Annotated in this window: 168 protein-coding genes and 2 tRNA genes (1 of these 170 only partly in view); 65 read left to right on the top strand and 105 right to left on the bottom strand. The window is 29.5% G+C overall.

Annotated features, from left to right (window positions below; translation table 11 throughout):
- The 13 genes from Q1A46_RS01950 to Q1A46_RS02010 all read right to left on the bottom strand — a co-directional run.
- Positions 1 to 182, bottom strand: the 5' portion of a protein-coding gene (locus Q1A46_RS01950; protein WP_299673446.1) for a hypothetical protein. Its footprint begins 178 nt before the window's first position; the window shows 182 of its 360 coding nt (coding positions 1-182); it begins with the start codon at positions 180 to 182; its stop codon lies off the left edge, out of view.
- 9 nt (positions 183 to 191) lie between these two features.
- Entirely contained in the window at positions 192 to 614 is a 423-nt protein-coding gene (locus Q1A46_RS01955) for a lipocalin family protein (protein WP_299673448.1), read from the bottom strand.
- Positions 615 to 660: 46 nt separating this feature from the next.
- On the bottom strand, positions 661 to 1782 hold the full coding sequence (locus Q1A46_RS01960) for a hypothetical protein (RefSeq protein WP_299673450.1): 1122 nt from the start codon (positions 1780 to 1782) through the stop codon (positions 661 to 663).
- A 123-nt stretch (positions 1783 to 1905) separates the two neighbouring features.
- Positions 1906 to 2460 (bottom strand): nucleotidyltransferase family protein, encoded by a 555-nt coding sequence (locus Q1A46_RS01965; protein WP_299673451.1) that lies wholly within the window; start codon positions 2458 to 2460, stop codon positions 1906 to 1908.
- A gap of 39 nt (positions 2461 to 2499) precedes the next feature.
- On the bottom strand, positions 2500 to 3018 hold the full coding sequence (locus tag Q1A46_RS01970; RefSeq protein WP_299673452.1) for a hypothetical protein: 519 nt from the start codon (positions 3016 to 3018) through the stop codon (positions 2500 to 2502).
- Between the two features lie 59 nt (positions 3019 to 3077).
- Entirely contained in the window at positions 3078 to 3947 is an 870-nt protein-coding gene (locus Q1A46_RS01975) for a hypothetical protein (RefSeq protein ID WP_299673453.1), read from the bottom strand.
- A gap of 70 nt (positions 3948 to 4017) precedes the next feature.
- Positions 4018 to 4638 carry a hypothetical protein gene (locus Q1A46_RS01980; RefSeq protein ID WP_299673454.1) on the bottom strand — a complete coding sequence of 207 codons (621 nt, stop codon included), beginning with the start codon at positions 4636 to 4638 and terminating at the stop codon, positions 4018 to 4020.
- 141 nt (positions 4639 to 4779) lie between these two features.
- On the bottom strand, positions 4780 to 5223 hold the full coding sequence (locus tag Q1A46_RS01985; protein WP_299673455.1) for a hypothetical protein: 444 nt from the start codon (positions 5221 to 5223) through the stop codon (positions 4780 to 4782).
- 179 nt (positions 5224 to 5402) lie between these two features.
- Complete coding sequence (locus tag Q1A46_RS01990; RefSeq protein WP_299673456.1) at positions 5403 to 6122, bottom strand: hypothetical protein; 720 nt, start codon at positions 6120 to 6122, stop codon at positions 5403 to 5405.
- Between the two features lie 94 nt (positions 6123 to 6216).
- A complete protein-coding gene (locus Q1A46_RS01995; RefSeq protein WP_299673457.1) occupies positions 6217 to 7260 on the bottom strand; it encodes a DUF4240 domain-containing protein in 1044 nt (347 codons plus the stop codon).
- Between the two features lie 212 nt (positions 7261 to 7472).
- Positions 7473 to 8378: a hypothetical protein gene (locus Q1A46_RS02000; protein ID WP_299673459.1), complete on the bottom strand. Its 906-nt coding sequence runs from the start codon at positions 8376 to 8378 to the stop codon at positions 7473 to 7475.
- 15 nt (positions 8379 to 8393) lie between these two features.
- Positions 8394 to 8825: a hypothetical protein gene (locus Q1A46_RS02005; protein ID WP_299673461.1), complete on the bottom strand. Its 432-nt coding sequence runs from the start codon at positions 8823 to 8825 to the stop codon at positions 8394 to 8396.
- Between the two features lie 207 nt (positions 8826 to 9032).
- Complete coding sequence (locus Q1A46_RS02010) at positions 9033 to 9500, bottom strand: hypothetical protein (RefSeq protein WP_299673463.1); 468 nt, start codon at positions 9498 to 9500, stop codon at positions 9033 to 9035.
- Positions 9501 to 10456: 956 nt separating this feature from the next.
- Here Q1A46_RS02010 and Q1A46_RS02015 point away from each other — a divergent pair.
- The 10 genes from Q1A46_RS02015 to Q1A46_RS02060 all read left to right on the top strand — a co-directional run bounded on the left by Q1A46_RS02015 (position 10457) and on the right by Q1A46_RS02060 (position 23924).
- Positions 10457 to 11674, top strand: coding sequence for a site-specific integrase (locus Q1A46_RS02015; protein ID WP_299673465.1), 1218 nt, complete (start codon positions 10457 to 10459; stop codon positions 11672 to 11674).
- Positions 11675 to 11677: 3 nt separating this feature from the next.
- Positions 11678 to 13726: a hypothetical protein gene (locus Q1A46_RS02020; RefSeq protein ID WP_299673467.1), complete on the top strand. Its 2049-nt coding sequence runs from the start codon at positions 11678 to 11680 to the stop codon at positions 13724 to 13726.
- Positions 13727 to 13827: 101 nt separating this feature from the next.
- Entirely contained in the window at positions 13828 to 14112 is a 285-nt protein-coding gene (locus Q1A46_RS02025; RefSeq protein ID WP_299673469.1) for a helix-turn-helix domain-containing protein, read from the top strand.
- Between the two features lie 5 nt (positions 14113 to 14117).
- On the top strand, positions 14118 to 15011 hold the full coding sequence (locus Q1A46_RS02030) for a hypothetical protein (RefSeq protein WP_299673471.1): 894 nt from the start codon (positions 14118 to 14120) through the stop codon (positions 15009 to 15011).
- Between the two features lie 148 nt (positions 15012 to 15159).
- A complete protein-coding gene (locus Q1A46_RS02035) occupies positions 15160 to 16710 on the top strand; it encodes a type I restriction-modification system subunit M (protein ID WP_299673473.1) in 1551 nt (516 codons plus the stop codon).
- Positions 16707 to 17879: a restriction endonuclease subunit S gene (locus tag Q1A46_RS02040; RefSeq protein WP_299673475.1), complete on the top strand. Its 1173-nt coding sequence runs from the start codon at positions 16707 to 16709 to the stop codon at positions 17877 to 17879. The genes Q1A46_RS02035 and Q1A46_RS02040 overlap by 4 nt, the downstream gene beginning before the upstream one ends.
- Positions 17880 to 17899: 20 nt before the next feature.
- Positions 17900 to 19090 (top strand): AAA family ATPase, encoded by a 1191-nt coding sequence (locus Q1A46_RS02045; RefSeq protein WP_299673477.1) that lies wholly within the window; start codon positions 17900 to 17902, stop codon positions 19088 to 19090.
- A gap of 17 nt (positions 19091 to 19107) precedes the next feature.
- Positions 19108 to 22218 carry a type I restriction endonuclease subunit R gene (locus Q1A46_RS02050; protein ID WP_299673479.1) on the top strand — a complete coding sequence of 1037 codons (3111 nt, stop codon included), beginning with the start codon at positions 19108 to 19110 and terminating at the stop codon, positions 22216 to 22218.
- Between the two features lie 28 nt (positions 22219 to 22246).
- Positions 22247 to 23152 carry a DUF5655 domain-containing protein gene (locus tag Q1A46_RS02055; RefSeq protein ID WP_299673481.1) on the top strand — a complete coding sequence of 302 codons (906 nt, stop codon included), beginning with the start codon at positions 22247 to 22249 and terminating at the stop codon, positions 23150 to 23152.
- A 304-nt stretch (positions 23153 to 23456) separates the two neighbouring features.
- Positions 23457 to 23924, top strand: coding sequence for a hypothetical protein (locus tag Q1A46_RS02060; protein WP_299673483.1), 468 nt, complete (start codon positions 23457 to 23459; stop codon positions 23922 to 23924).
- A gap of 420 nt (positions 23925 to 24344) precedes the next feature.
- Here the strand turns inward: Q1A46_RS02060 and Q1A46_RS02065 are convergent, their stop codons facing one another.
- Positions 24345 to 24782: a hypothetical protein gene (locus tag Q1A46_RS02065; RefSeq protein WP_299673485.1), complete on the bottom strand. Its 438-nt coding sequence runs from the start codon at positions 24780 to 24782 to the stop codon at positions 24345 to 24347.
- A gap of 3 nt (positions 24783 to 24785) precedes the next feature.
- The gene (locus tag Q1A46_RS02070; protein ID WP_299673487.1) at positions 24786 to 25358 is read right to left on the bottom strand and encodes a Panacea domain-containing protein; all 573 of its coding nucleotides are present in this window, start codon (positions 25356 to 25358) and stop codon (positions 24786 to 24788) included.
- A 542-nt stretch (positions 25359 to 25900) separates the two neighbouring features.
- Between Q1A46_RS02070 and Q1A46_RS02075 the strand changes: the two genes are divergently transcribed.
- The 3 genes from Q1A46_RS02075 (at position 25901) to Q1A46_RS02085 (ending at position 27569) form a co-directional block, all read left to right on the top strand.
- The gene (locus Q1A46_RS02075) at positions 25901 to 26068 is read left to right on the top strand and encodes a hypothetical protein (protein ID WP_299673489.1); all 168 of its coding nucleotides are present in this window, start codon (positions 25901 to 25903) and stop codon (positions 26066 to 26068) included.
- A gap of 281 nt (positions 26069 to 26349) precedes the next feature.
- On the top strand, positions 26350 to 26790 hold the full coding sequence (locus tag Q1A46_RS02080; protein ID WP_299673491.1) for a hypothetical protein: 441 nt from the start codon (positions 26350 to 26352) through the stop codon (positions 26788 to 26790).
- Between the two features lie 137 nt (positions 26791 to 26927).
- Positions 26928 to 27569, top strand: a complete 642-nt coding sequence (locus Q1A46_RS02085; protein ID WP_299673493.1) for a DUF6266 family protein — start codon at positions 26928 to 26930, stop codon at positions 27567 to 27569.
- A 183-nt stretch (positions 27570 to 27752) separates the two neighbouring features.
- Here the strand turns inward: Q1A46_RS02085 and Q1A46_RS02090 are convergent, their stop codons facing one another.
- The 40 genes from Q1A46_RS02090 to Q1A46_RS02285 all read right to left on the bottom strand — a co-directional run bounded on the left by Q1A46_RS02090 (position 27753) and on the right by Q1A46_RS02285 (position 55760).
- Positions 27753 to 28736 (bottom strand): HEPN domain-containing protein, encoded by a 984-nt coding sequence (locus Q1A46_RS02090; RefSeq protein WP_299673495.1) that lies wholly within the window; start codon positions 28734 to 28736, stop codon positions 27753 to 27755.
- A 718-nt stretch (positions 28737 to 29454) separates the two neighbouring features.
- On the bottom strand, positions 29455 to 29892 hold the full coding sequence (locus Q1A46_RS02095; RefSeq protein WP_299673497.1) for a hypothetical protein: 438 nt from the start codon (positions 29890 to 29892) through the stop codon (positions 29455 to 29457).
- Positions 29893 to 30073: 181 nt separating this feature from the next.
- Entirely contained in the window at positions 30074 to 30439 is a 366-nt protein-coding gene (locus Q1A46_RS02100) for a hypothetical protein (protein WP_299673499.1), read from the bottom strand.
- A gap of 21 nt (positions 30440 to 30460) precedes the next feature.
- Positions 30461 to 30673, bottom strand: a complete 213-nt coding sequence (locus tag Q1A46_RS02105) for a hypothetical protein (protein WP_299673501.1) — start codon at positions 30671 to 30673, stop codon at positions 30461 to 30463.
- A 166-nt stretch (positions 30674 to 30839) separates the two neighbouring features.
- Positions 30840 to 31430, bottom strand: a complete 591-nt coding sequence (locus Q1A46_RS02110; RefSeq protein WP_299673503.1) for a hypothetical protein — start codon at positions 31428 to 31430, stop codon at positions 30840 to 30842.
- A gap of 146 nt (positions 31431 to 31576) precedes the next feature.
- Positions 31577 to 32092 (bottom strand): hypothetical protein, encoded by a 516-nt coding sequence (locus tag Q1A46_RS02115; protein WP_299673505.1) that lies wholly within the window; start codon positions 32090 to 32092, stop codon positions 31577 to 31579.
- Between the two features lie 157 nt (positions 32093 to 32249).
- Positions 32250 to 32792 carry a hypothetical protein gene (locus Q1A46_RS02120; protein ID WP_299673507.1) on the bottom strand — a complete coding sequence of 181 codons (543 nt, stop codon included), beginning with the start codon at positions 32790 to 32792 and terminating at the stop codon, positions 32250 to 32252.
- 149 nt (positions 32793 to 32941) lie between these two features.
- Positions 32942 to 33358, bottom strand: a complete 417-nt coding sequence (locus Q1A46_RS02125) for an OmpA family protein (protein ID WP_299673509.1) — start codon at positions 33356 to 33358, stop codon at positions 32942 to 32944.
- Positions 33359 to 33504: 146 nt separating this feature from the next.
- The gene (locus Q1A46_RS02130; RefSeq protein WP_299673511.1) at positions 33505 to 34095 is read right to left on the bottom strand and encodes a hypothetical protein; all 591 of its coding nucleotides are present in this window, start codon (positions 34093 to 34095) and stop codon (positions 33505 to 33507) included.
- A 150-nt stretch (positions 34096 to 34245) separates the two neighbouring features.
- Entirely contained in the window at positions 34246 to 34701 is a 456-nt protein-coding gene (locus Q1A46_RS02135; protein WP_299673513.1) for a hypothetical protein, read from the bottom strand.
- A gap of 255 nt (positions 34702 to 34956) precedes the next feature.
- Complete coding sequence (locus Q1A46_RS02140; RefSeq protein WP_299673515.1) at positions 34957 to 35457, bottom strand: hypothetical protein; 501 nt, start codon at positions 35455 to 35457, stop codon at positions 34957 to 34959.
- 145 nt (positions 35458 to 35602) lie between these two features.
- Positions 35603 to 35971: a hypothetical protein gene (locus tag Q1A46_RS02145; RefSeq protein WP_299673517.1), complete on the bottom strand. Its 369-nt coding sequence runs from the start codon at positions 35969 to 35971 to the stop codon at positions 35603 to 35605.
- A gap of 97 nt (positions 35972 to 36068) precedes the next feature.
- Positions 36069 to 36194, bottom strand: coding sequence for a hypothetical protein (locus Q1A46_RS02150; RefSeq protein ID WP_299673519.1), 126 nt, complete (start codon positions 36192 to 36194; stop codon positions 36069 to 36071).
- Positions 36195 to 36584, bottom strand: coding sequence for a hypothetical protein (locus Q1A46_RS02155; RefSeq protein WP_299673521.1), 390 nt, complete (start codon positions 36582 to 36584; stop codon positions 36195 to 36197).
- A gap of 161 nt (positions 36585 to 36745) precedes the next feature.
- Positions 36746 to 37237: a hypothetical protein gene (locus Q1A46_RS02160; RefSeq protein ID WP_299673523.1), complete on the bottom strand. Its 492-nt coding sequence runs from the start codon at positions 37235 to 37237 to the stop codon at positions 36746 to 36748.
- A 163-nt stretch (positions 37238 to 37400) separates the two neighbouring features.
- Entirely contained in the window at positions 37401 to 37820 is a 420-nt protein-coding gene (locus Q1A46_RS02165) for a DUF3997 domain-containing protein (RefSeq protein ID WP_299673525.1), read from the bottom strand.
- A gap of 443 nt (positions 37821 to 38263) precedes the next feature.
- Complete coding sequence (locus tag Q1A46_RS02170) at positions 38264 to 38701, bottom strand: hypothetical protein (protein WP_299673527.1); 438 nt, start codon at positions 38699 to 38701, stop codon at positions 38264 to 38266.
- A 160-nt stretch (positions 38702 to 38861) separates the two neighbouring features.
- Positions 38862 to 39656 carry a cation transporter gene (locus Q1A46_RS02175; RefSeq protein WP_299673529.1) on the bottom strand — a complete coding sequence of 265 codons (795 nt, stop codon included), beginning with the start codon at positions 39654 to 39656 and terminating at the stop codon, positions 38862 to 38864.
- 166 nt (positions 39657 to 39822) lie between these two features.
- Positions 39823 to 40341, bottom strand: coding sequence for an SMI1/KNR4 family protein (locus Q1A46_RS02180; RefSeq protein ID WP_299673531.1), 519 nt, complete (start codon positions 40339 to 40341; stop codon positions 39823 to 39825).
- Positions 40342 to 40610: 269 nt separating this feature from the next.
- Positions 40611 to 40817: a GDCCVxC domain-containing (seleno)protein gene (locus tag Q1A46_RS02185; protein ID WP_084677408.1), complete on the bottom strand. Its 207-nt coding sequence runs from the start codon at positions 40815 to 40817 to the stop codon at positions 40611 to 40613.
- Complete coding sequence (merTP, locus tag Q1A46_RS02190) at positions 40817 to 41416, bottom strand: mercuric transport protein MerTP (RefSeq protein ID WP_299673534.1); 600 nt, start codon at positions 41414 to 41416, stop codon at positions 40817 to 40819. Before merTP ends, Q1A46_RS02185 begins: the two co-directional genes overlap by 1 nt.
- Positions 41413 to 41787, bottom strand: a complete 375-nt coding sequence (locus Q1A46_RS02195; protein ID WP_299673536.1) for a metalloregulator ArsR/SmtB family transcription factor — start codon at positions 41785 to 41787, stop codon at positions 41413 to 41415. The genes merTP and Q1A46_RS02195 overlap by 4 nt, the downstream gene beginning before the upstream one ends.
- A gap of 271 nt (positions 41788 to 42058) precedes the next feature.
- Positions 42059 to 42898 carry a hypothetical protein gene (locus Q1A46_RS02200; protein WP_299673538.1) on the bottom strand — a complete coding sequence of 280 codons (840 nt, stop codon included), beginning with the start codon at positions 42896 to 42898 and terminating at the stop codon, positions 42059 to 42061.
- Positions 42899 to 43052: 154 nt separating this feature from the next.
- Entirely contained in the window at positions 43053 to 43628 is a 576-nt protein-coding gene (locus tag Q1A46_RS02205) for a hypothetical protein (protein ID WP_299673540.1), read from the bottom strand.
- A gap of 729 nt (positions 43629 to 44357) precedes the next feature.
- The gene (locus Q1A46_RS02210) at positions 44358 to 44801 is read right to left on the bottom strand and encodes a hypothetical protein (RefSeq protein WP_299673542.1); all 444 of its coding nucleotides are present in this window, start codon (positions 44799 to 44801) and stop codon (positions 44358 to 44360) included.
- 154 nt (positions 44802 to 44955) lie between these two features.
- The gene (locus tag Q1A46_RS02215) at positions 44956 to 45459 is read right to left on the bottom strand and encodes a hypothetical protein (protein ID WP_299673544.1); all 504 of its coding nucleotides are present in this window, start codon (positions 45457 to 45459) and stop codon (positions 44956 to 44958) included.
- A 162-nt stretch (positions 45460 to 45621) separates the two neighbouring features.
- The gene (locus tag Q1A46_RS02220) at positions 45622 to 46110 is read right to left on the bottom strand and encodes a phosphoribosylaminoimidazolesuccinocarboxamide synthase (protein WP_299673546.1); all 489 of its coding nucleotides are present in this window, start codon (positions 46108 to 46110) and stop codon (positions 45622 to 45624) included.
- Positions 46111 to 46267: 157 nt separating this feature from the next.
- On the bottom strand, positions 46268 to 46720 hold the full coding sequence (locus Q1A46_RS02225) for a hypothetical protein (RefSeq protein WP_299673548.1): 453 nt from the start codon (positions 46718 to 46720) through the stop codon (positions 46268 to 46270).
- 2 nt (positions 46721 to 46722) lie between these two features.
- Positions 46723 to 46923: a hypothetical protein gene (locus Q1A46_RS02230; protein WP_299673550.1), complete on the bottom strand. Its 201-nt coding sequence runs from the start codon at positions 46921 to 46923 to the stop codon at positions 46723 to 46725.
- A 160-nt stretch (positions 46924 to 47083) separates the two neighbouring features.
- On the bottom strand, positions 47084 to 47503 hold the full coding sequence (locus tag Q1A46_RS02235; RefSeq protein ID WP_299673552.1) for a DUF3997 domain-containing protein: 420 nt from the start codon (positions 47501 to 47503) through the stop codon (positions 47084 to 47086).
- A 219-nt stretch (positions 47504 to 47722) separates the two neighbouring features.
- Positions 47723 to 48187, bottom strand: coding sequence for a hypothetical protein (locus Q1A46_RS02240; protein WP_299673554.1), 465 nt, complete (start codon positions 48185 to 48187; stop codon positions 47723 to 47725).
- Between the two features lie 200 nt (positions 48188 to 48387).
- Positions 48388 to 48912 (bottom strand): hypothetical protein, encoded by a 525-nt coding sequence (locus Q1A46_RS02245; protein WP_299673556.1) that lies wholly within the window; start codon positions 48910 to 48912, stop codon positions 48388 to 48390.
- Positions 48913 to 49066: 154 nt separating this feature from the next.
- Positions 49067 to 49846 (bottom strand): hypothetical protein, encoded by a 780-nt coding sequence (locus Q1A46_RS02250; protein ID WP_299673559.1) that lies wholly within the window; start codon positions 49844 to 49846, stop codon positions 49067 to 49069.
- 184 nt (positions 49847 to 50030) lie between these two features.
- Positions 50031 to 50339, bottom strand: coding sequence for a hypothetical protein (locus tag Q1A46_RS02255; protein WP_299673561.1), 309 nt, complete (start codon positions 50337 to 50339; stop codon positions 50031 to 50033).
- 145 nt (positions 50340 to 50484) lie between these two features.
- Positions 50485 to 51216: a nitroreductase family protein gene (locus Q1A46_RS02260; protein WP_299673563.1), complete on the bottom strand. Its 732-nt coding sequence runs from the start codon at positions 51214 to 51216 to the stop codon at positions 50485 to 50487.
- 5 nt (positions 51217 to 51221) lie between these two features.
- Positions 51222 to 52616, bottom strand: a complete 1395-nt coding sequence (locus Q1A46_RS02265; RefSeq protein ID WP_299673565.1) for an aldehyde dehydrogenase — start codon at positions 52614 to 52616, stop codon at positions 51222 to 51224.
- 3 nt (positions 52617 to 52619) lie between these two features.
- Positions 52620 to 53648, bottom strand: coding sequence for an alkane 1-monooxygenase (locus Q1A46_RS02270; protein WP_299673567.1), 1029 nt, complete (start codon positions 53646 to 53648; stop codon positions 52620 to 52622).
- Positions 53649 to 53681: 33 nt separating this feature from the next.
- Positions 53682 to 54371, bottom strand: coding sequence for an RluA family pseudouridine synthase (locus tag Q1A46_RS02275; protein ID WP_299673569.1), 690 nt, complete (start codon positions 54369 to 54371; stop codon positions 53682 to 53684).
- A 9-nt stretch (positions 54372 to 54380) separates the two neighbouring features.
- Positions 54381 to 54992 carry a ribosome biogenesis GTP-binding protein YihA/YsxC gene (yihA, locus tag Q1A46_RS02280; protein WP_299673571.1) on the bottom strand — a complete coding sequence of 204 codons (612 nt, stop codon included), beginning with the start codon at positions 54990 to 54992 and terminating at the stop codon, positions 54381 to 54383.
- 3 nt (positions 54993 to 54995) lie between these two features.
- Positions 54996 to 55760, bottom strand: a complete 765-nt coding sequence (locus Q1A46_RS02285) for an alpha/beta fold hydrolase (RefSeq protein ID WP_299673573.1) — start codon at positions 55758 to 55760, stop codon at positions 54996 to 54998.
- Between the two features lie 201 nt (positions 55761 to 55961).
- Between Q1A46_RS02285 and mraZ the strand changes: the two genes are divergently transcribed.
- The 15 genes from mraZ to Q1A46_RS02360 all read left to right on the top strand — a co-directional run bounded on the left by mraZ (position 55962) and on the right by Q1A46_RS02360 (position 72741).
- Positions 55962 to 56423 (top strand): division/cell wall cluster transcriptional repressor MraZ, encoded by a 462-nt coding sequence (mraZ, locus tag Q1A46_RS02290; protein WP_299673575.1) that lies wholly within the window; start codon positions 55962 to 55964, stop codon positions 56421 to 56423.
- A complete protein-coding gene (gene rsmH, locus Q1A46_RS02295; RefSeq protein ID WP_299673577.1) occupies positions 56416 to 57315 on the top strand; it encodes a 16S rRNA (cytosine(1402)-N(4))-methyltransferase RsmH in 900 nt (299 codons plus the stop codon). The genes mraZ and rsmH overlap by 8 nt, the downstream gene beginning before the upstream one ends.
- A 2-nt stretch (positions 57316 to 57317) precedes the next feature.
- Positions 57318 to 57641 (top strand): FtsL-like putative cell division protein, encoded by a 324-nt coding sequence (locus Q1A46_RS02300; RefSeq protein ID WP_299673579.1) that lies wholly within the window; start codon positions 57318 to 57320, stop codon positions 57639 to 57641.
- Between the two features lie 65 nt (positions 57642 to 57706).
- Positions 57707 to 59668 (top strand): penicillin-binding protein, encoded by a 1962-nt coding sequence (locus Q1A46_RS02305; RefSeq protein ID WP_299673581.1) that lies wholly within the window; start codon positions 57707 to 57709, stop codon positions 59666 to 59668.
- Positions 59669 to 61135, top strand: a complete 1467-nt coding sequence (locus tag Q1A46_RS02310) for a UDP-N-acetylmuramoyl-L-alanyl-D-glutamate--2,6-diaminopimelate ligase (RefSeq protein ID WP_299673583.1) — start codon at positions 59669 to 59671, stop codon at positions 61133 to 61135. It abuts the gene before it with no gap.
- A gap of 3 nt (positions 61136 to 61138) precedes the next feature.
- Entirely contained in the window at positions 61139 to 62365 is a 1227-nt protein-coding gene (mraY, locus tag Q1A46_RS02315) for a phospho-N-acetylmuramoyl-pentapeptide-transferase (RefSeq protein WP_299673585.1), read from the top strand.
- The gene (gene murD, locus Q1A46_RS02320) at positions 62365 to 63699 is read left to right on the top strand and encodes a UDP-N-acetylmuramoyl-L-alanine--D-glutamate ligase (protein ID WP_299673587.1); all 1335 of its coding nucleotides are present in this window, start codon (positions 62365 to 62367) and stop codon (positions 63697 to 63699) included. Before mraY ends, murD begins: the two co-directional genes overlap by 1 nt.
- Before the next feature lie 4 nt (positions 63700 to 63703).
- Entirely contained in the window at positions 63704 to 64894 is a 1191-nt protein-coding gene (locus Q1A46_RS02325) for an FtsW/RodA/SpoVE family cell cycle protein (protein ID WP_299673589.1), read from the top strand.
- Between the two features lie 12 nt (positions 64895 to 64906).
- Positions 64907 to 65995 (top strand): undecaprenyldiphospho-muramoylpentapeptide beta-N-acetylglucosaminyltransferase, encoded by a 1089-nt coding sequence (gene murG / locus Q1A46_RS02330; protein ID WP_299673590.1) that lies wholly within the window; start codon positions 64907 to 64909, stop codon positions 65993 to 65995.
- Positions 65995 to 67341: a UDP-N-acetylmuramate--L-alanine ligase gene (gene murC / locus Q1A46_RS02335; RefSeq protein ID WP_299673592.1), complete on the top strand. Its 1347-nt coding sequence runs from the start codon at positions 65995 to 65997 to the stop codon at positions 67339 to 67341. The genes murG and murC overlap by 1 nt, the downstream gene beginning before the upstream one ends.
- A complete protein-coding gene (locus tag Q1A46_RS02340; protein ID WP_299673594.1) occupies positions 67341 to 68084 on the top strand; it encodes a cell division protein FtsQ/DivIB in 744 nt (247 codons plus the stop codon). Before murC ends, Q1A46_RS02340 begins: the two co-directional genes overlap by 1 nt.
- Complete coding sequence (gene ftsA, locus Q1A46_RS02345) at positions 68071 to 69417, top strand: cell division protein FtsA (protein ID WP_299673596.1); 1347 nt, start codon at positions 68071 to 68073, stop codon at positions 69415 to 69417. The genes Q1A46_RS02340 and ftsA overlap by 14 nt, the downstream gene beginning before the upstream one ends.
- A gap of 48 nt (positions 69418 to 69465) precedes the next feature.
- Complete coding sequence (ftsZ, locus tag Q1A46_RS02350) at positions 69466 to 71319, top strand: cell division protein FtsZ (protein ID WP_299673598.1); 1854 nt, start codon at positions 69466 to 69468, stop codon at positions 71317 to 71319.
- Positions 71320 to 71398: 79 nt separating this feature from the next.
- A complete protein-coding gene (locus Q1A46_RS02355) occupies positions 71399 to 71845 on the top strand; it encodes a GatB/YqeY domain-containing protein (protein ID WP_299673600.1) in 447 nt (148 codons plus the stop codon).
- A gap of 83 nt (positions 71846 to 71928) precedes the next feature.
- A complete protein-coding gene (locus Q1A46_RS02360) occupies positions 71929 to 72741 on the top strand; it encodes a zinc-dependent peptidase (RefSeq protein WP_299673602.1) in 813 nt (270 codons plus the stop codon).
- Between the two features lie 42 nt (positions 72742 to 72783).
- Here Q1A46_RS02360 and Q1A46_RS02365 read toward each other — a convergent pair whose 3' ends face one another.
- The 4 genes from Q1A46_RS02365 to Q1A46_RS02380 all read right to left on the bottom strand — a co-directional run bounded on the left by Q1A46_RS02365 (position 72784) and on the right by Q1A46_RS02380 (position 76248).
- Complete coding sequence (locus Q1A46_RS02365; RefSeq protein ID WP_299673604.1) at positions 72784 to 72984, bottom strand: hypothetical protein; 201 nt, start codon at positions 72982 to 72984, stop codon at positions 72784 to 72786.
- A 205-nt stretch (positions 72985 to 73189) separates the two neighbouring features.
- Entirely contained in the window at positions 73190 to 74428 is a 1239-nt protein-coding gene (locus tag Q1A46_RS02370) for an N-acetylmuramoyl-L-alanine amidase (RefSeq protein WP_299673606.1), read from the bottom strand.
- A 193-nt stretch (positions 74429 to 74621) separates the two neighbouring features.
- Positions 74622 to 75278, bottom strand: a complete 657-nt coding sequence (rpe, locus tag Q1A46_RS02375; protein ID WP_299673608.1) for a ribulose-phosphate 3-epimerase — start codon at positions 75276 to 75278, stop codon at positions 74622 to 74624.
- Between the two features lie 106 nt (positions 75279 to 75384).
- A complete protein-coding gene (locus Q1A46_RS02380) occupies positions 75385 to 76248 on the bottom strand; it encodes an RNA polymerase sigma factor RpoD/SigA (protein WP_075341103.1) in 864 nt (287 codons plus the stop codon).
- A 210-nt stretch (positions 76249 to 76458) separates the two neighbouring features.
- On the opposite strand from Q1A46_RS02380, the gene Q1A46_RS02385 reads away from it, so the two are divergent.
- Genes Q1A46_RS02385 through Q1A46_RS02395 form a run of 3 tightly spaced genes read left to right on the top strand, consistent with a single transcriptional unit; the run spans position 76459 to position 78161 of the window.
- On the top strand, positions 76459 to 77031 hold the full coding sequence (locus Q1A46_RS02385) for an RNA polymerase sigma factor (RefSeq protein ID WP_299673610.1): 573 nt from the start codon (positions 76459 to 76461) through the stop codon (positions 77029 to 77031).
- A gap of 6 nt (positions 77032 to 77037) precedes the next feature.
- On the top strand, positions 77038 to 77274 hold the full coding sequence (locus tag Q1A46_RS02390; RefSeq protein ID WP_299673612.1) for a hypothetical protein: 237 nt from the start codon (positions 77038 to 77040) through the stop codon (positions 77272 to 77274).
- A gap of 23 nt (positions 77275 to 77297) precedes the next feature.
- Positions 77298 to 78161, top strand: a complete 864-nt coding sequence (locus tag Q1A46_RS02395) for a hypothetical protein (RefSeq protein WP_299673614.1) — start codon at positions 77298 to 77300, stop codon at positions 78159 to 78161.
- Positions 78162 to 78546: 385 nt separating this feature from the next.
- Here the strand turns inward: Q1A46_RS02395 and Q1A46_RS02400 are convergent, their stop codons facing one another.
- From Q1A46_RS02400 to Q1A46_RS02420, 5 genes are all read right to left on the bottom strand, one after another.
- The gene (locus tag Q1A46_RS02400; protein ID WP_299673616.1) at positions 78547 to 79245 is read right to left on the bottom strand and encodes a porin family protein; all 699 of its coding nucleotides are present in this window, start codon (positions 79243 to 79245) and stop codon (positions 78547 to 78549) included.
- Position 79246: 1 nt separating this feature from the next.
- Positions 79247 to 79975, bottom strand: coding sequence for a bifunctional demethylmenaquinone methyltransferase/2-methoxy-6-polyprenyl-1,4-benzoquinol methylase UbiE (gene ubiE, locus Q1A46_RS02405; RefSeq protein WP_299673618.1), 729 nt, complete (start codon positions 79973 to 79975; stop codon positions 79247 to 79249).
- On the bottom strand, positions 79968 to 80864 hold the full coding sequence (locus Q1A46_RS02410; RefSeq protein ID WP_299673620.1) for a NifU family protein: 897 nt from the start codon (positions 80862 to 80864) through the stop codon (positions 79968 to 79970). Before Q1A46_RS02410 ends, ubiE begins: the two co-directional genes overlap by 8 nt.
- 115 nt (positions 80865 to 80979) lie before the next feature.
- Positions 80980 to 82344: an OmpP1/FadL family transporter gene (locus tag Q1A46_RS02415; protein WP_299673622.1), complete on the bottom strand. Its 1365-nt coding sequence runs from the start codon at positions 82342 to 82344 to the stop codon at positions 80980 to 80982.
- 51 nt (positions 82345 to 82395) lie between these two features.
- Entirely contained in the window at positions 82396 to 83622 is a 1227-nt protein-coding gene (locus Q1A46_RS02420) for a hypothetical protein (protein ID WP_299673624.1), read from the bottom strand.
- Between the two features lie 145 nt (positions 83623 to 83767).
- Here Q1A46_RS02420 and proS point away from each other — a divergent pair, with 145 nt between their 5' ends.
- The 5 genes from proS (at position 83768) to Q1A46_RS02445 (ending at position 86396) form a co-directional block, all read left to right on the top strand.
- Positions 83768 to 85246: a proline--tRNA ligase gene (proS, locus tag Q1A46_RS02425; protein WP_299673626.1), complete on the top strand. Its 1479-nt coding sequence runs from the start codon at positions 83768 to 83770 to the stop codon at positions 85244 to 85246.
- Positions 85247 to 85319: 73 nt separating this feature from the next.
- A tRNA-Glu gene (locus Q1A46_RS02430) sits at positions 85320 to 85391 on the top strand.
- A 114-nt stretch (positions 85392 to 85505) separates the two neighbouring features.
- Positions 85506 to 85577 (top strand) — tRNA-Glu (locus Q1A46_RS02435).
- 33 nt (positions 85578 to 85610) lie between these two features.
- Entirely contained in the window at positions 85611 to 85862 is a 252-nt protein-coding gene (gene rpsT, locus Q1A46_RS02440; RefSeq protein WP_299673628.1) for a 30S ribosomal protein S20, read from the top strand.
- 93 nt (positions 85863 to 85955) lie between these two features.
- Positions 85956 to 86396 (top strand): hypothetical protein, encoded by a 441-nt coding sequence (locus Q1A46_RS02445; protein WP_299673630.1) that lies wholly within the window; start codon positions 85956 to 85958, stop codon positions 86394 to 86396.
- A 28-nt stretch (positions 86397 to 86424) separates the two neighbouring features.
- Here Q1A46_RS02445 and rodA read toward each other — a convergent pair whose 3' ends face one another.
- From rodA to Q1A46_RS02495, 10 genes are all read right to left on the bottom strand, one after another.
- Positions 86425 to 87702, bottom strand: coding sequence for a rod shape-determining protein RodA (rodA, locus tag Q1A46_RS02450; RefSeq protein ID WP_299673632.1), 1278 nt, complete (start codon positions 87700 to 87702; stop codon positions 86425 to 86427).
- A complete protein-coding gene (mrdA, locus tag Q1A46_RS02455) occupies positions 87683 to 89572 on the bottom strand; it encodes a penicillin-binding protein 2 (protein ID WP_299673634.1) in 1890 nt (629 codons plus the stop codon). The genes rodA and mrdA overlap by 20 nt, the downstream gene beginning before the upstream one ends.
- A 2-nt stretch (positions 89573 to 89574) precedes the next feature.
- Positions 89575 to 90084: a rod shape-determining protein MreD gene (mreD, locus tag Q1A46_RS02460; RefSeq protein WP_299673636.1), complete on the bottom strand. Its 510-nt coding sequence runs from the start codon at positions 90082 to 90084 to the stop codon at positions 89575 to 89577.
- Positions 90077 to 90889, bottom strand: coding sequence for a rod shape-determining protein MreC (gene mreC, locus Q1A46_RS02465; RefSeq protein WP_299673638.1), 813 nt, complete (start codon positions 90887 to 90889; stop codon positions 90077 to 90079). Before mreC ends, mreD begins: the two co-directional genes overlap by 8 nt.
- 5 nt (positions 90890 to 90894) lie before the next feature.
- Positions 90895 to 91923 carry a rod shape-determining protein gene (locus tag Q1A46_RS02470; RefSeq protein WP_095070021.1) on the bottom strand — a complete coding sequence of 343 codons (1029 nt, stop codon included), beginning with the start codon at positions 91921 to 91923 and terminating at the stop codon, positions 90895 to 90897.
- Between the two features lie 80 nt (positions 91924 to 92003).
- Complete coding sequence (purH, locus tag Q1A46_RS02475) at positions 92004 to 93527, bottom strand: bifunctional phosphoribosylaminoimidazolecarboxamide formyltransferase/IMP cyclohydrolase (protein WP_299673641.1); 1524 nt, start codon at positions 93525 to 93527, stop codon at positions 92004 to 92006.
- A gap of 343 nt (positions 93528 to 93870) precedes the next feature.
- Complete coding sequence (locus Q1A46_RS02480) at positions 93871 to 94335, bottom strand: GAF domain-containing protein (protein WP_299673643.1); 465 nt, start codon at positions 94333 to 94335, stop codon at positions 93871 to 93873.
- Between the two features lie 2 nt (positions 94336 to 94337).
- Positions 94338 to 95171: a pseudouridine synthase gene (locus tag Q1A46_RS02485; RefSeq protein WP_299673645.1), complete on the bottom strand. Its 834-nt coding sequence runs from the start codon at positions 95169 to 95171 to the stop codon at positions 94338 to 94340.
- Positions 95172 to 95276: 105 nt separating this feature from the next.
- Complete coding sequence (locus tag Q1A46_RS02490) at positions 95277 to 95888, bottom strand: response regulator transcription factor (protein WP_299673647.1); 612 nt, start codon at positions 95886 to 95888, stop codon at positions 95277 to 95279.
- Positions 95881 to 98730: a two-component regulator propeller domain-containing protein gene (locus Q1A46_RS02495; protein ID WP_299673649.1), complete on the bottom strand. Its 2850-nt coding sequence runs from the start codon at positions 98728 to 98730 to the stop codon at positions 95881 to 95883. The genes Q1A46_RS02490 and Q1A46_RS02495 overlap by 8 nt, the downstream gene beginning before the upstream one ends.
- 242 nt (positions 98731 to 98972) lie before the next feature.
- Between Q1A46_RS02495 and Q1A46_RS02500 the strand changes: the two genes are divergently transcribed.
- Complete coding sequence (locus Q1A46_RS02500) at positions 98973 to 99164, top strand: hypothetical protein (protein WP_299673651.1); 192 nt, start codon at positions 98973 to 98975, stop codon at positions 99162 to 99164.
- Between the two features lie 247 nt (positions 99165 to 99411).
- Here Q1A46_RS02500 and Q1A46_RS02505 read toward each other — a convergent pair whose 3' ends face one another.
- From Q1A46_RS02505 to Q1A46_RS02530, 6 genes are read right to left on the bottom strand one after another with little or no spacing between them, the layout of a single operon-like run.
- Positions 99412 to 100332: a geranylgeranylglycerol-phosphate geranylgeranyltransferase gene (locus tag Q1A46_RS02505; protein WP_299673653.1), complete on the bottom strand. Its 921-nt coding sequence runs from the start codon at positions 100330 to 100332 to the stop codon at positions 99412 to 99414.
- A 6-nt stretch (positions 100333 to 100338) separates the two neighbouring features.
- A complete protein-coding gene (locus Q1A46_RS02510) occupies positions 100339 to 101265 on the bottom strand; it encodes a mevalonate kinase (protein WP_299673655.1) in 927 nt (308 codons plus the stop codon).
- A 38-nt stretch (positions 101266 to 101303) separates the two neighbouring features.
- Positions 101304 to 101789 (bottom strand): toxin-antitoxin system YwqK family antitoxin, encoded by a 486-nt coding sequence (locus Q1A46_RS02515; RefSeq protein WP_299673657.1) that lies wholly within the window; start codon positions 101787 to 101789, stop codon positions 101304 to 101306.
- 7 nt (positions 101790 to 101796) lie between these two features.
- Positions 101797 to 102876, bottom strand: coding sequence for a diphosphomevalonate decarboxylase (gene mvaD, locus Q1A46_RS02520; protein ID WP_299673757.1), 1080 nt, complete (start codon positions 102874 to 102876; stop codon positions 101797 to 101799).
- Between the two features lie 39 nt (positions 102877 to 102915).
- Positions 102916 to 103623: a LytTR family DNA-binding domain-containing protein gene (locus tag Q1A46_RS02525; RefSeq protein WP_299673659.1), complete on the bottom strand. Its 708-nt coding sequence runs from the start codon at positions 103621 to 103623 to the stop codon at positions 102916 to 102918.
- Positions 103616 to 104509 (bottom strand): sensor histidine kinase, encoded by an 894-nt coding sequence (locus tag Q1A46_RS02530; protein ID WP_299673661.1) that lies wholly within the window; start codon positions 104507 to 104509, stop codon positions 103616 to 103618. Before Q1A46_RS02530 ends, Q1A46_RS02525 begins: the two co-directional genes overlap by 8 nt.
- 367 nt (positions 104510 to 104876) lie before the next feature.
- Here Q1A46_RS02530 and Q1A46_RS02535 point away from each other — a divergent pair, with 367 nt between their 5' ends.
- From Q1A46_RS02535 to Q1A46_RS02550, 4 genes are all read left to right on the top strand, one after another.
- Entirely contained in the window at positions 104877 to 105257 is a 381-nt protein-coding gene (locus tag Q1A46_RS02535) for a MotA/TolQ/ExbB proton channel family protein (RefSeq protein ID WP_299673663.1), read from the top strand.
- 33 nt (positions 105258 to 105290) lie between these two features.
- Positions 105291 to 106622: a serine hydrolase gene (locus tag Q1A46_RS02540; protein ID WP_299673665.1), complete on the top strand. Its 1332-nt coding sequence runs from the start codon at positions 105291 to 105293 to the stop codon at positions 106620 to 106622.
- Positions 106619 to 107530 (top strand): DUF6624 domain-containing protein, encoded by a 912-nt coding sequence (locus Q1A46_RS02545; RefSeq protein WP_299673667.1) that lies wholly within the window; start codon positions 106619 to 106621, stop codon positions 107528 to 107530. Before Q1A46_RS02540 ends, Q1A46_RS02545 begins: the two co-directional genes overlap by 4 nt.
- 62 nt (positions 107531 to 107592) lie before the next feature.
- Positions 107593 to 107826, top strand: coding sequence for a hypothetical protein (locus tag Q1A46_RS02550; RefSeq protein WP_299673669.1), 234 nt, complete (start codon positions 107593 to 107595; stop codon positions 107824 to 107826).
- Here the strand turns inward: Q1A46_RS02550 and Q1A46_RS02555 are convergent.
- On the bottom strand, positions 107823 to 108593 hold the full coding sequence (locus tag Q1A46_RS02555) for a sterol desaturase family protein (protein ID WP_299673671.1): 771 nt from the start codon (positions 108591 to 108593) through the stop codon (positions 107823 to 107825). The two genes, Q1A46_RS02550 and Q1A46_RS02555, sit on opposite strands and share 4 nt — an antisense overlap.
- Positions 108594 to 108735: 142 nt before the next feature.
- Here Q1A46_RS02555 and Q1A46_RS02560 point away from each other — a divergent pair, with 142 nt between their 5' ends.
- Both Q1A46_RS02560 and Q1A46_RS02565 read left to right on the top strand, forming a co-directional pair.
- Positions 108736 to 109320, top strand: a complete 585-nt coding sequence (locus tag Q1A46_RS02560) for a hypothetical protein (protein ID WP_299673673.1) — start codon at positions 108736 to 108738, stop codon at positions 109318 to 109320.
- Positions 109321 to 109339: 19 nt separating this feature from the next.
- Complete coding sequence (locus Q1A46_RS02565; protein WP_299673675.1) at positions 109340 to 109630, top strand: hypothetical protein; 291 nt, start codon at positions 109340 to 109342, stop codon at positions 109628 to 109630.
- 56 nt (positions 109631 to 109686) lie between these two features.
- On the opposite strand, the gene Q1A46_RS02570 is transcribed toward Q1A46_RS02565, so the two are convergent.
- From Q1A46_RS02570 to Q1A46_RS02580, 3 genes are read right to left on the bottom strand one after another with little or no spacing between them, the layout of a single operon-like run.
- Positions 109687 to 110895: an NAD(P)/FAD-dependent oxidoreductase gene (locus Q1A46_RS02570; RefSeq protein WP_299673677.1), complete on the bottom strand. Its 1209-nt coding sequence runs from the start codon at positions 110893 to 110895 to the stop codon at positions 109687 to 109689.
- On the bottom strand, positions 110892 to 111821 hold the full coding sequence (locus tag Q1A46_RS02575) for a GYDIA family GHMP kinase (RefSeq protein WP_299673679.1): 930 nt from the start codon (positions 111819 to 111821) through the stop codon (positions 110892 to 110894). The genes Q1A46_RS02570 and Q1A46_RS02575 overlap by 4 nt, the downstream gene beginning before the upstream one ends.
- A gap of 45 nt (positions 111822 to 111866) precedes the next feature.
- Entirely contained in the window at positions 111867 to 113600 is a 1734-nt protein-coding gene (locus Q1A46_RS02580) for a hydroxymethylglutaryl-CoA reductase, degradative (protein WP_299673681.1), read from the bottom strand.
- Positions 113601 to 113750: 150 nt separating this feature from the next.
- Here Q1A46_RS02580 and Q1A46_RS02585 point away from each other — a divergent pair, with 150 nt between their 5' ends.
- The 4 genes from Q1A46_RS02585 to Q1A46_RS02600 all read left to right on the top strand — a co-directional run bounded on the left by Q1A46_RS02585 (position 113751) and on the right by Q1A46_RS02600 (position 119881).
- On the top strand, positions 113751 to 115925 hold the full coding sequence (locus Q1A46_RS02585; protein WP_299673683.1) for a S9 family peptidase: 2175 nt from the start codon (positions 113751 to 113753) through the stop codon (positions 115923 to 115925).
- 20 nt (positions 115926 to 115945) lie between these two features.
- Entirely contained in the window at positions 115946 to 117496 is a 1551-nt protein-coding gene (locus Q1A46_RS02590; RefSeq protein WP_299673685.1) for a peptide MFS transporter, read from the top strand.
- Positions 117497 to 117513: 17 nt separating this feature from the next.
- Positions 117514 to 119271 carry a peptide MFS transporter gene (locus tag Q1A46_RS02595; protein ID WP_299673687.1) on the top strand — a complete coding sequence of 586 codons (1758 nt, stop codon included), beginning with the start codon at positions 117514 to 117516 and terminating at the stop codon, positions 119269 to 119271.
- A 94-nt stretch (positions 119272 to 119365) separates the two neighbouring features.
- On the top strand, positions 119366 to 119881 hold the full coding sequence (locus Q1A46_RS02600) for a DUF255 domain-containing protein (protein ID WP_299673689.1): 516 nt from the start codon (positions 119366 to 119368) through the stop codon (positions 119879 to 119881).
- Positions 119882 to 119890: 9 nt separating this feature from the next.
- Here the strand turns inward: Q1A46_RS02600 and Q1A46_RS02605 are convergent, their stop codons facing one another.
- Positions 119891 to 121918 (bottom strand): ComEC/Rec2 family competence protein, encoded by a 2028-nt coding sequence (locus Q1A46_RS02605; RefSeq protein WP_299673691.1) that lies wholly within the window; start codon positions 121916 to 121918, stop codon positions 119891 to 119893.
- A gap of 252 nt (positions 121919 to 122170) precedes the next feature.
- Between Q1A46_RS02605 and Q1A46_RS02610 the strand changes: the two genes are divergently transcribed.
- Positions 122171 to 123880, top strand: coding sequence for a polysaccharide lyase family 7 protein (locus Q1A46_RS02610; protein ID WP_299673693.1), 1710 nt, complete (start codon positions 122171 to 122173; stop codon positions 123878 to 123880).
- 79 nt (positions 123881 to 123959) lie between these two features.
- On the opposite strand, the gene Q1A46_RS02615 is transcribed toward Q1A46_RS02610, so the two are convergent.
- From Q1A46_RS02615 to Q1A46_RS02625, 3 genes are all read right to left on the bottom strand, one after another.
- A complete protein-coding gene (locus Q1A46_RS02615; RefSeq protein ID WP_299673695.1) occupies positions 123960 to 125042 on the bottom strand; it encodes an energy transducer TonB in 1083 nt (360 codons plus the stop codon).
- 187 nt (positions 125043 to 125229) lie between these two features.
- Entirely contained in the window at positions 125230 to 126924 is a 1695-nt protein-coding gene (lysS, locus tag Q1A46_RS02620) for a lysine--tRNA ligase (RefSeq protein ID WP_299673697.1), read from the bottom strand.
- Between the two features lie 247 nt (positions 126925 to 127171).
- The gene (locus Q1A46_RS02625) at positions 127172 to 127696 is read right to left on the bottom strand and encodes a DUF456 domain-containing protein (RefSeq protein WP_306420502.1); all 525 of its coding nucleotides are present in this window, start codon (positions 127694 to 127696) and stop codon (positions 127172 to 127174) included.
- A gap of 87 nt (positions 127697 to 127783) precedes the next feature.
- Here Q1A46_RS02625 and Q1A46_RS02630 point away from each other — a divergent pair, with 87 nt between their 5' ends.
- The 7 genes from Q1A46_RS02630 to Q1A46_RS02660 all read left to right on the top strand — a co-directional run bounded on the left by Q1A46_RS02630 (position 127784) and on the right by Q1A46_RS02660 (position 134411).
- Entirely contained in the window at positions 127784 to 128260 is a 477-nt protein-coding gene (locus tag Q1A46_RS02630; protein ID WP_299673699.1) for a hypothetical protein, read from the top strand.
- On the top strand, positions 128253 to 128621 hold the full coding sequence (locus Q1A46_RS02635) for a BlaI/MecI/CopY family transcriptional regulator (RefSeq protein WP_299673701.1): 369 nt from the start codon (positions 128253 to 128255) through the stop codon (positions 128619 to 128621). The genes Q1A46_RS02630 and Q1A46_RS02635 overlap by 8 nt, the downstream gene beginning before the upstream one ends.
- A gap of 2 nt (positions 128622 to 128623) precedes the next feature.
- Complete coding sequence (locus Q1A46_RS02640) at positions 128624 to 130132, top strand: M56 family metallopeptidase (RefSeq protein WP_299673703.1); 1509 nt, start codon at positions 128624 to 128626, stop codon at positions 130130 to 130132.
- Position 130133: 1 nt separating this feature from the next.
- Complete coding sequence (locus Q1A46_RS02645; protein WP_299673705.1) at positions 130134 to 131027, top strand: DUF4350 domain-containing protein; 894 nt, start codon at positions 130134 to 130136, stop codon at positions 131025 to 131027.
- Between the two features lie 33 nt (positions 131028 to 131060).
- Positions 131061 to 132314 (top strand): tetratricopeptide repeat protein, encoded by a 1254-nt coding sequence (locus Q1A46_RS02650; RefSeq protein ID WP_299673707.1) that lies wholly within the window; start codon positions 131061 to 131063, stop codon positions 132312 to 132314.
- Positions 132315 to 132351: 37 nt separating this feature from the next.
- Entirely contained in the window at positions 132352 to 132825 is a 474-nt protein-coding gene (locus Q1A46_RS02655) for a hypothetical protein (protein WP_299673709.1), read from the top strand.
- Positions 132826 to 132935: 110 nt separating this feature from the next.
- On the top strand, positions 132936 to 134411 hold the full coding sequence (locus tag Q1A46_RS02660) for an SH3 domain-containing protein (protein ID WP_299673711.1): 1476 nt from the start codon (positions 132936 to 132938) through the stop codon (positions 134409 to 134411).
- Here the strand turns inward: Q1A46_RS02660 and Q1A46_RS02665 are convergent.
- Positions 134408 to 134950: a hypothetical protein gene (locus Q1A46_RS02665; RefSeq protein WP_299673713.1), complete on the bottom strand. Its 543-nt coding sequence runs from the start codon at positions 134948 to 134950 to the stop codon at positions 134408 to 134410. The two genes, Q1A46_RS02660 and Q1A46_RS02665, sit on opposite strands and share 4 nt — an antisense overlap.
- 159 nt (positions 134951 to 135109) lie before the next feature.
- On the opposite strand from Q1A46_RS02665, the gene Q1A46_RS02670 reads away from it, so the two are divergent.
- Positions 135110 to 135892, top strand: coding sequence for a hypothetical protein (locus Q1A46_RS02670; protein ID WP_299673715.1), 783 nt, complete (start codon positions 135110 to 135112; stop codon positions 135890 to 135892).
- A gap of 282 nt (positions 135893 to 136174) precedes the next feature.
- On the opposite strand, the gene Q1A46_RS02675 is transcribed toward Q1A46_RS02670, so the two are convergent.
- From Q1A46_RS02675 to Q1A46_RS02700, 6 genes are read right to left on the bottom strand one after another with little or no spacing between them, the layout of a single operon-like run.
- Positions 136175 to 137374: a hypothetical protein gene (locus Q1A46_RS02675; RefSeq protein WP_299673717.1), complete on the bottom strand. Its 1200-nt coding sequence runs from the start codon at positions 137372 to 137374 to the stop codon at positions 136175 to 136177.
- 41 nt (positions 137375 to 137415) lie between these two features.
- A complete protein-coding gene (locus tag Q1A46_RS02680; protein WP_299673761.1) occupies positions 137416 to 137598 on the bottom strand; it encodes an ATP-grasp domain-containing protein in 183 nt (60 codons plus the stop codon).
- On the bottom strand, positions 137599 to 138336 hold the full coding sequence (locus Q1A46_RS02685) for a DUF6882 domain-containing protein (RefSeq protein WP_299673719.1): 738 nt from the start codon (positions 138334 to 138336) through the stop codon (positions 137599 to 137601). It abuts the gene before it with no gap.
- 4 nt (positions 138337 to 138340) lie between these two features.
- Entirely contained in the window at positions 138341 to 139036 is a 696-nt protein-coding gene (locus tag Q1A46_RS02690) for a hypothetical protein (RefSeq protein ID WP_299673721.1), read from the bottom strand.
- A 23-nt stretch (positions 139037 to 139059) separates the two neighbouring features.
- The gene (locus Q1A46_RS02695) at positions 139060 to 139617 is read right to left on the bottom strand and encodes a Crp/Fnr family transcriptional regulator (protein ID WP_299673723.1); all 558 of its coding nucleotides are present in this window, start codon (positions 139615 to 139617) and stop codon (positions 139060 to 139062) included.
- A 2-nt stretch (positions 139618 to 139619) separates the two neighbouring features.
- Complete coding sequence (locus Q1A46_RS02700) at positions 139620 to 141131, bottom strand: GH3 auxin-responsive promoter family protein (RefSeq protein WP_299673725.1); 1512 nt, start codon at positions 141129 to 141131, stop codon at positions 139620 to 139622.
- 55 nt (positions 141132 to 141186) lie between these two features.
- Between Q1A46_RS02700 and Q1A46_RS02705 the strand changes: the two genes are divergently transcribed.
- The gene (locus tag Q1A46_RS02705) at positions 141187 to 141984 is read left to right on the top strand and encodes a DUF2797 domain-containing protein (RefSeq protein WP_299673726.1); all 798 of its coding nucleotides are present in this window, start codon (positions 141187 to 141189) and stop codon (positions 141982 to 141984) included.
- A gap of 69 nt (positions 141985 to 142053) precedes the next feature.
- Here Q1A46_RS02705 and Q1A46_RS02710 read toward each other — a convergent pair whose 3' ends face one another.
- Both Q1A46_RS02710 and Q1A46_RS02715 read right to left on the bottom strand, forming a co-directional pair.
- Complete coding sequence (locus Q1A46_RS02710) at positions 142054 to 144174, bottom strand: carboxy terminal-processing peptidase (RefSeq protein WP_299673728.1); 2121 nt, start codon at positions 144172 to 144174, stop codon at positions 142054 to 142056.
- 71 nt (positions 144175 to 144245) lie between these two features.
- Positions 144246 to 144767, bottom strand: coding sequence for a hypothetical protein (locus Q1A46_RS02715; protein WP_299673729.1), 522 nt, complete (start codon positions 144765 to 144767; stop codon positions 144246 to 144248).
- A gap of 122 nt (positions 144768 to 144889) precedes the next feature.
- Here Q1A46_RS02715 and surE point away from each other — a divergent pair, with 122 nt between their 5' ends.
- Genes surE through Q1A46_RS02750 form a run of 7 tightly spaced genes read left to right on the top strand, consistent with a single transcriptional unit; the run spans position 144890 to position 151407 of the window.
- Positions 144890 to 145660 (top strand): 5'/3'-nucleotidase SurE, encoded by a 771-nt coding sequence (surE, locus tag Q1A46_RS02720; protein WP_299673731.1) that lies wholly within the window; start codon positions 144890 to 144892, stop codon positions 145658 to 145660.
- A complete protein-coding gene (locus Q1A46_RS02725) occupies positions 145648 to 145935 on the top strand; it encodes a hypothetical protein (protein ID WP_299673733.1) in 288 nt (95 codons plus the stop codon). The genes surE and Q1A46_RS02725 overlap by 13 nt, the downstream gene beginning before the upstream one ends.
- Before the next feature lie 4 nt (positions 145936 to 145939).
- On the top strand, positions 145940 to 147049 hold the full coding sequence (lpxB, locus tag Q1A46_RS02730; protein WP_299673735.1) for a lipid-A-disaccharide synthase: 1110 nt from the start codon (positions 145940 to 145942) through the stop codon (positions 147047 to 147049).
- A 10-nt stretch (positions 147050 to 147059) separates the two neighbouring features.
- Positions 147060 to 147593, top strand: coding sequence for a C40 family peptidase (locus Q1A46_RS02735; protein ID WP_299673737.1), 534 nt, complete (start codon positions 147060 to 147062; stop codon positions 147591 to 147593).
- Positions 147594 to 147652: 59 nt separating this feature from the next.
- On the top strand, positions 147653 to 149218 hold the full coding sequence (locus Q1A46_RS02740) for a fibronectin type III domain-containing protein (protein ID WP_299673739.1): 1566 nt from the start codon (positions 147653 to 147655) through the stop codon (positions 149216 to 149218).
- Positions 149202 to 150866: a hypothetical protein gene (locus Q1A46_RS02745; protein WP_299673741.1), complete on the top strand. Its 1665-nt coding sequence runs from the start codon at positions 149202 to 149204 to the stop codon at positions 150864 to 150866. The genes Q1A46_RS02740 and Q1A46_RS02745 overlap by 17 nt, the downstream gene beginning before the upstream one ends.
- A gap of 58 nt (positions 150867 to 150924) precedes the next feature.
- Positions 150925 to 151407: a C40 family peptidase gene (locus Q1A46_RS02750; protein ID WP_299673743.1), complete on the top strand. Its 483-nt coding sequence runs from the start codon at positions 150925 to 150927 to the stop codon at positions 151405 to 151407.
- Here the strand turns inward: Q1A46_RS02750 and obgE are convergent.
- From obgE to secDF, 3 genes are all read right to left on the bottom strand, one after another.
- Complete coding sequence (gene obgE / locus Q1A46_RS02755; protein ID WP_299673745.1) at positions 151404 to 152393, bottom strand: GTPase ObgE; 990 nt, start codon at positions 152391 to 152393, stop codon at positions 151404 to 151406. The two genes, Q1A46_RS02750 and obgE, sit on opposite strands and share 4 nt — an antisense overlap.
- Positions 152394 to 152432: 39 nt before the next feature.
- The gene (locus Q1A46_RS02760) at positions 152433 to 153551 is read right to left on the bottom strand and encodes an adenylate kinase (protein ID WP_299673747.1); all 1119 of its coding nucleotides are present in this window, start codon (positions 153549 to 153551) and stop codon (positions 152433 to 152435) included.
- 96 nt (positions 153552 to 153647) lie between these two features.
- Positions 153648 to 156629, bottom strand: a complete 2982-nt coding sequence (secDF, locus tag Q1A46_RS02765; RefSeq protein WP_299673749.1) for a protein translocase subunit SecDF — start codon at positions 156627 to 156629, stop codon at positions 153648 to 153650.
- A 402-nt stretch (positions 156630 to 157031) separates the two neighbouring features.
- Here secDF and Q1A46_RS02770 point away from each other — a divergent pair, with 402 nt between their 5' ends.
- Positions 157032 to 157502: a hypothetical protein gene (locus Q1A46_RS02770; RefSeq protein WP_299673751.1), complete on the top strand. Its 471-nt coding sequence runs from the start codon at positions 157032 to 157034 to the stop codon at positions 157500 to 157502.
- An 18-nt stretch (positions 157503 to 157520) separates the two neighbouring features.
- Here the strand turns inward: Q1A46_RS02770 and Q1A46_RS02775 are convergent, their stop codons facing one another.
- The 5 genes from Q1A46_RS02775 to thrS all read right to left on the bottom strand — a co-directional run bounded on the left by Q1A46_RS02775 (position 157521) and on the right by thrS (position 161433).
- Positions 157521 to 158117, bottom strand: a complete 597-nt coding sequence (locus Q1A46_RS02775) for a hypothetical protein (protein WP_299673753.1) — start codon at positions 158115 to 158117, stop codon at positions 157521 to 157523.
- A gap of 82 nt (positions 158118 to 158199) precedes the next feature.
- Positions 158200 to 158544 carry a 50S ribosomal protein L20 gene (gene rplT, locus Q1A46_RS02780; RefSeq protein WP_095070111.1) on the bottom strand — a complete coding sequence of 115 codons (345 nt, stop codon included), beginning with the start codon at positions 158542 to 158544 and terminating at the stop codon, positions 158200 to 158202.
- A 94-nt stretch (positions 158545 to 158638) separates the two neighbouring features.
- The gene (gene rpmI, locus Q1A46_RS02785) at positions 158639 to 158836 is read right to left on the bottom strand and encodes a 50S ribosomal protein L35 (protein ID WP_075341031.1); all 198 of its coding nucleotides are present in this window, start codon (positions 158834 to 158836) and stop codon (positions 158639 to 158641) included.
- A 55-nt stretch (positions 158837 to 158891) separates the two neighbouring features.
- Positions 158892 to 159410, bottom strand: coding sequence for a translation initiation factor IF-3 (infC, locus tag Q1A46_RS02790; protein ID WP_299673763.1), 519 nt, complete (start codon positions 159408 to 159410; stop codon positions 158892 to 158894).
- 70 nt (positions 159411 to 159480) lie between these two features.
- Positions 159481 to 161433, bottom strand: coding sequence for a threonine--tRNA ligase (gene thrS / locus Q1A46_RS02795; protein ID WP_299673755.1), 1953 nt, complete (start codon positions 161431 to 161433; stop codon positions 159481 to 159483).
- Between the last annotated feature and the right edge of the window lie 531 nt (positions 161434 to 161964).

Consider the following 161964-nt stretch of genomic DNA (forward strand, 5'->3'; position numbering starts at 1 on the left):
ATAACTCCCCAAATTATTCCACCATGTTTTGCAGCGTATAAAGCTACAGTTCCATAAATTAATATAGAACCAAATGTTAGCCAGACATATTTGAATTTTAAAATTCTAGATAGGATTGAACCGAGCGCATCAAAAATTGTAACTACCAAACATCCAATTAATATTATTGTTATAAATTCCATGAGATATAGTTAATTATATATTTCTTCTAAAAAAACACCATTACTTATTTCTCTTCTCCATTGTAAAGTAGTATTAGTAAGTTTCAATATTTCTATTTGATAAGAATTTCTTCCAGATATAGGTTCGTCCCAGTCTATTGTTAATGAATTGCCATTCATATTCCATCTACCAGAAATCGTTGAAGAAATACAATTAGAGTTGTTTAATTGATGATCGTAAAAGATAAGAATGTTATTGTCGGCAATATCAAATAAATTATCCAAAACACAATCTGAAGTTTGTTGTTCAATTCCGTTTATAAATTGTTTTTGTAATTCCCATACTTTAGTGATTTTATCACGATCTGAAGTAGAGATTTCATCTAACTCACTAATATTAACACATGAGTTTAATCCGATTAATATTATAATTAGTAATGTTTTCTTGATCATTTCTTAGGTTTTTCTTTTGTTAGAGTAATTATGTAATTGATTTGATTTAGTCTATTTTTTCAAATGTTTGAACTTTATTTACAATAATTGTGTAAGGCTTTTCAAGACCAGTTGAAAATTGATTATCCATAAAGTGAACTTCTAAAGTGGTGTCATTTTTATTGATTATATCGGCTAAACTAATAAAAGAGCCTCTAGTGAATTCTCCTTCGTATTTTCTTTCTAGTAGTATAGTTCTTTTGTCTTTTCCAATTTGAAATTTGTATTTGCCTAAATTCAAAGTATCAATTCTAAGTTCAATAAAATCGTTATCTATTTTTAAAAACATTTCACCTTCAAAAAGCTGAGTATTTCCTCTTTCTACTTGTCTTTTAGAATAATATTTTCCGTAATTTTTATTTTTAGAATTTTTACTTTTCCAGTTTCCATGTATTTCTATATTAGCATTTTTTTGATTCCTATAAAAAATACTTTTAAAAAAAGTATTGTTATTATGATCTAATCGAAATTGTTCGGGAGATATTGATAAAATTTGATTTATCTGTTCCCAGCTTCCTTTACCTAAAAAATAATCTGAGTAATTATAAAGGAAAAAATAGTTCTTATATTCTGCAATTCCCCAATTTTCATTTTGTAAAAAATCTAAAGAATCGGTTTTGTTCATCTTGTGCCTAAAAATCATTGATTTGTTTTTGAAGAATTCAAAATCACCATCTTCATTTTTCCATAGATCAGATAATAGAATATTTTTGATTTCATCTTTTGTGTATTTTAAATCAGTTTTTTGAGGTTTTTTAAAATTTAACCAGTAAGTGTCTGTCCTGTTAGAACCAACGAGGGTCAATTTATTTTTTTTCAATTGATGAATTTTAAAATCCAAATTTTCAATTGTTAATATTGAATCTGATTTAAAGAACCATTTAAGTTTTACAATGGTATCTTTTACTCCATAGTAATTAATAGTTACATTATTATCAATGTTAAAATCGTAAATAATTGGAGCTGTATTATTGTAAGTAGAAGTAGTATCGTCTACATAAAGGTTGTTAGTTGTACTTTCTAATATCCAAACGCCTTTTACTAATTCGCTATTTGATTCTTTTTTAGAGCTACAGTTAATTAAAAGAGCTAAAAAAGTAATTATTAAAATACTGTTCTTCTTTTTCATATTTATTATTAAAAGTAAGTGTAATAGTTGTTAGCGATTTTTGGAGCTGTAAAGTTAATTAAAAAACAGAGATATCTGATGTGATAAAAGACTTGCTTATAGGATAGATAGTAAGTATTGTTTTTAATTACCGTTACTTATTTTCAATTTCGGCCAAGTTTTTATCCATTCTTTTTTAAGAATTCTTGTGTTATAAGTAGTTAAATCAAATTGAGGTGTTGGTTGAACTACAAGATTGAATAAGTCTTCTAAACCATAAGGAGCAATATATTCTATTTGGTCTTTTAAATTTAATCTTATTGCTATGGCTGTTGCTGTTTCAGGCCAAAAAGAAATAGCTTCATAACAATTTAAATATTCATGATGACTATTTCTTAAATGCATTCTTGCTTGGTTTTTAACCGACCAATTATAGCTTGAATTTATTTTATTTAAACGATATTCAATTTGTAAATCAAATTCTTTTTCAGAATTTATTTTGTCAAAGTATATTACATCAATATCGTTAAGTAACGTTCTGTTTTTTTTTTGTTTTTTATCCCAAATTTTATTTCTCACAAAACCAGCTCCAATCCAGGAATCATTTAGTTTTAAATCTCTAACAATTTTTAAAACTTGAATCATCCATTTATCATTTTGAATAATCTTGACGAATTCAGTTTCTAATCTATTAGTCATTTTTTATTTTGATATATTGAAATTAAGGTTAGCTACACACTAATTTTTTTTAGTTAAAGGAGGAGGTGGTGGAGGTAAAGGAATATTTTTAGGTAAAGACTGGTTTTTTACTTCAGTATTAATTTTTTTTAATTGATTTTTACTTATCACTTGTATGTCGTCAACTAAATTATTTTTTCTGTCTTTAAACTTGATTAACAACTTCCCAAACTCAGTTTTAGTTGCTCTATTGTAGAAATGAAAATTATAAATTAAAGGTTTTTCATTCATCATTGTTAAATAATAAGTAACATCTAAATCTGATGTATTGATATCTAATTCTAATTTTTTAATAGCTAATTGTTTTTGTTTTAGGTTAGTTCCTTCATACCAACTTTTCAATTTAGTTGTTTTATTCTTGCTAATAATGCTTTGTCCAATCTTATTACATTGTGAAATAAAAAGATCAGAGTTAGACGAAACTGTATTCTTTTTTTCTTGAGATAAAATATTCAACGAGATTAGTAATAATATTAAGTATGTGATTTTATTCATTTTTTTAGTTAATACGTTATACATAGGCTCAGTTTTAATCCAATTTTGGAGTTACTACATGTAGTTTTTAAATTTCAAGTGTTTTATAATTTCGTTCTTTTATAATCGCTGGGTAATTTAATTCCATAAATTTTTTCCATATACCAAAGTGGAGGAAGTCCGTTTTCAACTCTTCTTTTATCTACATTTTTAATATCCTTTATAGGAAACTGATCGAATTGACCCCAATAATGACCGTAAATTTGCTTTTTACTATTTCTTATTGAATTTTCATCTTCAAATCTTGTCCAAAAACTTTTTTCTATGTTACCTTCTAATATTTGTTTGTCGATATAAGGTTTAAAAAAGTTCCAGATGTAGTTATCTTGATTATAAGTTCCTCGTTGATGCCATAGAAGTAACCAACCTTTTTTCTGCCAGCCATATTTTTTTGTGATTTCTATTAGTCTATTAATATTTAAAGAATCTATTTTAGATATTTCTCTCCAATCACTTTTATTTTTTCGTGCTTTTTGGTCTATAGCAAATAAGCTATCAATTTCTTTATAAATTTCAGGATGTTCTAAATTTTTGTAAAATTCAGTAATGTAGTTTTCATAGTTATTTTCAATTTCAGTAAATAGTTTTTGATTCCTGAAATTATCAAATTCTTTAAAGTTTAAGAAATATTCTTTAGATGCGTTTGTTTGATGAATAGAAGCTATAAGAAGTTCTTTAGCTTTATTCATGTTATTTATATTTAATGCAGCGGCTGTAGCATAAAAGTATGTTGTTACATTTTCTCGAGGTTTTAAATCAATTGCTTTTTGGAAATTTAATAGAGCTGTTTCATACTTTTTATCTATAAAATCAAGCATTGCTTTTTGCTGAAATTGGTTGTGTTTTTCAAAGCTCTTCTTATTTTGAGAATAGCTTAAAAATGATACCAATAGAAAAATATAAGTAATTTTCATAGTTGTTTTTTTTAGTCTAGCGGTATTAAATTATTACTATAGTTGTAAAAATGAGTGTTCTCATGTTTGGTTACGATTTCAATTCAAAAAATTTAATTAGTAAATTAAAAATTATATAAACACATACAAGGCTTTGAGTTATTTTCCACCATTTTTTAGATTTTAAAGACTCATATTTAGGAGCAATTAAAAGAAGAAAAATTAAAAACGGGACTGTTAAGCCAATTGAAAATCCTAAAGCAGAAATCTTATTCATAGAATTATCCATCATCTGTGTTATCAATATTGGACCAAAACCAGAAAAAGAACCAATAAAAAGTCTAAAGCTAATACAAGATATACCTAAAACTCTAAATGATTGTATAAAGTAATTAGAATTAATTTTTTCATTTTTTACATAATTTGATGCTAAAACCCATATTGCAAATATGAGATAAGGAATATTCATAAGGTAATCAATTCTTTTATCAGTACTAAATTGTTTAATATTTCCTTCTGTAACGAGAACGGGAAAGAAAAAATTAATTAATAGTATTGTAACTCCACAAAAAATAAAGACATTAAGCTTATGACCGAATTTTTTAACTTCAATTTTTTCAAAGAGAAACAAATTTTGAGTTAGAATTGGGAATACTATTGGGTTTAAAAAAGTAAATAAACCTGCTTGAAAAGCGATAATAAATAAATTCATTATAATTTATTGGAGTTTCTATTTTTATTAATTTATTGAAGTATGTAGTTGAAATAAGACTGAATCTTTTTTAGTAGCATATCCTTTAAGATTTTTCAATTTTTGATGTAAAGTTAATTAAAATGATACATCTGTAAAGGATTAATTAATCTTGTCATGAATAGGTTTAGTCTTCCCTTTTAATATTTCCAGATATTGATTTTCATTTAGATTGAATTTAGCAATTTTCCAAATCGTTTTTCTATATATGAAGTCAATCCAAAGTTCTTGTTTTTTATCTATTCTAATGGTTAGTATGTCTTTATCATAGAATTCAATTTCTTTATCAAAACAGTTTTCGTTGTTTAATTGTTTTAAAATAAAAGCAATAATGTCTTTATGATTTTCTAAACTTGAGGTAATTTCTTCATTCTCTATAAAATTTATTTTTTGAGTTATGTCCTTTTTGTATTCTTGAAACTCGATAGAGTTAGAGTTTTCGAAATTTTGAGGCAGAATACGTTGTCCAACTATAGTTATTAATTCATCACTGTTTTTTTGAGGATTACGTCTTCTTAAGATCCAGTCTATTTTATCAGTTGACATTTTATCTTTTACGCAAGTACAGAGTAAAAAATTATTTTTGAGTTTACACATAACAATTTGTATAACTTAAACATAGGCATATTTTGATTAAATTTTTAACCTCTATGTTTTCTTATCTATTATTGTGTTTTTGATATTTTGAGATTTGTAAATTTACAAGCAATTAATTATTCGTTATCTTATTTTACTTCTTCTTTTAATAATTCTTTTATCAAGTCTTCAAGATATCCTTCATATTTTACTTCAGACTCCATACTTATTCTATTATTATTTAAATTAGGATATATTTTCATTTTATTATCACCTAAGAAAACTATTCTTATTTGCGGTTCATCTTCATGAATACCTTGTCTTCTTGCTCTTGATAAAATTAAAACAGATAATTGTGAACCTATTCGCAATGATTCATGAAGATTAAAGCTTCTCATTTCTTTAACTAACTTTAATTCGTCTTTAATCTCTTCATAATATTCAATTGAAAGACTTTTAGCACGACTATTTTCGAGTATATCCCAACTTTCTATAAATTCACCTTTAATGCCTTCTCCTTTTTCATAGTATTCAGCAAGTTTATTGAGTTTTATTTCAGGAAACTGAGTTTGTATTTCTGAAGGTTTAGTTTTATTTAAGACCCAACTTTTTATTATTTTAACTTGCCTTTTTACATTATTACTTGATATTTGAAAAAGAGGACAATCATCCCATTCGAATTCATATTTAGGAGTTTCACTACTAAAATGATATGGATATATTCTACAACCTCTTTCTTCATCTTTGAGTTCAATATGGTCTTCAAAATTAAAATCAGGAATAATGTTTATTTTATTGCTATCTATTTTACATAATTCATCACAATTATTTGAGATTTCTCGTTGCAATTCTTTTAATTCTTTACTCATTTTAATTTTTTAATTAGGTATAACGTTTCTTATAACAAGCGCAGCCTATCGAGAGGTGACTATGATTTCATATAAAGTGTTATCTACTTTTTATTTATCTTTTGGCTAATTTATATTTTAATTTAGTTTTTGTTGGAGTAGTTGTTTTATGTTTAAATATTTTCCAAATTTTGGGGAAGTTCTCTTCTAAATTTTCTTCTTTCCATTGTTTTCCAGTCAATTTTTGTTTTTTAACTCTTACAGGTGACATTAATTCACCAGTTTTATTTTCATAAGCGTTTTCCGCAAGTGAAAACATTTCTTGGAGTTGAGGATCTTCGTCAAAATGTCTCTTCAATTCTTTTACGTTGATGTTTCTAATGTCTTCAAATGTTTCTTTTCCTTTTGAGATAACCCAAGCTTTGAAGTAGTCAAAAGCATCATCTCCACAACCAGACCTAACAATGTAAGCCAAAGCCCAAATTTCTCTATGATTTAATTCGTTGTATTTGCTTAAAAAAGTCCTTTCAAATCTTTTTATTTCAGTTGGTTTAAACTCTTCTAATTGATTTGATAAATTTTCTATGAAATCAAATTTGTCTTCTGACTTTTCTCGATTTAGTTGTATTAACTCCCAAAATACATTTTCATCAATCTTTCTTTTGTCGATTGTCTTTTTGGGTTTAGGTTTTTCTAATTTTTCAACTGTTTTTATTAACTCATTAGTCTTTTCAATTTCTTTTTGAGTTCCAAGTTCGATAAGTCCTTTTTTGAACCTATATAAACCTTTTAAAGTTAGTTTTTGACATTCAATAGTCTTTTTACTTCCATCCCAATATTTGTTTTTTACACCAAACTTTTTGTTCCAATTCCACAAACTTGAAAAACGATGTCTTAAGATTCCTTTCCAAAACTTAATAAATTCCTTTTCCAGTTTGTTTTCGATTAAATGCTTTTCAAGTGGTTCAAAAAAATCGTCCCATTGTCCAGAATCCCAATTTTCGTGTATGAATGTAATTAGTTCAGAATACCTTTTGTCTTTTATCCAAATATCCCTTAAGTCTGCAAAAGTTTTCTCATAATGTTGGTCAGGAAAATTATTTATCCTTCTCCACTCATTTAAGTCTCCTGATTCATCTAAAAATTTTCCGTAGCTCAATTTAATTTTGTTTTAATTGCTTCTAACGATTAATATAAACGTCTGTGCATATTGGAAGTCTGCGACTTTCGATAGAGCTCAAGGCGTTACATCTTATTATGTTTAATTATAAGTTAAAGTACTAAAATTTGTAACATAGAACTATCAAAAGGAAAACTAACTCTGTCTAAAACACTAAAAGAGTATTGCGTTTGCATAGTGTTGGTAAATGTTTAACAGGCAGGACTTAAATATTGTGACTCCTTGATGAATTTTAAAAAAGACATTTGTTTTGGTTTTCCAGTCTTATCTTTTATTTCGAATCTTCCTAAAATCCGATTCCATGAAAAAATTATCTCTGTATATTGTAAAGACATGTATGCATTATATACTCTTTTGATGTAAGATAATTTTGTTATTAATTCTTTTTCGGATTTAAATGCTTTATCTATTCCAATTTGAGGTAAAATTTTATTTTTTATGTTTTGAGGCAAGTCATTTATTTTTTTATCCATAATTAGTTGAATTTGATAATCATTTTTTAAATGTTTAATGATTTTCCATTCAATTGAAGATAACGACCAATAAATTTTTTTTGAGTTTTTTGTGTTATAAGATATTCCAATTTTTCCTATACCAACTTGGCCCAAAGGAAATAGTTTCAATTTTACTTTTGTATCTGTACCAATCCTTGGTATTTTCATTTTTAAATGAAAATAATTTAATGTGTCCATTTGTGCAGTGGAATTAAATTCTTTTAAACTAAAGTGTTTAGGTAAAATATCTATCAAATTTTCGTTTGTGTAGATTCCAAAAGAATTTGAACAAGGCCATGATTCATATTTTAATAAAGTATAGTTTCCATTTGTTTTTCGGTATGCTCCAATTTCATTTAAACAAGAACAACCACATGTTGGCCATTCACCTTCAATAAATAAATAACCATTTCTAGAGTCATCAATACAAGTTTTACAATAGTCTTTTAGGTTTTTATGTTTCTTATCAAAAGATTCTTCATAACCATCTATTATTGCTTTGTTACAAGGATTTGCAAAATTCCAAAGTTGTTGTTTTAAGTTTTGAGAAAAGGCTAAACTTAAAGTTAATATAAATATTGAAGTTAAAATTGTTTTATTCATTGTAATTAATCTCTACTAACGGTAAAATTTTGTTATTGAAAAATCTTTAAAAATTCCTTTTGAGTAATCTCTTGAGTATAAATATTCCTTAAAACTGCCTTCATTTTGTTTTCCATTACTCAGATAATAACTAATGAAATGACTTGGTCTGAATTCAAATCCATTTTTTTCAATTTTACAAGTATAGAAGTTCATTGCGCTATTTTTTAAATAATATTCTCCTTTCCAATTAGCATTCAAAAGTTGACATATTGTTTCTCCAATGTATGCTGTTAATTCTGATTCTAATTTAGCTGATTCAATCCAATTCTGTGGAATTTCTTTTTCCAGTATATTATCTATTTCGTTTTCTAAACTTTCAATACTAAAATCTAAAACATAGCCTTTTTGATTATATTTTTCACTTACAATTTTAGCAACTTTTTTAGGATTATCTTGTTTGTGCATTTTTTGTTTTCATTGTGTAGAGCGATTTTGGCTAAGCTGCATTTTAATATAGTTTAGGTGTTGTTGTGCCTAGTTTTTACATTCAGTTTTATTTTTTGATCGTTTTTCAAATTCTTTATTTGAAACTCTAAATACCTGCTAAATGAAATTAGCTTATCTTTCTAATAGAGGAAATCTCTAGCAATGTTGTTGCTAACTATATTCAATTTATAATATAGATTGTTTTGTCTTTCCAAACGAAATTTCTTCTTTATTTCCGTTAAAAATTATATACTTAATATTCTTTTCTTTAGGAACAATAAAATTTAGCCAAATTTTCTTAGATTCATTAGGAAGAAATTTAGTGCTTTTCGTTACAGTTCCTGCTAACTGAATTCCACTAACGATTTTCCATAAAGGGTATCTATCAAATATTCCTTCATCACTTCCAATTTCAAAGTTCCAAAAATTTACCTCTCTATCGTAACTAGTCAAGTTTTTCATCTCGATTTTTATAGTTACATATTTTTCATTCTCACTTCTAATAAAGTAAGGTTGAGTAGGAGGCTCAGAATATTTGATTAATGTAAATGACAAGTCATCATTTAATTTATAATTTTTTGAAACTATTTGCTTAACAGGGTAGCAAGCGTATAATACGGTAATTAAAAAGGTGAAAATGATAGTCTTTTTCATAATTATTTAAATTTATTGTTTTTGTTACCAACGTTTTGTGTATTGTTATTTGCGATTTTTGTTTGTAAAGTTAATTAAAAGTGATGAACTTTTGGTGCTGTCAGATTTAGGCCGAAGGATAAATTCGCAAGCAATTAACTATACATTTTGTTAGTGTTAGTTTTTACTGTTTTTATATTCAATTCTAATTAGATAATCAGGTTCTTTTGGTATTAGTCCTTTTTCTAAAAAATCTGAATACTCATTACTTGAAATAATGATACAATTAACTATTTGATCAGCTGCAGGTAAAGTAAAAATTTTCTTTCTAGAAAAAACTTTTAGAATTGAATTTATCTCATTAAGATATTCGCTATCAATCCAATCTCCGTTTTCTCTTTTATCAAATGTGAAGTTTTTATATACGTTATCAATCTTAATATTCAGTTTAATTAAATTATCTTCATTTTTTCCAAAACCACTTATCTCTACTGGTACATTAAGTAACTGAAATAATTTTTCTGTTAATTTTTTATAGTCATTATAATTCCAAAAACCTTCGGCATCAAAAAAAACGTCATCTAAAGCTAAACATAAATAATCGTTATCTAAATCATTAATTGTTTTTAAAATATATTCTTTTCTTGATTGAGTTTTTCAAATGGTTGGCAACGGTATCGTATAACCGTCAGTTACGGTTTAATATGCGTTAATTTTCGTTTTAGCACAGGCTTTAGCAATTCCGAGTGGATTCTGACGTAGTCGAATCCACCGTAATTGCGGTTATACATTGTTATATAGTATTATCTCTCATTTTTATCAAATTGCTTTTAAACCCTTTATTTATAAAGGTTTTGTGTTTTTAGATAATGCAAATTAATGCAATAAAATGCTACTAAATGTTAGGTTTGTTGTACCCTTTGTTGTACCTTAGTAACACGTTGCGCCCAATTGCACAGCTTAAAAACCAGAGTTTTATGTCTTCAATTAAAGTAGTTTTAAGAAAAAACAAGATAGATAAAGCAGGACTTGCACCGCTTTATTTACGAGTAATTAAAAACAGAAAAACTAAATTCATTTCATTAAGCGTAAAATTACAGCCCAATGAATGGGATGAAGATAAACAAAAAGTAAAGAAGAATCATAAAAGCTCTACAAGACTAAACGCATACATCTCTAAAAAGATAGCAGATGCAGAAGGGGAAGTTGCAGACCTTGAAAGAAGAAATCAATCTACATCAGCAAGAAGAATAAAAGAAGCCATTAAGGGTAAACCCTTAATTAACTTTTTTGAGTTTGCTTATGATAGATGTGAGAAGTTAAAAGATACTGTAACACTATCCACTTACAGAAGCTATAAAAACAACATCGAAAAGTTTGAAAGGTTTATAGGGCATCGTGAAATAATGTTTGATGATATTACAGCAACAACCTTAAAAAATTATGCTTCACATTGCAGTTCTAAATTAGGCAACAATAACACAACTATAAATTATGCGTTTAGAATCTTAAATTTAATGTTTAGAGAAGCCATAAGCGAAGATTTAATATCTAATGAACTTGCACCTTTTACAAAGTTTAAAGTAAAGAAAAACAAGACTACAAAGCGTTATTTAAACGAAGAGCAGTTTGAAGCTTTTATGAATTTAGAAGTGCCACAAGAACATAAAGCACAAGTTATCAAAGATATGTTTATCTTTTCTGTTTTTTCTGGTGGGTTGCGTTTTGGCGATGTTATCGAATTGCAATGGAAAAACTACGATAGCAAAAATAATAGAATCACAAAAACGATAAGAAAAACCAAAAGACAGCACAGTATAAAAATAGGTCAAAAAGCGGTTGGTATTTTAGAGAAATACAAAACCCAAGACCAAAAGCAAAATGATATAATTTTTCCATTTGCAAAAGTTGACGAGTTATATTTTAAAGATAGAGAACATAGAAGTTTAATAACCAATAGGGCAATTTCGTTAAGTAATATGTATTTAAGTAGAATAGGTAAAGAATTAGAATTACCGTTTAATTTATCTTTCCATATAAGCCGCCATACATTTGCTACTAGAGCATTAAACAATGGTATGCGTATAGAACACGTTTCTAAATTAATGGATCATTCCGATATTGGTATTACGCAAGTATATGCAAAAATAATAGGTAGTGAATTAGATAACGCAGTAGATAAATACATCAATTAGAATATGATTAATAAACCAATCAATACTATTTTAAAAGCTCAATTTGATACCATTCATTCTCAGGCAGTACAAAAAGCAGAAGAAGATTTTAAAACTAACGTTTTAAATAAGATTAAGAATCTGGAACACTTTGAAAAATTTAAGTTTCTTATAGCTGAAGAGAATAGAATTAAGAATTTAATAGATAAAAATAAACACCCATACTATATAAAAAATCATAGTTCGGTGGATTGGTTGCTTTCACAATTTTCAAGTAGACATTTTTTATTGAATGTAGATGAATTTGCAGAATTAAAAGAAGCTGTTTATTTAGGTAAGATAAACTACTTAACACATCAAAGAGTTAGTGATTTAAAAAAGCAAATACCAAAATTTACTTATAATGATTTTTTATCTGGTAAGGGATGTAAATATCTGATTACGTTTGATAACCAGTATAATATAGAAAAAGAGGATTATTATAAAATGGTTACTTGGCAATCTGATAAGCTTATAAAAGTAGTTTCTTATGAGGTTGAATTATTAGTGAAAAATCATCAAGAATATTGTTCTAACATAGATGAGCCTTTAGAGTTTCTTAATCAGCAGATTCAAATACTTGAAGAAGATTTAATAGAATCTTTAAATGATGCTAAAGAAATAAAACGAATACTATCTAAACTTTTTGCTTTTAAAGGTTTTGATGTAGATAGTTTTAACGATGAATTGTTATTATATAATTACCCATCTTTTTTTAACGACAGAATAGAGTTTAGACGCTTAAACCCATCATCAATAGGTAAAGTGTTAACTAAGTTGTCAAGTGAGCCTAAAATGCTATTTAGTAATGAATATATGGTGTTTTACACGCTTGATGTCTTTTTATCTTGGTTAAAAGATATAGTTAAAGGCAAATCTATTCAAGCACCTTTTAAATATCCTATTTGGGAAGATTTGTTAAATCAAAAAATTAAGGAAGCAGAAAATGAACTTCAACCTAAAATTGATGAGATACAAGACTTTGTATTTAATTCGACAAAAAGTAAAAAAGAGATTCGTAACTATTTAAGAAATGAATTTGAAAAGCAGATAGATAAATATAATACTATTGAAGAAAAGCAAATTTTTTATCTATTAAGGGATGAAAATAAAAATCCGCTTATATCAGATTTTAAGATTAATGCATTATTTAATAATGAAGAACAAGAATATTTAAAGAACTTAAAAGAAGCATACATTTTACAAAATATTAGTTGGCATATTTCATTGACTTTTAATGAAGTTTTTGATTCTAAAACTATATACTTCAAAAAGGATACTGGTTCACATTTAATGATTTTATCATTAACTCAAGATATGGTATTGGATAAAGAATTATCAATTGAATTAGATGAAGCAATGGATTCTTTTTTTAAAGAAATGTATACCACTTCATTGCCATTAGATATTCATTTTTATAATCACCGTGAGAAGTATAGTCGAATATTTGAGAAAAGTATAACACGATTACAGGGTGTTTTAGATAATGCAGAACCTAATAATAAGGTGTTATATATACAAAGCCGATTAAAAGAGTTAAGACATAGAGAGTTAAAGTTTAGAAGCTTTTTAGGCAGAAAAAAGGATTTTAAAGACAAAGAAGATAAATACCCAAATCTATTTAAAGAGTTTTTGTCTATTGAAGCCGAATTTATAAAAGAAACAGTACAAATTAGTCCTATTACTTTATTAACTAATCATACAGAACCTTTATTGTTAGAAAAAGAAACGGATAGTTTTAAAACATTTGTAACTCAAGAGAAGCAAGATTATATTTTAAAAATACTTGAAGATTTAGCAATTACAAAAGATGGAGTATATAATTTAGGTGACAGAAGCAAAGGAACGGTAAGAGGTGTAATTGAAGCGTTAAGAGAAGAGCATATCATTCCAAAATTGAGTTTAAAAAGATTATGTGATATAATCGCTAATCAAATTAATTTAGAATTAAAATCAAAATTAGATTGGTCAAATACATCAGACGATTATCATAAAAAGGCAAAACAATACATAAAAAACAATCCACTTCATTAAAATACAGCTAATAAAAGGTCTTATAAGGTCAGCCTTATAAGTACCTATCCAGAGCTTAATATTTGTTACAGAAATAATTAGTAACATTAAAAATTAAGTAAATGGAAGCAGTAATTTTAAGCACCCAACAGTACAATGATTTAGTTAGTCGTTTAGATGATTTAAACAGACAATTAGAGGAAAAACAAAAGAAACCTCAAGACACATTTTTAGACAATCAAGAGTTTTTATTATTAATGAATATTAGTAAAAGAACTGCTCAAACTTGGAGAGACGAAGGTGTGATATCATTCTCGCAGATAGGTTCTAAAATATATTATCGAATGAGTGATGTTCAAAAGCTTTTAGATAATAATTATAGAAAAGCCTTTAAAAATAAAAGGTAGTCGTTTTGTACGATACGCTTAAAATAAAGCATCAAGTAATACAATTACCTAAAGAAGTTATAGAACAACAAGAAAACCCATTTTTTTGGAAAGGCTTAAAATGGACACCTATTTTCAATAAAAAAACAAATCAAGTTAAAGCTTATGAAACCACAGTAAATAACTTAAAACTTGAATTAAAAGGAAATATAATCTCTTGTAATAACTCATTGCAAAAATGGTATATAGGTAATAATTACGAGTTGTTTACCTATTCAAAAGTCGTTGAAGCATTAAAGAAATTAGATAGTGTTTTACCGTTCAATGTATATAACGCTAATATTCATTATGTAGCAGTAGGCACAGTTGTAGAAGAAGAAGCAAAACCAATCCTAAATACTTGGTTAAGTCTGAATGGTAAAACACCAATAACAATGTTGGGTGCTAATAAAGAATACGGTAAAAAATTCTATCTTACAGATTATAACGTTAAAGGCTATGATAAAACGTTTGAAGTAAAAACACACGAACGTATAATAATAGGGAAACCAATATTTAGATTCGAGTTAGAAATATATACACGTAATTTAAACAAGCGTAAAAACCCTATTGGTATTTATACCGTTAAAGATTTAATAGATAAAAAGAAATATAAAATGTTAGCAGATGAGTTAATGAGTAAGTACGATAAAATAGAAAAGCAACAAACTATTCCATTATCACAGCTTACTAACAAGGAAAAAGAGGTTTTAGCGTTATTTCAAAATCAAGAGATATTAAAACAATATAAAATAGACCATTCTGAAACATTTAGCAATCGTAGAAAGGTGTATAATAGAATCAAAAAGTTATCAAACAATAAGTATCTAATACACATAAATGAGCGATTAAAAATGAGTCTAAAATACACGCTATTTTAGTACTTGTAATATAACATGAAAATGGGGTATAAAGTAAATGTAGTAAATCGTATTATTAAGTCAGATTAATATTATATTTTTAACCTTTAGATTTAGATAAAAACTTTACTTAAGTCATTAGTATTGTAATAAAACATCATAAAAATAAATGACAAGCATAGACCAAAGAACACAATTACAAAATCAAATATGGAAAATAGCCAACGATGTACGTGGCTCTGTTGATGGATGGGATTTTAAACACTTCGTTTTAGGTACATTATTTTATCGCTTTATTAGTGAGAATTTCACAGATTATATTGAAGCTGGTGATGATAGTATAAATTATGCAAGTTTACCAGATAGTGTTATTACACCTGAAATTAAAGATGATGCTATTAAAACAAAAGGTTATTTTATTTATCCGAGTCAGTTATTTGTTAATGTGGTTAAAAATGCTGATGATAACGAAAACCTAAACACAGACCTAGCAGCAATATTTAAATCTATTGAGAGTTCTGCGAATGGGTATCCATCAGAAGAGGACATAAAAGGCTTATTTGCCGATTTTGATACAACGAGTAATCGATTAGGAAATACAGTAGGTGATAAAAATAGCAGATTATCTGCTGTTTTAAAAGGTGTTGATGGTTTAAAGCTAGAAGGTGACTTTAAAGATAGTAATATTGATTTTTTTGGTGATGCCTATGAATTTCTGATTCATAATTATGCAGCCAATGCAGGTAAATCTGGTGGTGAATTTTTTACACCTACCAACGTATCGAAACTCATTGCGCAATTGGCAATGCATAAGCAAGATAAAATCAATAAAATATATGACCCCGCTGTGGGTTCTGGTTCATTACTCTTACAAGCTAAAAAACATTTTGATAATCATATTATAGAAGAAGGTTTCTTTGGTCAAGAAATAAACCACACTACCTACAACTTGGCGCGTATGAACATGTTTTTACACAATGTAAACTACGATAAGTTTCATATCGTGTTGGGTAACACCTTAATGAATCCAAAATTAGGAGATGATAAACCATTTGATGCCATTGTATCTAATCCACCCTATTCTATAAAATGGAAAGGTAGCGACGACCCTACGTTAATTAATGACGACCGTTTTGCACCTGCAGGAGTATTAGCTCCAAAATCGAAAGCAGATTTTGCATTTGTATTGCATTCATTGAGCTATTTATCAAGCAAAGGTAGAGCTGCATTGGTCTGTTTCCCTGGTATTTTTTATCGTGGTGGTGCAGAACAGAAAATTAGAAAGTACTTGGTAGATAACAACTATGTAGAAACCATTATCAATTTAGCACCTAATTTATTTTATGGTACTTCTATCGCAGTAACATTATTAGTACTTTCTAAAAGTAAAAGAGATACCAAAACACAGTTTATTGATGCAAGTGGTGAAGACTTCTTTAAAAAAGTAACTAACAATAATGAAATGACAGATGCTCACATTGAAAAAGTGATGCAATTGTTTGATAGTAAGGAAGATGTTAAACACATAGCAAAATCTGTAGACAATAGTATAATTGCCAAAAACGATTACAACCTTTCTGTTAGTTCTTATGTAGAAGCTAAAGATACACGCGAAAAAATTGATATTAAAGAACTTAATAAAGAAGTTGCTATCACGGTTAAAAAAATAGACAAACTACGTGCTGATATTGATAATATTGTAAAAGAAATTGAAGTATGAGTAGGTTAGATAAATTATTGGAAGGGGTTGATGTTGAATGGAAAACTTTGGGTGATAATGACTTTGTTGAGATAGCAAATTCTGGTAGGAAACCAGTTAAATCCTCTTTACGTATTCCTGGAAAAATACCTTATTATGGTGCTAATAATATTCAGGATTTTGTTGAAGGTTATACGCATGAAGGTACATATATTTTAATTGCAGAAGATGGTTCTGCAAGTTTAGAAAATTATTCTATTCAATGGGCGAACGATAAATTTTGGGCAAATAATCATGTACACGTAATTCGAGGTGTTAATAGCCTTGATAGTCGCTTTTTGTTTCATTATTTAACAACGGTCAATTTCATACCATTTTTATCAGGTGGAGGGAGAGCCAAATTGACCAAAGGTAAGATGACAACTATCCCAATCCCAATACCATGTTCTGATAACCCAGAGAAATCACTCAAAATCCAAAAAGAAATTGTTCGTATTTTAGATACCTTTACAGAACTTACTACAGAACTTACTACAGAACTTACTGCACGTAAAAAACAATACGAGTATTATCGTGAGCAATTACTAACTTTTGATGAAACAGAAGTGGATTGGAAGACTTTGGGAGAGGTGGTTTTAAAAACCTCAAACATTAAATGGTTTGACACAAATAAAACTTATAGATATATTGATTTATCCTCTGTTTGTCGAGATAAAAATATAATTACTGAAACAACAGAAATAACAAAAGAAAATGCTCCAAGTAGAGCTAAAAAAATAGTTCTACAGGATGATGTGATATTTGCTACAACTAGACCTGTTCAAATGAGACTTTGCTTAATAACTGAAGAATATTCTAATGATATTGCTAGCACTGGTTATTGTGTTTTGAGACCTAATAAAAAATCTGTCTTACCCAAATGGATTTTCTTTTGTGTTTCATCAAATCGTTTTAGAAACTATGTTGAAGAAAATCAAAGTGGTTCTGCGTATCCTGCTATTTCTGATGCTAAAGTAAAAGATTTTAAAATCCCAATTCCTTCTTTAGAAGAACAAGAGCGAATTGTAAACCTCCTTGATAAATTTGATGTATTAACTACATCCATCAGTGAAGGTTTACCAAAAGAAATAGAATTACGTAAAAAACAATACGAGTATTATAGAAACAAATTGCTAACGTTTCCAGAATAAAAAAAAGCTAGAAAAAGAATATGGGGCAATCATTAACAGAAATAGCACAAAAGCTAAAAGACAGTCAAAAAAAGGTACAGTTAATCTACGCTTTTAACGGTACGGGTAAAACACGCCTATCACGTAAATTCAGATTGTTGGTAGATCCAAAAGTTTCTAACCAAGAACAGGAAGAGGAGCAAGAATCAGGTATTAAAGTAATGTATTACAATGCATTTACAGAAGATTTATTTTATTGGGATAATGATTTAGATGCAGACACTAACCGTAAGTTGTTAATTCGTCCTAACAATTTTACAGATTTAGCACTAGGCTTTTTAAAAGACCAAGGATTAGATGATAATATCGTAAAAAACTTTCAACACTTTACTACAGATTCTATAACACCGCTATTCAATGAAGAGTATACAATACAAGATGAAAATGGTAAAAATATTGTTGTAAAAGCATATTCTGAAGTAACATTTTCTGTAGCTAGTGGTGATGACCAAAGCCAGAATAATATTAAAATATCAAAAGGTGAAGAAAGTAATTTTATTTGGTGTGTTTATTATAGTTTAATTGAACAAGTAGTTGAGCTTTTAAATATTCCAGAACCTGAAGATAGAGCAACCAATCAATTTGATGATGTAGAATATATATTTATTGATGACCCAATAAGTTCTTTAGATGAAAATCACTTAATAGAATTAGCAGTTAATTTAGCTGAATTGATAAGGAAATCAAATGGCTTAAAATTTATAATTTCAACACATAATCCACTTTTTTATAATGTGCTTTACAATGAGCTTGGTATTGCTAAGAAAAAGGGAGCTTTTTTGTTGAGTAAAAATGAAGATGGTACGTTTAATTTAGACCCTAAACATGGTGATTCTAACAAAAGCTTTTCATATCATCTGTATTTAAGAGACGTAATAAAAAATGCAATTGATAATAATGAAGTTTCTAAATTTCATTTTGTGTTGTTGCGTAATTTGTATGAAAAAACAGCCAACTTTCTAGGTTATAGTAAATGGTCTGAATTATTACCAAATGATAATAGAGAAGGATATGTAAGTCGTATTATGAATTTTTATAGTCATAGTACGCTATCAAGTGAAGAAGTGAGAGAGCCAACACCACCTGAAAAAGAAATGGTTAATTATTTATTTAAATATTTATTAGATAATTCCAAATATTTACAAGAAGAGATAGAAATAGAACAAGCTTAAACAATAGTTGTAGTCCAATGAGTCAATATAAAACCATAGCAGAATCAAACAATTTCATTGTTTTAGATAACTACAAAAAGTTTTCAGAAGTAAATGAAACACCTTCTGGGTATCAAACAGAAGCAGATTTAGAAAAAGAATTGGTACAAGATTTAATAAACCAAGGCTATGAGTATGTAAAACACCTAACCACACCAACAGCTATGTTGGCAAATGTGCGTGTACAATTGCAAAATCTTAACGATATGCAATTTACAGATAAAGAATGGGTACGTTTTGTAGAAGAGTATTTAGACAAACCAAGTGATAACCTAGTTGATAAAACAAGAAAGCTACACGATAACTACATTTACGATTTTGTATTTGATGACGGACATATTCAAAACATATATTTAGTAGATAAAAACAATATTTCACGTAATAAGGTTCAAGTTATTTCACAGTTCGAGCAGAAAGGCACACATGCAAATCGTTATGATGTTACAATTTTAGTAAACGGATTGCCTTTAGTACAAGTAGAACTAAAAAAGCGAGGTGTTGCCATTCGTGAAGCTTTTAATCAAGTACATCGTTATACAAAAGAAAGTTTTAATACAGAAAACTCTTTGTTTAAGTACCTGCAAATTTTTGTAATTTCTAATGGTACAGACAGTCGTTATTTTGCCAATACTGTAAAGCGTAATAAAAACAGCTTCGACTTTACCATGAATTGGGCAGATGTAAAAAGCAAGTCAATCAAAGACTTAAAAGATTTTACAGTTACATTTTTTCAAAAACAAACACTCTTAAATGTATTATTAACCTATTCGGTTTTTGATAGTAATAATACATTATTAGTAATGCGTCCGTATCAAATTGCAGCAACAGAACGTATTATATGGAAAATTGCAAGTTCATATAATGCTAAAAAATGGGCAACCACAGAAGGTGGTGGTTTTATATGGCATACTACAGGTTCTGGTAAAACATTAACCAGTTTTAAAGCAGCACGTTTAGCAGCAACAAAACTAAAATTTGTAGATAAAGTATTTTTTGTAGTAGACCGTAAAGATTTAGACTTTCAAACCATGAAAGAATACCAACGCTTTTCGCCAGATAGTGTAAACGGTTCAGATAGTACTGCAGGTTTAAAAAGAAATATAGATAAAACCGATAATAGAATTATTGTAACCACCATTCAAAAGTTAAATAACTTAATGAAAGGTGAAAATGATTTAGCGATTTATCAAAAGCAAGTGGTCTTTATTTTTGATGAAGCACATCGCTCGCAATTTGGTGAAGCGCAAAAGAATTTAAAAAAGAAGTTTAAAAAATACTATCAGTTTGGTTTTACAGGAACACCTATTTTTCCTGAAAATGCTTTAGGTTCAGAAACTACACAAAGCGTATTTGGTACGGAATTACATTCTTATGTAATAACAGATGCTATTAGAGATGAAAAAGTATTAAAATTTAAAGTAGATTATAACGATGTCCGTCCTAAATTTAAAGGAATTGAGTCGGAACAAGATTTAAAAAAACTATCGGCAGCAGAAAACAAAAAAGCCTTATTACATCCTGTTCGTATCAAAGAAATTTCAGAATATATTTTAAAACATTACAGGCAAAAAACACACCGTACAAAAGGCAGTAATAGCGGTTTTAATGCCATGTTTGCCGTAAGTAGTGTAGATGCAGCAAAATGTTATTATGAAGAATTAAATAAGCTTCAAAAAGACAGCGATAAACCTTTAAGAATAGCAACTATTTTTTCGTTTGCAGCCAATGAAGCACAAGGAGCAATTGGTGAAATACAAGACGAAACCTTTGAGCCCACAGCTATGGATGTAAGTGCTAAAGAGTTTTTAACAAAAGCTATTGACGATTATAATGCGGCTTTTAAAATGAATTATAGCATTGATAGTAAAGGCTTTCAAGATTATTACCGAGACCTCGCCAAACGTGTAAAAAACAAAGAAGTAGATTTATTAATTGTGGTAGGAATGTTCTTAACAGGTTTTGATGCACCTACATTAAATACATTATTTGTAGATAAAAATTTGCGCTATCACGGGTTAATGCAAGCCTTTTCACGTACCAACCGTATTTACGATGCGACTAAAACCTTTGGTAATATTGTTACGTTTAGAGATTTAGAACAGGCAACAATTGATGCAATTACTTTGTTTGGCGATAGTAGTACTAAAAATGTAGTATTAGAAAAAAGCTATAAAGAATATTTAGAAGGTTTTACGGATATAGCAACTGGTAACGCACGAAGAGGTTATATTGAAGTGGTAGCAGAATTAAAAGAAAAATTCCCAAATCCTGATGAAATAGAAACACAAAAGGATAAAAAAGAATTTTCTAAACTCTTTGGAGAATATTTACGCGTAGAAAATATATTGCAAAATTATGATGAGTTTAATCATCTTAAAGAATTGCAAAGTATTGATTATACAGATGAAGAAGCTATAGAATCATTTAAAGAAGAAAACTTCTTAACAGATGAAGATATTGTAAGTATGCAAGCTATTGAAGTACCAGCAGAAAGAACAATACAAGATTATCGCTCTACCTATAATGACATTCGTGATTGGTTGCGACGAGAAAAACAAGGTAATGAAGCAGAAGAATCAAATATTGATTGGGATGATGTAGTCTTTGAAGTGGATTTATTAAAATCTCAAGAAATAAACTTAGACTATATTTTAGAATTAATTTTTGATAGTAATAAGAAAGCCAAGAACAAGGAAGATTTAGTAGAAGAAATAAGACGTGTAATTCGTGCAAGTGTTGGCAATAGAGCAAAAGAAAGTTTAGTAGTAGATTTTATCAATGAAACAGATTTAGATGATATAAAAGAAAAAGCTACGATTATAGATGATTTCTATGCTTATGCTAAAGTAAAACAGAAAAAAGAAGCAGCAGAATTAATTGAAGAAGAAAGTTTAAACGAAGAAGCGGCAAAACGTTATATTTTGGCATCTTTAAAACGCGAATATGCAAGCGAAAACGGTACGGAGTTAAATTCTATTTTGCCCAAAATGAGTCCTTTAAACCCTCAATACCTGACTAAAAAGCAAAATGTATTTCAAAAGATTGTTTCATTTGTTGAAAAGTTCAAAAGAATTAGTAATGAACTATAATTCTTTTAAAAACTAATAAGTATATTTTATGCATTTATATAATTTAAAGTCAAAAGATGATATTAGCATTTTAAAAGAGAAACCATTTAAATTAGAAAGAGAAATACAATCGCTTTTTGAACATAATTTAAATGAGTTAATGGATTTGCAATTAGTAAAATCAGAGTTCTCAATTAAAAATAAACGCATAGACACTTTAGCTTACGATACGCAATCAAATGCATTCATTATTATTGAATATAAGAAAAGTAAAAATATAAGTGTAGTAGACCAAGGTTTCACTTATTTAAGTTTAATGCTCGAAAACAAAGCAGATTTTATAGTAGAATATAATGAAACTCTAAAACAAAACTTAAAGCGTACTGATATAGATTGGAGTCAAACAAGAGTAGTATTTGTATCTACAAGTTTTACCGAAAATCAAAAAACAGCCACAAATTTTAAAGATATAGCTATTGAGTTATGGGAAGTTAAGCGCTATGAAAATAATTTAATTAGTGTTAACCAAATTAAGAAAAGTAAATCAGCAGAAAGTATAAAGCCAATAACATCTAGTAATACACAATTAGAAGCAGTAACAAAAGAGATAAAAGTTTATACAGAAGAATTTCATTTAGATAGTTATCCAGATAAAGTAAAAGAGCTTTACGAAACCTATAAAGAAGCTATTTTAAACTTAGCAGATGATATTGAGTTAGAACCTAAAAAACTATATATAGCATTTAAAAAAGATAAAAATATAGCAGATATTGTAACACTCAAGAAAGGAATAAAACTATTTATAAATCTGCCAAAAGGGAAGCTAGAAGACCCTAAAAATCTAATGCGTGATGTATCAAATACAGGACATTGGGGTAATGGAGATTATGAAATAGTTATTACTAATACAGATAATTTAGAATATATTTTATACTTAATTAAACAAGCTATATAAATACAGTATATTTTAGTTATGTATTTGTAAATATTATTAAACATAAACGTCTAATTAATAAAGTCAATGATACAGTTAAGTGTTTAGTTCATAAAACAATAAATGGTATAATATTTGTTTTAAATAAAGTAATTATATACTTTTGTATAATATTAATGAAGTTATGAATAATAAAACTTTACATATAAACAAACCTTCTGAGAGACTTCTTTCCTTTGTACGATCTCTTAAAGAAGATAAAGAAAACAACAAAAAAGAGTTGCTTTCTAATAAGGAGCTATATTTTAAAAAGTAGTTTTCCTTAATGGCTTTCAATACTGTAATTCCATATACAAGTTCTGTTGGAAGTAAATTTCTTATAAATTTTAAAGATTTTATACAGCAAGATTTTTCCTTGCCTGTTGTTGACGTATCATTGTTTTTAGTAGAATCTACAGAAGTAGGTTTAGGTCTAAGAGATTTAATTGCTTTAACTAGAATAATAAAAGATTTCCTAAATGAAAATCAAGTAGTGCTTTATTACTATTGTGATACTAGTGATTCAGATATTTTTATCTCACCACGAAACCAAAAAATGCAACCACAAGAGTTTAGACATAGTTTGTTTAATGCTCTTTTTGATTTAATGAAAGTTACGGATTTTGTGAAAGATGAAATTATTATTGAAGATCCTGCTAATAATACACACTACATATCATTAATAACTAAAGTAGCTGATAAATCAAGTCTTACAGAGGTTAGTGTTGCAGTTCAGCAAATGAATGATAAGTAAAAAAGTCCACACAAAATAAAACCCAGTTTTTTCGTACCTCAAAATCCTCTGTCTTTTATTTTGTTCCGCTCGCCAACGCGCTTGTAGTTTTTGGTTGCCATCCCTCACACAGCACATTACTTGTTTTATTTAAGCGTTTATATTTTAATAAATCGGTACAATAAAAAAGTAAAAAGCTGTTACCAACGCTCACACCAAAAACTACCCAAAGCTATGTTTACATAATACAAGTTATAGTAGCAAACGGCACTTTTCAAAGGTTTGCTATCGCAGTGTTAATGCATTTTGTAGCTATAACTGGTATTATGTAAAATATCCGCTATTCCAACGCGCAATTCCGAACATCTAACAAGGTTTCGTACTAGCATTAAAAAAAGTCTACTAGTTTGGTTTGTACTTTTATTTACGCCAATTACTATTTTAAATAGTATCGTACTTTAATAAGAATTTAGGTATATCGTTGACTTCACTTAAAGTAATAGAGTTAACTAGAGTACTATATTCTTCCTTATTGAAAGTTCCAGCAATATTTAATTTGTTTTCCTTCACTTTATCTATTAATTCATCCTTTGTCAAAGTATAATATTCATTACAATTGAAATAAGAATCCTGTGTAAGTCCGTTATTTTCTGTTGGTGTAATGTGTGCAAGGGTATCTAAATCATACCCTTTTTTTTGCAAGTAATTTATTTTTTTATGTAATTGTGTAGTGCTTAAAACCAAAAAATTATCACTTTCAGCTATAGCTACAACTGTAAAATAATGTGGCTCTTCTGTCTGTATTAATTCTGGTGCTTCTATTTTATAGACAACACCAACTTTTAGTGTAGAAGTAATTACAAAGTCTGGCGGTAGCATAGATTAAGATTTCAATAAACTTTGTATAGATCTATGTATATTAAAATCTTGTTCAGACAATTTAGATTCCTCTTCATTATAAATATCTGAAAAATCAATACTGTCATTATTTGGTTTCATAAAGAAATCTTGTATTACAATATCATAACTATTTGGAAAATTATCTGTTTGTAATTCGTTTTCATATCTTTTCCATTCAGGAAATAAATGTGAATAATCTCTCAATTCAAAAGTGTCCATTTCACCAAATTTATCCCAAACATAATTGAGTATTTTTAAATCTGATTTAGAGAAATAATCTTCTTGATAGTTCACTTTAGCTTTAATATTATATTCTTCTACATCATAAGAATCAGGTAAAGAATATTTAGACATATCCATAGCTTTTGATGCAATAGGTCCATTTGGTAATGCTTTATATCTGTCTTTTATTATAAGCCTACCATACTTATTTAGATGCAACCTATCACTTAACCAAATAAGTTTCATTAGTTTAAGCCTATCAATAGTTTTGTTATTCGCTTTGTTTGCGAAATATAAAATAATATTTTCTATTTTTTTTTGCTGTATATTCATATAATAGAAGTACCGTTTTATGTAAGCGTCTGAATATTAGTCGTAATATTAAGCAAAAATATACAATTTTATATAAATTATTTGTTCATATTAAATATATTTTGTAGTTGATAATATTGCCTATTACATTATGTTATAACTTTATTATTCAATACGTTTCATCTTGCTTTTATTTATTTTGTTATCTCATTCAAGCTGCACAAAACCATCGTTAAGTCCAAGTATTCCTTACCTCAAGTCTTTGTTTGTTTCATTTCGTTAACAAATATCATAGTCCACTTTTCCCCACCACCCAAGTCAGCGGTTATAAAAAAATAGGTTTATAAAGTGTAGTAATACGCCATAGCACATTACTTTTTATCGTACCTCAAAAAAGCAATAAGCTATTGTCTAAAAGTCCTGTATAAGTAGCTTGTTTAAATGCTGTTTTATCAAACAACTATTTAAAACGCTACCCATACAAACGCTTCATCCAACGCTCAATACTGTACTAAAACCTATTTTTTTAAGTGTTAATTCCCCAGAAAAGTTATATTTATACTATGAAACAAATGATTGAAGATTTATTTGATTTATTCTTTCCTCACGATATAGATGAAAACGGTAATAAAATCGAAAATCCTGAAGGTGATGATTCTTTTGGCACTAAACTTTTCACAATCATTTTGTTTGTTATAATAGTTATATTGGCAGGAATAACATTAAATTAATAAAAGATAGCAAATATATGTGGCTTCCTACAGCCCACGCTTTAAGGCTATAAAGCTCAAGCCTACGGTTTTTTTAAAAACTTTTTATTAGTACTGCAAAACAACTTTTGGCTTTAATTAATGCAATTTCCTTTTCAATAAAATTTTTCAAAAACTTTTTTAAAAAAAGCTTGACAGCCTTACCCACGCCACAAAGCGAAAGGCTTTCTTTTTTTAATTTTTTTCTTTTTCATTTTCAAAAAAAATATGTGTGAGCGTAGCGAACTTTTAATTGGATAGCTATGCCTTATTTTGAAATGAAAACACACCAAATCGGAAGAACCTACTCGAACCCTCATTTTTTTATCCTAAACAAAGGACTTAACAGCGGAAAACCGCTTTCAAATCCTTGTCCTAACTGTTTTGTAGTAATCACAAAAACCGAAACAGATAAAAACACACTTTTTCATTTATCTATGATGTTGCAAATAGGCGGTTTTTACGCTTATTATTTAAAAGGTAGTGTTATTCCGTTTATTTCTGTAGATGATTGCGGAAACACGCTTAAAAAAGGTTTAAAATCTACTTCAAACATAAGCGACCAGATGCAAAAACATATAAAAGTGGTTGAGGTTATCAGTAAAAAGGAAAAAGAGCTTCAAAATGTCATTGATAAAATGGCAGTTTTAAAGGTCGCATACATTCGTAATTGTTTCAAACTAATGCAAAGTAAAGAAGCCTAGTGCAAAGGCATCGTAACGCCATAAAACAGTAACAAAATGGCATTATTTTGGTTATATTTATAGTGAAATAAAGGTTTTAAAGCAATATAAAGTCCGTACCAAATCCAAACGTGTAATTTTTAAATTGTTTTTATATTATGGGAAAGATTTCTCAAGGAATTTTAGGCGGATTATCTGGAAAAGTAGGTAATGTCATCGGTGGTAGTTGGAAAGGTATTGACTATATCAGAATTAAGCCATCAAGCGTGGCGAATCCTCGAACAGAGGGGCAAGTAAACCAACGTAATAAATTTACGGTTACATTGGAATATTTACAGCCAAACAAAGAGTTTTTAAAAGTTGGTTACAAGTCTTTTGCGACAAAGAAAACCGAATTTAATGCTGCAATGTCTTATGTATTAAATAATGCAGTAGGAGGGATTGCACCTAACTTCACAATCGATTATTCTTTAGCTTTATTGAGTAGAGGTTCTTTATCTGGAGTGTTAAACGGTACTACTGACTTAACAACACCAGGACAAGTGGATTTTGGTTGGAGTGATAACTCGGCAGAGGGTAACGCAAATGCAACAGATAAAGCAATGTTGTTAGTTTACAATCCAAGTAAAAAAGAATCTGTTTATATTTTAGATGGTGCAGACAGAACAGCAGGTTCTCAATCGGTAACAATTCCAAACACCTATGCAGGAGACACAGTAGAGCTATTTATGGCGTTTGTTTCTGCTGATGGTAGTCAAGTATCAAATAGTGTGTATTTAGGCTCTGGTACGGCTGCTTAATAACTTTAAGTTTAAATACATTTTGAAAACCGTTTCTATTAATTTAGAAGCGGTTTTTTTATGCCTTTAGATTACTTCTAATTATTGGTTAAAATGTTATACCTATGTTGTACCCTTTTTTAATTAATCTTTTTAAACCCTTTATTTATAGGCTTTAATTGAGTTAATTAATATAATACATTGTTACCTACTGGCTTTTTTTCTTAATTCAAGTTCAAATTCTTTTTTTAGACTTTCGATTTTTTCTTTGGTCGTTATTTTCAAACTATTTATATAGATAGTAGGATACATAGTTCCTCCTTCTACTTGTGATGCATCTAATTCCGCCTTATTTTTTCTGTAATCTTTCCAAAGATTTAGTTTCTTATCAAATAATTCAGGGTCAATTCCGAAGTTATTACTTTTTCTTTCTTTAATTAAGTCGATTAGCTCTAAAAATTCTTTATCAACCTTTTCAAACTCAATATTAGATTGAATATTCATTTCAGTTTGTGTTTCTGGTGCATTTGGATATATTGTTTCCCAAATAAAATTATTAGTTTGGTTTATAAATGTTTTAGCACTAGAAAAGCATCTTAATATTTCTTCTCTGTTAACATCAAAATTTGTTGCAAACTCGTGACAAAATATATGTCTTAATTCAAATGTCCTATTTATGTCAGCAAAAATTTGATTTGAATTTTCTTTAAAATTTTTTGAGGTTTCCTTTACTTTTTCAAAAATGCTTTCTTTTTCAAAGAGTTTAATTTCACTAGTAAAGTCCTTTCCAATTAAAGTGGATAAATTGGAATTAATATCTTTATAATTATTACAAGGTAATATATGTGAGATGAACTCTCCAATTGAAAATGTTTTTGTCTGAATAGCATTTACAATATCAAAATCAAATTTCACATTTTTTGCTTGATTGAATTTAACTATATTGTCACTAAAAGGTTTACCAAAATCAATAAGTTCCTTATATGTAGACCTAAAAAAGCCTTCAAAACAAGCAACAGTAGCTATTGGAATATATTTCAGTAGTTCTTGATTATATTTTCCATTGTAATGTAAATTTTCTTTAAACGCATATTCAATATCATTCAATTTTGTCTTAAAATCATATCGAGTATTAAATTCCGACCTTGATTTAATAGAAGTTATTTCATTAATTAAATTTCTCTTCATTTTCTTTTTTACCATTTTTTCAGCTTGTAGGTAACGTTTTGTGTATTGTTATTTGAGCTTTTTGTTTGTAAAGTTAATTAAAAGTGATGAGTTTTTGGTTTTGCGAGATTTGTCCGAAGGAAAAATCCGCAAGCAATTAACTATACATTTTGTTGCCTACCGTTATCATTTTTTTAACCGTTTTAAATTCCGTGTTGCGTAGAATTCAATTCCGTCAATTGGTTTAATCTTTCTCTTTCTGATTTGATACCTGATTGTTGAATTAATCTTAGTCCATTTTTTGACCGATTTATTTTCTTTCTTCTTTTTTATATTTAGAATTAAAGTGTCATTTTGGATTTTCCATTTTCCTTTCAACTCTGAATAAATTATTTCATGGTAATTAAAAAATTTAGTTCTATGAAATTTTTCATTTTTGTATAAAATTAAATGATCTGAGTCTACATAACTCCATGTAATTTTATTTCTATTATTTGATTTTTTTTCTTGAATATATATTCAGAATGGATTTCTTGTGAAATCACAGTGTTAGTCAAAAGGCTTAAAGTCAGTGTTATAATTTAGTTTTTCAAATAGTTGGCAACGTTTTGTGTATTGTTATTTGCGATTTTTAGTTGTAAAGTTAATTAAAAGTGGTGAGTTTTTGGTTTTGCGCGATTTAGTCCGAAGGAATAAATCCGCAAGCAATTAATAATACATTTTGTTGGCAATTGTATATTTAGTCAAAAAAATGTACATACAAATAACTCATGCCAGTTTCACTATTAGTCCACAAGTAATATTCGCTAAATGTATGGTCTAAAAAATCTCTCTTGTAATAAACTTTGTCAGTCTTGTCGTTCGGTATTTTTAGCCATTTTGGATTATGAGTGCCTTTCTGCAATTCTTCGACAATATGTTTAAATTCTTCGTTATTCTTTTCGGCAATGTTCAGAGGTTGGTCATGAGCTATTATTTTGTCCAAAACAGTTTGGTTGTGTGTAAATGACATCCAATGAACTTGAGTGTCATACATTCCCCAATTTTTGAGTTTTATTTTTTTAATAGATTCAGGTGGTTTAAAACCAAAGTTGTTTTCAAATGACGATTCAAGTTTTTCTCTATTTTGAGCTTCATAAGCGCAACTATAAAAGGTGAGTAGTGATAGTAAAGTCAATAAATTCAGATATCTTCTCAATTTTACGATTCGTTTATATTATTGCTAACGTTTTTGTATTGTTATTTGCGATTTTTTATTTGTAAAGTTAATTAAAAGAGATGAACTTTTGATTTTGCGAGATTTGTCCGAAGGATAAATCTGTAAGCAATTAACTATACATTTTGTTGTGCATAGTGTTTTATTCAGCTTTTATTTCATAAGGTTCTTCTGGAAATCCAAATAATATTGCTTTTTGCTCATCTATTTCCTTAATTCCGATTAGCGTTTCTCGTTCGTTATTTTCGAAAATTGATGCGAAATAAGTTCCTTGCAAATTTTCTAATATTAATTTCCGTCCATTTCTTTTCACTCTTTTATTGAGTTCTTGGATTACTGGACTATCCAAAATTTTGTTGAATGTTAATGGTATTTTCTCGTTATTCCAGTGTGCTTTGAATTCGAGCTTTTCAATTTTTTTAGATTCAAGTTCCGTTTTGGTTGGTTCAATTCTTTCATAGTCAGTCGCAAATTCAGTATCCTCTGTTTTAGACTCAGTTTCACTCAAAATCGTGAGAGTTTTTCCTTTTCAAAATATTCTTATTCGGTTGTCATTTACGAATTCATATTTTGATTCGGAAAGTTTCTCGCTCCATTCAGTTTGGACTTTTGATAATTCATTTTCGCGTTTTAATTCAAGTTCAAAATGGATAATTTGGTCGTTAGTGAATTCAATAAATTCTGGTCGACAATAATCGTCTCCTGTTTTAATCTTTAACCAAGTTCCATTCAGGTCTTTCATTTGTTTTCTGTGGTTTTTGGACATTATGCACAACGTTTTGTGTATTGTTATTTGCGATTCTTGATTATAAAGTTAATTAAAAGTGATGAACTTTTGGTTTAGCGAGATTTAGTCCAAAGGATTAAATCTGCAAGCAATTAACTATACATTTTGTTGTAAAACGTTTTTAATCAATTGAGGTCTCAATAAATTCTGATATTATTTTACCATTTTTAGAATTTATCTTTAAAACTTTCGATCCTTTACCTTTTAAGGTCCAAATTAATTTTCTTTTCTCGTAATCAATATCCCAAAAGTAAATTTCATTCAGTCCATTTCGTTTTCCGATTTCAATTGCTTTTTTTAGGTCAATTGTTGTTTGTTTTTTTAAAACCTTTAAATAAGGTTCGAGGATTTCTTGAGTATCTTCTTTACTCCAAGGTGTTGTACATTTAAGGTTATAAGGAACTAATAATTCAGTCAAATCAAAGTTTTGATAGGTTAATTTATAATTCAACCAAATTTGTATCGCTGGATATTCAGAAGCTTTGAATTCCGATAAATTAATTCTTTCAAGTCCTTTTTTAGGGTTGTGAATTTCTATAATCGTTTTCGATTTATTGAATTCAAAATTTGTATTTAATATGTCCTTGTCAACGATAAATCTCAATTTTTCATCAAATTGATTTTTTGCACAAAAAATGATTCCATCAATGAAGTTTTGAGAGTCAGAAACTTTAAAAGTTAAAATGAATAATATAGTTAGAAAGTATCTCATTCAAATGTTTTACAACGTTTTGTGTATTGTTATTTGCGATTTTTGATTATAAAGTTAATTAAAAGTGATGAACTTTTGGTTTTGCGCGATTTAGTCCGAAGGAATAAATCCGCAAGCAATTAATAATACATTTTGTTGTACCTAGTTTATATGTCGGTTTGTATTTCACACTTGAAGTTGAATTTTTCATGAATATTATTCATTGAAATTGTAATATTTGTATATCGTCCAGCGATATTATTCGAACAATTTTCATATTTTGAAATCAATTCAATTATTTTATCAATTACTGAGGTATACTCTTTTTTACTCAACATTACTGTATTCTTAAAGTCATGAACTCTACTTAGTTTTTTTCGAATCCAATTATCTTCTTCATTATACAAAACAGCTTTTTTGTCATATTTCATGATTAACTCTGAAACATTGTTAATTTTAATTAACTGAAACTTGTTGTTTTCTTTTGCGATAATTAATTTTTGCCAGCTATTATGGAAACATCCTCCTTTTTTTATATTAACCCACAAAGTATCTGTCAATTCGATATTTTTAAGGCTCTCCAATCTATTCAGTTCACTTCTATTCAGTTCACTTTTTTGACCAAATATTTGCCAAATATTTCCGAGTGAAACTAGTGTCATTATTAAAAGAAATCTTTTCATCTTTTGGGAAATTAGGTACAACGTTTTGTGTATTGTTATTTTGCGATTTTTTAATTGTAAAGTTAATTAAAAGTGATGGACTTTTGGTTTTGCGAGATTTAGTCCGAAGGAATAAATGCGCAAGCAATTAATAATACATTTTGTTGGCTATTGACTTTTATTCTATGTGATACCATTGATATTTTAGTCCATTCCAGAATATAATTCCACCTCCATGAGATTCATTTACACTCATGTAAATTCCATTACCAATTAAAGTAAAGTTTTTAGACTTATCTGGACCAAGTATATCGCCAGTTTTTTCGTCAACTAAATCAGGAGCAATAATTTCTCCTTTTGGAATAATTTTAAATATTTCTATCCACTTTAAATCAGTCATATTATTGATTTCTTTACCTGCTCCAAAGACGAAAGTTTCATTGTTTTCTGAGTTGTTAATTATTAAAACTCCAGTTTTTTGATTTTTCTTATTTGTAACTAATGAAGCAAAATCCATAATACTATCTCCATTAAAATGTCCTTTTAGCATTTTATTATCAATTAGCTTCAGTGAGTCAGGAAAATTTTTTAAATCAACTTTTTTGGACTGTTGGATTTTTAAGTCTATTTTTTGTTTTTCTCTTTCATCTTCATCTCTTGTGTTTTCTTTACAGGAAGAAAAAAATATAATTAGTATTGAAATTATTAATGATGTTCTCATATTTAAGTTTATAGCCAACGTTTTGTGTATTGTTATTTGCGATTTTTTGATTGTAAAGTTAATTAAAAGTGGCGAACTTTTGGTTTTGCGAGATTTGTCCGATGGAAAAATCCGCAAGCAATTAACTATACATTTTGTTGGCTTTAGTATTAATCAGTTTTTATAATTTCAATTCTTTCGTTTTGTAAATCACAAACTCTAGTCGTACAAATATACTTTCTCTTTGTCTCTCCATATCCCAGAGCAACGAGTCTAGAGTTTTCAATCCCTCTATTAATTAACTCTTTTTTTATAATTTGAGCTCTTTTTTGAGTTTTAATGCGGTTTGTCTCATTTTGACCTCTCATACAAGAATGTGATTCAATTAAATAAGATGATTCATTTTTCTTAATAATTTGAGATACTAAATCAAGAATTTTATTAGAGTTTTTATCTAAGTCTAAAGACTCAGAGTTTAAGAACTTGATTCTTTTATTTAATTCACTTAGAGATTCACTCTGTTGAGAATATGATAGTTTTATGAAAACAAGCAAGATTATAATTAATAATTTTTTTTTCAGTTTCATATTAAAGCCAACGTATTTGTGTATGATTTTTTGCGGGAAAAGGACGCGAGTCATTTTCCGATGTTGCGGAAAGATAATTAATAAGATTGAATTTCCGATGAGGAAATTCAGCCGCAATTAATTATACACCTTGTTGCCAGTAGTTTTTATTCAGTTATATAATTATCAAATTCAACTTTATTAATATTCATAATTACAGTAGGTTTTCCATATTTTAGTTTTCCATATTCAGTTACTGAAATTTCGTTTTCATTTGGTTTTTCTAGAAAGTATTCAATTGTTTTCGTATTAAAATCATACTTTGACCATGCGAATGTTCCCTTTATTTTCCCGTTTTGATAATAATCAGTTTCTGATTTGATATTAAATATTCCGTATTCAATGATTTTTTTAAAATGTCCATTCGTCGGGTTTGGTTTCCACCATTGCGTTTCAAATTGTTCTGAATAATGTGTGTCAATTTCCCAATTAGAAGCGATTGTTGGGATTCCAAGTTTTTCTCGTTCCGAGTTAAATTCAATTCCGTGGTTTTTGTTAAATGGAATTATATATTCGGAAGCCATTTTTAAACCTCCAATTATAACAAGTAGAATAATTCCATTAATTGATCCTTTCCCAACTGTTTTTATTGAGTGTTTAAATTCAGTTTTATTTTGTTTGTAATCTTTATAATAGGCGAATAATATTCCAAGTGGAATAATTATAAATCCGATTATCATGTAAATTTCGTAGTTCATTTTTAATTACTGGCAACGTTTTGTGTATTGTTATTTGCGATTTTTGTCTGTAAAGTTAATTAAAAGTGGTGAATTTTTGGTTTTGCGAGATTTAGTCCGAAGGAATAAATCCGTAAGCAATTAACTATACATTTTGTTGTGCATAGTTTTTTATCCATATTCAAACCAAATTGTTTCTGAATTTCGGTCGATCGCATAGTCAATAAATCTTTTGAAATTCCTCAAGTCTTGTCCAAAGTTATTTCTAATATAACCTTCACCTTTATCTTTATTGAAATCCGAAAAATAGTACTCAGAGTTCATTGAGTCAAAATCCGTTTTTATTAGTCTTTCGTGGAGATTATCAATTTTTTCAAGACTATCAATTAACTTTTTTACGAGAATTTTTACTTGATTTATATTTCCGTTTAAGGCTTGTTTTCTTTTTTCAAAATTAGCTTTTAAACGTTCCTTTTCTTCTTCGTTTTCTGCAAAATCAATCATATTCATTTCTTCATCTTCGCTTGGGTATTCGGTCATTTTATACAAATGAGATATATCGATATTCGTTATTTCTCCAATTTGATCAAATTCAGGTGTGTGTTCAACTACTCTTGGTCTACACATTAGATTACAAAATTCCCTGCTCAGAGAATATAGATTGCTATTCTCAAAGTATTCTGACGTGATTACTTCACTATCATTATTTACTCTCAAACTAATGTCTAATCCCATTTTCTCAAATTATGCACAACGGTCTCGGCTATGATTTCGTTGTGGAGTCATCCGCAGGATTATTCCGTTGAGAAATCAGCCATTGATTTATACTTTTATTTTTGTGTGGCCAAAACCACAATGAATTATAGCCATTGTTGGCAATAGTTATTTTTTCAGTCGGATTAAATGCAGAACTAATAAATTTAGTTTTGATTCAGTCTTTTTGTTATTATGCCCAAATTTCCAGATAATACTATCATTCTTTTTTGATTCAATTCGGAATGCTGAATGTAATTTTCTCTTAAAATAAAAATTGAGAATTTGTTTTTTCGAATCAAATTTCCATTTCCATTTTCCGACAAGTTTTGAATTTGTCCAATTCTCAACATTCAAATCATCAACTATTAATTTTCCACTTTTTTTAAAATTGAGTTCAGTTATGTCTCCATTTTCGTTTCGTTGAAGTTTTATATAAATTTCATTTAGTTTGTCATTTTCATTATTGAACTTCAGAATTCGAGTAATAGTAATTGTGTCAGATTCATAGAAATTCCGATTTTCATTATCGGCAAACCATTCCGTTTTTTTGAAATCAGATTTTGTCAAATCTTGAGCTTTCATTCCAATTGTGAAAGACAGAATTAAAATCAGAATCGTATTTTTCATAATTATTGCCAACGTTTTGTGTATTGTTATTTGCGATTTTTTAATTGTAAAGTTAATTAAATGGATTGAACTTTTGGTTTTGTGAGATTTAGTCCGAAGTAATAAATCCGTAAGTAATTAATAATACGCTTTGTTAGCCACTGGTTTATTTATAATAATTATGAATGTCTATAATAGTATCATTTCCTTTTTTATAAAAACTATATTCTCTAATTATTCCAATAGTAGTCTCGTCAACATCAATTCTTTTTTTTATCAATCCAGAATTCAAGTTTACCTTAGCCGTGTATTCGAGAGAGTAAATTCCACTTGCATTAAAATAATCGAAAAATGTATTAATTGGTTTTTCAGTCAAGTCGAAATTTTCAGGTATTTCAGTTATGCCTATTTTTTTTCTTTGGTTATTATATTCTATTCCGTATTTATTCTGATTCACATTAGTATATCCAGTTATAAATCCATTTAACAAGTAGATTATTATGATAATTAATATAATTGGTATTGCTTTTTTCATCTTTAGAATCTGGTTGTCAACTTGTGGCTAACGTTTCTTGTATGGTGTCGTAGCTGACGTTAGGAAGCTATGCTCTATACAAATTGTTGTGCGTTCGTTATTTTAGTTCAGTTCTTATTTTCATCAATAATTTTCCTAATCTATTTTTTCCTTGTCCATTACCGCCATCTCCCCAGTAAGAATCATTTTCTGAATAGAATTTTATAGTATTATCTTCATTCATTTAATCTAAATCATCTCTATTAAAATCATTTTTAAATTCAGAAGTATTGTCAAACCCGAAACTTTCAAGTTTTTCGAAGTACGGAATGTAATCGGTTTCTTCAAATTCATAGGAATCAACCTCCCATAAAAAATAAATAATCCATTGATACCATCTTGGAGGACAAGGATACTTTTGTAAATACTTTAAGCGTTCATCAAAATTCAAATCTTTTTGGTCTAGCCATTCATTTAATATCATCATATGTGTCTCACCACCACCCATTCTCCATCCCATACTGTATGGATGAAAATTTGGAGCATAAATCCAAGGTGGAGGAATATCTCCATATTTTTGTATGAGTTCTTTACTAGATTTTAAATACCAGTCTGAATCTTTATATTTTCCCATTTAAATTATTTCGGCAATGACGCACAATGTTTTGTGTATTGTTATTTGCGATTTTTTATTGTAAAGTTAATTAAAAGCGGTGAACTTTTGGTTTTGCGAGATTTAGTCCGAAGGATTAAATCCGCAAGCAATTAACCATACATTTTGTTACCTGCTGGTTTTTATTCAATTCGCTCTAATTTTATTTTACGATATTTTCTGTGATTCAGTTCATTTTCTTTTGCAGAAATTATTTTAAAATTCATTTCGTAGTATTTGTTTTTGAAAAGAATAAATAATTCGTTTTCAATTTCTTGAATATAGTATTTGTAAATATTTTTATCAGTTGTTACGTAACATGAAGATGGTTCAGTGCAAGTTTGGCAATCAATAAAATTCACTTTTTTGTTCTTCAAGAATTTTAATTCAACCGTTCGGCAGATTCTTTTTTCAGATGTTATGGCATTACTTGAGTAAATTTCAATTCGGTCAGCTTTGAAAAACAGGCTATCTTTATTATTTGTCAGTATTTTAGAAAAATAAGAATATCCATTTTTCCGATATTCCAATTTCGATTCCTTTATCATATTTTTTAATTCACGTTTTGTCATTTCTTGAGCAAAGCAGAAGCTAGATGAGAATAGAAATAATATGACTTGAAAGATGATTTTCATTTGCAGAATGTCGGTTTAACTTGCAGGTAACGTTTTGTGTATTGTTATTTGCGCTTTTTGATTGTAAAGTTAATTAAAAGTGGTGAACTTTTGGTGTTGCGAGATTTGTCCGAAGGATAAATCCGCAAGCAATTAATAATACATTTTGTTGTGCCACGTATTTTTAATTCGGATTTTCAGAATAATTTTGGTCAAACTTCAAATCTGAAATATTTAATTCAATTCTTTTTTTATTAAAATCTTCTCTTTCTAATGGTCCGATTATTGAACTATTTATTCCAGATTCTCTTTTCTTGATATCTATTATAAAATATTTGGTAACTGTTAAGTTATTCAAATATGGGTGTTGTTTAGCGATTATAAAATCAGAGTTATTTCCAACAGCGAAAACATAACCAGAAATAATTCCACTTGAATATGGCGAGTCTTTTTCGGTTTTTTCTACAATTGCTCTATTAGAGACTAAATCATTCCATTCTACATAGTAATTTCCGATTATGAGTTCAGACTCACCTAGATTATTCCAACAGGAATTTAAAGTCAGGATTCCGATTAAAGTCAATATAATTTTAGTATTTCGCAATGTTTTGGTTATATGTGGCACAACGTTTTATGTGTATGTTTTTTTGCGATTTTTCTGTAAATTTAATAAAAAGCTATAAGTTTAAAAATAAGAGGACTCTTATAAATCATTTGGCATTCCGCAACTAAATATACACACCGTTATTTGCTGGCTCTTTATTAGTTGAAAAATAAGGACTATATATTTTTAATAGCGTTTATTTAAAGATGATTCTTTTATGTTGAGGTTTATCTAAACTAAGCCTGACTAAATAAATTGAGGATTTTCTGTTTAAGTCGCCATTATGATAAATAATCCGGCTTGCATATAACGTATTTGTGTATGATTTTTTGCGGGAAAAGACGCGAGTCATTTTCCGTTGTCTCGGAAAGATAATTAATAAGATTGAATTTCTGGTGAGGAAATTCAGCCGTAATTAATTATACACGTTGTTGTAACACGTTTTAATTAGTTATAATTTTATTAATTACTCGATTTTGCTTTTCATCAAAACAATATTGAATTTCTAAAAAATCATCTAATTCATGAGTTACACAATTTAATTCAGAGAATACTTGTCTCTCAGAATTTATTTTCTGTCCGTTCTGATCATAAAACTCCCAATCATTTGCCATTTTACTAAACTCTAATTTTTCGTCTAGTCTACAACGTGTAGAAATATAACTTTGAATTAACTCATAACTTCCTTTTGCTTTTATTTTTCCATCAGGATAATAGAAAATCCATTTTCCTATTCTGTATTTATATTTGAAAGTTTCAACTCCTCCAGGACGACAATCTTCAAATTCATTAAATTTATATTGATTGATTAAATTCAGATTTACTGAGCTACCGCAACTAACCAAAATGAAAGTTAGTATGATTAAGCAATTTTTTTTCATTCAATTTTAATGTGTTACAACGGTTTCGGCTATGAACAGTTGCGTGGGTTAGCACGAACTTTTGCAAGTACACGACAAGCTGAAAATTCCGCAGGAATTTTCAGGATAAGCCTGTAATAGCAATTGTTTATAGCCATTGTTGTGGTTAGTGTTTTTTTAATTATTTACTCAATTTTAATATTCTAAATGCTCCTTGAATTACTAAAACAAAAACTATTGTTCCGATAATCAAATCAGGTTTGCTTGAACTCAACCAATTTACCAAAAGTCCCGCAATAATAACTCCCAAATTGATAATCACGTCATTTGAAGTGAAAATCATACTTGCTTTCATATGAGCCTCTTCTTTACTTTTTGACTTTTGTAAAATATAAAGACAAATTCCGTTTGCAATAAGTGCAAAAATCGACACAATTATCATTGTCGAAAAGTTGGGAAGTTTCTCGTCTCCTAAAAATCTCCTTAAAACTTCGATAAATCCAATAATCGCAAGTGTTATTTGAAAATATCCAGCAAGTTTGGCAATCCGTTTTTTTCTTGTCAAAGTTCCGCCAACTGCAAAAAGACTGATTCCGTAAACAAAACTGTCGGCAAGCATATCCAAACTATCAGCAACTAATCCCATTGACTTTGAGATTATTCCAGTTGTCATTTCGATTAGGAAAAAGGCGAAATTGATTCCAAGTACAGTCCAGAGTAGTTTTTTCTGGTTTGCATTTTCATTAAATTCCGTTTGGTCAGTTTGTTCAGTCGAGATTTTCTTTCCGCCTAAATTCAGTTCGATAACTGACTTTTCGATTTGGTCGATTTGTCCGCTATGAAAAACGATCAGTTTTCGGTTGGGGATGTCAAAGTCCAAATTCGCAATACTTGAGATTCCGTCCAATTTCATTCGGATTAGATTTTCTTCCGATGGACAGTCCATTTTGGTAATCTCAAATATCGTTTTGTTCATTAACTTTCTCGGTTTTTGGACATTAACCACAACGTTTTGTGTATTGTTATTTGCGCTTTTTTGTTTGTAAAGTTAATTAAATGAATTGAACTTTTGGTTTTGCGAGATTTAGTCCGAAGGATTAAATCCGCAAGCAATTAACCATACATTTTGTTGGCAATAGTGTTTATTCAATTATAAAATCAGTATCTGTTTCTATAATCTTAATTTCAATTTCTATATCATCTTTTATTAGGTTATTAGAAAATTCGTCGAAAGATTTATATAAAAAACGAATGTTTTTGTAATATTTTAAACCATTATTTTTTGATTCGGTATTGTGATTCCATATACTAATCTCACCATACTTTTCAGTAGAAAGATTTATGACGTAATAATCTCCACCACCATTATTAGCAAAAGGAAAAAATTCTTTAGGAATCCTATTGTTTAAAGCTTTTAAAACCCAAAATATACTCGCCCAATATTCTCCTCTGTGAACTCCGAAAAAATAACTGACTGACCAAAGTTCTTCTTTATTGTTTAATTTTACTTTAAGAGAATTAAGTTGAGGAGTTCCTCCGTTAGTCTTTTTTAGAAAGTTCAGATAATTTTTTGGCAAAGAGAATCCTATAGTTTTTTCTAATTCTATTAAGTCACTATTATTCAACCTTTCAAACTCATAGGGTTTTATTACTTCAATCATATTCGGTTTTTCATTATTGCCAACGGTCTTGTATATGAAAAGTAGCGGATTTTACGCACGAACTTTTCGGTTAAACACAGACTTTAAATTTATAAAATTCATTTCGATTTAGCACCTAAACCGCTATTTTTTATATACGTTGTTACCCACTGGCTTTATTCCGTTCAGCTTGGTTTTCAGCGTAGGCAAAGACATACTCTTTTGCAATTTTTGGATTGTGTTTCGGCTGAAGCGAATTGCAAATGTGTATGGCTTTTAGCGTTGGCTTTTTAACAACAACTTTTATTTTCTTGAATTGGTGGACAAGCTACTGTCCCATAAGAACAATAAACACAACAATCTCCCTCTTTTGGTTTCAAAACCGTTTTGCAATTCTCACATTCGTAGAAAAATTGGCAAGCGTTTGTAGGCATATCTTCTACTTTTTTATGTCCGCAGTTTGGACAAGTGATTTCAGATTTTAATATAGTTTCCATTAATTTTCTTTTTTATTGGTTACTTTATAGCCTGTTGAATTGATTGCTTTCTCAATTTCCGTTTCATTAGTTTTGGTTTTGTCAAATTCAACGATTGCATATCCATTTTCGTAAGACGCTTTTGAGTTTACAATTCCGTTGAGTTTATTTACTTCGTGATTGACGTGTTCTTCACAACTCGCACAAGTCATTCCGCTGATTTTAAACTCCGTTGTTTTAATGTCCGATTTGTCAACTACGATTACTTGCTTTTCTGTATTTGGGTAAAAAATTCCTGAATAGTATGGGAAAGCCAACATCACAATTGCAAATACAGTTACAATTCCTAAAAATTTCTTTGATTGAATAAATTTTGGTTTTTCGTCCGTTTCGCAATCGCAGTCAATTTCTTTACGAGGTTTTAATTTTTGATACCAAGCAAAGCCAAGAACTAAAATTGTCAGTCCGATTAAATAAGGTCTAAAAGGTTCTATCCAAGAAAATGTTGAAGCAATTCCGCTCGTTCCTGCGATTAGAGCTAAAACTGGTGTAATGCAACATAATGAAGCAGTAATCGCGGTTAACAAACCTGCACCAATTAATTTGTTTTCACTTTTCATATCGTTTCCAAGATTTTGTTTTTATCAAGTATCTCAAAAAATGGGTTTAACATTTTTTCGTATTCGGTCGTTAGTGAGTAAAAAATCGTTTGAGCTTCTCTTTCCGTTTCTATTAAATTTCGGTCTTTCATTTTTCTCAAATGTTGAGAGATTGCAGAAATGTTCATTCCAAGAATATCGCTTAAATCACAAACGCAAAGTCTTTTTTCCTGAAAGAGTAGGTAAAGTATTTTCAGTCGAACGCTATTTCCGACTAATGAAAGTCCGTTCGCCAAATAGTCGAACGATTCGCTTAATTCCGAAACTGTGTCTTTGCAACGATTTATTTGTTCAATATCGGCTTGTTGTCTTATACAAGAATTATTTTCCATAAAACAAAGTTACGGTTATTTCTTATTTAAGCAAATACTTAAATACAATATTTTCAAGCGTTGAAAAAATTTTAGCTCTTTTGGTTTTTATAGCGTTGGATTTTTGTGTCGGCAAAAACCGAAAGTGCTAAAATGTGCGGCTGGATTCAGCTTGTGGGTAACGTTTTGTGTATTGTTATTTGCGCTTTTTTGTTTGTAAAGTTAATTAAAAAGAGGTGAACTTTTGGTTTTGCGAGATTTAGTCCGAAGGAATAAATCCGCAAGCAATTAACTATACATTTTGTTGTACCCAGTTATTTTTAAAGTCAGATATTTTTAATCCATCTTTTGTCAATTGTTCTAAATCCAATATTCGGTCAAATGGGATTATATTTTGAGTCTCCAACTTGTTTTTAAATTTATCCGCGTATGAGTGAGCAAAACTTTCTTTTTCTGAACTCGGCAAACTATGATATTTATTCCATCGTTTTTCCCAAGCATCATATTCCTCATTAGGTTTCTCAGGTCTTTCAACTTCACTAAGATAATGAACAAAATGTCCAAATTCGTGTGGTAAAGTTCTGTAAAGTTGAGTTGACCTGATGTTGTCAATTTCATATTCAGCTTCAAAGTAGCGTTTCCCCATTACTATTTTATGTCCATCCTCTTTAAGTCTTTTCAGTTCTTTCTGTGACTCAATATTAAGTTTCTTACTCCATTTAAAACTACGTTCTAAATTAGTTGCCTCTATGATGATTGCAGGAAAATGTTCGTTTTCAAATTCATAAGAGTAGATTAGCCTTCCCCAAACTGGTTTTAAGTTTTCTTCTTTTCTAGTTGGTTGTCTTAAAACAATTAATTCTAAATCTCCGTAATCTTCATTTGGGATTTCAGTCAATATTTTTTCTAAATCATCAATAGTACAAGCATGAAATGAATTTTCTCTCGTTTCTTCTACTATGAATTTAAATTTATGATTGTTTATTATTCTTTCAACAACATTATATTCTCCTAATCTTTCGTAGAAATATTTCATTTCAATAGCGGGATAAGGGACTACTAGTTTATTGTGCTGTCCATAACCTTGTTTAGCTGTTCCTATATTTCTATTTCTTCTTGTTGGATTGAACATTTTGGTCTAATTGGGTACAACGTATTTGTGTATGATTTTTTGCGGGAAAAGGACACGAGTCATTTTCCGATGTTTCGGAAAGATAATTAATAAGATTGAATTTCCGCTGAGGAAATTCAGCCGCAATTAATTATACACCTTGTTGTAACCAGTTTTATTCAATTTCTGCTCTTAAATTTTCGATTTCAGTATCCCAAAAGCTTGATTCGAGATAATAATTAGGATTTAATATTTTAAATTCATTTTCTAATTCAGTCAAATGCTTTTCCGTAAACATTGTTTCAAAAAATCCATCTTCCCCAAATTCATCATTTATCCTTTTAATGAAGCCTCTGAAAAGAAGTAGAGAAGAAGCTAATTCAGAAATGTTTTTATTCATATCCTGCATAAATTCAAACCCTTGTTCATGGTCGAGCAAAACTAATTTGTCATTATCTGATGAATCAAAACAAATTGGATTTCCGCTACCATCAGACCCAAAAACCCAATAATCTTTGGTTTTTTCATCTAAAACGTCATATCCATAATAGCCATGAATTGTATTAAATTCCGAATCATAGCTATTTAATCCAAAACCTAAAAAAGGCGCAGCATCTTCTGGAAATCCTATTTTTAAAAAATCTTTTGTTTTTTTATTTAGGTTAGACTTTTCAACTTGGTCAATCGGAAATTCAACCCACTTTTCAGAGTCATTAATCATCCAAAGTTTTTTAAAATCAGTAGGATTCATTTTGTTTTCGGTAAATTGGTTACAACGTTTTATGTGTATGTTTTTTTGCGATTTTTCTGTAAATTTAATAAAAAGCTATAAGTTTAAAAATAGGAAGGCTCTTATAAATCATTTAGTATTCCGCAACTAAATATACACACCGTTATTTGCTGGCTCTTTATTAAGTGAAAAATAAGGACTATATATTTTTAATAGCGTTTATTTAAAGATGATTCTTTTATGTTGAGGTTTATCTAAACTAAGCCTGACTAAATAAATTGAGGATTTTCTGTTTAAGTCGCCATTATGATAAATAATCCGGCTTGCATATAACGTTTTATGTGTATGTTTTTTTGCGATTTTTCTGTAAATTTAATAAAAAGCTATAAGTTTAAAAATAGGAAGGCTCTTATAAATCATTTAGTATTCCGCAACTAAATATACACACCGTTATTTGCTGGCTCTTTATTAGTTGAAAAATAAGGACTATATATTTTTAATAGCGTTTATTTAAAGGTGATTCTTTTATGTTGAGGTTTATCTAAACTAAGCCTGACTAAATAAATTGAGGATTTTTTGTTTAAGTCGCCATTATGATAAATAATACGGCTTGCATATAACGTTTTGTGTATTGTTATTTGCGCTTTTTGATTGTAAAGTTAATTAAAAGTGATGAACTTTTGGTTTTGCGAGATTTAGTCCGAAGGAACAAATCCGCAAGCAATTAACCATACATTTTGTTAGCTGTTTTTATTTAGGATAATCATTTTGCCATGCTTTTAAACAATCGTTCAAATTATGTTTAAGTTTAGGTAATTGTATATTTATCTTTTCAAACATTTTTTTAGTCCAGATTATTTCTTCAGGTAATAAATCTAATCCATCAATATCAGGAGGTATTCCATCTCCTCCCCAACTAATTCCAAATGAGTCAATAATTGGTTTATCAGTATTCAAATGTTTTAAAGATATTTCTAAAGCGATGCAGTTTGGTTCATCTGGTATATATCCATCACGATAACATTCCAAGTAAATATGATATCCTTGATAAGGAGTCAATTCTCCAATTTCACCTTTCCCTATTTCTATCTTAAAAGTATCATGTTTAACTTTTAACTCTTCTCGAAATTCCGATAAAATAGGAATGCATAACTCTGTAAGTTTATCAACAATTTTTTTGTTTTCTTTTGTCATCGTTTAAATTACAGCTAACGTTTTGTGTATTGTTATTTGCTATTTTTTAGTTGTAAAGTTAATTAAAAGTGGTGAACTTTTGATTTTGTGAGATTTGTCCGAAGGATTAAATCCGTAAGCAATTAACTATACATTTTGTTGTGTATAGTGCTTTTTATTCAATCCAACTTGATTTATATACTTTAAGTACTTTTCCGTTCTCAAAGAAAAATAAATATGCTTTTCCGCTTGAGCCAGGTTTACCAACTCGTTTTGTTGTAATAATCAAAATCAAACTTTCTTTATCTAACTTTGAAAGTTCCACATTCGGTTTCCTTTTCTTTTTTATACAATCCAAATTCAATTCCGCTGTCTTATATTTTGTCTCTTCGAGCTTTTTGTAAATTGGATATGTTTTAGTTTTGTCATATTCAAACACTTTTTCTTTTTCAATTCCTAATTGATAAGCAACATATTCAGTTGGAAAATAAAATTCGTAAAGAGAACCATTTTCAATAGTTGAATAAAACTTAAAATTTCGAGTACTTAATTCTTTATCGTTTTTAAGGTACTCAATCGCAGATTCAATTTGTTCACATAATTCTCCATCAGAAATTAATTCCGAATTTTGTCCATAAATTGGAATTGTAAATAATAAAAATAAAATTATTTTTTTCATTCGTGACGGTTTTTCCGCATTATACACAACGTTTTGTGTATTGTTATTTGCGATTTTTGGTTGTAAAGTTAATTAAAAGTGATGAACTTTTGGTGTTGCGAGATTTGTCCGAAGGATAAATCCGCAAGCAATTAATAATACATTTTGTTGGCATTTCGTTTTTTATTTCAATAGTTGCTCTTCATTCATAATATCAAGAGCCTTTTCTGATTCATTTTGTCCTTTTGTCATTGATCCAGGCAGCATAATCAGTCGTTTTTTTACTTTGCCATTTTCATCTTCGAATATCACTTCAAATCTTGAACGAGTCAGGCCTTTCATTCCATTTTTGAACTTAACACGTTTAATTTTTCTTCTATCAATTACTGGACTTGTTGAATTATTCAGACTATTGAAAATTCCGTAAATTAGGTAAAGTCCGATGCACCCAAATAGAATTGGTTGCAAGGTCTGTCCTTTTTGAAATGCATCAATTGCGAAATAGAAAAATCCAATAATTATTGTGCTATAAATTGTAAGAACTCTGGTGATATTGTTTCCAACAGTAACATTAGACACATTCCCTATAATGCCGTCTTTGGTTAAAATGATTTTATCAGGAAGTATGTGACAGAATCCAGTTTTTGTTTTAAAAGTTTTTTCTTTTTTCATTTCGGTTTTTAATGAACGCCAACGTTTTGTGTATTGTTATTTGCGCTTTTTAGTTGTAAAGTTAATTAAAAGTGATGGACTATTGGTTTTGCGAGATTTAGTCCGAAGGATTAAATCCGCAAGCAATTAACTATACATTTTGTTGGCAATTGTATATTTAGTCAAAAAAATGAACATACAAATAAGTCATTTCAGTTTCTTTATTAGTCCACAAGTAATATTCGCTAAAAGTATGGTCTAAAAAATCATTCTTATAATAAATTCGGTCAACATTTTTATTAGGTAATTCTAACCAACTTGGTGGATTCGCGTCTTTTTTTAAATCTTCTATTATAGTTCCAAATTTTACGTTATTACTTTCGGCAATATTCAGAGGTTGGTCGTGCGCAATTATTTTTTCTAAAACTTTCGAGTTGTAAGTAAATGACATATAATGAACTTCAAAATCAAAATGCCCTCGATTCTTGAGTTTGATTTTCTTTATAGATTCGGGTGGTTTAAATCCAAAGTTGTCCTCGAAAGATGAAATTAGTTTTTCACGATTCTGTGATTCATACGTACAACTATTCAAGGTCAGATTTAGAATTAATACTAAAATCAACTTTTTCATATTCAATATTTTGTTTTTGAAATCAACTTTTTCCCTTTTGCAATCCATAATATTGGACCAATTAATCCAATCATAACAGTTAGAATCCAAGTAGTTTTATCTCCTTTAAAATCTTTAGTAAGTATTAGATAAATTGCTCTGAAAGTTGTGATGATTGACCAGAAACAAATTATGATTATTGAAAGTATTAAAATAGGATGCATTTCGTTTTCGATATTATTGCCAACGTGTTTGTGTATTGTTATTTGCGATTTTTTGTTTGTAAAGTTAATTAAAAGAGATGAACTTTTGGTTTTGCGAGATTTAGTCCGAAGGAATAAATCAGCAAGCAATTAACTATACATTTTGTTGTGCCACGTATTTTTAATTCGGATTTTCAGGATAATTTTGGTCAAACCTCAAATCCGAAATATTTAATTCAATTCTTTTTTTATCAAAATCTTCTTTTTCCAATGGTCCGATTACTGAACTATTTATTCCAGATTCTCTTTTCTTGATATCTATTATAAAATATTTGGTAACTGTTAAGTCATTCAAATATGGATGTTGTTTAGCGATTATAAAATCAGAGTTATTTCCAATCGCGAAAACATAAGCAGAAATAATTCCGCTTGAATATGGCGAATCTTTTTCGGTTTTTTCTACAATTACTCTATTAGCGATTAAATCATTCCATTCTACGTAGTAATTTCCGACTATAAACTCAGATTCACCTGGATTATTCCAACATGAATTTAAAGTCAAGATTCCGATTAAAGTCAATATGATTTTAGAAATTCGCAATGTTTTGGTTATATGTGGTACAACGGACTTGTGTATGAAACGTAGCGTGCAAAAAGACACTAACTTTTCGGATTAACACAGAGTCGAATTTTTATATTTTGTTTTTAATTTTTCATTTTTTAAAAGCCAAATTAAAAATTTGGCGGACTTCCTAAATATACACAAACCTTTCGGTTAAACACTTATTAGCTATGTTTTATACACCGTGTTGTAAAACGTTTATTTCTTTTTGTTCAAGTAATAGTTAATAATATCATTTGGGTCAATGTCTTTATCATAATGTCCTTTTGAATATACAATAACTGATTTTGGATTTTTATCCAGTTCTCCGTCCCAATATATTCCAATTCCAAGTTTATCAGACCTAAATCCGTCAGACTCTTTAATCAGTTCTATATCATAACTTTCAAACTTATTTATTAAAAATTTGAAATCATTTTTTAATAAGTCAATATTGTCATAAAGTAGACTGTGCTTAAAAGACTCAATAGTATCAATAGATTTTCCGTTTTCTTTAAGGATAATTATCAAATCAAGACTTTCGATAAAAACTGTAGTCTTTGATTTTCCCATAAACTTTCTTTCGGATATCTTTATTTCATAATCTTTTAACTTCTCAGTTAAGGTTTTAAGATTATCATTAAAATCAATCAATCCTACTTTTTTATATGGTTCAATATTCATATCTATTTTTTGAACTAATGTTTTACAACGGTCTTGTGTATGAAACGGAGCGTGCAAAAAAGCACTAACTTTTCAGATTAACACAGAGCCGAATTTTTATATTTTGTCTTTAATTTTTCTTTTTTTAAAGCCAAATTAAAAATTTGGCGAACTTTCTAAATGTACACAAACCTTTCGGTTTAGTATTTATTAGCTATGTTTTATACACCGTGTTGTAAAGCGTTCTTTTTCATTAACTCTTTTTCGTAATTAGTATCAAATCCGATATATGTTATTTCGCTAATTTTTATTTTTTCACTACCAATCCATTCCGCATCTTCATTCAGAAGTTTTAATTCCACTTCGGTTTCAGAAAGGTTTTTAATCTTACCAACAAAATACGAATCGTCATCAGTTTCGTTGAATATTGCTATTAATCTCCCGTTTTTCAACTCTGATAAACATTCGAACATATTGTTCATTTTGTCAAGTGATAGCTTGTCAATAAATTCTGATGAGTTATAGTTTTTTATTTCGTTCAATTCTTCATCATCCCATTCGCGATATTTATCAATCTCGTAATTTCTAATTACCGCGAATCCGTCAAATTCTTTAGTTTCTTCATTAAAGCAAATGAAAACAAATATTTCATCATTTGACTTTAAACCAATTCCAGAATATAGTTCATCTCTATTTGGAGATAAATCCACGTGGATTGGAATTTTATTTTTGATTTCATTTTCCATTTTCTCAAATGCTTTACAACGTTTTGTGTATTGTTATTTGCGATTTTTTGATTGTAAAGTTAATTAAAAGAGATGAACTTTTGGTTTTGCGAGATTTGTCCGAAGGATAAATCTGCAAGCAATTAACTATACATTTTGTTAGCCATAGTATTTTTTAATTTCCAAATGGAGTTTTATCGTTCATAAACGGACTTTTGAAAGTTGTCCAATCTGAAGTTTTTAATGATTTTCCATCAGTGTTCATTGCAGTGAATCTAACTTTATATTTCCCTTTGTTTTTATAGGTAAATGCTCCTGCACACATTCCGTGTCCAACATTAAGTTTATCATTCCATTCTTTGATATAAAATACATTAGTTTTATTAGTACTTAAGTCAAGGACTTCGGTCTTATACCAAATTTCGGAATCTGATTTATTTTTTACACTAAAAATTGCGTTTGCTTCCGGACCACAACCATAATGTATAACATTTGTTTTTTCAAATACAAGAGTAAGATTTGAGTTCAGATTTTCAATTGATTTTTTGTCTGTTGTTTTCCAATACACTTTTTCATATTCTTTTTTGTCAGAATTCCAACGTTTCATTTCATTTGATTCTCTTTCGGTTTGTTTAGAATATTTTAAATAGTATTTTGTATTAGGTTTTAATTCAGTTAAAGGATATAAAATTGCTTGAGTTAAATCCATTTGACCTTTTAGGATTTCTTTAACGTTAAGTTGGATTGTTTCTCCATTTTTGCTTTCTAAGAAAATTGTTCTGTCTTTGAAGGTATTAATTATCTTTTGGCTAAAGGCGTAACCCTGAATAATAAATATTGAATTTAAGCTGATTTTTTTTGTTTCTGGGAAGAAAGACATTCCACTCATTCCGCAATCAGCAAAAACAGAGTTAATTCCGAATGTCATTAGTAAAAGAAAGGTGATTTTTTTCATTATGTTGGTTTTCAAACATTCATCAAATTTCGTTCCATTGATATTATGGCTAACGTTTTGTGTATTGTTTTTTGCGATTTTTTATTTGTAAAGTTAATTAAAAGAGTTGAACTTTTGGTTTTGCGAGATTTGTCCGAAGGATAAATCCGCAAGCAATTAACTATACATTTTGTTGGCAATTGTTTTAATCCATTCCAATTAAGAGTTTTGCTTTTTCGTGATCAGGAAAGTTCTTTTCAAGCTTTAAAAAACTATCAATTTCCTCAGCCCAATTATTTTTCTTAGAAATTTTATTGAAAATTATAGCTAAAATATCTTTGTCAATTTTTAAATTTCTTAAATGATCGGGTAAAATATCCAGAGAACAAAATAGAGATAGGCATAAATTATATAGATCTTTATAAGTTACCAAATCAGGAAGATTTAAAGTCAAGAAATTATATAGTTTTATTGAGTCAATTGTTTCAAGTCCAGATATTTTTTCTTTTTCCATTTTTATAAAATTATTGCCAACGTTTGTATATACTTAAATGCAGTATATCTGCATTTATGTTGTTTTTGGTTAAGTTGTTTTATTTTAGTGTTTTATCTGTGTTTTTTCGATTGAATTACTTCTTTGCTTTTGCAAGAAAAATATTTTATATTTCTTTATACACTTCTTCAAAAGGAACTCTAAATCGTTTTCCGTAAACACCTTCTGGTTTTCGTATTCCACAAGAAATAATCATATTGATTTCTGCACCTAAAGGTAATCCTAAAACTTTTTTAACACGCCAAGTATCTGATCCTTCCATTGGACAAGTGTCATATCCTTCTCCTGCCATACTTAACATAAATGTTTGTGCTGCTAATCCTGCGCTTTTATGAGCTACTAGGCGCATATCTTTGCTTCTTACTTCTCTATAGATGGGTTTGAATAATCCTGTAATGATTACGGTTAAATATTTGAAAAAACCAAAAATACCCCAAAAGTCATTATACACAAAAGGGATGAGTTTTTTGTAGTAGTTTTTTGCGAATTTTTCTCTACTAGATTGTTCTGTTTTAGGTTTTGGAGGATAAACTTTGTCTAAATATTCCAAATTTGCTTTAGCTCTTTTTTTCCATAAGTCTTTGCGCACGGTTACAATAACAAGTTGTTGAGCTGTTTTGGCTGCATTTTGATTAAAACATAAAGGAATCATTTTATCAATTATAGATTGAGATGTAACGTGGTAAAACTCCCATAATTGCATATTGCTGCTATTTGGAGCTAAAACTGCATGTTCAATACATTTTTTTACAATTTCAGTTTCAATTTTTTGCTCGTTATCATAAACACGAACAGATCTTCTGTAGTTAATAGCTTCATTAACGGTTTTTTTGCTCATGCTTTTTATCCGAATTTTAATAAGGTTTTTAATTGTTTTAACTTTCCTTTATATGGAGCGTATCTAGTAGGTACATCTAGCCAATTTCCTCTAGTAACAACTCCTTTTTTATGGCAAAAAGTTTCAAATGTGCGTTTTCCATGGTATCCGCCAATTCCACTTTCACCTACACCTCCAAAAGGTAAATTATGATTGGCAAAATGAACGGTAGTGTCGTTAATTGTCCCTCCGCCAAATGAATATTGTTGAATTAGTTTCTTTGCAAAGGATTTTTTGTTGGTGAAAACATAAAATGCAAGTGGCTTATCATAACGGCTAATAATTTGATCTAATTCTTTTTCGTTCTCGTAAGAAATAAGTGGTAAAATCGGTCCGAAAATTTCACTTTGCATTACTTCACTATCTAGTTTCGGTTCGTCAATTAGAGTAGGAGCTATATATCTGTCATCTCGATTTGTTTTTCCTCCTGTCAAGAAAGCTTCACCCTGAAGCATTTGGTTTAATCGATCAAAGTTTTTGGTGTTTACAATTCTTGGGAAATCTTCTGAAAGTTCTGGGTTTTCGCCATATGCTTTTTTAATTTCTTCTTTAAATTCTTTTACAAACTGTTCTTTTACTTTTCTTTGGATTAATAAGTAATCTGGAGCAATACATGTTTGTCCTCCATTTAAAAACTTTCCCCAAACTATTCGTTTTGCAGCAAGTTTTATTTTTGCCGTCTCATCTACAATACATGGGCTTTTTCCTCCAAGTTCTAAAGTAACCGGAGTTATATATTCAGCAGCAGCTTTGGCAACAATTTTTCCTACAGGTACGCTACCTGTAAAGAAAATATAATCCCAACGTTGAGCTAAAAGTTGTTGAGATTCAGGAATTCCTCCTTCAATTACAGCTACATGTTTTTTATCAAATACAGTTTCAATAATTTCTTTACAAATAGTGCTTGTATGAGGTGTTAGTTCAGATGGTTTTAAAACAACAGTATTTCCAGCCGCAATTGCACCAACTAAAGGAGCAAAAGCTAATTGATAAGGGTAATTCCATGGAGCTATAATTAATACAGTTCCATAAGGTTCTGAATGAATTTTTGCCGATGAAGGAAAATTTAAAATCGAAGGTAAAACACGCTTGGGTTTTGTCCATGATTTTATGTTTTTTATCATCATTTTTAATTCAGAAATAACTATACTAGTTTCTGTCATCACACCTTCATATTCCGATTTTTTAAAATCATTATGTAAAGCTTTTAAGATGTCATTTTCGCGCTTTGTGATTTCCTGGAGTAATTTTTGTAAACTTTTTTTTCTGAAAGAAATATCTTTTGTTTGTTGAGTTGCAAAAAAACGACGTTGTTCCTGAATAATTTCAGGAATTGCTTCAGTAGTTACTGTATCGATCATAAATTATATTTCTTGTAGTTTTTTATTCATTAATTTGAACCAAATTGGCGGAATAAGTGATAAAAGCATCATTCCTGGGTAACCTGTTGGCATTTGTGGGCTTTCTGGAAGTGATTTTAAAATTTGATAATGTTTACTTCCATTATAATGATGGTCAGAGTGTCTTGATAAATTAAATAAAACTAGTTTTCCAATAACATGATTAGAATTCCATGAGTGTGTGTGTTTAACACGCTCATATCGACCAAATTTATTTTTCTTGCGCAATAATCCGTAATGTTCTATATAGTTTACAGTTTCTAATAACAAAATTCCAATTGTCGCAGCTGCTAAAAAGTAAAGCATTACTACTAATCCGAAGAAAAAATAAATAGAACTTAATAGAATTATATGTGCAATTGTATAAATAATCATTCTGTTTTGGTGATGAAACCAAGTTCTATCAGATGTTTTTAAGCGTTTGTTTTCAATTTTCCAAGCTTCTATGTAGCTCATAATTTGAGATCTTATCCAAAAAACATATAATAGTTCATTTTTTTTAGCTGTAGCAGCATCTTCAGGTGTAGCTACATTGAAATGATGTCCAGCGTTGTGGTAAGGAAGAAAGTGAGTTTCTAATGAAGTCAACAATAAAATTTCACCTAATAACTGTTCTAAACGATTCTTTCTATGTCCTAATTCATGTCCTACATTAATTCCTACAACACCACACATTATTCCCATTGCAGAGATTCTACCTATTAAATCAATTGTATTCGAAGTATCTTGGATTACAAATAAAAACCACACTAAAAAAAAGATTTGTGTTGGTAGTGTCAAGTATAATATCGAAGAATATAGCTTATTATTTTTTTCTATTTCCTCTTGTTCTTTGTTGAAATTTACAGCATCAACCTTTAAGAAAAAATCAGCAAGAGGTACAATTCCAAAAACATATATTAATGTCAGAAAAGTAATCCATCCAGAAGATGTGAAAGAGATATAAACAGTTAAAGGAACTGAGAATACCATTAAATATCTTAAAGCTTTCATGATGTGTAGAGGAATTTGTACTAAATATACAAATTAGTTACAAGCATCCCAAATGTTATCATTGGTTGGGGTAGGGGCGTTAATTATGATTTTTTCTTTGTTTACAGGATGTGTAAACTGAATTTTTTTAGCGTGTAAATGGATACTTCCGTTTTTGTTACTTCTTGAAAATCCGTATTTTAAGTCGCCTTTTATCGGGTGTCCGATATTGGAAAGTTGACACCTGATTTGATGATGTCTACCGGTTTCTAAATCAACTTCTACTAAAGAATAACGATCGAGTTTTCTTAACACAGTATAACGTAAAATAGCCTTTTTACTTCCAGGAATTTCATTTTTATGTGCTTTAGATTTATTGTTTTTAGGATTTTTCTTCAGGAAGTTTATTAAGGTGTTTTGATTATTGGTTGGATGTCCTTTTACAACTGCCCAGTACGTTTTTTGGATTTGCTTTTCCCGAAGCATTTTATTTAAACGCTCTAAAGCTTTAGATGTTCGTGCAAAAATTACAATACCAGAAGTGGGTCTGTCAAGTCTATGAACAGTTCCTAAAAATACATTTCCAGGTTTGCTGTATTTTTCTTTGATGTATTCTTTTACAACGTCACTCAAAGGTTTGTCACCTGTTTTGTCACCTTGTACAATATCACCAGATCTTTTATTGATAATAATGATATGGTTGTCTTCGTGAAGAACTTGAAGATTATCTTTTGTAGAATGCATCAGATTATTTTATTTAAAATCGTCGGCTACATCTTTGTTTACTTGATCAATAAAGTTTAAAACTTCGTCTCTTCCGAGTTTGCTGCTAGATGAAGTTAAAAAATTAACAGGTAAGCTTTCCCAATGTTGAAGTAATTTTCTCTTGTAAGAAAGTAGTTGTTTGTTTAATTTAGAACTAGGTAATTTGTCTGCTTTGGTAAAAATAATAGCAAAAGGAATATTGTTTTCTCCAAGAAAACGCATGAATTCTAAATCTATTTTTTGAGGATCATGTCTGCTATCAACTAATACGAAAGCGCAAACTAATTGTTCTCTTTCTTTAAAGTAGTTTTCAATAAAGTATTGAAATATTGTTCTTTTCTTTTTAGAAACTTTAGCGTAACCATACCCTGGTAAATCCACTAAAAACCATTCATTGTTAACTTTAAAATGGTTTATAAGCTGTGTTTTTCCTGGTGTTCCAGAAGTTTTAGCTAACTTTTTTCGCTCCATTAACATGTTGATTAATGAAGATTTACCAACATTAGATCGGCCAATAAAAGCGTATTCTGGTATTCTGTCTTTTGGTGCATTTGTAACATTACTGTTACTCATTACAAACTCAGCAGATTTTATTTTCATCGCCTATATATTACGTTCTTTAAACCAGCTTTCTAAAATTTCATTAAACTCTTGTGGGTGTTCCATCATGGCTGCATGTCCACATTTGTCTACCCAAAATAAATCACTATCAGGTAAAAGTCTATGGAAGTCTTCAGCTACATCTGGTGGGGTGACGGTGTCGTTTTTTCCCCAAATCAAACAAGTTGGTTGTTCCATGTTTGGTAAGTCGTTGGCCATATTATGACGAACTGCACTTTTTGCAATGGCTAATGTTTTAACAAGAGTATTTCTATCGTTAATAACATCATAAACTTGATCAACTAATTCTTCTGTTGCGATAGATTTATCGTAAAAAACTTCTTGTGTTTTTGTTCTAACAAAGCCCTTGTCGCCTCTTCTAGGGTAATTATTACCTAGAGAGTTTTCATACAATCCTGAACTACCTGTTAAAACTAAAGCAGCAACATCTTGTGGGTAATGTTTTATATAGTATAAAGCAATGTGTCCACCAAGAGAGTTACCTAACAAAACAACGTCCTTTAAGTTTTTATACTCAATGAAATCGTGTAAGAATTTAGCTAAATTCTTAACGTTAGTCTTTAGAATAGGTAGCGAATATAGAGGTAATTCAGGAATTAAAACCTTATAACCTCTTTCGGAAAAATGATCAAAAGTATGATTAAAATTACTTAGAGCACCCATTAAACCATGCAAAACAATGATGGGTCTTCCTTCACCGGCTTCTGCATAAGTAAATTTATCTTCTTTCTTTAAAAAATCAGTCATTAGCTAACATTTGGCTAACCGCAAAAATAAACCTTTTTTGTTACAAGTCAATTTTCTTTTTTTTGAGGGGTTCTTAGTGCTGCAATTATCGCTAAATGTGTGTGTTTTTAGTTAAAGTGGTATAAGTTATTAACAATGTGGTAAAAAGTGGTAGAAAGTGGTAAAAAATTTATATTTTTGAATATTACTATATAGTTAATCGTGATAAACCTTATTGGAACATATGAGTGTAAAGCTGATGCTAAAGGTCGGCTTATGTTGGCTTCTGGCTTAAAAAAGCAGTTGTCTCCAGTCTTGCAAGAAGGTTTTGTGATTAAGCGTTCTGTTTTTCAGCCTTGTTTAGAGTTGTATCCAATGCAGGAATGGAATGTAATGATGAATAAGATTAATAAGCTAAATCGATTTGTGAAAAAAAATAATGATTTCATAAGGAGATTTACAGCTGGTGTAAAGGTTGTTGAAGTCGATGCTACAGGGAGAATTTTGATTCCTAAAGATTTGTCTGTGTTTGCGGGTGTGAAAAAAGAGGTGGTTCTTTCTAGTGCAGTAAATATTGTGGAGATTTGGGATAAGGAGAAGTATGAGAATGTGATTGAAGATTCGGCTTTAGATTTTGGGGATTTAGCAGAGGAAGTAATGGGAAATATTGATATAGATGAATAGTTATCACGAGTCGGTGTTGTTGAAAGAGAGTGTTGATGCACTTGATATAAAAGAGGGTGGTGTTTATGTGGATGTCACGTTTGGAGGTGGAGGGCATTCTAAGGAGATATTAAAACGCTTAGGTGAGAATGGTAGGTTGTTTGGTTTTGATCAGGATGCTGATGCGACTAGGAATTTGATTGATGATGATAGGTTTGTTTTGATTGAGGAGAACTTTCGGTATATAAGTCGTTTTTTAAGGTTTTATGGAGTGAAGAAAGTGGATGGTGTTTTGGCGGATCTTGGTGTTTCATCTCATCAGTTTGATGAAGCTGAAAGGGGGTTTTCTACAAGGTATGACGGGGAGTTGGATATGAGGATGGATCAAACTGCGAAAATTTCAGCGAAGGAGGTTGTGAACGATTACGAGGAGTCTAAGCTTGCTGATGTCTTGTATTATTATGGAGAGTTGAGAAATGCTAGAGCTATCGCGAAAACTTTGGTGGCTTCTAGGGGTGACAAAAAGATTGAAACTAGTTTTGAGTTGAAGGAAGTGTTAAAGCGTTTTTTGCCTAAAATGAAAGAGCATAAGATTTTGGCTCAGATTTATCAGGCGATAAGGATTGAAGTTAATGAAGAGCTGGAGGTTTTGAAAGAGTTTCTGAATCAGATCCCTGATTTGTTAAATGACGATGGTAGGTTGAGTGTAATTTCATATCATTCTTTAGAGGATCGTTTGGTGAAGCGTTTTATTAGAACAGGGTTGTTTGAGGGTGAGCCAGAGAAAGATTTTTATGGGAATATTAGTGTTCCGTTGAAAAAAGTGGGGAAATTGATAGTGCCAACAAATGAAGAGATAGCTCAGAATAATAGAGCTAGAAGTGCGAAACTTAGAATAGCGACAAAAGTATAATTATGGCGGAAAGTTCAGGTGGGATATATGATGTGTTGCGTGGTAGTTTTTTAACTGATGATTCAGCGGCAAAAAATTGGAAGATCATCATATTTATAGTAGGGCTTTTGTTGGTGATGATATGGAGTGCGCATTCGATAGATGAAAAGGTGGTCAGGATAGCAGAGTTGAATAAAAAGAAAAGAGAGCTTCGGGCGGAATATGTAGATACAAGTACAATTCTAATGAGGATGAAGTTGGAGAGTGCGATTAGAAAAAAGGTGATTCCTACAGGTTTGGAACCTGCGCAAGAACCACCACAGAAGATTAAGGTAATAGTAAAGTAAAATATTAAGATTTGTCAGTAGTTAAAAAAAGCATATTAAACAAGTTGTACGTAGTTGCGGTGTTGATGTCGCTTTTTTTGTTGGTTATAGGGGGTAAGGTTTTTGAACTTCAGTATGTGAAAGGTGAGCGATACAAAAAGATGGCGATAGAGAAGAATATTAAAAATGATACTATTGCTGCTAATAGAGGTAATGTTTATGCTTCGGATGGAAATCTTTTAGCGACTTCAGTGTCTAGTTATACGGTTCGAATGGATCCTGTTTCGGTCAGGAAAGGGGATTTTGAAAAGTATATTGCAGCTTTAACTCAAGAGCTTTCTAAAATGTTAGGTAAAACTCCTCAGTATTATGAGAAGAAAATCCGTGATGCTAGAAATAGAAAAAATAAATATTTATTGATAGCGAGAGGTTTAGGTTATAATGATTATGCTAAAATGAGGGATTTTCCAATGTTTAGATTGGGAGTTTATCGTGGTGGTTTTATAGCGGAGCAAAAAACGGTAAGGGAACATCCTATTGGTAAGATAGCGGAACGTACAATTGGTTATAATGATCATAGAGGTGGAGCAGGTATAGAAGGTGCGTTTTCTGAATATATGAAAGGCGAGAATGGTTGGAGAGTAAAGCAGAAAATAGCTAAAGGGCAATGGAAGCCGCTAAGAGATATTAATGAAAAAGAGCCTGAAGATGGTAAGGATGTAATTACTACAATTGATGTTAATATTCAAGATATAACGCATTATGCTTTGTTGAAGCAGTTAGAGTATTTTGAGGCAGATCATGGTTGTGCAGTTGTGATGGAAACTGCAACTGGAGAGATAAAAGCAATATCAAACCTGGGGAGGACTTCTACTGGGAAGTATTATGAAAGAAGGAATTATGCGGTTTGGGAAAGTCATGAGCCTGGTTCTACTTTTAAGTTAGCGAGTTTAATGGCGGCTTTAGAGGATAATGTTGTAGATACTGCAGATGTCATAGATACTGAAAAGGGGAGGATTTATATAAATAATAGAAAAGTAGAGGATAGTAATTGGGAAGGTTACGGGAAAATTTCTTTAGCCAGAGTTTTTGAAGTTTCTTCAAATGTTGGTATTGTAAAAGCTATTCAGAAAAACTACGACCATAATCCAAATAAATTTATTAAACGAATTAAGCAATTTGGTTTAGATCAGCAGACAGGTGTACGAATAGTTGGTGAGGGAAAGCCAATTATTCCGTTGCCAAAAACAGATCGTTGGAATCCGATTGCTTTAGAGTGGATGGCTTGGGGTTATGGTGTTTCTTTGACTCCTTTACAGACATTAATGTTTTATAATGGTGTGGCGAATAATGGAGAGTTGGTAAAGCCAAGGTTTGTGAAAGAGTTAAAAGTAGGTGGGAAAACCGTGGAGAAATTCGATAAGATTGTTTTAAAAAAGAGAATAGCAAAACAGTCTACTATAAATAAGGTGAAGAAGATTATGGAGAATGTAGTTAAAAAAGGAACTGCGGAAGAGATTTATTCTCCAAATTTTTCAATGGCAGGTAAAACAGGTACGGCAAAAAAATGGATTCCTAGAAAAAAGAATAAAGAAGGGAAGTATGAGGGAGGTTATTATTCAAATAAAAAATATGTAGCGTCTTTCGCTGGTTTCTTTCCTGTAGATAAACCAAAATATTCTTGTATAGTGGTTGTGCATGAACCAGATCCTTTAAAAGGGTATTATGGAGCAAAAGTGGCAGCTCCTGTTTTTAAAGAAATAGCACATAAAATTTATACATCAACACCTTCAAGTGTGCAAAAGGTAACGGATTCTGTTGTAACGGCTTCTATCAGTAAAGATTACAATAAGTATTATGATGTTATAAACAGGTATAAAACAATTATGCCTAAAGTAGTAGGAATGTCGGCTATGGATGCGATTTCAATTTTAGAAAATATGGGTTTGAAAGTAAATGTTTCTGGAGTTGGAAAAGTAAAAGAACAGTCGATAAACAAAGGGGTGAAAGTTCGAAAAGGGGCAACAGTATATTTAAAACTATCATAATTGAAAATAGTTAAAGACATATTATATAAGGTAGGAGTGAATTCAGTGTTTGGAGATACAAATATTGAAATTGCTAATGTGGTTTTTGATAGTAGGAAGGTTGTTGAAAATGATTTATTTGTGGCACAGCGTGGAGTAAATGTTGATGGTCATAAATTTATAGATAAGGCAATTGATTTAGGTGCGAAAGTTATTGTTTGTGAGGTTGTACCAGAAAATAAAAAAGAGGGGGTTGTTTATGTTGAGGTTGATGATGCAAATAAGGCGTTGGCAAACATAGCAGCAAATTATTATGATAATCCTTCGGATAAAATCAAATTAATAGGAGTTACAGGAACTAACGGAAAAACGACAGTGACAACGTTGTTGTATCAGTTGTTTAAAAAGTTAGGGTATTGTGCAGGATTACTTTCTACGGTTAAGATAATGGTAGATGAAGTAGTGTATAAAGCTACGCACACAACTCCAGATTCATTAACGATCAATAAATATTTATCGGAAATGGTGAATCAAGGTGTTGAATTCTGTTTTATGGAAGTGAGTTCTCATGGGATTCATCAGCAGAGAATAGAGGGATTAACTTTTGAGGGAGCTGTGTTTACAAATTTATCTCACGATCATTTAGATTATCATAATTCGTTTGCAGAATACAGAGATGTGAAAAAATCTTTTTTTGACGGTTTGTCTAAAAACGCTTTTGCTTTAACAAATATAGATGACAAGAATGGTAATATCATGCTTCAGAATACTAAAGCAAACAAGAAATCTTATGCGCTTAAAACACTAGCTGATTTTAAAGCGAAGATTTTAGAAAAAAGCTTTTCTGGTTCACTTGTTACTATAAATGGAATTGAAGTTTGGTCGAAACTTATAGGTGATTTTAATACATATAATCTTTTGGCAATTTATGGAGTTAGTGAGTTGTTAGGTTTAGATAAAATAGAGGTTTTACGAGCGATTAGTGAGCTTCAAAGTGTAAGTGGTCGATTTGAGTATATCGTATCTAACGACAATGTCACAGCTATTGTGGATTATGCACATACACCAGATGCTTTAAAAAATGTTCTAGAAACAATTAACAATATAAGAACAGGTAATGAGCAAGTGATTACTGTTGTGGGGTGTGGTGGAGACAGAGATAAAACAAAGCGTCCTAAAATGGCGAATATTGCTTCTTTATTGAGTAGTCAAGCAATTTTTACTTCAGATAATCCTAGAACAGAAGATCCTCAGGTGATAATAGATGAAATGGAAGTAGGGGTAACTCCAGAAAATTATAGAAAAACAATAGCTATTGTAGATAGAAAACAAGCGATAAAAACCGCTTGTAAGTTAGCGCAATCAGGTGATATAATCCTGATCGCTGGAAAAGGACATGAAAATTATCAAGAGGTGAATGGTGAACGTCATCATTTCGATGATTTGGAAGAAGTGAAACAATGTTTTAATCAACTAAAAAATATATAAAGAATGTTGTATTACCTATTTGAGTATTTAGAAAGTGAATTCAATTTAACTGGAGCAAGTGTGTTTCAATTTATCACATTTCGTTCGGCTGCAGCATTTATATTATCATTGTTGATTTCTACAATTTTTGGTAAAAGAATTATCAATTTCTTGAGAAGACAACAGGTTGGTGAAAGTATTAGAGATTTAGGTTTAGATGGGCAAATGCAAAAAAGCGGAACGCCTACAATGGGTGGTGTAATTATCATCATGGCGACGTTAATTCCAGTATTGTTATTAGCTAAGCTTGAAAATATATATGTGATTATCTTGTTGATAACAACTGTTTGGATGGGGTTCATTGGATTTGCTGATGATTATATAAAAGTCTTCAAAAAAGACAAGGCAGGTTTAAAAGGAGTTTTCAAGGTTGTTGGTCAGGTTGGATTAGGGCTTATAGTTGGAGCGATTTTATACTTCAATGATGATGTAACTATAAAAGAACAATTGCCACAAGAGCAACAGATAGTTATGGAGAATGGTAAGAAGAAAGTTTTTAGTGAAGCACATAAGTCAACTAAAACAACTGTTCCATTCTTAAAAGATAACGAATTAGATTATGCGAAAGCTTTAAGTTTTTTAGGTGAAGGTTATGAAAAATACGCATGGTTAATTTTTATTCCAATTGTTGTTTTTATTGTAACAGGGGTTTCTAATGGAGCAAATTTAACAGATGGAATAGATGGTTTAGCTGCAGGTTCTTCTGCAATTATGGTAGTAACTCTGGCGATTTTCACTTGGGTTTCTGGTAATATCATTTTTGCTGATTATCTAGACGTAATGTATATACCAAACTCTGGTGAAATGACAGTTTTTGTTGCTGCTTTTGCTGGAGCGCTAATAGGTTTTTTATGGTATAATACTTATCCGGCTCAGGTTTTTATGGGAGATACAGGGAGTTTAACAATTGGAGGAATTATTGCTGTGATCGCAATTGCAATCCGTAAAGAATTATTGTTGCCTGTTTTAGCAGGGATTTTTGTTGCTGAAAATTTATCAGTGATTTTACAGGTTTCATATTTCAAATACACGAAGAAAAAATATGGTGAAGGAAGACGAATTTTTAAAATGTCGCCTTTGCATCATCATTATCAAAAGTTAAACTATCACGAAAGTAAAATTGTAACTCGATTTTGGATTGTTGGGATTTTATTGGCTGTGTTTACAATAGTAACATTGAAGTTGAGATAATGAAAAGGTTAGTTGTCTTAGGAGGAGGAGAGAGTGGAGTAGGAACGGCTATTCTAGGGAAGAAAAAAGGTTTTGATGTTTTTGTTTCTGATAAAGGAACGATAGCAAAGAAGTATAAAGAAGTTCTTGAACATAATGAGATAGATTTTGAGGAGAATCAGCATACAGAGAGTAAAATTTTTAATGCTGATGTGGTAATGAAAAGTCCTGGTATTCCAGATAAAGTAGCTCTAATTCAAGAGTTATTATCAAAAGAAATTAAAGTGATTTCAGAGATAGAATTTGCAGTAGGGTATACAGAAGCAACTATAGTTGGAATTACAGGTTCAAATGGAAAAACAACCACAACAATGTTAACACATCATATTTTAAAAAATGGTGGTTTAAATGTTGGAATGGGAGGGAATATCGGAGATAGTTTTGCAAAACAAGTTGCAGAGCAAAATTATGAGAATTATGTGTTAGAGTTAAGTAGTTTTCAATTGGATGGAATCGATTCATTTCGTTGTCATATTGCCATGATTACTAACATTACTCCAGATCATCTCGATAGATATGATTATGATTTTAATAAATATATAGCTTCAAAGTTCAGAATAGCAATGAATCAAACGAAAGATGATTTTTTGATTTATGATTCTGATGACGAAGTAATAGTGAATTGGTTGAATAAACATCCTGTTCAATCAAAATTAGTTCCATTTTCAATCACTAAAGAATTGAAATACGGAGCATTTGTTAAGGGTGATGCAATAATAATTAGAATAAACGAAGAAGAATTTATAATGGATAAATCTTATTTAACGATACAAGGAAAGCACAATACAAAAAACGCAATGGCATCTATGTTGGCATCTAAATTATTACAAGTACGTAATAACAGGATTTCAGAAAGTATGTCAAGTTTTGAAGGGGCTGAGCATCGTTTGGAAAAAGTAGTGAAAATTGAAGGAGTTACTTATGTGAATGATAGTAAAGCAACAAATGTAAATGCAACATTTTATGCTCTAGAATGTATGGATGCTCCAACAGTTTGGATTGTAGGTGGTGTAGATAAAGGAAATGATTATACAGACTTATTGCCTTTAGTTAGAGAAAAGGTAAAAGGGATTGTATGTTTAGGTCTAGATAATCAAAAGATTATTGAGACATTTCAAAATGTTGTAGATATTGTTGTGGAAACAGCAGGAGCTCAAGAAGCAGTAAAAGTGGCTCATAAAATAGCGCAAAAAGGTGATACAGTTTTATTATCTCCAGCATGTGCAAGTTTCGATTTGTTTGAAAATTATGAAGATAGAGGTCGTCAATTTAAAAGTGCAGTAAGAAGTTTATAAAATATTGAAAACAATATTTAAACATATAAGAGGAGATAGAGCCATTTGGGCTATAGTTGCTGTTTTAGCAATTCTTTCTTTCATGCCAGTATATAGCGCAAGTACAAACTTGGTGTATGTGGTTGGTAATGGATCAACAACAGGACATTTAATTAAGCACATCGTACTGCTGCTTATGGGGTTTGGTATTTTATATGGAGTTCATAAAATTCCGTACCGATATTTCAGTGGAGGTTCTGTGTTAATGCTGCCTATAGTTTTACTCTTGTTAATAGTTACAATAGCTCAAGGAACAACAATTGGTGGTGCTAATGCAAGTCGATGGATTCGAATTCCTTTTGTGGGAGTTGGTTTTCAAACTTCAACTCTTGCTGGTCTTGTTGTTTTGGTATATGTGGCACGTTATTTAGCAAAGAATAAGGAAAAGAAAATTGTCTTTAAAGAGAGTTTGTTACAATTATGGTTGCCAGTAGGTTTGATATTAATATTGATTTTACCTGCAAACTTTTCTACTACAGCTATTATATTTTCAATGGTAATTATGCTAACTTTTATTGGAGGATATCCATTAAAATATATAGCGAATATTTTAGGAATAGGAGTTGTAGCATTAGGACTCTTTATTTTGGTGATAAAAGCTTTTCCAGATGCGATGCCTAACCGATTAGCAACTTGGGAAAGTAGAATTGATGGTTTTTTTAATTCAGAAAACCAACCTGAAAATTACCAAGTTGAAAAAGCAAAAATAGCCATTGCAACAGGAGGTCCTTTTGGAAAAGGAGCTGGTAAAAGTGTGCAGAAAAATTTCTTACCACAGTCTTCTTCAGATTTTATTTACGCAATTATTGTTGAAGAATATGGAATGATGGGAGCGTTATTGGTCATTTTTATGTATTTCTTGCTGTTATTCAGGATAATAATAGCTGCAAAAAAAGCGACAACAATTTTTGCAACTTTATTAGTAATTGGCGTAGGTTTGCCGATCATTTTTCAGGCCATTATTAATATGGCTGTAGCGGTAAATTTATTTCCAGTTACAGGGCAAACTTTACCACTAATTAGTAGTGGAGGAACTTCAATTTGGATGACTTGTTTTGCTTTAGGAATGGTCTTAAGTGTTAGTGCCTCGAAGAATGATACAGAAGAATCAATTTTAGATGATAATCCGTTAGATATTTTACATGAAACCATATAAATATAAGTGACGATGGAAAAATCAATAAATGTTATAATAAGTGGAGGTGGAACAGGAGGTCATATCTATCCTGCAATTGCTATAGCTAACGAAATAAAGTTACGCTATCCAACTGCACATATATTATTTATTGGTGCCAAGGGTAAAATGGAAATGGAAAAAGTACCCAAAGCTGGTTATGAAATTAAAGGGTTGTGGATTTCGGGTATTCAAAGAAAATTAACATTACAAAACTTAATGTTTCCATTAAAGCTAATAAGTAGTTTATGGAATGCAAGTAAAATTATAAGAAAATTTAAACCAGATGTTGCAATTGGAACAGGTGGTTTTGCAAGCGGGCCAGCTTTAATGATGGCAAATAGAAAAGGTATTCCTACTGTGATTCAAGAACAAAATTCGTATCCAGGAATTACCAATAAATTATTAAGTAAGAAAGCAAAAAAGATTTGTGTTGCTTACGATAATTTAGAGCGATTCTTTCCGTTAGATAAAATCGTGAAAACGGGTAACCCTGTGCGACAAGATTTGTTATTGATACATACAAAAAGGGAAGAAGCACAAGAGTTTTTTGGTTTAAACACGGCTAAAAAAACAATCTTAGTTATTGGAGGGAGTTTAGGAGCAAGAAGAATTAATCAATTAATAGCTACGGAACTTGAATTTTTTCAAAAGCAAGAAGTTCAAGTAATTTGGCAATGTGGAAAACTGTATTACGAAGAGTACAAAGAGTATGGGAATGATAATGTTCAGGTACATCAATTTTTAAACCGAATGGATTTGGCCTATGCAGCAGCTGATTTTGTAATATCAAGAGCAGGAGCAAGTTCAGTATCTGAATTGTGTATTGTTGGAAAGCCTGTATTGTTTATTCCTTCGCCAAATGTTGCAGAAGATCATCAAACTAAAAACGCTAAGTCTATTGTAGATAAGCATGGTGCAATAATGTTACGAGAGAGTGAATTACATACTTTTCCTGTAGTTTTTGAAACATTACTTAGAGATAAAGGTAAGCAGGAAAGTTTAAGTGAAAATATTAAAGAGTTAGCATTACCAAATGCTACAAATCATATAGTAAACGAAATCGAAAGATTAATAAATTAGTGAATTTAAAAGATATACATATTATCTATTTTATAGGAATTGGAGGTATTGGAATGAGTGCTTTAGCTCGTTATTTTCATGCGAATGGAAAGCAAGTTTCAGGCTATGATAAAACGCCTTCTCCTATTACTGAGAATTTACAAACTTTAGGAATAGAAATTCATTTTGAAGATGATATTAATCTAATTCCAAAAGAAGTTTTTGTTAAAGAAAATTCACTTGTGGTTTACACACCTGCTATTCCAAAAACGCATACAGAGTTTAATTATTTTAAAGATAACGGCTTCGAAGTGTTGAAAAGAGCTGAGATTTTAGGTAGAATTACGAATGATACTTATTGTTTAGCAGTGGCAGGAACTCATGGAAAAACCACAACTTCTTCGATACTAGGACATATTATGCAACCTATAGAAGCTACAGCTTTTTTAGGGGGAATTGCAGAGAATTATAGTTCAAATTTAATTCTAGGAAAAGATAAAATTTCTGTTGTTGAGGCAGATGAGTTTGATCGTTCTTTTTTACACTTATCTCCAAATATTGCGTGTATTACATCTATGGACGCAGATCATTTAGATATATATGGAGAACATCAGGCACTTTTAGATTCTTTCAAAGCATTTTCTAATAAAGTTTCTGATCAGTTAATTGTAGCAAAAGGATTACCTATTGAAGGTTTAACATATGCTATTGAAGAAGATGCTGATTATGTTGCTTCTAATTTAAGAATAGTAAATGGAGTATATGTTTTTGACGTTAAAACTCCTAAAAATAATATAAATGATGTTGAGTTTTCTTTACCAGGAAGACATAATATTATGAATGCTCTTGCAGCATTAGCTTTAGCTGATGTTTATGGAGTGAGTTTAGATAAAATTAAAGAACAATTAGCTAGTTTTTCTGGAGTACAGCGTCGTTTTGCTTATAAAGTAAGATCAGAAAGTTTAGTGCTAATTGATGATTATGCGCATCATCCAACTGAGATCAATGCTGTAGAAAGTGCAGTTCGAGAAATGTATCCAAGTGAAGAAGTTTTAGTGGTTTTTCAGCCGCATTTATTCACTAGAACAAGAGATTTTGTAGATGATTTTGCGTTATCGTTATCTAAATTCGATCAAGTCATGTTGCTAGATATTTATCCAGCAAGAGAATTACCAATTGAAGGGGTTACTTCAAAATGGTTATTAGACAAAATCACAGCTGAAAAAAAACAGTTGTTGTCTAAAGAAGAAGTGGTTAAGCAAATTAAACTGACTAATGCTAAAGTGATAGTAATGTTAGGAGCAGGTGATATTGGCTTAATGGTAAATGAAGTAAAAGATGAGTTAATAAAGGAATACAATTTGTAGTGATTAAAAAAGTAACAAAATATTTTGTATTCATAGGTTTAGTAGCAGGTTTACTAGTCTTGTATAGTTTTACAAAAAAACGAAATCAACGAAAAGTTGTTGACGCAATTGCTGTAGAATTTAACGAAGGTTCTAATCCTTTTTTAACTCATGAGTCGGTTAATAAATTGTTAATACAAAGTCAAGTGACAGTTAAAAACCAACCAAAAAGTATATTAGATTTACATCATCTAGAAAATAGGGTAGCGTCAAATCCATATGTAGAAAAAGCGAGAGTTTTTATAACGCTTGGGGGAGTGTTAAAAACTCATATCACACAAAAAGAGCCTATCGCTAGGATTATTTCTGATAATGAGGTTTATTATATTGATAAAGAGGGGGCTAAAATTCCGTTGTCGTCAAGTTTTTCTGCACGTGTACCTATAATTAATGGAGACAATCTGTCTGAGAAATTACAAGAAATAACGCAATTAGTGCTGTTTATTTCCAAGGATCAATTTCTCCAAAAAGAAGTGACAGGAATTCAAATACTGAACACTAATGAGTATGTTTTTACAGTAAGAAGTGGAAACTACAGAGTAGAGTTTGGTAAATATGAAGATGTAAATTTGAAATTTAAAAAATTGAAAGCTTTTTATAATAAAGCGATCAAGGATAAAACAATAAAAAAGTATAAAACAATAAATCTTAAGTATCACAACCAAGTGGTATGTACAAAAGAAAATCAAGATGGAGAACAATAAAATCGCAGTTGGTTTAGATATTGGTACAACCAAGATTGTTGCCATGATTGGTCGTAAGAACGAATATGATAAAATAGAAGTTCTTGGCATTGGTAAAGCAAAAAGCTTGGGAGTGAAAAGAGGAGTGGTAAATAATATCACGCAAACAATTCAGTCGATACAACAAGCCGTAGATGAAGCAGAAAGTGTATCTGGCCAACGAATTGATAATGTAGTCGTAGGAATTGCTGGTCAACATATCAGAAGTTTACATCACAGTGATTATATCACTAGAGATAATGCAGATGAAGTAATTAAAGATGAAGATATAGATGATTTAGTTAATCAGGTACATAAATTAGTGATGTTACCTGGTGAAGAAATTATTCATGTATTACCACAGGAATTTAAAGTAGACAGTCAACCAGATATTAAGGAACCAATTGGAATGTATGGTGGAAGACTTGAAGCTAATTTTCATGTTGTTGTAGGGCAGGTTTCTTCTATCAGAAATATTGGAAGATGTGTAAAAAGTGCAGGTTTAAATCTATCTGACATTACACTAGAACCTTTAGCTTCAGCTTCAGCAGTTTTAAGTCAAGAAGAAAAAGAAGCAGGAGTTGCTTTAATTGATATAGGTGGTGGTACAACGGATTTAGCCATTTTTAAAGATGGAATTATTCGTCACACTGCTGTTATTCCTTTTGGAGGAAATGTAATTACAGAGGATATTAAAGAAGGATGTTCGATAATTGAAAAGCAAGCAGAATTATTAAAAATTAAGTTTGGTTCAGCTTGGCCAGGAGAAAATAAAGAAACTGAAATTGTTTCTATTCCTGGTTTAAGAGGAAGAGAACCTAAAGAGATTACCTTAAAGAATCTTTCAAAAATAATTCACGCAAGAGTTCAAGAAATTATTGAACATGTGTATTTAGAAATTAAAAATTACGGACACGAAACTCAAAAAGGAAAATTAATTGCAGGAATCGTTTTAACAGGTGGAGGATCACAATTAAAACATTTACGTCAGTTAGTTGAATACATCACAGGAATGGATACTCGTATTGGTTATCCAAACGAACATTTAGCGGGTGGAAGTGATGATGTGTTATCAAGCCCATCATATGCTACAGCTGTAGGTTTGTTAATGGAAGGTTTAGATAAATACAATAAAGAAGAGCCTGTAGTAGTTGTAGATGAAGTGGAAACGGAATTACAAGTTGAAGAAGAAAATATTGTAGCAGAAGAGGAAAAAACTGAAGAAAGGGAAGTGTATAGGCCAAAGCCTAAAGGAAAATCGTTTTTAGAGAAATTTACAGAACGATTTAAAGAGTTTTTAGATAACGCTGAATAAGAGAAGATAAAGAAATATAGGGATTAATTAACAAAAAGAAGAGTTATTATGAGCGCAGAATTTGATAACATTTCATTTGATATGCCAAAAACACAATCAAATACGATTAAAGTGATTGGTGTAGGTGGGGGAGGAAGCAATGCAGTAAACCACATGTATAGCAAACAAATTCACGGAGTAGATTTCGTAATTTGTAACACAGATGCACAGGCGTTGGAGAATAGTCCAATTCCAAACAAAATTCAACTAGGAGCACATTTAACTTCTGGTTTAGGTGCTGGTGCAAATCCAGAAATTGGAGCACAAGCAGCAGCAGAAAGTATACAAGAAATTCAACAGATGTTAAATACACATACAAAAATGGTATTTATCACTGCTGGTATGGGAGGTGGTACCGGAACTGGTGCTGCGCCAATTATAGCAAAGATTGCTAAGGATATGGATATTTTAACGGTAGGAATCGTTACTATGCCATTCCAGTTTGAAGGTAGAATGCGCTCAAAACAAGCTCAGAAAGGAATTGATGAGTTACGTAATAATGTAGATTCTTTAATTGTTATCAATAATAATAAACTTCGTGAAGTTTATGGAAACTTAGGATTTAAATCAGGTTTCTCAAAAGCAGATGAAGTATTAGCAACAGCGGCTAAAGGAATAGCAGAAGTAATTACACATCACTATAAGCAAAATATCGATTTACATGACGCTAGAACGGTATTAGCAAACAGTGGAACAGCAATAATGGGTTCTGCAAAAGAATCTGGAGAAAGTAGAGCTAAAAACGCTATTGTAAAAGCTTTAGATTCACCGTTGTTAAATGATAATAAAATTACTGGTGCTAAAAATGTATTATTGTTAATTGTTTCTGGAACTAATGAGGTAACTCTAGATGAAATTGGAGAAATCAATGATTATATCCAAACAGAAGCTGGTTACGATGCTAATATCATTATGGGTATTGGTGAAGACGAAAGTTTAGAAGAAGGAATTTCGGTAACTATCGTAGCAACTGGATTTGCTTTAGATCAGCAGAATACAATCAATAATACTGAAACTAAGAAGATTGTTCATACGTTAGAAGATGAGCAAAAAGCTACTTATGAGTTTGATAAAAAGACAGTGGTAAAATCTAGAATGATAGATGAGCCTATTGCACCAACAAATCAAAAAGTAGTTCATGTTTTAGACTTAGAAGAAAAACCAGAACCTAAAAATGGTTTAATTCAAACTACAGAAGCGATTAAAAATATCGATGTAGTTTTTGAAGAAGTAAATTATAATACTGTTGCTGAAGATGATTTTGTAATTACAAATATGACGCAAACACATGTTGAAGAGAAGATCGAAGAAGCTCCAATTCAGCAAAATTTATTATTTGATTTACCATTAAATTCTTACGAAGAAATTAAACCAGCAACAACTCAAAATGATTTAATTGACACAACTGAATCAATTAAAAATATTGAAGTTGAATTTGAAGAGGTTAAACCTAGAATCGAAAAACGTTTTGTGTTAGAAGATTTCGATATAAAACCAACGATAGGGAAAAGCTCTACACCTGCTATTGAAGCTGAAGAAGAAGAAGCTTTAAAGTTTGAGGTTAGAACTAAAACTGAAGAAGAAATCATCGAGGATGATAGTGATGCATCTCCATTAAGCTTAACAATTTCTGAGTTACAAAAGAGAGCTCAAGAAAGAAGAGATAAAATGAAAGGTTTTAATTACAAGTTTTCTGATAAGGTAAATCAGAACATAGATGAAATTGAAAAACAACCTGCATATAAAAGGTTAGGAGTAGATTTAGATAATTCTAAGATTAGCGAAAAGAAAACACCTTTAAATACAAATAATGACGAATTTTTACGTTCTAATAATTCGTTTTTGCATGATAATGTAGATTAGTATTTGTAAAATAACAACTAAAAGAAAATCCTGAGAAATCAGGATTTTTTTTATCATTATATTTAAAAAAAGAAAACTCATGAGTGTACAACAAGAAGTAATGAACAAAATGAAAGAAGCTATGAAATCTAAAGATGCTGTAGCTTTAACTGCTTTAAGAGCTTTAAAATCGGCTTTTATGTTAGCTAACACAGAAGCCGGAGCTGGAGAATTATCAGAAGAACAAGAATTAAAAATTATTCAGAAACAAGTAAAGCAAAGAAAAGATAGTGCAGAAGTTTTTATTAGTCAAGATAGACAAGATTTAGCGGATCCTGAATTAGCAGAAGCTAAAGTTTTAGAGCAATTTTTACCAGAAGCTTTAAGCGAAGAAGAAATTGCAAAAGTAGTTGTAGAAGTAATAGCACAAGTAGGAGCAGAAGGGATGAAAGATATGGGGAAAGTAATGGGTGTGGTTTCTAAAAAATTAGCTGGTAAAGCTGATGGAAAAACAATTTCTACAATTGTAAAGCAAAAATTAGCTTAATTAAATCTAGACTTAGATTTTCAAACGATTTTAAATATTCGTTTTTTTTAAAAATAAATTTTATTGATATCATAATACAATAAATGAAATCATTTTACATTTTAAAGCTAACCTTTTATTTGGTTAGCTTTCTTACTTTTTTATTAAATGCAGTTGAGCGTTTTTTTGTTTTTCTGTTTAATAAACCTATTCTAATCCATACCTATTTAGTAAAAAAGAAATTACCAAAACATAAGAAGGAGTTTTTAGAGTCAAGTGTTCTTTTTTATCAGAAATTAAATGAAAAGCAAAAGGTATACTTTGAGCATAGATTGGTGAAATTCTTGAGGAATTATGATTTTATAGAAAGAGATGGGTTTAACATGACTCCAGAAGCAAAGGTGTTAATGGCTTCTTCTTATATAAAGTTAACCTTTGGAATGCGAAAGTATTTAACATCAACATTCAATAAAATTATTGTTTATCCAACTTCGTACTATTCATTAATCACAAAACAATACCATAAAGGAGAATTCAATCCAGGATTAAAATTGATTATATTTTCTTGGGAAGATTTTTTACTTGGAGAAGTAGTGTTAAATGATAATTTAAACCTAGGAATTCATGAGTTTACACATGCTTTAACTTTTCATGGTAAACAATCAAAAGATGTTAGTGCAAGAATTTTTTATAGAGCATACTTAGAAATTATTAAGTTTATGAGAAATCCAGATAATTCAACAGAAGTTATCGAATCTGGATATTTTAGAGATTATGCAAATACAAATGCATTAGAATTTGTTTCTGTAATTATGGAACATTTTTTTGAAACTCCTGAAGATTTAAAGCAGAAGTTTCCTAAACTATACTTTAAAATAGAGCGAATGTTGAACTATAAGAAAATAATTAAAAGATGATATTTTAAAAACATCACCTTTATTTATTATGTTTTTAACTTCTTAAAAACAACTAGTAGTGTCATAAACACATACTCCAGAACCACCAAAAGTAATACAAGCAGATATACAAAATGGATTATCTGATAAAATACAGTCTGAATCAGTTACACAGTTAAAAGACACATTACCTCCAGTTATATTTTTTTGTTCGTTTTTACTTATTTCTTTTATTCCTTTAATATTTGAAAATTTTTTAAACATAGATTTACGTGTTAAAAATTAGATTTTCCCTGATCATTAAAAAGACACTCAGAGTTTATGTCTATTTCTCTACGCGTAGAAAATTTAAAAACTATAGCACACAAAAATTAAGAATCGGTTTTCATTATAAAGATTTATCCCTTATAAATGTGATGGAATTAAGTAAATTGAATAACTAAACTAGAAATTAGGGATGAAATAAAATTTAATTAATTTCCTTTAAGGCTTCAAAAATTGTAGTTGCAATTTTATTCTGACCTTTTTTTGAAGTTAATAAATCATAATCTTCAGAGTTAGATAGATATCCAATTTCTAATAAAGTAGCAGGGCATTCAACATGTTTTAATAAATGAGAGTTCATGTTTTGAATTGTATTTACCTTCAGTTTTTTAGAAATACTTTTCACAAATTTTTCAGTAATAGTAGTAGACTCTTTCTTTAATTTATTCTTGTTATTCGTAAAGAAATTAAAGCCATCCATCTCTTCTAATCCACTACTAGCAATATGTAATGAAATAACATAATCAGGTTTTAATGCATTTATAAACTCCACTCTTTTATTTAATGTGATAAATTCATCTGAAGATCGTGTTAAAAAGATTTCGATATCTTCATTTCCTTTTGAAAGTGTTTTTATTTTATTAGCAATTTGAAGTGTGATTTCTTTCTCTTGAAAACCTTTAGAGAAACTACCACCATCTCTTCCGCCATGACCGACATCTAAAACTATAGTTTTTCTTAGACTTCCCGTTCCGAAAGGGGAAGAAGAGTTAATGTCATAATCGCGATAGAAACCATATTTTCTATTCCCGTTTAAATAATTTGTGAAAAAATAACCATTAAAACCATCATTACAATCTACAAAACAGCCAATAGCTTGGAGTTTATTGTTTTTATCAAATTCTAATTTTTTATATTCAACAGTAATTCCTTTGTTTAGCAAATCTTTTTTTATTTGAGTTAAATCCTCAAAAGTTAAATCGTCTGTAAAGGCAACTTTTACAGGGGTTATTAATTCACTTTCACTAGTTATTTTTAGTTTACGTTCGAACTGCTTTGAACTTTGAGCATTGCTATTATAAGTAAACAGAAATATAGAAGTGGCAATAAGAAAGCAAAAACTACTAAGAATAGATACTTTTTTCATTGTATTTGTTTTTAAATTGAATAAATCTTTTACAAATTCAATAGAACTAAGAAAAATGTTTTTTGTTTTGGTTTCTTTTTTTGTATAAGTGTCCGGATCATCATATGCTTTAAAAAAATCAAAACCTAATGCTTCAGAAATTTGTTTGATAGTATATGCTCTTGGAGTCACTGTTCCCGATTCTATTCTTTGAATAGTACGTAATGAAATATTACATAAGTTAGCAACTTCAGTTTGCGTTAAACCTTTAGAGGTTCTTACTTCAATTAATTTTTCTCTGAAACTCGTTTTTTTCATTCCATTGAATTTTCTACAAGATTAAATTCATTTGAAAACAACTCAAAGTTTTTGCGTTGTATTTTGTGCGACATTCATATGTCACTTTGTTGTAATTGTTTGTTAGTTAGTGTTTTTTGAAAACAAAAAACACATAATTAATAGTTGAAAGTCAATTATTAATTATGTGTTTTAAATATAATTATAAAAGGAATTAGTTACAAATTCCTTTTAAATCTGTTATTGTGTTTGTTGGATTATCACTTTTAAAAACAAAACTTCCTGCAACTAAAACGTCTGCTCCAGCTTCTGTTAGTTGTTTCGCATTTTTACTAGTAACTCCACCATCAATTTCAATTAAAGTGTTAGCATTAGTTTCAACAATTAATTGTTTTAATTGTTTTACTTTTTTGTAAGTATTTTCAATAAAAGACTGCCCACCAAATCCAGGATTTACACTCATAATACAAACTAAATCTAAATCTGTAATGATATCTTCTAAAACAGTAATTGGAGTGTGAGGATTTAAAGCAACACCTGCTTTCATTCCATTTGCTTTTATTGCCTGAATTGTTCTATGTAGATGAGTGCATGCTTCATAGTGTACAGTTAAAACATCAGCGCCTAAATCGGCAAAAGTTTTGATGTATCTATCAGGATCAACAATCATTAAATGTACATCGATTGTTTTTTTAGCATGAGAAGCAATTGCTTTTAAAACTGGCATTCCAAAAGAAATATTTGGAACAAATACACCGTCCATAATATCTATATGAAACCAATCTGCTTTACTTTCATTTACCATCTCTACATCACGTTGCAGATTTCCAAAATCTGCAGCTAGAATAGAAGGAGCTATTAATTTATTCATTTTGTTGTGTTGTGTTTGTAATTGGCTGCAAAAGTAGGTAATAAAAAAAGAAAACTCCCTTATTTAAAGAGAGTTTTCGATATATATGTAGTCAGTTTATTACTAATTACCCTAAGTACGTCATAAGAATTTTACTTCTAGAAGTATGCTTTAATCTTCTAATAGCTTTCTCTTTAATTTGACGAACACGTTCTCTTGTTAAATCGAAAGTTTCTCCAATTTCCTCAAGAGTCATCGGTTGGTGCTCACCTAAACCAAAATATAATCTAACAACATCAGCTTCACGTGGAGTTAATGTTTCTAAAGCTCTATTGATTTCGATACGTAAAGATTCATGTAATAATGTTTTGTCTGGGTTTGGTGATTCACCAGAGTTTAATACATCATATAAGTTAGAATCTTCACCTTCAATTAAAGGAGCATCCATAGAAACATGACGACCAGAATTCTTCATAGATTCTTTAACGTCACTTACGGTCATATCTAATTTCTTTGCAATCTCTTCAGCACTTGGAGGTCTTTCGTTCTCTTGCTCAAGGAAAGCATACATTTTATTGATCTTGTTGATAGAACCAATTTTGTTAAGCGGTAAACGAACAATACGCGATTGCTCTGCTAAAGCTTGTAAAATTGATTGACGAATCCACCATACTGCATAAGAAATGAATTTAAAACCTCTTGTTTCATCAAAACGTTTAGCGGCTTTAATTAAACCTAAGTTTCCTTCATTAATTAAATCAGGTAAAGTTAATCCTTGGTTTTGGTATTGTTTAGCAACCGACACCACAAAACGTAAGTTTGCTTTAGTTAATTTTTCTAAAGCTCTTTGGTCACCAGCTTTAATACGCTGCGCTAACTCTACTTCTTCATCAGCAGTAATTAAATCTACCTTACCAATTTCTTGTAAGTATTTATCTAAAGACGCAGTTTCTCTGTTGGTTACCTGTTTTGTAATTTTAAGTTGTCTCATACACGTTTAATTTTACTTTATCTATTCGTTCCATATACTTATACGCATGATTTCAAATAAATGTTACAAAAAGTTTATTTTTTTTTCTAAAAAAGTTTTCAATTGAATTTGAAGTGTTAATTTTATATTTGAATTGATTAAAATGTGACCTTACTTTCTTTTTTGTGTCTCAACATAATAGACCCAAACTTTTAGTAAGAAATAAAACTATTGAAGACTAACAACGTTAATAAATTAAGCGACGAAGAGCTCGTAAAAAAAATCGTAGAGAAAAACGATACGCACTTGTTTGCTATTTTGTATGATCGATATGCAGGATTAGTATACAACAAGTGTTATGGTTTCTCTAAGAGTAAAGAAGAAGCTCAAGATTTAACACATGATGTGTTTGTTCGCTTATTTGTTAAATTGAGAAGTTTTAAAGGACGTTCTAAATTTTCAACGTGGTTATATTCTTTTACTTATAATTTCTGTGTGAATTATGTGCAAAGGAATACAGCCAAAAAGAATGAAAAAGTAACTGTAGTAACAGATGTAATAAAAGATGAAGATGCAGATGTAGATGAAATTGATGATGCTTCTTTATTTGAACTAAAATCTGATAAGCTAGCGAAAGCTCTAGAAATCATAGATATTTCTGATAAAATGATTTTATTAATGAAATATCAAGACGATATGAGTATCAAAGATATTCAATTGGCCTTAGATTTAGGAGCAAGCGCAGTAAAAATGCGATTAAAGCGTGCAAAGGAAAAAGTGATTAAAGCGTATAACGATTTATAATAATTAATGGATAATCCGTTTAAGAAAATATTAACCCATGAAGAGCTGCCTGAAGTGCTTAAAAAGAAAGTACTGAATGATGTGGCTATGATAAAGCTGTCGATAGATATGGCGGATTTATTCGTGGTGAAATATCCTAGTGCTATCGGAGATTTATTATCAGGAGGAGGAGTAGATGAAGTTGCAGAAAATAAAAAGGAAAAGAAAAATACAAAAGAAGACAACCAAAACGATAAAGAATAAATACACTAACTAAAACTAAAGTTATGCAAGAACAAGTTGAAGATGTTATTACTGAGGAAGTAACTAAAAAAGCTGAAGGAGGTATAGATTTATTAAAACCTTTTCAAGATATTTTTGAGGATTTAGTACAGTCGTTACCTAAAGTAGCAGGCTTTATTGGCTATGTGATTTTTGTATGGATTTTTATTAAAATCTTCTTGTATGTAATAAGAAAAATTCTTGCTAAAACTAACATAGATCAGTGGTCTGAAAAATTAAGTGAAACAAAAATATTTGGAGATAGTACAATAAATATTGTTTTAACTAATGTAATACTAGGTGTTTTAAAATGGTTTTTAATACTTGTCTTCATAATGGCAGGTGCAAGTATCTTTGGATTAGATGGTGTATCCAGAGGGATTGCTAGTTTTTTCTCATATTTGCCAAATCTAATAACTGCTCTAGCTATTTTTGCTGCAGGTGCTTATTTAGGTACTATGGTAAAGAAAGCTATTCAGGGAATGTTTAAGTCTCTAGAGATTAGTGGAGGGAATTTAGTAGGAAATATAGCTTTTTATCTAATTGTAGTGTTTCTTTCTATAACAGCTTTAGATCAGGCAGGCGTAGATACTTCAGTAATAAAAAGTAACTTAACTCTTGTTATCGGTTCTGTTTTAGCCGCTTTTACTATAGCTTTTGGTTTAGGAGCGAGGGATGCTGTTAGTAGATTGCTGTTCGGATATTACACAAGAAGAAATATAGCAATTGGATCTTCAGTTAAAGTTGGAGATATAGAAGGGGTTGTAATAGCAATAGATAATATTTGCGCTACTATTAGTACAGAATCGGGTAATGTAATTTTACCAATTAAAGAAGTAGTTGATAATAAAATAATTATTAAGAAATAATTATTTTTTAAACAATTTTAAATATATTTGCTAAGTTAAGTTTATAATACTTTCTTAATAGAGCTTGTCTCTTGAAGAAAATTTGATATAAATTATTTGGTAGATTTCGGGGGACTTCTATCTACAGATTTGCGTAGTGAGCAAATCGTTAAAAGGACTAGTTTATCTAGTCCTTTTTTGTTTTTGTGAAAATTATTTCAATAAAAAATTAAACATAAACAACTGTAAATTAAGGTTTAATAAAAAAAGAACTCTTAAAAGAGTTCTTTTTTAAATTTTTTAGTGACTTATAAATAAAATATGTGTCTTACTAATATGTAGGATGAGGTATCGGGGGGCACCTATTCCTAATTATCAAATGAGAGTTGCGAAAGCAACTCTTTTTTTATTCAAATGATAAGTGAAGGAAAATTCCTCTAGTACCAAAGAAATCTATCGGGTCAGTCCATTGACTTGGCTCTCTATTATCGTACTTGATTTCATTATTAATCGCAAAAATACCTCGTATAGATGGAGAAAATTTAAAATATGGTAAGTAAAAATCCATTCCTACACCAACTTCATACATAAATACACTAGCATTCTGTCTAAATTGTCCAGAGAAGTTATCGTCTTGATTATTTTCATTACTTGAAAAATTGTAATCAAAAGAAGCTCCAGCTAAAACATAAGGACGAACGTTATTAAGTCTATTAGTACTAAATTTAAATATTAAAGGTAAATGTAAATAAGTGTTACCGACTTCTCTAGTTCCTTGCGATTCATTAGGTATATGAGTAAATCGAAGTGTTTTAGTATTAGAAATAAGACCTGGCTCGAATCGAAGATTTACATTGTTATGTAATTTCATATCTCCAATCAAACCAACGTTAAAACCTACATCAGAAATTACATCGACTTGAGCGTTTGGAAAAGCACTAGGTTTGTAGGAAATTTTAAATCCATTTGTATTTAAACCAAGGTAAAATCCATAATGAATAAAACGTTTATCAAAATTTGGTAAATTTTCGATACGTTCTCTTTGAGCTAAAGCATTAAAAGTTACAATTATTAGTAAACTAGAAACTAAAAGTCTTCTTAACATATTACTTTGTTGATGTATAAATTGAGGCTACCCCAAATGTTACAGGTAAACTATTCACATTCTTAAACCCATTTTTTCTCAAAATATTGTTGAATGCTTCACCGTAAGGAAAAGAATTTGCACTTTCCGATAAATAAGAGTAAGCAACTTTATCTTTTGAAAATAATTTTCCAATAATAGGTAAAAAAACTTGAGTATGTAACTTATAAAGTTGTTTAAAAGGAAATTTTGTTGGATTAGAAGTTTCTAGAATAACAAATTTTCCATTTGGTTTTAAAACACGTAAGATTTCTTTTAAACCTTTGTCTAAATTTTCAAAATTACGTACACCAAAAGATACAGTAATAGCATCAAAAGTATTGTCTTCAAAAGGGATATTTTCACTATCTCCAATAACCATATCAATTTTGTTATCAAAGCCAGCTTTTTTTATTTTTTGTTTCCCTACTTCTAACATTCCAGCCGAAATATCTAAACCAACAATTTTTTCAGGATTTAATTTAGTCATCATCATAGCTAAATCTCCAGTACCAGTTGCGATATCTAAAATTGTTTTAGGATTATTTTCTCCAATTAATTTTACAACTTTTTTTCGCCAACTAACATCTATACCAAAAGAAATTACGCGATTCAACCCATCATAATTGTTCGAAATATTATCAAACATTTGGGCAACCTGTTCTTTTTTGCCTAATTCTGAACCTTTATATGGTGTTACTTGTTTATCCATTTATAGCTATTACTTCATTAATTTGATTAGGAAGCATTTCTTTTAAAAGAGCTTCGATACCGTTTTTTAGTGTAATTGTAGATGATGGACAGCCGCTACAAGCTCCTTGTAAAATAACATTTACTTGTTTGTTTTCTGGATTATAGCTTTTAAAAGCAATATTTCCTCCGTCTGATGCTACTGCAGGTTTAATATGCTCTTCTAAAATTTCTACAATTTTAGTTGAAGTTTCATCTAAGTTTTCTACTTCGATTTGATTTTCTTCTTGAGCTTTTTTCTGAGGAATTTCAGATAGAATTACTTTGTTGTCCTGTAGATAAGTTCTAATAAAAGTTCGCACTTCCTGATATACTTCATTCCATTCTACGACGTCATATTTTGTGATTGAAATATAATTTTCTGAAATGAAAATTTCTTTTACAAAAGGAAAGTTAAATAAGGCTTTTGCTAATGGAGAGTATAAGCTAGCTTCTTCTATATTTTTTAATTCTATATCAGATTGAGTTAAAGCTTTATTTGTTCCAAACTTCATTACAGAAGGATTTGGAGTCACTTCAGCATAAACTTCAATAGCTTCCTTCTTTGTGTCGTTGTTTTCTTCTATTACTTTTTTGCCAGTATTTATATAAGCTTCGATTTGTGATCTAACTTCTTCTTGAACATCTTCCCATTCTACGATATCGAATCGTTGAATAGCAATGAAATTAGCTCCAACAAAAACTTTTTTTACAAAAGGTAAGTAGAATAATTGTTGAATAAAAGGCGCTCCCTTTGTTTCGTCTATATTATTGTACTCATAGCTTCCTCTGTTTACTATAAGTGTGTCACTAACAAACTTAATTATAGTGTTGTTTGTTGTGTTTTCTATTTTAATATTGATATTTTCCATACTAAGAAATGAGAATACAAAATTACAGTAAAAAACTGATTAAATAAAAAGACCTCCTAGTTCAGTTTTAATTAACTTTACTAAGAGGTTCTTTTAAAAATCCCCAATAAAAATTTTATAAGCTGAAAGTTATACTGGCAGCTATTCTTGAAGTAGTATTATTTATATTAATATCTCCTACATTATAAAGAGAATAAAATTCATCGTTTAAAGAACGTAAGTATGAAAGTCCGATTTGAGTATTTCCAAAATTATATCCCAAACCAGCAGTAAATCCTCTGTAGTTATCTTCATTTGTATTTCCTCCTTCTCTTAAATTTGGATTTTGTTCATAGAAATATCCGCCTCTTAAACTAACTCTGTCGAATCTCCATTCTCCACCTAAATTGAATGCATGTGTAGCTCTAAAATCTCTAGAGAAAAATTGATTGGCATCTTGTAAAAGAGGATCACCATCGTTGTATCTGAAATTTGAGAAATCTCTATAAGTATAGTCTAAACTAATTAATCCTTGTTTTCCAAAAACTAAAGCTCCACTTGCTGTAAGTTTACTTGGAGTTCTGAATCGTAGAGAAAATGGACCTTGAGTAATTCTTTCTTCAAATAGTAGAGAAGGGGCAGCACTATCAGTCGTATCAAAAACAGCAAAATCATTTAAGTTTTCTTCCAGCACTTCTCTGTACCAAGTAGGTGATTCATATGAAGCTCCAACTCTTATGTATTTGTTTATTTTGTAAATAAAACCTAGGTTAAAAGAAAAGCCAGTTCCATCAACAAAACGTTCATTTATTTCATCAAATAGTATAGGAGATCCATTTAATTCATCATTGTCTTCAATTGTAAGAGCACGTTCTCTGTATTCCAAACTATGAAACTTTAAAGATGCACCAACAAATAGTTTGTTATCATGTACGGCAGAAATCCCCATGTTAAATACACTACTTATTCCACTTGTTTCTTTTGTGAATTCTTGTTCAAAAGGAGTGTAAAAAGTATTGTTAGGTTGTTCTGTAACATTAAAATTGTTATCATAAAAAGTTAACCCACTATTACCAGCACCATTATAAAAATTATCAAAGTCTGCTTTTACTTTATAATTAAAGGTAATGGCAAATCTGTTCCAATTTGAATTATTACTCCCATCGAATACAAAAATTGCTCCAGCCTGACTTAAGTTTATTCTTTCATCTTTAATGTTATTACTGTTTCCATAATAATTCAAGTCAAAATTAGTACTCGTTCCTTCAAAAGTAACTGCAACTTTACTGTTTCTAGCAACAGCAGCACCTGCTGGGTTAATATCGGTTGAAGAAATATCGCTTCCTAATGCCCCAAAAGCTCCAGCCATTGCGTTAAATCTTGCCGTACCTGTTCTCTGATCTCTTGAGAATAAAATTCCAAGATCATTATAATCTGTAAATTGGGCATAAGAGGTACCTATTGTAGCTATTGTTACTACAAGTAATATAATTTTTTTCATACTTTCAAAATTATAGCTAATTGTAAATACTATAGAATTTTTTAGTGTTTTTTATCTTCTTACTCTTGAAGAGCTTCTACTTGAACTTCTAGATGAAGATCCACTTGACCTACTTGATGATCTAGAAGGTGAGTAACTTCTGGATCTTGAAGAAGATGAGGATCTCGGAGAATAACTTCTAGATCTTGATGAAGATGATCTTGGAGAATAGCTTCTGCTACTTCTTGATGATGAGCTTCTATTGGCAGAACTTCTTCTAGATGAACTCCTGCTAGGAGAATAAGATCTGTTATTTCTTCTAGATGAACTATTATTGTAGCTTCTAGATCTATTGCTTCTAGAACTTCTGTTTATACTTCTAGAGTTAGAATTTCTATTAATTCTTCTCGAATTAGAATTTCTCCTTATTGTAGAGTTGTTTCTGTTTCTAGATATACTTCTGCTATTTCTGTTTATAGATCTACTGTTTCTTCTAGATACAGTTGAAGAACGTCTTGATGTAGCTCTAGGATTATTTCCAGCATATCGTCTATTAGTAGAAGCATAAGCACCTCTTCTGTTATATATGCCAGATCGGTATGCAGCTCTATTGTAGATTCCTCTACTATTGCGGAATCTAAAGTTTCTGTAAGCACCATATCCTCTGTAAGCTCTGTTTCTACCATATCTATAGTATCCTGGAGGACAAAAAGGATCATAAACTCCACCAAAACCTAAGTATAATCCAGCATTCCAGTTATAAGGTCCGTGGAAAGGATGCCAGTATGGATCATAAACTCCCCAACGATTACCGAATCGACCACGCCAAGGATAAGACCAGAAAGGATCTCCCCAAAATGAATTCCAATAAGGGCCATAAACTCCCCAACTGTAACCGTTACCAAAAGTATTTATATTAACAACTACATCAGAATCATTATCAAATCCCCAAGGTTCTCTGTTTGATGAAATTTGATTTTCATCTTCAAAGTCCTCATCTAACTCTTCGTCAAAATCATAATTTTCAGATCTGTAATTTTCAATATCTGTAATAATATCTGTTCCGTTTAAATTATCTAAACGTTCTACTTCTTTAGTGAAGTAGTTTTCATTGTAATCATCATATTCTTTTTCATTCATTTGAACCACTCTTCGTTGTGGTTTTTCAACATCGTCAGCATAAATACCATCATCATTACCAGAAACCGTTTGAGCAGCCCCACAGGAAAGGAGAGTAGTTACCACGATTAATGATAAGAAATATTGTGGAAGTTTGGTTTTAGTGTAATGTGATTTCATATTCCTATCTTTTTTATTAAAATTAAAAATTTTTGAAATTATCAGCAAAAAAAAACAACTTTATTGTAGTAGTACCGAATTTAACGTAGTTTTGTTGCTATAATTTACACTAAAAAATAGCAATTTTTGTGCCAAACTATTAATTATGAGTAAACATTTAACAAAACGAGCTGAAAATTATTCGCAATGGTATAATGAGCTTATTGTTAAAGCTGATTTAGCTGAAAATTCTGCTGTACGCGGATGTATGGTAATAAAACCTTATGGGTTTGCAATTTGGGAAAAAATGCAAGCAGAATTAGATAGAATGTTTAAAGAAACAGGACATCAAAATGCTTATTTCCCTCTTTTGGTACCCAAAAGTTTATTTGAGGCTGAAGAAAAAAATGCAGAAGGATTTGCTAAGGAGTGTGCAGTTGTAACACATTATCGTTTACAAACTGACCCAGATAATGAAGGGAAGCTACGTGTAGATCCTAATGCCAAATTACAAGAAGAATTAATTATTAGACCAACTTCTGAAGCTATTATTTGGAATACATATAAAGGATGGATACAATCTCATAGAGATCTTCCTTTATTAATAAATCAATGGGCTAACGTTATGCGTTGGGAAATGAGAACAAGACCTTTTTTAAGAACTGCTGAATTTTTATGGCAAGAAGGTCATACAGCTCATGCTACTAAAGAAGAAGCGTTAGTTGAAGCAAGACAAATGCAAGAGGTTTATGCAACTTTTGCAGAAGATTTTATGGCTATGCCTGTAATTAAAGGAGCTAAATCTGAAAGTGAACGTTTTGCAGGTGCTGATGATACTTATACTATTGAGGCTTTAATGCAGGATGGAAAAGCTTTGCAAGCTGGTACTTCTCATTTTTTAGGGCAAAATTTTGCTAAAGCTTTTGATGTTAAGTATACTTCAAGAGATGGTAAACAAGAATATGTATGGGCTACTTCATGGGGAGTTTCGACTCGTTTAATTGGAGGTTTGATAATGACACATTCAGATGATGCTGGTTTAGTGTTACCACCTAAATTAGCACCTATACAAGTTGTAATTGTACCTATATATAAAGGAGAAGAACAATTGAATTTAATCTTTGATAAATTAAAACCTATAATTGAAGAATTAAAATTAAGCGGTGTCTCTGTAAAATTTGATGATAGAAATACAATGAGACCAGGAGCAAAATTTGCAGAATATGAATTGAAAGGAGTTCCTGTTAGAGTAGCTATTGGAAAAAGAGATTTAGAGAATGGTACAGCAGAGGTAGCTAGAAGAGATACTTTTGAAAAACAAACTGTTGAACAAGATAACTTAGTAACATTTATTAAAGAGTTGTTAGATGAGATTCAAAAGAATTTATTTACAAAAGCATTAAATTACAGAGAAACACATTTAACTAAAGTTGATACTTTCGAAGAGTTTAAAGACGTAATAGAAAATAAAGGTGGATTTGTTTCTGCACACTGGGATGGAACTGAAGAGACTGAGGATAAAATAAAAGAGTTAACTAAGGCAACGATACGTTGTATACCTAATGATGCTGAAGATGAGGAGGGTAAATGTGTGTTAACAGGAAAGAAATCTTTTAAAAGAGTACTTTTTGCAAAAGCATATTAAAAATAATCGAAAAAAGTTTGGTGTGTTTTAAAAAGAGTTATATATTTGCACCCGCAAACTGAAAGATTGTTTTGCTCCGTTCGTCTAGGGGTTAGGACGCCAGGTTTTCATCCTGGTAACACGGGTTCGAATCCCGTACGGAGTACAAAGCTTCGAATTTATTTCGAAGCTTTTTTTATCCAAATTTAGAGATAAAAAAGTTGTAAGTATAGAAATTAAAATTTATATTTGCACCCGCAATCGAGAAACGATTGTTCCCGCTCCGTTCGTCTAGGGGTTAGGACGCCAGGTTTTCATCCTGGTAACACGGGTTCGAATCCCGTACGGAGTACAACGTTTTTATAACAATATAAGATTTTATAAAATGGCAAATCATAAGTCAGCATTAAAAAGAATAAGAAGTAACGAGACTAAGCGCTTAAGAAACAAATATCAGCACAAAACTACACGTAATGCTGTGAGAAAATTAAGAGCTATTACAGATAAGAAGGAAGCAGAAGGAATGTTATCATCTGTTGCTTCAATGCTAGATAAATTAGCTAAGAATAATGTTATTCATAAGAATAAAGCAGCTAATTTAAAATCTAAGCTAGCTAAGCACGTTGCTGCTTTATAAGAAAAGTTTTAAGGTTAGTTAATATCAAACACTTCGATTTATTCGAAGTGTTTTTTTTGTTTATAATTGTTTTAAGAAAAGAAAACTATTTGTATGAAAAAAGGTGATATCGTTTATTGTATCAACGAGTCTTCATTTTCTGACCATATTATCAAAAGAAAGAGTTATGTTGTTCAAGACATTAAATCTGATTTATTAAGAGTTTTTGATACTAGAAAAAAACTTGTTTGGTTACCTGAATACTGTTTCACAAAAGAGGAAATACCAGATATTAAATCGATAATTATTGATGACGAAATAATAGATAATTATAATGATTATATAGAAGTTACTATTGAATTTAGTGATGAGGTGAAAAGATGGACAAGCTTTATAACTATTAATAAGTTAAATAATCTTTTTAATAGATTTAGAGATTATGTTTTAGGAAATGAGTTAATAATAGTAAAAGAAGTAAACGAAACAATAATTAAAAGAACAATTATCGAATTAGATAAGCAAGATCAATTATATGAAATGACAAAAAAGTTGTAGTTTCAGAAAAGCTGTACAATAAATGACACTAATAGTCATATTTTTTATGAGCATCTAATCTTATAAAGATAAAAATAAGTAAAGTAAAACCCCATAGAGATGATCCTCCATAACTGAAAAAGGGTAGAGGTATACCAATTGTTGGCAAAATACCTATAACCATTCCTATATTTACTACAACATGGAAAAATAGAATTGAAGCTATTCCGTATCCATAAATTCTAGCAAATTTATTTGTTTGGCGTTCTGCTAAAAATATTATTCTATACAATAAGCCCATAAATAAAAGTATAACGATTGAACTACCTAAAAATCCCCATTCTTCTCCAACTGTACTAAATATATAATCTGTGTCTTGTTCAGGTACAAAATTACCTTGAGTACGATCTCCTTGTAAAAAACCTTTTCCGAAAAAATTTCCAGATTTAATAGTCAATTCTGCTTGATGTGTATTATATCCAAGTCCTTTTTTATCTTCTATTTTTCCAAGTAAAATATCAAATCTATTTTTTTGATGCTGTTCTAATACATTAGTGTATGTATAACCGGCTGTAGAAATAAATAAAGCAGAAATAATATAAGTAACTAGTATCACTGGCCAGTTAAATCTTAAAAACTGGTTATTTCTATAAATAATGTAAGCAAATACAATAGTTAAAACAATAAGCGTTCCGATAAGAACATTAGTAGTACCATAATTAACTGTAAGTAAAAACAGAACTACAGTAATAATACCTAGAATAAAATACTTTAGTGTTAAGCCTTCTCTATTCAATACAAAAAAGAAAGAAAAGTAAATTAATACTGATCCCATATCTGGTTGTAAAGCAATAAAAAAAGCAGGTAAGAAAATAATGACAAAAGCCTTTATTTGGTTTTTAAGCAAGTCTAAATTATATTGTCTATCACTCATTAATTTAGCTAAAGCTAGAGCGGTAAAAGCTTTTGAAAACTCTGAGGGTTGTAATCCTATTCCACCAAAGTTATACCAAGATGTAGCACCATTAATTTTTTTTCCAAAAACTAAAACACCAGCTAAAAGAATAAGGGAAAATAAATAAATTAAACTCGAGAATTGTTCATAGAACTTAGAGTTCAAGAATAAAATAAAAACGATTAAGGGAAAGCTTAAAGCTATAAAAATTAATTGCTTACCATATCTAGTGCTAAAATCGAAAAGTTCTTTATCTGTTCCGGTAGAAGAAGCAGCATAGATATTAACCCATCCAAATGCCACCAACAAAAGAAACATAATTATAGTAAACCAATCGATGTTTTTAAATATGTTATTTTCTAACTGTCTCAATACTGTCTTTTTTTACAATTAACTTGTCGTATTCTTCTTGTAAACTTAAATTAATCATTCTTTCTTCTAAGTCTTTTCTTAATGCTTCACCATTTAGGTATTTTTCAATCATTAAGCTAGTGATTGGAGCTGCTATAGTTGAACCAAAACCTCCATTTTCAACAAAAATAGCCATGGCTATTTTAGGATTTTCTTTTGGAGCAAAAGCAATTAGTATAGAGTGATCTTTTAATTGAACCTTTTCTCCATTAATTCTTGTAAAGTTTTCTACTGTTCCAGTTTTACCACAAATATCTATTCCTTTTACTCGGCTATATTTTCCAGTTCCTGTTTTGAATACTTCATGCATAGCATCTATAACTACAGGGAAATGTTCTTCGTTTATCAGTGTTTGTTTTTTAGTTGTAAACTTTGGATTTTTTATGTTTTTTCCATCAATTTGCTTTACGATATGAGGAGTGTAATAAAAACCTCTATTAGCAATTGCAGCTGTAGCATTTGCTAATTGAATTGGAGTAGTTTGAATTTCTCCTTGTCCAATAGCATTAGAAATATTTGTGGTAGCTCCCCATCTAAAATCATAACGATCATCATAATATTTAGCATTTGGTATTAACCCAGGTAAACCAACATTTAAATCATAACCTAAGAAGTTTCCTAATCCAAAACTTTTGATTTGATTACTCCAATTATCAAAACCAACTTTGGTGTTTTTAGGTTTGTCTATAATTTTACGATATACATCAGAGAAATAACTATTACATGAATTAGCGATCGCTTTTTTTAATCGAATTGGTCTACCATAAATACCACAGTGGCATTTCATAAATTCGTTTTTTCTTTTTCCATAGCGATATCCTCCGTAACAATAAACATAAGATTTCTCATTAATAACTCCCTCTTGTAATCCCACTAAACCATTTAAAATTTTGAAAGGAGATCCTGGAGGATAAACTCCTTGTAAACCCCTATCATAAGTTGGGTTATTTATACTGTCATTAAAAAGTATGGTAGAATGCTTGTATCGTCTTCTTCCTACTAAAACATTCGGATCGTAAGATGGAGCAGTAACTAAAGCGAGTATTTCTCCAGAAGCTGGTTCAAGAACAACTATACCACCTCTTTTACCAGTCATTAATTTCTCTCCATACTTTTGTAAATCTAAATCTACCGTTAATAATAAATCTTTTCCTGGAACTGCTAAAGTATCATATATACCACCTTTATAGTTTCCAGTAATTCTCATTAAGTTGTCTCGGTTAAAATGTTTTTTCCCTTTATTTCCTCTTAAAGCTTTTTCATAATAATATTCTACTCCAGATTTACCAATAAGTTCTCCGTTTTCATAATCAGGATTATTTTTAGCTTGTAATTCATTTACTTCAGATAAATAGCCTAAAACATTTGCAGCAATAGGTTCTGGATAATTTCTGATAGTTCTTTTTTGAATGTAGAAACCTTTAAATTTATGAAGTTTTTCCTGTAAGAAAGCGTAATCTCTTTTTGCGAGATGTTTTATAAAAACAGCAGGAAGCCAAGGAGCAAATTTTTTCGGATTTTTTATTTTTTTTACTTTCTTAATATAATCTTCTTTAGAAATTTTAACGAGTTCGCAAAATTCTAGTGTATCTATAGCTTTTAATTCCTTGGGAATAGCCATTACATCATAAGAAACTTCATTTGCAACCATTAATTTGTTGTTACGATCGTATATATAACCGCGTTCTGGGTAATCGTATTCGATTTTTATAGTTGCACTACTAGTTGGACTTGATTCTTGACCTTCAAGAACCTGTAGTTGGAATAACCTACCTATGTAGATGAATCCAACAAGAGTAATTAAAAAAATTAATAAAAAACTTCGCTTCACAATTATTGTTGTTTTCTAGTTAAAATAAAGCTCCCTAGAAAATATAAAATTAACGAAAATACTGCCGATAAAATTGTGTTAATTAACACAGATAATAAGTTATTAAAACTAAAGTTGATCAACAAAAAAACGACAAAATGATGTATGAGTGTTAAAGACGCTACAAAATTGAATATTTTACCAAATGATTCTTGATTCATTTCGAAAAACTCGTAGTCTACTTCTGTCTTTTGGAAGAATGTTCTAAAAAAACCAGTTCTCAAATAAGCAATTAAAGTAGTTGCCATTGCATGAATACCTCCAGAATCTGTAAACATATCCACTAATAATCCAAGTAAAAAAGCTAAAGATATTATTGGGAAACGATTCGTTTTATAAGGGTAAATAAAAATAAAAGCAATGTAAATGTATGGGTTTACATAACCTAAAAATCTAATATTGTTTAAAACTAATACTTGCATTAGAATTAAACTCACAAAAATTATAGCTAGATAGAAAGGTTTCCTACTCATTATTTACGTTTTCTAAAGCTTTGATTTCTTTTTGATGAAAGTTTTTAATGATGTAAATGTTTTCAAGATTACTCATGTCATTAAAAAGCTTGATGTTTATTCCATTGGTTTTATCTGTAACAGTTCCTATTAAAATTCCTTTAGGGAAAATAGTTGAATTCCCTCCAGTCATTATAGTGTCACCAATATTTATTTTTGCTTCTCTAGGAATATCAAGTAACTGGACAGTGTTATAATTTTCACCATCCCAACTCAAAGAACCAAAATAAGGACTACTTTTTAGTCTTGCATTTACTTTACTATTTCTATTTAATATCGATCGAACTCTAGAGTAATTATTTGAAGAAGCATCTGTAATACCAATAATACCTTTGTCATTTATTACAGCCATTTCTTTATTTACCCCATGTTTTAATCCACGATTTATAGTTAGATAGTTGTAAGGTTTATGAAATTCATTTTTATTGATTTTACCATCAATATATTTAAATTGCTGATTAAAGTTATTTGTATCTACCGCAGTTTTAGTGTAAATGCTGTCAAGAAAATATTCAAGCTTCGATAACTTATTTTTTAATGTTAAGTTTTCTTGAATTAAAATCTGGTTTTCGTCTTTTAAGTTTAAGTAGTTTTTAAGATTACTCTTTTTCTCATAAACACTTCCAGTAATAGTATTAGCAGAACTAATAAATTTACTTCTATGGTAGCTATGATTATTGATTGTTAAAGTGAAACCAATAATTTGTAACAGCAAAAAAAACAGAAAGTATTTATATTTCTGAATAAAATAAATAAGCTGTTGCATAACTTTTAGCTAACTAATACGCTCTTGTATTTATTTAAATTCTTTAAAGCAATACCTGTTCCTCTTACTACAGCTCTTAAAGGATCTTCAGCAACATAAACAGGTAAATCAGTTTTTCTTGATAATCTTTTATCTAGTCCTCTTAACATAGATCCACCACCTGCTAAATAAATACCAGTATTGTAGATATCTGCTGCTAATTCAGGTGGAGTTTTCGAAAGAGTTTCCATTACAGCATCTTCAATTCTTAAAATAGATTTATCTAGTGCTTTTGCTATTTCTCTGTAAGAAACTTGCACTTGTTTTGGTTTTCCACTTAATAAATCACGACCTTGAACCATCATATCTTCTGGTGTTTCGTCTAAATCTTCAGTGGCTGCACCTATTTGAATTTTCATTTTCTCAGCAGTAGTCTCTCCTACATATAAGTTATGCTGAGTTCTCATGTAGTACATGATATCACTAGTAAATAAATCACCAGCAACTTTTACAGATTGATCGCATACAATACCAGCTAAAGCTATGACTGCGATTTCTGTAGTACCACCTCCTATATCAATGATCATGTTACCTTTTGGTTCCATAATATCTACTCCAACACCAATTGCAGCAGCCATTGGTTCATAGATTAGATAAATTTCTTTGGCATTCATATGACGAGCAGAATCAATTACGGCTCTCTTTTCTACCTCAGTAATCCCAGAAGGAATACAAATAACCATTCTTAGAGAAGGTGGGAATATTTTTTTTCTAATTGCAGGAATTTGTTTTACAAACTCCTTAATCATTTCTTCAGAAGCTTGAAAGTCGGCAATTACACCATCCTTTAAAGGACGAATAGTTTTAATGTTTTCATGGGTTTTACCTTGCATTTGTTGGGCTTCTTTACCCGTAGCAATAATTTTTCCATTAACTCTATTTCTCGCAACAATCGAAGGACTATCGATAACTACCTTGCCATCATGTATGATAAGTGTATTCGCAGTGCCTAAATCGATTGCGATATCCTCCGTCATAAAGTCAAAAAATCCCATAAAAAATATTTAAAAGTGTAACCCGTTTATGTATTCTCACAAATCTAATAAAAAAAACGTTAGAAAAAACACCTTAAACATTAATGTTTAAAGTGTCTTGTTCCTGTAAACACCATCGACAATCCATTGTCGTTACAGTAGTTTATACTTAATTCGTCTTTTATAGAGCCTCCAGGTTGGATAACTGATTTAATTCCAGCGTTATCTGCGATTTCTACACAGTCTGGGAACGGGAAAAAAGCATCACTTGCCATTACAGCATTTTCTAAATCAAAACCAAAACTTTTTGCTTTGTCAATTGCTTGTCTTAATGCGTCGACACGACTTGTTTGTCCAGTTCCACTAGCACATAATTGCTTGTTTTTAGCTAAAACAATAGTGTTTGATTTCGTATGCTTACATATTTTAGAAGCAAATAATAAATCTTCTATTTGTTCAGATGTAGGTTTAGAAGAAGTAGGGTATGATAAATCTTCTACGCTATCTGTTTTTGCATCTTTATCTTGAACTAATAATCCATTCAAAGAAGTTCTTACAATTTGATTTGGTAAAGCCACTTCTTTTTGAACTAAAATAATTCTGTTTTTCTTTCCTTTTAATATTTCTAAAGCATCATCATTGAAGCTTGGAGCAATAACAACTTCGCAGAATAATTTATGAATTTCTTCAGCAGTTTCTTTGTCTATTGTAACATTAGAAATTAAAATTCCTCCAAAAGCAGAAACTGGATCACCAGCTAAAGCATCTACATAAGCTTGGTGTACAGTTTCTCTTTGAGCAAAACCACAAGCATTGTTATGTTTTAAAATAGCGAATGTAGGAGCTTCTCCTTTAAATTCGTTGATTAAGTTTACAGCAGCATCTACATCAAGAAGATTGTTATAGCTCAATTCTTTACCATGTAATTTGTCAAACATAGCATCTAAATCTCCAAAGAAATATCCTTTTTGATGTGGGTTTTCACCATATCGTAAAGTTTTAGCTGTGGTTTCACTAGCTTTAAATACAACTTCATCTTCATTAAAATAATTAAAGATAGCTGTATCGTAATGTGAAGAAATGTTGAATGCTTTAGCAGCAAACTTTTTTCTATCAGCAATTGAAGTTTCTCCGTTATTTTCTGAAATTAAATTTAAAAACTCATCGTATTGTTCCATTGAAGAAATAATTACGGTATCTTTAAAATTTTTCGCCGCAGCTCTGATAAGAGAAATACCTCCGATATCAATTTTTTCGATAATATCTTGCTCGCTAGCGCCAGAAGCTACCGTTTTTTCAAAAGGATACAAATCAACAATTACTAAGTCGATTTGTGGAATATTGAATTCTGAAAGTTGAGCTACGTCACTTTCATTTTCTTGTCTGTTTAAAATTCCTCCAAAAATTTTAGGGTGTAATGTTTTTACTCTCCCACCTAAAATTGAAGGGTAATCTGTAACACTTTCTACAGGAACAACATCGATACCTAATTCAGAAATAAATTTTTCGGTACCACCAGTAGAGTATATTGTTACTCCTAAATCATTAAGTTTTTTTGCTAAAGGTGCTAATCCATCTTTGTGAAAAACAGATATAAGTGCAGATTTAATTGTTTTATTGCTCATGTTTGTTGTGTTGTTAATGAGCGCGCAAATTTACTAAAACTTGAATTTTACTGCAATTGTTTGAAGAGGGTTTTTAAAAGAAAAACCGGAAAAACTTGTTAATAACTTAAAAGTTTTTCCGGTTTAAAGTTTTTTTATTGACTTTTTATTCTGCGTTTTCAAGGAAATCTCTTACCCAAAGAGCTATTCTTTCCAGTAAAGTCAATTTTCCGGCATCGGTAGATTTACCCAAGCCTTCATAATTAGGGATATTTCTACTCATCATTAGGGGATTTAAAGATTAGTAATAAAATTGTTGATAACTTTTTACAAATCTATACAAAAAAACTTTATAACCAAGTAATTAGCTAGTTTTTTGCAAAAAAAACGAAACTTTTTCGCAAATAAACTCTAAAAGTTCTTCATCTTTTTCAGAAAATGGATTAATTGTATGAGAATCAATATCTATTTGACCAATATTTTCTCCATCAACAAAAATTGGAATTACAATTTCAGATTTTACCTTCCAACCACATGAAATATAGTTGTCTTGTTCTGTAACATCTTGAACAACAAAGTTTTCATTGCTAACTGCAACTTGTCCGCATATACCTTTTCCAAAAGGAATAATCGTATGCTCTGTTGGTTCTCCTGCAAATTGTGCTAGTTTTAATTCTTCTTTATCTCCATTTTTAAAATAAAAACCAACCCAATCATAATACGATATTTCTTCTTTTAAGTAATCGCATATGTTTTGTAGTTTTTCTTCTAAAGTAACTTCATTATTAAAAATAGCTTCAGATTTAGCTTTTAAATTTTCAATATTCATTTTTATAACATCTTTAGGTTGTTAACTTCTTGTTGTGTTAAAGTTCTGTATCTACCGCGTGGTAAATTTTTCTTTGTTAATCCTGCAAAGATAACTCGATCTAATTTTACAACATGATAACCAAAGTGATCAAATATTTTTCTTACGATTCTATTTCTACCTGAATGAATTTCTATTCCTACTTCTGTTTTCTTTTCACCTTCAACATAAGAAACAGCATCAATAAAAACTTTACGACCTTCAATTACCACATCACCTCTTAGTTTTTCTAGATCAGATAGTGTTAACTTTTTATCTAACGAAGCATGATATAGTTTTCGTACATTATGTTTAGGATGAGTTAGTTTTTTAGCCAATTCACCATCGTTAGTAAATAATAATAATCCTGTTGTGTTTCTGTCTAATCTACCTACTGGATATATACGTTCCTTAGTCGCATTACCTATTAATTCCATTACAGTTTTTCTACCACGATCATCATCCATAGTGGTAATGTAATTTTTAGGTTTGTTTAATAAAACATATTTTTTTTCCTCAATAGAAATTAAAGTTCCATCAAAACGTACAGCATCATCAGGTTGAACTTTATATCCCATTTCTGTAACCAATTTACCGTTTACAGTAACACTTCCATGTTCGATAAATGTATCGGCTTCTCTTCTTGAACAAATTCCAGAGTTAGAAATAAATTTATTTAAACGAATTCCTGTATTCTCCTCTTTTTTAGGTGTATTAGTAGTTTTCTTTACAGGTTTTCTGAAATTAGATTGTTTTCTTGAGCGAGGATTGCTGTTCTTTCCAGCTTGTCGTCCTCTCGACGAGTTATTTTTATTCATCTTATAATGATTTTTAAAACGGCCGCAAATATAACTCAAATATTTGATTTTCAGTATAAGGTATAGTGAATTTAATTTTAGTTTTATTGTTTGGTATTAAACACTTTAACCGTATTTTTCTATGATTTCTTTTTTGCTGTTTAATTGAAGTTTTTCATAAATGTTTCTAGTGTGAGTTTTAATAGTGTTCACAGATAAGAAAAGTTCTTCGGCTATAGAGGCATAACTTTTTCCTTTTGCAAGTAAAGCTAGGATTTCATTTTCTCTATCTGATAGTTTTTCTTCTTTAGGTGTTTGAAATGATTCAACAACCTTTCGTGCAATTTTACTACTCATTGGTGCGCCACCGTTAATCGATTGTTCTAAAGCATTAATTAATTCAGAAGGAGTGATGTTTTTAGTCAGATAACCTATGGCTCCTGCACATAAAGCTTCAAAAATATATTTTGAATTTTCATGAACAGAAACAATAATAGGAGCAATGTTAGGATTTATTTTCTTAATTTCTTTAATAGCTTTTATTCCGTTCATTCCTTTGAGTTGTATATCAACTAACATAAACTGAACGTTTGAATATTTTTTTACAAACTCAATAGCTTCTTCACCAGATTGAAATCCTTTTAAGGTTTTAAATTTTTCTGAGTTGTTTATGATTTCACTAAAAGAATCTAATATGTTTTTATGGTCTTCAATGATTATTACATTTAATTTATCCATTTTGTTTATTTAGTGTACCGTTAAAAATAATTTCTGTTCCTTTTTCATTTTTTATTACGAGTTTTTGTTCTATAGCTTCAGATCTGAAAAACATATTTTGAAGTCCGTTAGATTCTTTTATTGTTCCGTAATTCAAACCAATACCGTTATCGTTTAATTTTATTTTTAATTCGTTTTCTTGTAAATGAAAATTTAATTCAACTTTTGAAGCCTGGCTATGTTTTAAAGCATTTGTCATAGCTTCTTTAAAGATTAGTGCAATTTGTTTACTCCAATAAAATGGGAGAGTAATTTCAGAATTTATAAAGTTGTTGTTTGTGTAAAACTGTATACCTGAATTCTCGAATAAATTTTCCCCAAAATCATTCAAGTAAAAAACGAGTTGTTTTAAATTGTCATTTTGATGATCTAGTGACCAAATAAAATCTTTTACACCTTCATATAAATAATCAGCATCTTTTTTTATTTGATGCAGTTTTTTTGTTTTGATATGGGTATTAGAGTTATAATTTTCATCAATTAACATATTAGACATAATTGAAATGCTAGCGATTTTATTACCAAGTTCGTCATGGAAATCTCTAGCTATATTTTTTCTCACCTCTTTAAGAGCTAATTGTAGTTCTTCGTTTTTCCTTAAATTTTCTTTGAATAACTTATTTTTTGCAATACTCTTTTTAAGTTGGAAGAATAATAATGCTATGATAGGTACGGCAATAATTAAAGTAATAATTGTGTAAAACCATGTTTGTTGATACCAAGGGAATTGAATTTTAAAATAATAAGGTTTGCTGTAACGCCAATTACTTAAGTTGTCTTTGTACTTAAAAGTTATAGCATAACGATCTTGCTTTAAGTTTTTAAAGTCTAAAACTTGATTTGTAGTTGTAATCCATTTTTGATTATTTAATTTATAATGTATTTGAATGGATTCTGGATTAAAATAATTTATAGTGTTTATGGTGAATTTACTTTTATTTTGGCTGATAATGAGTTTTGTTTTTTTCATTTCAGTAAAAGCTTCAGCATTATTGTATTTAAATAATCCTTTGTTTCCTATGGCATAAATAAAATTATCTAGTTGATCTATCTTTTTTATATCCATGGATTTTTGTCCAAAACTAGCTCCTATTGTATAAAAATGATTGTTGTTGTAAACAGCCAACCCTTTTGATGTGCCAATCCAGATTTTGCCAAAATTATCAACAAATAAATCGTTAATGTGATTGCTAGGGAGTCCATTCTTTTTGGTTAGATGTAACGTTTCTTTTGGGGAAACTTTAAAAATTCCATTATTTGTTCCAATCCAAAAAGTATCTTTTTTTATAATTAAATCTTTATAGTATTTACTTTTAATATTCTTTTTTAAACTCCAGTTTTCAATTTTACCGGTTATAATATCCAACGAGAAAATCCCAGATCTACCAATAGCAACGTAGATTTTATTTTTTTTCTGCATGACATTATTTATAAAGGTGTAATCATTAGATAAAAACCAATCATGTTTTAATAATTTTTTATTCTTATAAATAAAAAACTCAGATCTCTTTAGTACAACTTTATAGTCTTTATAAGTAAAACAGTATTCTTTAAAAATATCGTTGGTGATTGTTTTGTTGTCAATTTTAAAATTGAAGTTAGTTTTAGACTTAAAAGGAGTTATAATTTTTATATTGTTAGAACTGGTTTCTTGTATAGCTTCTGAAAAGAAAGGTGTCTTTTTGTGAAGTATTTTATTTTTTGATGAAATTTTATACAAGACATTTGGAGCGATCGTATATACATTTTTATCAATAACAGTAATATCTCTTAAATCAGAATTAAAGAAATAAGAACTATCCATAAAACTATCATTTGCATTCAAAACCTGATATATTCCTTGACCATATGTCGTAATCCATAGATTTTTTTCGTTGTCTATTAAAAAATCAGATATTTTACTTTTAATATTCAGTTTTTCTGAAATATTAGTGAGCCTTTTGCTCTTTAAATCAAAGGCGTAAATTTTAGATTCTCCGTTTTGTTTGAATAAAAATGTGAAGTAAATTTTATTATTGCCGATTTTAGATTGAATTATTTTACCATTAAGTTTTAAATGTTTTTTAAATAGTAATTTGCCTTTTTTGAAAATAGATAAACTATCGTTTGAACCAATAAGACTGAAATCGTCTTTTCTATCAAAAGAATGAATGATTTTGTTGTATTCAGGCGGGCCTACTACTTTTTCAAAACTTTGATCTACAATTTTGTAAATTCCTTTAAGCTTATTGTGTTTTTCACCATATAAATTAGAACTAAATATAAAAGCTTCATTATTAGTATGAGTTGTATTTATATGTGGTATAGATACACCTCTTATTTTATCATCTGTCTTTTTAATAAAAGGGTAAAGCTTGTTGTTTTTTAAATCAAGAGTTATTCGTTTTATTGTTTTCTTTTTTACATCATAAAAAAATTGAGAAAAATTTGAAACTGCAAAAATGGTAGAATTATTGATTTTGTAGATCTGATATATCTTTGTGTACTTGTCGTTCTTTATCTCTAGTTTAGAGATACTATCATTTTTCAACGTGTGAAGACCGCCTCCCCAGGTTGCTATATAAAATAGATTCTCTTTTTTGTCTTCAATAATATCAATTACATAATTAGATGTTAAGCCTTCATCTGAAAAATTTTTGAATTCTTTTCCATTAAACTTACTCAATCCATCATCAGTTCCAATCCATAAAAAACCTTTTTGGTCTTGAATGATTTGATACGTAATATCATGAGGTAATCCTTGTTCAGTAGTGTAGTGCTTGTAGATTAAATCTTGAGTAAAAGACTTTAAAGAAAGTAGCAAGGAACATAAAAGTAAAAGCTTTTTTATAATTCAATAGGTTTTAAGGTTGATAAGCAAATATTATGAAAAAAAATATGAAAAATTCACCCATTTCGGGTGAAAAAAAATCAATTCTATTCAGGTAGTTTTGTGAAGAAGGGAAACAAAAATAATTGCAATACAAATTGTTTTAATGAAATAGACATACACCTTGAGTGTCTAAAAATTGTTCAAGGAATATCAATCTTTTAAATTATTTTATAATGAAAAAACAAATTTTAAACTTAGGAGAAGTTTTAAGTAAAAAAGAGCAAAAGAATGTTTTAGGAGGGTTTAGACCTTTAGATGAATCTGATGTTCCAGATTGTAAATGTTGGGTATTTGTATTACCGTTTGGAGGAAGATGTTTAAGTACAACGCAAACTTGTGCAGAATTAGAAGAGCCACAGCAGTAATTCTGATTATAATTATAGAAAGTCTTAGAAGATTATGTCTTCTAGGACTTTTTTATTAAAAATTAAACAACTATAAAATGAAAAATTGCCCGTATTGTGGTTCAGAGAAAAGAATAAGAAAAAACAGAAAAGGAATAGCAAGATATTTTAATTTTTTAAAGTTTTACAATTGTTTAGATTGTAGAAAAAATTATTATTGGATTGACTTGCTTCAAAAATCATACAAGTTAAAGCATCTAACTTAACTTTAATTCAGTTGCTTTATAACTTTGTCTAGTAATAAAGATTTATCAATTAATAATAAACTAAACACGCCAATTAATAATAGTATTTTTAAAATATTATGAATTAATTGGTATTGTTTTTTAGTGTAAGATTTCCAAGTGTAAAAACCGATAATAGTTAAGGTAATTCCGGCTAAATAAAAATAATATTTCATGTACTGAATAGCCGGGTAATCAAATAAAACAATAACTGGTACTAGTGTTAATCCTAATAGAAAAAAGATAAATTGCTTTGTTTTCTTTTCACCATAAACAACAGGGAAGGTATTGTAATTGTTTACTATTGCTCCTTTAATATTCTCTAAATCTTTAATGAGTTCTCTTACGACAATAACAAAAAATAAGAAAAATGCGTGAACAAAAATTACTTTCGAAAAATTCTTGTAATGAACAAAGATTACGAAAAAAGGAAGAATTGTTAATACAGTAACACTAAATAAACCAACTAAAGGATATCGTTTTAGTTTATGCGAGTACAGCCATATTCCAAAAATATAACAAGCGAAAAATATTCCTGCTCTCCAAGATACTAGCCATCCAAAAGTAAAGCCTGTAAAGTTTAAAAGAAAGTATAAAGAAAGTTTTGTTTCTTGTTTAATCTTCTCGTCTAGCGTACTTTTTATGGGTTTGTTTATTTTGTCTGCTTTTACATCATAAAAATTGTTAATGATATATCCACCAGCAATTACGTAAACTGTAGCAAGTACTAAGTACAATAAATGCCAATCTAATAAAACGTGCTTTAACGATTTGTTTTCAGAGAAAATGAAAATAGCCGCAAGATATTGAGCGGCTATTAATACTAATATGTTATACCCTCTTACAACAGATAGTAAGCTTAATAGTTTTACCAATAAATTTCTGTCGTAAAACTTCAGGTTCATAGGTGTTTAAAATCGGTACACTAGTTCAAGTTTGTAATCTTTTAAACTAGTCTTTGCTTTTTCATAGTCTTCTGTAAAACCTAAAATGTAGCCTCCACCACCAGATCCACATAATTTTAGGTAATAATCGTTGGTTTGTATACCGTTTTCCCAAACTTTATGAAAAGCATTAGGAATCATTGGTTTAAAATTAGTTAAAACAACTTTAGAAAGTTGCTTTACGTTTGAAAAAAGAGATTTTACATTTCCTTTTAAGAAATCTTCAATGCAAGCATCTGTATAAGTAACAAACTCGTCACTTAACATTTTTCTAAAACCTTCATTTTTCATTTTATTCATAAAAAGGCTTACCATTGGTTCAGTTTCGCCTACTTGTTCTGAATCTAGTAAGAAAACAGCTCCTTTTCCTTCTTTTTGAGATGGAATTCCTGTAGCTTCAATATTTTCTTTAGAATTGATAAGAATTGGTAAACTTAAATAAGAATTTAATGGGTCTAATCCTGAACTTTTACCATGGAAAAAAGATTCCATTAAAGAAAAAACTTCCTTAAGTTTTAATAATTTATCTCTAGTTAAGTTTTCAAGAACAGTTATTTTATCATTAGCATATTTGTCATAAACAGACGCAACTAAAGCTCCAGAACTTCCAATTCCGTAACCCATTGGGATAGAAGAATCGAAATACATTCCAGAATCGATATCATTTTTTAATTCAGCTAAATTAAAAGAAACTATTTCAGTGTTTAATTCAACTAAATAATTATAAAAATCACTTAAGCATTGGTTTGATTTCAATGCTTGACCAGATAAATTTTTAGAAACTTTTAAAGCTCCTTTGTAAGAGTTAAAAGGAATTGCTAATCCTTTCGAGTCTTTGATGATACCGTATTCTCCAAAAAGTAGAATTTTAGCGTAAAATAAAGGTCCTTTCATTTTTCTGAATTCTTTCTAAATACAAAGATACTCAATATTTAATAAACATTTTTGTAAAAGGTTTTCCAAACCCCAACTTTTTCACCGTCTTTGTATTTTCCTCTAGTTTTAATTTTTCCGTTTTTGTAAAAAGTTTTCCAAACTCCATTTTCTTTTCCATTTCTAAATCGTCCTAAAGATTGTAGTTCACCAGTTTTAAAATAAGTTCTCTTGGGGCCGTTTACAATGCCGTTCTTATAGCTTATTTTTTTAGAAAGTGTGCCATCAATATCATAGTAATTAACGATTCCTTCGAATAATTCATTATTAATTTTTGAATTACTACTGTAACCTTCTAAATATCGATTTCCGTTTTTGTAAAATTTTACAATCCAATATCCATTTTTAACCTTTTTGGGCATTGGAACATAAAAAACAGCTTCAGTTTGTTTTACTTCTTTCCAGTTATTATCGTACCATGTAGTTTTTTGAGCTAAAATATTAACCGAGAAAAAAACAAATAATAAGATAAATACAATTCTCATAAAAAAATTAAATTAAGGCTGCTCCGTTTCCTGAAAAATCATGAATATATTGACCTTTTTGACAATATTGAGAAAGCTTTTGATCTATAAAACTATGGATTTTTTCTTTCTCATTATTAGGATATAATAAATGAACATTTGCACCAGCATCTAAAGTGAAACAAACATTGCTATTTGTTTTAGTTCTGTATTCCCAAATTTCATTAATAATCTTTAAAGTATTAGGTTTCATTAAAATGAAATAAGGATCGCTAGTAAGCATCATTGCATGTAAAGTTAAGGCTTCACTTTCTACTAGTTTAATGAACTCTTTGATGTTACCAGTTTGTAAAATTTTAGAAATTTTACTCAAATTATCATTTGCTTGTTTGAAACGATTTTCTGCGTAAGGATGATCGAACATTAAGTTGTGACCAACAGTACTCGAAACTTGTTTTTCTCCTTTGTCAACTAATAAAATAGTGTCTTGGTAGTTGTCAAAAATTGAGTGAACATAATGAGGGAATTTCACACCATATAAATCAGAGCTTGTTTCAAAATCATCGTGTTTTCCCCAAATTACTAAAGGTCCTTCGATACTTCTACTTGCACTACCAGAACCTAAACGAGCTAAGAAAGAAGCTTTTTGATTGAAAAAATCTTCAGAAATTGTATTGTCTAATGATTTTTCTAAACTCATTAAGCATGCAGCTATAGCACTCATTCCGCTTGCGGAAGAAGCAATTCCACTACTATGAGGAAACGAGTTCTCTGAATGAATTTCCATTTTATATTCTAAAATATAGGGACAGTAGGTGACTATTCTTTCAAAGAAGGTAGCTATTTTAGGTTTAAATTCATCTTTCTTTTTTCCTTCGAAAAATAATTCAAAATCTGCTTCTTTTACTCTTTTAGTTTTGGTAAAAGCAATTTTAGTCTTTGTATGGCAATTACTTAAGGTAAAACTTATTGAAGCATTTTTTGGTAGTTGAGGATTGGTTTTTCCCCAGTATTTAACTAAAGCTATATTACTTGGGGTTTTCCAAGTTACAGTAGTTTCTTTGATTGAAAAATCTAATTCTTTAGGAATAAAAGAAGTTGTGTTAATACTCAAACCTTTAATTTTTGTGTAAAGATAGCCTTTCACTTAAATACCTGTCAACTTTTGTAGTGTACTTTCTTTATAATTTCGACTTATAGGAATTGCTTTGTTATTTATTTCTATAAATTCATTGGTGTAAGCATCTATAAAATGAACAGCTACTATAAAAGATCTATGTACTCTAATAAACAGTTTTTCTGGTAATTTATTCTCTATGTTACTTATAGTTTCTCTTGTGACTATTGTTTTTTCTTGAAGATGAATTTTAAGGTAATCACTTAAACTTTCAATGTAAATAATATCTTTGTAGTTAACTTTTACCATTTTCCTTTCAGATCTAACAAATAGAAAGCTCTCATTACTGTTTTTATTTTCAGTCTTTTGAATGGTTTGTCTTTTTTGAGGTATTTTTTTTATGGCTTGTAAAAAACGATCGAATGCAATTGGTTTTAGTAAATAATCGATTACGTTAAGGTTAAAACCATCAATGGCATAATCGCGATATGCTGTAGTGAAAATTATATGTGCATCTGAATTTACAATTTTAGCTAAGCTTAAACCATTAATCTCAGGCATATTAATATCTAGAAAATACACATCTGCTTCGTTTTCTTGTGCAAATTGAATGGTTTCTAATGCATTTGAAAAACTAGCAACTAAAGATAAATTGGGTGTTTTTTGTATAAAAGATTCTATGATTTCTCTAGCAACAGGTTCGTCATCAACAACAACACAAGTAAATATATTATTCATTTCTAGCTGGTATTTTTAGTTGTACTTCGTAAACATTGTCTGACGATTTAGTTTCAAGAGTAAAATTATTTTGAAATAACATCGTGAGTCTTTTTTTAATATTTGTTAATCCAATTCCTTTTTTTGATTTCATAAAATTCTTATGAGAATTTGAAATTGAAAAGTCGATTGAGTTTTCTGAAGTTTTAATATTAATATCAATAGTTAAAGTTCCATTAATCTGCATACCATGTTTAAAAGCATTTTCTACAAATGGAAGAAAAATCATAGGAGAAATTAAAAGAGAATCTTTGTGTATTTCTTTTAAGAATTTGACATCTAAACTATCTTGAAATCTCATTTTTTCTAAAGAGATGTAATCTTCAATATGTTGTATTTCGTTAACAAGAAGTACTTCAGGTTTTTCAACTTGATATAAGATATAATCTAAAAGACTCGAAAGTTTTAAAATCATATCTGGAGCTTCGTCTGCCTTTTTAAGAGCAAAACCATATAATGTGTTTAGTGTATTAAACAAGAAATGAGGGTGAATTTGCATTTTCAAATACTTTAATTCTTGTTCTTTTAATTGTAGTTGTGTTTGTAAAAATTTGTTTTTTAGATCTTCATCTCTTAATGTTGACTTATAATTTTGAATCAATAATCCTATCATAATTGTAATTAAAACAATAAAATAAACTCCGAAGATTATAAATAAAACTGTTTTCTTAAATGGTATTACATTGTTAATAAGTAATTTTTGAGAGAAAATCAATCCATACAGAATTGAAAGAACGATAAAGAAAAAAGCTACAATAAAGGTATAAGCTGTATATAAAATAAATAATCCGATTTTTTTATTGAGTAAGTACTTTGGGATAAGAAAATATAAAAAAAAGTATCCCATGTTAATAGTTATAGGCATTAAATACAGTGAAAAGTTATTTATATATGCTGTGTTACTCGTGCCATAACCTAAAAAGTAAGTGTAAAATGTATAGACTCCAACCCAAAAAGAAAGATGTAGGAAAATAAATAATGTTTGGCGTATGTAAACATTTGAAATACTCATAGCACGCAATATCTGTTTTTTTTCATTGAAAAGTAATGTTTTGAGATAGAATTCTGAAAAACTGAGATGAATAACTGATTTATTTGACAAGCCTAAAAAAATGGTAGATTTGAGAGTTAAATTTGTTGAAAGTCGATAAAAAAATTAAACAAAGAAAATCAAGAATAGATTTGAGGTATATTAACTTTAAAAACAATTAATGATGAGATTTTTATTTTTCGGACAGTTTTCAGATAGAATGAGAGAAGGTGGAGCAGATTTTATGTACCCTATATTATTCATGTTATTAATATGTATCGGTCTTAGCATTTATGCTTTTTTGAAAATTGAAAAGGTGAAAAAACTTAAAGAAATTATTAGTCATGTGAGTTTATTTGCTTTAGTGTACGGTTTTTTGGGTATGATGATCGGTTTAATTGGTGCCTTTGACGCTATTTCTATGGCTAATGATTTTAGTACACAAATTGTAGCAGCAGGATTAAAAATAGGTTTACTGTCTCCCACATTTGGCATGTTTACTTTTTTAATTGCGCGTATAGGTATTATCGCATTAACAATTAAAGCAAAGAACGAAAACGCTTAGTTCAATCCATTTAATTTGTTAAAATTCAATAAAATGAAAAAAAGTATCTTTTTTTTAGCGGGATTTCTATGTGTGTTTTTTACCTGGAGTCAGAGTGAGAATCTAGCAGAAATCGATAAATTATTTACCAATTTAGCTTCAGAAAATAAAGCTATGGGAACGATATCTATTTTTAAAAATGGAAATGAAGTGTTCAATAAATCTACAGGTTTTATTTCTATTGAAGATAAATTAGAAGCTAATGCTTATTCCAATTATAGAATTGCTTCAATTACTAAAACTTACACCGCAACTATCATATTGCAATTAATAAGCGAGAAGAAATTAACTCTTAATACAAAATTGAGTAGTTTCTTTCCTAAAGTGCCAAATTCTGAAAATATCAGAATACAAGATATGTTGTATCATAGAAGCGGACTGTTTAATGTTACAGAAATTCAAGGTTTTTCAACTTGGATTGCAGATTATAGAACTCGTGAAGAAATGTTAGAAAAGATTCAAGGAACTACATCTGTTTTTAATCCAGATTCAAAAGCGTCATATTCAAACACGAATTTCATATTGTTGTCTTATGTTGCTGAGGAGATTGAAAAGAAACCGTACGCTAAGATTTTTGAGGAAAGAATAGCTGATGCTATAGATTTAGATCATACTTATTTAGGAAAAGATATTGCAGTAAAAGACAATGGAGCTAAATCGTATTATTTTGAAAATGATAAATGGAATCCAGTTGAATTAATTACAAATATTAACGGCCCAATTGGAGCTGGAGGAATTGTTTCAACGGCTACGGAAGTGAATATTTTCTTTGATCGTTTATTTTCTGGAAAATTATTGTTTGATAATTTTTTAAAACAAATGACAACACCAAAAGAAGGTTTAGGAATGGGACTTTCTATTTTTCAATATCGCGGGATGAATTTGTACGGACATAATGGTTCTATTGATGGATTTCGATCGATAGCAGGATACATTCCGAGTAAAAAAGTTGGTTTTACCATAACTTGTAACGGAGTTAATAAAGTAAGTTTATCAAATCTTATTTTTAAAGTTTTAGATCTATATTTTAAAAACGACCCATCTATGCAAAGTAATTCTTTAGTGAAGTTAAAAGCTGAAGATTTAGATCCTTTTTTAGGAGTTTATGGAGGTGCAACTTTTCCTTTCAAAATTACATTCACTAAAGAGAAAAATATTTTGATGGCTCAAGCTACGGGACAGCCAATATTCAACTTAATAGCGTTAAAGAAAAATGTGTTTAAATACGATGCTATGGGAATTCTCTTCAATTTTAATAAGAAAGATAATACAGTGCTAGTGAAATTTCAGGGGAAAGAGCATTTGTTGAAAAAAGAAAAAGTATGAGAAGTGTATGTATAGTCGTATTTACTTTCTTTTTCATGAGTTTGTTTTCTCAACAAGAAGGAGATAAATATAGAAGTCAAGGAGAGTTAGAAAAATCAATTCAAGCTTATAAAACCGCATTTGATCAAGATGCAACTAATTCAAAAAACACCTACAATTTAGCATGTGCTTATGCTTTGTCCCATCAAATAGATAATGCATATCGTTATTTACTTAAAGCTTTAAAAGATGATAGTTCATTATGGGTTTTGGCTGATAATGATTTGTTATCGTTGCATGATGATATTCGATGGAAAACTATTGAGGCGAATCAACTCGACAAATATCAAAAAGAAAAAGGAGAGTTGAAAAAGCCAGAGTATACAAGAAAACTTCTTAGGCTAATTGTTAGAGATCAGATGTTTGATTATCATATGGATATGGCGAAACAGTTTTTTGTAAAAAATGGAAAAGCACCACATTGGTACTACCCGTTAGCATTTGTCAAAAAGCAAACGACAAAAGAAAATTTTATCAAACTAGAAAAGTTGATAAAAAAATATGGTTGGCCTACATATGAAGATGTTGGAAAACTAGCCGCAGATGGTCCTTTGTTGGTTATCAATCATCATGAAAAAGAAGCAATTAGAATAAAGTATTTACCGAGAATAAAAGAAGCTTGTGTAAAACAACAAGGAAGTTGTGTTGAATTTGCGAAAATTCAAGATAGAATATTGGTAAATACAGGCAAAAATCAGTTATATGGAATGCAGTTTGCTTACGATTTAAATCATAAGTTAGAGCCTTTGCCAATTTTTGAACCTGAATATGTAGATCAAAGGAGAGCAGAAATAGGTTTGCCGCCACTTAAAGATTACCTTAAAAGAAAAATTAATTATGATTTTAATATAAAGCAGAAAAGAAAATAGTTGAATAATTGTATTGGTACATTAAATACCCTTTTCAAATTAGAATTGGGTATTTTTGCATTATGAGTAGAAAAATAAAATTGATTTGGGATTTTAAAGGTCCAGATGCTTTAGAAACAGCAAAACATCATTGTATACATTTAAAAGAATTTGCTCAAATAGAAAGCTTAGATGTTTATGAAATTGATCATAAAGAAATCAATGAAATGTATACGTTAGCTTTTGTAACTGTAGACGAATCTATAATGAAAATATTTCGAGACGCATTAAAACCACATCGAGGAGAATTGGCTTAGTTTACTTCTTTTTGAGTTATTTCTTCGAAAGTAATATCGTAATCTTCTCTAATTGTACCCATTATTCTATCCCAGAACAAGAAGTATAAACCATAATTACCATTAAATCGCTTGTGATGTAAGTTATGAGCTGTGGAGGTATTAATCCATTTTCCAATAAATGTTTTATGAAAATTTTTTGGGTATAACTCAAAACCTAAATGACCGTAAACGTTATATATAATTTGGAATAAGAAAAATAAACCAAACGCAGAAATATGAACTGGTAATGTGAATGCAATCAATGGAGCAATTAAAGATTCAATAAATCCTTCTAAAGGGTGAAAAGCATAAGCTGTCCAAGGAGAAGGGTTTGTAGATTTATGATGAATTAGATGAACTTTTCTGTATAATTTGGGATGATGCATTAATCGATGTGCCCAATAAAAATATGTATCATGAAGAAAAAGCATCCAAGCCCAACTAAAAATATAGTATCCGATACTATATTCATTAAAGTCAAAATAAATATTGGTGTAGGAAATTAAATAATAAAAGATAATTAAAGAAACCGTCGAAAATATTAGTATAGAGATTAAAGAATAACGAATATCTCTTTTGTAATCTTTTAGTTTAGGTATTTTTTTCTGAATTTTTCTAAACCATAAGCTGTTTTTAAACATCTTGTAAAATAGAAAGAAAGCTATACTGGCTGTAATTAAATAACGAATCAAAATTTTAAAAGCACCATTAGCCCAAAACTCTAAAAAACTATTGCTATTTGTCATACTTTAAATGTAATGTAATTTAAAATGCATTCAAAACATTTAGGTTGTATTAAACTTAAATGAGTTTATATTAATATTGTATATTTAAATAGAGTAGAAACTAATTATGGGGCAAAAAACAACTTTAATAGTATTCCTTTTTTTGAGTTTAATAATAAAAGCTCAACATCAATATGTTACTAATAAAGGTCATGAATCATTAGAAAAAGCAATATATGTAAGTCATGAGATGATAGAAGGAAGAACGGCTTATTTTGAAAGGCAAGCAGAAGAAAAACCATTAATGTTTCAAAAAACAAGAGTTTTAATTGGTGAATTAAATAGATTGTCTAACAATGTGAAAAGTTATATTGATACTATTCAAAGAGAGGTAAATACAGAGCGAGTTGTTTACGATTTGTTAGAAGAGAATTTCTATAAAAAAATATTGTTTACTCCTCAAGGAAAGCTTACTAAAAGAGCAAAGCGATTAAAGATTAAAATTGATAGTTTGTATAATTTTTCATTAAAAGTTAATGTGCATAGATTATCTCAACTAGAGAATTTTTCAAAAGAACATTTTAAAACCGATAATGAATATTATGATTTTGATGAGAATAAGCTAACCTTTTTCGAGCATTTATTTTACGATAAAACGAATTATGGTATTATGATGTCGATGTATTATCTTACCTTAGATGTACAAACATTTCAGTTATTGTATTACGGAACAGTAATGAGTTATTAACTAAAAAAAAGAATAAGTTATGTATTTAATTAATTTACATGCAGTACCTAAAAAAGGAACAGAATATTTTGAAAAAGTTGTTGGAGCTTATGTTAGCGTGTATATAGATTATGTTGATGGAGAAGGAGCTATTCAATTGGCGAAATATTATACTGAAGAAGAAGGCTGGTTAGTACAAAATGTAGAAGATGATTTTTACGAAATAGACAATCCAGACGAATTAGAAAAAGACTATAAAGATCATTACAATGAAGCCAAAGAATGTGGATATACAATGGTTTTCAATTGTTATGAATCTGTTGAAGAGTAGTTTTTCTTTAAATCAGAATCTTAAAGTTTAAATTAGTAGTTAGTAAAGTGTTTTTATTAACTACTAATTGCATTGGCGCAGATAAAACCTCCTGTCCAAGCATTTTGGAAATTAAACCCACCAGTAACCGCATCGATATTTAGAATTTCACCAACAAAAAACAAATTTTGATGTAACTTACTTTCAAAACGTTTGAAGTTAATTTCTTTTAAATCAATTCCACCGGCTGTTACAAACTCATCTTTAAATGTAGATTTTCCTTCCGCAAAAAATACAGCATTTGTTAACTGTTCTGCCAACTGAGAAGTTTGTGTTTTTGTAATATTAGCCCAATTTTGCTGCAATTCAATATGAGAAGCATTTAAAAAACGTTCCCATAAACGTCTAGGAATTTCACTAAAAGGAGATTTTAATCCAATTTGTTTTTTTGCGTTTACTTTCTTTAAACGATTTAATTCTTCTGTAATTTGATTGGTTGATTTAGATAACCAATTTACAGCAACTTTATAACTGTACTTTTTCTCTGCTAAAATTCGCGCCCCAAATGCAGATAATTTTAAAACAGCAGGTCCACTTAATCCCCAGTGCGTAATTAAAAGTGGTCCGAAGTTTTCAAGTTTACTGTCTAGTATTTTCACACTAGCATTGGGAACAGAAATTCCACCTAAATCTTTAATTCTTTCGTCTTTAATATTGAAAGTGAATAGAGAAGGAACAGTGTTAATGACAGAATGCCCTAGTTCTTCAGAAAGCTCCCAAATCTTTTTACTACTACCAGCAGCTACAACTAATTTATCAGCAATAAAAGAATTATTTTTTGTGTTAATAACCCAATTATTTTCTTGTTGATAAAATGAAGTTACATTTTGACTTGTTAACACTTTGATATTTAGTTTTTCAACAGCTTTTTGAAAACAGTCGATAACAGCCTGAGAAGTATTAGCTTCAGGAAAAACACGATTGTCATTTTCAATTTTTAATGGAACATCTCTGTTTTCAAACCATTCAAAAGTATCGCCAGTCATAAATTGATGGAAAGGACCTAAAAGTTCTTTACTTCCTCTTGGGTAAAATTTTATAAGTTCTTTTGGCTCAAAACAAGCATGAGTAACATTACAACGTCCTCCACCAGATATTTTTACTTTTTGTAATACATCTTTACCTTTTTCAAGGATGGTAATATCTAAGTCGGGATTTAATTCTTTTGCATTAATTGCTGTGAAAAAACCAGCAGCTCCACCGCCTATAATTACGATTTTATTCATAAAACCATTTCGTTGTAAGGAATGATAATTTCAAAACCTTTGTTCTTAAAATATTCAGGAGTTTCATTATTTCCTGTAGCTAAAACAAAATCTCCACCCCAAGCGCCTAAACTTTTTACAGTGCCAAAATAATCTGAAAATAATCTATCTTTTACTTTGGGTAATTCGATAATAGAGGAAACTAAATTTTCGTGAGTATTTAGTAAATCTTCAAAATCAGATAAGTTTTTCGATGTAATTAAATCTTTAGAGATTTGAGAAATAAGTTGAATTTCGTTTTCTAATTTATGTCTTTTTTCCTTGTATCTTTTTATACCCTCTCTACTGTTTTGCTTTTGATTTAAAAAAACAAAATACAAGTCGTTTGAAAAAGTAGGAGAGAAGTTCACTTCTGTAATAGTAGGTTTTTTATCTTCTAATTGATAAAAAATAGGTGAATTGTGTTTTGCACAAGCAATATCATAACCACTGCCAGAAAAAGCATTCCAAAGTAAAGTGAAAGGATTCACTTTTGCCCAAGATGCAATGTTATTGATTAATGTAGATGAGCTTCCCAATCCCCAATTTTGTGGAAAAGTTAAATGAGTTTTTACAACATAACCCTGACTAGAGTTCAGAAAATCTGGATTTAACTTCCTGGCTTCTTGTAAAATATTTTGTAAAGTTTCAGCTATTTGATCAGAACTTTCTTCTTGATCTGAGTTGAAAGTAGCAGAGGTTAAACGAAGTTTAGGTACATCAAACGAAGCTTCAAACCAACATTCGCCAGTATTAGTAAAACTTCCCCAAATTAATTCAGGTTGATCTATTGGTGTTACCGTTAAATCTTGTCCATATTTTGTTGGAACAGCTAAAGAAGTTGCTCCGTCTAAAACAAGATACTCTCCTGTTAATAATAATTTTCCGTTACTGTAGTGTTTTTCCAAATCTAAATTTAGGTTTGAATAATCGTTTATTGTTTTTAATAAAAATTATAAAAGATTAAATTGTTTATAATGATGTGTAAAATGCTTTACTTGAAACTTTTTCCAATATTCAAAATCAAGTTCACCAAAGAAAGGATGTACTACAGTTCTAGTACTATCTTTTTCAAATACATCAAAAAATAATCGAAGTTGTATAATTAAATCGTCGATAGCTTCATCAATAGAGCTAAATTTAGTTGGTGTTGGAGTGTCAGATAAAAATGAGGCTCTAAAACCAGGTTGTATTTCATTATTGGTATCTAAAAATGCTCTTCTACGAGCTGTTTTATCATCATCAACAAAAATATCTATCTTCCAGTTCCCATTAGGAATTTGAGTTACAGCACTTAAATGTTCAACCATTTGTTGAGCATTCATAGTTCCAAAGACAGGTTTACTTTCTTTAGATAATTTCCCAAGAGTTTCCTTTATTTCTGTTTCGTTAGTAATATCTACCCAATTTATTTTTGGCTTACGTAATTCTTCTAATTTTTCTATAACAGCACTGTGTGAAACTGTTTTGTTTTCGAAAAAAGAACTGATACTTTCTTTTTCTTGAACAGTTGCATTGTGTTGGTTAAGAATATTCATCAAATGCATTTTCATATGTCCATGCTGAATTCCTTTCGTTGTTAAAGCTCTTAATGCAGCAAAGTTTTGGGCTAAACCAGCAGCAGCGATAATTTGCATTAAATCTCTAGCATTTGGTTTTTGCATCATGTCTAAAGATAATCTTGCCATTGGATGCAAAGCGGTTAAACCACCAACAGTTCCTAGAGCTAATGGAATTTCAATCCAAAATTTAAAAATACCATCTTTAACTTCACAGTGTGTTAAACTAGAGTATTTTCCATTTCTAGCAGCATAAGCATGTGCACCAGATTCAATAGCTCTAAAATCATTTCCAGTAGCTAAAACAACAGCATCAATTCCATTCATAATTCCTTTATTATGAGTAACTGCTCTATAAGGTTCTATTTCTGCGATTTTAACAGCTTGTTCAAATTTATGAGCAAACTTTTCAGGATTTTCTCCTCCTAAATCTTCAATAGGACAACTCACTTCTGCTTTAACTATGCACTCAGGTACATAATTAGAAAGAATACTCATGATAATTTCGATATCTTCCTTCTGAAATTTTTTAGCAATAGCTTCTAAACAAGAGTTGATAAAGTTTGCTCCCATACTATCTTTTGTCTCAAAAGTGACGTGAAGTTGATAGTAATTTTCTAAATCAGCTGTTTTGTCTTTAAGTTCAATATCTAAAATACCACCACCACGCTTTTCCATATTTCTAGTGATAGAAGCAGTAGCGGCATATAATTCTGTTTTGTTCAGGTTGAAATAATTCTCTAAATCTTTTTTATTTCCGGCATAAATAAAATGTACTTGTCCGATTTTAGTAGTAGAAATTACTTCTGTTTTAAATCCTCCTCTTGTACTCCAATATTTTGCAACCTTTGCAGCAGCAGCTACAACAGAACTTTCTTCCACAACCATAGGAATAACATATTCTTTGTTGTTAATTACAAAGTTAGGAGCAACACCATAAGGCATGTAAAAGTTAGAGATAGTATTCTCAATAAAATCATCGTGGAGCTGTTGTAATTTCTCGTCAACATTCCAGTATTGTTTTATTGTTTGAATAATTTCAGGTTGATTATTGAAGTAGTTTTGAGCTAACCAATCTATTTTCCCTTCTTTAGTTAGCTTAGAAAAGCCAGAAATAATCTTCGACATTCATCTTATTTTTAAAACGGAACAAAGATAATTCTTTCCTTTAAATCAAAATTTATAATTGTAGTTTTCTGTTAAATTACAGTAAAATTTATTATTTTTTCGTAAACTTGGCAGTCGTTTTATTAAATCATCAAATAAATAAGATACTTCATGAAAAAATTATGCTTTTTAGCAATTTTGGTGACTTTTTTTTCTGCTAAAAGTCAATCGACTACAAATAATTTAAAAGAAATTACATTAGAGGAGATTTGGAATGGATCGTTCTCTGCTGACAGAATGAATGCCTTAAAATCTATGAACGGAGATTTTTACACGGTATTAGGTTTTAATAGAGAAACAAGAACAACTACAGTAGATAAGTATAGTTACGAGACACAACAAAAAGTAGAAACTATTGTTGATGGAAGAAGCTTACCAAACTTAGATTATTTTAGTTCTTATTCTTTTAATGATAATGAGACAAAATTATTGTTAGGAACTAACTTCAAACAAGTTTATCGTCATTCCTATAAAGGAACATACTTTATTTACGATATAGCAACTAAAGATTTAATTTCTTTAGGAGAAGATATTCAAGAGCCAACTTTTTCTCCAGATAGTAAAAAAGTGGCGTATGCAAAAGATAATAACTTATATGTTAGAGATCTTGAGGCAAATAGAGAAATAAGAGTAACAAATGATGGGAAAATAAATGCTATTATTAATGGTACAACCGACTGGGTGTATGAAGAAGAATTTGCATTTGTAAAAGCATTTGAGTGGAGTAAAGATAGTAAGCATGTTGCATTCTTAAGATTCGACGAAAAAGAAGTTGCACAATTTTCAATGAATGTTACTGGTAATGAATTATATCCATCATCGCATACATTCAAATATCCTAAAGCAGGAGAAAAAAATGCTGTTGTAACTTTAGAATTATTTAATGTTGAAAAAAGGTCTGTAAGTAGAGTAGATTTAGGAAGCTACGAATATATTCCAAGAATTCAATGGACAAACAAACCAGAAGTTTTATCTATCACAACTTTAAATAGACATCAAAATGATTTAAAATTATTTTTCTTCAATGCTAATACAGGTAACTTAAAAGTAGTATTGAACGAAAAAGATGAAGCTTATGTCGATGTTCAAGATAATTTAACGTTTTTAGATGATAATAGTTTTATTTGGACTAGTGAAAAAGATGGTTTCAATCATATTTATCATTATAATGAAGATGGTACATTAAAAAATCAAATAACTAAAGGAGATTGGGACGTTACAAATTATTATGGATTAAGTAAAACCAATAATAAAATATATTATCAATCTGTAGAAAATGGATCAATTAATAGAGGAGTTTATGCTGTCGGTTTAGATGGAACTGGTAAAAAATTACTTACAGATAAAAGTGGACAAAGTAGTGCTTCTTTCAGTAAGAATATGAAGTATTTTATTAATACACATTCTTCTGCAACAGAAGTGCCAACGTACACTTTATACAATGGTGAAGGACAAAAAATTAAAACTTTAAAGGATAATATCGATCTTCATGTAAAAATGAAAGGATATAAAATGAGTAAAAAAGAATTCTTTACTTACAATATCAATGGGAATGATTTAAACATGTGGATGATTAAACCTGCTGATTTTGATTCTACAAAAAAATATCCATTATTATTATTTCAATATTCAGGGCCTGGTTCTCAGCAAGTAGCGAATAGATGGAACTCTAGTAACGACTATTGGCACCAAATGTTAGCTCAAAAAGGTATAATTGTTGCGTGTGTAGACGGACGTGGAACTGGATATAAAGGAAGAGATTTTAAGAAAGTTACTCAGAAAGAATTAGGGAAATACGAAGTTGAAGATCAAATAGCTGTAGCTAAATTTTTTGCAGGAGAAAATTATATTGATGCAAAAAATATTGGAATTTGGGGTTGGTCTTACGGAGGTTTTATGAGTACAAACTGTATTCTTAAAGGTAATGATGTTTTCTCTATGGCTATTGCTGTAGCACCTGTAACTTCTTGGCGTTTTTATGACACTGTTTATACAGAACGTTATATGACTACACCACAAGAGAATGCATCAGGATATGATGAGAATTCACCAATTACTCATGCTGACAAATTAAAAGGAGATTATTTATTAGTTCACGGTTCAGGAGATGATAATGTTCACGTTCAAAATACAATGAGAATGGTGAATGCTTTAGTAGCAGCTAATAAACAATTCGATTTATTTATTTATCCAGATAGAGCACACGGAATTTACAGAGGAAAAAATACTAGACTTAATTTATATACAAAGATGACCAATTTTGTATTGAAGAGTTTAAAAAACTAAATAAAACTTAACTAATTTTTATGAAAGATTCAGCAATTAAACAAAAGGAGCTTTTTGGACAACCAATAGGACTCTATATATTGTTCTTAACTGAAATGTGGGAACGTTTTTCATACTATGGTATGAGAGCATTACTTGTGTTGTACATGACAGCATCTACTTTAGGAGATGACGCAAGAGGAGCAGGTTTAGGTTGGACTGAAAAAGAAGCTTTAGCATTATACGGATGGTATACAATGTTAGTTTATGTTGCTTCTATTCCTGGAGGAATGATTGCTGATAAATTATTGGGGCAAAAGAAATCAGTTTTGCTTGGAGCAATAATTTTGTGTTTAGGTCATGGAGTTTTGGTTATGACCGATACATGGGCTTTTTACACAGGACTTGGATTAGTAATTGCTGGAGTTGGTTTGTTAAAGCCAAATATTTCTTCAATGGTTGGAGGTTTGTATAAAGAAGGAGACATAAGAAGAGATAAGGGGTTCAGTGTATTTTACATTGGAATTAATTTAGGTTCACTACTGGCTACTATGATTGTAGGATTAGTTGTTGCAGAGTGGGGTTGGCATGCAGGTTTTGGTTTAGCTGGAATTGTAATGGTTCTAGGGTTAATTAATTACATCTATGGTCAAAAGTACTTAACCCATGTTGGTAATTTAAATGTGGATAAAGAAGATGAGAATGAAATTTCTTACGGTCAACTTTATGGTAAGTTATTTAAGTCTTCGAAGCAATTAATAATAACTTTATTGTTAATTATAGCATCTGTTATAGGATGGTTTAACTTAGGCTGGGGATATGGATTATTGTTTTTAACTCTTACAGCTATTACAGCATTATTAATGATGATTTATAAAGAACTAGAAACTCAAGTTTTTAAAGACAGATTTTTAGTTTTGTTATTATCTTTTATTATGGTGATAATTTTCTGGGGAGCATTTGAACAAGCTGGAGGTTTAATGAATTTATATACAGATACTAAGACAGATAGAAATCTTTTTGGTTGGCAAGTCCCTACAGTAATGTTTCAAAGTTTAAATGCAGGTTTTATAATTTTATTTGCAACTGCTGTAGCAAGTTTTTGGGCTAAAAGGAAGTTGAAATCTAAAGAAGCATCATCATTATTTAAAATGGCTTTAGGTATTATTATTATGGGATTTGGATTTTTGTTTATGGTTTTTGCAGCTATGGAGTTTGAAAAATCTGGGAGTTCTAGTATGATATGGCTTGTTTTGGCTTATTTATTTCATACACTAGGGGAATTATGTATCTCTCCTGTAGCATTATCATTCATAACTAAATTAGCTCCAGTTAAATATGCGTCTTTAATGATGGGAGTTTATTTTGCAGCTACTGGATTAGGAAATAAGGTAGCAGGTATAATAGGTGAATCTGCTTCTGATTTTGGTGAGTTAACTATCTTCTCAGGAATCTTAATTTTTACAGTATTAATAGGTGGTCTTTTTATTTTAATGTTAAAGCCTCTTAAGAGACTTACACATGGAGTAGAAGAAAAAGAAAGAGACCTTAAGAACGAAGAAGCTGAAGGTTTTGAGTTAGCTGATAATTAATAACCAAATAATTTACAATGAACACAGATATAGAAAACTTATTTAAAGATAAAGTATTAGGACATCCAGCAGGATTATTTGTACTTTTCTTTACAGAAATGTGGGAGCGTTTTTCATACTATGGAATGCGTGGTATTTTAGTAATATTCTTAACAGGTGCAGTTACTGGAAATAATCCAGGTTGGGGTTGGAGTACACCAGCTGCTCTATCTTTGTTAGGAACATATGCACTTTTTGTGTATTTAACACCTTTACTAGGAGGTTGGCTAGCCGATAATAAAATCGGTTATCGTATGGCAGTTGTTATTGGAGCATTGTTGATGACTGTAGGACACGCAGCAATGGCTGTTGAAACTCCAACATTTTTATATATAGGTATCTTCTTTTTAATAATAGGAAACGGTTTTTTTAAACCTAATATGACTTCAATTATATCTAAAATGTATGCAGGTAAAGATGAAAAGAAAGATGGAGCATATAATATATTTTATATGGGAGTTAATGCTGGTGCATTCATCGGAATTATGCTATGTGGATGGGTTGGTGAAAAAGTAGGATGGAGTTATGGTTTTGGATTAGCCGGTATTTTTATGTTATTAGGAATGATTCAATTTTATTATGCCCAACCAATTTTTGGAAGTATTGGTGATAAACCAAATAATGAATCAAAAGACATTATTGATACTTTAGTAGAAAACCCAGAGGGACCAAAGCTTAATAAGTTTACTTTACTTGATTACTCTTTAATTGCTGTTTTTACAATTTCAGCATTAATTTTTATAATTAATGATCCATTAAGTAAAATAGGGAATATTCAAACCCTTAATTTTACAGTAGCTGGAATGGTTGATTCTTTATTTTTTGCTTTACTGGCGGCTATTTCTTTTATAGTACTATTAATTGTAAGAATTCCTAGATATACAAGAATAGAAAGAGATAGAATGATAGCTTTTGCTATTTTCTGTTTATTTACGATTTTCTTTTGGGCTGCATTCGAGCAAGCTGCAGGTTCTTTGCCAATCTATACTCGTGATTTTACAGATAGAATTTTAGAAGGAACAGCTGGGATGATTTTTAAAATTGTTGATTTACTTGTAACTGTAGTACCTTTAGGTATTATTACATATGTTTTAATCAGTCTTTTCAAAAAGACATTTACTAAAATTGGTTTATCTAATATCATCTTAGGAGCAAGTTTTTTAATAGTTTGGATTATCGTTTTATACAAATTATACACTGAGTTTAGTGATCCTAAAGCTGAAGTGCCAATTACTTGGTTTGCAATTTTGAATTCTTTATTCATTATCATGTTTGCACCATTATTTACGAAATGGTGGGATAGTAGATACAATCCACCTGCATCTGTAAAATACTTTTTAGGTTTAGCATTGTTAGCTTTAGGTTTTGGATTTTTAGCATTTGGAGCTAGAAATGTTCCAGCTGGAGCAGAAAGTGCTAATTTAAGCATGGTTTGGTTAGTTTTAGCTTATTTATTCCATACACTTGGAGAATTATGCTTATCTCCAATGGGATTATCTTATTTAAGTAAATTAATACCAACTAGAATGATTGCATTCATGTTTGGAGTTTACTATTTAGCTATTGCAATAGGAAACAAATTAGCACATTATATTGGAGGAGATATCGAGAAGATTACTCAAGAGTATAGTCTTTCTGGATTTTTCTTAATTTTTACATTAATACCATTAGCATTAGGAATAGTGTCTTTAATATTACATCCAGTTTTAAAGAAATTAATGCACGGAGTTAAGTAAGCAGATTTTATTTAGAAATAATAAAATAAACCTACCAAACACAACTTGGTAGGTTTTTTTGTAAATTTGGAATACTTATTGAGACATATAGAGTATGAAAAATATTTTTTTAGTAGCTTTTTTTGTTTTATCGGCAATAACAGCAAAAGCGCAAGACGTAAATTGGATCTCTTTTGAAGAGGCATTAGAATTAAATAAGACTACCCCAAAGCCTATTTTAGTTGATTTATATACAGATTGGTGTGGATGGTGTAAGAGAATGGACGCTACTACTTATAAAAATGAAGTGATAGTTAAATTTATTAACGACAATTATTATGCTGTAAAAATGGATGGTGAAGGGAAAAATGATATTACTTTTAAAGGAAGAACTTTTAAGTTTATTCAGCAAGGAAAAAGTAAATACCATGAGTTAGCTGCAGCAATTATGAATGGAAAAATGAGTTATCCTTCAACTGCTTTTTTTAATCCAGAAGAACAATTAATTCAAACTGTTCCTGGGTATTTACAAAAAGAAAGATTTGAAAAAATATTAGCTTACTTTAGCGGAGAAGCATACAAAAGTACGCCTTGGAAAGATTTTGAAAAGAACTTTAAAAGTTCTTTATAACTAAAGAAATTACTCTTTTAAAATATAAGCACCATCTTCATATGTATTATGAAATGGTGTTTTTTGTTTTTTACAAGTATTTTTCCATTGTTTCATATAACTCTTATAATTAGAACCGTCTGCAATAACTGCCTTAGGTTGTATTACTTTTAGTAATCGTTCCATATTTAACTTTGGTGAGTGTTTTAATATAATAATAGAGTTTTTTAGTTTTTTATTAGGATATACAGCTATACTATCAATAGATATAATAAAATAATCAGAGAATTTTAGTACATCACCTTTTACTAGAGAGTCAATTTTAGTAATATTTTCTTTAGTAATATAATTTTTCAAAAACGTAGTTTTACCAAGTTCAGAACCTTTGTAATTTGTCAATTTCAGGGTGTTTTGGTTTCTAATTCCTATTACTGAGTTTTTATTTTTATGGAATACAATAAATTCTTTTTTTGATTTAATATCATGTTTCTGATATATGTAAAAAGATTGAAGTATTAAGATGGTAAATAGTACTTTAAATACTATTTTTAGTTTAAATTTTTCAAATAGTAAAATAGTAAAGAGAATTAATATGTAGCATATAATCATATTAGAAAAAGGCATGTTGATTTTCGTCAAAATAAACTCTTCCTGAGAAGCGATTTTATCAATAACAAAATTCATAGTATCTATTGTTTTTCCGTAAAATGTAACCAAGAATTCAGGAAGAATATTCAGAAAAGCTAAAGCTAATACAATGAATCCAAGTATTAGGATAAAACTTATAAAGGGTATGATTAATAAGTTTGTTACTAAAAATAATCCAGGAAATTGATGAAAGTAGTATAAGCTAATTGGTAATGTACTTAACTGTGCTGCGACAGAAACTGTTGATAATTCCCAGAATTTACTAAAAAGGAATGATTTAGGAGTCCAAAATTTAAAAAGAATAGGTTGTATCCAAACAATTCCAAAAACGGCCAAATAACTCAATTGAAATCCAACATCAAATGCGAACATTGGATTTATCAGAAGAATTACTAACATAGAACTTACTAGAGAAAATTCTACGGGTTGATTTCTCTGGATCAGCTTTCCTATTATTACAAATGTAATCATAATAGTTGCTCTCACAACTGAAGCTGATAAGCCGGTTATAAAAGCAAATAACCATAATAAGGTTACAATTAATACAGTTCTGAGAATTTTTCCTCTTTCAAACTGTAATAAATGTTGAAATAAGTAATTTAAAAAGTAAAAAATAATCCCGATATGCAATCCAGAAATAGCCAAAATATGTATTGCTCCTGCATTTATATAATTATCTCTTAATTCAGAAGATATTTCGTGACGTTGTCCAAGTAGTAAGGCATTGATAACTGCAGATTGATTCTTTGTAAATGAATATACTTTTAGTTTTTCTTGTAAACTATTTCTAAAAATCAAAGCTAATTTTGAAAAGCCAATATTTTTATTGTTCTCTTTTGTAAAGCGTTTATCATTTAGATAAAGTTGATGAATTATTCCTCGATTTTTCAAGTACTTCGAATAATCAAAATCATGCAGATTTTTGGCTTTGTTAATGTGTCGAAGTTTCGCTCTAGGAATAATTATTTTTTTAAAGTAAATAGAGTCAATGAGAATAGATTTATCAATATTTAAAATTAATTCTCCAGAACTATTCTTTTGATCTACTTGAATTACTTCAGCAACAAAACGATTAGAATATTTATTTGGTTTTAATTTTTCGGTGATACTTAATGAGATTGTTGATTTTTCTGGAATATAAAACCTCTTATAAAAGTTCTCTTTATTAAAATTATTAGCAATACTGTAAGTAGTAACACCTAGTGATATAAAAACTACACTAAAGCTTATTCTGAAAAATAAGTTCTGTTGTAAAATTTTTAAAAAGAATAATAAAATTAATACTATATAACTACCAAGTATTATTGATATATAGTTATATCTAAGTAATAGATAAGTGTGTTGTATGTATATACCAAAAATTACACATAGCAATATGTGCATAGGTATATACCTAAGTAATTTTTTCATAGCAGGGTAAAGTTAATAATTCTAATTTAAAAGTGAAATTTTGAAATTAGGATATTACATATTCTAAGGAATTGACAGCTCTTTATAGACTCGAACTATCAAAATGTAATTAATTAATGTTGTTTTTTGATTAAAACATAGTTTGTGAAGCCTTTTTTTGTCTATATGTTAAAATAAATGTATTTTTGGTTGTCCAATTTGGTTTACCAGATTGGACAACCAAAAACAAACAAACCCTTTTAACTTCAAAAAATGATCAAAAAAATTTTAACCCTAAAAAGCAAACAAAGAATTTATGTGGTTTTAGCAGTATTGGCATGTATGTCTTGTTCTGAAAACGACATCGATTTAGCAGAAACGAATGTAGATAATAGTTTACAAGTTCTAAATAATAGAATTTTAAATTCTAATGAAATCTCAGTGTCAGCTAATGGTGATGACGGAAACATTCCCGAAAATACTCTTGATGGAAATTTAAATACAAGATGGTCTTCAAAAGGAAGAACAGGAAAGTATATTACTTACGATTTAGGTGATGTTAAAAAGATCGATGCTATTCGTATTGCTTGGTATAAAGGAAATGAAAGGAAAACATATTTTCAGGTTGCTGTAGGAAATACAACATCTTCTTTTACTACTATACTAAATAGAAAAACAACCGGCTCGTCGGGTTCAACAAGTAATTTAGAATATTATGAGTTGCCAGATACAGATGGTAAACTTTTAAGAATTCGAGGTTTTGGAAATACAAGTAATGATTGGAATAGTATCTCTGAAGTAGAAATTATTACAACAGAGGCTAATGGAACTGTAACAGCAATTAAAGTACCAGCAAAAATAGAAGCTGAGAATTTTTCAGATCAAAAAGGAACTAGCACAGAAAACACTAGTGATTCTGGTGGAGGTTTAAATGTTGGTTACATTGATACTGGTGATTATTTAGAATATGAAATAGATGTACCTACGACAAAAGATTATAATTTCGAATTTAGAGTAGCTTCTTTAAATAAAACAATACGATTAGATGTATTGAGTAATGGAAATAAATTAGCAGATATCAGTAAAGAGACAACTAATGGTTGGCAGAATTGGATTACTACGAAAAAAACAATTCGATTAAATCAAGGAAAACAAACATTACGTTTATTAGCTACTGATGGTGGATGGAATATCAATTGGTTAGAAATAAAAGAAAGTCAAGGTACAACAAATCCTCCTTCAGGAGATTCTCCTGCAGCTGTCTTAGGAGGATTAAAAAATTGGAAACTGAATGGTTATTCAGGTACTTTAAAATTAGGAGATTCTAATAACGGATTAACTTATGTTGATAACACTCCAAACTTAGCTACATTTAGTAATCCAGATTGGTTTTATACTGATGGAACTTGGACTTATTTTAAAGCTCATACAGGAAACCCAACTTCAAGTGGTTCTGGAAATCCTAGATCTGAGTTAAGGGAGTTAACAGCAAATGGAAGTGATAATATTTATTGGAATGGAACAACTAGTAAAGAGCACAGAATGATTTGGAAAGTAAAAGTAGATCATTTACCACAATCAGGAAAGGTATGTTTCGGACAAATTCATGATAGAACAGATAAGTTCGACGATGTAATTAGAGTTCAATGTCAAGGTGATCCATTTCAGAATTCTGGAGAAATTACATTAAGAATTAATGGTTATGTAACTGAAGTTTTAGAAGGAGGAGGAAAGTCTGTTGGTACAATCCAAATAGGGCAAGAATTGTATTATGAACTTACTTACCAAAATAGCGTTGTTAAATTATATGAATTAAATAGTAGTGGAAGTAGAGTAAAAACAATATTTACATCTAAGAAAGCAGAAGCTAAAGAGAATTATTTTAAAGCAGGTTGTTATTTACAATCTGTAAAAGGAAAAAAATCTCAAGGTACTAACGATTTTGGCTTAGTTGGAATAAAAGAATTAAAAGTATTTCATTAAGTTAATTTGAACTAAAATCAATAAAAAAGAGCAATCAAAATAAATTGATTGCTCTTTTAATATTCACTAAATATTTAATTTATTCATCATTTAAAGAGAACTCAATAGGAAATTGATATTTTGTATTAACTCTTTTATTGTCTTTATACCCTGCCTTAAGTTTTGGTAGTTTTTCCACTAATCTTTTAGCTGCAATTTCTAAAATTTTACCATTGTTAGGGCCTTTAGCTTTTATATTTACTATATCTCCTTCAGAATTAATAATAAAAGACACATAAACGATTCCCTCAATATTATTATCTAATGCTTCTACTGGGTAGGCAAAGTTTTTAATTACGTGTTTCTTTAATTCGTTAGCGAAACAATCGAAAGAATCATCGAAACTTGAAAAACACTCTTTAAAGGTCGGAGTTCTTTGTAGTTCATCAAAAGTATACACTTCATCAAGGTTTATAGTTTTAACCTTTTTTCTAATGTTTGTTTTCTTAACACCAGGAATATCAAACATTATTTTTAAAGTATACTGAACATTTACTTTAACTCCACTTTGTTTTCCAGGAATAAATTTTGGTAGTTTATTTACAATTCTATTAGCTTCATCTCTTAATTCTTCACCTTTGTAAGGAAAAAGTGTATTTGAAATACTAACATTTCCTTCTTTATTGATAACGAAATTAACTAAAACTCTACCTTGTATTCCTTTATTATAAGACCTGTTAGGGTATTGGAAATTATTTTTAATGTGTTCTGTGATTTCACTCTTGAAACATTTATTTTGTTTCATTATTGCTACATCTTCACAAGATTCAAACAAAGGAATTTCATCAACATTAAAAAAAGAAACAGCTGCATTGTCATCTACTTTTTCAAGAGTTAAACTATTAACAATTTGTGTTTTCTTTTTTACTTCAGAAATTTTTTTCGAAAAGTTGTTGTTAACACCTTTAACTAAATCTTTTTTTCTTTTAATCCTTCGTCTAGAAGTAACTTGAAATGATACTTTTTTATTTTTCTTTTTATCATCACTTTTCTCAATAGTACATTTAGTAATACTATTCAAATCTAAAAGAGGATCATTTTCAGGTGTATCACAAGTTTCAGACTTTTGTGCATAAGTAAGTAAACCAAGAAATAATAATAGAACAGAAAATTTTGTTTTCAAAATAAACTAGTTTGGGGGTTGGGGCGGCAAATATAAAAGTTTTTTTGAGCTAGATTTTAAGTTTGAACTTCTTAATGATTTATTAAAATAATTTACATTTTGATTACATAAAATTAACATATATGGATAAATAAAAAACAGTTCCGAAAAGAACTGTTTTATTAAAATTATGTATGTTAAAGCGGGTTTAAACTAAGTTTACAAATAAACCTTCTTCAGTTTTTTCAACTTTTGCAAGATTGTTTTTTGTTAAACCTTTAATAGTTTTATCCCATTTTTTATTACTTAATCCAGATTGTGTTTTTAAATCACCTAAAGCTATTTTATCCGCTTTTTCTAATAAAGCTAAAACTGCTTTTTCATCATCATTTAAAGCTACAGTAGGAGCTTTACGTTCTGGTTTCATTTGTGGAAAGAATAATACTTCTTGAATAGAAGGATTATTAGTTAAATACATAATTAAACGATCCATTCCAATACCAAGTCCAGAAGTAGGAGGCATACCATACTCTAATGCACGAATAAAATCTTGATCAATAAACATAGCTTCATCATCTCCTTTTTCAGATAGTTTTAATTGCTCTTCAAAACGTTCACGTTGATCAATAGGGTCATTTAACTCAGAATACGCATTAGCAATTTCTTTACCGCAAACCATTAATTCGAAACGCTCAGTTAATTCAGGGTTATCTCTGTGCTCTTTACATAAAGGAGACATTTCTTTAGGATAATCTGTAATGAAAGTAGGTTGAATGTAATTTCCTTCACATTTTTCACCAAAAATTTCATCAATTAATTTCCCTTTCCCCATGGTTTTATCAACCTCAATCCCCATTCCTTTAGCAGCTTCGAATAATTCTTCTTCAGACTTACCATTAATATCAAAACCAGTAAAGTGTTTGATAGAATCTGCCATAGTAACACGTGCATAAGGAGCTTTAAAATCTACTTCATGTTCTCCAAAAGTAGCTTTCGTAGTTCCGTTTACTGCTATAGCACAATGCTCTAATAATTTTTCAGTAAACTCCATCATCCAGTTGTAGTCTTTATACGCTACATAAATTTCCATTGCTGTAAATTCAGGATTGTGAGTTCTATCCATTCCTTCGTTACGGAAGTTCTTTGAAAATTCGTAAACACCATCAAAACCACCAACAATTAATCTCTTTAAATATAATTCGTTAGCAATTCTCATGTATAGAGGAATGTCTAAAGAATTATGGTGTGTAATAAATGGTCTTGCAGCTGCTCCACCTGGAATTGGTTGTAAAATTGGAGTTTCTACTTCAAAATAACCAGCATCATTAAAAAACTGACGCATAGCATTAAAAAGTTTAGTTCTTTTAACAAATACCTCTTTTACATTAGGATTTACTACTAAATCTACATAACGTTGACGATAACGTAATTCCGGATCAGTAAAAGCATCGTATACTTTTCCGCTTTCATCTGTTCTTGGTTGAGGTAATGGTTTTAAAGCTTTACTTAATAATTTAAAATCTTTAACCATTACAGTAGTTTCTCCTACTTGAGTTTTAAATAACTCTCCTTCAATTCCTACAAAGTCACCAATATCTAATAACTTTTTATAAACTTCATTATATAAAGTTTTGTCTTCTCCAGTACAAATTTCGTCACGGTTAAAATATACTTGAATTCTTCCGTTACTATCTTGCAATTCAGCAAAAGAAGCTTTTCCTTGAATACGACGAGACATTAAACGTCCAGCAATAACAACCTTTTTTCCTTCTTCAAATTTCTCTTTAATTTCCTTTGAATTAGAATCTAATGGAAATAGATCTGCTGGATATGGATTAATACCTAACTCACGTAATTTAGTTAGCTTTTCTCTACGTACAATTTCTTGTTCTGATAATTGCATTGATATTCGTTTTATATAATTGAAATTAAAGGCGCAAAGATACAATCAATTGTAGTATTAAACAATTTAGTTTTTTGTGATTTGAATTTTTTTTAAAAAAATTTTTGATATATAGTTTGAAAGTATTTATATTTGCAGGCTGTTTTATTTTAAAGCAGCGTTTAGTTGTGTTGTTCGGCAAGAAATTGCCAAGGTTTTGTTAACCAATGGAAAGCTTCCCTGAAACGGGTTGCTTTTTTTATTTACACTAAAATGTAAAAATAGCAGCTTTATATTCCCATAGTTTCACAAAAAACAAGACAAAGAAAATTGATGCAGCTATAAATTTAATTCCTGTTGAAGCTAAGAAGCCTAAAAATGCACCGAATGATGCTTTTAAAGCTTTATTAGTGTCTTTTCCATCAAAAACTACTTCACCTAGAAATGCTCCACTAAAAGCTCCGATTAAAATTCCGAATGGAATAGGAGATAGTAAGCCTATAATTAATCCTATAGTTGTTCCATAGGCACCGTATTTAGATCCACCAAATTTTTTAGTACCTAATGCAGGTATAAAATAATCTAAAATGAAGATAGCTAAAGCAACAAATAATGTGATACCAAGAAATGTCCAGTTCTGAGGAATCGCTTTAATTAAATGTAAAAGTAATAATCCGACCCAACCTGTTATAGGACCTGGTAGTACGGGTAAAAAGGAACCAATTATTCCTAAACAAATAAAAATGAATCCTAAAAAAGTTAATAAAATATCCATCACTTTATATGACGACATTATTAATGAAATGTTACTTTGTAACTAAAAAATTAGTTTAAACTAATTTTTTAGTTATATTTGTAGTGAATGAAATAAAAAATTGATATGAAACGAATTATGTTATTATTAAGTGTAATAATTCTTTTTATTGCTTGTGAAAACGATTTAAGCAGAGTGGTAGGAGTACATGATAAAATAAATTTCGAAAAATTTAAAAATCAGGAATTAGATAAATCCTATAAAAACTTATTGAATCCTAATAACACAACTGAAGAAGAATATAAAGCTGTAATAAATTCATGGAAAGAGTATCACACAAAAGTGAGCTCAATTTTACAAGAGAATAATTTTTCGTGGGGAATAAAAGATCCATCAGTTACGATATTCAACAAAATTTATTTTAATAAAAAAGGTAAAGTGAATCACATTTTAGTTAATGTAAAAAATGAAAAAATAAGTAATGAAACAAAATCGGCTTATGTTACATTACTTAAAAATCATATTAATGAGTTATCAATTAACTTAAAAAGAGCAAATCAATTTGCACAGTGTGGCAAAATAAAATATAAGAATTATGAGTAAACAATTAACAAAAGCAGAAGAACAAATAATGCAAGTTTTGTGGGAATTAGAAGTTGCTTCTGTTAAAGAAGTTATTGAACAATTACCAGAACCAAAACCAGCTTATAATACCGTTTCTACAATTATAAGAATTTTAGAAACAAAAGAATTTGTAGGCCACAAAGCTAAAGGAAGAGGTTATGTTTATTATCCACTTGTAAAAAAAGAAGACTATAGCAACCAGAGTATACACAAGTTAATGAATGGATATTTTGGAGGGTCATTTAAGAGTTTAGTTTCATTTTTTATGAAAGAAAATAAAATGGATCTTAAAGAATTAGAGAGTATTTTAAAAGAGGTAGATAAGAATAAAAAACAGTAATCATGCTTACATACATCATTCAAGTAGTTTTATTCCAAATTTTATTCTTAGTTATCTATGATCTTGCTTTAAGTAAAGAAACTTTCTTTTCTAAGAACAGATGGTATTTAATCGGTACAATAATTTTATCTTTTTTATTGCCGTTAATTAAAATTACAACTGTAAAACAAACGGTTACGAAAGAATATTTAGTATTGTTACCAGAAATAATCCTATCGCCAGAGAGTGTGATAGAAAAACAAGAATGGTATCAATCTATCGATTATTTAGATTTTGTTTTTTGGGGAGGATTATTGTTGTTTCTCATAATTTTTTTAGTCAAAATAGTACAGCTGATCGACTTAGTTTATAAGAATAATGTTGTGAAAAAAGAAGGTTACAGTTTGGTTTTGATACCTAATACCACAAAAGCTTTTTCATTTTTCAATTTTATATTCTTAGGAGAAAAAATTTCTGATGAAAAAAGAGAAAAAATCATAGCCCATGAGTTGGTGCATATCAATCAAAAGCATTCTTTGGATTTACTATTTTTTGAAATTTTAAAAATCGTAATGTGGTTTAATCCTATGGTAAGAATTTATCAAAAAAGAATCACATTAGTTCATGAGTTTCTGTCAGACGAAATTGTAAGTAAAACTGCAAATCAAGGCAACTATATCAATAATCTATTATCTGAAGTTTTTCAGGTACAAGAGATGTCGTTTGTCAATCAATTTTATAAAAATTCATTAATAAAAAAGAGAATAGTTATGATGACAAAAAGTAGATCAAAAGAAAGTAAGCAATTAAAGTATTTAGTTTTAATACCTGTTTTAATAAGTATGTTGTTTTATACTGCTTGTTCAGAAAAAGAAAGTATATCTATTTCACCAGTTTTAGAAACTCAGAAAATATTCACAAGCTTAGATAAAAAACCTGTAGAAACAGATCGACAAAGTTATATGGATTTTTATATGGGCGACAAATTACCTAACACGAAAGAATATTCATTAGAAGAATTGACTGAGGAAGAAAAAGAAGAGTTTTTAGCAATGACAGAAAAGTTTAAAGATAATAGCACTGTACAACTAAAAATTTTTGAAGGATTGAATAATAGAAAAGTAGTCGCATTCTCACTTTTTATAAATAAATCTGAATTAGGAAAATATGAAAGAAAACAAGGAGATATGGTTCCGATGATTGAATTAGATGTTTTCCCAACTTTTCCAGGTTGTTCAGATGGAGATAAAGATTGTTTTTCCAAAAGTATGACTGATTATGTAAAAGAAAATTTTGATGTTTCGCTAGCAGATAATTTGAATTTAAGAAAAGGAAAGCAAAGAATTTTTATAAAATTTAAAATTACTAAAACAGGAAATATTGAAGATATTGAAGTAAGGGCACCGCATCCAGATTTAAAATCACATGCAGAGCAATTAGCAAAAAATCTTCCACAGATGAAACCAGGAGAGAAAGATAATAAAGTTGTAAATGTAGGTTACGTTTTACCAATTACATTTAATGTACAATAAAATGAAGTTGTTTAAAGCGTTACTGTTTTGTTTTTACAGTTGTTATCTGTTTTCTCAACAAGTTCCCGATAGTTTGTATGTGCCAAATGTTGCTAAAGAAAAGAGAAATGTTATTATATATGTAGATGCAGCACATAATAATTTTCATACAATAAATAATCGTTTTTATCCTTTTGCTAATGTTTTAAGAAAATCAGGATATAAAGTAGAATCCTTTACAGAGAAGTTTTCTAAAAAGTCATTAGCAAATATTAAATTGTTAGTTATTTCAAATGCATTACATGAAAATGCAAGAGGTCCGTTTGTAATTCCAACACCGAGTGCTTTTAGCAAAGAAGAAATAAATACAATTAAAGATTGGGTTAAAAAAGGTGGAGCTTTGTTTCTAATTGCAGATCACATGCCTTTTGCTGGAGCAAGTGAAGAATTAGGTAAAACATTCGGATTTCATTTTTATGACAGTTTCTTATTGGATGAAGATATGAGAGGTATTTTCGATTTTAATAAAGAAAATAAGATGTTAGCAAATCACGATTTAACTAAAGGAACAGTAAGATTTAAAAAAGTAAATTCTATAAGAACTTTTACCGGTCAAGCATTTCAAATTCCAAACAAAGCAATTTCAATTTTAAAAACTACTGAAAAACAAACTGTTTTTTTACCAGATACCATGTGGCGATTCAATAAAAATACCAAACGTTTTCCTGCAAAAGAATTATCACAAGGGGCTATTATGAATGTAGGAAAAGGTAGAATTGCTGTTTTTGGAGAAGCAGCGATGTTTACAGCTCAGCTTGCTGGAAGAAATCGTTTTAAAGTAGGAATGAATGCATCAGAAGCTTCAGAAAATCATAAATTACTATTGAATTTAATTAGTTGGTTAGGAAACGAATAAAGTACTTTACATTTAGAAAAATATTAATAATACATGGGAAAGAGAGTTTTAATTGTTTTAATTGTTATGCTATTTACAAAAGCTGAAGCACAGACTTCAGCTTTTGAAACAATAGATAATTTAATAGAATTAGGTAGATATAAAATTGCATTGCAAAAACTAAAAAGTTTACCATCATCATTCGAGAAAGAAACTAGAATGGCAAAACTATTCGATGTTTTAGATGATCACAATAAGGCAATATTACATTACAAAAAAGCTTTAGCGATAAAAGAAGATTATAAGACTAAAATTAAGTTAGGAAAATCGCTTTTAAAGGAAAAAAGAATAAAAGAAGTTGTAACTCTTTACGAGGAAATTTGTGAAAAAGATCCTGAGAATTTAATAGCAAAATATACTTTAGGAAAAAGATACTTACAATTAAGAAAGTATGAAAAAGCCAAAACTATTTTCAAAGATTTAATAGAAAAAGATGGTGAAAATCCTAATTATTATTACCAATTGGCATTAACTATGCCTCAGTATAAGAAAATTTTTAAGCGAATAGATAATTATTTAATAGCATATAAATTAGATAATTCGCATTTTAAATCAATTGAAAAATTAGCCAAAGGTTTTACAACAATTAAAGATAGAGATTCTGCAATGCTCTTTGTAAATAAAGGATTGAAATTACGTCCAGATCATATTGATTTAAATCGACTTAAAATTAATCGATTCTTTGCTAAGAAAAAGTATGATAAAAGTATAGCTTTATTAAATCATATCGATAGTGTTCAACCTAATGAACGTTATACTCATATTATGTTAGGAAGATGTTATTTTAATCTTGAAAATTACGATGAAGCTGAAAAGCATTTCAAATTAGCAAGTAATTTAGATGATGAAGATTTCAAAAGTTCAATTTATCTTGGAGATATTGCTATGATTAGAAAAGATACAAGAAAAGCTATGATTCATTATTTTAGTGGTACTAGTAGAGGAAAAAGAAAGAGAGATCGAGCTTATATGGGATTAGCAAATGTTTTTACAGAAATGAAAAAGCCTAAAAAAGTATTAGAAGCTTACAAAGATGCTGTAAGTGAGAATTATAAAAACTATAAAGCCCTTTTTGGTTTAGCAAAACAATCAGATTTGTATTATAAAGACAAAAAAATAGGCTATAAACTCTATAAAAGATACCAAGAAAGATTTTCAGGAAAAGACACGATTGCAGATAATTATATCAAAAGTAGATTAAAAGAGATAAAAAAAGAGTATTTCTTAAAAGGAGAAGAAATAGAATAGCTATTTTTTCCTATTTTCACTCTAAAATTCTTAACGAGTGATTTTTAGAGCCATTATTTTTTTTACGATCATGTTGTGTTGTATTTCTTGTGAATACATATCTGGTGGTAAAAAAAATAATGGTGTTTTAAACGATACTATTGTCGATTTTTCTACCGTTGATGTTTCTCCGGCTTTTAAAGAATGTGAATCACTTTTAGATAGTGATAAAACAAATTGTTTTCGAGCTAATATCAGACAAAAGTTTACTAAAGCATTACAATCATTTAATATATCTACTCACGATGAAATAAATGAAACGGTTACTGTCGTTTTGGTGATTGGAAATACAGGTAAGATGGAAATCAGTGATATTTATATATCAGAAGTTATTGAAGAAAAATTACCTGAATTACCTCAAATATTAGATTCTATAATAACTCAAATGCCAAATTTACTCCCGGCAACAAAACGAGGAATTCCTGTTACTACTCAATACGAATTACCTATAGAAATTAAAACAAAAGAATAAAATGCTTTTTTTTGAGTTATAACTACAAAAATTGATGTAAAGAAAGCAGATATACATTTTTTAAAAGAATTTGTAGTCAGTTCAATTACATTTGAATAAAAATTATACTGATGAAATTATTTTGGAAAACTACATTAGTAATCATTTTCATGATTTTAGCTGTAAACTGTAAAACTAAAGAAGCTAATGCTAATGTGAATTTAAGTCTTAATACAGATATTACAACTAAACTTAAAGAGAGGGTAAATAAAGAAATTGAAAAAGAATTCGATTCAAAATTTTTATCGAGAGGTGAATTAGTCATTAAAAAAAAGGAAGTATTAATTTTCGATTTCAATGAAGATGATCTATTAGATGGTGTAGTGTTTCTAAGTTTTTTTAGTGCAACAGATAATTCCTTTAAGAGATCGATTATCATGTACTACAAAAATGATGGTAAGCAACTTATTTTAAAAGATAAAATAAAGAAAGACTACTGTGTGTTTCCAGAAAAAGATGCAATAAAAAATATCCAATTCGAAGCAGCTCCAAAAATATATGCAAGTCAAGTTAAACCTAATGAATTAGGCCTAATTGATGAGTCTTTAAAACAAGAAAGTATTGTTTCTCTAGCTGATGATAAATTAATTTATGGTGAAGTTATAAGTTCAGATCATTATGATGTTAATAATTCTCATAAAGTAGAGCAAGAAAGTTATTATAAATATACTTCAGCAGAAAGCGGACTTATATATAGAGATAAACCCGATGGAAAAGTATTAGGAAAGTTTCCCTACGGAAAAGAAGTTCATGTGGTTGGAAAAACTGGATTGAAAAAGACAATTTACGATCAAGGAAAAGAAGTAGAAGGTGAATGGGTTGAAGTTGCATTGGATGAATATTCTGAAAAGAAAGCTTTTGTATTTGATGGTTATTTAAAAGAAATACACGAATTAGATCGACAAAAATTGATAAAAGTAGCACCAGTTGTATTCGAAAAGAATCGAAAAAAAGGGTTAATCTTACCTGGAACATACAAGGTTTTTAATCAGAAATTAAAACATACAAGCGATATTACTTTAGATGATATAAGTGAAGTTTATGTGATTAAAAAAACAAAATATAAACGTCCTTTACAGTCGAATCAAAAGTATTGTGAATGGGCAAATTATGTAGAGGTTATTTTAGCAAGAGAACATTTTATCTTATTTGGAGAAAATATCATCTCAATATCTTCAACTGAAGAAATTGAACTTTCCGAGAATAAAAAAGTAGCTTTAGTATTGGGAGAAAATTACTCAATGGGAGCTTCAGACGAAGATGGACTTACAGGCTGCGATGATTATAGTAATGTTTTTTTAAAAACTGGAAATACCTACGAAGTACTGTATCATAAACCTGAAAAAGTAGGAGATAAGTTGGTTGCAAAAGTATTTGTTCATGATGAAGGTATGGGTGAACGAATATCTGAAATTAAAGCAGAAGATGATGCTATTCTTTTACATATAGCACAAGGTTTCCAAGAAGGAACAGGTTCTTATAAAATGAAAATTTTCAAACAAGATAAGTGGTACTGTACAGAAACCGATCATAAAAGAGAATATTAATAAAGGAAATAGATCATACTTAAAGCAATAAGTAACATAAAAGGTCCAAAAAAGAAAAGCAAAGCGATAGTTAACCAAATTATCAGCTTTGTTTTACTGAAATTTGATGGATTATTTTTCAAAAGCAATTCGTTTACTTCATCAAGAGATAAATTCATAATACTTTCTTTAGAGATATTTTGATCAATCAAACCATGATATTTTAATCCTTTTTTATAGCCCTTAATAACTTCTTTTGGATGGATTAAAAAACTAAATCCCATTGCCCAAATACTCATAATTCCAATAGGAAAGTGTTTCCACATTCCGGTAGCAATTTCCCAACCAGCAATATAAGCTTCACCTTTCCATGTCGTATCACAATCAAATAAAATATGTTGAATATCGTGTATGTAAACTATCTTTTTTCTAAAATCTGAGTTAGGTAATTTTAAAGAGAAATATTTGAATTGAAGCGAGAAAAAATCTTCATTTTCACCACCGTTTTCAGCTAAATTATTTTCAGTATAAAATCGATCTAATTTTTGAGCAATTGTCATGGTTATGAAACTTTTAATGTCGTGTTTATAAGTTACAGTAAAGTTATGTATCGTGAATGAAGAACATCTTGACAATTATCAAGAAATTAATTTAACGTTAAGGTATGTCAAAACAATTTAATGTATTAGTTTTGAGCTCAATTAACTCAAATTTAAATTATGAAAAGAATTGCTTATTCATTATTAATTGTCTTAACTCTAATCGTTTTAACGAGTTGTGAAGTTGAATGGGAAACAAAATTCAATAAAGATGGAGGCGGAAAATATAGTATGATTATGGATATGTCTGCCATGTTAGAAATGACAGCAGGAATGCCGAGTAACAAAAAAAAGAAAGAGAATGAACTAAAAGATACTGTTATCGATTTTTCTAAAATTTTAGAAGAGAAGAAAGATAGTATAGCAAAACTTCCTGCAGATGAACAGAAGAAATTAAAAGAATTAGAAGATTTAAAAATTACTATCGATGCAGATACAGCGATTAATAAAGCTATTGTTAGAATCGATTATGATTTTGATGATTTAGAAGACTTAAAGTCTGTTGGAAAAAAAATGAGATTAGCAGACCTTGATAAGTTTGTTAAAATGGGAAGCAAAGGAAAAATGAAGAAAGAAAAGGAAGATGATGCAGAAGAAAAGAAAGATGATAAATTTCCAGCGATTACTGATATGCTAAATATTGAGTATTCAGATAAAAAATTCGTTTCTAAATTATCTGAGGAGGCAACAAAAGAGATCAAGAAAAATTCTGGTGATAATAATCCTTTTGCAAGTTTAATTAAGTTTAAAGTAAGATATATTTTTCCTCACAAAATAAAGAATGTAAGTAACGAAGATGTTCGAATTTTATCTAGTTTTAAAGGAATAGAATTTAATGTAAGTGTTGCTGATTTAAGTAAAAATCCAGATTACTTAAATGTCGAGGTAGAGTTCGAAAAGTAATACAACTGTAAAACTAAAATACTTAAAGACCTGTGATGTTATTAGCTTTACAGGTCTTTTTGTATTCCAATAAATATTGTTAAAACTCGTTGTGCATTTGGAACAAAATTCTGTCAATTCGAGTGGTTTTTTGGAATGAAATGAAGAAAAAGTGTATCGAGAATAAGAGTTTTAATTCTGAAATAGTTCTCGATACACTTTTTCGAACCTCAAAAGCACTCGAACAGACAATTTAATATTGTTTAAATTTCTAAATGCACAATGGGTATTGTTCAAGTTATTTTAGCGATTCTTATTTAGCTTATCTCTTTCTGTTTTACATTCTATAATTTTTTTAATCGCATTATCATTATTCGGATTTAAGTTTAACGATTTAGCATAATTTTTTATGGATGTGTTCCAATCCTTTTTATCAAAATAAGCTTCGCCTAAACTATCATAAAGATCAAAGTCATTAGGCATTAATGAAATCCCGTAGTTAAAAATTTTAATAGCTGTTTCTGGATCTTTTTTGTCTTTTAACCATTCATATCCTATAACATTTATTCCCCAATTTAATCCCTTGTTTTTTAATTCTTCTTCAGAATATTGTTCAGGATTCATTTTTTCTTGAAGGAACAAAATAGGATTTTTAGTATCATTATATTTGGTATAATGTTTATAAGCTATCGATTCTTTATTCTTCTTAAATAAGTCAATCATCATTGTTTTATGATTTCCTTTTTTTAATTCCTTTTTCAAATCTATTTCTACATATTCACTAAAATCTGTGTATAAATAAACTCTAATTTTAAGTGAAGTTAAATCATAAATTGTCGAAAACTGTGTGGCAGTAACTTCCGAACTTTCAGTTTTCATATGATCCATAACCTGACTACAATAATCTAAACTAGCTTTACCTTCTGTTGTTTTTAAAAATTGTAAACCTTTCTGAAACCTAGGAATATCAACTTCTTCAACAGACTTTATTTGAGAGTAGTAAAAGTTAGAAAATGATTTTTCTTCATCATCTCCTATAATTAATAATTCGCCTTCAACTATTAAATATGTTCCAGATTGATCTACAAAAACTAACATACTGCTAGAAAGAAAGCTTAAATCGATAGTTTCTAAGTATTCTTTAACTTCTTCTACAGTAGCCATAGTTTGCATGATATTTCTAATGGCTTTAACAATTGATACTTTAGTTTTTCCTTCGGTATTTGTAATAGGTAATTCTGAATTTGCAAAGCCATCAAATACTAAACCAGCTTCATTTATAGCACCTTGAGCAAAATTATTGATTCTACCCATGTACATGACGCCAAACTTTTTATCTCCAGCGTTCTCAAACCAAAACTGATTATTCGGACTTAGAAAATCTTCGTTATTACCGACAAATGTTTTTCCGTTTTTAGTTATTTTATACATACTACAAGTATGCCCAATACTGGGATATAATAAAACACTAATTAGTAGAGTAAGAATGAATTTATTTTTCATTTGGTAGTCTTTGATATAAAGACTACGCTTTTTTTTAGTTGTTACTCTTTTTCAAATACTGAGATTAAATTTTTATAAAACTCTTTTTTATTTGCATTATCTGGTAAACCTGCTACTTGTCCGTCGCCCAATTCCATGATAATCCATTCACTAGTTTTCTTTTGTGCTATATCCATAGTAAAAAAATTACTTTTAATCTTTAGAGCTAATTTTTTAAATTCAATTTATAGTTCTGCTTGTAGATTTTTTAATCTTGATAAATCATCAAAACTTGCAATAATTTTTTTTCCATTTCTAGAAGCTATAATAGTATTGTTTTCTGATGAAATATCTAACTTTCTACTTTCCATATAGCTAATAAAACTAGCTTTATGATCTAATTCTATAGCTCCAATAAGTTGAGGAAAAGTAGTTGGTATTTTTTCTAATTGATCAAATTCAACTTTAGGTATTGTCTCAGAGTTTATAGCAATAACCATTGTTCCTTGTCCGTAATTAGCACAGAAATAAGCATCAGCATTTAAAAGACCGACAGCAATCATTCCCATTTTGTGTTCAAAACCTTCTTCAACATAAAAATGGCCATCGGTAAATTCTTCTATTTGATGCTTTTCTCCGAAGCTTTTTAATTCATTTGCTTTTATTAATAAATTTTCTGGAATTCCACTTTTAGTATTAGACCAGCCCCACATCCAAGAATAATCATTAAAAGAAAGTGAACCAATTACTTGAATAGGAAAACTCAGTTCTCCAAAATATAACTTACCTTCATTTAAGTTGATGTTCCAAGAAGAACCTCCAGTAATTTCATTAAAAATAATTTGCTTTTCAAAAGATAAACCAGCATTTTCATGAAGTAAATTAGTAAAACTTATTTCAGTTTTGTCATTTGTGTTTTCAGTTTCTAGTTTAGGTGTTTCAATTACTTCTTTTTTACCGAATAATTTTTTAAATAATCCCATGATGTTACAAATTAGGAAAGGTTAGTACAGTTTCATTATCTAGATTTTTAGTCCATTTTAAAATGATATAAGAAACTAGTTGATCTTTTTTATACTTCAATTTAGCGTCAGGTTTGGTAAATGATACTTTTTTTAAAAGTTCAAAACGAATTCCACTATCAAAATTCTGCTTAGCAATTTTATTTTCAGGAATAATATTACTTATTGAAGCATCAGAATTCAAAGTGACTTTATAAATTAAAGGTTCTTTCGTTTTAGAGAAAAGAGTTGGGTTAATATTACCTTTTAATCTCTGTACGAATTGATAAGCTATTGGTTTGTTTTTATGTTTTTTAGAAATATTCCTTAATATATCTTTATGATTAATTGAAGAACTTAAGAGAGCAGTGCAAAATGAAACTTCGATTAAATTTTGTTCGTTTTTAAAACCCAAAATAAAAAATGACACACCATTTGAAGGAATAAAATGGCAAGAGCTTCCTTTTTGACTATTAATGAAAATCTGATCATTAGAATTACCTTTAAATAATTCTTCTATTTTGATCTTAGATGAATAAAAACCAGGATTTTTATTAAGTTCTTTTATAGATTCAAATTGAACAACACCTATAAAATCAGCATAAGAAAATGCATTTATTAGTTTTATCGAAGAGCAGCTACAAGCAAAAGACTGATAACTAGAAGTTATTAAAAGAAACAATAAAAAGTATTTAAGTTTCATAATTATTTCCCTCTAATTCTACTAAAAGTTTCTGGAGTCATGCCTAAAAAAGAAGCCAAATGTTTGGCTGGAACTCTATTAAATAGTTCTGGTTTTTTAGCAAATAAATCGTCATGTCTTTCTTGAGAAGTATGTAGTAATAAACTATCTAAACGTTCTGCAAGATTTATGTATAATTTTTCTAAAAATAAGCGACCTAAATGTTCTAACTTATGGCTTTTAGCAGAAAGCTCTTCTAAATCTTCTCTGGCTACCATAAAACAAGAAATATTTTCAATTGCTTCAATATTGTATTTGCTTTTTTTACGTTGAATAAAACTATCTATCGCAGTAATACTTTCTTGTTCAGAAGCAATATGAACAGTGATGTCTTTTCCGTCTCTAAAATAAAATACACGCCCAATTCCTGATATCAGAATGTAAAAGTGTTTACAAATACTATTTGCAGGATGAATTAATTCTCCTTTTTTAAATTCTTTATAAACTGCAATTTTCTGTAAAGCGTCTGTTATTTCTCCGTGTTGTAATAAGAATTCAGCATTTTTTAAAAACTCTTCCATAGTTATAGCAATTCATTTAATTCTTCTATAAAATCACGTTTATTCGATAATCTAGGAACTTTATGTTGTCCACCTAACTTTCCTTTCATTTTTAACCAATCGTAAAACAAACCTGTACGAGCTTGGTGAACTTTAGGCATATTTAAAGTCATGTTATTGTATCGTTTTGCTTCGTAATCAGAATTACAATTTTTTAAAGCATTATCTAGAATTTCAGTAAAAAAATGTAAATCCTGGGGTTGTTTTTCAAACTCAATAATCCATTCATGTCCACCGTTCTTATTACCATTCATAAAAATAGGAGCAACAGTGTAATCTTTTATTGTCGAGTTTGTTTTTTCACAAGCAGATTTTAATGCTTCCTCTGCATTTTCAATAATTAATTCTTCTCCAAAAACATTAATATGATGTTTGGTTCTACCTGTAATTTTAATTCGGTAAGGATTCGTAGAGGTAAATTTCACTGTATCACCAATTAAATATCTCCAAAGACCACCATTTGTAGTAATTACAACAGCATAGTTTACATCTTTTTTAACTGCTGAAAGAGGAATAGCTTTTGAATTTTCACCATCGTATTCATTCATAGGAATAAACTCATAAAAAATTCCATAATCAAGCATTAATAAAAGTTCGTCAGAATTATTTCTATCTTGAATAGCAAAGAAACCTTCAGAAGCATTGTAAGTTTCGTAATATCTAAAACTCTTTTTAGGAATTAATTTTTTGAATTGCTCTCGATATGGATTGAAGTTTACACCGCCGTGAAAATAAACTTCTAGATTAGGCCAAACTTCTAAAATATTGTCTTTACCGGTTTTTTCTAAAACTTTATTTAATAAAACTAACATCCAAGAAGGAACTCCAGCTAAACTAGTAATATTTTCTTGTATCGTTTCATCAATAATAGCCTCCATTTTAGTTTCCCATTCACTCATTAAAGCAACTTCCTGTTTAGGAGCAGAGCTATAATCTGCCCAAAACGGCATGTTTTCTATAATGATAGCAGATAAATCACCAAAGTAAGTGTCGTTATCTTCGTAAATAGCAGAACTTCCTCCTAATCTAAGACCTTTTCCAGTGAATAATTGTGTTTCTTCATTATTATTAATATACAAGCCCAACATGTCTTTCCCAGCATTGAAATGACACTCTTCTAAAGCTTCATTACTAACAGGGATAAATTTACTTTTAGCATTGGTTGTACCACTCGATTTCGCAAACCATTTAATTTTTGTTGGCCAGAATAAATTTTGTTCTCCCTTTCTACAACGTTCGATAAGAGGTTCTATGGTTTCATATTTCTGAATAGGTACAGTGTTTACAAAATCTTCGTAATTTTTTATTTTAGAGAATTTATGAGTTTTTCCGAACTCAGTATATTTTCCAAGAGCAACCAAATTAAATAATAGTTCTTGTTGAACATCAGTTGGGTACTTTAAAAAGAGTTCCATTTGATGTTTTCTTTTTTTTAAAAACCAAGTGATAATAGAATTTATAAACTGGAACGGCATTTTTGAGTTCGAATTTGTAAGTTTGTTCTTGGCTAAAAATAGTAAATTTTACAACATGCAATACAAGGGCGTTTTAAAAAAAATGAATACTGAAAATCTTGATACAGTTCAGTATTATTTAGATATGCAATCCGATTTTATTAATGTAAATCAGTTACTTAATAAAACAATTACATTAACTTTTGAAACCTATGAGTGTTTGTCTTGTGGTTTAGAAAAGCAAATTTATCGTCAAGGATTTTGTAAATCATGTTTTTTTGAAACTCCAAATGCTGGAGATTGGATTATGCGACCTGAATTAAGTAAAGCACATTTAGGAGAAGAAGACAGAGATTTAGATTATGAAAAGAAAGTTCAATTACAACCTCATATTGTGTATTTAGCTAACTCTAGTAATGTAAAAGTTGGGGTGACTAGAAAAACACAAGTTCCAACACGTTGGATAGATCAAGGTGCGCACGAAGCCATTGAAATTGTTGAAGTACCAAATCGTTATTTAGCTGGTATTACTGAAGTTGCATTAAAAGAGCATGTAGCCGATAAAACGAACTGGCGTAAAATGTTGAAGAATGATATTGAGGATGAAGATTTAATGAAATGGCAAGAACGTTTACGCGCTTTTATTCCAGAAGAAGTACAAGAATATTTTATTGAAAATAATAAAGAGACTACAATTAATTTTCCAGTAGAGAAATATCCTGAAAAGCCAAAGAGTTTAAATATTATAAAAGAAGGAAGTTATTCAGGTAAGTTAGTAGGAGTAAAAGGACAGTATTTTATTTTCGAAGACAATACTGTTTTTAATGTAAGAGCAAATGAAGGATTGGTAGTAAGTATATCTGTTACTGTGTAGTTTTAACCCTTGTGAAAAAAAAAGTATTATAAAATTAAAAAGCCGATCTTAATGATCGGCTTTTTAATTTTATTTCTTAACTAACTCGTAGTTGTTTTTCATTTTTAATTGACTCAATACATTTAAAGCTTCATCTAAATAAATGTCTTTTTTAAGGTTTTTATGCCAAGCCATTCTTTTGTCTTTTAAAACTGTATCTTTTTTAAATAAAGGAATTTCATACTTTGGAGAAGAAAAAGTCAAGTCAGATTTAAATTTAAAAATATCTTTAAACTGCTTTGCTTCTTTTACACGTTCTTCAGACTCTTTTTTGTATGTGCTGTAATTTAAAGAGAATGTATTATCATCTTGATTTTTCTTTAACCATTTAGCATACTCATTAATCGATATAAATTTAGAGTTGCTATTAATTCTTTCTTTACTAGCACTAACAACTTCGCCAAAATTACTGTAAGTATCAGTTTTTGTATACTTAGCTGGTTTTACACTATCCCAAGGTAAAGCTCCATCTAAATCACGTTCACCAAACTCCATATAACTGTAGCGATCAGGCATAGCAATATCAGAATATACTCCTTCGATTTGAGTAGATCCGCCATTAATTCTATAGAATTTTTGAATTGTCATTTTTAAAGCTCCTAAATCTCCTGGATATTTTTTAACATAGTAATTTAAAGGCAATAAATTCTGAACTGTTCCTTTACCATAAGTTTGTTTACCACCCATTACAACACCACGTCCATAATCTTGCATTGCAGCTGCGAAAATTTCTGAAGCAGATGCAGACATTTCATTAACCATAACAACTAATGGGCCATCCCATTGCACGCTACTATCAGTATCATTTTTAATGTTAGCAGGTTCTCCTCTATATTTTACTTGAACGATAGGACCTTCATTAATAAATAAACCTCCTATATCAATAACGGTTTTTAATGAACCACCACCATTGTTTCTTAAATCAACTATTAATCCAGCTACATTTTCTTTCTTTAAACGCTCAATTTCTAGTTTCATATCACTAGCGGCATTTCTTTTCTTAGTATCGTTAAAATCGATGTAAAATTTAGGAAGATTAATAACACCATATTTCTTTCCGTTTTTTTCTACAACACTAGATTTAACAAACGTTTCTTCCAATTCAACAATATCTCTAATAATTGGAATTACCTTAGTAGAACCATCTAATTTTTTCTTTACAGTTAATCGAACTTCTGTTCCTTTTTTTCCTTTTATGAAGGTGATAGCATCATCTAAACGCATTCCTGTAATATCAAGAGGTTCTCCATCTCCTTGAGCTACTTCTAAAATAATATCACCTGGTTCTAAATCTCCTTGTTTCCAAGCTGGTCCTCCAGAAATTAGTTCTACAATTTTAGTGTACATACCTTCACGTTGTAAACGCGCACCAATACCTTCAAGTTTTCCAGACATATCTTGATCAAATCTAGACTTGATTCTAGGAGACATATACGTTGTATGTGGATCAAAACCACCAACTACACTATTTAAAAATGTTGAATACCAATCAGAATTTTCTAATTCTTCGATTCTAAGGTATAAATCATCCATATTCTTTAAAACTTCTTTACGAGCTTCTATCTCAAGAGTTTCAAAAGATTTTTTCTTGTAATTTTTATCTTTTTTGATTTTATCTTTCTGTAAATCTTCAAGGTCATCAATTTTACTAATCACTTGAAGTTTTAATTGTTTGCGCCAATGATTTAGTAAACCTGCTTCATCTTTAGCAAAAGGTACCTTATCATAATCAACATCAATGTCTTCATTTTTTGTATAATTGAAAGGCTGCTCTAGCAAAGCTTTATAAGTTGTTTTAGCAGTTTTGATTTTTTCTAAAAATCGACCGTAAACAAGCTTGTAAAAACGAATGTCAGATTTTCTTAATTGATCATCAATTTCAAATTTGTATTGAGAAAATTCTTTAAGATCTTCTTGAGTAAAGTAGCGTTTATTAGGGTCTAAACTTGTTATAAATTCATTGTATACATGCTCAGAAAAATCATCATTTAAATCTTTTTGAACATAATGACCTCTGGTAAGTAAGTTCTTTAGTACATAAATTATGAGTTTGTCTTTTTCAGGATCGTTCTTTTCAGAAACAGTTTTTCCATACGTAGTGCTGCTTATTAAAAGTGCAGCGAAAAATGGGATAAGTACTTTCATCTTCATAAATCTTCAGTCGTTTAAATAATTTTAAAATTACTGGTATTTGCTAAACTACTAAAATAATGCCAATTTTACTAGCTCTTTTTTCTTTTGTAAATGCCTTTAAAGGCTTCTTTAATTAATTTGTGATCAGGACTCAAATACTGCCATATTTGAGTAACAGACCCATTATCGTTTTTTTTCCAAATGATTTTGTTATAATATGGTTGCTTTTTATTTTGAACAACTTCACTCGTTAAAATCATTTCATTATTCTTATAACTTCCATTGGTTTCAAGAACAAAACCTTTATTGTCTATCCATAATTGATGACATTTTTTATCTGAAATATCATAATAACTATAACTTGTTCCTAATGAGTTTCCATTAGTAGAAGTCCAGTTTTCTTGAATAGCACAAGCATTAGGCATAGATTTTATATGGTTTTCTCCAATTAATTTTCCTTCAGAATTAAAAACATTCCAATTACCAATCCAAAAATCAAATTGATAGTAAGCTTTATCACTGCAAGGTTTTGTATTTGGGGTTTGAGCTCTTATACTAGAAAATAGTAATGAAATAAAATACAGAAGTAATAAAAGAATAAACCGTAACATAAAACGTAATCACTTAGTGTTTTACAAGATTAGGCATTAATTTGACATATTTATCTTTACGAAATGTTAAAAAGAACAGCTAATTTTTTAATGTATATTTGTTATTAATAAATTAAAAAACAATGCAAGAGAAACCTTTGATTTTAGTCACTAATGATGATGGAATTACTGCTCCAGGTCTTAGAATGCTTATAGATATAATGAATGAAATTGGTGAAGTAATAGTTGTTGCACCGGATAGTCCGCAAAGTGGTATGGGACATGCAATTACTGTGAATAATGTATTGCATTGTAATCCTACTTCTATAGATGACGGTCCTCAAATAGAATATAGTTGTTCTGGAACTCCTGCGGATTGTGTAAAAATGGCAAAGAATAAGATTTTAAATAGAAAACCAGATTTATGTGTTTCAGGAATTAATCATGGATCGAACTCATCTATCAGTGTAATTTATTCAGGAACTATGAGTGCTGCTGTAGAAGCTGGTATAGAAGGAATTCCAGCTATTGGTTTTTCATTGCTAGATTACAGTTGGCATGCTGATTTTCGTTCTTCAAAAGAATTTGTTAAGAAAATTGCTTTAAATGTTTTATTGAATGGTTTACCAGATGGAGTAGTGCTAAATGTAAATATTCCGAAGCTAAAGAAAGATGAAATAAAAGGAATAAAAATTTGTAGACAAGCCAACGGTTATTGGAAAGAAGATTTTGATAAACGTAAAAGTCCAATGGGAAAAGAATACTATTGGTTATCTGGTGAGTTTGTAAATAATGATAAAGGTCAAGATACTGATATTTGGGCTTTGGAAAATGGGTTTATATCTGTTGTGCCAGTTCAATTTGACATGACAGCACATCATGCTATTCAAAAATTACATTCATGGGATTTATAAATAAAGATGTTGTTATCGGGTTTTTAGTCTCGATTTTCGCTACATTTTGTGGTTTTTTCATTTATGTACAATACGTTTCTCGTTTTGGTTTTTCAGAAACAATAGAAATGTTACAACAAGGAGGTGTTTTTGGACCCGTAATTGCATTAGCTGCTTTGCCTAATTTATTTGTGTTTTTTATTTATCTAAAAAAGAAACAAGACTTAAGAGCTAAAGGAGTATTGTTGGCTACTATTTGTACAGCCATTTTTACCTTTTTATTAAAGTTTATATAGTGTAATGAAATATTATATAGTTGCAGGAGAAGCTTCTGGAGATTTACATGGTTCTAATCTGATGAAAGAACTGTTTAAACATGATAAAGAAGCTAATGTTCGTTTTTGGGGAGGTGATTTGATGAAATCTGTAGGAGGAGAATTAGTTGTTCACTACAAAGATAGAGCTATAATGGGTTTTGTAGAAGTCATATTAAATTTACGTAAAGCTCTTGGTTTCATTAAATTTTGTAAGAAAGATATTGAAGAATTTCAACCTGATGTTGTCATTTTTATAGATAATTCAGGTTTTAATTTACCTGTAGCTAAGTGGGCAAAGCAAAATGGGTTTAGAACCAATTATTATATATCACCTCAAGTTTGGGCAAGTAGAGCAGGTAGAGTAAAATCTATAAAAAGAGATGTAGACAAAATGTTTGTGATACTTCCTTTTGAAAAAGATTTTTACAAAAAGTTTAATTACGAAGTTGAATTTGTAGGTCATCCTTTAATTGATGGAATAGTAGATAGAGAACAGGTTGATGAAGATGAGTTTAGGAAAGAGTATGATTTAGGAGATAAAGAGATTATAGCCTTATTGCCAGGAAGTAGAAAACAAGAAATTACTAAAATGTTGAATACAATGCTACTTATGGTTGATAAATTTCCAGATTATCAATTTGTTGTAGCTGGAGCTCCAAGTCAAACGAAAGCATTTTATGATAATTTTCTAAAAACTAGTAATGTAAAGTTTGTTGATAATAGAACTTATGATTTACTCAGTATTTCACATACAGCTTTAGTTACATCAGGTACGGCAACATTAGAAACAGCTTTGTTTAAAGTACCGCAAGTAGTTTGTTATAAAGGAAGCTGGTTGTCTTATCAAATCGCTAAGAGAATTATAACTTTAGATTATATTTCTTTAGTGAATTTAATTATGGATAGAGAAGTAGTAAAAGAACTTATTCAGAATGAATTTAATGAATTTACTTTGGAACAAGAATTAGAGTTACTTCTGGAAGAAAATAAAAGAAAAGCTCTTTTCTTAGATTATTTTGAATTGGAAGAAAAACTAGGAGGAAAGGGAGCATCAAAAAAAGTAGCAAAATCAATAATAGAAAGTTTAACATAAAAGTACAATAGTGATAAAAAAAATACCCCAAATTATTTTTATTTTATTTTTAGCATATGGTTGTTCTTCATCAAAAAGTGCAAGTTCATCAAAACGCTATAAAACTAAAAAAAGAGTCGTTACAAAGAAAAGATCTGTAAGAACTAAAGATCTTTCAACATTAGCAAATAGAATAATTGCTACAGCTAACACTTATAAAGGTACAAGATATAAGTATGGAGGAGTTACAAGAAAAGGAATGGATTGCTCTGGCTTGATTATGACTTCATTTCAAAAGAACGGAGTTTCTTTACCACGAACATCATACGATATGTCTAATCAGGGAAAGCAAATTCCTTTAAAAAATGCTAGAAAAGGAGATTTACTTTTCTTTACAACTAACCCTAGAAAACCAAGAAAAATTAGTCATGTTGGTTTGGTCACCTCAGTAAAAAATGGAATTGTTTACTTTATACATGCCTCAACAAAGAGAGGAGTAACGGTAAATAATATGTCTCAAAAATATTATAGAAGAAATTTCGCAAAAGCTAAAAGAGTGTTGTAAAATTCTTTTTTACTACAGTGATCTTTAGAATTAAATATTATTTTTGCAAAAAAAATAATATGAAATTACTAGAGAAATCCACTTTTCTACTACTAACATTATTTTTAGTAGCTTGTTCTTCAGAGAGCACAGTTGTTGAAACTAATTTATCCGATTTTGAAATTACAATTCTTTCTACAACTTCTAATTCTATAGAGTTAAAATGGAGTGAATCTTTTCATTCAAAAGGAGAAAATGTTTTTTATTCAGTTTATTTAGACTCAAATTTATTAAAAGAAAAAACACAGGAAAGAAGAATAATTTTAACTGATTTAAATTCCAATAATGAATATAAGTTAAAAATTGTGGCTTTTGATGAAGAAGAAAATTTCAAAGAGATTACTGAAAAAATTTCGACTTTATCAAATCAAGCACCAAGATCATTTAAAATTGAAAATGCAAATCCTGAAAATATATCAGTAGCGCTTTATTGGCAAAGAGCAACAGATCCAGATAATGATCAAGTTAAATATAATGTTTTTATAAACGATGCTATTGTTTTTCAAAATTTAGAAACTACATATTGTAAAATTGAAAACTTAACACCAAACACTTCTTATGAAGTTAAGGTTGTTGCATTCGATAGTTTAGGGAACGAAACTTATGATGAGTTAACTTTTTCTACAAAAGATGGGGTTTTTAAAGATTCAATAGAATTTAATACACAAGCTTCTTTAGATGCTTTTGGATCAAAAGGATATATTGAAGTTGATGGAAGTTTAATTATCACAGATGGAACTAGTCCTAGTGATCGAATTACAGATCTTACTGCAATAAAAAGTTTAAAAAAGATTCGCGGAAATTTTATAGTTAGGCTAACTAGAGATTTGTTGACTCTAAAAGGTATAGAAATAGAGGAGGTTAGAGGGAATTTAATTGTAGAAAACAACCACTTCTTTGAATCCATAGAAGGGCTAGAAAAGGTTAAACATATTTACGGAGATTTAATAATCAAAGAAAATGTTAGATTAAAAACCTTTATTCCTTTTGATAATTTAACACAAATAGGTAGAATTCTTACTATAGCTAATAATGGTGTAAAAACTATTGAAGCATTTAAAAATTTAGAAGTTGTTAATCATATTTATATAAGAAATAATTGGTATTTAGAAAGTTTGATAGGATTTCATAAGTTGAAAAAAATGGATGAATCCTTGAGAATTAACGATAATACAGAACTAAGTTATATTGAAGGTTTTACCAATCTTGAATCTGTAAATAATTTAACACTAAGTGATATTAAGGCTAATGAGCTTTTCAATATGACAAAATTAAAAGTTGTAAAAGGAAGTTTATCTATTTCAAATTTACCAAATATTAAAAATTTAATTGGTTTTAGTGCTTTAGAAGAAATAAGATATAGTGATTTGTCTATAGGAGGAAATAAAAGTTTAGAAAGTCTAGAAGGCTTAAATAATTTAAAAAGTATAGGAAATAGATTTTCAGTTAGTAATAATGAAAAGTTGAATGATTTTTGTGCTTTAAAGTTAGCGCTTCAATCTTATGATGAAAATTATTATACAATAAGAGGAAATATGTTTAACCCAACTATGGAAGAAATTTTAAATAATGATTGCAAAAACTAAATTACTTTCAATCTATACATTAGTATTATTAATATGTATAGGATGTACAAATGAAGAAGAAATAAATTCAAAACCATCAAATTTTACTGTTCAAATAGAGAATTTAACATTAAATTCGGTTAAAGTTTTTTGGACAGAATCAAAAGATAATGATGGACAAGCAGTTTTTTATGATCTATTTTTAAACGAATCTAAAATTTTTGACAATAAACAAGTTTTAGAATATGTTTTTAATGATTTGGAATACAATAAAAATTATAAAGGAGAAATCATAGCATCTGATCCAGATGGAAATACTATTTCAAAACAATTTGATTTTACAACAGGAGATAAACCTTTACCTTCTAATTTTAATGTATCAGTAGTAGAAAAAGATGCTTACTTTTCTAAAATAGAATGGACAGCTTCTTCAGATAATTCATCAAATGATAAAATTTTATATGATATTTATTTAGACAATGAATTATTGGAAGAAAATAGATCAGAACTTTATTTTTATTTCCCTGAATTAAAAGGGTTGCAAGGTTATAGTGGTAAAGTAGTAGCCAAGAATTCACAAGGATTTACAATATCAAGAACTTTTAGTTTTACTACTAATTTAAAGGTTTACGATAATACATTAAGTATTTCTAGTCAATCTGATGTTAATGAATTTATTAAAGGAGGCTATAATATAATTGATGGAAGCCTATTTATAGGAAATAGTTCTGGAATTGCTACTGATATTAAAGATATATCAGGATTCAAATCTGTTAGAGAAATAAAAGGAGAACATATTAGAATACAGAATACGATATGTGAATCATTAAAAGGACTAGAAAATGCTAAGGCTTCTAGAAGGTTTGTAAGAATAGAAATTACAGATAATGAAGAATTAGAGCATATTAATGAGTTTTTTTCTGTAGACTATGTTACTTACGCATATGTAGCGGGAAATTCAAAAATGAAATCTATTGATGGTTTTAAGAAAATAAAATATTTATCACAATTAAATTTAGTTTTAAATGAATCACTTACATCTTTGAGCGGTTTAAGTAATTTTGAAAGTTTTAACTCTTTAACTATAACAAATAATGAGTCTTTAGAGAATTTGAATGGTTTAGAAAACCTTAAAAGTGTTTTTGATGGATTCGGACAATTTACAATAACAAACAACGATAGTTTAGTTAACCTTAATGGTCTTGAGAATTTTAAAGAAGCAAAACTTTTAGTTATAGGAGATAACAAATCATTAGAAAATTTAGAAGCACTTACAGTATCTAATATTAATAATTTAGTAATTAGAAATAACGATAAGATAACAAGTTTGAAAGGATTAGAAACTTTAGAGAAAAATATTTATTTAACAATTAGAGATAACGAGAATCTTGTAAATCTTTCCGGATTAGAAAATATTAGAAATATAAGGGATAGCTACGATCATGAGTTAATTATTATTAATAATAAAAAACTTGAAAATTTAGATGCTTTAGCTAATTTTTGGTTTGTTAAAGGAAGGTTATTGGTAGAAGATAATGGATTGTTAAATGATTTATGCGGAATAACAAAACTAGCAAAAGAAGGTGAAGAATTTGGTTATTTTACAATTATTGATAACTTATTTAATCCTACAAAACAAAACTTAATAGACGGAAACTGCTCACAATAAGATAGAATTAATATTATATCTATAAATTAGTAATTAAATTAACTTATAATTTATAGAAGTGCAGAATAATAAATTTACCCTTCTAATTTTAATATTTCTTTTAAGTTTTATTTTTTTTAAGGTTAATAAAAACGAAAAATATAAAACGGAAGAAGTCAAAACAGTAGACAAAGCGTTAATATATTTAGGTACACCATATAAATTTGGAGGAACAACTTCAAATGGAATGGATTGTTCTGGCTTAGTGTATACGGTTTTTAAAGATGAACTAGGCATTACTTTACCAAGATCGTCAAGATCGATGAGTACAACTGGAAATAAAGTTGATTATAAAGAAATAAAAAAAGGAGATCTTTTATTTTTTGATATCGCAAGATTAAAAGGAGATATAAACCATGTTGGGTTAGTAACTTCAGTTACTTCAAAAGAAATAAAATTCATTCATTCAAGTACATCTAAAGGTGTTGTGATAACTTCAATGAATGAATCATATTGGAAAGATGCTTTTGCTTTTGCAAAGCGAATTAATATTGATAATTAATTAAGTTTAGACCAAAGTTTATCCTTTAATTCCATTAATCCCATTTGTGCTACTGAAGATATAAATAAAGTTTCTATACCCTTTGGTAATTCTTCTTTTATTTCAGCTTTTAATTCATCGTCTAACATATCAGATTTTGAAATAGCTAACACACGATCTTTATCTAAAAGTTCAGGATTATGCTGTTTTAACTCATTTAAAAGAATATCGTATTCTTTTTTAATATCATCACAGTCTGCAGGAATTAAGAACAATAATAAAGAGTTCCTTTCTATATGTCTTAAAAAGTAATGTCCTAATCCTTTTCCTTCAGCAGCTCCTTCAATAATACCAGGAATATCGGCCATTACAAAACTTTGGTGATTTCGATATTCTACAATACCTAAATTAGGTTTTAAAGTTGTAAAAGCATAATCTGCAATCTTTGGTTTTGCTGCAGTTAAAACAGATAAAAGAGTTGATTTTCCTGCATTAGGAAATCCTACTAAACCGACATCAGCAAGAATTTTTAATTCAATTCTAAACCAAGCTTCTTTACCGTCGATTCCAGGTTGAGCATATCTCGGTGTTTGATTTGTTGGTGATTTAAAGTGCCAGTTTCCTCTTCCTCCTTTACCACCTTCAAGAACAATAACTTCTTGTTCATCATCAGTAATTTCATAAAGAATTTGATCTGTATCTGCATCTCTAATTATGGTACCTAATGGAACAGGAACAATAACATCTGATCCGTCTTTACCAGTACTTCTACTAGATCCACCATCACCACCACCTTCAGCTCTAAAATGACGTTTGAATTTTAAGTGAAATAATGTCCACATATTTTTATCTCCTTTGAAGATTACGTGTCCACCACGACCTCCATCACCACCATCTGGTCCACCTTTTGCAATATATTTTTCACGATGCAAATGTGCAGATCCACGTCCTCCTTTACCAGAAGAAGCATATATTTTTATATAGTCAACAAAATTTCCTTCAGTCATTTCTCAAAAATTAATATTCCCGCCTAAGCGGGAATGTTTTTATAATGTGTCAAAAACGTCTGCTAAACGTTTTGTAATATCTTCAATAGACCCAACACCATCAACACCGTAGAAATTACCTTGTGCATTGTAATAATCTTTTAAAACGGCTGTTTTGGTATTGTATTCGTTAAATCGATTTCTGATTTTTTCTTCGTCAGTATCATCAGAACGACCACTAGTTTTTCCTCTTTCTAAAATACGCTCAACTAATAAATCTTCAGGAACTTCTAAAGCGACCATTCCGTTAATTCTTTCGTTCTTCTCAGCTAAGAATTCATCTAAAGCTTTAGCTTGATCTTCTGTTCTTGGGAATCCGTCAAAAATAAAACCATTTGCCTCAGCATTTTTATTTACTTCAGCTTTTAGCATATTAATAGTAACTTCATCAGGAACTAATTCACCTTCATCGATATATTTTTTAGCTAATATTCCTAATTCAGTTTCGTTTTTAATATTGAATCTAAAAACATCACCAGTTGAAATATGAACTAAGTTATACTTTTCTTTAAGCAATTCAGCTTGTGTTCCTTTACCGGCACCAGGAGGTCCGAATAATACTATGTTTTTCATTTTAGGTTGTGTTGTTAATTGATAAATAGCAGGTAAATTTCTACCCAAACCATTATAGTCTAAACCATAACCAACAATAAATTTATCTTCTAAATTCTTACCGATGTAGTTAATGTGTAGTTCTTTTCTATACACATCTGGTTTAAAAAATAACGAAGCTATTTTAAGTTCTTTAATGTTTTTATTTCTGAAGATTTCGTAAATCTCTTGTAGTGTAGTTCCTGTATCAATAATATCTTCTAGTATGATAACTGTTCTACCAGAAATATCTTCATTAATACCAATTAGTTTTTTTACTGTTTCCCCAGAAGTTGTACCTTCATAAGAAGCTAGTTTTACAAAAGTGATTTCGCAATCTTGATTGAATTCTCTAACAAAGTCGGATGCAAAAACAAAACATCCATTTAAAATACCTATAAATAATGGAACTTCACCTTCAGGTAAGTCATTTTTTACTTGATGAGCAAGTTGTTTAACTATAGAAGAAATCTCTTCCTTGCTTATTAATTCCTTAAAATATAAATCGTGAAGTTTCTTAATTTTCATATATAGGTAAATATACTAATTAAATAAAAAAAACCGTCTTGTTTAACTGATGAATCAGCAGGAACAAAACGGTAATTTTATAGTATTCTAATGAATTTATTTTTGAGTTTCTTTATTCTTAGTAGCATCAAACATAATTGGTGTAGCTACGAATAAAGATGAGTACGTACCTACTATAACACCTACGATTAATGCGAACATGAATCCTTTAATACTATCACCTCCAAAGAAGAAGATAGCTAACATTACTAATAATGTTGTTAAAGATGTATTTATTGTTCTTCCTAAAGTACTGCTTAAAGCTTTATCAACTAAGTTAGCAGTAAAAGAAGTACTGTTTTCTGCATATTCTCTAATTCTATCGAAGATAACCACGGTATCATTCAGCGAGTAACCAACTACGGTTAATATTGCTGCGATAAATGATTGACCAATTTCCATATCAAATGGCATGAACTTATATAAGATAGAGAAGATTCCTAATACGATTAAAACATCGTGGAATACAGCTGCTACTGCACCGATAGAGTAAGAAACTTTTCTGAATCGTAATAAGATATATAAGAAAACCACAAGTAACGATCCAAACACAGCCCAAATAGCTGCCTGCTTGATATCATCTGCAATAGTTGGATCAACTTTTCTTGCACTCATTATACCTTGCGCGTTTTCACCTTTATCAAAACCAGGCTTAAAGTTTTCGTAACTTAAATCTGTTAAATATGTTTTTAAACCGTTATATAAAGTATTTTGTACAAGTTCGTCTACTTCTTTACTCTTTTCTTCAATTTTGAAAACTGTTGTAATCTTCAATTGATTAGAAGCACCGTAAGTTTTAACTTCAGGAGCCGTTCCAAAAACTTCTTTTAAAGAATTAGCAACTTCATTAGCTTTCATGTCTTTATCAAAACGAACGACAAAAGACCTACCTCCTTTAAAATCTACACCTTGTTTTAAACCAATTGTAGAAATCGAAGCTAAACCAGCAATAATTAAACCTCCAGAAATGATATAAGCTATCTTACGCTTTCTTAAGAACTCAATACTGATGTTTTTAAACCAGTTCTTAGAAATATTTGTGTTGAATGTTAAATTACTGCCTTTAGTTACAGCTCCATCAACAAATAAACGAGTGATGAAAATTGCAGTAAATAAAGATGTAGCAATACCAATCATTAATGTTAAAGCAAATCCTTTAATTGGACCTGTACCAAAAATGTATAAGATAACACCAGTTAAGAATGTAGTAATGTTCGCATCGAAGATCGCAGATAAAGCTCCTTTAAAACTAAATCCTTCATTAACTGATTCGAATAAACTTTTTCCTGAGTTTAAAGCTTCTTTAATTCTTTCGAAGATAATTACGTTGGCATCTACCGACATACCAATTGTTAATATAATACCAGCAATACCAGGTAATGTAAGTACTGAATTAAATGATGCTAATACTCCAAAAATGAATAAAATATTTACTACTAGTGCAATGTTAGCATATAAACCAGCTTTACCATAGTATAATACCATCCATGCTAATACTAATAAAATAGCTAAAGCAAAAGACCACATACTTGCACTAATTGCTTCTTTACCTAAAGATGGTCCAACAACTTCTGATTCGATAATTCTAGCAGGAGCAGGTAATTTACCAGCTTTTAATACTGTAGCAAGATCTTGAGCTTCTTCTACAGTCATTGAACCTCCTGAAATAGAAGAATTACTTCCTAATTTTTGTTTGATGATAGGAGCAGAGTATACATAATCATCTAAAACGATAGCAACATGTTTGTTGATGTTCTTTTCTGTAAGATTACTCCACAATTTAGTTCCTTTAGTATTCATTGTCATGCTTACTTCAGGTTTTCCTAATTGATCAAATTGTTGAGAAGCATCAGCAATTACATCACCTTCAATATTAGCAATATCTTCTCTATTAGATTTAATAGCATATAAGCGAATATAGCTTTCAGAGTTATCTCCAGAATCAGCACTCTCTGCATCAGCTTTATAATCCCATAAGAACTTAGTGTTTCTTAAATTAGCTGGTAATAAAGCAGTGATTTGCTTATTTCTTAATAGGCTCATTACTTTTGCAGTATCTTGGATCTTAGAAAAACCAATAATAGAACCATATTGTTGTTGATTAGGTACAAAGTAATTAAATAACATTTTAGAGTCTGCTACAGAAGTAGAATCACTACTGTCATTTAATAAATCATTAATATTACTTTTCTCTGTACTATCTTTCTTTTCTGAAACTTCTTTTTCAACAGATTTCTTTAATAAATCAATTGATTTTAAGTTTGCTTGCGCCATAAAAGGTAATACCTCAGTATTAGAATATACTTCCCAAAACTGTAATTTAGCAGTACTAACTAATAACTTTTTAACACGCTCTATATCTTTAGCACCTGGTAATTCAACCTGAATTCTACCAGATGTACCAATTCTTTGAATATTTGGTTGTACAACTCCGAATTTATCTACACGACTTCTCAATACCTGAAAAGCAGTAGCGATAGAGCTGTTAATTTCTTCTTGTAAAACAGTTTTTACTTCACTGTTAGTTTTATTGAAGTCAATTTTCTCTCGTAATAATTTATTACCAAAGATTTTTGGGTCGCTTAATTTTATAGCACCCTTACTAGCGTTTTCAAATTCTGTGTAAAATAAATCTATGTAATCATCTTGAGAATCCTTCTGAGCTTCATCAGCGTTAGCTAAAGCTGTTAAGAAAGTTTCATTTTTAGACTCATTAGATAATCCTATTAAGATATCTTTTACTGATACTTGTAAAATAGCATTAATACCACCTTTTAAATCAAGACCAAGATTCATTTCTTTGTCTTTAATGTCGTTGTAGGTGTTTCCTAATACTACTTCATTATTTGCAACACTATCAAGATATTTTCTCTCAAGTCTAGCTAATTCCTTACCACTTTTGTTTTCACCAAGATTTGCTTCAGCATATGCTTTAGCTTCATTTTCAACCTTGTTCCCAAAAAACGTAAATGATAATTGGTATAAGCTTACTAATCCGAAAAGGATTGCAAATAATCTGATTAGACCTTTGTTTTGCATTTTCAATAATTTAGACTGACTTCTTTTTTAAAACGTGCAAATATAGTATAACAAAAGTAGAAGAAAAAAGAAAACCATAATTTTTACAAGATAGGTTTGTTATAATCATCAAAAATTATTGTATTCATAACGGTTTTTTAACCCTTTTTAAATGAATTGATAAAAAATTGTCAAGTATTTTAATTATATTTAAATTATAATGTAATTTGGGAAGAAAGTGGTACAAAACAAATTAATATTATGTTATTATTTGAGAGACCATTGTTTAGTTTTTTTACTTCTAAAAAATATTACACTTCTTATTACAAGAGAGTTATAAATACATATAAATACCCAGAGTCTTATATTAGTTTATACCTTTCTCTTGATTCATTTAAGCGTACTTTTCGAACCAAAATCGAAATGAATTTTTCCGAAAGCATACGTTTTGGTACATCTTTAAAAAAGGTAAAAAGTAAACTTAAAAAACCTTTTAGGATTGTTAAACAATTAAAATATATTTCAATTTTATTTACTGAACTTAAAATATTAGATTACAAGTTTATTGTTGAGATGCATTTTTACAAGCAAGAATTGGTATGTTTTAAATATATATTCAGAGATAATATTAATAAAGAAGAATTAAAGAATATAATTGTAAAAAAATATTTGAAAGAGAATTTTTCTTCTTTCAATTTTAATGATTGTCATATTAATGACGAAGATAATAATTGCCTTTTTTTGATAGATGAAGTTAATCTTTCAGTAAACTATATAGGAAGAAAGAAAGAGTTTTATAATTATGTAATACAATTAAATGAACAAAGAAAGGCTGAAGAATTATTAAAGGATAAAGAAAGGAGTACTACGTCTAAATTATACAAAAGATTATAAAAAAAAGAGAAGTTTTTACTAAACTCCTCTTTGTTTATTTATTTCATCTTGTAATTGTCTCCTTAACTTTTGTTCTTTCTCTAGAGATTTTTTTCTAAATGTTTCAAATTCTGATTCTATTTCACTTAGATTATTTTTTGCCTTTTTGGTTAAAATATTACTACTATTAAATTTTGAAATAAAAAATATTAAAGCAAGTAATAATATTCCTATTAAAGACCAAGTAAACATATTATAAGTAGTCTTATTAGTAGCTATTCCAAGAACATTTATTTGATTTTCTTTGTCTTGGGAACTAGTTAAATCATTAGTAACTTTATTAATGTTTTCATTCAAAGAAGCTATTTCTTTCTTTTGAGAATCTACTATATTTTGTCGAGCAACTATTTCATTCCTTAAAATAGCAACACTATCAAGAACTCTTTTCTGAAAAACTACAAATTCATTTCTTGGAATCATTTTATACTCTTTCCAAGTATTTGATAAACCGTAAGCTTTTTTAAATTCATTCTCTATTGTATTTGGTAATTCTTTAATCTCTTTTTTAGTCAATTTTGTTTGAGCAAATAAAGAAGTTGAAAAAAGTAATACAAATAAAAAGTTGATAGTTTTCATTAGATATATTTAGATTTCGGGTTGATTTAAAAAAACCCAAACGAAAAAGTTTGGGTTTTTAGTATAAGCAAGGTTATTAAACTTATTTTACTTTATCTACAATTGCCTTAAAAGCCTCTGGGTTGTTCATAGCTAAATCTGCTAAAACCTTACGGTTTAATTCGATGTTGTTAGCTTTTACTTTACCCATAAACTGTGAGTAAGACATTCCGTACTGACGAGCTCCAGCGTTAATACGTTGGATCCATAATGAACGGAAGTTTCTTTTCTTGTTTTTACGGTCACGGTAAGCATATTGTAATCCTTTCTCAACCGCATTTTTAGCTACTGTATAAACGTTTTTTCTACGTCCGAAGTAACCTTTAGCTTGCTTCAAGATTTTTTTTCTTCTATTTCTTGAAGCTACAGAATTTACTGATCTTGGCATAATTTTCTTGTTTTTGTAGTAGGCGACTAATTAAATAGTTCTTTATTGAGCCTAACTCCATGGTTAATAATTTATTTTACTACCTAGCGAACTATTATTTTAATAATAATTGTTGCTTAATGTTACTCTCGTCAGATTTGTGTACTAACGTTGAGTGTGTTAATGCAAGCTTACGTTTTTTAGACTTCTTTGTTAAGATATGACTTTTAAACGCGTGCTTTCTTTTGATCTTTCCAGAACCAGTTAACTTAAAACGTTTCTTGGCACTAGATTTAGTTTTCATTTTAGGCATTTTCTGCTATCGTTTTTATCTTGCTTATATATCGTCGTTATTCTAAAAGAATAAATTACTTAGTCTTTTTAGGAGCGATAAACATAATCATACGTTTACCTTCCAGTTTAGGCATTTGTTCTACTTTACCATATTCTTCTAATTCTTGAGCTAATTTTAATAATAAAATTTGCCCTTGCTCTTTAAATATGATAGAACGACCTTTAAAGAATACATACGCTTTTAATTTAGCTCCGTCTTGTAAGAACTTAATTGCATGTTTCTTTTTGAATTCGTAATCATGCTCATCTGTCTGAGGTCCGAAACGAATTTCCTTAACAACCACCTTAGTCGCTTTTGCTTTTAATGCTTTTTCACGCTTCTTTTGCTCGTAAAGGAATTTTTTATAGTCAATTACTTTACAAACAGGAGGGACTGCTTTAGGAGATATTTCAACTAAATCTAACTCTTGTTCTTGAGCTATTGCTTTAGCTTTTGCAAGTGAATAAACACCTACTTCTACATTGTCACCTACAAGGCGAACTTCGTCAACATATTTAATTTTATCATTAATTCTATGTTGATCTTCTTTAATAATTCTTGCGGGTCTACGTCCGCGTTTTCTTCTAATTGCTATGGCTTATACTTTTTTAAATTATTCTCTTTTAATTACTAGTGTTAAACGTTACTAACGTTTTTTGAACTTCCTTCTGTATTAATTGGATAAATTCTTCAATAGTGAATGTTCCTAAATCACCTTCACCATGCTTCCTTACAGATACCGTGCCATCTTGTTCTTCTTTTTCGCCGACAATAATCATGAATGGAATTTTGCTAACTTCCGCATCTCTAATTTTACGGCCAGTCTTCTCATTTCTATTGTCTACGAGGGCGCGAATTTCGGAATTTTCTAACAAAAGTAAAACTTTTTCGGTATATTTTTCATATTTCTCACTGATTGGCAGTATTATAACCTGTTCTGGAGTTAACCAAAGAGGGAAATTACCACCTGTATGCTCTAATAAAATCGCAATAAATCTTTCCATAGAACCAAAAGGAGCACGGTGAATCATTATTGGTCTGTGGAGTTCATTATCACTTCCTTTGTATGTTAAGTCAAAACGTTCAGGTAAGTTATAATCAACTTGTATAGTACCAAGCTGCCAACTTCTTCCTAAAGCATCTTTAACCATAAAGTCTAATTTTGGTCCATAGAAAGCAGCCTCACCAGATTCAATTACATAATCTAATCCTTTATCTTTAGCTGCATTTATGATTGCTTGCTCAGCTTTTTCCCAGTTTTCTACACTACCTATATATTTTTCAGGATTTTCAAGGTCTCTAACAGATACCTGTGCAGTGAAATTTTCAAATCCTAAAGATTTAAATACATATAGTACTAAATCAATAACGTTTTTAAATTCACTATCTAATTGTTCAGGTGTACAGAAAATATGTGCGTCATCTTGAGTAAAACCTCTAACACGTGTTAACCCATGAAGTTCTCCACTTTGTTCGTATCTATAAACGGTACCAAATTCAGCAAAGCGTTTTGGTAAATCTTTATATGAATAAGGCTTGAAATTATAAACTTCACAATGGTGAGGGCAGTTCATAGGTTTTAATAAGAATTCTTCATCTTCTTTAGGAGTGGTTATGGGTTGAAAACTGTCTTCACCATATTTAGCATAATGACCAGAAGTTACATATAATTCTTTTTGACCAATATGTGGTGTCATAACCATTTCATAACCAGCTCTTTTTTGAGCAGTTTTTAAGAAATCTTCTAAACGGCCTCTTAAAGCTGCTCCTTTAGGAAGCCAAAGAGGTAAACCTTGACCAACAGTTTGAGAGAATGTAAATAATTCTAACTCTTTACCTAATTTTCTATGATCTCTCTTTTTTGCTTCTTCTAATAACTCTAAATATTCAGTAAGCATTTTTTGCTTAGGGAAAGAGATTCCGTAAATACGAGTTAACTGATTGTTTTTTTCATCTCCGCGCCAGTAAGCTCCAGCAACATTCATAATCTTAATGGCTTTAATTATTCCAGTGTTTGGAATATGTCCACCACGACATAAATCTGTAAAGTCGCTGTGATCACAGAATGTAATATCACCGTCTTCTAAACCTTCTATTAATTCTACTTTATATGAATTGTTTCTTTCCTTATAATAAGATAGAGCTTCGTCTTTTGTAACTGAACGCATTTTAAACTCTGCTTTTTCACGAGCTCTTTCTAAAAATTTCTTTTCTATTGAAGAAAAATCTTTCTCAGAAATTGTATCGTCACCAAAATCTACATCATAATAGAATCCATTATCGATAGCAGGACCTATAGTAAGTTTAGCGCTTGGATAAAAGTCCAAGATTGTTTGAGCTAAAACGTGGGCAGATGAATGCCAAAATGCTTTTTTACCTTCAGGAGAGTCAAAAGTATATAGTGTAAGATTACCATCGGTTGTTAAAGGTGTGGTAGTTTCAATAGTGTTGTTATTAAAGTTAGCAGAAATAACATTTCTAGCTAAACCTTCACTAATGCTCTTGGCAACTTCAATAGGAGTTGTGTTTTGTTCGTACTCCCTAATACTTCCGTCAGGTAATGTAATTTTTATCATTATTATATATATTATGTTATGATTTTCCTACAAGTGAAAATCTTAATGGGCAAATATATTGTAAAACGTTTTTTAATACAATATATAGTATGTTATTATTAATCTTTTTTCAATGATTGTAGTGTTGTTTAATTTTGTTTGAAAACAATCTGTTGGTTTTCTGGCTATTGCGATTTTTTTTCATTTTTTTGTTTTAAAAGTTTGTGTAGATTAAAAAGAGTGTGTAGTTTTGCACCCGCAAACGGAGAAACGCAGTTTTAAAGTTTGCAAAAGTTCATAAACAGGTTGTAGATAAAGAGTAAAATTAAGGTTAAAAAATAATTAAAATTTTACTTGCGGAATTGGAATTAAAGTTTCTATATTTGCAGTCCGTTTTTGAGATGGGAGTTCATTGATTTTTTGGTGTAAGATTAGATTAAAAATTAATCAAAAAAACTTTAAAAAAAGTTTTGCTAGATTAAAAAAAGGTTATAGTTTTGCATCCGCTTTCAGAAATGAAAGCAACGATCACAGGGATTTTGGAATAACAAA

The sequence above is a fragment of the uncultured Tenacibaculum sp. genome, assembly GCF_947502995.1.
In the GTDB taxonomy this organism is placed as follows: Bacteria; Bacteroidota; Bacteroidia; order Flavobacteriales; family Flavobacteriaceae; genus Polaribacter.

Coding starts and splice junctions, on each gene's coding strand:
- Q1A46_RS01955 (WP_299673448.1), bottom strand. CDS start 614: ATGATCAAGAAAACATTACTAATTATAATATTAATCGGATTAAACTCA.
- Q1A46_RS01960 (WP_299673450.1), bottom strand. CDS start 1,782: ATGAAAAAGAAGAACAGTATTTTAATAATTACTTTTTTAGCTCTTTTA.
- Q1A46_RS01965 (WP_299673451.1), bottom strand. CDS start 2,460: ATGACTAATAGATTAGAAACTGAATTCGTCAAGATTATTCAAAATGAT.
- Q1A46_RS01970 (WP_299673452.1), bottom strand. CDS start 3,018: ATGTATAACGTATTAACTAAAAAAATGAATAAAATCACATACTTAATA.
- Q1A46_RS01975 (WP_299673453.1), bottom strand. CDS start 3,947: ATGAAAATTACTTATATTTTTCTATTGGTATCATTTTTAAGCTATTCT.
- Q1A46_RS01980 (WP_299673454.1), bottom strand. CDS start 4,638: ATGAATTTATTTATTATCGCTTTTCAAGCAGGTTTATTTACTTTTTTA.
- Q1A46_RS01985 (WP_299673455.1), bottom strand. CDS start 5,223: ATGTCAACTGATAAAATAGACTGGATCTTAAGAAGACGTAATCCTCAA.
- Q1A46_RS01990 (WP_299673456.1), bottom strand. CDS start 6,122: ATGAGTAAAGAATTAAAAGAATTGCAACGAGAAATCTCAAATAATTGT.
- Q1A46_RS02000 (WP_299673459.1), bottom strand. CDS start 8,378: ATGAATAAAACAATTTTAACTTCAATATTTATATTAACTTTAAGTTTA.
- Q1A46_RS02005 (WP_299673461.1), bottom strand. CDS start 8,825: ATGCACAAACAAGATAATCCTAAAAAAGTTGCTAAAATTGTAAGTGAA.
- Q1A46_RS02010 (WP_299673463.1), bottom strand. CDS start 9,500: ATGAAAAAGACTATCATTTTCACCTTTTTAATTACCGTATTATACGCT.
- Q1A46_RS02015 (WP_299673465.1), top strand. CDS start 10,457: ATGTCTTCAATTAAAGTAGTTTTAAGAAAAAACAAGATAGATAAAGCA.
- Q1A46_RS02020 (WP_299673467.1), top strand. CDS start 11,678: ATGATTAATAAACCAATCAATACTATTTTAAAAGCTCAATTTGATACC.
- Q1A46_RS02025 (WP_299673469.1), top strand. CDS start 13,828: ATGGAAGCAGTAATTTTAAGCACCCAACAGTACAATGATTTAGTTAGT.
- Q1A46_RS02035 (WP_299673473.1), top strand. CDS start 15,160: ATGACAAGCATAGACCAAAGAACACAATTACAAAATCAAATATGGAAA.
- Q1A46_RS02040 (WP_299673475.1), top strand. CDS start 16,707: ATGAGTAGGTTAGATAAATTATTGGAAGGGGTTGATGTTGAATGGAAA.
- Q1A46_RS02045 (WP_299673477.1), top strand. CDS start 17,900: ATGGGGCAATCATTAACAGAAATAGCACAAAAGCTAAAAGACAGTCAA.
- Q1A46_RS02050 (WP_299673479.1), top strand. CDS start 19,108: ATGAGTCAATATAAAACCATAGCAGAATCAAACAATTTCATTGTTTTA.
- Q1A46_RS02055 (WP_299673481.1), top strand. CDS start 22,247: ATGCATTTATATAATTTAAAGTCAAAAGATGATATTAGCATTTTAAAA.
- Q1A46_RS02060 (WP_299673483.1), top strand. CDS start 23,457: ATGGCTTTCAATACTGTAATTCCATATACAAGTTCTGTTGGAAGTAAA.
- Q1A46_RS02065 (WP_299673485.1), bottom strand. CDS start 24,782: ATGCTACCGCCAGACTTTGTAATTACTTCTACACTAAAAGTTGGTGTT.
- Q1A46_RS02070 (WP_299673487.1), bottom strand. CDS start 25,358: ATGAATATACAGCAAAAAAAAATAGAAAATATTATTTTATATTTCGCA.
- Q1A46_RS02075 (WP_299673489.1), top strand. CDS start 25,901: ATGAAACAAATGATTGAAGATTTATTTGATTTATTCTTTCCTCACGAT.
- Q1A46_RS02080 (WP_299673491.1), top strand. CDS start 26,350: ATGCCTTATTTTGAAATGAAAACACACCAAATCGGAAGAACCTACTCG.
- Q1A46_RS02085 (WP_299673493.1), top strand. CDS start 26,928: ATGGGAAAGATTTCTCAAGGAATTTTAGGCGGATTATCTGGAAAAGTA.
- Q1A46_RS02090 (WP_299673495.1), bottom strand. CDS start 28,736: ATGAAGAGAAATTTAATTAATGAAATAACTTCTATTAAATCAAGGTCG.
- Q1A46_RS02105 (WP_299673501.1), bottom strand. CDS start 30,673: ATGAAAGACCTGAATGGAACTTGGTTAAAGATTAAAACAGGAGACGAT.
- Q1A46_RS02110 (WP_299673503.1), bottom strand. CDS start 31,430: ATGAGATACTTTCTAACTATATTATTCATTTTAACTTTTAAAGTTTCT.
- Q1A46_RS02115 (WP_299673505.1), bottom strand. CDS start 32,092: ATGAAAAGATTTCTTTTAATAATGACACTAGTTTCACTCGGAAATATT.
- Q1A46_RS02120 (WP_299673507.1), bottom strand. CDS start 32,792: ATGAGAACATCATTAATAATTTCAATACTAATTATATTTTTTTCTTCC.
- Q1A46_RS02125 (WP_299673509.1), bottom strand. CDS start 33,358: ATGAAACTGAAAAAAAAATTATTAATTATAATCTTGCTTGTTTTCATA.
- Q1A46_RS02130 (WP_299673511.1), bottom strand. CDS start 34,095: ATGAACTACGAAATTTACATGATAATCGGATTTATAATTATTCCACTT.
- Q1A46_RS02135 (WP_299673513.1), bottom strand. CDS start 34,701: ATGTGTAGACCAAGAGTAGTTGAACACACACCTGAATTTGATCAAATT.
- Q1A46_RS02140 (WP_299673515.1), bottom strand. CDS start 35,457: ATGAAAAATACGATTCTGATTTTAATTCTGTCTTTCACAATTGGAATG.
- Q1A46_RS02145 (WP_299673517.1), bottom strand. CDS start 35,971: ATGAAAAAAGCAATACCAATTATATTAATTATCATAATAATCTACTTG.
- Q1A46_RS02150 (WP_299673519.1), bottom strand. CDS start 36,194: ATGAATGAAGATAATACTATAAAATTCTATTCAGAAAATGATTCTTAC.
- Q1A46_RS02155 (WP_299673521.1), bottom strand. CDS start 36,584: ATGGGAAAATATAAAGATTCAGACTGGTATTTAAAATCTAGTAAAGAA.
- Q1A46_RS02160 (WP_299673523.1), bottom strand. CDS start 37,237: ATGAAAATCATCTTTCAAGTCATATTATTTCTATTCTCATCTAGCTTC.
- Q1A46_RS02170 (WP_299673527.1), bottom strand. CDS start 38,701: ATGAAAAAAAATTGCTTAATCATACTAACTTTCATTTTGGTTAGTTGC.
- Q1A46_RS02175 (WP_299673529.1), bottom strand. CDS start 39,656: ATGAACAAAACGATATTTGAGATTACCAAAATGGACTGTCCATCGGAA.
- Q1A46_RS02180 (WP_299673531.1), bottom strand. CDS start 40,341: ATGATTGAAGTAATAAAACCCTATGAGTTTGAAAGGTTGAATAATAGT.
- Q1A46_RS02185 (WP_084677408.1), bottom strand. CDS start 40,817: ATGGAAACTATATTAAAATCTGAAATCACTTGTCCAAACTGCGGACAT.
- merTP (WP_299673534.1), bottom strand. CDS start 41,416: ATGAAAAGTGAAAACAAATTAATTGGTGCAGGTTTGTTAACCGCGATT.
- Q1A46_RS02195 (WP_299673536.1), bottom strand. CDS start 41,787: ATGGAAAATAATTCTTGTATAAGACAACAAGCCGATATTGAACAAATA.
- Q1A46_RS02200 (WP_299673538.1), bottom strand. CDS start 42,898: ATGTTCAATCCAACAAGAAGAAATAGAAATATAGGAACAGCTAAACAA.
- Q1A46_RS02205 (WP_299673540.1), bottom strand. CDS start 43,628: ATGAATCCTACTGATTTTAAAAAACTTTGGATGATTAATGACTCTGAA.
- Q1A46_RS02210 (WP_299673542.1), bottom strand. CDS start 44,801: ATGACAAAAGAAAACAAAAAAATTGTTGATAAACTTACAGAGTTATGC.
- Q1A46_RS02215 (WP_299673544.1), bottom strand. CDS start 45,459: ATGAAAAAAATAATTTTATTTTTATTATTTACAATTCCAATTTATGGA.
- Q1A46_RS02220 (WP_299673546.1), bottom strand. CDS start 46,110: ATGAAAAAAGAAAAAACTTTTAAAACAAAAACTGGATTCTGTCACATA.
- Q1A46_RS02225 (WP_299673548.1), bottom strand. CDS start 46,720: ATGAAAAAGTTGATTTTAGTATTAATTCTAAATCTGACCTTGAATAGT.
- Q1A46_RS02230 (WP_299673550.1), bottom strand. CDS start 46,923: ATGCATCCTATTTTAATACTTTCAATAATCATAATTTGTTTCTGGTCA.
- Q1A46_RS02240 (WP_299673554.1), bottom strand. CDS start 48,187: ATGAATATTGAACCATATAAAAAAGTAGGATTGATTGATTTTAATGAT.
- Q1A46_RS02245 (WP_299673556.1), bottom strand. CDS start 48,912: ATGGAAAATGAAATCAAAAATAAAATTCCAATCCACGTGGATTTATCT.
- Q1A46_RS02250 (WP_299673559.1), bottom strand. CDS start 49,846: ATGAAAAAAATCACCTTTCTTTTACTAATGACATTCGGAATTAACTCT.
- Q1A46_RS02255 (WP_299673561.1), bottom strand. CDS start 50,339: ATGGAAAAAGAAAAAATATCTGGACTTGAAACAATTGACTCAATAAAA.
- Q1A46_RS02260 (WP_299673563.1), bottom strand. CDS start 51,216: ATGAGCAAAAAAACCGTTAATGAAGCTATTAACTACAGAAGATCTGTT.
- Q1A46_RS02265 (WP_299673565.1), bottom strand. CDS start 52,616: ATGATCGATACAGTAACTACTGAAGCAATTCCTGAAATTATTCAGGAA.
- Q1A46_RS02270 (WP_299673567.1), bottom strand. CDS start 53,648: ATGAAAGCTTTAAGATATTTAATGGTATTCTCAGTTCCTTTAACTGTT.
- Q1A46_RS02275 (WP_299673569.1), bottom strand. CDS start 54,371: ATGCATTCTACAAAAGATAATCTTCAAGTTCTTCACGAAGACAACCAT.
- yihA (WP_299673571.1), bottom strand. CDS start 54,992: ATGAAAATAAAATCTGCTGAGTTTGTAATGAGTAACAGTAATGTTACA.
- Q1A46_RS02285 (WP_299673573.1), bottom strand. CDS start 55,760: ATGACTGATTTTTTAAAGAAAGAAGATAAATTTACTTATGCAGAAGCC.
- rsmH (WP_299673577.1), top strand. CDS start 56,416: ATGAATAGTTATCACGAGTCGGTGTTGTTGAAAGAGAGTGTTGATGCA.
- Q1A46_RS02300 (WP_299673579.1), top strand. CDS start 57,318: ATGGCGGAAAGTTCAGGTGGGATATATGATGTGTTGCGTGGTAGTTTT.
- Q1A46_RS02305 (WP_299673581.1), top strand. CDS start 57,707: ATGTCGCTTTTTTTGTTGGTTATAGGGGGTAAGGTTTTTGAACTTCAG.
- mraY (WP_299673585.1), top strand. CDS start 61,139: ATGTTGTATTACCTATTTGAGTATTTAGAAAGTGAATTCAATTTAACT.
- murD (WP_299673587.1), top strand. CDS start 62,365: ATGAAAAGGTTAGTTGTCTTAGGAGGAGGAGAGAGTGGAGTAGGAACG.
- murG (WP_299673590.1), top strand. CDS start 64,907: ATGGAAAAATCAATAAATGTTATAATAAGTGGAGGTGGAACAGGAGGT.
- ftsA (WP_299673596.1), top strand. CDS start 68,071: ATGGAGAACAATAAAATCGCAGTTGGTTTAGATATTGGTACAACCAAG.
- ftsZ (WP_299673598.1), top strand. CDS start 69,466: ATGAGCGCAGAATTTGATAACATTTCATTTGATATGCCAAAAACACAA.
- Q1A46_RS02355 (WP_299673600.1), top strand. CDS start 71,399: ATGAGTGTACAACAAGAAGTAATGAACAAAATGAAAGAAGCTATGAAA.
- Q1A46_RS02360 (WP_299673602.1), top strand. CDS start 71,929: ATGAAATCATTTTACATTTTAAAGCTAACCTTTTATTTGGTTAGCTTT.
- Q1A46_RS02365 (WP_299673604.1), bottom strand. CDS start 72,984: ATGTTTAAAAAATTTTCAAATATTAAAGGAATAAAAGAAATAAGTAAA.
- Q1A46_RS02370 (WP_299673606.1), bottom strand. CDS start 74,428: ATGAAAAAAACGAGTTTCAGAGAAAAATTAATTGAAGTAAGAACCTCT.
- rpe (WP_299673608.1), bottom strand. CDS start 75,278: ATGAATAAATTAATAGCTCCTTCTATTCTAGCTGCAGATTTTGGAAAT.
- Q1A46_RS02380 (WP_075341103.1), bottom strand. CDS start 76,248: ATGAGACAACTTAAAATTACAAAACAGGTAACCAACAGAGAAACTGCG.
- Q1A46_RS02390 (WP_299673612.1), top strand. CDS start 77,038: ATGGATAATCCGTTTAAGAAAATATTAACCCATGAAGAGCTGCCTGAA.
- Q1A46_RS02395 (WP_299673614.1), top strand. CDS start 77,298: ATGCAAGAACAAGTTGAAGATGTTATTACTGAGGAAGTAACTAAAAAA.
- Q1A46_RS02400 (WP_299673616.1), bottom strand. CDS start 79,245: ATGTTAAGAAGACTTTTAGTTTCTAGTTTACTAATAATTGTAACTTTT.
- ubiE (WP_299673618.1), bottom strand. CDS start 79,975: ATGGATAAACAAGTAACACCATATAAAGGTTCAGAATTAGGCAAAAAA.
- Q1A46_RS02410 (WP_299673620.1), bottom strand. CDS start 80,864: ATGGAAAATATCAATATTAAAATAGAAAACACAACAAACAACACTATA.
- Q1A46_RS02415 (WP_299673622.1), bottom strand. CDS start 82,344: ATGAAAAAAATTATATTACTTGTAGTAACAATAGCTACAATAGGTACC.
- Q1A46_RS02420 (WP_299673624.1), bottom strand. CDS start 83,622: ATGAAATCACATTACACTAAAACCAAACTTCCACAATATTTCTTATCA.
- proS (WP_299673626.1), top strand. CDS start 83,768: ATGAGTAAACATTTAACAAAACGAGCTGAAAATTATTCGCAATGGTAT.
- rpsT (WP_299673628.1), top strand. CDS start 85,611: ATGGCAAATCATAAGTCAGCATTAAAAAGAATAAGAAGTAACGAGACT.
- Q1A46_RS02445 (WP_299673630.1), top strand. CDS start 85,956: ATGAAAAAAGGTGATATCGTTTATTGTATCAACGAGTCTTCATTTTCT.
- mreD (WP_299673636.1), bottom strand. CDS start 90,084: ATGAGTAGGAAACCTTTCTATCTAGCTATAATTTTTGTGAGTTTAATT.
- mreC (WP_299673638.1), bottom strand. CDS start 90,889: ATGCAACAGCTTATTTATTTTATTCAGAAATATAAATACTTTCTGTTT.
- Q1A46_RS02470 (WP_095070021.1), bottom strand. CDS start 91,923: ATGGGATTTTTTGACTTTATGACGGAGGATATCGCAATCGATTTAGGC.
- purH (WP_299673641.1), bottom strand. CDS start 93,527: ATGAGCAATAAAACAATTAAATCTGCACTTATATCTGTTTTTCACAAA.
- Q1A46_RS02480 (WP_299673643.1), bottom strand. CDS start 94,335: ATGAATATTGAAAATTTAAAAGCTAAATCTGAAGCTATTTTTAATAAT.
- Q1A46_RS02485 (WP_299673645.1), bottom strand. CDS start 95,171: ATGAATAAAAATAACTCGTCGAGAGGACGACAAGCTGGAAAGAACAGC.
- Q1A46_RS02490 (WP_299673647.1), bottom strand. CDS start 95,888: ATGGATAAATTAAATGTAATAATCATTGAAGACCATAAAAACATATTA.
- Q1A46_RS02500 (WP_299673651.1), top strand. CDS start 98,973: ATGAAAAAACAAATTTTAAACTTAGGAGAAGTTTTAAGTAAAAAAGAG.
- Q1A46_RS02505 (WP_299673653.1), bottom strand. CDS start 100,332: ATGAACCTGAAGTTTTACGACAGAAATTTATTGGTAAAACTATTAAGC.
- Q1A46_RS02510 (WP_299673655.1), bottom strand. CDS start 101,265: ATGAAAGGACCTTTATTTTACGCTAAAATTCTACTTTTTGGAGAATAC.
- Q1A46_RS02515 (WP_299673657.1), bottom strand. CDS start 101,789: ATGAGAATTGTATTTATCTTATTATTTGTTTTTTTCTCGGTTAATATT.
- Q1A46_RS02525 (WP_299673659.1), bottom strand. CDS start 103,623: ATGAATAATATATTTACTTGTGTTGTTGTTGATGACGAACCTGTTGCT.
- Q1A46_RS02530 (WP_299673661.1), bottom strand. CDS start 104,509: ATGGGATACTTTTTTTTATATTTTCTTATCCCAAAGTACTTACTCAAT.
- Q1A46_RS02535 (WP_299673663.1), top strand. CDS start 104,877: ATGAGATTTTTATTTTTCGGACAGTTTTCAGATAGAATGAGAGAAGGT.
- Q1A46_RS02540 (WP_299673665.1), top strand. CDS start 105,291: ATGAAAAAAAGTATCTTTTTTTTAGCGGGATTTCTATGTGTGTTTTTT.
- Q1A46_RS02545 (WP_299673667.1), top strand. CDS start 106,619: ATGAGAAGTGTATGTATAGTCGTATTTACTTTCTTTTTCATGAGTTTG.
- Q1A46_RS02550 (WP_299673669.1), top strand. CDS start 107,593: ATGAGTAGAAAAATAAAATTGATTTGGGATTTTAAAGGTCCAGATGCT.
- Q1A46_RS02555 (WP_299673671.1), bottom strand. CDS start 108,593: ATGACAAATAGCAATAGTTTTTTAGAGTTTTGGGCTAATGGTGCTTTT.
- Q1A46_RS02565 (WP_299673675.1), top strand. CDS start 109,340: ATGTATTTAATTAATTTACATGCAGTACCTAAAAAAGGAACAGAATAT.
- Q1A46_RS02570 (WP_299673677.1), bottom strand. CDS start 110,895: ATGAATAAAATCGTAATTATAGGCGGTGGAGCTGCTGGTTTTTTCACA.
- Q1A46_RS02580 (WP_299673681.1), bottom strand. CDS start 113,600: ATGTCGAAGATTATTTCTGGCTTTTCTAAGCTAACTAAAGAAGGGAAA.
- Q1A46_RS02585 (WP_299673683.1), top strand. CDS start 113,751: ATGAAAAAATTATGCTTTTTAGCAATTTTGGTGACTTTTTTTTCTGCT.
- Q1A46_RS02590 (WP_299673685.1), top strand. CDS start 115,946: ATGAAAGATTCAGCAATTAAACAAAAGGAGCTTTTTGGACAACCAATA.
- Q1A46_RS02595 (WP_299673687.1), top strand. CDS start 117,514: ATGAACACAGATATAGAAAACTTATTTAAAGATAAAGTATTAGGACAT.
- Q1A46_RS02600 (WP_299673689.1), top strand. CDS start 119,366: ATGAAAAATATTTTTTTAGTAGCTTTTTTTGTTTTATCGGCAATAACA.
- Q1A46_RS02605 (WP_299673691.1), bottom strand. CDS start 121,918: ATGAAAAAATTACTTAGGTATATACCTATGCACATATTGCTATGTGTA.
- Q1A46_RS02610 (WP_299673693.1), top strand. CDS start 122,171: ATGATCAAAAAAATTTTAACCCTAAAAAGCAAACAAAGAATTTATGTG.
- lysS (WP_299673697.1), bottom strand. CDS start 126,924: ATGCAATTATCAGAACAAGAAATTGTACGTAGAGAAAAGCTAACTAAA.
- Q1A46_RS02625 (WP_306420502.1), bottom strand. CDS start 127,696: ATGTCGTCATATAAAGTGATGGATATTTTATTAACTTTTTTAGGATTC.
- Q1A46_RS02630 (WP_299673699.1), top strand. CDS start 127,784: ATGAAACGAATTATGTTATTATTAAGTGTAATAATTCTTTTTATTGCT.
- Q1A46_RS02635 (WP_299673701.1), top strand. CDS start 128,253: ATGAGTAAACAATTAACAAAAGCAGAAGAACAAATAATGCAAGTTTTG.
- Q1A46_RS02640 (WP_299673703.1), top strand. CDS start 128,624: ATGCTTACATACATCATTCAAGTAGTTTTATTCCAAATTTTATTCTTA.
- Q1A46_RS02645 (WP_299673705.1), top strand. CDS start 130,134: ATGAAGTTGTTTAAAGCGTTACTGTTTTGTTTTTACAGTTGTTATCTG.
- Q1A46_RS02650 (WP_299673707.1), top strand. CDS start 131,061: ATGGGAAAGAGAGTTTTAATTGTTTTAATTGTTATGCTATTTACAAAA.
- Q1A46_RS02660 (WP_299673711.1), top strand. CDS start 132,936: ATGAAATTATTTTGGAAAACTACATTAGTAATCATTTTCATGATTTTA.
- Q1A46_RS02665 (WP_299673713.1), bottom strand. CDS start 134,950: ATGACAATTGCTCAAAAATTAGATCGATTTTATACTGAAAATAATTTA.
- Q1A46_RS02670 (WP_299673715.1), top strand. CDS start 135,110: ATGAAAAGAATTGCTTATTCATTATTAATTGTCTTAACTCTAATCGTT.
- Q1A46_RS02675 (WP_299673717.1), bottom strand. CDS start 137,374: ATGAAAAATAAATTCATTCTTACTCTACTAATTAGTGTTTTATTATAT.
- Q1A46_RS02685 (WP_299673719.1), bottom strand. CDS start 138,336: ATGGGATTATTTAAAAAATTATTCGGTAAAAAAGAAGTAATTGAAACA.
- Q1A46_RS02695 (WP_299673723.1), bottom strand. CDS start 139,617: ATGGAAGAGTTTTTAAAAAATGCTGAATTCTTATTACAACACGGAGAA.
- Q1A46_RS02700 (WP_299673725.1), bottom strand. CDS start 141,131: ATGCCGTTCCAGTTTATAAATTCTATTATCACTTGGTTTTTAAAAAAA.
- Q1A46_RS02705 (WP_299673726.1), top strand. CDS start 141,187: ATGCAATACAAGGGCGTTTTAAAAAAAATGAATACTGAAAATCTTGAT.
- Q1A46_RS02710 (WP_299673728.1), bottom strand. CDS start 144,174: ATGAAGATGAAAGTACTTATCCCATTTTTCGCTGCACTTTTAATAAGC.
- Q1A46_RS02715 (WP_299673729.1), bottom strand. CDS start 144,767: ATGTTACGGTTTATTCTTTTATTACTTCTGTATTTTATTTCATTACTA.
- surE (WP_299673731.1), top strand. CDS start 144,890: ATGCAAGAGAAACCTTTGATTTTAGTCACTAATGATGATGGAATTACT.
- Q1A46_RS02725 (WP_299673733.1), top strand. CDS start 145,648: ATGGGATTTATAAATAAAGATGTTGTTATCGGGTTTTTAGTCTCGATT.
- lpxB (WP_299673735.1), top strand. CDS start 145,940: ATGAAATATTATATAGTTGCAGGAGAAGCTTCTGGAGATTTACATGGT.
- Q1A46_RS02740 (WP_299673739.1), top strand. CDS start 147,653: ATGAAATTACTAGAGAAATCCACTTTTCTACTACTAACATTATTTTTA.
- Q1A46_RS02745 (WP_299673741.1), top strand. CDS start 149,202: ATGATTGCAAAAACTAAATTACTTTCAATCTATACATTAGTATTATTA.
- obgE (WP_299673745.1), bottom strand. CDS start 152,393: ATGACTGAAGGAAATTTTGTTGACTATATAAAAATATATGCTTCTTCT.
- Q1A46_RS02760 (WP_299673747.1), bottom strand. CDS start 153,551: ATGAAAATTAAGAAACTTCACGATTTATATTTTAAGGAATTAATAAGC.
- secDF (WP_299673749.1), bottom strand. CDS start 156,629: ATGCAAAACAAAGGTCTAATCAGATTATTTGCAATCCTTTTCGGATTA.
- Q1A46_RS02770 (WP_299673751.1), top strand. CDS start 157,032: ATGAATTTTTCCGAAAGCATACGTTTTGGTACATCTTTAAAAAAGGTA.
- Q1A46_RS02775 (WP_299673753.1), bottom strand. CDS start 158,117: ATGAAAACTATCAACTTTTTATTTGTATTACTTTTTTCAACTTCTTTA.
- rplT (WP_095070111.1), bottom strand. CDS start 158,544: ATGCCAAGATCAGTAAATTCTGTAGCTTCAAGAAATAGAAGAAAAAAA.
- rpmI (WP_075341031.1), bottom strand. CDS start 158,836: ATGCCTAAAATGAAAACTAAATCTAGTGCCAAGAAACGTTTTAAGTTA.
- thrS (WP_299673755.1), bottom strand. CDS start 161,433: ATGATAAAAATTACATTACCTGACGGAAGTATTAGGGAGTACGAACAA.